The sequence below is a fragment of the Saccharopolyspora sp. ID03-671 genome (assembly GCF_045278815.1).
GTDB classification, from domain to species: Bacteria; Actinomycetota; Actinomycetes; order Mycobacteriales; family Pseudonocardiaceae; genus Saccharopolyspora; species Saccharopolyspora ipomoeae.
Genome location: NZ_CP134054.1, coordinates 1,424,997 through 1,654,507, shown reverse-complemented (window position 1 = coordinate 1,654,507; position 229,511 = coordinate 1,424,997). Strand labels below are relative to the sequence as shown.

The following is a 229,511-nucleotide window of genomic DNA, read 5'->3' as shown; positions in this document are numbered from 1 at the left end:
CGGGGGAGCCCCAACGCCTGGGGGCTGCCCGACGACTTCACGATCACGCTGCGCGGTGATGCCGCGCAGGCCCGCGCCATGACGGACGGGTTGATCAACGATGGCGTCGACATGGCCTACTCCTACCGGAAGCGGGCAGGCGCTCACTTCCCGCACGCGATCCTGAACACCCAGCTGTTCCTGGACTACGAGCACGCGGGCGCGGAGTTCCCGTACAAGCTGCTGCCGATCACGGTGAACTGCTACGGGCAGCACGCGATCGCCCGCAAGGGCGGCCTGGCCCGCTTCGCCGACATCGAGCAGGAGACGCTGGACCCGTCGGGGCCGAGTCCGGCCCGCTGCGTGGAGATCGGGCGGGCGATCGCCCGGTACTTCCGGAACACCGACCTCCGGGTCGCGTTCGTGGCGTCGTCGAGCTGGTCCCACGCGTTCCTCGCCGACTCGTTGTGGCACATCCGGCCCGACACGGCCTCGGACGAGCGGTTCTACGAGCTGCTGGTGGAGGAGCGGTACGACGAGCTCGCCGCCACGACCAGCCGCGATGTGGTCGAGGCCGGTCAGCACGAGATCCTGAACTGGTTCTGCCTGGTCGGGGCCGTCCAGGAGCTCAAGTTGACGCGGGAGTGGTCGACGATGGTCACCACGGACGTGTTCAACTCCAACAAGCCCTTCGCCCTCTACAACGGGTGAGGACCTGCCGGGTCGGCGTTACGACGCGGCGCCGACCCGGCTCGGTCAGTCGATACCGGGGAACCAGCTGTCGTTGCCCTGGGCGAGCACGCGTTCGTTGTCCCGCGCGATGCGGTGCGCTGTCACGCTCACCGCATCGATGAGTGCGCGGTCGACGACGGCGTCCTTCGCCGTCGTCGACACCGAGATCGCGCTCACGGCACGCCCTCTGATGAGGATCGGGGCGGCAACGCAGGTGACGTCCGGGTGCGATTCGCCGCGGGCGATGGCCACCTGCCGCCGTCGGACCTGGCGCAGCTCCGCCATGAGCTCGTCTGGATCGGTCACGGTGTGGGGCGCCAGCGGCGGCATCGGTTCGGCGAGAACCGCCTCCAGTTCCTCGGGGGTGAGGAAAGCCAGCATCGCCTTGCCCAACGCTGTTGCGTAGGCCCCGATGTCCGTCCCGGGACAGGCGGAAGGCAGCTCTTCGTCGGGGAGCAGGAACCGCTCGATGAACACCACCCGGCTCCCGCGCAGGCCACCGAGGTGGACGTGCCGCCTGGACCAGCGGTGCAGTTGCCCGAGGTGGGGCAGCGCCGACTGGCGCAGGCTTTCGATCGGCATGGCCGACGACAGCCGGCGCATCGGCAGTCCCACCTTGAACCCGGTGCCGTGCGGTTCGATGACACCGAGCGGGATGAGCCGGCGGATGAGCCGGTGCGCCGTGGACTTCGGCAGGCCGCTCGCGCGCGCGATCTCGGTCAAGGTGAGCACCCGCTGGTCCGGGCCGAACGCCCCGAGCACGTCGAACGCCTTCGACAGGATCGAGGCAGGTTGCTCGTCGGTCTCCGGGGAATGCTTCTCCACAGTGGCCACCAGCACCTCCATTGCTGCTCGGTGGTGAACAGCGACCCGCACGGGGTCGTTGGAACACGATAACGCGCGCGGGTGGGCAGGACGAGGAGCTGAGCAGGTCGGTTCCGGCCACTAGAACGAAACCCACGAGGGCGCCGCACGATCGTTAGCGTCGCTCGGGAACGGCGTGACAGCAACGACGTTCGAGATCCGTTCGAAGGAATTCTCATGCCCGCAGCCACGGCCATCGATGTCCACGCGCACTACCTGGGGACCGATCTGCTCGCGTCCGCCGGGCACGGCGCCGATGCCCCGCGACTCGTGGTCGACGATGAGCGAAGGGGGCGGATCCTGTGTGGCGAGTCGACGTTCCGGGTCGTCACCGCGTCCCTCTGGGACGTTGGCCTCCGGTTGCGGGACATGGACGAGGCCGGGGTGTCCAACCAGGTGATTTCGCCTGTTCCCGTGACGATGGAGCACGCGTGGCACCCCGACGCCGATCCCGCCTACGCGGGTTCGCTGAACGATTCAGTCGCTGCGGCCTGCGGGCGGTCCGAGGGGAGGCTGATCGGTCTCGGCTGCCTCCCGCTCGCTGACGTCGACGCCTCGATCCACGAGCTCGGCAGGTGCGTGGAGCTGGGGTTGCGGGGCATCGAGGTCGGGACCCGGATCGGCTCCCGAGACCTGGACGACCCGGTCCTCGATCCGCTCTGGGCGGCCTGCGAGCGGACGGGTGCAGCGGTGTTCGTCCACCCGATCCTCGGCGGTCAGGGCGTGGTCCGACGGGCCGGGCAGCCGTTCGACCTCGGGCTCGGCATGCTCGCCGACACGGCCATCGCGGCCTCTTCGCTGGTCTTCGGCGGCGTCCTGGAGAAGTACCCGCGCCTGCGGGTCGCCCTCGCCCACGGGTGCGGCGCCTTCGCTTGGGCCTACCCGCGGCTCAAGGTGGCCGCAGGCCTGGGCGGCGGGGCCACGCCCGAGCTCTGGGACGCGCTGACTCGCAGGCTCTACGCCGACACGCTCGTCTTCGACGACGAGCACCTCCGCCTGCTGGTGCACCGCTTCGGCGTCGAGCGATTGCTGCTCGGCAGCGACACGCCCTTCTTCGCGGACCAGATGCGGCTGTCGATGCGGTCGATCGATGACGCGCGCAAGTCAGGGGCCTTGCCGGTCGAGGCAGGGGCCGATCTCCTCGCCCGCAACGCGCTCGAGTTCCTCGGGCTCGCGGACGAGCGCTGAAAGAACGCACTACGAAACCGAAGGACGACACTGATGCCTCTTACGGACGAGAACCTGGTCGAGGTCCCCGGGATGGCGAGCCGCTGGGTGCGGCTGGCCGACGGGTCCCGGGCCCACTACATGACCTCCGGCAACAGCGGCCCTGCTGTGGTGCTGCTGCACGGCGGGCTGCCCGGATCCTCGGGCCTGGCCGGATGGCGCTTCATGACTCCCTACCTCGCGGAGCAGGGCTTTCGCGTCTACTGCCCGGACATGCCGGCCTTCGGGCTGTCGGACCTCCGCGAGGAGTACTGGCCGAAGGGCATGGAGAGCTTCGTGGACTTCATCGGGCAGTTCGTCGACGCGCTGTGCCTGGACCGGTTCCACCTCGCGGGCAACTCGATGGGCTGCATGAACACGGTGAACTACATGCTGTCCCGGCCGGACCGGGTGATCAGCTTCGCGCTCATCGCCGGTGACGTCGGTGACGTGGTGCCCGAGGACGTCGCGCCGCCGAAGGGCCAGTTCCACATGACCGCCTACGACGGCACCCGCGAGGGCATGCGGACGATGATGGAGGCGATCATCCACCGCAAGGAGGCCGTCGGCGACGACCTCGTGGAGATGCGGTACCTCTCCGCCAGCCAGCGACTCGAGGCGCACGCCCAGTTCTGGCCGACCCTGCTGCAGTACCGCCACATCGTGCCGTGGACCGACCAGAACCGGGCTGCCCGCCTGGCCACCAAGGGCCGCCTGGACCGGATCGACATTCCCGGCATCTACCTGTACGGGCGCCAGGACATCCTGACCCCGGTCGAGTGGGGTCACGTGCAGGAGGACCACCTCCCGAACATCCAGTTCTTCTACCCGGACGACTGCGGGCACCAGGGCCAGACCGACCGTCCGGACCTGTTCAACCCGGTCTTCGCCGAGTTCTTCGCCACCGGCACCGTGAGCGGTGAGCTCGCCGACAAGGCGGGGGTGTCGGACCGGCGCCCCGAGCTTCCGCTCGTCAAGCGGGGCTGACTCGATTTCCCGACGACGAAGGGACACTCATGTCGGAGAACCCCGGAATCCGGGAGGCCGCACACCGCTTGCTCGCCGCAGCGCGCACGCGGACCCCGTGCGCACCCGTCCGCGACGTCCTGCCGGACGGCAGGGCGGAGACCGCCTACGCCGTGCAGAACATCCTGACGGCTGACGCCATCGCCACCGGTAGGCGGATCGTGGGCCGCAAGGTCGGCCTGACCTCGCCCGCGGTCCAGCAGCAGCTCGGGGTGGACCAACCGGACTTCGGCGTGCTCTACGCCGACATGGCGGTGCCCGACGGCGGGGTGGCGGACTCGGCGGCGCTGCTGCAGCCGAAGATCGAGGCCGAGGTCGCCTTCGTGCTCTCCGACGACCTCGACACCGAGGACCTCGACGCGGATGCGGTTCGCGCCGGAACCGAGTACGTGGCGGCGGCACTGGAGATCGTCGACAGCCGCATCGAGGGCTGGGACATCACCTTCGCCGACACGGTGGCCGACAACGCCTCGAGCGCGATGTACGTGCTCGGGCCGCTGCGGACCTCGCTGGACGGGCTCGACCTCACCCAGGTGCGGATGAGCCTCGTCGACGGGTCCGGGCGAACGGTCAGCGAGGGGACGGGGGCAGCCTGCCTCGACGATCCGGTGGAGGCCGTGCTCTGGCTGGCCCGGGTCTGCCGCGACCTGGGCTCGCCGCTGCGCGCAGGGGAGGTGGTGCTGTCCGGGGCGCTGGGACCGATGGTCCCCGTGGCCGCCGGCGGCCGGTACACCGCGACGCTGTCCACCCTGGGCACGGTCTCGGTCGGGTTCTCCGATCCGGGCACCGCCGCGACGGAGCAGCGCTCGGCGAGCGCCTCGGTGAACGGAGGCCGGCGATGAAGGCGAAGGTCGCGATCATCGGGTCCGGCAACATCGGTTCCGATCTCATGATGAAGGTCATCCGGCTCTCCGAGACGCTGGAGATGGGGGCGATGGTCGGTATCGATCCGTCCTCCGACGGGCTCGCCCGGGCCGAGCGCCTCGGCTACGCCACCACCGCCGAGGGGGTGCGGGGCCTGCTGGAACTGCCGGTGTTCGACGAGATCGGCGTCGTCTTCGACGCGACCTCGGCGAAGGCGCACGTCGCGAACGCCGGACTGCTCGAGCCGCACGGGAAGATCCTGGTGGACCTGACTCCGGCGGCGATCGGGCCGTTCGTGGTGCCCGCGGTGAACCTCGACGATCATCGCGCCGCGCGGAACGTCAACATGGTGACCTGCGGCGGTCAAGCGACGATCCCGATGGTTGCCGCGGTCTCCAGGGTGACCGAGGTGCCTTATGCGGAGATCGTCGCGTCGATCGCGTCGAAGTCCGCGGGACCGGGGACGCGGGCGAACATCGATGAGTTCACCGAGACCACCAGCAAGGCGATCGAGGCCGTCGGCGGTGCGCGGCGCGGCAAGGCGATCATCGTGCTCAACCCGGCCGAGCCACCGATGATCATGCGGGACACGGTGCTCTGCCTGGCTGCCGGAGGTGACCCGGAGGAGATCGAGGACTCCATCGCTCGGATGCACGCCGAAGTCTCCCGGTACGTGCCGGGCTACCGGCTCAAACAGCAGGTCCAGGTCGACGCGATCCAGGACGACGAGCCGCTGGGCACCTTGATCGGGAACGCGCCGCGGCCGCGATGGCGGGTGTCGGTGTTCCTCGAGGTCGAGGGCGCCGCGCACTACCTACCCTCCTACGCGGGCAACCTGGACATCATGACCTCGGCTGCGCTGCGCACGGCCGAGCAGCTGGTCGCCGCTCAAGGTGAGCAGAAGGTGGAGGTGGTCTGATGGGCGAGCAGCCCGTGCTCTACGTGCAGGACGTGACCTTGCGGGACGGGATGCACGCCGTCCGGCACCGGCTCACGCCGGACCAGGTCAAGGCGATCGCGTCCGCGCTGGACAAGGCCGGGGTGGATGCGATCGAGGTCGCGCACGGCGACGGACTGGCCGGTGCCAGCCTGACCTACGGGCCGGGCAGCAACACGGACTGGGAGTGGATCTCCGCGGCGGCCGAGGTCGTGGAGAACGCCAAGCTCACCACCTTGCTGCTGCCGGGGATCGGGACGATCGAGGCGCTGGAGAAGGCCCACGACCTGGGCGTGGTCTCGGTGCGGGTGGCCACTCACGCCACCGAGGCCGACATCGCGATCCAGCACATCGGCAAGGCTCGTGACCTGGGCATGGACGTGTCCGGATTCCTGATGATGTCGCACATGGCGCCGCCGGCGGAGTTGGCGGCGCAGGCGAAGATCATGCAGGACGCGGGCGCGCACTGCGTCTACGTCACCGACTCCGGCGGCCGGCTCACCATGCGGGACGTCCGGGACCGGGTGCGCGCCTACCGTGACGTGCTCGAACCGACCACCCAAATCGGCGTCCACGCCCACGAGAACCTCTCGCTGTCGGTGGCCAACTCGGTCATCGCCGTCGAGGAGGGAGTGACCCGGGTCGACGCCTCGCTGGCCGGGCACGGCGCCGGGGCGGGCAACTGCCCGATCGAGGCGTTCATCGCCGTGGCCGACATCCACGGGTGGAAGCACGGCTGCGACCTGTTCGCCCTCCAGGACGCCGCGGACGACATCGTGCGACCCCTGCAGGACCGGCCGGTGCGCGTCGACCGGGAGACCCTCACCCTGGGCTACGCCGGGGTCTACTCCAGCTTCCTCCGGCACGCCGAGCGAGCGGCGACGCACTACGGCCTCGACACCCGCGAAATCCTGGTCGAGGTCGGACGTCGCGGCATGGTCGGCGGCCAGGAAGACATGATCGTCGACATCGCCCTCGACCTCGCCGGCGGCAAGGCGGTCTGAGCGGTCATAGGGCGGCGGACCGATCCCGGGAGTTCGGGATCGGTCCGTTCAGGTCGATGAACGGTTACGGCGAGGCATTTCGGCTTCCGGCGGACAGCACGGTCTCGATGCCTGCGGTCGCCTCGCGAAGAGCTTCGGTGATCTCGTCGGATCGCGCGTCGATTCGCCGACTCGGCCCGCCGAGGGCCAGGCAGGCGAGGACGCCCTGGTCGCCGGTGATCCGCGCGGCGACGGCGCTGAGGTCCGGGAAGGTGTCACCGTGGTTGTAGGCGACGCCGGTGGTGCGGGCCTCGCGCACCTCCGCCAGCAGCCGTTCTCGCTTGTCCTCGCAGATGTTGGCGGCCACGTACTTCTCGAGGTCCGCGTCGTCGAGCTGGGCGAGGTAGAGCTTGCGGATGGAGGAGGGGTGGTCCGTCGCTGGCCTGACCTGCGGTGGCGAGTAGCGCACCACGTGCGTGGACTCCAGGGAGTGCAAGTACACGAGGGTCTCGCCGACCACGCTGCCGAGCATGACCGTCTCGTTGAACTGCTGGAGCAGGTCCTCCATGAAGGGGCGGGCGACCGGTACGACCGCGGGGTGTTGTGCCATCGCCAGCGTGTCGATCGCCGGGCCCGGGCGGTAGCGGTTGTCCTCGTGGACGAGGTAGCCGCGGAACACCAGTGCTCGCAGCAAGGGGTGCAGCGAGGACTTCGCCGCGCCCACGTGCTCGGCGAGCTCACCGAGGGTCACCCCGGTTTCGCTGGCTACGGTGATCTCGAGCGCATGCAGCGCTCGGGCCACCGACCGGTGCCCTTCGTTCTGCGTCCCCATTCGCTCCAATTTACTGGCCGGGAACACGTGTTGTGGAATCGCGCACCACGCCGCGCCGCACGAGCTCGTCGATCGCGGCTCCGTCGCGCCCGAGCTCGGCGAGCAGCTGCCGGGTGTGCTGTCCCAACGCCGGCACGGCACCAACCGGGTACTGCTTGCGGCGCTCGGTGATGACCTGCCGCAACGTCGGCACCGGGCCGACGGGCGTCGAGGTCTGCGCCCAGCGGTCGCGCTCCACGAGCTGCGGGTGCTCGGAGACCGACTTGAGGTCGTTGACCCGGGCGCAGGCGATGCCGATGTCGTCGAGCAGCGCCGTCAGCTCAGCGGCGGTGAATCGCCGGAGCGTCTGCGAGATCAGCGCGTCGACCTCATCGCGGCGCCGGGTGCGGGCGACGTTGGTGGCGTACTCGGGCTCTTCTGCCAGCTCCGGTCGCCCGAGCACGTGTTCGGCGAAGCGCGCCCACTCGCGGTCGTTCTGGATGCCGACGACGACGGGCGTGTCCCGCGTGGCGTACTCGCCGTAGGGGACGAGTGAGGGGTGGCCGAGGCTGATGCGTTCGGCGGGGATCCCGTTGTGCTGGGCGTAGTAGATGTGGTTGGCGATGAAGTCGGTCATCGCGTCGATCATCGCGACGTCGACCACCGTTCCCACGCCGGTGCGCTCCCGCTGGTACAGGCCCATCAGTGCGGCTTGCGCCATGTACATCCCACTGGCCACGTCGGCGGCCGAGAAACCCGGCTTGACCATGATGTCCTTGGTGCCGGTGACGGCCACGGTGCCCGACTCGGCCTGCACCAGCGCGTCGTAGGCGCGCTTGCCCGCGTAGGGGCCGGGTTCGCCGTAGCCGGTGTTGGAGACGACGATGAGCCGGGGGTTCTCCTCGGTGAGCTCGTCGGGACCGAGGCCCAGCCGCTCGACCGCGCCGGGACTCATGTTCTGGATGAAGATGTCGGCCCCGGCCAGCAGTTCTCGCACGAGCGCGATCCCCGCCGGGTTCTTGAGGTCGACCGCGAGTGATTCCTTCCCGCGCCCCGTCCACAGGAACACGCTCGACAGTTCGCCTGCCACGACGTCGTCGTAACCTCGGGCGAAGTCGCCGCCGTCGAGGCGCTCGATCTTGATGACGCGGGCACCGAGGTCGGCCAGCTGCCTGCTGGCGATGGGCACGGCGACGGCGTGCTCGAGCGCGACGACGGTGACTCCGTCGAGAGGCGGGCTCGATGGTGGGGGCGCGGACGCCGTCATGCGTTCACCTTCTCGGGATCGGTTGGGGTGCGGGTGTTCTTCCGGGCCCGGACCGACTTCACGGTCATGACGATCGTGGCGATCGCGGCGAGGCCGAGCATGGTGCCGGAAATGGGTCTGGTGACGAAGACGGTGGGGTCACCGCCGCTGATCAGCAGGGACTGGCGCACGGAGGGTTCGAGTAGACCGCCGAGCACGAAGGCCAGCACCAGCGGTCCGGGTTCGAAGCCCGCCTTGCGCATGCCGTAGCCGAGCACGCCGAAGGCGAGCACGACCCACAGGTCGAAGACGCTGTTGTTGATGCTGAAAACGCCGAGCATCGTCACCACGGCCGCTAGCGCGGCGAGGATCGCGACGCGGATGTTGAGGATCTTGATGAACACGCGCACCAGCGGCAGGTTCAGCACCAGCAGGATGATGTTGCCGACGAGCATCGAGGCGATGACGCCCCAGAAGATGTCGGGGTTCTCCACGATGAGCTGCGGCCCTGGTGTCACGCCCTGGATGAGCAGTGCGCCGAGGATCAGCGCGAGCACCGGGTTGGGTGGTAGGCCGAGGGTGAGCAGCGGGATGAACGCGGCCTGGGATCCTGCGTTGTTGGCGGTCTCCGGGCCGGCGACGCCTTCGATGGCGCCCTTGCCGAAGCGTTCCGGTGCGGACGAACGTCGTTTCTCGGTGGCGTAGGAGGCCAGCGACGCGACCATGCCGCCGCCGCCCGGCAGCAACCCGAGGACGAACCCGATCACGCTGCCGCGGGCGATCGCTCCTCCGGACTGCCGGATCTCGGCGCGGGAGGGCAGGACGTGGCCGACCGGAGCGATCTGCCCGCGGGCCCGGCGCGAGGTTTCCAGCGTGTGCAGGAGTTCGCCGAGCCCGAACAGGCCCATGGCGACCGCGACGAAGTCCAGTCCGTTGAGGAGTTCGAGGCTGCCGAAGGTGAACCGCGGGCTTCCCTCGATGGAGTCCTGCCCGACCGTGGCCAGCAGCAGGCCGAAGGCCGCCATCGCCAGCGCCGCGGCGAACCGGCGCGAGCCGAGGTAGGCGGCCAACGCGATGCCGAGCAGGGCGAGCACGGTGAATTCCGGAGGGCCGAAGCGCAGGGCGAACGAGGCCAGCAGCGGTGCGAACAGCAGCAGTCCGACCACGGAGACCAGCCCGCCGACGAACGAGCCGATCGCGGCGATGCCCAGCGCCGGTCCCGCACGTCCCTGCTTGGCCATCTGGTAGCCGTCGAAGGTCGTGACCACGGAGGCGGCTTCGCCGGGCAGGTGCAGCAGGACCGAGGTGATGGTGCCGCCGTACATCGAGCCGTAGTAGATGCCGGCGAGCATGATGATGGCCGTGGCGGGCTCGATGCCGTAGGTCAGCGGCAGCAGGAGCGCGATCGTCGCCGTCGGCCCCAGCCCGGGGATGACGCCGATGACCATGCCGACGACGACACCGATGAGCACGAACAGCAGGTTCGTCGGCGTCAGCACCGTTTCGAAACCGGTCAGGATCTCGGAGAAGTTCATCGCGCTCAGCTCCCCGGGGCCAGTGGCCCGACCGGCAGCGGGACCGCGAGCAGTTCGACGAAGACGATCTGCAGGCTGACGACGGCCAGCACCGCGGTGGCGATCGTCAGCCGCCACGACTCCCCGAACAGCCGGAGCCACACGACGATCGCCACCAGAGCGGGCACCGGCATGCCCACGAGCGGGAGCAGCACGACGAACAGCGCGAGGGCGCCGACGGCTGCGAGCACTCTGCCGAGATCGGTGAGCGCGACGAGCTCGGGGCGTTCGACGCCGGTGACGGTCAGCCAGGCTCCACTGAGGACGACTCCGGCGGAAGCCACGAGCGGCCAGGCACCAGGTCCCGGCTGCGTCGTGCTCCCCAGCCCCAATCCGACGGAGACCACGACCGCGACGGCTCCGAACGCGGTCAGTGCGGCCGGGACCGTCCGGTGTGGTCGGTCGGCAGCTCGTGCGCCGGTCATCGGCCGACCGCCTTGCGCCACGAGGCTTCCGAGGTGGCGAATTCCTCGCGCATGACGGCCGGTCCCGGGTTGTCCTGGCGCACGAACTCCTCGCCGAGCACGTCGGCGGTGTGCGGGTCCTCGAGGCACTTCTGCATGGCGTCGGCGAGCCGCTGCTCGATCTTGTCGTCCAGTCCGCGCGGTGCGACCAGCGCGACGTTCACGGTGGAATCCGGAAGATCGCGGAAACCCAGTTCGGCGAAGGTGGGAACGTCGGGCAGGAAGTCGAGGCGTTGGGGCGCACCGGTGGCGAGCGCGCGCAGCTGGCCCGACCGCAGTTGTTCGAGCAGGTTCGGTGAGGTGCTCAGGTAGGCGCTGTCGGAGTTGCCGCCGAGAACCGCCGCCACGGATTTGTCGTTGCTCTCAAAGGGAACGTTGGTGAACTTCGGCCCGCCAGCCTGAGTGATCGCGTTCGTGGTGAGGGAGAAGATGCCGCGAGAACCGGGCATGGCGACCGTGAACCCGCCGTTCTCGCTCTTCGCCGCGGCTAGCAGGTCTTGGGCGGTGCGGTGCGGGCTGTCGTTCTTCACCACCAGCACCGAGGGGGCGAGCGTCACACCGGAGATCGGCTCGAAGCTGGCCCCTTCGTACTTCGCTCCCTCGGTCACGAGCGGCACCAGCGCGGCGGTCGACACTGACACCACGGACAGGGTGCTGCCATCCGGTTTGGCCTGCGCCACTTCCGTCATGCCGACGGCGCCTCCGCCACCGTCCTTGTTCTCGACGATGAACGTGCCACCGAGGTCCTTCTCGAGGCACTGGGACGCCACGCGAGCGGTCGTGTCCGAGATCCCACCCGCCGCGAAGGGCGTGATGATCCGGACCGTGGACGAGGGGTAGTTCTGCGCTGCGGACGGCGCCTGCGCACAGCCGGCCGCAGCCAGCCCTGTCACGGCGAGCACCGCGACGATGTGAGTCGGTCGAAGCATCATTGATCCGTTCCGATATAGGAATGCCGCATTCGCAATTGGGTTTTCGGACCATAGGCTCGCGCAATCGTGGTGTCAATCAGGGGGCTTGGTGCCGACTTGGATTCAGACGATCGTCCCATTTTGGTCATATCTTGACAAAGGACGGACCAAAGCTCATGCTTCGTGACCCACAGCACTGAGGAGAGGTCCTTGGCCAGCGAACCGCGAGGTTCGCCGACAGACAGGAGTTCGCATGAGTGCAGGCAGCGTCGCCGCATTCCCGACGCGATCCCGGCACATGAACCGGTGGTGGTACGTCGTTACCGGCTTCCTGACGCTGCTTTTCGGCACGAGCACCGTCAACGTCCTGTTCAACGTCGTCGGCGGGCCCATGGCAGCGGAGTTCGGGTGGGAGCGCAGTGTCATCAGCAACGGCCTGTCGATCGAAACCGTGCTGGTCGGTATCAGCATCGTGGCGCTCGGCATCCTCATCGACCGCTACGGTCCCAAGGCGCCGTCAGTCTCCATGGCCCTCACCTTCGGCATCGGATTCATGGGGCTGTCCGTCCTGCCGAACAACCAGATGTTGTTCTACCTCGCCTGCGTGGTAATGGGCGCCGGTAGCGGCGCCGTGAACCCGATCGTCCACGCGACCGTGGTCAGCGCGTGGTTCCAAGACCGGCGCGGTGTAGCACTGGGGACTCTCATGGCAGGGCTGGGCGCATGCGGGGTCCTGATGCCGTTCCTCGCGAACTGGGTCCTCGAGCTCGCCGGGTGGCGGTTGACCTGCTTGGTGATCGGAGCCATGTGCACGGTCATCCCGGTGGCGGTCTACCTCTTCGTCACCAGGATGCCCGCCGAACACGAGGGCGAGAGAAAGGCCGCGCGCGATGAAGGCCGGGTGATCGGTGAGTCGCTGTGGACTGTGGCTCGCAAGTATCGGCAGTTCTGGCTGTTGTCCGTGTCGATCTTCCTGGTGTCCTCGGCGACCTTCGGGCTCATGTCGCAGGTCGTGCCGATGACCACGGACAAGGGTATCGACAAGGCCGTGGCCGTGTCCGTCCTGTCCGTGCTGAGCCTGTCGTCGCTGCTGGCCCGCCTGCTGGTCGGCTACCTGCTTGACCGCTTCTACGCCCCGGTCATCGCCGCGATCATCTTCGCGCTGTGCGCAACCGGCGTCGCCATGCTGATCATCTCGGCCGAGGTAGGCCTGCTGTTCGTGGGTGCCGCCCTGATCGGGCTCGGGTTGGGAGCCGAGGGCGATGTCGCCGCCTACATGACAAGTCGCTACTTCCCCAAGCACTCGTACGGTCGGGTGCTGGGATTCGTTTACTTCCTCTACGCGCTGGGAGCGGCCTCTGGGATGTTCCTGCTCGGTCAGATCTTCGCAGCCACGGGTTCCTACCGAGCCGGCACCATCCCGATCGTCGCTCTTGTCGCGATGAGCATCGTCTGCGTGCTTCTCATGGGTCCGTACCGCTTCACGCTCGATCACCGTGAGACGGAGGAGGCCACCGGCGACGGTGCCGCCGCGAAGCCTTCCGCCGATATCGGTCGTTAGGTAGCCGCTGGCGCGCCTTCATATCGCCGAGTCAGAACTGGTGCCGCGTGCTGGGATCTGACGTGAGTTCGCGACGTTCGGTGGTGGCTCTCTTCTCGGCTGAGGACTCACGCCTGGAGCTGGCGACGGTCGGATGCTCGGTGCTTCTGTAGGCGCCAGCGATGGACGGGCGCGGTGGGGCGTCCGTCCACGCGACTGTGAGACTTGAAAAATGGTTGCACTAGCAACCAAAGTCGATACGGTTGCGCCCGCCAGTGCAACGGTCCGGCCGGAGAGCACCTGGGCGGGTCGGCGAAGGAGGGGGCCGGTGATGACCGACGTTCCGCTGTACATGGCGCGAGAGGGCCTCGGTCCCGCGCCGGAGGTGACCGAGATCCGAGAGGAGGGCAAGCTCGCGAAGGTCCCGGTGACGCTCGGCAGCGGTGAGGCGTGGATGGTGACCAGGCACGCCGACGTGCGCGAGGTCCTGTCCGACTACTCCCGTTTCAGCAACGACTTCCTGGGCACCGCGGCAGGCGAGGAGGCAGCCGCGCACCTGTCGCCGAAGGATCGGGAGCGGATGCGCAAGGGGCAGCTGCTCGCGTTCGACCCGCCGGAGCACACCCATCTCCGGCGGATCCTCACTCCGGAGTTCACGATGCGGCGCATGCGCCGCCTGGAGCCCCGGATCAGCGAGATCGTCGACGAGCATCTGGACAACCTCGAACGCGTCGGGCCCGGTGCGGACCTGGTGGCCGAGTTCGCGTTGCCGGTCCCGTCTCTGGTCATCTGCGAACTACTGGGCGTGCCCTACGCGGATCGCGCCGAGTTCCAGGACCGGACCTCGCGTCAGACCGACACATCGCTGCCTGCGCAGGAGCGGGCGAAGCTAGCGGGCGAAGGCCGGGCCTACATGGAGGGTCTGGTCGCACGAGCGCAGACGAATCCCGGCGAGGACATGCTCGGCATGTTGGTGCGTGAGCACGGCGACGAGCTCGACGCCGACGCACTGACCAACATCGCCGGGCTGTTGCTCACCGCAGGCCACGAGACCACGGCGAACATGCTCGGCATCGGTACTCTGGCTCTGCTGCAGCACCCTGATCAGTTGGAGTGGCTGCGTGCCAACCCCGATCAGATCGGACCGGCCGTGGAAGAGCTGCTGCGATTCCTCAGCGTCGCCCACTCCGGAATTCCGCGGGTGACCAAGCAGGAGGTTCGGCTGGGTGACCAGACGATCCCGGCGGGTTCGCAGGTGCAGTTCGGGCTCGCGGCGGCCAACCGCGATCCGCGGTTCGTCAGCGACCCCGATCGGCTCGACCTGACACGCAAACCCACCGCGCACGTCGCGTTCGGGCACGGTCCGCACCACTGCCTGGGCGCGCCGCTGGCGCGGATGGAGATGACCGCGGCGTTTCCGGCTTTGTTGAAGCGGTTCCCGACGCTGGCGCTCGGTGTGCCGTTCGAGGATGTCGAGTTTCGTCCGCACCACGTCGTCTACGGTCTTGCGGCGCTGCCTGTCACTTGGTGATGGCAGCGCTCGCTCGGTAGCGCTCACGACTTGGTTCCGAACCAGGTGGACGCGCTGGTTTCAGGCGGTCGGGTGTCTGGGCAGGCCGACTTTCACCAGTGACTCCACCAGCTTCTCGATGTAGTCGTGCACGTCGCCGAGCGGCCAGATCGATTCCACTGTGGAGGTGAGTGCCAGTCGGCCGTGCACCGATGCCCAGATGAACATCGCGGCTTGTTCGGGGGGCTGGCTGAGCTCGATGTCCTGCTCGCGCAGCCGGGCGACCGCGGTGCGCCAGCGTTCGGCGAGTTCGGCGGCCATGTGCGGCTCGGTGGTCGAGGAGGCGAAGCGCATGAAGTCGGTCTTGAACATGATCCGGTAGTAGCCCTTGTGCTCCTGGGCGAACCGACAGTAGGCCTGCGCCTGGGCGATCAATCGCTGGCTGGGCAGTCCGGAGGTGACCGAGGCGTCGGCGGCGTCCATGGCCGTGATCAGTCGTTCGAACCCGTCGATCTCGACGGCGCGGCCCAGTTCCTCTTTGTCGGCGAAGTGCCGGTACAGGGCGGGAGCGGTGACACCTGCCTCGCGGGCAACCTCGCGCAGTGACAGGGGGAGCGGGCGCATCCGGTCGTCGTCGTTAACCAGGCGAACCAGCGCGGCGATCACCTCTTCGCGCAGCCGGTCCCCCTGGCCGCGCGGGTTTCGCTCGCGCCGCGCCCGCGCGGTGCCCGAATCTTCCTTTGAGGACGAATCGTCTGCACGCATGGCTCCAGCCTGCCATGTCCGGGTGCTGGTCACGGTGTTCGACCCTGGTCAGGAGGTGGCGTCGTCGCCGAGTGACCGCGTCGCCACCAGGCGTGCCGCGGAGGCTGCGGGGAATCCGGCGTAGGCGGTGGCGTGGTAAACGACCTCCTCGAGTTCGGCGCGGGTGAGCCCGTTGCGCAGGGCGATGGGGAAGTGGAAGGCGAGTTCTTCGTTCGCGCGCAGGGCGATCAGGATGCCCAATGTGACCAGGCTGCGGCTGCGCCGATCCAGTCCGGGGCGGGTCCAGAGCGCGCCGAAGACGCTCTGCAGGCTCAGCTCGGCCAATTCGCCTGCGAAGCCCTCCATCTGGAGTTCGTCGCTGGTCTGGCTGTCGAGCATCTCGGGCAGCATCTCGCGCAGCAGTTCGAGTCCTTCATCGCGGTCGGTGCTCATTCGAACCTCCGGTGTGGTGGGGGTCATGTTCGCTCGCTATCGGTAAACAAGTGTATATTAACGACTGTTCACTTATCTATTCGTGAGAGCGGAGTTGGCCGTGGAGATCACCCTCGAAGAAGACAAGTGCTGTGGAGCCGGTCAGTGCGTGGGCGGCGCCGGAGGTGTTCGACCAGCGTGATGAGGACGGGGTGGTGGTCCTGCTGGACGCCGCACCGCCTGTTGAGCAGTACGACAACGTCCGCGAAGCCGCCGCCATCTGCCCGGCCGCTGCCATCTTGGTGCGCGAATGACGACGGGGCTTGATCGGATCGTGGTGGTCGGCGCTTCGGCTGCCGGTCTGTCCACGGTGGAAGCACTGCGGCGCGGCGGTTTTCACGGGGAACTGACCCTGGTCGGTGACGAACCGCATCTGCCCTACGACCGGCCGCCGCTGTCCAAGCAGCTGCTGGCCGGGGAGTGGGAGCTAGAGCGCCTGGCCCTGCGCGCCCCGGAGGCATTCGACGATCTCGGCGTGCGCACGGTGCTCGGCTCGCCTGCCGAGAAGCTGGACACGCGAGGACGGGAAGTGCTGCTCGCCGACGGCGGCCGCCTCGGTTATGACGCGCTCGTGGCAGCCACCGGGGTCCGGGCGCGCACCTGCTGCGGACGCTGGATGACGCGCTGGCGTTGCGCCGATCGCTCGACGATCGTGGGCAGCTGGTGATCGTCGGTGGCGGTTTCATCGGTGCCGAAGCTGCCGCGGTGGCCTGCTTGATGGGCTGCGAGGTCACGATGGTGACCGACCGTCCGCTGCCGCTGATCGACGCCGTGGGCGAGGAGATCGGCGCGATGCTCACCGACCTGCACCGTGAGCGCGGGGTGCGGGTGATCGGCGAACGATGGTCACGCGCGTGTGCCACGACGGCAGCAGGGCCACCGGTATCGAGCTGGCCGACGGCCGCACCATCGATGCGGACGCGGTCATCGTCGGCGTCGGGACCCTGCCCAACATCGAATGGCTCGCCGGCAGCGGTGTGCCCGTCGACAACGGTGTCGAGTGCGACGAGACGCTGCACGCCGGTAGCGGTGTCTGGGCGGCCGGCGACGTCGCCTCGTGGCCGGATCCCGTCAGCGGTGAGCGCTTGCGCATCGAGCACCGCACCAACGCCGCCGAGCAGGGAATGGCGGTGGCCCGCAACATCCTGGCCGATCGGCCGTCGGCGTTCACCAGCGTGCCGTACGTGTGGTCCGACCAGTACGAGCGCAAGATCCAGATCTACGGCCTCACCCGTGGCGCGGATCGGATGCAGGTGATCGACGGCAGTCTCGCAGAGCGGCGGTTCACCGCGCTGTTCGGCCGCGACGGCCGGGTCACCGCGGCGGTGGGCATGGACATGGTCCGCCCGCTCCGAGCCCTGCGAAAGCTGGTCGCCGACCGAACCGACTGGGACACCGCACTCGTGGCCTGAACCCATCTCCCACCGTGAAACGGAGAATCGACATGACGACAGCGCAAGAACACGTCTCGGCTCCTGACTTCCCGCTCAACCGCGGTTGCCCTTTCGCGCCGCCCGAGAAGGCCACCGAATTCCGCGAGGCAGGTGCGCCGGAGCGGGTGAAGATCTGGAACGGCAGCACTCCCTGGCTGATCACACGCCATGACCAGCTCCGGGAGGTGCTCTCGGCCACCGATCGCTTCGCCGCAGATGTGACCCTGCCGGGATTCCCCAACACCAGTGACGCTCAGCCGTTCGTCGAGGGCGGGATCTTCTTCCGCAAGGACGGCGACGAACACCTGCCGGTGCGCCGGATTCTCAACCCCGACTTCACCGCCAAGCGCTCCGACGCACTCCGCCCGCGCATGGCCGAGCTCACCGACAAGCTCATCGACGATCTGCTGACCATGCCGCGCCCGGTGGACCTCATCGAGCACTTCGCGCTGGCACTGCCGACCGTGGTGATCTGCGAGGTGCTCGGAGTGCCCTACGAGGAGCGGCACGCGGTGCACGAGTCCTCGAAGAAGCTCGTGCAGCTCGAACTGCCGCAGGAGGAAAAGCACGCCGCGCACGAGACCATGTTCGCCACCATCGGCGAGCACATGCAGCGCAAGCGCTCGGAACCGGACAACGGTCTGCTGTCGCGGCTGGTCAACACCCACGTCGACGAGCGCGGCGAGCTGACCTTCCAGGAGGCCGTGGGTCTGGGTGTGCTGGTCATCGGCGCCGGTCACGAGACCACCGCGAACATGATCGGCCTGGGCATCTTGGCGTTGATCCGCGAGCCCGGCCAGCGCGAGATCCTGCTGTCGGACCCGGCCAAGTACGCGCCGAGCTGCGTCGAAGAGATGATGCGCTACTGGAGCATGGTGCAGACCGAGCCGCGCCGGGTCTGCGTGCAAGACACCGAGGTCGGCGGTGTGCTGATCAAGGCGGGCGAGGGCATCATCTGCAACCTGCCGGCCGCCAACCGCGACCCGGAGATCTTCGCCGAGGCCGAGCAGCTGGACATCACCCGTGTCGAGCGCAAGCACATTGGCTTCGGCTTCGGCGTGCACCAGTGCCTGGGCCAGAACCTCTCGCGCGTTGAGATGCAGGTCGCCTGGCCGCGGTTGTTCCAGCGCATCCCGGACCTGCGGCTGGCCGTCGAGGAGAGCGAGCTGCGCTTCCACGACAAGGCCCTGACCTACGGTCTCGAAGAACTGCCGGTCACCTGGTGAGCGCGGAGGGACGAGCGATGACGGGCAAGCTCGAAGGACGGACCGCGGTCGTGGTCGGCGGCGGGCAGACCCCAGGCGCCACCACCGGAAACGGTCGCGCGGTCGCGCTGACCTTCGCCCAGCAGGGCGCGAAAGTGCTGGTCGTGGACCGGGACGTCGACTCCGCGCAGGAGACCGCCGACCTGGTGACCGGCAAGGGCGGTGTCGCGGTGGCCCACAAGGCCGACATCACCGTGGAATCCGAGTGCGAAAGCATCCGCGACGCAGCGCTGGAGGCCTTCGGCGCGGTCGACGTGCTGCACAACAACGTGGGCATCGTGCCGGCCGGGCCGACCGAATCCTTGCCTGCGGAGAAGTGGCGGCAGGGATTCGAGGTCAACCTCACCGGGATGTGGCTGACCTGCAAATACCTCCTGCCGCACATACGGGAACGCGGACGGGGTTCGGTGGTCAACATCTCCTCGATGGCCGGGCTGCTCGCCGGGGGAGAGGCGATCGCCTACACCACCTCGAAAGCCGCGGTGCACGCCATGACCCGCAGCCTCGCTCTGGAGTACGCACCCCACGGCGTGCGGATCAACTGCGTGGCTCCCGGCATGATGGACACCCCCATGGGGGTGGATTCGGTCGCCAGGGCCAGCGGCACCGAGCGGGACGAGGTCGCCGCGAAACGGGCTGCGATGGTCCCGATGGGACACCAGGGCGACAGCTGGGACGTCGCCAACGCGGCGCTGTTCCTCGCCTCCGACGACTCGGCGTTCATCACCGGCGTCGTGCTCCCCGTCGACGGAGGCTTCACGCTCCGGGCTGGTGCGCGCTGACGCAGTTGAGTGGATCTTCGAAGCCGGGTCTGCCGTTGCCGAGAGGGGGCGCGTCCTTGGTGCAGAGCTAGTTGAAGAAGGTGCGCAGGCTGATGCCGACGTGCTCGCAGATGGTGTCGCACTGTTGCGGCGAGGCACCGCCCGTTCTTTGGCACGCCCGGCCAGTTGTTAACCGCTCGAACAGCGCCGGAGTCGGATCGCTGGCGAACCTCGTGCGCTCCCGGGTGTGAGAATGGGCGTTATGAGTGGTCGTCCCCGTAGTCCTCGTGGTCACGGCGAGCAGCTTCGTACGGAGGTGCTCGCCGCAGTGAATAGGTTGCTGGCCGAGTGGGGCAGCGACGAGAAGCTCACGATGCGGGCGGTGGCCAAGGAGGTCGGGGTCTCGGCGCCGAGCATCTACCTGCACTTCGCGGACAAGGCCGAGCTGGTGTGGGCCGCGCTGGCGGACAAGTACGAGCAATTGGCCGACCGCATGCGCGCGGCGGACGAAGCCGTGGCCGGTGAGAACGCCCGCACGCGACTGGTGAGCCAAGTCCGCACGTACTGCCGGTTCGCGATGGAGAACCCGGGGCACTACCGCCTGATGTACGAGATTCGTCAGCCCGCTGTGGAGCCCGACCGCGTGGGTCGGCATCCGTCGCGCTTGGTGGCGGCCCGTTTCCGGCGCGCGGTGCAGCGTTGCCTGGAGGAGGGATATGTGGTCAGCCTGCCGTCGCGCCAGGCGGCGCACACGCTCTGGACCGGCCTGCACGGCATGGTCTCGTTGCAGCACAGCCTCTCGCTGAACTCGGCCACCGAGCTGATCGACGGCCTGGCGGACGGGCTGCTCGGTGTGATCATCAGCGCCGAGCCGGGCGAGGGCGCTCGTGTTCCGGAGACGAGGATCGAGCGGATGCTCGCGCTGGTGGTCGCCGACGCGGAGGACTGACCCCTCCGTGAATTTCGCATCGGGCGGAGTGCCCCGCCGCGCTCGGTGAAATGTGAGTGGGCACACCTCCGCTTGTAGTTCTCAAGTCCTGGGGGAGGTCTATATTCATAACTGAACTTAGTTAGGTTACTGTGCGATGCGACCCGCTGACTGACTCGCGGGCGTGCCGGAAAGCGAGGTTCCCGTGGCTGAACTGGTTGATCTCGACGTTCGAGGGAGAGCGTTCCGGACCGCGTCGACGGGGCTCTCTCGGCCAGAAATCGAGCGGCCCACCGTCTCGTCGTGGGTCGCCGCGTGAGCCGCCCGGACCGGATCGCGGTGGTCGGTGCCTCCGCGGCCGGACTCGGGGTCGCCGAGGCGCTGCGTCGGCGCGGTTTCGAGGGTGCAGTGACGCTGGTCGGAGCGGAAACCCATCTGCCCTACGACCGCCCGCCGTTGTCGAAGCAGCTGTTGTCCGGGGCTTGGGAGACCGATCGGCTGCGACTGCGTTCGGACGAGGCGGTGCGCGATCTCGACCTCGACCTGCGCCTGGGCAAGGCCGCGACCGCGCTGGACCCGGTTGCCCGCAAGCTCACCGTCGATGACGGCGAGGTCGTCGGCTACGACGAGCTGGTGATCACGACCGGCGTGCGGGCGCGGCGGCTGCCCGGCACCGAAGACGTCGCCGGCGTGCACGTGCTGCGCACGCTCGACGATGCGCTGGCGCTGCGGGAAGCACTCGCCGGTCGTCCCCGGCTCGTCGTGGTGGGCGGGGGATTCATGGGCGCGGAGTCCGCCGCAGTGGCGCGGGAGCTCGGGGCCGAGGTCACGATGGTGACCGACACGCCGATGCCGCTCGCGGACGTTCTCGGCGACGTGCTCGGCGGGGTTCTGACCGCGACCCACCGTGATCACTGCGTGCGGGTCGAGGCCGGTGTGCTGGTCGAAGGCGTGCTGGCCGAGGACGGCCGGGTGACCGGTGTGCGGCTCTCCGACGAGCGGACACTGCCCGCCGACCTCGTGCTCGTGGCGATCGGCGCCATCCCGAACACCGAATGGCTGGCAGGCAGCGGTGTTCCGGTGGGCAACGGGGTTGAGTGCGACGCGACCTGCAGCGCGGGACCGGGTGTCTGGGCCGCCGGTGACGTCGCGTCCTGGACCCACCCCGATCTCGGGCAGCGGATCCGGATCGAGCACCGGACCAACGCGACCGAGCAGGCCATGGCGGTCGCGCGGAACCTGCTCGCTGACGACGGCGAGATGAGCGAGTTCGCCCCGGTTCCCTACATCTGGTCCGACCAGTATGACCGCAAGATCCAGATCTACGGCCGTCCCCAAGGGGCGGACCGGGTCGACGTCGTCGAGGGCTCGGTCCCCGAGCGCAAGCTCGTCGCCGTCTACAGCAGCCAGGGACGCGTCTGCGCGGCGGTCGGGATCAACATGGCGCGCGCCGTGCGCGGATTCCGGCCACTCGTCGCGGAGCGGCGCCCGCGGCCAGAGGCAGGCCGACTCGTCAGCGCCGACAGAGGAGAACACGCATGAACGCACCGCAGAGCACCGTTCCGTTGCGGGCCGGTGTGGTCGGGCTCGGCATGATCGGCGGCGGCGTCGCGATCAGTCTCGCCCGCAGTGGCCGGGTCCCGGTCGTGTACGACATCCGACCCGAAGCGGCCGAGCTGAGCGGGAATCCGGAGCTGCTGGGCTCCCCGGCGGAGGTGGCTGCGCGCGCCGACGTGGTGATGGTCGCGGTGGTCTCGGCGGAGCAGGCGCGCGAGGTCATCACCGGTGAGTCCGGGTTGCTGGCCGGCACGCGTCCGGGATCGGTGATCGTGCTGCTGAGCACGATCGAGCTGCCGGTCGTGCGGGAGCTGGCGGCGGCCTGCGCTGAGGCTGGTGTTGGATTCCTCGACTCCGGTGTCACTCCCGGCGACAAGGCCGCCGAGAACGGCCTCGTCACGATGGTCGGCGGTGACGCGGGGACGGTCGAGCGGGCCCGGCCGGTGCTGGAGGACTTCGCGAAGGCGGTCGTGCACTGCGGCCCTCTGGGAGCCGGTATGGCCACCAAGCTCGCACGCAACATCGTCACCTACGGCAGCTGGCGGACCGTCGCCGAGGCCACCGCGCTCGCGACCGCCGCCGGGGTCGAGCCGGAAACGCTCATGGCGGTCATCAACACCGCCGACCCCGGTGGCCGCACGTTGCTGAACCTGCTGCAGATGCAGCGCATCGGCGAGGACGACGCGCTGGCGATGAGCAAGCAGCTCCCCGCGCTGATGAACGAAGACCTCGACGGACCGGCAGCGCTGGCCGCGATCCGGGGCATGATCCCCGGAATCGAGGCGTTGATGGACAAGGACCTTGCCGCCGCGCAGACGCTGGCCTCAGAGCTGGACATCGACCTGCCCCTCGTGGACGTCACCCGACGCATGGAGCGGGACACCCTCGGAATTCGGGAAGGACACGACGTATGAGCGACGACGGCTACGAGCGCGGCCTGAAGGTCATGGATGAGGTCTACGGCGCCGGGTTCAGCAAGTCCCTCGACGGACAGACGGGAGCGTTCCTCGACGAGACCGTCGGCCACCTCTTCGGCGAGATCTGGAACCGCCCAGGTCTGTCCACCCGGGACCGGAGGCTGCTCGTGCTGGGCGCGACCGCCGCGCTCGGCCGCGCGGATCTGGTGCAGGTGCAGGCTCGCGGCGCGCTGCTCAGCGAGGACTGCTCCGAAGAAGAGCTGTACGAATCCGCGCTCCAGCTGGCGTTCTACGTCGGCTGGGGCAACGCGACCTCGGTGCAGCAGGGAATCGCCCAGGCCGTCGCGCAAATCGCAGCGGAATCCAAACAGGACTGAACTCGACCCACTCAAGAGTAAGGACGAACATGACTCAGTCGATGCCCACCACCCGCGCCACTGAGGCGCCGCTGGACCCGCCGCCCGAATACCAGGCGCTGCAGGAGGAAAGCCCGATCCACTGGGTGACGTTCCCGAACGGAACCGAGGGCTGGCTCGTGACCCGCTTCGACGAGGGCAGCCAGGTCTTCTCCGACCCGCGCATGAGCGCCCGTCGCCCGCGCCACGACAACCCGCCCGGCGAGGAGCCGGAGGGTGCCGGTGCGGGCGAGGGCGGCCTGCCGCCGCTGTTCGTGATGATGGACGAGCCAGACCACGGTGCCTACCGCAAGTTGCTGGCCGGCAAGTTCACCCCGAAGGCCGTGCAGAACCGCCTCCAGCCCTATATCGACCGCATCGTTGACGAGCACCTGAACGCCATCGCCGCCACGGACGGGCCGGTGGACCTGGTGCAGGCGCTGTGCCTGCCGATCCCGTGCCTGGTGATCTGCGAGCTGCTGGGCGTGCCGTACGAGGACCGCGACGGGTTCCACGGCGCGACCGAACAGATGATGGACATGAGCAACCCGCGCGAGCAGCGCGACGCGGGCGCGAAGTGGCTCATGGACTACATCAACAAGCTCGTAGAGCAGAAGCGGAACAACCCGGACTCGCCCGGACTGCTGGCCGAGCTGATCCGCATCGCCGACGAAGGCGGAACGATCCTCACCAACAGCGACCTGACCGGCATCGGAGCGCTGCTGCTGTTCGCAGGCCACGACACCACAGCGGCCATGATGGGCCTGTCGATCATGACGCTGCTGACCCACCCCGAACAGTGGCAGCAGCTGCACGACGACCCGGCCAAGATCGGCCCCGCGATCGAAGAACTGCTGCGCTACCTCACGATCGTCCAATTCGGACTCGGACGCGTCGCCAAGGAAGACTTGGAGATCGGCGGCGCCCAGATCCGCGAGGGAGACCTGGTCGTCGTGGCGATGCCGGCGGCCAACCGAGACCCCCGCGCGTTCGACAACCCGGACATCGCCAACTTCGACCGCAAGATGAGCCGCCACCTCGCCTTCGGCTACGGCGTGCACCAGTGCCTCGGGCAGAACGTCGCGCGCGCCGAGCTCAAGACCGTGCTTCCCAGGCTGATCGAGCGCTTCCCCGACCTGAAGCTGGCCGTGCCGCCATCGGAGGTTCCGATGGACACCCACGGCACCAACTACGGAGTCCGGAAGCTGCCGGTCACCCACTAGCCACGCGAGCTCGGAGCGCCGTGCCCGGGCGACGACGGGTCACGGCGTTCCCAGCTCCCGACCCAACCCACCCCCAGCCGTGATCAGCGGCCGGATCCGAACCAGGAGCAAGTTCCATGAAGGTCACGATCGACGAATCCAAGTGCTGCGCCGCCGGTCAGTGCGTCCTGGCCGCACCGGAGGTGTTCGACCAGCGAGACGACGACGGCGTGGTCATCCTGCTGACAGAAAACCCGCCGGACTCCGAGCACGAGAACACCCGCAACGCCGCGATGCTCTGCCCGGCAGCCGCCATCGAGATCCACGAGTAACCGCATCAGTCCGCACAACACCTCGTCTCCTGTGGGGCCATGGAACAGGTGACCAGGTAGAGGCATTTGATGGCGGCTTCTTCGGTGGCGGCCGAAGGAGGCCTGGCCAAGCCGAAGCTGTCCGACGTCGATCACCAACGACGTGGGTTCGTCTGGCTGGTGTTGGCGCAGTGCAGGCCGTGGGAGGTCGGGGACGGGCTGTGGGAACGGATCGAGCCGCTGTTGCCCGTGGTCGTGACTGCCCGCAGTCGAACTCGAGGCGAGATCGTAGGCTATTCAAACCCACTTGAAACGTGATGTGCGACACATTTCAAAGGGTCGGTCCGAATTCCTGACTCACGTAGCGGCTCGCCCAATTTAGGTGATCTGCCTGCGGAAACAAAATATTGCAGTGGCGCTGCAGAGGGCATTGGGAAAGCGTTTCGAGTGCCGAGGCTCCCCAGTGCACCCAGGTATCGTCGGGTGCGGCCGGTACCCTGAGTGATGCCCGACACGGAGTTCGGGTCAGGATCGCCCTGAAGGCTGATGGTTTGGCTACCGGCAGCTTACTAGGCGCCGCAAGCCTCGAAGATGGTGGGGCTCGCGGCGAGGTGGCGGTCCTGCGGGCCATGCGCCCGGCTTGTGACCGTGAGAGGGGCTATGTCGGGTACTGATCGATGCGCCGCTACGAACTCTTCCGCTAATGCCCAGGCCTTTCCGTTCCCGGAAATCGAGACGGCTGGGGCGCCCGCCTCAAGGGTCAGGCACTTTCGCTGGCACGATGACCTTCAGGGGACGCTGTTCGTTCAATGCCGAGCCGATCAGGCAGCTGCTGCCTCAGAGCTTGTGCGGGGGCGGGCGGGATCGGGTCTCGTGCTTTCCGGGGGCGGGGCTCTCCGTGCCAGCCGGGCTCTCAAAGGTTACGGATTCGACCGACCGATCCTCTGTGATGCCGAGCGGTACAAGGGGAGGAATCGCTATCTTGCCGAGGCGGCGTTCGACCAGGAGTGGATCGCCTCGCAGCGGCGGCTCCAGGGGCCTGTGCTCACGGATTCTGGATACGTCGAAGAGGGAGACGTCACTGGTCTGCGGAGCATCCTGGAGCGAACCCGCAGGCTCGGTGACGATGCCATCGCGTGCCTACCACTGCATCTGAGCTGGCTTAAGAACAGCGACGATGTGGAAAAGCTGTGTGCTGAGATCGTGGCGCACAACGTCCCGGTCGCGCTCGTCCTGGAGCACCGCAACGACCCTCTCGGTGTGCAGGGGGCATTACGGAACTTGCTCAAGCTGCTGAAACTTGGCACTCCGATCATGTTGCTGCGCAGCGACGTGTCGGCTCTAGGTGCACTATGTTTCGGCGCATTGTGTGCCGCCGTCGGTACGATGCCCGCGCTTCGACACCTATACCCGGTCGCCTCTGGTGGGGGTGGTGGCGGTGAGCGGCCTGTGTCGATTCTGGTGCCGCACTGCATTTCCTATGTCACGACGGACAAGGTGGCCGGTGCAATCCCCTTGACGCCGGATCAGGCCCACCACTGGGTCTGCGAGTGCGACACCTGCTACGGACGTCAGCTTGACCACTTCGTCACGATCGACGACTACGATGCGCGGGTCGAAGCTGCGTTCTGCCACTCGTTTCAGTGGCTGCTCGACATCCGGGACGAGCTGTTCGAGCCTCGGTTGACAGCCGCGGCACGGCGCAACAGTTGGATTGAGCGTTGCAAGAGCGCGGCGTTCTATCACGAAGAGCTCGCAAAAGCCCCACTGTACCGAGATTGGCCGGTACCAGCCTTCTTGAAGGCGTGGGAGGCCGTGGGCAGTCCCGAGCCTTGGCGGAAATCGATCAGCCGAAAGCCCCATTCTCGATGAGATCTCGGTAGAGCAGTTCCTCGATCCAGCGATCCAGCGTCCGGCGTTGTGATTGTGGAGCCCGCCCCTGCTGTGCGGGCTCCACAACACGGATCTCGGCTGATTCTCCGACCTGTACGAGGCCAACGCCGCGCAGCTTGCATTCCAGCAAACACTCCGACTCCTCTGCACTCATGAGGGAGTCCACCAGGACGGCAGTGCTGCAGAACCCTCGTAGCCGTGCAGCACCTGACAATGCGCGACGCCATGATCGCCCTCGACTTAGAATGCCGACGATCTTGACAACCTCGGGCGCACATACCGGCCCGGCTTCCGGCCATTCCCACATCGCCAGGGTGTCCCGGTCCAGCATGGGAGGCTGATCGTTCTGCTTTCGCATGGCGTGTGCTCGGGTGTCGATCTCAACCACCGGATGAACATCGGCCCCCAGCAGGATCCTCCGCGGCGCCAGAAGCGCGCCCCAACCCAGCGCCCGCGAGGACCGCAGGGCGGCCGCATCGGGGTTTCCCGCTAGGTGAAGCTGTTCCGACTGGGCTGCGTGTTCCGAGAACAGCCCCGACTGCGAAGTCACTCATGAACCTCTCTACGCACCTATGAACCAGCACGTACACCCGTGGTCCCAGGTTCAGTGCCTGGAACAACCTACGCGCTGACGGTCGTCTGCGCGACGCAAACGATAGAAGTCACTCGCTTGTGCAGCCGATTGTGGATGCCGGTGCCGATTGCGCGCTATTTGGTCTTAGCGGCTCGCTGCTTGTTGTCGGGCATGCCGATTCGGCGTCAGTGCCGTCGCCTGGCGGTTGTTCGGCACAGTGCTGACGGTGCATGGCTCCGTGGAGCTTCCTGTGTGCGTTCGTGAAGCAGTGGACAAGGTGCAGCGCGAGGATCGATCAGGCCGGCCCGTACCTGGTCATCGGGAGCAACATTGTCCGGTTATCCGCACTCCAATGCCGCGATGCGGCGTTGTTGACGGACTGAGCCGATGTTTTCAGCTAGTGATGAGGCCATGCTGACCTGAGGTTTAACCGCTTCGTAGTTATCGGCGGCCGCGAAGGCTCTTGCCAGGTCGATGCGCAGCGAGGTCTCGGCTCGGACGAAGGTCGGGTCGAGCTCGTTTAGTGCTGACGTCAATGTCTCGATCGCTTCAGGGGCTCCGAATCGGGCAAGGGCGTGGCCTCGCCAGCGCCCCAGGTGTACGGAGTCGAGCGCTACGTAGGGGCCGTCCAGGTTGATGCTGTCGGTCGGCAGCAGCTTTGAAGCGGTGTCGAAGGCTCGGAGGCTGTTGGCAGGTTGGTTGTCGGCGGCGAGTGCTTCCCCGTGAGCGGCTGCGAGCCACGAGTTCAACACCGGTGGTGATCCGGCTTTGCTCCGGTTGCGCGCTGCTTCGAGGAGTTCTGTCGCGGCTTTGGTTTCGCCGATGTCGAGCAGCACGAATGCCTGCTCAGCTGCGGTGTGGATTTCGTAGGACTCGAGTCTGGACTCGCGGGCTGCTCGCTTGGCTTGTTCGTAGTGCTGCCACGAGCTGTTGGTCTTACCGAGGTCGAGGGCTTGCCAGCCCGCGAGGGTGTGCAGCTCGGACAGCAGGGCGGCGAGTTGTTCGCGGACGGTACCGGGAAGGCTGTGAGTGAGGAGCGTGCTGACCTGCGCGGCCTTCAGGCAAGCCTCCTCGTGGGCCATGACTGCGCCGAGCTGACGATCAAAGCGACGGATCGTTGCAAGCTGCTCGCGCAGGAGGTTGAGTACCTGGTCGTCGACCTGCCGCGAGGTGTGCAGCATCTGACGTAGCTCGTTTGCTGGTTCGTCGGTCGCGGCCGGGCTCGTCACCGGCGAAAGCAGCTCTTCGATCTTCGCGTCGAGCATCTTCTCGAGGAGCCGGGCTGTGGCCGGCCGAACGGGGCCGAGTGGCCGCCCGTTGGGTCCTCGACCGGAGACGAGACGCTGCAGGTGGCGCACACCGAGCGTGCCCGCCTCGCCGTGATCGCGGGCGAACCGCTCTGCTGATTCAGCGAACTCCTCTAGCGTCTGGCGTCGCTCTCGGATCTTCTGCTCAAGCAATGTGCGAGGTGGTCGCACGGTCTTCCCTCCCGTCCGCGCGCGGGTGGTCCTCAAGACGTCCTTGTGTCGTGTTCCTGGCATGGCGCTTATATCGCTCAGTTGACAAGCTTATTTCAGTGTGATCGGGATAGCTACTCGCGGTCACACCTCGGCCTGGCGGCGTGTTCTCCGCGCTTTCGCGCGTCGCCGGGCTCGAAGGCAGGGGCCGGGGCCGGAAGTGACCGACCCCTCGGGCTCCGGTCCCTGCGCACGGTGTTCGAGCTGGGGAACTTGGAGGTGTCAGGATGCATCCGTTTCGCTGGGTGCCTGCGGACGGCGGTCGCCATGCCACGGCGGACATCCGCCTCGCCGGCGCATATGCGGTGGGGGAGAGCATCACTGCGCTGTGTCGGCGTTCCGTGACCGTCGCTCGGGGAACCGAGCTCGCATGGCTGTGGCCCACCTGTGCGGAGTGCAACCGCGAAGCCCATGCGTTGGTCGAGACGGGAGTGAGTCAGTGACCAGCGATGTCGCGGCTCTGGCGGTCCTGCTGCGGAAGACCCAATGGCTGCTCGACGACGTTGCGTACGAGGTCGCTGCCGGACGTATGGATGAAATTGACCTGGGTCAGGTGGCTGGAGTGCTGGAGGGCGTCGCGAAGCTCCTGCGAAGCCAGGGTGAGGTACCAGCTCTTGCTACCGAGGATGGCGAGGTCGAATCCGCCAAGCACGGACGCTGAGAGAGCGCTCGTGGGACAGGTTGCCGTCGTGAGGCTCGTGAAGTCGACATGAGGCCGGGTTAGGGACAGCTGGGACGGGTGCGCGGACACCCGTCCCAGCCGTCCCGCTGAGTGTCTTGCCTGGTCAACGGCTACTTGGTCGTGTCCTGTCGCATGGGACGGGTGCGGACATGGGTGTCAGGTTTGGGACGGGTTCGCGGTTGTCATGGGACGCCTATTCGCCTTCCTTCTCCTGGGCCGTGCGGGCCTCGTCCACTGCTTCCCGGAGGTCCGCGGTGTAGTAGCCGCGGACCTGGCGCACGGTGCCGTCTTCGGAAGCGACGCGGGCGCGTCTTGGCTGACAGCCGAGCTCGCCCATCTGCCGGCCGAACAAGGTCGGTTCGGTGTCGAGTGCGTCGATGAGCTCGGCCGTCGGTACGAAATCGCGCCGGTCGATGTCGTCTCCCAGGTAGTCGACGACCGACGACAGGGGCTCTGGCAGTGCTGAGCGGTCGTCCAGAACCTCGGAGCCGCTGCCGAGCGCCTTGGCCACTGCCGCTGGGTCGACTGCCTGTTGCAGGTCATCACCAGCGGCATGGCCGGTCAACGTTCCGGCTGCCTCGCGCAGAGCTCTTCCGCGGCCGCAGATGGTTCGCCATTCCGGGTTCGGCATGAAGAACGTGCGGACCAACGTGGCGATGGTGTCCGCGCCGGTTTCGCTGTCCGGCCGCAAGATGCCGACCCCTTTGTGGCTCGGGAGCAACGTCGAGGCATCAAAACCCCGGGTGTTCATCTGCTCGCCGAGCACGATGTTGGAATCACGCCAGTCCATGACCCGCAAGGCGAATCGCGAACCGAGCACCGCGCGCAGCCGGGACGGGATCGTGTTCGAGTCGGGGCGCTGGGTGGCGAGGATGACCACGATGCCCACGGCCGGGCCTTTCCGCGTGAGGTAGGTGAGCAGGTCAGCGATGTAGGCGCCGATGGTGCTCTTCTTGCCGCCGACGTCTTCGCGGGCAGGGTTCTCCAGGTACACCTGCACCTCGTCGATGATCACGGCCGTGATCGGCATGTCGAGGTCGGTGTCCCGGGAGATTGCCGGGGTGATCTTCGATTCCGGGCAGATGTCGTCGTCAAGCCTGGACATCCGCGCGTAGCGGGATTGGACTTCTGCCACCAGCTCCACGAGGTGATCGCGAACGGCCTCGACGTGCTCGATCTCGTCACCGCAGACGAACCGGTGCGCGACAGCCTCCGCGGCTTCCCAGTCCTTACCTCCCTTGCCGTCGAAGACGTACAGCCTTGCGTGCGGGTCGAGGATCAACCCTGCAGCAGGCAGTCGGGTCGAGAAGGTTTTGCCCTGCCGGGGAATCGCGCCGATCAGCAACGATGTCCACACGAGCTGCAGGTCGACGCGGCGGTTGCGAGCATCGCGCCCGAACGGGATCGCTCGCCACGCGTCCCACTGCTCGACGTCGAGGAGCGGAAATCGCATCGGAGGCCCTGCGTACGGGTCGGCGTCGGCGACCCACAGGAAGACACGACCGGCGTGCCCGCCGCGGCCTCGAACTCGTTCGATGATGAGCTGCAACTCATCGACTGCAAGCGCTGATGCGAGAGCTTCCCTGTGCTTGATGACGTCCGCTGCCTTGCGCGTCGCTGGCAGGTCGACGGTGACCGCCCAGCCCGAGCCGTCGTGCGCAGCCCTTTCGACCAGGCGCAGGGACTCGTCCTTGCCGATCAGCTTGGCATCGCGGAACGCTTCGACCAGGACTTGCGGATCCATCGTCCAGGTCAGACTGCGGGGGCCGGACAGCACGGGCTTCCGGCCCGGTGATCCCTCCTTGCGGCGTCCGAAGATTGCCAAGGACGCGGCCGCCAGGCCTCCCGCAGCCCACAGAGCTGGTGCGCCGTACAGGACGTACGCGACCACCAGGACGGCGGCGGAAGCCAACCCGGCTGTTCCGGTCACCTTCCACCGGAACAGGGTCAGCTCTCGGATCTCGATGAACTTGTCCGCGAGCTTCTCGGACTGCTCCGCGGCGTCCCGGTAGTCGTGAACCTGGACCCACCGACGCCAAGCACGCACCGCGGCGACCGTCCCGCGGCCGGCAGCGCTGACGAACCGCCACGGGAGGTGTACGACGAACAGAAGGAGATCCAGGAGGGCCTGCTTGGCGGCCTTTCGTGACTTCAGTGCGGTAGGCACGCGTGGTGAACGCTGCCACCAGTTCATGAACCGCTGCCATCGCGTCAGCTTCGGGACCGACGCCGCATCGTCCACGAGCTCGGCGTCGAAGATCGCGGATTCAACTTCGCTCGATGGCCGTGGTACCGGGAGCGGTTCGCCCTGCTCGTTCATCGCGGACCACCTCCCTCGTCCACTTCAGCTGCGAGCGCGGCGGCCAACCGCGACGAGAGTCCACGCGAGCAGCCAGTTGCCTCCCGAATCCACGACGGCGACACCGTCACGTCCGGGCTCCACGCGCTGCGCGCCCGCTCCAGGTACTCCTCGAACGACGTCCGTCGCTTGACGCTTGATTGGCGGGTCGGCCGCTCGCGGTCATGGGGAGCTTGGTCGGGCGAGCCAGCCGCTGCGTTCGTGAACGCTGTCCGGACGGCCTCGCTGAGCTTGTCCCGCAGATCGGTCACGGCCTCGGCCGCGACGAACACGACCAGTGGAGGCACGGAGTGCAGAACCACCGAGTCGGCCTCGCCGGCCGCGTATGCGGCCCAGGTGTTCATGACGTACGTGGCCGCGAGCGTGAACCACTTCGCAGCACGCACCCAGCCACCGGTGCGGATGCCGTACCTCGCGGTGACCTGCTCGGCGCGCAGGATCGCCAAGAGCACCAGCGACACCATCGGGTCGAGCAGCCACGCCGCCAACCACACCAGCGACCACGGTGGCGAGTCAGCGGCGGCGAACTGCTGGACGTTGGTCATCGTGAAGGCCAGGCCGAGCAGGATGCCCGTCCAGCACAAGCGGTCGACCTGCTTGCGAACCTGTTCGACGTGCTCGGCCTCGGCCCGGGTGGGCGGCAGCTGCCGCCCACCCTTCGCCGGAGGCGGAACCTGCCCGATCATCGCCGCCGACTCCTTCGCTGCGGAGTGTCGAGCGTGGTCACGGTCAGAGCTCGAGTGACCGTGTACGACGCGAGCAGCGCCGGCACCGCGAGCACCGCGAGCAGCAGCACCGTGTTGCCGGGATTGACTATTACGATCCACTGAACCCCGACGATGGTCGCCGCCGTCAGCAGCACCCGCCCGGTGAGCGACATGAGTCGGGCTCCAGCCCGCGTCGCCTCGGAAGCCCGGTGCGCAGCACGCGCACTCGCGCGCCACACGGCGAACAAGGCGACGACGATGCCCAGGCCGATCAGCACTTCAACGGGTGTCAATTGCACCATCATCGCCGGTCACCTCCTCGTTGCTCGTTGGTCCGTGCTGTCGATGCGCCAACCAGATCGGGTAGAGCGCTCGTCGGTCCTGATCGGGCATTGCTCCCCACACGCCGAGCGTTCGTCCGCCGTGCAACCGGAATTCGAGCTCCAGGCATGCGTCCTGGACGGTGCAGCCCGTGCACAGATCGGCCGCGAGCTGCCGATCCGGGTCCGCGCTGGCAGATTCCGGCGGTTCCTCGCCTGTTGTGATTTGCATGCACCTGCCGTCGCGCACGACGACCTCGGCGAGCACATCGGTGGGGACGTGCCGCAAGCGATCCAGCTGTGCGGCGATTCGCTGGAGTCGTTCGATGTCGAGGTGGTTCATCGCGCACCACCCGTCAGCCGAGCGATCTCCTGAGCGGTGCGGTGCTCAGCGGCCATCTGGGCGACGTCAACGCAGCCGCCCGAGGTGCTGGCCTCGTTGGCGAGCTTGTCCACCGCTGCGGCGGGGACGACGTAGCGAGTGCGGACCCGAACTGAGGGGAACGCACCTTCGCGGATGGCTCGGTAGAGGGTCGAGGGATTGCATCGCATGATCTGCGCGGCTTCACGGACCGTGTAAAAGGTCGGCCGCGCGTTTTCAGCGCTTGTTTCCATGGCGGTATGCCCTTCGATTGAAGAGGAAAGAGATTGTTTCGGCGCATTCAAGCGCCAATTTCAGCGCTAAATTGCGCAGATTGGTCGAAGCCCGGCGATTCGTGAGCCGGGTCTGCCTTTCGGATTCGCTATTGCGCGCTAATCTCGGCGCTGAGGCGGAGCGCGGAGGAACACGTGACGGAAGACTGGGCTGCGGTCGCGCGCGCGATCAATCAGCGCACGAGCGAGCTGGGCATGCGTCAGCGGGAGCTGTCGCGGCGCTCGCACGTGTCGCAGGCGACGGTGCGCGAGTTGCAGCGCAACACGGTGCAGCGACGCCGCAGCGCGCGAACTTTGGAAGCGCTGTCGCTCGCGCTCGGCTGGCACCCGGAACATCTGTTGGCAGTGCTGGAAGGGCGTGAGCCGCCCCTGGCCGGCGAGCCGGTGTTCAAAGAGGACGACGTGCCCTCCAGGCTCTCGGCCATCGAGCGCCAGCTCGGCCAGATCACCCGCCAACTCGACGAGATGAACGCTCGACTGCGCGCTGGAACCGGAAGTGACGGCGAGCGGGCGGGGTAGCTGGCTCTGGTCCTCGACGGCCCGCCGCAGTGGCGGGCTGGTGGTTGCGTTCGTGCTGCGCATGCCACCAAGAAACGGCATCCGCGGAAGTTTTTGCAGATGGCGCGGGTTAACCGCGAAGCCATTAACCGCAATTAACTTCGCAGGTCAGGACCGTTATTCAAGGTGGGGGCGGTGATGGAGGAGAAGCGACTTCAGGCGGTCCGCAAGCAGCTCGGTTACTCGGCCGAGGCTGTCATTCGCATGCTTCTCAAACGCGCCGACGCCCTCGGCGTCCCGGTGATGACGGCGGCGAGCCTGAAGACGAAGCTCTCCCGCTGGGAGAACGGGCACGAAGCCGTTAGCGAGACCTATCAGCGGCTGTTCCGCGACATCTACGGCCGCACCAACGAAGAACTCGGCTTTCCTCCGGAGGCCGAGGACAGCGACGCCGCGGAGCTGCGGTCGAGGCTGGCGATGGCGAAGACCGTGGACGCGGACACGGTCGAGGTCTTCCTGCGGCAGATCAACGATGCGAGACACGTCGACCGCCGCTTCGGCGGGATCACACTGCTCGACCAGCTCCGCAGCACCATCAAGCAGGTCGAAGACCTGCTCAGCTACAACACCATTGGCAGACAACGGGAAAAGCTCGCCGGTGCGCTCACCGAGGCGTCCACATTGGCGGGCTGGGAAGCACTGGACCGGAACGCCCTCGGGCAGGCGTGGGAGCACTACGAACGCGCAAAATCAGCGGCCCGAGAGGCCATGGCTCCGGCCCTGCTGGCACACGCCGCGGCGGAGCAGGCGTTCGTCCTGATCGACGTCGGCGAGACCGCCTCGGCCGTCGAGCAGCTCGCGTACGCCTGTGAGGTCGCGGAGGGGACGGCACCGCCGCTGCTGCGAGCGTGGCTGTCCGCAGCTCACGGGGAGGGACTGGCCGCCGTTGGCGACCGCGACGGTGCGTTGCGGGCGTTCGACGTGGCAGACGCGTTGTTGCCTTCCGAGCCGGTCGACGCCGCGCTGCCGTTCCTGTTCCTAGGCGGCTCGCACCTCGACCGCTGGCGCGGTAACGCTCTGAGCAAGCTAGGCGAGCCAGAGGCGATCGACCAGCTCGTCGAAGCGCTACCGCGCGTACCGGCGCAGTTCGTGCGGGCGCGCACAGGGCTTCTCGTCGACCTGGCACTGGCGTTCGCTGCCGCCGGAGACCGCGACGCCGCGCTTGACCACTCCAGGCAAGCGCGGCGTCTGGCTTCTCAGATCAAGTCAGACCGACACCTACGCCGGCTCGGCGGGCTGATCTTGCCCGGTTCCACCGAGGGTGTTGCGTGAAGCGAGGAAGTACAGCAGCGCCACCAGGGTTCCCGAACCGAGCAGCTCCTGTCGCTGCGCCAGCTCGGTAACCCGAGATAGCGGAACCCACTCGACCTGGCCGACTTCCTCGGTGTCGGTCGGATCGCCGATGTGCTTCGCCCCACGCCACAAGTAGACGTCCACCGGGGCGGTGACCTGTCCAGGCAGAGGCTCGAAGGTCACCAGGTGCTGACCCTCGCCGACCGGCTCCCAACCGCTCTCCTCAGCGGCTTCGCGAGCGGCGGTTCCAGCTGAGTCGTCACCGTCGTCGACCAAGCCACCAAGCAGCTCGTAACCCCACTGCTGGGTCGGGAACCGGTAGCGCCACAGCATCAGTGCCCGGTCCTGCTCGTCCACGATCAGAGCGATCGCGATCCGAGCCAGGTGAACGACGTGGTACTCCCACCGCTCACCGTTCGGCGCCTCCACGTCAGCCAACCCCAACCGAACCCACCGGTTGTCATAGACGAGCCGCTCCCCGTACGTCTTCCAAGCTCCGCGCTCTTCGCTCACGCCCGCAGCCTACGGATGCGCATCAGAGGAAGCAGCAGCCGAGAGCCTTCGTGTGCCAAGGCGCAGGTGCGGGGGACTAGGGCGGTTCAGGATTGCGCGATCGAACCGTCGTCACGCGCTGATGGCGCCGAACGTCGCGAAGCCCCACCTTCACTCGGATAGCCCATTGGTGATACAAGCTTGATCTAGAAAGATCACCGGCAATCTTGTGACTCTGAGGGGATAACAGTCGGTGAGCAGCGCCTACCATGGAGAAGGCTTCAACCAGTGGATCAGAAGAGCACTCTCGGCACGCGGTCACGAGGATGTCTCGGATGAAATATCGATTGAGCCGCTAAAGAGAAGAATAGCCAAGCTTGAGTATGAGCTGAAGACGTTAAGGCTTGGCCGGATAGTTTTCTTTTGGCTCTCGACTCTGTTGGCAGCAGGCGTAGCATTACTGGTCTTCGCTCGGGTATACTACGGATTTTTGTCTGCCCAATGGCTGTTTTATTCGACGCTCGCGGCCCTGGTGTTGATATTCTGCGCGGCCTTGTTTGTGGCGCTTCGCTTAGTGTGGCGGGTGATTTCGCAGAAGGGCTACATAATTGAGCTGCGCGAATTCTACAAGAGTCGTCTCGCTGATGACATCGACACGAGGGCTGAGGCAAGTAGTCAGAATCTCTTAAAGATCCACCGTCAGTATCGTGAAGATTCTGTCATGGTTATGGAGGAGTATCGATCAATCGCGAGGAAGTACAAGCGCTGGCATGACTGGTTCCAGACCATTGCGATTATTGGATCCGTGACCACGTCGGCCATTGCAACTGCCTCTGTGTACTTCTCGGCTTTTCAAACCATGACGATCGCAATCAGTCTCGTCGTGGGTGTAACTACCGGCATTAACGGCTACTACAAGTTTCGGGAACGATCGTTCAATTTGCAGCAGGCTTCGGACCTGATAGAGAGGGAGTACTATTCTGTAGCCCTGAGGGTGGGGCGATACTCAAGTTGTGAGACCGAAGCGCAAGCGTATCATTTGTTTGCCCAGCAAGTGGAATCCATCAGAGATGAACAAAACAAGCGTCAGCAGCAACTCGAGCAGCCTGTCGAGACGAAAAAGGAAGAATGAGGTTGCCCAATAAGAGGCAGGGATTTCGCTCCTGTAGGCGGTTAGAGTGTTTTCAGATTTGATCTGAGTGGAGTCTCGTCGCGTTACTTGGGAGCTGTTCGATCCGCACTGAAAATGGCACAGCTGGTCGCGAATCGACTGGCCTTACGTCTAACCTCCTTTTCTTTTCGGCATACGGGATCCAAGGATCTCGGCTGCCTTGCGGTCGGAGGCCGCGACCCAGGCTGCGTAGACGCGCAACGTAGTGGCGCCTCCACCGCCGTGGCCGAGGCGGCCGGAGACGGTGGGGAGGTCGATGCCTGCGGTGAGGAGTTCGGTGGCGGAGTAGTGGCGTAGGGCGTGGAGGTGAGTTTTGATGCCCAGCCTGTCGGCCATGTCCTTGTAGCGCTGGGTTATGGCGTTGGGGGAGTAGGGCTGGGTGTGGTCGGGGTGTTGGGTGCCGGCGAAGACGTAGAGGTCGTCGCTGAACTTGGCGCCTAGGTCCCGGACTCTGTCGGCGACGCGGTCGCGGTGTTCGCGGAGCAAGGTGACGGTTTCCGAGTCGAGGGCGATGCGGCGGTTCTGGTGGGTCTTCGTGTCCTTCTCCTTGCCGCGGACCCAGTTGCGGCGGAGGTCGATGACTTCCTCGTCGAGGTCGACGCGGGAGAAGCGCAGACCGACGAGTTCTCCGCGGCGCATGCCGGTGGTCATGGCGAGCCAGACGAGCGTGCCCCAGTCTTCGTCCATCTGGAACGCTTCTTCTGACAGCCGCGCGGCCTCGGCGGGAGTGGGCGGGTCAGGCTCTGGGCGCTTCTGACGCGGTTTCCGTGCGACGCGGGCCGGGTTTGAGCTGATCCAGTCCCAGCGTTCTGCGGCGTCGAGGGTGCCGCTGATGATCGCGTGGATCTGGCGGACCGTTGAGGCAGCCATCGGCTTGCACGCGTGTGGGCGGCATTCCTCGGCGACGCAGTCGTGCTCGCCCGGCTTCTTGTGCTTCTCGATGTAGGGCTTGCCATCGCAGCGAGCGCGGCAGCGTCGAAGTTCGGTGTAGAAGCCCTCGAGCATCCTCGCGGAAATCTTGTTCACCGCAGTCTCGCCGAGCGTCGGCTTGATCGAGCGGTCGATGTAGCCGCTGTAGGTGTGCCGGGTGCTGTCCTCGATCTCGCTGGTGCGCATCCACTCGTCCAGGGCGAAGGACAGGCTCACCGTCGACGGGGTGGAGCGCTGGCTGTCGACCTGTGCCAGCAGCTTGGTGAGCGCCTTCTCGGCGCGCTTGTAGGCGGCCTTGTCCGTGCCGTTGATCGTCTCGCGGAGGTAGGTGCGGCGACCCGTCACCGGGTCGTTGCCCGCGAAGACGACCACCCGGAGCGTCTTGCTGCGTTCCTCGATGCGACCGCGCTGACGTTCATCGGGGTGTGAACGACTCATGGCCTTGAGTGTACTCGCACCCAAGGCCGCACCCAGGACCAAAATCATGATCCACATATTCGGTTGTTTTGCCTGGTGAAGGCTGGTGCCCCCGGTGCGATTCGAACGCACACTGGACGGATTTTGAGTCCGCTGCCTCTGCCGTTGGGCTACGGGGGCTGGTCTTGTCGTCAGCATACGGGACGGCCGATCAGGGTCTTCCGGGAGGGTGTCCGGGGCGTTACTCCTGGTCAGGTTCATGTGAACGGGTGCTGGAGATCGTTTACCGCGCGGGGCTGGTGGTGGTGATCACGGCGTTCTAGGTTCGCTTGATCGTGCAGCGTGTGGCTGGTCGAACGTGCGGAGGACGTGTTGGTCGATGAGGTGACCCGGGGTGAGCCGGGGCTGCGGCGGAGTCTGAAGAACCGGCACCTCCAGATGATCGCGCTCGGCGGCATCATCGGGGCGAGCCTGTTCATCGGCAGCGGGGCGGTGATCTCGACCGTCGGCCCGGCGGCGATCGTGTCCTACGCGATCGGCGGGCTGATCGTCGTGCTCGTGATGCGGATGCTCGGCGAGATGGCGACCGCGCAGCCCGCGCTCGGCTCGTTCATGGAGTACGCGCGGACGTCGCTGGGGGAGTGGGCGGGATTCACCCTCGGCTGGCTGTACTGGTACTACTGGGTCGGCGTCGTGGCCTTCGAGGCCGTCGCCGGGGCCGAGCTGATCAACCCGCTGATCCCGATGGTGCCGCAGTGGGTGATCTCGCTGGGGCTGATGCTGGTGCTGACCGGGACGAACCTGGTGTCGGTGCGCTCGTTCGGCGAGACCGAGTTCTGGCTGGCCTCCATCAAGGTCATCACCATCGTGATCTTCCTGGTGTGCGGGACGTTGTTCGTCTTCGGGCTGTGGCCCGGGGCGGAGATCTCGGTGAGCAACATCGGCCAGGACGGTTTCTTCGCGCACGGCGGCTTCTCCGTGCTGCACGGCGTGGTGATCGTGATCTTCTCCTACTTCGGCACCGAGATCGTCACCATCGTCTCCGCCGAATCAGACGAGCCGGAGCGCTCGGTGGCGAAGGCGACCAAGGCCGTGGTGTGGCGGGTGCTGCTGTTCTACGTCGGCTCGGTGACGCTGCTGGTGATGATCACGCCGTGGGATCAGATCCCGACCGAGGGCAGCCCGTACGCCGCGGCGTTCACCCGGTTCGGGATGCCGGCGGCGGAGGTCGTGGTCGACGTCGTGGTGTTCACCGCGGTGATCTCGGTGCTGAACTCCGGGCTGTACACGGCTTCCCGGATGCTGTTCGCGTTGCAGAAGCGGTCGTTCGCGCCGGGCTGGGTGCGCGACCTCAACGGCCGCGGTGTGCCGTGGAAGGCGATCGTGCTGTCCACACTGGTCGGTTACATCGCTGTTGCGGCCAGTTACGTCGCCCCGGACACGATCTTCTACTTCATCATCAACAGCGCGGGCGCCGTGGCGCTGTTCATCTACGGCATGATCGCCCTCTCGCAGCTGCGGATGCGCCGCCGACTGGAACGCGAGGCGCCGGAGGCGCTGAAGCTGAAGATGTGGCTGTTCCCGCACCTGACCTGGGTCACCCTGGCCCTGATCGCCACCGTGATCATCACCATGGCCTTCGTCGCCGACGTCCGCTCGCAGCTCCTGCTGAGCCTCATCAGCGTCGCCGCCATCATGTTGATCTACGTCCTGTTCGTGCGGCGGAGGGCGTCGAACGGGTGAGCGGGAGGATGTCGCAATGGTCACGCCGCCTCTTAACCTCGGCGTGAAGTCAGTACCGGTAAGCTGCGGTTTCCGATGCAAACCGCATCGGCGGACCCCGAGTTCTACTGGAGGATCCCGGTGACGACGCCGGCTGCCGAGGACACACGCGAGGCCAAGCCCGTCGAACGTCGCGTACTCGTGGCCGAGGACGAGGCGTTGATCAGGCTTGACCTGGTGGAGATGCTCCGCGAGGAGGGCTACCAGGTCGTCGGTGAGGCTGGTGACGGACAGGAAGCCGTCCGGCTCGCCGAGGAACTTCGACCCGATCTGGTGATCCTGGACATCAAGATGCCGAAGATGGACGGCATCGAGGCCGCATCCAACATCGCGGGGGACCGGATCGCGCCGGTGGTCATCCTGACCGCCTTCAGCCAGCGCGATCTGGTGGAGCGGGCGCGCGACGCCGGGGCGATGGCCTACCTGGTCAAGCCCTTCGCCAAGCGCGACCTCGTGCCGGCCATCGAACTGGCCGTGTCCCGGTTCACCGAGGTTCAGGCCCTGGAAGCCGAGGTCAACGACCTCACCGAGCGGCTTGAGGCGCGCAAGACCATCGAGCGGGCCAAGGGCCTGCTGATGAGCAAGCACAACCTCTCCGAGCCCGAGTCCTTCCGCTGGCTGCAGCGAACCGCGATGGATCGCCGCACCACGATGAAGGCGGTCGCGCAGGCGGTTCTTGAGAACCTGTCCTGATCGACGGAAGCGGAAGGCGGGGCACCCGATCGGGTGCCCCGCCTTTCTCATGCCCGGGTCACCGGCCGCGGGGTCACTGGTCGCGCAGCACGCAGGTCAGCCGGGCCGAGCAGGTCCGGCGCCCCTGCTCGTCGGTGATCACCACGTCGTAGGTCGCCGTGGAGCGGCCCGTGTGCAGCGGGGTGGCCACGGCGGTGACCTTGCCCTCGGTGGCGGCGCGGTGGTGCGTGCAGCTGAGCTCCAGGCCGAGCGCGATGCGGCCCGCCCCGGCGTTGATCGCCGCGGCGATCGAGCCCGCCTGCTCGGCGAGCACCGCGTTCGCGCCGCCGTGCAGCAGCCCGTAGGGCTGGCGGTTGCCGGCCACCGGCATCGTGGCGACCACACGTTCGGGTGTGTATTCGATGATCTCGATGCCCATCCGCGCGCTGAGCTGTTCCTCGCCGGACTGGACGACCGCGATCAGATTCTCGTCGACGCTGGTCGCGGCCTCGCTGCTGGTGGATTCGGGCACCGTGGTTCCTTCCCGTCGCCTGCGGTACTGGCTGTCAGCCCAGCAGCCTAAACTCGCGGCCGTGACGCACTCCGAGGACCGACGCCTGCTGTTGATCGATGGCCACTCGATGGCCTACCGCGCCTTCTACGCCCTGCCGAAGGAGAACTTCCAGACCGGCACCGGGCAGCACACCAACGCGGTCTACGGGTTCACCTCGATGCTGATCAACCTGTTGCGCGACGAGCAGCCCAGCCACCTCGCCGTCGCGTTCGACGTGTCCCGCAAGACCTTCCGCAGCGAGACCTTCACCGAGTACAAGGCCAACCGCAGCGCCAGCCCCGACGAGTTCAAGGGCCAGGTCAGCCTCATCCAGGAGATCCTGGGCGCGCTGAACATCCCGGTGCTGAGCAAGGACAACTACGAGGCCGACGACGTCATCGCGACGCTGACCACCCAGGCCACCGCCGGTGGCTTCCAGGTCTCCATCTGCACCGGTGACCGGGACGCGCTGCAGCTGGTCACCGACGACGTGACGGTGCTCTACCCGACCAAGGGCGTCTCCGAGCTGACCCGCTTCACGCCGGAGGCCGTGGAGGCCAAGTACGGCCTGACCCCGCTGCAGTACCCCGACTTCGCGGCGCTGCGCGGCGACCCGTCCGACAACCTGCCCAAGATCCCGGGGGTGGGGGAGAAGACCGTCACCAAGTGGATCCAGCAGTACGGCTCGCTGGCGGGTCTCGTGGACCGCGTAGACGAGGTCAAGGGCAAGGCGGGCGACAACCTGCGCGAACACCTCTCGTCGGTGCTGCTCAACCGGCAGCTCACCGAGCTGGTGCGCGACGTGGAGCTGGAGGCCGGGCCGGACGACCTGGAGGTCCGGGCCTGGGATCGCGACGCCGTGCACCGGCTGTTCGACGACCTGGAGTTCCGGGTGCTGCGCGACCGGCTGTTCGCCACGCTCTCCAGCGCCGAACCCGAGGTCGAGGAGGGCTTCGAGATCACCGGCGGCGTCGTCGAACCCGGCAAGCTCGCGGCCTGGCTCGACGAGCACGCGCGCGGCGGCCACCGCGTCGGCCTGTCCTGCACCGGCACCTGGGCGCGCGGCCGCGGCGACCTGGCCGGGATCGCGCTGGCCACCTCCGACGGCACCGGGGCGTTCGTCGACGTCACCGCGCTCACCGGCGACGACGAGCTGGCCCTGGCCGCGTGGCTGGCCGACCCCGACGTGCCCAAGGCCGCCCACGACGTCAAGGGCCCGCTGCACGCCATCCGCGACCGCGGCTGGACCGTCGCCGGGCTCACCAGCGACACCGCCCTCGCCGCCTACCTGGTGCGCCCGGGCCAGCGCTCCTTCGAGCTGCCCGACCTCGTCGTGCGCTACCTGCAGCGCGAGCTGCGCGCCGACAGCGGTGCCGACGACGGCCAGCTGTCGCTGCTGGAGGACGAGTCCGAGAGCAAGGAGAAGGCCGCCGCGGGCGAGCTGCTGCGGGCCCGCGCCGTCGCCGAGCTCGCCGACGCCCTCGACACCGAGCTGGCCCGCATCGACAGCGGCAAGCTGCTCACCGACCTCGAACTGCCGCTGCTGCTGGTGCTCGCCGAGCTCGAAGGCGCCGGCATCGCCGTCGACGCCGACCAGCTGGCCGAGCTGGGCGAGCACTTCGCGGCCCGGGTCAAGCAGGCCGCTCAGGAGGCGTACTCGGTCATCGGCAAGGAGATCAACCTCGGTTCGCCGAAGCAGCTGCAGGTGGTGCTGTTCGACGAGCTGAACATGCCGAAGACCAAGCGCACCAAGACCGGCTACACCACCGACGCCGAAGCGCTGCAGACGCTGTTCGAGAAGACCGAGCACCCGTTCCTGCAGCACCTGCTGGAGCACCGCGACGCCACCCGGCTCAAGACCACTGTGGAGGGTCTGACGAAGTCCATTTCGGACGACGGCCGGATCCACACCACGTTCAACCAGACGATCGCCGCGACCGGCCGGTTGTCGTCCACCGAGCCGAACCTGCAGAACATCCCGATCCGCACCGAGGAGGGCCGCCGGATCCGCGAGGTGTTCGTCGTCGGCGGCGACTACGACGAGCTGATGACCGCCGACTACAGCCAGATCGAGATGCGCATCATGGCGCACCTGTCCGGCGACGAGGGGCTCATCGAGGCGTTCAACACCGGCGAGGACCTGCACAACTACGTCGCCTCGCAGGCGTTCGACGTGCCGATCGGCGAGGTCGACCAGGAGCTGCGCCGCCGGGTCAAGGCCATGTCCTACGGCCTGGCCTACGGGCTGTCGGCCTACGGCCTGGCCCAGCAGCTGCGGATCTCCGCCGAGGAGGCCAAAGCGCAGATGGACGCCTACTTCGCTCGCTTCGGCCGGGTGCGCGACTACCTGCGCGAGGTCGTCGACCAGGCCCGCAAGGACGGCTACACCTCCACCATCCTGGGGCGCCGCCGCTACCTGCCGGACCTGCTCAGCGACAACCGGCAGCGCCGCGAGATGGCCGAGCGGATGGCGCTCAACGCGCCCATCCAGGGCAGCGCCGCCGACATCATCAAGGTCGCGATGCTCGGCGTGCACGGGGCCATCAAGGCCGAGGGCCTGCGGTCGCGAACGCTGCTGCAGGTCCACGACGAGCTCATCATCGAGGTGGCCGACGGCGAGCGCGACGTGGTGGAGAAGCTGGTCCGCGAGCAGATGGGCTCGGCCTTCGAGCTGGACGTGCCGTTGGAGGTCTCGGTGGGCGTGGGCCGGTCCTGGGACTCGGCGGCGCACTGACCGCACCGGATCTCGAGTCGATCACGGTTCCCCCGTTTCGGGGATGCGCGGTCGGGGTGTGTTGTGCAATGGCGAACGTCACCGCTGGTGGGGCCCTGGGCCCGGTACCGAACACCGGTGCGGATAACCTGCTACGCGCTCCGGCCGACCTCGGCCGCCGCGGCGTCGTGGCCGGGCGGGGCGCCAGCAGGGCGCGGGCACCCCGTACGCGTACCGCGCCGACCCCGAGGAGGAGCATGATCAGCATCGATCGAGTCGACCACCTGGTCCTCACCGTCGCCGATGTGGATCGGGCGGTCGAGTTCTACCGGGACGTCCTCGGCATGGAGCCGGTGGAGTTCCCAGGTGAGCGGCGTGCGGTCCGCTTCGGCGACCAGACGATCAAGCTGCACGCGTCCGCCGAGCTCGTCGAGCCGACCGCGACGCACCCGGTGCCCGGCTCGGCGAACCTGTGCTTCGTCACCGGCCAGCCGTTGTCCGACGTGCAGGAGCACCTGCGCACCAGCGAGGTCCGCATCGAGGAGGGCCCGGTCGGCCGCACCGGCTCCAAGGGCCCCATCACCTCGCTCTACCTGCGCGACCCGGACGGCAACCTCATCGAGATCGCCCGCTACGACGACTGACGACCGTTCCGCGGTCGCTTCGCTCGGCGGTGCGGGCCGAGTCCCGCACCTGGAACAGCGGCTGACGCCGCTCGCCTGATCGCGTCAAGAAACCCCGGCTCTCGCGCGGGCGAGAACCGGGGTTGTTGACTCCGGGTGGGCTACAGGGACAGCTCGGGCTTGAGGCGGCTGGGGGTCCAGACCCGCTGCCGCCAGGCCGCGATCGTGGTGAGCAGCAGGGCCGCGATCAGGTAGCAGAGCAGGACCGCGACCGCCTGGGTCACCGAGCCCTCGGTGCCGCCGTAGATGAGGTGGCGCAAGCCGGTGACCACGTAGCCCAGCGGGAGCACCTGGTGCAGCGGGTGCAGCGGCTCGGGGATGGTCTGCCAGGGGAACGTGCCACCGGCCGTGACCAGCTGCAGCACCAGGATCACCAGGGCGATGAACTTGCCCTTCGGGCCGAACGCCGCGTTGAGCGAGTGCACCACGGCGGTGAAGGCGAACGAGGTCAGGATCAGGAACCCGAGCGTGCGCCACTGGTGCGCGGGGTGCACGCCGATCGCGAACACCACCACCGAGAACAGCAGCACCGCCTGCACCAGGCCGATCAGCGCCGCGGGCAGCCAGCCGCCCAGCGCGACCCGCCACGGGGCCACGCCCGCGGCCAGGGCGCGGTTGGACATCGGCCGCATGATCAGGAACAGCACGAACCCGCCGACCCACAGCGCCAGGCCCATGAAGTACGGGGCGAGTCCGGCGCCGTAGGTGTCGGCCTTGACCTGCGCCTGGGTGTCGACGGCGACCGGGTCGCCGATGGTGTCGGCGGTGGCCTGCCGGGTCTTCTCGTCCGGGTTCGGGATGTCACCCGCGCCCTTGCCGAGCTCGCCCGCCAGCGTCGTCGAGCCGTCGGCGAGCTGACCGGACCCGTCGTAGAGCTGCCGGGTGCCGCCGACGAGCTGGTCGGCACCGTCGGCGAGCCTGCCGGTGCCCGACAACGCCTGCTGCTGGCCGTCGCGCAGCTGCACCGCGCCGTCGTCGACCTGCCCGGCGCCGCTGGTGAGCTGCTGGATGCCGCTGGTGAGCTGCGGGGTGGCGTTGGCCAGCGCGCGGTTGCCGTCGGCGACCTGACGGGCGCCGTCGGCGAGCATGTTCAGCTGCCCGACCTGGGTCTGCAGCTTGTCGTTCGCGTCGGTGGCGGGGCTGCCGAGCTGGTCCAGCCCGTCGACGACCTTCTGCACGGTGGCTTCGTCGACGCCGGCCTGCCGCAGCTGCTGCGCGGTCCGGGCCTTGGTCTCGTCCAGGTCGTCGACGATGCCCTGCGAGAGGTTGCCGACGACGTTGGCCCTGTCCGCGAGCTGCTCGTTGCCCTGGGCGACCTTCTCGGCGCCGTCGGCGAGCTTGGCGGTCTGGTCCGGCAGCTGCGCGGTGGACGCCTGCAGCTGTTGCAGCCCGGTGTGCAGCTGGCCGGTGCCGTCGGCGAGCCGGTTGGCGCCGGAGGCGAGCTGCTGCTGCCCGCTGAGCAGCTGGTGAGCGCCGTCGGAGAGCTGCGTGCCGCCCTGCTGGGCCTGGCCGAGGCCGTCGCGCAGCTGACCGGCGCCGTCGGCGAGCTTGCCCGCGCCGTCGGCGGCCTCGACGGTCTTGTCGTGCACGGTCGAGAAGCCGAGCAGGAACTTCTCGGCCGCGGTCGACCCGGCGTTGGAGGCCACCCCGGCGCGGACCTCACCGGCGAGCTTGTCGGCGATGGTGCCCACCAGGTAGTTGTTCGCGTCGTTGGTGATCAGCTGCAGCTTGGCCTGCTGCGGCGTGAAGTCGGCGGGCGAGACCAGCGCGCGGGAGAAGTCCTTCGGCACGACCAGCGCGAAGGTGTAGTCGCCGTTGGCCACGCCGGCCTGGGCGCGTTGCAGGTCGGTGCGGGTCCAGGAGAACGTGCCGGAGTCGACGAGCTCGTCGTAGACGTCCCGACCGGCGTTGAGCTGTTCGCCGTCGTCCTGCTGCGCGCCGGTGTCGTCGATGACGACCGCGGCGGGCACCGAACCGAGCTTCCCGTAGGGGTCCCAGTTGGCGTAGATGTACATCGCGCCGTAGAGCAGCGGCACCAGCGTGACCGCCAGCAGCGCGAGCTTGGGCAGCTTGCCCGAGGTGAGCCGCCGCAATTCCGTTGCGGCGAGCCGGAAACTAGTCATCGCGGACCTTCAGGTGTCAACGGACTGAAGTGGACTTCCGGGTCTTGCCCGGGTTTTGGGTGTCGTCGGACTTCTCGGTGCCCTCGGACTCGGTGTCGTTCGCGCCGATGCGGACGGCGGGCGCTCCGAGCTCGTCGGCGGAGTGGGTGGAGCAGAGCACGATGACCGCCATGCCGTCGGCGGCGCGGGCGGTGGCGGGGGAGTACCAGTGCTGCGGGTCGTGACCGTGGCGGTCGGGGCAGTCGAGCACCAGCGCGCGCGTGGTGCGGGACTCGCAGGCCAGGTCGATCAGCAGCCGGGTGCGCTGGTGCGCGGGGAGGTTCTCGAAGCGGACGTCGCCGGGCAGCTCGCGCTCGGCGAGCCAGTCGCGGACCTTGCGGCGGGTCGAGCGGCGCCCGGCCAGCGACAGGCCCTCGGCGACGACGTCGCGGACCTGCAGCGCCTCGTCGGGCTCGGTGATCTGCGGTGCGTCGACGACGGCGACGGTGCGGCGCAGCACGTCGGCGTCGGCGGAGCCGTCCAGCCGGACGCTGCCTGCGCTGGGCTTGAGGCGGCCGGACAGGGCCAGTGCGAGCGCGGTCTTGCCCGTTCCCGCCTCGCCGGTGACCAGCAGCGTCTGCCCGTCGGCGACCCGCAGCGAAGTGGGCGCCAGCAGCGGCCCGTGCGCGCCGATGACCTCGACGCCGGTGGCGACGATCTCCACGCCTTCTCCTCGATCCTCTCGGAGCCTGCACCACGGCCCCGGGATCGGGGTCAGCGCAGTGCGGTGGCCGGGCGCACCTCCCACATCGTCCACAGCGGCCGGTACCCCTGGCGGGGCCAGAACACCGAGGACAACGGGTTGGGCGGGTTGTAGTACAGGAAGCTGCCGACGACTCCCCGGCGCACGAACTCGTTGTGCGCCACCGCCATCAGCTGCTGCCCGACACCGGTGCCGCGCGCCTTCTCGTGCACCGACACGCAGTTGACGTAGGCCCACGAGCCGGGGCGCAGCCGGTAAGCCCGGGGGGACTTGCCGGTGTCGATCCAGCCGCATTCCGCGACCGCGACGGGCGTGCCGTCCTGCTCCGCCAGCCAGACCGGGTCGTCGGAGTGCAGGCGCACTCGGGCGGCGGCCCGCTTCAGCTGGGCGGCGTCGGAGCGGTACGTCGCGGTTCCGACGAGGGCGGCGTATTCGAGCTCGGCGAGGGTGAGCTCGACGACGGCGTCCAGATCGGCCGGTCCCGCGCGGCGCACCTTTACGGTACCAGAGACAGTTCCGTATCTGCGACCGGGACGGGTGATCGAACCGCGAGCACCGACAGCGGTAAGAAACCGTGGTCCAGCAACGCCCTCGTGCCCTGCACGTCCCGGCTGGGCCACACCACCATCGCCGAGGAGTTCGACCCGGGGTCGTCGCGCGCCGCCAGCCACTCCCGCCACGCGCCCAGCAGCGCGTCCAAGCCCGAGCGGGGGTGCTCGCCGACGATCGGGAACAGCTCGAAGGCCTCACCGGCCTGCCACAGCCCGCGCGCCGAGCCCGCCGGGTTCGAGGTGTGCGTGACCAGCCCCGCCACCCCGTAGCCCTCGGGGGTGCGCGCCGCCACCGGCTCGGCGTCCGAGGGCACGAACTGGTCGTGCGGCAGCTGCGGGTCCAGGGCGGCGAACCGCGCGAACTGGGCCTCCATCAATTCCTGCGCGGTCGCCACCGGGGACTCCTCACGTCTCTCTCGGTCAAGCGACGAAGTCGCTCTTCTCCTGGTGCCACCTGATCAGCCGGCACCGCCGCTGAGCTTCCGCTACCCGCACCGCCGAGCGAGGCGGCGCGGACGGTTCAGTCGAGCGTGCAGACGAAGATCGCCGTTCCGGGGAACAGCTTGCCCCGGAGCGGGCTCCACTGCCCCCACTGCTGAGTGTGCCCCTCGGGCCACTCGGGTTCGATCAGATCGGTCAGGCGCAGGCCCGCGCCCGCGAGCGCGCGCACGAAGTCGCCGAGCGTGCGGTGGTGCTCGACGTAGGTCGCACGACCGTCGCCGTCGATCTCCAGGTAGGGGGTGCGGTCGAAGTAGGAGTGCGTGACCGTGAGCCCGGTCGGGCCCGGGTCGTCCGGGAAGATCCACCGCATCGGATGGGTGACCGCGAACACCCACCGGCCGCCGGGGCGCAGCACCCGGGCCACCTCGCGGAACACCGCGCCCACGTCGGCCACGAACGGCACCCCGCCGAACGCCGAGCAGGCCAGGTCGAAGCTGTCGGCGGCGAAGGGCAGCTGATCCGCGCTGGCCTGGATCAGCGGGATCGAGGTGCCGGTGCGCTCGGCGGCCTCGGCCGCGTGCCGCAGCATCCCGCCGGAGATGTCCAGGCCGACGGCCTCGGCTCCCTGCCGGGCCAGCCAGCGCGCGCACGACGCCGCGCCGCAGCCGACCTCCAGCACCCGCTTGCCGCGCACGTCGCCCAGCAGCCCGGCGTGCTCCTCGCGCAGGCCCTCCGGGCACCAGACGAAGTCGTCGTCGCCGAGGAACTGGCCGTGCTCGGCCTGGTAGTCGTCGGCGTCGGCGTCCCACCAGAGCCGGTTCGCCGAGCGCGACTCGGCGGCGTCCACGCTGCGCTTGCGCACACCGACGGTCCCCAGGCGCTGCTCCGCCGAGCTATTCTGGGAGCTGGCGTTTTCCGGCTCGTCGGGATGTGTCAAGGAGGCCCCCGGGACTGTGCGTGGCGGTGCGGACGTGAAGAGATTGTGTCGTGCGTCCGACACGCTTCTGCCGCCCAGGGGTACCGCGGTTTGCCCGACGATCGAGAAAGCGCGTACGATACCGCCCGCGCCGTGGGTCTTTTTCTCATCGGCTTCAGCGCCCCGGGTCACACCGAGGTGGCGAAGGTCGATCGGCGAACGGAATCCGCAGGTCCGGTCTGTGATCGGGCTGGAAGAAACCGGCGACGACGCGGCACAAACGTAGAACCAGCGACCAACCTATCCGTACCGGAGCAACCCACCTGATGTCCACCGACACCACCACCGTCCCGACTGCAGCCGCCACCAAGCCGCAGGTCGCAGTGAACGACGTCGGGACGGAGGAGGACTTCCTCGCCGCCGTCGACCAGACCATCAAGTACTTCAACGATGGGGACATTGTTGAGGGCACCATCGTCAAGGTCGACCGTGACGAGGTGCTGCTTGACATCGGCTACAAGACCGAGGGCGTCATCCCGTCCCGGGAACTGTCGATCAAGCACGACGTCGACCCCGCCGAGGTCGTCACCGTTGGTGACTTCGTCGAGGCGCTTGTTCTCCAGAAGGAGGACAAGGAAGGCCGGCTGATCCTCTCCAAGAAGCGCGCCCAGTACGAGCGCGCCTGGGGCACCATCGAGGAGCTCAAGGAGAAGGACGAGCCCGTGCGCGGCACCGTCATCGAGGTCGTCAAGGGCGGCCTCATCCTCGACATCGGGCTGCGCGGCTTCCTGCCGGCGTCCCTGGTCGAGATGCGCCGCGTCCGCGACCTGCAGCCCTACGTCGGCCGCGAGCTCGAAGCCAAGATCATCGAGCTGGACAAGAACCGCAACAACGTGGTCCTGTCCCGTCGCGCCTGGCTGGAGCAGACCCAGTCCGAGGTCCGCAGCGAGTTCCTCAACCAGCTGCAGAAGGGCCAGGTCCGCAAGGGCGTCGTGTCCTCCATCGTCAACTTCGGTGCGTTCGTCGACCTCGGTGGAGTCGACGGTCTGGTGCACGTCTCCGAGCTGTCCTGGAAGCACATCGACCACCCGTCCGAGGTCGTCGAGGTCGGCCAGGAGGTCACGGTCGAGGTCCTGGACGTCGACATGGACCGCGAGCGCGTCTCCCTGTCGCTGAAGGCGACCCAGGAAGACCCGTGGCGTCAGTTCGCCCGCACCCACGCGATCGGCCAGATCGTGCCGGGCAAGGTCACCAAGCTGGTGCCGTTCGGTGCGTTCGTCCGCGTCGACGAGGGCATCGAGGGCCTGGTCCACATCTCCGAGCTGGCCGAGCGCCACGTGGAGATCCCGGAGCAGGTCGTCCAGGTCGGCGACGAGGTCATGATCAAGGTCATCGACATCGACCTCGAGCGTCGTCGGATCTCCCTGTCGCTGAAGCAGGCCAACGAGGGCTTCAGCCCCGACTCGGAGTTCGACCCGACCCAGTACGGCATGGCTGCCGAGTACGACAACGAGGGCAACTACATCTACCCCGAGGGCTTCGACCCGGAGACCCAGGAGTGGCAGGAAGGCTTCGAGTCGGCTCGCGAGGAGTGGGAGCGCCAGTACGCCGAGGCGCACACCCGCTACGAGAAGCACATCGCGCAGATCGCCAAGGCCCGCCAGGCCGACGCCGAGGCCGCGGCTGCCGCGGCCGCCGGTGGCGGCGAGGAGCAGGCGGCTCCGACCGGCGGCGGCAACTACTCGTCGGCTTCGAACGACGAGCAGCAGGACAGCGGCTCGCTCGCGAGCGACGCGCAGCTGGCCGCCCTCCGCGAGAAGCTCTCCGGTGGTGCGTGAGCACTGACGCCTGAAGGCTGAAGTCCGAACGGCCCCGCATCCCCAGCGGATGCGGGGCCGTTTCGCGTCCGGCCGAGAAACGGCCTCTCGCAGGAGCCCCCGCGCCTGGCAGGATGTAGCGCATGTTGCGGGTGGGTTTGACCGGAGGCATCGGATCGGGCAAGTCGACGGTGGCGCGGCGGCTGGCCGAGCTCGGCGCGGTGGTGATCGACGCCGACGCCCTGTCGCGGGAGGTCGTCGAACCCGGCAGCGCCGGGCTGGCCGAGCTCGTCGAGCGGTTCGGGGACGGGATCCTCGACGACACCGGGGCGCTGGACCGGCCCGCCCTGGCGGCGAAGGCGTTCGCCGACGAGCAGTCGCGGCTCGACCTCAACGCGATCGTGCACCCCAAGGTCGCGGAGCTGACCGCGCGCCGGATGGCCGAGGCGCCGGCGGATTCCGTGCTGGTGCACGACATCCCGCTGCTCGTGGAAGCGGGCTACGCGCCGAACTACCACCTGGTGATCATCGTGGACGCCACCGAGGACGTCCGGGTGCAGCGGCTCGTCGGCCGCGGCCTGGCCGAGCAGGACGCCCGCGCCCGGATCGCCGCGCAGGCCACCGACGAGCAGCGCCGCGAGGTCGCCGACGTGTGGCTGGACAACGGCGGTGACGTCGAGGACCTGCTGGCCCGCGTCGACGAGCTGTGGCGGGACCGGTTGGTGCCCTTCGAGGAGAACCTGCGGCTTCGGCAGCGGGCCGCGCGGTTCGGCCCGTCGATCGTCGACCCGGACCCGGAGTGGGCCGCCCAGGCCCGGCGGTTGATCGCCCGCGTCGAGCGGGCGGCGGGGGAGCGCGCGGTCCGCGTCGACCACGTCGGCTCGACCTCCGTGCCGATGCCCGCCAAGGACGTCATCGACCTGCAGCTCACCGTCCGCACCCTCGCCGACGCCGACGCGCTCGCGGACGCGCTCGCCGAGGCCGGGTTCCCGTACCTGCCCGGCGGCGACGTCGACGCACCGCACGACTTCGCCCCGGAACCCGAGCAGTGGGCCAAGCGCCTGCACATCGCCGCCGACCCCGGCCGCCCGGCCAACCTGCACGTCCGGGTCGAGGGCACGGCGTCGTGGCGGGTCGCCCTGATCTTCCCGGCCTGGCTCCGCGCCGACCCGGCGGCCCGCGAGAACTACCTCGCCCTCAAGCGCCGACTCGCCGAAACCCACGCCGACGCCCCGAACCACGAGTCCTACGCCCTCGCCAAGGAACCCTGGTTCGCCGACAACCTCCCCAAAGCCCTCGCCTGGGCGGACTCCACCAACCACGCCCCCTGACCACCCCCGCGTCAAAAACCCCGGTTTTCATCGCGCGAAAACCGGGGTTTTCGACGTGGTGTGGGGGCGGGATCAACCGATCAGTTGATGGCTCGGTGGGGCGGGCGACGTATTCGTGGAGGACGTGTCAGCCTTCGGGGTGAGGGAGAGGGATTCGGTGACCGACGAGACGACGCCGCCCGGCGGGTGGTTGTACCGCGCGATGCACGTGGGGTTCTTCGTGCTGCTGGCGGCGTCGGCGTCGCGCTTCGTCGACGTGCACGGGCTGGTCGGCATCACGCCCTGGGTGCTGGGCCTGTCGGTGGCGCTGATCGTCGTCTACGGCGTCGGGATCGCGTTCTGGGAGCGCAGCGCGCACCTGCGGCAGGTGTGGGTCGGCGCGGTCGTGGTCGTGTGGTGCGCGCTGGTGCTGGTGGCGCCAAGCTTCGGCTGGTGCGCGGTGCCGCTGTTCTTCGTCTGCCTGCGGGTGCTGAAGCCGAAACCGCTGGTCATCGCGGTCGTGTTGCTGACCGCGACGGTCATCTTCGCGCAGCTGCGGCTCGCGGAGTACGTCCAGCTCATCTCGGTCCTGGTGCCGATCGCGGTCGCGACGATGGCCACCGCGGTGTTCCTGGAGCTGCGGCGGGAGAGCGAACGCCGCCGCGAACTCATCGACCAGCTGGTGCGCACCCGAGGTGAGCTGGCCGAGGCCGAGCACCGGGCGGGCATCAGCTCCGAGCGCGAGCGGCTGGCCCGCGAGATCCACGACACCATCGCCCAGGGCCTGTCGAGCATCCGGATGCTGCTGCAGGCCGCCGAGCGGTCCGGCAACGCCGACGCCAACGTGCGGCGCGCGGGCGAGATCGCCGAGCACAACCTGGAGGAGGCCCGCCGGTTCGTGCGCGGGCTGACCCCGGCGGCGCTGGAGCGGAGATCGCTGCCGGAGGCGCTGCGGGCGCTGGCCGACCGCACCGTCGCGGAATCCGGCATCGAGGTGCGCTTCGACGTCGTCGGCGACCCGCTGCCCACCCGCGAGGACGACGACGCGGTGCTGCTGCGGGTCGCGCAGGGCGCGCTGGCCAACGTGCGCGAGCACAGCGGAGCCCGCACGGTCGGCGTGACGCTGTCCTACCTCGACGACGAGGTCAGCCTCGACGTCCGCGACGACGGGACCGGCTTCGACCCGGCGAACCCGCCGCACGGTGCGGGACGCGGGTTCGGGCTCGGCGGCATGCGCGCGCGGGTCGAGCAGCGGGGCGGCACGCTGGCGGTGGAGAGCGGATCTGGCGAGGGCACGGCGGTGGCGGCGACCCTGCCGGTGGGAGGTGTGTCATGACGGAGCACGTGCGCGTGATGGTGGTCGACGACCACGTCGTGGTGCGCGCCGGGCTGCAGGCGCTGCTCGCCGGTGACGAGGGCGTCGAGTTCGTCGGCGAGGCGCGCACCGCGGTCGAGGCGGTGCAGCTGGCCGGTGCCTACCGCCCCGACGTGGTGCTGATGGACCTGCAGCTGGGGGATGGTGTGGACGGGGTCGAGGCGACCCGCAGGCTGCGGGCACTGGAGAACCCGCCGCAGGTGCTGGTGCTGACCACCTACGACGCCGACACCGACATCAACCGCGCGATCGACGCGGGCGCCACCGGCTACCTGCTCAAGGCCGGGCCGCCGGAGGAGCTGTTCCAAGCGATCCGCGCCGCCGCGCGCGGGCAGACGGCCCTGTCGCCGGAGATCGCCTCGCGCCTGCTGCAGCGCAGCCGGTCCCCGGAGCAGGCGCTGAGCGACCGCGAGGTCGAGATCCTGGAGCTGCTCGCGCAGGGCTTGGGGAACCGGGATCTGGCCAAGCAGCTGTTCATCAGCGAGGCGACGGTCAAGACCCACCTGGTGCACATCTACGCCAAGCTCGGCGTCGACAGCCGCATGGCCGCGGTCAACGCCGCCGTCGAACGCCGGCTCATCCGCCTCGACGGCCGCCCCCAACAACCCTGACCCACCCGTGACCTGGATAAACGCCCCCGGTCGAGCCCCCGCGCGCCTCGGTGTTCCCGATTTCAATGGAAATCAGGTGTCGGATTTCAACGGAAATCGGGGACCCGACTTCCATTGAAATCGGAACCCCCGGGGCGGGTGGGGTCACCAGGGGTCGAAGATGCCCCTGTAGGCGAGCCACTGGTTGATCGAGCGGTGCATGCTGATCTCGTCGAGCGTGCGGTGGACCGTGCGGAAGGCGTAGTCGGCCTCGCTCTGGCGGATGGCGCCGGCGGCCACGGCGGAGGCGAACTCGGCGGCGCGGGCGATGCGCGGCCGCCCGGCGTCGGGGACTTCCAGGCTCAGCAGCAGGTCAGCGGTGGCCCAGGATCGGGTGTCGCGGTGGATGGTGACCGCGGTGAGCGTGCTCGGGCCGGGGCGGGAGTGCCGGTTGCGGGGTCGCAGCCGCGTCAGGCGCAGACCCAGGTCGGCCAGCAGCCAGGTGATCTCCACGTCGTGGTCCGGGGTCGGGCACTCCACGGCCAGACCCCACCGCTCCACGTGACAGACCTCCAGCCGGTGCACCTGGCCGGTCGGGCGTCTGCGCTGCGAGCTGAAGAGATCGATGACTTCCATCAATGTGGGGGAAACCGCAGCGCTCACAGCGTCAGAGAGTAGCGGCGAAAAGTGGAAACGTGATCATCAGTACCGGTTTTTAACATAACTTTTCCGCACCGGACGACCACGGCGGGCGAGAACGGACGAAATGTCTCCGACCATCACTCCGATGGCGGTAGCGGACGTGGCTCGGGTACGGGATCTTGAGTCGGTTGTCCGTCCCACGACAGTTCGATGTCGTTGTCGCGCAACCACTTCGGCAGGTCGTAGCCGCAGCGCGCGAGTCCCTCCAGGGCCGCGCACGCGCGTCGCATCGCGCGTTCCGCCGTTTCCGGATCGAGCAGTTCCGCGCGCACCGCGAGGACGAATTCATCGATGTCGAGCAGTTCCGCGTCGCGGTTCTGGCGCACTTCCAGATCCAGGTAGTGGTCGACGGTTCGCCATTGCTTTTCACCCGTTCGGACGTCGACCAGATCCAGGTAGTAATCGAGGTCGCGCTCGTGGCCCGGATGGCGGTGGAATCGGGAGACGCGCAGCCCGAGAGCGGGCAGCAGCCACGACTCCAGCGCGGCGAGCTCGGGGTGCCCGGGCATCGGCCGGGCGAGGTAGAGCCCGAAGGGCTCGCGGCGGAAGCGGCTCACGGTGCGGACGTGGCCCTTGGGGTCGGTGTTGGTGCCCTCCGCCAGGTCGAAGACCTCGGTCTTCGGCGGGTGCACGGGCAGTCCCAGGTGCTCGGCGATCTCCCGCTGAGTGGTCACACCGACACTCTAAGCTCGCGCATGAGGCGGGCGCGACGTTCGAAGCCCGCCGCGCCCGCTGATCTCTCTACCACTGTTCGCAGGTCACCTCCCATCGGTCGGGGCCGGTGACGCAGACCATTGTCCGCCTTCAGCGGCCGGAAAGCACCCCCGCGAGTCCGATAAGACCCCGGGAGGCGACATGAAGCCCCCCGTGAGGCGACATGATGTCGGTGGGGGCTCGTACGCTGGGTCCCGTGGCTTTCGCGACTGAGCGCCCCGCACTCGACGACTCCGTGCTGGCGCACTCCGAGTTCCGACCCGTCAGCGACATCCCGCGCGCCGACGGGCGCTTCCGCGTGGTCAGCGACTACGAGCCGGCCGGCGACCAGCCCGAGGCGATCCAGGACCTGGAGCGGCGGATCAACAGCGGCGAGAAGGACGTGGTCCTGCTCGGCGCCACCGGTACCGGCAAGTCGGCGACGACGGCCTGGCTGATCGAGCGGGTCCAGCGGCCCACGCTGGTGCTGCAGCCGAACAAGACGCTGGCCGCGCAGATGGCCAACGAGCTGCGCGGGTTCTTCCCGGACAACGCCGTGGAGTACTTCGTCAGCTACTACGACTACTACCAGCCCGAGGCCTACGTCCCGCAGACGGACACCTACATCGAGAAGGACTCCTCGATCAACGAGGACGTCGAGCGGCTGCGCCACTCCGCCACCTCGAACCTGCTCTCGCGCCGCGACTGCATCGTGGTGTCGTCCGTGTCCTGCATCTACGGCCTGGGCACGCCGCAGTCCTACCTCGACCGCGCGATCCCGCTGGAGGTCGGCGGCGAGATCGACCGCGACGTCTTCCTGCGCGCGCTGGTGGACGTGCAGTACACGCGGAACGACATCGCCTTCGCCCGCGGCACCTTCCGGGTGCGCGGCGACACCGTCGAGATCATCCCCGCCTACGAGGAGCTGGCGGTGCGGGTGGAGTTCTTCGGCGACGAGATCGACAGGCTCTACTACCTGCACCCGATGACCGGCGAGATCGTCCGCGAGGTCCAGGACCTGCGGATCTTCCCGGCCACCCACTACGTGGCGGGCCCCGAGCGGATGGACAAGGCGATCCGCGCCATCGAGGGCGAGCTGGAGGAGCAGCTCGACCGGATGGAGAAGCAGAACAAGCTGCTGGAGGCCCAGCGGCTGCGGATGCGCACCCAGTACGACATCGAGATGATGCGCCAGGTCGGCTTCTGCTCCGGGATCGAGAACTACTCGCGGCACATCGACGGCCGCGAGGCCGGATCGGCCCCGGCGACGCTGATCGACTACTTCCCGGACGACTTCCTGCTCATCGTCGACGAGTCGCACGTGACGATCCCGCAGATCGGCGGCATGTACGAGGGCGACGCCTCCCGCAAGCGCACGCTGGTCGAGCACGGCTTCCGGCTGCCCAGCGCGCTGGACAACCGGCCGCTGACCTTCGAGGAGTTCTCCGACCGCATCGGCCAGACCGTCTACCTGTCGGCCACGCCCGGCCCGTACGAGATGGCGCAGGCCGGCGGCGAGTTCGTCGAGCAGGTCATCCGCCCGACCGGCCTGGTCGACCCCGAGGTCATCGTCAAGCCCACCGAGGGGCAGATCGACGACCTGGTGCACGAGATCCGCGAGCGCGCCGAGCGCGACGAGCGGGTGCTGGTGACGACGCTGACCAAGAAGATGGCCGAGGACCTCACGGACTACCTGCTGGAACTGGGCGTGCGGGTGAGGTACCTGCACTCCGAGGTCGACACGCTGCGCCGGGTGGAGCTGCTGCGGCAGCTGCGGCTCGGCGAGTACGACGTGCTGATCGGCATCAACCTGCTGCGCGAAGGTCTGGATCTGCCGGAGGTCTCGCTGGTGTCCATCCTGGACGCCGACAAGGAGGGATTCCTGCGCTCCGGAACGTCTTTGGTTCAGACCATCGGTCGTGCGGCGCGCAACGTCTCGGGTCAGGTGCACATGTACGCCGACCGGGTCACCGACTCGATGCAGCACGCCATCGACGAGACCAACCGGCGTCGTGCCAAGCAGATCGCCTACAACGAAGAGCGCGGCATCGATCCGCAGCCGCTGCGCAAGAAGATCGCCGACATCCTCGACCGGGTCTACAGCGAGGCCGATGACACCGACGAGACGGTCTCGGTGGGTGGTTCGGGCCGCAACACCTCGCGCGGCAAGAAGCCTTCTGGCGAGGCCGTGGCCAGCGCGGGGCTGCTGGAGGAGCGCGACATCTCGTCGATGCCGCGGGCCGAGATGGCCGATCTGGTGCAGCAGCTCAACGATCAGATGATGAACGCCGCGCGGGAGCTGCAGTTCGAGCTCGCGGCGCGGCTGCGCGACGAGATCGCGGACCTGAAGAAGGAGATCCGCGGGATGGACGCCGCGGGCATCGAGTGAGCGCGCGGGCGCGGAAGGTGATCAAGGTCTCGCCTTTCGCGCCGCCCTACTCATGAGTACCTGAACGGAGTTCGTCCTTACTGCCGAGTTCTCGCTCTGACCTCGGACAATTCCCGTTCTGGTCCACAGAGGACCGCGTTTGCTGAGAATCCGCTCAACCGTTTCGTCGAATTGCTCACAGGGTTCCGCTTCGAGCCGACCAGCCACGATTACAGTCCGTCAGTTGGCTCACCGAAAAGGTGGTACCCCGGTATGGTGAGTTAGGGTAATTTCCCACTCCTGCTGTGCTCACGTGGACGCTGCGGGCTTGTGCAAGAAACGGAGTTCTCGAGATGGATCCCGGCCTGAAGGTCACGACCTCGTTCCCCACGAGGACCTGCGGGATCCGACCCGAGGACGAGCCCGCACGGCGTGGACCCGGCAGGACCAGGCAACCCCGACATCCGCAATGCTGACGGCACGCCATTCCCCTCTCCCCGGTCGAGCGACGCCGCACGCACGACGTGGCATCCCCACTGCTCACGCCGGTGACCGCGCATGCCCGAAGGCTGGGGTCGCCTTTTCCGCTCAGCGGCACGAATGAGATGGCGAACGCGGTTATCCACCCGCGCTGAATTCTCAGCGCGCGGCCGGTTCGTCGTTTCACTCGCGCCCAGAACGACCCGTTCGCGAACCCCCTCGCGAGAGCCTTTCCAGGAAGGATCAATCGGAATGGAGTCGCCCACTACCGGTTCCGCACGCCCCGGAGCGGTGTCGGAGCTGCTCGATTTCCTGCGCAGATACAGCAGGGAGCAGCTCGACTCTCGACGAATGGACGAACGGCGCGGTTTCCATTTGTCGCTGATCCCCGATCTCGCCCAGGCCGGGCTGTTCGGCCTGCAGGTCCCGAAGCGCTACCGAGGTCAGGAACTCCCGCATTCCGACACCATCAAGGTGTGGCGCCAGGCGGGCGCGATCGACTGCAACCTGCTCATCCTGCTCGCCGTGCACAACACCCTCGGCGTGCCGCCGGTCCAGCACTTCGCGCGCGAGGAGGTGCGCGCGGCCGTGCTGCCCGAACTGGCGCAGGGACGGCGGCTGGTGACCAGCGCGGTCAGCGAGCCGAGCATGGGATCGAACGTCCGGGCGATCACCAGCACGGCCACCAAGCGGCCCGACGGGTCCTACGTCATCAACGGCGGCAAGCAGTGGATCTCGCTGGGCAACGACGCCCACCACGTGAACCTCTTCGCGCGGCTGACCGACGAGAACGGCCAGGACGCCGGGATCACCGGGTTCCTCGTCGACACCTCGACCCCGGGTTTCGTGCGCGGTCCCGAGGTCGTCACCCTCGGGCTCAAGGCCGTGCCGCAGAACAGCCTCAGCCTGGAGAACCTGCACGTCCCGGCCGAGAGCCTGCTCGGTGAGGAGGGCAAGGGCCTGGTCGCGGCCAAGACCGCGTTCACCCAGGGCCGGTTGATGCTGGCCACCGGCGCGCTCGGCGCGGCGATGCGGGCGCTGGAGATGACCCAGCGCTTCGCCCGTCGCCGCGAGGTCGCCACCGGCAACCTCGCCGAGAACGGCCGGATCCAGCAGATCATCGCCGAATCGGTGGCGGCCACGCAGGCGGTGGAGATGCTGGTCGAGCACATCGCCGACCGGCTCGACTCCGGGCGCGAGGTGCCCGAGCCGTTCTACTTCGCGGCAAAGATCCTGGGCTGCGAGCTGATGTGGCAGGTCGTGGACCGCTGCGTGCAGCTGCTGGGAGCCCGAGGGTTCGTCGACACCAACGTCGTCGGCCAGTTCTACCGCGACTACCGGCTGTTCCGGATCTTCGAGGGAACCACCGAGGCCATCACGGTCTACCTGGGCTCGATGGTGCTCAAGCAGCCGCAGCAGTTCCTGTCGATCTTCGACGAGTTCGACCTGGACCCGGCGCTGGCCGAGTACGTCGACCGCGTCGACAAGCTGACCACCACCACGACCACCGGTGGCCAGCAGCGGCACATCCTGGCAGGTCAGATCGGTGAGCTCGCCTGCTGGGCGATCCTGTCGGCGCTCACCGCCGAGGGCCGCACCCGCTCGTCGATGCACGCGCACACGGCGTCCTGGAGCGAGCAGCAGCTGGCCGGCAAGCTGCGCTCCGCCGAGGAGAGCAGGCCGTTCGTCGAGCTGCCCACCGCGGACGAACTCGCCCGGCACATCGGCGATTTCGAGTCCAGCATCGGCAACGTCGAACAGCGCCGCCCCGGCATCCAGCACGACCTGGACCTGCTGCTGCGCCGCGGCTGAGGCCATCAGAAGCACCGAGGGGGCGGGACCGCCGTGCGCGGTCCCGCCCCCTCGGCGCAGGTGGGGCCTCAGCCCGCCTGGAGGTCGCGTTCGCGGCGGTGGATGAGCTCCACGCCCTCACCGGCCAGCGCCTTGATGGCGTTGAGGCCGTCGCGCCCCCACGGGCGCACCTCGCTGTCGATGACGCAGACCGTGCCCAGCGCCATGCCGGTGCGGTCGATCAGCGGAGCGCCCAGGTAGGAGCGGACGTTCATCTTGTCCACGACGTCGTTGCCCGCGAAGCGCGGGTAGTCGCAGACGTCTTCGAGGACCAGCGCCATCCGGCGGGCGATGACGTGCGGGCAGTAGCCCGTCTCCATCGGCGCCGACCGCGGGTCGGAATCGGAGTTCGGGTCTTCCATCCCGGCGGCCTTGGTGAACAGACCGCCCAGGTACTGGTGGGTGTCGGTGATGAAGTTGACCATCGCGTTCGGCACGCCGAGGGTCTGGGCCACGCGCTGGGCGAACGCGTCGAACTCGGGATCGGCGGCTTCGCCCAGGCCGAGCTGGCGCAGCCGCGCGGCGCGCTCGGACGCGTGCGAGTCGACGGGGCTGAGGTGCCGGTGTCCGGCAGCATCGAAAGTCGTCACGAGAGGCTCCGATTTCAGAGGAATCCGGGGGAGTGGGGCGGATTCGGGACGGGGGTCATAAGGCGCGGGTCTCCAGCACGTGCTCGATCAGCTGCACCAGCACCGATGCCGAGGAGCGGCGATCGCGCGCGTCGCAGAGCACGACGGGGATGTGCGGTTTGATGTCCAGTGCTTGCCGTACCTCCTCGGGTTGGTAGCGGAAGCTGTTCTCGAACTGGTTGACCGCGACCAGGAAATCGATGCCGCGGCGTTCGAAGAACTCCACGGCAGCGAAGCAGTCCTCCAACCGACGCGTGTCGGCCAGCACGACCGCGCCCAGGGCGCCGTCCACCAGGTCGTCCCACATGAACCAGAACCGGTCCTGACCCGGGGTGCCGAACAGGAACAGCACGATGTTCTGCGGGTTGAACGTGATTCGACCGAAGTCCATCGCCACGGTGGTCGTGGTCTTGTCGCCCACGCCGGTCAGGTCGTCGTGCCCGACGCTGGCGACGGTGAGCGTCTCCTCCGTGGTCAGCGGCTCGATCTCGCTGACCGAATGGATGAACGTGGTCTTCCCGACTCCGAACCCACCCGCTATGAGGAACTTGAACGAGGTCGGGAATGGCTCAGAGCTGTTGGAGCCCATTCAGCAAAGCCTCCAGTTGATCGCGCTTCGGCACGTCGGCGGGTGCGTGGGTGGTCAGAGCTCCCCAGTCGATGAGATCGGAGAGCAGAACTTTGGTGACTACGGCGGGCTGCCGCAGGTGAGCAGCGACCTCGGCGACCGAGGTGGCGTGCCGGCACAGGTTCAGCATCTTGGCGTGAACCGGCTCGATGCGATCCGGTGAGAACCGACCGGTGGACCGGACCAGCGACTGCAGCGACAGCGGTTCGCTCGGTTCGGTCCGCCCGTTGGTCAGCGAGTACGGGCGCAGCAGCGGGCCGGCCTCGTTGTCCAGCCACGGCTTGTCCGATGGGCCGGGCATGCTCACCTGCCCATCTCACCGGCGCTCCGCGCGGCGGTGGGCTGCCGCATGGGGGTAGCCAGGTGGGAGGGGACCCGCTTGACGAGCTGAGCGATCTCGTAGCCGAGCACAGCGGCGTCCGCTTCCGGCGTGGCCAGCACGACCAGCACGGCGCCGCTACCGGCGGCGGAGACGAACACGACGAGGTCGTTGAACTCCACGACGACCTGGCGCACACCACCGCCGTTCATGCCGAACCGGCGGCCGCCGTTGCGGGCCAGCGAGCACTGCGCGGCGGCCCACGCGGCGAGCGCGTCGGCCTCGTCGTTGTCCAGGCCTCGGTAGTACCGCTTGATTCCGTCGGTGGAGGCGAGCAGGGCACAGCGGGTGTGCGGGACTCGTCGGAGCAGGTCGGCGAGTAGCCAACTCAGGTCGGACGACGAGCCCGCTGCGTCATTGGCCATGGTGGAAAACGTCTCCTGACTCTCTTCTCACTGCCGGGGCAGATCTTGGGCGGGGGAGGGGATGTGTGAAGCGGAGGTCAGCCCTGGTCCGGTCTGTCGTCCGAGACGCCGCCCTGGACACCGGAGCGGAACGAGGCGTACAGGCTCGGGCTGGGCCCGCCCTGCGGCTTGGTCTCCTCGGGTGCGGCGGTACCTTCGGCGAGCTGCGGGACCAGGTAGCTGCGGGTGCGGTCGCGCCTCGGGAGCGCGGGCCGCTCGGCGTTGTCGGCGCCCGTGGGACCGGACGCGACGGGGGGAGCGGAAGCCGCCGGGGCGGCCTCGGGCACGACGCCGGCGTGGCGGCCGCGCTGGGACGGCTGCCGGGTCGGCAGCTCCTCCCGGACCGCCGGCTGCGGGCCGGTGGCGTAGGCGGGCTGCTGGCCGGTGTGCCGACCGTTGTTGAACGTCTGCGGCGTCGGCATCACCGAGGTGCGCGAGTCGTGGCCGTTGCTGCCGGGCTCGCTCGTCGACAGCACGCTGGCGGAGCTCTGCGCGGCCGAGTCGTCGGGCTCGACGTCGGTCTCGCCCAGCAGGTTGTTGGGGATGACCACGTGCGCGTCGGTGCCGCCGTACATGTTGTTCTCCAGCTCCACGCCGATGTGGTGCCGGTGCGCGAGCTGGGCGACCACGTACAGGCCGATGCGGCCGTCGCGGAGCTGGGCGTCGCGGTCGACCTCGTCGGGGTTGGTGAGCAGCCCGTTGAGCGTGACCCGGTTGCGCTGGTCGATGCCCAGGCCGCGGTCGCGGATGTCGATGGCCAGGCCCGCGGTGACGATCTGGCTGTTGATGCTCACCTGCGTGTCGGGCTCGGAGAAGGCGGTGGCGTTCTCCACCAGCTCGGCGATGAGGTGGATGACGTCGGCGACGGCGTGGCCGTGCAGCGTGCCGTCGACCGGCGGGATCACCTTGACGCGGGCGTAGTGCTCGACCTCGGCGACCGCCGAGCGCAGCACGGTGTACATCGCGACCGGCTTGCTCCACTGCCGCCGCGGCATCGAACCGCCGAGCACGGCCAGCGATTCGGCCTGCCTGCGCACGCCGGTGACCAGGTGGTCCACCGCGAACAGGCCCTTGAGCAGGTCCGGGTCCTCGACCTGCTGCTCGAGCTCGTCGAGCCGCTGGATGGCGCGGTGGGCCAGGGACTGCACGCGCCGGGCGAGGTTGGCGAAGACCGCGACGCTGGGGTCGATGTTGGCCTGCGAGGGCTCGCTCCGCATGCGCACCAGCGCGAACTCGACGGCCATCTGGGCCTGCCGGAGCTCGTGGGCGAGCAGCTCGTAGGGGTTGCCGGTGACGGGCTCGCTGGTGGGCCACTTGGGCGCGGGCTGCTGGCCGGCCTGGATCTGCTCGACCAGCTGCGGGAGCTCGCGGGAGCCCTGGGCGACGGTGCCGCGCAGCGACTCGATCCACTGGTGGGAGTGGCGCAGCGATTCCTGCAGCCTGACCTGGGCGTCGTGACCGGATTCGTGGATCCGGCGGTCGATCTCGTCGGCGAGGGCGTTCGCGCGCAGGAACCCGACGATCACGACGGCGATGCAGGCGACGATCGCCACGGCGAGCACGGTGTAGCGCACTTCGGGCGGCGGGACGAGGACGAGCGTGACCGCCGCAGCGCTTCCGAGCAGCGCTGTCACGGCCAGGGACGCCACGACCAGCCGCAACAGCTTCGCCCGAAGATCGTTGTGGGGAGGGGCTTCGGGTGCTCGGTCGGATGGGCTCGCGGGTAAGGGGCTTTCAGACATCAGCGTCCTTGGTACGGGGGTGTCGGTGACGGGCACCGCGGTGCCGAAACGTTCGGGGCCGAAACGTCGGGGGCGTCACCGGGGACTACTGGTGCTCCACTAATGATCAAAAGTATCACTCGGCGTGATGATAGTGCGTCCGGCCGGTGAATTGGGCCTTTCCGCCCAATGATGCGGCCATTGAGCGGATGGACTGCGCGGCCGCCGAGCGGCAGACGGGCCGCTCACCTCGGAAATCGAGGCGAGCGGCCCGTTCTCGCGGGTCGTGTGAAATTTTTGTTGAGATCGGAAGGATTTGAGCGCAAGTACCCGAACGGGTCACGTTCGGGCCCTTGTCGGATCGTGCGTCGGGGACGCGGGCGAGCGGCGCAGCCGCGAGGCGTGAAGCCCAACCTCGCAGCCGGCACCGCCGCGGGTTCTGAGCGGTTCTCCGGGGAGGACGCCGGGACGCCGTGTATTGGCATACATCAGGAGTGGCGCCCGGACCCGGAGGGCCGCTCAGGTTCCGCTACCTGCACCGCTGCGCAGAACGAGTGCGGAATCAGGTTCCTCACGCGAAGGCGCTGAGGCCGGTGATGGCCTTGCCGACGATGAGGGTGTTCATCTCGCGGGAGCCCTCGAAGGAGTAGACCGCTTCGGCGTCGGCGAAGAACTTGGCGACCTCGTAGTCCAGCACGATCCCGTTGCCGCCGAACAGCTCCCGGGCCCAGGCCACGACCTCGCGCATCTTGGTGGTGGTGAAGGCCTTGGCCAGCGCGGCCTGCTCGGCGCTTCCGGAGCCCTGCGCCACCAGTTCGTTGAGCCGCACCACGACGCCGAACATGGCGGTGATGTTGCCCAGCATCTTGACCAGCAGGTCCTGGATCATCTGGAAGCCGCCGATCGGCTTGCCGAACTGCACGCGCTCCACCGCGTACTCGCGGGCCAGCTCGTAGGCGCGCACCGCCACTCCCAGCGCCTGCCAGGCGACGCCGCCTCGGGTCATGGCCAGCACCTTCGCGGTGTCGCGGAAGCTGTTGACCTGCTGCAGCCGGTTGGCCTCCGGCACCCGGACGTCGGTGAGGGTGATGTCGGCGTTCTGCACCGTGCGCAGCGCGATCTTGCCCTCGATCTTGGTGGCGGTGAAGCCGGGAGCGCCCTTCTCCACCACGAAGCCCTTGACGTTGCCGTCGGCCTCGTCGCGGGCCCACACCACGACCAGGTCGGCGAAGGTGCCATTGCCGATCCAGCGCTTGGAACCGTTGAGCACCCACGTGTCGCCCTCCTTGCGGGCGGTGGTGCGCATCCCGCCGGCGACGTCGGAGCCGCCCTCGGGCTCGGTCAGCGCGAACGCGCCGATCCGGTTCATCTCCACCATGTCCGGGATCCAGCGGTCGCGTTGTTCCTGGTCACCGCCGTGGTAGATGCTGCCCATCGCGAGTCCGGTGTGGACGCCGGAGAACACCGCCAGGGACGGGTCGATCCGGTTGAGCTCCAGGCTCAGGAATCCGGTGAACAGCGGGCTGCGCCGCACGCCGTCGCCGTGCTCGGGGAACTGGTAGGAGGCCAGGCGCAGCTTGGCGAACTTCTCGACGACCTCGAAGGGGAACTCCGAGGTGTCCCACGCGCGGTTGGCCAGCGGCTTGACCTCGCGCTCCAGGTACTCGCGGATCTCGGCGAGCTCGGTGCGCTCGGATTCGCCGAGCAGGTCGTAGAAACCGAAGAAGTCGGGGTTGGTGATCACGGGCTTGGGCATCGTCGTTCCTCGTCAGATCGATTCGGTCGCGCCGGCTTCGACGCCGGAGAGGGCGTCGTTGAGCGCGTTGTGCTTGCGGTCGCGCAGTCGTGCGCGTTCCTGGTAGGCCTCGGGGCCCGCGCCGTAGGCGGACTCGGTCTGCTCGACGATCGAGGCGATGGTGCTCTCGTCGAGCGTCGGACGGCCCAGCTCGGCCCAGCGGTCCGCCATGCCCACGCCGAGGTGGGCCATCATGTGCCGGATGCCGCCGGGCCCGCCGCCGAGGTGGAAGCTCTCGAACGGGCCGATGGTCGCGTAGCGGCCGCCCAGCGACGCCTTCATCACGGTGTCGAGCTCCGCGGCCGACACCACGCCCTGCTGCACCAGCGAGATCGACTCCCGCATCAGGGCGCTCTGCAGCCGGTTCGCGACGAACCCGGAGACCTCCTTGTGGATGCGCACCGGGGTCTTGCCCAGGTCGCGGTAGAAGGCGATGGCCTCCTGCACGACGTCCTCGGCGGTCGTGCCGGGCACGATCTCCACCAGTGGCACCACCTGCGGCGGGTTGAACGGGTGGGCGATCAGCAGCCGCGCGGCCACCTCCTCGGGCAGCTCGGCGGCGATGGCCGAGGCCACGATCCCGGAGCTGGAGGAGGCCAGGATCGCCTCGGCCGGGGCGTGCCGGGCGATCTCCGCGAACAGCTCCTGCTTGAACTCCACCCGCTCCGGGCCGTTCTCCTGCACCAGCTGAGCGTTCTCGACGGCCTTGGCGAGGTCGTCGGTCGCCTCGATGCGGCCGCGCAGCACCGCGACCTCGGCGCCCGGGATGCTCTCGGCGAGCATCGGCAGCGCCTCGTCGATGGCGGCGTCGAGGTCGTCGCGCGGATCGGTCACCCGGACCCGCAGCCCGGCGTGCGCGAACAGCGCCGCCCAGGCCAGGCCGATGGTCCCGGCGCCGACCACCGCGACGTCCGTCCACTTCGGATTCATGACTGCTTCCTCTCCGCCAGGTAGTCGTGCACGGGCTCGACTCCCGACAGCGTGAGATCGGTGACGATGTGGCTGGCCGAGACGACCTCGCGCACCGGCAGGTCGGCCAGCGGCGCCAGCGCGTGCTCGAACAGCTGCAACCGCGCGGGACCGGTGAAGGCCTGCTTGACGGTGATGTCGGTGATGCGGGTGCGCACCAGCTCGGCGATCCGCGGCCGGTGGTCGTAGCCCGGGACGAGCTTGAGCATGAACGTGGGCACGGTGATCTCGGCCTCGGCGGCCGCGAGATCCATCGGGAACCACTTGTAGCCCATGGTCGCCGTGGCGATCCGCTCCGAGCCGTAGTCCAGCGTCCCGACCAGCGCGGCGTGGTCGACCTTGAGCGCCGGTTCGCCCATCACCTTCGGGTAGGCGCTGGCCTCGCGGCCTGCGGCGGTGGCGGGGAAGTTGTTCAGGTACATCGCGTGCAGGTACTCGCCGCGCTCCTCGCCGAAGCGCACCGGGATGGCCTGACCGGCCTCGACGTAGGGCCCGTACGCGGTGACCTCGCCCATGTTCATGATCTCGAAGCGCACCAGCGGCTCGTCGAACTCCAGGGGCTCGGGAACCGCGGCCCGCAGCGCCTCGGGGTCGGTGCGGTAGACGACGTTGAGGTACTCGCGGTCGGTGAACCGCGCGACCGCCGGTGCGTATGCCGGGGAGGTCAGCGGTGTCGCCACCCGGCGCAGGATCTCTTCGCTGTTCATCGTCCCGTCCACTCCGGTGCTCGCTTCTCGGTGAAGGCCCGGACGCCTTCGGCGAAGTCGGCCGACTCGTAGAGCCCGCGGATCTCGCGGCGCTGGGCGGTGAACGCCTCCGGCTCGGGCAGCCGGTCGGAGTGCCGGACGACCTGCTTGACCGCGGCCAGCGCCAGCGGCGCGTTGGCGGTCAGCTCCTCGGCCAGCTCCAGCGCCGCCCGCAGCGCGGCGCCGTCGTCGGCGACCCGGTTGACCAGGCCCAGCTCGGCGGCGCGGTCGGCGGCGATGGTGCGGCCGGTCAGCAGCAGTTCCATCGCCAGGTGGTGCGGGATGCGCTTGGGCAGCCGGATCGCGCCGCCGCCCCCGGCGATGAGCCCGCGCTTGACCTCGGGCAGAGCGAAGGACGCGCCGGAGGCCGCCACCACCAGGTCGCAGGCCAGGGCGAGCTCGAAACCGCCGCCCATCGCGAAGCCCTCCACGGCGGCGATCAGCGGCTTGGCGCTGTCGAACTCGGTGATCCCGGCGAAGCCGCGGTCGCCGACGCTGGGCGATTCGCCGCGGGCGGCGGCCTTGAGGTCCATGCCCGCGCTGAAGGTGCCGGCCGCGCCGGTGAGCACGCCGACTCGCAGCTCCGGGTTCGCGTCGAGCTCGTCGACGGCGGCGGCGATGCCGTGCGCGACGTCGGCGTTGACCGCGTTGCGCGCCTCGGGACGGTTGAGGGTGATGATCAGGACGGTGCCGCGGGTCTCGGTCCGCACGGCCGTGTTCGGGGTGCTCATGCCGCTTCTCCCTCGTTGTGCTCGTCGAGCTCGGCGAAGACGTCGTCGGTGTCCTGGCCGGGGATCGGGGGGTGCAGCCGGATCGAGGCCGGGGTGGCCGAGAACTGCATCGGCACGCCCACCTGGCGGTAGGTGCCCTCGGTGGGGTGCTCGGCGACGTCGAGCAGGTGGCCTTCCCGCACGTAGGGGTCGTCGGCGGCTTCGTCGAGGCGCAGGACCGGGCCGACCGGGATGCTGCACTCGGTGCAGACGCGGAGCCACTCGTCCGTGGTCAGGTTCGGCGTCACCGACTCCATGAGCTCGACCAGCGCGGTGCCGTCCCGTCGTGTGTCGATGTAGTCGCCGGCGATGCGCGGGTCCTCGGCCAGGTCGGGGCGCCCGGCGGCGGCGAACAGGTCGCGGAAGTTCTTCGGCGAGTAGGGCATGATCATCGCGTAGCCGTCCTTGGTGGGACGGGCGCGGTGGCCGACGTTCATCGACAGCGGGAACCCGGTGTCGGTCATCGGCGGCTCGTAGATCCGGCCTTGCAGGTGCTCGACCAGGTTGAACGCCAGCATCGTGTCGGCCATCGGGACCTCGACCAGCTGGCCCTGCCCGGTCGCGCGCTGGTGCACCAGGGCGGCCAGCGCGGAGTAGACGATGGTCAGCGCGGCGACCTTGTCGCCGAAGATGCTCGGCAGCACCACGGGCTTGCCGATGTCCCCGGCGCGCTGGGCGACGTCGAGCAGTCCGGAGGCGGCCTGCACGGTCTCGTCGTAGGCGGCGAGCTCGGCGCGGTCGGAGTCCGGGCGGAACCCCTGGGCGTGGGTGTAGATCAGGTGCGGGTTGTCGGCGGCGAGGCTCTCGTAGTCCATGCCGAGCCTGCGCAGCGCGTTGATCCGCATGTTGGTGATGAGGATGTCGGCGCTGCCGATGAGGTCGCGGGCGCGCTGGGCGTCGTCGGCGTCCTTGAGGTTGAGCGCGACGCTGCGCTTGTTGCGGTTGACGTTCATCGCCAGCGGCGTCATGCCGGGGGTGCGGTGAATGGGGCCGATCCGCGCGGTGTCCTTCGGCGACTCGATCTTGATCACGTCGGCGCCGAGATCGCCGAGGATCTGGGCCGCGTACGGTCCCATGACCACTGTCGCCATGTCGATGACGCGCACGCCGGCCAGCGGGCCGGAGGCGTTGTCGGCGGGGGTTGTCATCACCACTCCTAGTGCGTCGGGAATGCATCCCGAATCGACTTGTTTGCTTCGCTAACAACGTTAGGTCCGCAGTGGAGCGGTGTTCAATTGATCAGTGGAACCGTATCGCGAACAATGGCGTGACCGCAGCGGTCACGCCACCGGATCGGCCAGGAATTGCTTCGCTTCGTCGATGAGTTCCTGCAGGTCGAGCTGCACTTCTGTGCGGTCCTGACGCCAAATCAGGCCGGTTGCGAGACTGGGGGAGAAGTCCTGGATGGGCAGCACGGTGATGCTGTCGTCACGCAGTTTCTGCATTCCGCTTCTCGGATCCAGCATCGAAATCGCGAATGCGCCTCCGTTGGCGATGACCTCCGCCGTGCTGCCGTAATCACCGGTGTCCAGAGTCATCCTGCGGTGTATTCCGGCGGCGCTCAGCCGCGCCTCCAGCTCGTCCCAGTAGTCCGGCAGCATCCGCGCGGCCGGGCGCACGTAGGTCAGGCCCACCAGCTCGTGCAGCGACACCGATTCGCGGCCGGCGAAGTCGGGCGCGGGCAGCACCGCGCCCAGCGGCTCGCGCATCAGCTCGGCGACCTCGATGCCCTCGGCGTGCACCGGCAGGTGCACCAGCGCCATCGCCAGCTCACCGCGCTGCACGCCGAGCAGCAGCTCGCGGCTGCCGCCGGGCCAGCGCTTGAGGTCGCACACCTCGGCGCAGCGGCGGGTGAAGCCGGTCAGCCGCTCCCGCAGCGTCGAGTGCAACCCGGGCGGCACCCCGAGGTACACGACCGGGCGGGTGCGCCCGATCGCCTCCCGCAGTCGCCACGGCACGTCGTCGAAGCGGCTCAGCGCCTCCCGCGCGATCGGGAGCAGGGAGCTGCCGGCGTCGGTCAGCTGCACGTGGTGCGAGTCGCGCTCGAACAGCACCACCCCGAGCTCCCGTTCGAGGTCCCGGATCCGCTGGCTCAGCGGTGAGGTCGCCATGTGCAACGACCGCGCGGCCCCCGAGAAGCTCAGCTTCTCCGCCACGGCCACGAAGTACCGCAGATGAAAGATCTCCATCGCGCACCAACATTACGCCGTCCGGCCCAACGCACCGGTCCACACCACCAACCCCACCTCACCCAGCACCCAAAACCCGACCTCCACCCACCCGTTCGAAAACCCCGGTTTTCGCGTGTCGAAAACCCCGGTTTTCGCGCGATGAAAACCGGGGTTTTCGAACGGGGGTCGCTCGGACGGGTGGGGCGGCCCGGGGGTCAGCTGGTGATGTCCTTGTGGTTGAAGCGCCAGAGGGCGAGGACCGTGAAGACCGCGGCGTAGGAGACGGCTGAGAAGGAACCGGTGATCATCGACGAGGGGTCGACGTCCTCGCTGAGCAGGTCCGAGTAGGCCGTGGAGAAGTGGGTGGGCAGGTAGTTGCGGAGGTCTCCCAGGGCGGAGATCTGGTCGATGATCTCCGAGAGGATGGAGATCAGGACCGCGCCGCCCACCGCGCCCAGCGGGGCGTCGGTGTTGACGCTGAGGAACAGCGCCAGCCCGGCGATCCAGCTGAGGTGGATCCCGACGTAGAGCGTCGCCAGGGCCAGGCTCAGCACCCCGCGCGGGAACGTCAGCGCCTCGCCGGTGGTGCTGATCAGGTCGCCGGTGCCGAACCAGAACACGCCCACCGCCAGCGCCACGCCGACCAGCAGGACGATGCCGAGCGCCGACAGCAGCGCCGCGACCTTCGCCTTCTGCCGCAGCAGCCGCATCCGCGGCACCGGCGCGGCCAGCAGGTACTTCAGGCTCGACCACGACGCCTCGCTGGCCACCGTGTCCCCGAAGAACAGCGCCACGACCACGACCAGCAGGAACCCGGTCGAGGCGAACAGCGTGAACACCGCGAAGTTCAGCCCGCTCGCGGTCGCGACGTCGGCGAACGTGCGCCCGCCCCGCGAGTTGTCCTCGCCGAGCTCGAACGCCGCGAGCAGCAGCAGCGGCAGCAGCACCAGGAACGCCAGCGTCAGCCTGGTGCGAGCCCGGCGAAGCTGCCGGGCCAGCTCGACCCGCAGCGGCAGCGTGCGCTTGGCCGAGTAGCCCTCGACGGCGCCGTCGGCCTGCGGCACGCCGAGCTTCGGCGTGCGCACCAGCGCGGTCTCGGGCTTCGCCACGACCACCTCGGTGGACGTGGTGGTGTCGTCGTCGCTCACCGCTGATCCTCTCCGACGAGCTGCAGGAAGGCGTCCTCCAGGCGGCGCCGCGGGCCCACCTGGTGCACCGCGACACCGGCCGCGACCAGCACGTTCACCGCCACCGCCGCCTGGTGGCCCGCGAGGTCGGCGTGCACCAGGTCGCCGTCGATCTCGATGTGGCCCATGCCCTCGACGGTGCGCAGCGTCTCGGCGGCCAGCTCCGGGTCGTCGACCCGGAAGGTCGCCTCCCCGTTGACGGCCATGATTTCGGCGACCGTTCCCTCGGCGACCAGCTTGCCGTGCTGCATCACGACCACGTGCGTGCAGGTCTGCTCGACCTCGGCCAGCAGGTGGCTGGAGACCAGCACCGCGCGGCCGGTGGCGGCGTAGCGGCGCAGGATCTCGCGCATCTGGTGGATCTGCGGCGGGTCGAGCCCGTTGGTCGGCTCGTCGAGCACCAGCAGCTCCGGCAGCCCGAGCATCGCCTGCGCGATCGCCAGCCGCTGCTTCATGCCCTGGCTGTAGGTGCGCACCTTGCGCTTGGCCGAGGACTCCAGCCCGGCGATCTGCAGCACCTCGTCCATGTGCGCCCGCAGCATCGGGCGGCCGGTCGCCGCCCAGTAGTGCCGCAGGTTGTCCAGGCCCGACAGGTGCGGCAGGAAGCCCGGTGACTCCACCAGCGCCCCGACCCGGGACAGCACCGGGGCGCCCGCCTGCAGCCGGTGCCCGAAGATCCGGACCTCGCCGCGGGTCGGCCGCAGCAGCCCCAGCAGCATCCGCAGGGTCGTGGTCTTGCCCGCGCCGTTGGGGCCGAGCAGACCCACGATCTGACCGCGCTCGACCTGGAACGACAGGTCGTCCACCGCGGCCTTCTTGCCCGGGTAGGACTTCGTCAGCCCCGAGATCACCAGCGGCGTGTCGGACAAGCGGGTGTCCGGGTCGTCGTGGAACTTGCGGCGGATCGCCGAGATCACCCACAGCAGCAGCGCCAGCAGGAACACCAGCCCGATGCCCACGAGCGGCCCGACCGGCACCGTTCCGGCGCTCGACGACGTCGCGCGCACCGACGGGATCGACACCGCGCGGTCGCCGGCCAGCGCCACCACGTGCATCGAGGGCTCCCTCGGCAGCGCGTAGGCCTGGTCGGTGGTGGCCACCGCGAGCTCGACCCGATGACCGGACTCCACCGGGTGCACGATGCCCGGCAGCGCCACGTCGAACTCCTTCGGCGTGCCGTCCGGCGGGATGTCGGTGATGTGCATCGGGGAGACGGCGTTGCCGAGCAGCTGGCGCTGCCCGTCCGGGCCGACGTCGTAGAGCTTGGCGAACAGCACCGCGTCGGTGGGCTGCGGCTGACCGGGCACCGAGGCGATGGCCAGCCGCGTGCGCGGCGTGCCGGAGATCAGCGTCTGCTCCTCCAGCGGTTTCGTGCCGAACACCGCCACCTGGCCGGGCAGGTCGCGGGCCAGCGACTGGCCGAGGCTGCCCGCCGCGTCGACGACCTGACCCGCACCGGGCAGCGAGCTCGTCGCGGCCGGTGACCCGCCCGGCGGGTTGAGCACCGGCGTGGGCTGCCCCTCCAAGGGCAGCGCGAAGCGCGGCGTCCGCGAGTCGCGCAGACCGGGGTAGCTCGGCGCGGTCATGGTGCGCACCGGGATGTCGCCGTCGCGCTGCGGCCGACCGGCGATGTCGAACTGGAACCCGGTGCCCGGGTCCGGCACCGGTGGCACGCCGCCGAGGTGGAAGGCGAACCAGTCGGCGATGCGGCCGCGCACGTCCGGGCCGGGCGGTGTGCTGTCGTGGCCGCCGGCGAACCAGATGGTCTTGACCGGCGCGCCCGCCGCGGAGATCTGCCGCGCGTTGGCGTCGGCCTGGTCCAGACCGAACAGCGTGTCCCGCTCGCCCTGCACCAGCAGCGTCGGCTGGGTGATCCGCGAGTTGTAGGTCTTGGGGGAGGACTTCGCGAGCAGGTCCAGCGTCGGCCGGCTCGCCCGGCCGTACTGGGCGACCTCCGAGTAGGCCGCGCACACCTCGCGGGTGAAGTTCCCGCAGGTCGGGAGCGCGCCGGGCTTGGGCACGCCGCCCGCCGAGAACAGCAGCCCGGTCCAGGCCTGCTTGAACACGCCGTCGGGGTTGAACGAGCCGCCCGCCGGGGTGGCGCCGCCGATGCGCACCTGACCGGCGTTGTTGGGCAGCAGCGCCTGGCCCAGGTCGTTGTAGGTCATCGCCGGAGCGATCGCGTCCACCCGCGGATCGGTCCCGGCCAGCATCAGCGCGAGCGCGCCGCCGTAGGAGGCGCCGGTGACGCCGACGCGGGGATCGCCGTCGCGGTCGCGCAGCACCTCCGGCTGGCGGGCCATCCAGTCCAGCAGCTGCCGGGCGTCGGCGACCTCGTAGTCCGGCGAGTTCAGCCCGATCTGCCCGGTGCTGCGGCCGAACCCGCGCGCCGAGTAGGTCAGCACGGTGAATCCTCGCGCGACGAGTTCCCGCGCCTGCTGGTCGGTTTCGTCCTTGCTGCCGCCGAAGCCGTGCGCGAGCAGGATCGCCGGAGCGGGGGTGTCGACGGGGGAGTGCAGCGTGACGTCGATCTGCACGCGCTCGGTGCCGCTGGGCCCGTCGAGCACGTCGACCATGGCCTCTCTCGGCGCCGGTGGCTGCGCCGCGGGTTGCGGCGGCTGCACCTGGCCGGACCACAGGAACGCCCCCAGCACCACTAAGAGGATGCAGGGCAGGGCGAGCAGGGCCAGGCCGGTGCGACGACGGGGGGAGGCGGACACGCCATCGACAGTAGGGGAACGGAGCGGCACCGGTTTCATCCAGACGCGGGGGGAAGGCAAGACGCTATGAACCAGAGACCAAAGCGCAATCGGACACCTCGTCGTGCCCGCCGGAGTGTGGTCTCCGCCGCATCCCCGCGTGCGGTGCTCGTGTGATCGAGCCGACGTGATCCTAACGATCAACGGCCGGGGTGCAACGGGTCCGTCTCGCTCAGTCCGGGGCGTCCGCATTGCCCCGTTCGGCGGTGCCACCTAGGTTCAGATCGTGATTTTCAGTGCGAGTGGTCACCCCGCCTGGTGCGGAGACCCCGGCATACGTGACAATCTTGACGACTGGTGGAGGGGAGTATTCCTTCGCAGCGGTGCCGTCATCACGGAACTTGCCTGGTCAAGCCCGGTGCCGCTGGCCGATGAGGTGGATGATCGGTGGAAGAGACCTCCGGTCTCGGACGTGTTCGCCCTGAACCGGAGGTGATTGATGGGTGCCGACCTGATGCTGCGCGCGGCTCAAGCCCAGCAGCAAGCAGTCGACACGATGCACGTGCATTGGTGGGTGTGGGCAGCGACCCTGGGCGGACTCGCCCTGCTCCTGCTGCTCGACCTGGTGATCGTCGACCGCAAACCGCACGAGGTGACCACCGCTGAGGCGGCCAAGTGGGTCACCTTCTACATCGCCTGCGCGGTCCTGTTCGGCATCGGTGTCTGGATCTTCGGCGACCAGCACTTCGCCATCGAGTTCTTCACCGGTTACATCACCGAGTACTCGTTGAGCGTGGACAACCTGTTCATCTTCATGGTGATCATGTCCAGCTTCGCGGTGCCGTCGATCCACCAGCACAAGGTGCTGCTGATCGGCATCCTGCTTGCGCTGCTGATGCGCGGCATCTTCATCGCCGTCGGCGCCGCTCTGATCGCCCAGTTCGTGTGGATCTTCTTCATCTTCGGCGGCTTCCTGATCTGGACCGCGGTCAGCATGGTCCGCAAGAAGGACGAGGAAGAGGAGTACAAGGAGAACGCGGTCGTCCGCTGGGTTCGCAAGGTGTTCCCGGTGACCGACGACTACCACGAGGCCAAGTCCTCGGTGAAGATCGACGGCAAGCGGTACCTGACGCCGATGTTCGTGGTCATCGTGGCCATCGGCAGCGCCGACCTGCTGTTCGCCGTGGACTCGATCCCGGCGATCTTCGGCATCACCCAGGACCCGTTCCTGGTGTTCACCGCCAACGCGTTCGCGCTGATGGGTCTGCGGCAGCTGTACTTCCTGCTCGGCGGCCTGGTGGACAAGCTGGTGTACTTGTCGGTCGGCCTGGCGGTCATCCTCGGCTTCATCGGCCTGAAGCTGATCCTGCACGCGTTCCACGAGTACCACCTGGTGCCGGAGTGGGCGGAGATCAACAACTGGATGTCGCTGAGCTTCATCGTGCTGACCCTGGCGATCACCACCTGGGCCAGCCTCGCCAAGTCCAAGCGGGACGAGGCGGCGGCGGAAGCCGAAGCCAACAAGGGCTGACACCTGGCACGAGAAGTCCCCTCCGGATCCGTCCGGAGGGGACTTCTTCACGTCCGCGGGTCGACGAGCGGGGCGGTCAGTCGAGGAGGGTGTAGCTGAGCTCTTGGCAGACCCTGCCGAGGGGGACGTCGAGACCCGGGTGGCTGAGGGGGAGGAGGACGTCCGGGGTGTCCGGGAGGGCCGTGTCCGCTGGCGGGTCCCAGAGGCACACCGAGGGTTGGCCCGAGTCCATCGCGGAGCGGTACCAGAGGCCGTCGAGTTCCGGGTAGGACGCCCTGATGGCTCGGGCCCAGGCCTGGGTGCGGGATTTGGGGCCGCTGCTGATGGCTTGGGAGGCGCCGGCTCGGGTGGGCCAGAGGCCCGTGAGGTCGAGCAGGCGGAGCGTCCGGCGTGGACGGAACAGGACCAGGTGCGGGCTGCGGGTTCGGCGGTCCACCGTGGACGTCGCTTGGTAGACCTCGGCGATGCAGGTCTGGACCGAGAGCGAGAAGTAGAGGACCCCGTGCTCGCGGGTGATCGTGGGCCCGCCCTGCGAGTTGGGCAGGTGCGGGTCGAAGCGGGCGTGCGGCAGCGGCCCCGCGTAGCGGAAGCTGTTCCACTGCTGCGGGTGCGCGCCACCGGAGGTGAACACGCGCGCGAGCCTGGTGCCCGCGGGTACTGCGATCACGTCCTCCGCGCGGCGGAGGATCGCCTGCAGCGCTGCAGGAGCAGGCGGCTGGGGGAGCCGTGCCAAGGTGTGTCCGTCCCGGTGGTGGTCGCGGTGGGGCTGGTCAGGCTGGGGTGCCGATGGCGGCCGCGAGCTCGGCGACCCGCTGCGGGTCACCCCCTGCCAGCAGCCACTCCCGCGGGCTCACCGGTCTGTCGTGGATCTCCAGGTCTTCCTGCGGCGTGGTCATGAAGTTGGCCAGCACGAGCGCGGGCTGGTCGGCGGGCATCCAGGCCAGCACGACGTCCAGACCGGGCAGCACGTCGGAGTCGCCGAACTGCCACGCGGGCAGCCGCCAGCCGCCGCGGTCCTTCCAGCCGATCAGGCGTCGTTCGCCGATGCGGTGGCGGATGCGGCTGGTGTCGACGCCGATGCGGGCGGCGGCCTGCCCGACCGACAGCGCGGTGTCGCGCAGGACGGTCTGCTCGGCGACGGTGCGCGCGCGGGGGTCGGCCTCGTCCGCGTCCAGCGGGCGCAGGTCGAGGCCGGCGCCGGTGAGGGCGTCGCGCTCCGCTCCGGTGAAGTGCGCGGCTGGGTCGACCTGCGGCGAGGTGAGCTTCTTGGCTGCGTCCTCGACGAGGGTGAGGAACTCGTTGGCGGTGACCTTCAAACCGGCCCGGGCCAACACGGTCTCCAGCGCGGCTGACATGACCCCAGGATACCGCAGAGCGCACGAAATGCGTGCGCGAACGTGCGCCGGTGCCGAACGCTCACCGCGTGTAGCACTGATGTTGCAGATGGTGACGACGAGGTTGCTCTGACCGGATTCACCCCGGTGCGGCGTCCGTGTCCTCGATCGCCCGGCAGGTGGGATCGGCCGACTGCGAAGTGTCGGCGAATCGCCTCTTGACGGGGGCGCCGTTGGATCGTTGACTGGACGTACCGACTGGTCGGTCTCACTGTGGAGGTGGCGTGTTGGGCAGCCCGTACGACGAACGACCGTGGCTGGATCTCTACGAAGGTGATCTCCCGTCCGAGATCCGGCCGCGGCACGCCACCATGGTCGAGCTCTTCGCCGACGCGGTCCGCGCGAATCCCGACGGGCTCGCCCTGACCTACTTCGACGGGCGGCTGACCTTCGCCGAGCTGGACGACCTCAGCAACGGACTCGCCCGCCACCTCGCCGACAGCGGCGTGGCCCCCGGCGACCGGGTCGCGGTCTACCTGCAGAACGTCCCGCAGTTCGCGATCGCCGTGCTCGCCGGCTGGAAGGCCGGGGCCATCGTCGTCCCGCTCAACCCGATGTACCGGACGCACGAGCTCACCAAGATCCTCGGCGACTCGCGGCCCAAGGCCGTGATCTCCTCCGAGCAGGGCTGGCACGACGTCGTCGGCGGCGTCGCCACCGCGCTGGAGATCGGCATCGCCATCACCACCAGCGAGCTCGACCTGCAGACCCGGCACGACCCGCGGCTGTTCTCCCGGTCCGAGCGCCGCCCCGCGGCCGGAACCGTCGACCTGCTCGCGGTGGCCCGCGCGCGTTCCGGCGAACGCCCGCCGGAGATCTCGCCGCAGGCCTCCGACATCGCGCTGCTCGTCTACACCTCCGGCACCAGCGGAGTCCCCAAGGGCGCCACCAACACCCACGGCAACGTCGTGTTCAACGCCGAGGGCACCGCGCTGCGGCTGGACGAGGACACCCCGGGCGGGATCTTCGCGCTCGCGCCGCTGTTCCACATCACCGGCCTGGTCGTGCAGTTCGCCGCCGCGCTGGCCGCCGGCCGCCAGCTCGACCTCGCGTACCGCTTCGAGCCCGGTGTCGTGCTCGACGCCCTCGCCGAGCACCGCCCCGCGTTCATGGTCGGCCCGTCCACCGCCTACATGGCGCTGATGAACCACGCCGGGGTCACGCCCGAGCACTTCGCCTCGCTGAAGATGGTGCACTCCGGCGGTGCGCCGCTGCCCTCGGCGGTCGTGGAGTCCTTCCGGGAGCGCTTCGGCCTCTACATCCGCAACGGCTACGGCCTCACCGAGACCACCGCGACCGCCACCTCCGTGCCGCTGGGCAAGGAGGCCCCGGTCGACGCCGCCTCCGGCACCCTCGCCGTCGGCGTGCCCACCTACAACACCGTGCTGCGCGTCGTCGACGAGGACGGCGCCGACCTGCCCGTCGGCGAGGTCGGTGAGATCGTCATCGAGGGGCCGATGGTGGTCCCCGCCTACTGGAACAAGCCCGACGAGACCGCCGCGAGCATCCGCGACGGCCGGTTGCACACCGGCGACGTGGGGTTCATGGACGAGCAGGGCTGGTTCTACGTGGTGGACCGGAAGAAGGACATGATCAACGCCTCGGGGTTCAAGGTCTGGCCGCGCGAGGTCGAGGACGTCCTCTACGGGCACCCCGCGGTGCGCGAAGCCGCCGTCGTCGGCGTGCCCGACGCCTACCGCGGCGAGACCGTGAAGGCATTCATCAGCCTGACCCGCGACAGCTCCGCCACCGGCGAGGAGCTCGTCGAGCACTGCAAGCGGCAGCTCGCCGCCTACAAGTACCCGCGGAGCGTCGAGATCCTCGACGAGCTCCCGAAGACCGCGACCGGCAAGATCCTGCGCCGACAGCTGCGCGACGCGGCGCGAGCCGGCGAGTGACACGGAAGGAAGAAGCATTGAGCAAGCGTTTCGACGGACGAGTGGCGATCGTGACCGGTGCCAGCCGGGGAATCGGGCTGGCCATCGCCGAGCGCCTGGTCGCCGAGGGCGCCAAGGTCACCATCACCGCCCGCAAGCCGGAACCGCTGGCCGAGGCGGTGGAGGGCCTGGGCGAGGAGAACGCGCTGGGCATCGCGGGCAAGGCCGACGACCTCGACCACCAGGCCGAGGTCGTCGCCAAGACCCAGGAGGCCTTCGGCCGGGTCGACGTGCTGGTCAACAACACCGGCATCAACCCCGCCTTCGGCCCGATGATCGACCTCGACCACGGGGTCGCGTCCAAGACCTTCCAGGTCAACGTGCTGGCCGCGCTGTCGTGGACCCAGCAGGTGTTCCGGGCCGGGATGGCCGAGCACGGCGGTTCGGTGCTCAACGTGTCCTCGGTGGCGGGCCTCAACCCCGCGCCCGGCATCGGCTTCTACGGCGCGACCAAGGCGATGCTCGCGCACATGACCCAGGAGCTCGCGGTCGAGCTCGCGCCGAAGGTGCGGGTCAACGCGATCGCCCCGGCCGTGGTCAAGACGAAGTTCGCCACCGCGCTCTACGCCGACAACGAGGCCGAGGTGGCCTCCGGATACCCGTTGGGGCGCTTGGGGATTCCCTCCGACATCTCCGGTGCGGCGGCGTTCCTGCTCTCCGAGGAAGCCTCCTGGATCACCGGTCAGATCCTGGTCCTCGACGGCGGTTCGACCCTGAAGGGCGGTATGTGACGTGGAGTTCGCCGATTCGGTCGTGATCATCACCGGTGCCGGCAACGGCATCGGGGCCGCGATGGCCCGCAAGTTCGCCGCGCTCGGCGCGAGAACCGTTCTGGCGGACCTCGATTCGGCCGCGGTGAGCTCGGTCGCCGACGAGGTCGGCGGCCTCGCGGTGCCCGGTGACGTCGCGAGCGAGCAGGGCGTGACCGCGCTCGTCGAGGCCGCGATGGCCGAGCACGGCCGGATCGACGTGTTCTGCGCCAACGCCGGCATCGGCCGCAACGGCGGCCCGGAGGCCGACGAGGACGCCTGGGCCGCCTCGTGGGAGGTCAACGTGATGTCTCACGTGCGCGCGGCCCGGGCGGTGCTGCCGCACTGGCTGGAGCGCGGGAAGGGGCATTTCCTCGGCACGGCCTCGGCGGCGGGCCTGCTCACGATGCTCGGCTCCGCGCCGTACTCGGTGACCAAGCACGCCGCGGTCGCCTTCGCCGAGTACCTCTCCATCACCTACGCGGACAAGGGCATCACCGCGCAGGCGCTGTGCCCGCAGGGCGTGCGGACCCAGCTGCTGGAGGCCACCGGCGAGACCGGCCAGATCCTCATGGGCGCCACCGCCATCGAGGCCACCGACGTGGCCGAGATGGTGGCCGAGAAGCTGGGCGGTGACGAGTTCCTGATCCTGCCGCACCCCGAGGTCGCCGACTACTACGCGTTGCGCGCAGCCCAGCCCGAGCGCTGGCAGAGCGGCATGCGCAAGCTGCAGCGCAAGGTCGAAGAACGACCCGTCTAGGCTTGTGGGAACGCATCGACGAGGGAGGAACGATGGCGCGGTCGGCCAACGCACGCACGTCCACCGCTGCGGAGGCGGGCACCGAACCGGTGCCGCAGCGATTGCTGGCCGTAGCCACCCGGCTGTTCGCCGAGCAGGGCTTCGAAGCCACCTCGGTGCAGCAGATCGTCGATGCGGCGGGCGTCACCAAGGGCGCGATGTACCACTACTTCGGCTCCAAGGACGACCTGCTCTACGAGATCTACGCCCGGGTGCTGCGCGATCAGCAGGCGCGGCTGGACAGCGCGGCCGAGAGCGATTCCCCCGTCCAGGAGCGGCTGCACGCGGCCGCGTCGGACGTCGTGGCCACCACGGCGGCCAACCTGGAGGACACGATCATCTTCTTCCGGTCGATGCACCTGCTGCACCCCGACAAGCAGGCCGAGGTGCGCGCCGAGCGGCGCCGCTACCACGAGCGGGTACGCGGGCTGATCGAGGAGGGGCAGACCAGCGGGGTGTTCCGCACCGACAAGCAGGCGGACCTGGTGGTGGACTTCTTCTTCGGCGCGGTGCACCACCTCGGCACCTGGTTCCGCGAGGACGGCAAGCTCACCGGTGAGGAGGTCGGCGAGCACTTCGCGGATCTCCTCATCGACTCGCTGCGGCCCTAGTTTCCGTCCTGTTTCGTTCCGGCGCCGGGGCTTGTGGCGCCGGTGCCGGAGCGGTTGGCTACCGCTGGCATGTCACCGGCCGGCGGGAGTGACCCGTGAGCGAGACCGAAGCGGCGCGCACGTCGCGCCTGGACCGAGCGCTCAACCTGATCGAGCGGATCGGCAACAGGCTCCCCGAACCGTTCATCCTGTTCGGACTGCTGTTCCTGGTCGTGGCCGTGGTGTCCACGGCGATCGCGGCGTTCGGCGTCAGCGTGACCATCCCCGGTGCTGAGAAGGCGACGCCGATCCGCGGCGCGTTCACCGGTGAGGGACTGGAGTTCCTTTTCACGAAGATGGCGGAGAACTTCATCGGGTTCCCGCCGCTGGAGACCGTCGTCACGATCATGCTCGCGGTCGGCCTCGCCGAGCGCACCGGTCTGCTGACGGCGCTGATCAGGGCCTTCTTCGGCAGCGCGCGCGGATCGGTGCTGCCCTACGCGGTGGGCCTGGTCGGGGTCAGCGCGAGCGTGATGGCCGACTCGGCGATGATCATCATCCCGCCGCTGGCGGCGCTGGTGTTCAAGGCCGCCGGCCGGCATCCCGTCGCGGGCCTGCTGGGCGGGTTCGCCGCGACCGGTGCCGGGTACTCGACGTCGATCGTCGTGACCAGCCTGGACGCGCTGTTCTCCGGGATCAGCAACAAGGTGGCCGAGACGCTGCCGGAGCCGGGAACGCTGGTCACGCCGGTGTCGAACTACTACTTCAACGCCGTCTCGGCGGTCCTGCTGGGGTTGCTGGCCGGGTTCCTCATCGACCGGCTCATCGAGCCGCGCCTGGTCCGCGGCGGTGTACCCCGCGAGGCCGCCGACGGGGAGCAGGACGCCGATCTCCAGGTCGCGCTCGAACCGGCCGAGCGGCGGGGGCTCGTGCGGGCCGGGATGGCGTTCCTGGTCGCGACGGCGCTGGTGCTGCTGCTGGTGTTCTGGCCGGACTCGCCGCTGGCCAACTCCGACGGCGGGTTCCTGCCGGACTCGCCGCTGATGGACTCGGTGACCACGCTGATCTTCCTCGGCTTCGCGATACCGGCCATCGCCTACGGCGCGCAGGCCGGGTCGATCACGCGGGCCGCCGACGTGCCGCGGCTGATGGCGCTGGCGCTGCGCGACCTGACCGGGTTCCTGGTGCTGGCGTTCATGCTGGGGCAGTTCATCGCGCTGTTCAACTGGACGAATCTCGGTTCGCTGGTGGCGGTTTCGGGTGCCGACCTGCTGCAGTCGCTGAACCTGGACGGCTATCCGGCGTTCCTCGGGTTCATGCTGCTGGCGTCGCTGCTGAACCTGTTCATCATCTCCGGGTCGAGCCTGTGGACGCTGATGGCGGCGGTGTTCGTGCCGATGTTCGCGCTGCTGGGGTTCGAGCCCGGTTTCGCGCAGGCGGCGTTCCGCGTCGGCGACTCCGCCACACAGATCATGACACCCCTGAACCCCTACATGATCATCATCCTGGGCTACCTCCGCCGCTACGAGCCCGACGCGGGCATCGGCACCCTGGTCGCCCGGATGGTTCCCTTCGTCGTCCCGTTCTGGCTCCTCTGGGCCCTGATCATGACGATCTTCTACTTCTTCGACCTGCCATTGGGACCGGGCATGGGCATCCACATCCACCCATGACGACCGAAACCACAGCAGTCCGCACCGGAGGCGATAGGGGGACGCAGTTTTCATGAAAACCTCCCCTGAGCGAGGTCCCCGGAGGAGGGACGGTTCTCATGAGAACTGTCCCTCGGGGACGACGACCGGAGTACTGGAGTCTTCGGTGAAACTCCTGGTGGGGAGGTTGTGGGGTGGTGAGGTTTTCATGAGAACCTCCCGTTGGGAACGTATTCCGGGGTGGGGAAGTTTTCATGAAAACTTCCCCACCCCGGAATGTGGAGTGGTGTCTGGTTGTGGAGGTGGGGGTGAAGTTCCGGTTGAAACTTCAGCACCGCCTGGTGAGGGTCAGAGGAGGACGCGGGAGAGGAACTCCGCCACGCAGGCGGGCTTTTCGGCGCCCTCGATCTCGACCACGGCCTTGACCGCGAGCTGCAGGCCGCCTTCGATCTCGGTGACGTCGATGAGCTGCGTCGTCGAGCGGACTCGGGCGCCGACCGGGACCGGCGACGGGAAGCGGACCTTGTTGAGCCCGTAGTTGATGCCCATCTTGACGTTGTCGACCCGGAAGGTCTCCGAGTTCAGCTTGGGCAGCAGGCTCAGCGTCAGGAAGCCGTGGGCGATCGGACCGCCGAACGGGCCCGCCTCGGCCTTCTCGACGTCGACGTGGATCCACTGGTGGTCGTGGGTGGCGTCGGCGAAGGTGTTGACCTGCTCCTGGGTGATGGTCAGCCACTCGCTGGTGCCCAGCTCCTGGCCCTTGGCGGCCAGGATCTCTTCCTTGCTGGCGAAAACCTTCATGCGCTTCCTCCGGGAAGGTCGACGAGTTCGGCGATCCGGGCCCGGTGGACCTCGGCGATGCCGAAGGTGAGCTGCGAGCTCTTCGCGCGCCCCAGGTACAGGTGCGCCGGGTGCTCCCAGGTCATGCCGATGCCGCCGTGCAGCTGCAGGTGCTCCTCGGCGGCGCGGACCACGAGGTCGGAGACGTAGGCCTGGGCCAGCGCCACCGCCAGCTCCTCCTCGCTGCCCGAGGCCAGCGCGTCGGAGGCGTTGCGGGACACCGCCCGCGCCATGCTGATCTTGGTCCACAGGTCGGCCAGCCGGTGCTTGATCGCCTGGAACGACCCGATCTGCCTGCCGAACTGGTAGCGGGTCTTGCCGTACTCGACGGTGGTGTCCAGGCAGTGCTGGGCGAGTCCGACCTGCTCGGCGGCCAGCATCCCGGCCGCCGTGACCAGCGCCCGGCGCACGGCGGCCTCGGCCTCCGCGCCGGAGGCGATGCGCTGACCGGGCGTGCCGTCGAGCTCCAGCGTGCCGAAGCGGCGGGTCAGGTCCAGCGGAGTGGTCGGCGTGCGCGTGGCCGCCGCGGCCTCCACCAGGTACAGCGCCGACCCGTCGGCGTCGACGGCCGGGACCACCACGTGGTCGGCGACCTCCAGGTCCACCACGGCCGACACCCGGCCGGTCAGCGCGGAGCTCTCGGCTTTGACGGCCTGCGGGAACGGCGCGTGCGGAGCGGTGGTGAGTCCGACCGCGAGCGTGCCCACCTGCGAGCCGTCGACCAGCTGCGGCAGCACGGTCCGCTCGCGGCAGCCCACCAGCGCGGCGGTGGCCAGCACAGTGCTCAGGAACGGGACCGGGGCGACGGCGCGGCCGATCTCCTCGGCCACCACCGACAGCTCCCGCGCCGTGGCACCGGCACCGCCCAGCTCCTCGGGCACGAGCAGGCCCGCCAGGCCCATATCCCCGGCCAGCGAGCGCCACAGGTCCAGGTCGTAGGGCTCGTCGGTCTCCACGCGGGCCAGGACGGCCGTCCAGTCGCAGCGGTCCCGCAGCACCCGGCGCACGCCGGAGCGCAGGTCCTCCTCGACCTCGGTGTAGAGCAGGTCCGTCATCGCGGCAGCTCCTTCCACGGCTTGTCCTTGTCGGTGCGGATCTCCGGCGGCAGGCCGAGGACCCGCTCGGCGATGATGTTGCGGAGGACTTCCGTCGTGCCGCCCTCGATCGTGTTGCCCTTGGCCCGCAGGTAGCGGAAACCGGCGCCCCGCTTGGTGAAGTCGGTGAACTCCGGCTGGCGGAACGTCCAGTCGTCGTAGGCCAGCCCTTCCTCGCCGAGGAGCTCCAGCTGGTAGCCGGTGAGCCGCTGGTTGAGCTCGGCGAAGGCCGACTTGATCGCCGACCCCTCCGGCCCCGGCTCGCCGACGGCCATCTGCTGGCGCAGCCGGATGCTGGTCAGGCGCACCGCCTCGGCCTCCACCCACAGCTCCAGCAGCCGGTCGTGCAGGCCGGGAGTGCGCTTGTCCGGGTGCTCGCGCCACTGCTCGGCGGCGGCGCCGATCAGGCCGCTCTCGCGCGGGGGCGTGCGGCCGCCGATGGCGACGCGCTCGTTCATCAGCGTGCCCAGCGCCACCGACCAGCCCTGGCCGACCTCGCCGAGCCGCTGCGAGTCGGGGATGCGCACCCCGGTCAGGAAGACCTCGTTGAACTCGGCCTCACCGGTGATCTGCCGCAGCGGGCGGACTTCCACGCCCGGCGCGGTCATGTCGCAGATGAAGTAGGTCAGTCCCTTGTGCTTGGGCCGGTCCGGGTCGGACCGGGTCACCAGGATCGCCCAGCGAGCCTGGTGCGCCAGCGACGTCCACACCTTCTGCCCGTCCACGACCCACTCTTCGCCGTCCTCGACGGCGCGCGTGGACAGCGCCGCGAGGTCCGAACCCGCGCCCGGTTCGCTGAAGAGCTGGCACCAGATCTCCTCGCCGGTCCACAGCGGACGGAGGTAGCGGCGGCGCTGCTCGTCGTTGCCGAACTTCAGGATCGTCGGCGCGGCCATGCCCAGGCCGATGACGTTCAGGTGCGGCTGGTTGTCGGGCGCGCCCGCCTCGGCGAACGCGGCGTCGACGTCGGCCTGCAGCTCGCGGGCCGCGCCCAGCCCGCCCAGTCCCTCCGGGAAGTGCACCCACGCCAGCCCGGCGTCGAACCGGGCGCGCAGGAACTCCAATCGGTCGGTGCTCTTCGGGGGGTGCGCGGCCAGGAACTCCTCGACCCGGCCGCGCAGCTCGGTGGCGTCCACGCCGCTCACGCCTTCGGTCCGCCGGCCACGTAGATGACCTGGCCGGAGACGAAACCGGAGCGCTCGTCGGCGAAGAACGAGACGGTGTTGGCGATGTCCTCGGGCGCGCCCGCGCGCCCCACCGGGATCTGCGAGATCGCGGCGGTGGTGAAGTCCTCGAAGGACATGCCGACGCGCTCGGCGGTCGCCTTGGTCATGTCGGTGGCGATGAAGCCCGGGGCGATGGCGTTGGCGGTGATGCCGAACTTGCCCAGCTCGATCGCCAGGGTCTTGGTCAGGCCCTGCAGACCGGCCTTGGCGGTGGAGTAGTTGGCCTGGCCGCGGTTGCCCAGCGCCGAGGTCGACGACAGGTTGACGATGCGGCCCCACTTGGCCTCGACCATGTGCTTCTGGACCGCGCGGGCCATCAGGAACGAGCCGCGCAGGTGCACGCTCATGACGGTGTCCCAGTCGTCCTCGGACATCTTGAACAGCATGTTGTCGCGCAGCACGCCCGCGTTGTTGACCAGCACGGTCGGGGCACCCAGCTCGGAGGCGATCCGGTCGACGGCGGCCTGCACCTGCTCGGCGTCGGCGACGTTGGCCCCCACGGCCAGCGCCTTGCCCCCACCGGCCTCGATCGCCGAGACCGTCTCGGCGCACTGCTTCTCGTCAAGGTCGATGACGCCGACGGCGAACCCGTCTTCGGCCAGCCTCTTCGCGGTGGCGGCGCCGATCCCGCGAGCGGCACCGGTGACGATCGCGACACGACTCTCAGCCATGGACAACTCCTCGCTCTGTGCTCTTCGGTTCCCCCACCCGGTGGGTTCGTGCGATTTCAGCGGAAGTCGGGGACCCGATCTCAATGGAGATCAGGAACCCGACTTCCATTGAAATCCGGTCACCGCCCGGGGCGGGGGTTCGTTGGGGTAACGGGGGAGAGGGGTGGTGGGTTACTTCTGCTGGTACTTGCGGAGTTCGCGGCGGGCCAGGGAGCGGCGGTGGACCTCGTCCGGGCCGTCGACGATGTGCAGGGTCCGGGCGTGGGCGTAGAGCGCGGCCAGCGGGAACTCCTGCGAGACGCCTCCGCCGCCGTGGGCCTGGATGGCGCGGTCGATGACCCAGGTGGTCATCTCCGGGACGGCGACCTTGATCGCCTGGATCTCGGTGTGCGCGCCCTGGTTGCCGACGGTGTCCATCAGCCACGCGGTCTTGAGCACCAGCAGCCGGGCCTGCTCGATCTTGACGCGGGACTCGGCGATCCAGTGCTGCACCACGCCCTGCTCGGCCAGCGGCTTGCCGAACGCGACGCGCTCGGTGGTGCGCCGGCACATCAGCTCCAGCGCCCGCTCGGCCATGCCGATCGCGCGCATGCAGTGGTGGATGCGGCCCGGACCGAGCCGCGCCTGGGCGATGGCGAAGCCCTCGCCCTCACCGGAGATGACGTTCTCGACCGGCACGCGCACGTCGTTGAACACGACCTCGGCGTGGCCGCCGTGGTCGGCGTCGTCGTAGCCGAAGACGTGCATGCTGCGCTTGATCTCGACACCGGGGGTGTCCTTGGGCACCAGCACCTGGCTCTGCTGGCGGTGCCGCTCGGCGTCCGGGTCGGTCTTGCCCATCACGATGAGGATCTTGGCGCGCGGGCTCATCGCCCCGGAGGAGAACCACTTCCGGCCGTTGATGACGTAGTGGTCGCCGTCGCGGGTGATCCGGGTGCCGATGTTGGTGGCGTCGGAGGAGGCCACGTCGGGCTCGGTCATGCAGAACGCCGAGCGGATCTCGCCGTCGAGCAGCGGCTGCAGCCACTGCTTGCGCTGCGCCTCGGTGCCGAACTGGGCCAGCACCTCCATGTTCCCGGTGTCCGGCGCCGCGCAGTTGGTGGCCTCCGGCGCGAGAGCCCCGGAGCGGCCCATGATCTCGCACAGCGGCGCGTACTGGAGGTTCGTCAGCCCCGCGCCGTGCTCACCGGGCAGGAAGAGGTTCCAGAGGCCGCGCCTCTTGGCCTCGGCCTTGAGCTCCTCCATGATCGGCGGCTGCGCCGACCAGCGGTCGGGGGCCTCGTCGAGCTGCTGGTGGAACACCGGCTCGGCGGGGTAGATGTGGGAGTCCATGAAGTCCAGCAGCTCGCCCTGCAGCTGCTGGGTCTTGGCGTCGAACGCGAAATCCATCTGTCATGCCTCCTTGAGGGTCGCCAGACCCTGCGCGACGAGCGGAGCCACCAGGCCGCCGACGTGCTCGAAGCCCTCGCCGACGGTCTGGTTCTGGATGAAGCGGAAGTGGATGCCTTCGAGGATCACCGCGATCTTGAAGTAGCCGAAGGCCAGGTACCAGTTCAGATCGGACAGGTCGAGCGGGCTGCGCTCGGCGTAGCGCGCGAAGAGCTGCTCGGCGCTGGGGAACCCGTACTCCGGGCCGACGCCCTTGGCGATCGGGTTGTTGTTCAGGCCGCTGAAGCCCTCCCAGTACACGGCCAGCAGGCCGAGGTCGGTGAGCGGGTCGCCGATGGTGGCCATCTCCCAGTCTAGGACGGCCTTGATCTGCTGGTCGTCGCCGACGATGACGTTGTCCAGCCGGTAGTCGCCGTGCACGATGCCCACGGGTCCGCCGGACGGGACCGAGGCGGCCAGCTGCTGCGAGAGGGCGTCGATGCCCTCGACCTCGCGGCTGTGCGAGGCCTTGAGCTGCTTGGTCCAGCGCCGCACCTGGCGCTCCAGGAAGCCCTCCGGGCGGCCGAACTCGGCCAGCCCGACCGAGGCCGGGTCGATGGCGTGCAGGTCGGCCAGCACGTCCATGAGCTGGTAGGACAGCTCCTGGCGCTGCTGCTCGGTGAGCGCCTCGCTCTGCTCGGGCGAGCGGTAGACGGCGCCGGGCACGTACTCCATGACGTAGAACGGGGCGCCGAGGACCTCGTCGTCCTGGCACAGCAGCTCGACCTTCGGCACGGGCACGGCGGTGCCGGCCAGGGCGGAGAGCATCCGGTGCTCGCGGCCCATGTCGTGGGCGGTGGCCAGCACGTGCCCGAGCGGCGGGCGGCGCACGACCCACTGCCGGGTGCCGTCGCCGACGATGTAGGTCAGGTTCGAGCGGCCGCCCTGCACCAGCTCACCGGTGAGCTCGCCGGTGACCAGACCGGGCATCTCGACGTCGAGGTAGGCCCGCAGCCGGTGCAGGTCGAGTCCGGGCAGCTCGTCGGGCGCTGGTGCGTTCACCTGATCTCCTCTTGCGGTACGGATCCGGCGGGCAGCAGCTCCGCCAGCCGGGTTCGGGTGTCGGCCGGGCCGGTGTGCAGCACGGCGTGCATGCCCAGTTCGCGGGCGGCGTCGACGTTGGGCGCGCCGTCGTCGACGAAGGCGGTCTGCTCGGCGTCGAGGCCGAGCGCGTCCAGGCTCATCCGGTAGATGCGCGGGTCGGGTTTGCGCAGGCCGACCTCGCCGGAGAGGACGGTGGAGTCGAACAACCCGGCCAGCTGCTCCCACGGGTAGGCGTCGATGTCCCCCCAGCTGTTGGACAGCAGTGCGGTGCGGATCCCGCGTTCCCGCAGGTCCCGCACCAGCGTCAGCATGGCCGGTTCCGGCCGCATCCGCCCGAAGAGCCGTCCGAGCAGGTCGCCGGGGGCCACGGGCTGGTCGTCGAGGGTGCGCAGGCGGGCGGCCATCGCCTCGTTGAAGCCGTCGGCGTCGAGCTCACCGGTTTCGAGCCGGTGCACGGGCGTGCCCGCGGGCGCGTTGCGCGACAGCCACTCCTTGAGGGTCGCGGAGAACAGCTCCGGTCGGATTCGCTCCTCGGTCAGCCAGGCGTTGATCGAGTCGCGGGTGGGTGTGGTGAGCACACCTCCGTAGTCGAAGACGACCGCGCGCACGGTCGGGTTGACGGCACTGGAACCCATGAACTGGACCGTACCGACTAGACGGTATGTCGCGCTAGCCCCAGTTCGGGACTCCGGTCGGTGTCAAGATGCCCGGGTGATGTCGGGGTCGCCCGATCGGCCGCCGGGTGCTCACACCGCGTGCCCCCGCGTCCGGTTCGCCCGGATCGGTCGCGTGGACGAGGGGCGGTGGTGCTCGTCGGGACGGCGGTTGCGCGGCCCCGTTCGGCCGAGCGCGGTGACGGTGAGTCAAAGGTGGTAACTCCGGCAAAAACGTCGTCGTTGACCGGGCTTTTAACCCGTCGGTAGGTTTCGAATCCGCCGCGCGGCCAGCACTTTTCGAAGTCCCCCGATCGTGCAGGAGAGGCCAATGAAGTCCGTCCTCAGTGGAAAGCGGGCCGCCATCGCGGCCGCCTTCGCCGCCGGTGCGGCGCTCGCCGTGGTCCCGCAGGCCGCGGCCGCGCCCTTCGACGTCAACTTCGACTGCTCCGGTGACTCACCGCTCGGCGCGCAGCAGTTCAGCCTGCAGCAGAGCACCGACGTCACCGCGCCCGAGACCGTCGCCCCCGGAGCCGCGTTCGACGTCGTCGTCGACCCGGCCGTCAACACCATCCCGGGCGAGGTCAACGGCAACACCGTCAAGGAGGTCGGCGGCTTCGACCTGAAGATCCCGATCCCGGCCAACTCCACCTACGTCTCGGCCGACCTGGCGGGCGGCTCCGGCCTGGGCAACACCCCGCCGACCATCAACGTCGAGAACGGCGTGGCCACCCTGCACCTCGACGGCCCGATCGCCGGGGGCGGCGAGTTCGAGCTCCCCACCATCACCGTGCACCTCACCGCCGGTGAGTCCGGCACGATCGAGACCAAGCTGGCGGGCAGCAGCTACGAGGACCCGGGCTTGACCTTCACCGCCGTGGTGTCCTCGGTGGTCGGCGACGTCGACGTCCCGTCGGCGTGCTTCCCCAACCCGAACCCGACCCTGACCACGACCACCATCGGCTGACCCGGGGAGCGGCGGGGGCGACGTCCCCGCCGCTCACCTGCGGGTGATCAGGTGCGCGACGACGCCCGCGACCAGGCCCCAGAAGACCGAGGCGATGCCGAAGGCCGTGATGCCGGAGGCGGTGACCAGGAACGCGATCAGCGCGGCGGTCCGGCCCTCGGCCTCGGAGGTGGCCTTGGCCAGCGAGCCGCCGATGGTGTCGAGCAGGCCGATCCCGGCCAGCGCGGCGATCAGCGCGCCAGGGAACGCGGCGATCAGGCTCGCCAGCGTCGCCCCGAACACCGCGATGAGCAGGTACAGCGCACCCGAGGTGATCGCGGCCTTGTAGCGCTGCGCCGGGTCCTCGTGGGCCTCCTCGCCCATCGCCAGGGCGGCGGTGATCGCCGCGAGGTTGATCCCGAAGCAGCCCAGCGGGGCCAGCAGCGCGTTCGCCAACCCGGTCCAGGACAGCACCGGGGAGATCGGCGTGGTGTAGCCGTGGGCCCGCAGCGTGACGACGCCGGGCAGGTTCTGCGAGGTCATGGTGATCACGAACAGCGGGATCGCGATGCCCACCACCGAGTGCACCGAGAACTCCGGCCACGTCCACACCGGTGTCGCCAGAGCCAAGTCGACGTCCCCGGCCCGCAGGGTCCCGGCCAGCGCCGTGCCGGCCACGCCGAGCACCAGCGCGACCAGCACCGCGTAGCGCGGCACGAACCGCTTGGCCAGCAGGTACCCGGCCAGCATCGCCGCGACCAGCGCGAACTGCTCGCGCATCGTGGTGAACAGGTCGAGGCCGAAACGCAGCAGCACCCCGCCGAGCAGCGCGGCGGCGATCGCGGGCGGGATGAGGTTCACCGCCCGCTCGAACAGCCCGGTCGCGCCCACCAGCAGCGCCAGCACCGCGGCCAGCAGGAACGCGCCGACGGCCTCCGGCATCGACAGCCCGTGGCCGCTGGCGGCCAGCAGCGCCGCGCCCGGTGTCGACCAGGCCAGCACGATCGGCGCGCGGGTGCGCAGCGACAGCGCGATCGAGACGACGCCGATCCCGATGCCCAGCGCGAAGATCCACGACGAGATCTCGGCGGGCGAGGCTCCCAGCGTCCGCGCGGCTTCGAAGACGATGGCCGCCGAGCTCACCACGCCCACGAGCGTCGTGATGAACCCGGAGACCAGAGTGGAGGCAGGCACGGCTCGCACCCGCTGATCTGACTGCACGACCCCGTCCGTTCTCTCGGCGAACGACCACGATCGCATCGCGACCGCCCGCTGCGGGGCGAACTGTGGCCAGGAAGACGAAAACCCCTCCGGGACGGGGGACCGGAGGGGTTCTCATCACCGAACCCCGGACGCGTTCGGGGCGGTCCGGGGATTCGCGGGCGGGTGTCCTCGATGGGGGAGGGCACCCGCCCGTCACGGGGTCGGCTCAGGCGTTGTCCTGCTTGAGCATGTCCGAGCACTTCTCGCCGATGGCCATGGTGGTGATGTTGGGGTTGACCGCCACCAGGAACGGCATCACCGAGGCGTCGGCGACGCGCAGGCCCTGCACGCCCTTGACCCGCAGCCGCGGGTCCAGCGGCTTCGAGTCGTCGTCGACGGCGCCCATCTTCACCGAACCCGCCGGGTGGTAGACGGTGTTGTGGGTGCGCTTGATGTAGTCGGCGATCTCGTCGTCGGTCTGCACGTCCTTGCCCGGGAAGAGCTCCTCGCCGGCCCACTCCTGCATCGCCGACTGCGCGACGATCTTGCGGGCCAGCTTGATGCCCTCGGTCATGACGCGCATGTCGTGGCCGTCCGGGTCGGTGAAGTACTTCGGGTCCACCTTGGCCTTGTCCCGGAAGTCCTTGCTGCGCAACCGGACCGTGCCGGTCGAGCGGGCGCGGGTGACGTTCGGGGTCAGGCAGAAGGAGTTCTCCGAGGTCGGGTAACCCTGCCGCACGGTGTGCATGTCGAAGGGCACCGAACCGTAGTGGAACATCAGGTCGGGCCGGTCCAGCCCCTCCTCGGTCCGGGTGAAGATGCCGATCTCCCACCACTGGGTGGAGTCCTCCACCATCGGCTTCTTGGCCTCCCAGCTGATCACGCCCTCGGGGTGGTCCTCCAGGGTGGAGCCGACGCCGGGGGAGTCGACCAGCACGTCGATGCCGAACTCGCGCAGGTGCTCGGCCGGGCCGATGCCGGAGAGCATCAGCAGCTTCGGCGTGTCGATCGCACCGGTGGAGAGCACGACCTCCTTGCGCGCGGTGATCGTCTTGGAGTGGATCAGGTCGTCGCTGAGGTACTCCACACCGGTGGCGCGGGTGCCGTCGAAGGTGACCTTCTTGGCCCAGGCGTTGGTGCGGATCTCCAGGTTCGGCCGGTCCATGATCGGGTGCAGGTAGGACACCGACGACGAGGAGCGGGTGCCGTCCTGCTTGGCGTTGATCTGGAACCAGTTGGCGCCGTGGGTGACCGTCTTGCCCGAGTTGAACTCGGTGGTCGGGATGCCCTGCTGCTCGCAGGCCTCCAGCAGCGCCGCGCCGGTCGGGTCCTTCGGCGGGACCGAGCGGATGGTCACCGGGCCGGAGCGGCCGTGGTGCTCACCCGGTCCGTCGTTGGTCTCCAGCCGCTTGTACAGCGGGAACACGTCCTTCGAGCCCCAGCCGGGCAGGCCCATCGACTCCCACTCGTCGAGGTCCTCGGCCGGAGCCCAGAACGCGATGCAGGAGTTGTGCGAGGAGCAGCCGCCGAGCACCCGGGCGCGGGCGTGGCGCATGAAGGAGTTGCCGTTCTCCTGCGGCTCGATGAGGTAGTCCCAGTCGTAGCCGGACTCCAGCAGCGCCATCCACTTCTTGAGCTCGAGGACGTTGCTGTCGCCGACGTCGGACGGGCCGGCTTCGAGCAGGCACACGGTGGTGTCGGGGTCCTCCGACAGCCGGGCCGCGACCGCCGCACCGGCGCTGCCGCCGCCCACCACGACGTAGTCGAACTGATCGGTCATGGTCATTCCTTTCAGAACTCAGACGAGGGACGTGTTCTCGTCGCCCGCGGTGTCCTTTTCGGACGCCGCGTGGTCGGCGAGCACACCCACCTTGTGCCGCTGGACGAACCAGTAGTAGGCGAAACCGCCCACGGCCGCGATGCCGACGAACAGCACAGAGCTGTACTGCAGGTACCAGTGGTACGGCGGTTCTGCGTTGTAGACGTCCTTGCGGGGCCACGCGAGGTTGATCGACATGCCCAGACCCCACAGCACGGCCAGGACGTTGACGGGCAGGCCGAACTTGCCGAGGCTGAACCGGCCCTCCTCCTTGACCGGCTTCCACTTCCCGCGCAGGCGCGCGACCAGCATCGGGACGGTCACCAGCAGGTAGGAGATGTAGATGAGGATGATCGCCAGCGAGGTGATGGCGGTGAAGATCTGCGGCTGACCGATGTTGACCAGCAGCAGCACGACGGCCACCACGCCGATGAACACCGCGGGGGCGACCGGGGTCTGGAAGCGCGGGCTCACCCGGGCCAGCAGCTTGCCCGCGGGCAGCGCGTTGTCGCGGGCCATGGCGAACATGATGCGGATCGCGGCTGTGTGCACGGCCAGCACGCAGACGGTGATCGCCACGAAGATCGCCAGCAGGAACAGCCGGCCGACGAACGGGCCGAGCGCGTCGCTGAGCACGAACTGCAGACCGGACTCGGCGAGCTCCGGGGCGCTGAAGTCGCGGGTGGCCATCATGCCGAACAGCAGGATCAGGCCGCCCAGGACGAACGAGGCGATCAGCGCGCGCAGGATGGCGCGCGGGGCGTTCTTGTGCGGGTCGATCGACTCCTCGCCGAGGGACGCGGCGGTGTCGAAGCCGTACATGACGTAGGACGAGGCGATCCCGGCGACGAGGAAGGCGCTCAGGTAGCTGCCGCCGTAGGCCGCTTCGGTGCCGTTGGTGTCGAGGATGACCGTCGGCGGGTTCACCACGACCAGCGCCAGCGCGATGATCAGCAGCACCGCGGCCGCGAGCTCGATGAACACGCCGGTGGAGTTGATCTGCGCCATCAGCTTGACGCCGTAGGCGTTGACCAGCGTGGTGAACAGGATCAGCACCAGTGCCAGCAGCACCGCGTTGACCGCGGAGTCGGTGGCGTCGGAGCCGTCACCGACGAGCTGGAAACCGGACCAGATCTGCGGCAGCGTGTTCTGGTAGGCCAGCGCCGTGGCCGAGATCGACACGATCGAGGCCAGCAGCATCATCCAGCCCGCCAACCAGCCGACGTGCGGGCCGCCCAGCTTCTTGGCCCAGTTGTAGATGGAACCGGCGATCGGGTACCGCGATGCCAGCTCGGCGAAACTCAACGCCACCAGCAACTGCCCGAGGAACACGATCGGCCAGGACCACACGTAGGCGGGCCCGCCGAAGCCGATGCCGAAGTACGAGAGTTGGAAGGCGCCGGTGAGCACCGAGATGTAGCTGATGCCCGCGGCGAAGGTGTGGAAGCTGCCGAGGCTTCTCTTCAACTTGTTGGTGTAGCCGAACTCGTTGAGCCCGGCGTCGTGATTGGTGGTGGGCGCGCTCATGCCCCGAACTCCTTCCCCGGCCGACCCCTCCCGCCGGGAGGCAGGAGCGACGACGCGGGTTGGTTGTTTGCTAGCGCGAAATCCCTCTTCCCACAATGCTTTTGCGGGCGGTGCGGCGGAACGCTGTCCGCCGCACCGAACACAGGATTCCTTTCCTTACTTCGCGGAGAACCAGTTCTGCGGACCGGGCCGCAGGTTCTGGTACACGTGCTTGGCCTCCTGGTACTCGCCGAGACCGGCGCGGCCCAGTTCGCGTCCGATGCCGGACTGCTTGAAGCCGCCCCACTCGGCCTGCGGGAGGTACGGGTGGAAGTCGTTGATCCAGACGGTGCCGTGCCGCAGCCGGTTGGCCACCCGCTGCGCCTTGGCCGGGTCGCCGGTGAACACCGCACCGGCAAGGCCGTAGTGCGTGTCGTTGGCGATGCGGATCGCGTCGTCCTCGTCGGTGAAGCGCTCGACGGTCAGCACCGGGCCGAAGGATTCCTCGGTCACCGCGTAACTCCCCTGCTTCACCTCGTCGAGAACCGTGGGCAGGTAGTAGTGCCCGTTGGCGTAGCGCTCGCCCTCGGGCCGCTTGCCGCCGGTGCGCAGGACAGCGCCCTCGGAGACCGCCTTCTTGACGTAGTCGTCGACCTTCTGCAGGTGCGCGGCCGAGATCAGCGGGCCGGTCTCGGCGTCGTCGTCGAACGGGCCGCCGATGCGGATCTGCTCGGCGCGGCGGACGATCTCGTCGACCAGCGCGTCGTGCAGCTCGTCCTGCACGATCAGCCGGGCGCCCGCGGAGCAGACCTGGCCGGAGTGCAGGAAGATCGCGGTCAGCGCGAAGTCCACTGCGGTGTCGAAGTCGGCGTCGGCGAAGACCACGTTGGGGTTCTTGCCGCCGAGTTCGAGCGCGACCTTCTTGACGGTGGGCGCGGCCATCGCCGAGATCTTGCGGCCGGTGTGCAGGCCGCCGGTGAACGAGATCAGGTCCACGTCGGGGTGCTCGGCCAGCACCGAGCCGACCTCGGAACCGCTGCCCAGCACCAGGTTTCCGACGCCGGCGGGCAGACCGGCCTCCTCCAGCGCGCGCATCAGCAGGATCGCGGTGGCGGGGGTGAGCTCGCTGGGCTTGAGGATGAAGGTGTCGCCGGCGGCGATGGCGGGCGCGACCTTCCAGGCCACCTGCAGCAGCGGGAAGTTCCAGGGGGTGATCATCCCGCAGACGCCGACCGGCTCGTACTGCACGCGGCTGATGGCGTCCGGCGTGCCGGTGTCGACGAGGCTGCCCGCGTCGGTGCCGGCGATCTTGCCGAAGTACCGGAAGCAGGCGGCGATGTCGTCCATGTCGTACTCGCTCTCCACCAGGCGCTTGCCGGTGTCGAGCGATTCGGCGCGGGCGAACTCGTCCTTGTCGCGCACCAGGATGTCGGCGACGCGCAGCAGCAGGTCGCCGCGGTCCCAGGCGGAGCCGGTGGACCAGGTGCCCTCGTCGAAGGCGCGGCGCGCGGCGGCGACGGCCTGCTCGGCGTCCGCTCGACCGCCCTCGGAGACGGTGGCGACCAGCTGCCCGTCAGCGGGGCAGTGGATCTGCCGGGTGCGGCCGTCGGCGGCCGGGACCCACTTGCCGTCGATGTAGCACGTGGCTGCCGAATTGTCTGCTTGCGGCATGGCTCTTCCCCGTAAAGTCGCTTGTGTGTCCGCGTCCTCGTCCGCGCGTGGAACACGCACCGCCCCGGGCGGCGAGTTCACAATGCGGCGGACGCCGATTCGTCGCCACGCGAATCCGCACCGGGTGATGATGCGGAGCAATTCGCCGAATGGTGCCGTCCTCGGCACGCACCGGTCTCGAATTCACCTCCTGGTGTTCCATTCGGTGGCTTTCGGGCGCGTTTTCTCCCATTCCGCGCGACGCAATTCTTTCCCGCCTCGCGGAGCCTTTGGCTGCGCTGCCGGGAGAGGACACTAACACCATTGATGTACATCTGTACATCATCTGCTGGCCGATGACGTTCGACCTCGTGGAAAAATGCGTTCTGAACTGGCCAAACGTCTGGTCGGTGACGTGGACCGCATCGGTATCGACCGCGACGTGGCAAGCTGGATCTCCGGATGGGCCGAACGCCCCAGGTCCTTCCTCCGGCCCCGCCACCCGGATGCCGATGACGTTCACGCGCCGTGACAGGGGAGGAACACCGAGCGCATGTCGACCACGCAGCCCGCGCCGCCCGCTCGCCGCAAGGACCCCGACCGCCGCGAGCGCATCGCGCGCGCCGCGATCGAGGTCGTCGCCGAACGCGGCGTCGAGAAGCTCACGCACCGCAGCGTCGCGGCTGCCGCGGGGGTCCCGCTCGGTTCCACCACCTACTACTTCGCGACCCTCGACGACCTGCTCGCCAGCGCCCTGCGGCAGGCCGCCGAGGACGACGTCGAGAACATGCGCAGGTGGGCCGACGGGCTCGAACCCGGCTGCGACCTGGCCGAAGCGCTCACCGACCTGGTGCTGCACTACCTCGGGGAAGCCCGCGCGCAGACCGCCGTCGAGCACCAGCTCTACATCGCCGCGCTGCACAAGCCGGCCTTGCGCCAGGTGAGCCAGGAGTGGGACACCTGGCTGGCCGAGCTGTTCGCCTCCTACACCGACGAGACCACCGGCCGGGCCCTGTCGGTGCTGTTCTGCGGTTGGCAGCTGCAGGGGATCGTCCGGGAATCGGTGCCGAGCCGAGATGAAATCGAGACTACTTTTCGGCGGATGCTGCAACCGGGCGCGAAAACCTGATTCCAACAGGCATTTCAGGGCGGGTGTCCGGATGGTCAACATCGGATGTCCGTTGCATTGCACCGGAATCGGGGCAGTTGATCTCAATGGCCTCGGCGAGGAAGATGGACCCATAGCGATCCGTGGCATCGGTGTTCGGTGATGTCGTCGAAGTTGTCGGTTTCGGCCCGGCGGGCGCATCAGCGGAGGAATCACCGGTGGCGCACGGACTTGCCGCGTCGGGGCGTGGCTCGCTCCCAGCACAATTGATCAACTCAGGTGGGGTGAGACCGTGGGGCACATCGAAGACCGCGAACTGGTACCGCTGAAGGCCGATTTCGACACCGTCTGGTACGGATACCGGCGTTCGCAGGTGAAGTTCTACATCCAGCAGACCGAGGCCGAGCTGCGGCTGGTCACCGAGGACCGGGACTCGGCGTTAAGCCAGGTCAACGAGCTGTCCGCGCAGCTCGACCAAGCGCGGGCGCAGGTCGAGGAGCTCAAGCGCGAGCTCGACGCGCAGGCGCAGGAACCCATCTCGATGGACGCGCTGTCCGACCGCATGCGCCGCATGGTCCGGCTCGCGCAGGACGAGGCGCAGGAGATCGTGGCCAGCGCCCAGGCGGCCTCGGAGCACGAGTGGGCGCGGTCCGAGCAGGCCGCCGCCGAGCTGCGCAACCGCTACGAGAAGCTCGTCGCCGAGGCCGATGAATGGCGTCGCCAGTCCGAGGAGCAGCGCAACGACATGATCGCGCGCACCCGCTCCGAGGTGCAGGAGATGGCCAAGCAGGCCGAGCAGCAGCGCAGGCAGCTCGACGCCGAGGCCGAAGAGCGCCGTGTCCAGGTGGAGCACGACTTCGAGACGTCCATGGCCGCCCGCCGCGAGGAGGCCATGCGCATCCTGGCCGAGCGCGAGCAGGCCAGCCGCGAGGAGGCCCAGCGCCGCGTCCGCGAGGCCACGGCCGAGGGCGAGCGCCGGATCGTGCGGGCCGACGAGTACTCGGCGACGATGCTCAAGACCCGGCAGCAGCTGGCCGAGCAGGTGCGCACCGCGCAGCAGATCCTGGGCAACGCCGAACCGTTCCTGGTGGCCACCGAGACCGGTTCGGACACCGAGGCTTCGGACGCCTACGTGACCGGAACCGTCCACAGTGGAGAAACCGACGTGGACGTCCCGAAGCAGCGCGACGAGGAGCCGCTGCCGCAGGAGGCCGACGCCACCGTCTGAGGTGACCGCGTCACCCGGGGTGCGCAACCGCGCGCACCCCGGGTGAGCGACGGGCCGCCCGCCCGGCACCCGGTGGGCGGCCCCTTGCTGCGCGCGGGGGACGTGTCGAGAACACGCCGCGCGCTTCCCGGTGCTCCGCCCGGCTGGCTATGTTGCTCCGATCGTCGTGCTCACGGGAGGTCGGATGAACTGGCGCGGATGGGGGATCATCGCCGCGGCCTGCGCGTTGACGCTGGTCGGGATGCCCGCGGAGGCGGCCCCTCCGGATGAGCTCGCGCAGCGGCTGGAGCGGGTGCCGGGCCTGACGGTGGTGGCCGAACGGCCCACCGAACCGGGATTCCGGTTGTTCGACCTCACCTTCGCCCAGCCGGCCGATCACCGGCACCCCGAGGCCGGGACGTTCCAGCAGCGGCTCACGTTGCTGCACCGCGACACCTCCCGCCCGACCGTGCTCCACACGACCGGCTACGGGCTGCCCACCAGCACCTACCGCACCGAACCGACGCAGCTGGTCGACGGCAACCAGATCGCGCTGGAGCACCGCTTCTTCACCCCGTCGCGGCCGGAACCCGCCGACTGGAACGATCTCGACATCTGGCAGGCCGCCACCGACGAGCACGAGGTGATCTCGGCGCTGCGCGGGATCTTCGATCGGCAGTGGATCACCACCGGTGCGAGCAAGGGCGGCATGACGGCGGTCTACCACCGCCACTTCTACCCGGACGACGTGGACGGAACCGTTGCGTACGTCGCACCGAACGATGTGGACAACGCTCACGACGCCTACGACGGGTTCCTCTCATCGGTCGGTACCGATCCAGCGTGTCGCGAGGCGCTGACGGCCGTGCAGCGGGAGGCGCTGATCCGCCGGCCGGAGATGATCGCGAAGTTCCAGGCCTTCGCCGACGAGCAGCGGATGACCTTCGACCGGATCATCGGCGACATCGACCGCGGCCTGGAGCTGGTCGTGCTCGACGCGCCGTGGAGCTTCTGGCAATACCGCGGCCAGCAGGACTGCGGGCAGGTCCCGGCGCCGACCGCGAGCACCGACGAGATCTACCGCTTCCTGGACGAGACGGTCGAGTTCGCCTTCTACACCGACCAGGGCGTGGAGCCCTACGCTCCGTACTACTACCAGGCCGGAACGCAGCTGGGTTGGCCCGACGTCTCCGACGAGCCGCTGGCCGACCTGCTGCACCACCGGGAGCTGAGCCAACCGCGCAACCTGGTGCCGCGCGAGATCCCGATGGAGTTCGAGCCGGGAGTCATGGGCGAGGTCGACGACTGGGTCCGCAGCCGCGGCTCGGAGCTGATGTTCGTCAACGGCCAGAACGACCCGTGGAGCGCCGAACCGTTCGAGCCGAGCCCGCTGGACTCGCACTCGTACCTGGTGCCGGGCGCCAACCACGGCGCCGACATCGCGGGACTGCCCGCCGACCGGCGGGCGGAGGCCGAGGCGACGGTGCGCCGCTGGGCCGGGGTGGAGGCTCCGGAGCTGCGCAGCACGTCCCTGGACCAGCGGCGGGTGGAGCGTCATCCGCTCTGACGCGACCCGCTCTCGGCGAACGTCCGGTCGTAGAGGCCGATCAGGAAGTCGTGGGCGGGCCGCTCGACCACCTCGGTCAGCGCCCAGCCCACCACGGTGCCGGTGACCAGCACCGCCAGGGTCTGCAGCAGCGGCGGCACGCCGCTGACGTCGAGGTAGTGCAGCAGGACGTAGCCGATGGTCTGGTGGGACAGGAACACGCCGTAGGAGATCCCGGCGAACCAGGTCGCCGCGCGCGCCGCCGCGGGCGGCAGCGGCCAGTCCGGGCCGCAGGCCACCAGCGTCAGCACCAGCAGCCCGACCCAGACGGCGATGGTCGAACCCCAGTCGCAGTCCAGCGCGCCGTCGGGGAGCCGGATGTAGTTGTGCACGGCCTGGGCGCCCATGCAGGCCGCGAGCAGCAGCGCGAAGTGGCCGCGCCCGAGGCGGCCGGTGGAGACCATCCAGATCGCGACCCCGGCGACGAACAGGTGCCAGCGGTGCGCGCCGAAGCCGTCCACCAGCATCCGGTAGGTCTCGGGCACCCCGGAGATGCGCAGGTGCCACTGGGCGAGCGGGAGCAGTACAGCTGTCCACATCACCCAGACGATCTTGTTGCCGTGGCCCCACTTGGTGGCGAACAGCAGCGCGGCGAAGGTGAACCCCATCAGCTGCAGCGGGACCGTCCAATGTGAACCGTCCAGGAAGGCGTACTCCAGCGGCTTCCAGTTCCACAGCATGAGCAGGTGGTGCACCAGGTCGGCGCCGCTGGGCTCGATCCACGCGGGTGGTCGCAGGAACCGCAGGACCAGCCAGATCAGCACCACGGCGCCGACGAACGGCGGTACCAGCCGGGCCATCCGCTTCCACCAGTACCGGCGCAGGCTGCCGCGCCCGATGGTGGCCGCCGCGAAGTACGCCGAGATCACCAGCAGCAGGCTCGCGCCCACCTGGTACGGGAAGGTCAGCACGCGCGGTGAGAGCTCGGGGTGAGTCACCCGGCTCATGTGGGTCGCGTGGTAGAGCATCACCAGCACCACGCACGCCGTGCGCACCACGTCCCAGCTGACCTTCCGGGTGCTGCGCCGCGTTGGCGCCGCGGTGGTGAGTTCCTGCACGCTCGCTACCTCGAAGGTCGGTTTCGTCCGAAAGAAACCCCTGGTAGAGGTGGGTTTCGAGCGGACAGTCTAGCTTCTTGGGCTGTTCGGGCGACCCGGGGTGCGAGCCAGCACCGCGAAGCTCAGCGGTTCGGTGACGCGCAGGTCCTCGGAGGTGCCGTCGGGTCTCCAGTCGGAGGCGGGCACCGCGCCCGGGTCGACCGCTTCGAGGCCTGCGAGGGACGACATCAGGCTCGCCCGGTCCCGGAGCACCGGGGGTGGGCAACCGGGCAGCGCGGCGAGCAGGTCGCGCGCCTGCTGCGGCGCGAACTCGTCGGTGAGGTGGGACAACGCCACTAACGACCCGGGCGCCAGCGCGTCGGTGTAGCCGCGGATGACCTCGGCGGGGTGGTGGTGCTCCCCGAACAGGTGGGCCACGCCGAACAGCAGCACCGCCACCGGACGATCGAGGTCCAGCAGCCGCCGGGTCGGTTCGGCGGCCAGCACCGCGTTCGGATCGCGCACGTCGGCGTGCACCATCGCGGCGTTGCCGCTGCCGCTCAGCAGGAGTTCTCCCTGGGTGGCGGCGAGGTGCTCGTTGTCGACGCAGACCACGGGGGAGTCGGGGGCGATCTCGTGCGGGCCGCCCGCGGTGGGGATGCCGGAGCCGAGGTCGAGGAACTGGTCGACGCCGTGGTCGAGGCAGGTGCGGATCATCCGCCGCAGGCAGTCGCGGTTGGCCAGCGCGTCGAGCCGGGCCGAGGGGGCGGCGGCGAGGATGCGGCGGGCCAGCGCCCGATCGGCGGCGAAGTTGCTGCCGCCGCCGAGCAGGTAGTCGTGGACGCGCGCGTCGCTCGGGCGGTCCAGGTCGAGCGTCCTGGTGATCATCGGTCAGCCGCCAAGGTGTCCGCGGGTAACTTCACTGCTGCGTAGCGTAGTGATCGCACCTCGTACTGATCAGGTGAAAAATCCGCAGCGCAGTGACGCAGCGTCACCTCTCTGGAGTAGTGCGCAAGATCTGCGAACGGCCCTCGTTCCGTTCCGCGAGTGGGCGAAAAATGCGTTTCCGGTTCTGTGAAAAACCGAAAGAACTACTGCCGGAACTGGCCGAGTGGTGTCCGGATTGAAGATCGAATAAGGCGTTGGTTGGCACATTGAGGCGAGTGTCACCCAAAAGAGAGTCATCGGCTGTATGCTCTCCGTTACTATCTGCTTCGCGTACCCGCGCGCCCAAGCGAGCCCCCACCCCGCATCCGGCGATGAGGAACCGTTGATGTCGACCGACAACCCCGTGCCCCGAGGAGAGTTCCCTTACCGGTATCCGGTGGTCGTCGCGTTCCTGCTCACCCTGGGGCTGTCCGGCGCGCTGCTCGGCTGGGCGCTGTTCCAGGGCCCGCTCGAAACCCCCATCGCCGCCGTGGGCGCGCTGCTCGTGCTCGCCCTGTCGGCGGCCGTCGGCGGAGTCGTGCGCGGCGTCCAGATGACCCGCCACTACCGGCTCGCGGCCACCAGGATGAACAGCGACCTCGTGCGGCTGGCCGACGAGGCGCTGCCCACCCTCGCCCGCGACCTGCGCTCCGGAGCCGGGGCCGAAGAAGCGGCCAAGGAGCTCAACCAGAGCTTCGGCATCCCCCACCGCCGCGTCATCAAGGCGCTGTCGAAGGAGCTGGCCGCCGGTGAGAAGCTGCGCGCCGCAGCCCTGTCCACCTGCTCCAACGCCGCCGGCCGGGTGCAAGCGCTGGCCACCGGCATGCTCGCCGACCTGCGCGAGATGGAGGGCAGGCACGAGTCCGAGGACGTGCTCGCCGACCTGCTCAAGCTCGACCACAGCACCGCCCAGGCCGGGCGGCTGGCCGACAGCATCGCGGTGCTCACCGGCGCGCGCAGCGGACGCCGCTGGAGCAAGCCGATCGTGATGGAGAGCGTGCTGCGCGGCGCGATGGGCCGGATCAGCGCCTACCAGCGGATCCGGTTGCACTCCACCAGCACCGTCGCCGTCGTCGGCTACGCGGCCGAGGGCGTGATGCACGCGCTCGCCGAGATCATGGACAACGCCACCAAGTTCTCCCCGCCCACCGAAGAGGTGCACGTCTACGTCGAAGAGGTGCACAGCGGCGTGGTCGTCACCGTCGAGGACAGCGGTCTGGCGATGAGCGAGGCCGCGCTCACCCGCGCGCAGCAGGCGGTCTCGGACACCCCGCTGGACCTCGCCGAGCTCGCCGGCAGCAGGCTGGGCCTGGCCGTGGTCGGCTGCCTGGCGCGCAAGCACGAGCTGTCGGTGTCCTTCCGCGGCTCGGCGCGCGGCGGGACCGGCGTGGTCGTGATGATCCCGCAGAAGCTGATCACCCAGCCGCGCGCCGAACCCGAAGTCCCCGCCGAGGAACCCGTCGAGCACACCCTCGACCCCCACGCCGAAACCCCCTCGGAGACCACCGATCCCGGCGAGCTCCCCAAGCGACGCCGGGGGAGCACCCTGACCGCAGTGCGCAAGGCCCCGGCCCCCAGGCGGGCCGAGGGCGAGCGGCCGGACGCGGGAGCGCGCTTCGGCGCGTTCTCCCGCGCCCGCCGCGATGAATCGTCCACATCGGACGAGGACACCCGATGAATCCCCCGACAGCCCCGATTGGAGGTGTGGGACCGCGGGTCACCCCGCCCGCCGTCCCGCAGCCGCGATGACCATCGACACCCACGAGCTCGACTGGATGCTGGAGAACCTGCTGCAGAACACCCCCGGCAGCAGACACGCGCTGGTGCTGTCCAAGGACGGTCTCAAGCTCTGCCACACAGCGGGTCTCGGGCCCGATCAGGCGGACCAGCTCTCGGCGATCGCGTCCGGGATCCAGAGCCTGTCCTACGGCGCGTCGGTCGAGTTCGGCGACGGCAGCGGGGGAGTGCGGCAGTCGATGACCGAGTTCTACGGCGGCGTGCTGTGCATCGTCGAGGCCGGGTTCGGCGCCCACCTCGCGGTGCTGGCCTCCGACGAGGCCGACGTGGGCATCATCGGCCACAACATGAACGAGCTCGTCGAGCAGATCGGCGAGCACCTGCGGAGTCCGAACCGGGTCGAGGTCTCATGACGCGGCGGCTGCTCGACGACGATAACCCGGACCGGCTCTACATCGTCACGGGCGGCCGCACCCGTCCCGCCGACGACGCGTTCGACCCGGTGACCCTCGTGGTCACCGAGGGGGAGCCGACCCCGGGCATGCAGTCCGAGCACGCCGCCATCCTGCGACTGGCGCGCTCGCCGATCTCGGTGGTCGAACTCGCCGCCGAGCTCCGGCTGCCGGTGAGCGTCGTGCGCATCCTGCTCGGTGATCTCCAAGCGCTGGGCAAGATCACCGCGCGGCACCCCTCCGCCCGGCGCGACCCGTCGGACATCCCGACGCCGGACTTCCTGGAGCAGGTGCTAGTTGGACTTCGCAACATCTGACCGCGTCCCGCTGCGCGCCACCGCCGCGGACGGGCTCAAGATCGTCGTCATCGGCGGTTTCGCGGTCGGCAAGACCACCCTCGTGCGCTCGGTCAGCGAGATCCGGCCGCTGGAGACCGAGGAGACCATGACCGTCGCCAGCGTCGGCGTGGACTCCACCGCGGGCGTCGGCGCCAAGAGCACGACCACCGTGGCCTTCGACTTCGGGCGCATCACGCTCAACGAGCGGATGGTGCTGTACCTGTTCGGCGCGCCCGGCCAGGAGCGGTTCTGGTTCATCTGGGACCAGCTGTTCAGCGGCTGCCTCGGCGCGGTCGTGCTGGTGGACTCCCGGCGCATCGCCGATTGCTGGTACGCCATCGACCGCCTGGAGGAGCGCGGGACGCCGTTCGTGGTGGCGCGCAACAACTTCGGCGTCCCCAAGCACAGCCTGGAGCAGGTGCGCGACTCGCTGGACCTGCCCGGGGACGTGCCGATGCTCGACTGCGACGCCCGCGACCGCGAGTCCAGCAAGCGGGTGCTGGTGCGACTGGTGGAGCACCTGCGCGAGATGTCGCTGGCCCGGAGGCCGTGATGGACCCGGGAGTGAGCGCGACCCCGTTCTTCGGCGAGCGGTTCCACCGCGACCCGGCCGCGGTGTACCGGCGGCTGCGGCGCGAGCACGGCCCGGTCGCCCCGGTGCAGCTGGAGGGCGGCGTCCCGGCGTGGTCGGTCCTCGGCTACCGCGAAGTGCACTACGTGGTGGGCAATCCCGAGCTGTTCAGCCGCGACCCGCGCCGCTGGAACCAGTGGCACCGCGTCCCGGAGGACTGGTCGCTGCGCGCCTACGTCGAACCCCGCCCCTCGGCGCTGCTGGCCGACGTCGCCGAGCACCGGACGAGGGGTGTGGCGGTGCACGAAGCGCTGGCCGCCGTGGACCGGTTCGAGCTGGCCTCCTCGGTGGAGCGGATCTGCGACCGGCTCATCGACCGGTTCGCCGGACGCGGTTTCGCCGATCTGGTCGTGGAGTACACCCACCAGATCCCGCTGCTGGCGATGGCCGAGATCTACGGCCTGCCCGACGACGACGCCCCGATGCTCACCCACGACGTGGCCCTGTCCGGGCAGGAGGGGGAGGAGGCGGTGCGCGCGCACGAGCGCACCGTGGCCCGGATGCTGCGGCTGGTACGCGAGCGCCGCGCCGACCCGTCCGACGACCTGGTCTCGCACCTGGTGCTGCACCCGGTCGGGCTCTCCGAGGACGAGATCGCCGCGGACCTGTTCATCGCGCTCGGCAAGGCGCATCTGACCACATCGGACTGGATGGGCAACGCGCTGCGGCTGATGCTCACCGAGGCGCGCTTCGCCATCGACCTCGCGGGCGGGCGCAGCAGCGTCGGCCACGCGCTCAACGAGGTGCTCTGGGAGGACACGCCCACCCAGAACCACGTGGGCCGCTGGGCGACCCGGGACATCCAGCTCGGCGGCAAGTCCGTCCGTCGGGGCGATCTGCTGGTCCTGGGCCTGGCTGCTGCCAACGCCGACCCGCAGATCCGCCCGCACGGCCACGAGGGCGCGCTCGGCAACCACGCCCACCTCTCGTTCAGCCACGGCGAGCACGGCTGCCCGCACGCCGCTCAGGAGATCGCCCGCACCATCACCACCACCGGCATCGAGGTCCTCCTCGACCGCCTCCCCGACACCGCCCTGGGAGTTCACCCCGACGACCTCACCTGGCGCCCCTCGGTCCTCATGCGAGGTCTGACGTCGTTGCCGGTGACGTTCTCCCCGCACTAGGCGCCCGCGCGGTGACGCGATTTCAACGGAAGTCGGACACCCGATTTCAATGGAAATCGGGTCCCTGAGTTCCATTGAAATCGCGTCACCCCGAGTCAGAGCCAGCGGTAGCGGCGTTCCGGGCGGCCGGTTCCTCCGTAGCGCAAGTGGACTTCCGCGCGGCCCGATTCGACGAAGTGCTCCAGGTACTTCCGGGCGCTGACCCGCGAGAGTTCCGTCGACTCGGCGCATTCGGCGGCCGAGAGGTCGCCGCCGTCGGCGGAGCGGGCGCGGAGGATGTCCTCGACGATGCGGGAGGTCTCCGGCGACAGGCCCTTCGGGGGCGTGACGGCGCGGGCGCGGGTGCCGAAGAGGCGGTCGACGTCCTGCTGCGCGGTGGCGGCGTCGCCGGGCATGTCCGCCAACGCGCGGTGCACCGAGCGGAAGCTCTCCAGGCGCTCCCGCAGCGCCTCGTAGCTGAACGGCTTGATCAGGTAGTGCAGCGCGCCGCCGTGGATCGCGCCCCGCACGGTCTCCAGGTCGCGGGCGGCGGTGATCACGATGACGTCCGGGTCCGCCGACGGTCGGCCGCGCAGCTGCCGCAGCACCGACAGGCCGTCGAGGTCGGGCAGGTAGATGTCGAGCAGCACCAGGTCCGGCCGCAGCTCGTCGACGGCCACCACCGCGTCGGCCCCGGTGTGCGCGGTGCCGACGACCTCGAAGCCCTCGACCCGCGAGACGTAGCCGCTGTGGACCTTGGCGACCATGAAGTCGTCGTCGACCACCAGCACTCTGATCATGCCGCCTCCAGGGGGAGTCGCGCGGTGAACACCGCGCCGTCGGCGTTGTGCACCTCCACCGATCCGCCGCGGCGGCGGCAGATCTGGCGCGTCAGCGCCAGGCCCAGCCCGCGCTCGCCGCCGCGCGCCGCCTTGGTGGTGAACCCGTGCCGGAACACCTCCTCGACGATCTCCGGCGCCACACCGGGACCGGAATCCCGCACCACGACGGTGATCTCGTCGGCGTGGTGCAGCTCGACCTCGATCCACGCGTCCCGAGTGGACTCCAGCGCGTCGAGCGCGTTGTCGACGAGGTTGCCGAGCACGGTGACGACGTCGGCGGAGAGCTCCTCGTCGATCTCGCCGAGGGACCCGTCCTCGCCGAGCCGCAGCCCCACGCCGCGCTCGGCGGCCAGGCTCGACTTGGCGATGAGCAGCGCCGCCGTGGCCGGGTCGTGCACGCGGGCGGTGACCTCGGCGTGCCAGCGCTCGCTGTGGTGGCTGATGCGCTGCACGTAGTGCTGCAGCTCCTCGTACTCGCCGAGCTCCACCAGCCCGGAGATGGTGTGCAGCCGGTTGGAGAACTCGTGGGCCTGCGCCCGCAGCGTGTCGGTGGTGTCGCGGTGCACCGCCAGCTCGCGCTGCAGGTCGACCAGCTCGGTGCGGTCGCGCATGGTCACCACCGCACCGACCGCCGAGATCGGCATCCGGTTGAGCACCACGACCCGGCCCCGGCGCAGCACGATCTGGTCCACCCCGTCGGAGCGCCCGGTGAGCACGTCGCGCGCCCGGTCGCCGAGGTCGAGCGAGTCGATGTGGCGGCCGAGGCTGTCGGCGGGCAGCGCGAGCAGCTGCAGCGCCTGGTCGTTGACCAGCGTGATCCGGTTCTGCTCGTCGACGCCGACGACGCCCTCGCGCACCCCGTGCAGCAGCGCCTCGCGGTGCTCGACGAGCCGGGTGATCTCCTGCGGTTCCAGCCCGAGCGTCTGGCGCTTGACCCGGCGCGCCAGCAGCACCGACCCGGCGATGCCGAGGAACGCGGCGAAGGCCAGCAGCGCCAGCGGGTTCTCCGGCGCGTTGCGCAGGCCCTGCAGCAGGTCGGGGGTGTTGCGACCGGCGGAGACGACGCCGACGATCCGCGCGTCGTTGGAGATCACCGGCACGTGCGCCACGAGCGTGCCGGTGCCGTCGGCCTCGACCTCGCCGACCCACGCCGCACCGCGCAGCACGGTCGACTCGCCCAGCGGGAGCGGCTGGCCGCGCTGCCCGGGATCGGGCGAGGTGAGCACGCGCCCGCCCGCGTCGGCGATGATCACCTGGTCGGCGCCGGAGAGGCTTCGCGCGCTCTCGGCGAGGATCGGCAGCGCGTCCCGCCGGTAGGGGTCCTGCAGGCTGGCCCGGACCATCTCGGTGGCGGCGAGGTCCTCGGCGACCGAGAGCATCTTGCGGCCCTCGCTGGCCCGGAACGCCGCGTCGCTCTGCGACACCGAGTACACCGCGACGGTGCCCAGCAGCACGAGGATGATCAGCAGCTGCCAGCTCAGCAGCTGCCGCGACAAGCTCCCCTGCACACGCAGCACCGCGCACCTCCTCGCGGGAACGTTAACCCGCGCCCGCCGAGAACGGGCAAAGACCCTGGTCACACGCCGCCGAAGGACGATTCGGGCGGTCGGTGCGCGCGTTTCGCGGGTATCGGACGTCGCCGGACCCGGCCCGGTTACAGAAGTTCCGGAAGTGTCGTTACGACGTTAAGGGAGACAGATCACCGACCGGCGGTGCAGCATGAGCCGGCTCACGTTCCGACCACAATGGAGAGGCGGGATTGCCCGTGCGGCTACGCAGCGCGCTGGCTGCGATCGCGGCCGTGCTGCTCGTGCTCCTGGTGCCACCACTGATCAGCACCAGTGCAGACAGCAGCGCAGAAGCGCAGATCCGGGGACTGCGAGTCCTGGTGCCCAACTCACCCGGAGGCGGGTACGACATCACCGCTCGCACCGCGGTCAAGGCCATGGACGACGCCGGTCTGCAGAGCAACACCGAGGTGTTCAACCTCCCCGGCGCCGGCGGCACCGTCGGCCTCGGGCGCGTGGTCAACGAGCGCGGCAACGGCAAGCTCGCCATGTCGATGGGCCTGGGCGTGGTCGGCAGCGTCTACACCAACCACTCGCCGGTGTCGCTGCAGGACACCACGCCGATCGCCAAGCTCGTCGAGGAGTCCAACGTCGTCGTGGTCGGCAAGGACTCGCCGTACCAGAACCTCGACCAGCTCCTCCGGGACTGGAAGGCCAACCCCGGCGGGGTTCCCGTCGGCGGCGGCTCGTCGCCCGGCGGACCCGACCACCTGGCCCCGATGCTCATGGCCAAGGCCATCGGCCTCTCGCCGAAGCAGGTCAACTACGTGCCCTTCGACGGCGGCGGCGAGCTGCTGGCCTCCGTGCTCGGCGGCAAGGTCTCCTTCGGCGTCTCCGGCATCGGCGAGTACCGCGACCAGATCGAGGCCGGTGAGCTGCGCGTGCTGGCCGTCACCGGACCGGAGCGGCTGCCCGGCGTGAACGCGCCGACGCTGATCGAGTCCGGTGTGGACGTCAACTTCACCAACTGGCGCGGCGTCGTCGCCCCGCCGGCGATGAGCGAGCGCGACCGCGCCAAGCTCGTGTCGTTGTTCGAGCGCCTCAACGCCACCCCCGAGTGGAAGGAGGCGTTGCAGCGCAACGGCTGGACCGAGGCGTACGAGCCGGGACCGCAGTTCGGCGAGTTCCTGCGGCAGGAGAACGAGCGGGTGGCCACGGTGCTCGAGGAGTTGGGGCTGGCATGACCGAATCCACGACCACCACGAGCTCCAAGCGCACCTGGCTGCGCGAGCACTCCGAGCTGGGCATCTGCGTGCTGCTGGCGCTGCTGGGCGTGCTGGTGCTCGTCGACGCCGCGTCGATCTCGACCGACTTCACCCAGCGCGGCCCGGTCGGGCCCAAGACCGTGCCGTTCCTCATCGGCGGCCTGCTGCTCGTCGTCGCGGCGCTGCTGGCCCGCGACGTGCTGCGCGGCGGTCGCGGCGAGTCCGAGACCGGCGAGGACGTCGACCTCACCGCACCCAGCGACTGGCGGACGGTGCTGCTGCTGTCGGCGTCGTTCCTGGCCAACGCGGTGCTGATCAACATCATCGGCTTCCCGCTGTCCGGCATGATCCTGTTCTGGGGCTGCGCCTACGCCCTGGGCAGCCGCAACGCGGTGCGAGACCCGCTGCTGGCGGCGGTGCTGTCGGTGGCGACGTACTTCGTGTTCAACAACCTGCTCGGTGTCCCCCTGCCCGGCGGCCCGCTGATGGGGGTGCTGTAACTGATGGAATCCCTCAACCTGCTGCTCGACGGGTTCGCCACCGCGCTGACCCCGATGAACCTGGTGTGGGCCGCCCTGGGCGTGCTTCTGGGCACCGCCATCGGCGTGCTGCCCGGCATCGGACCGGCGATGGCGGTGGCGCTGCTGCTGCCCGTCACCTACGCCCTGGAACCGACCAGCGCGTTCATCATGTTCGCCGGCATCTACTTCGGCGGCATGTTCGGCGGATCGACCACCTCGATCCTGCTCAACACCCCGGGCGAGAGCTTCTCGGTGATCGCCGCGCTGGAGGGGAACCCGATGGCGCGCAAGGGTCGTGGCGCGCAAGCGCTCGCGACCGCGGCCGTCGGCCACTTCATCGGCGCCATCGTCGGCCTGACCCTGCTGGTGCTGCTGGCGCCGATCGTGGCCGAGCTGGCCGTCGACATCGGCGCACCGGACTACCTGGCGATCACGGTGCTGGCGTTCATCGCGATCACCTCGGTGCTCGGCAAGTCCCGGATCCGCGGATTCGCCTCGCTGCTCATCGGTCTCACGCTCGGCATCATCGGCCTGGACGAGATGACCGGCCAGCAGCGGCTCACCTTCGGGCTGCTGCACCTGGCCGACGGCATCGACGTGGTCCTCGTCGCGGTCGGGCTGTTCGCGATCGGCGAGTCGCTGTGGGTCGCCGCGCACCTGCGGCGCAGCAACGCCGAACCGATCCCGGTCGGCCGCGCGCTGCTGTCCGGTTCGGACGTGCGCCGCACCTGGAAGCCGTGGCTGCGCGGCCCGTTCATCGGGTTCCCGTTCGGCGCGGTCCCGGCCGGTGGCGCGGAGATCCCGACGTTCTTGTCGTACGTGACCGAGCGGCGGCTGTCCAAGCACCGCGAGGAGTTCGGCAAGGGCGCGATCGAGGGCGTGGCCGGTCCGGAGGCCGCGGCGAGCGCCTCGGCGGCGGGCACGATGGTGTCGATGCTGACGCTGGGCCTGCCGACCACGGCGGTCGCGGCGGTGATGCTCGCGGCGTTCCAGCAGTACGGCATCCAGCCGGGGCCGCTGCTGTTCGAGCGCGAGTCGGAACTGGTGTGGGCGCTGATCGCCAGCATGTTCATCGGCTCGGTGCTGCTGCTGGTGCTGAACCTGCCGCTCGCCCCGGTGTGGGCGAAGCTGCTGCAGATCCCGCGGCCGTACCTGTACGCGGGCATCCTGTTCTTCGCCAGCGTCGGCGCCTACGCGGTCGGCGGTGACCCGCTGGACCTGCTGGTGCTGTTCGTGATCGGCCTGATCGGCTTCACCATGCGCCGCTACGGCCTGCCGGTGCTGCCCGCGATCATCGCGGTGATCCTCGGGCCGACGTCGGAGCAGCAGATGCGCCGAGCCCTGCAGATCAGCGACGGCGACCTCAGCGGCCTGGTCAACACGCCGTTCTCGATCACCGTCTACTGCATCGTGGCGCTGATCCTGGTGTGGCCGCTGCTGGCCCGCTTCCTGCCCAAGCGCAACCCCGCGCAGGACGAGCCCCAGGAGGGGGAGAAGGTGGAGGTCTAGATCCCCCGGATCTCCACCTCTCACGAGATGGCCCGGTCGAGACCCCCGTCCGACCGGGCCATCTTCTTTCCTCCCGAGGGCTTCTCCTCCTGCTGGTATTCAGTTGGCGCAGTGCGGTTTCCGGGAGGTGCCGCCGAGCAGGCGGCGTCCCGCGAGCTGGGCGAAGCGGAGCGCGCGCATCTCATTTCACGTCCGGGCGAGGCCGACGGCTGACCGGATCGGCGATCGCCGACGTGCGGGTGAGGATCAACGCGCTGCTCGACGCGATTCCGCTGCTGGGGCGCAACATCGAGCACCGGAGACGCGGACGGGGTTCACGTCGCGATGGCCGAGCACCCGGCGGGAACGGCCGCGTTGCCGCGCGGTTTCCTGCCCTGAACCCCGGATGTCGTGCCTGAACGGGTAGCGGCACGCCTTGCGACGAGTAACTACACTTCTCGGGGTGGTGGACTATCGGATCGACGACCTCGCCCGGGCAGCCGGAACGACGGTGCGCAACGTGCGCGTCTACCAGGATCGCGACTTGCTGCCGCCGCCCCGCAAGGAAGGCCGCACGGCGATCTACTCCGACGCGCACCTGACCCGGCTCAAGCTGATCATCAGCATGCTGGAGCGCGGATACGCGTTCGCGCAGATCAAGGAGATGCTGGGCGCCTGGGAATCCGGCCGCAGCCTCGGCGAGGTGCTCGGTCTGGAGGAGGCGGTCGCCGACCGGACCTGGGCCAAGGAGCAGCCGCGGACCGTGACCCTCGGCGAGTTGCGCAGGCGTTTCGGCACCCAGATCACCCCGAGCGCGATCAAGCGGATCATCGACCTGGGCATCCTGGAGCGCCGGGGGCGCGGTTTCGTCACCACCAGCCCGCTGCTCTACGACGCGGCGTCGGAGATGGTCGACCTCGGCATCCCGCTGTCGGACACGCTGACGATCGCCGAAGAGCTGTTGCGCAAGGTCGATTCGCTCGGTGAGGACCTCGCCGACCTGGTGCGAGAGCACGTGGTGACCCGCGTGTCGAGCGCGGAGGAGGCCACCCCGTTCTACGGCGAGGTCATCGACCGGCTGCGCCCGCTGGTGTTCAACGCACTGCAAGCCGCCGCGATCCGCTCCGCCGAGCGCCTCATCCCGGCCGTCGTCGGGGAGCGCATGGCCGAGGTCATGTCCCAGCGCGAGGTCGCCGGGTCCAACCGGGAAACCGCCGGTCACTGACCCCTTTCGGGTTTTCGAGGTCCTGATCGGGCGCGTAATTCGCCGGTGCCGCCGCGTCGTCCTTTCCCACCACTTTCACCCGCTGCGACTTCGGCCGCCGACCTTTCCCGGCGCTTTCCCGCGTCCACTGTGGACGGTGTTGGTGGCGAGATCGGTTCAGAAGGTCGCGCGGGCCGCGGGTGAGGAAGTGATCGTCCGCTCCTCGGCGGTGATTACCCTTCTGGGACTGGTGTCGGGACCGTGTGAGACAACGAGCCCGACGCCGTGATCCTCGATGAGCTGGAAGGCGCGAGAACATGACAGCGAACCCGGCCCGGTGGCGAGCTTCGTCGCGGTCTCAGAACCTGAGTTCCCGCCTGGAAGTCGGCCCCCTGAGACCTGGTGTCGCGGTGCGGAACTCATCGCGGCGGGAGAACCTCACCGCCTCGGCCGAGCAGTGGCGTTCCTTCGTGAACGCCGTCAAGGCCGGACGTTTCGACCGGTGACGTGAAAGGGGCTCCCGGCGACGCGCATCGCCGGGAGCCCCTCGCTCGGTTCTCGATCAGTTCTTGCCGAAACCGGCCCTGCGCAGCGCCTCGGCCATCGCGCCGCTGGGAGCGTCGTTGCGCTGACGACCACCGCCGCCGCCGCCGCGGTTCTGCTTCCCGCCGCCCCGGTTGCCGCCGCCACCGCGGTTGCCGCCGCCGTTGCCGCCACCGCCGTTACCGCGGCCGCTACCGGCGCGAACGCCCTGCTCGGCGCGCTCGGGCTTGCCGCCCTTGCCCGGCTCGTCGTCCAGCCGCAGCGTCAGCGAGATCCGCTTGCGCGGGATGTCCACGTCGAGGACCTTCACGCGGACGATGTCGCCGGACTTGACCACGTCGTGCGGGTCGTTGACGAAGTTCTTCGACATCGCCGACACGTGGACCAGGCCGTCCTGGTGCACGCCCACGTCGACGAACGCGCCGAACGCCGCCACGTTGGTGACCACGCCCTCCAGCGTCATGCCCTGCTGCAGGTCGGCGATCTTCTCCACGCCCTCGGCGAACGTCGCCGTCTTGAACTCCGGTCGCGGGTCGCGGCCCGGCTTGTCGAGCTCGGCGAGGATGTCGGTGACCGTCGGCAGACCGAACTGCTCGTCGACGTAGTCCTGCGGCCGCAGCTGCTTGAGGACCTTCGCGTTGCCGATCAGCGCGTCGATCTCGTTCTGCGTGGACTGCAGGATCCGGTGCACCACCGGGTAGGCCTCGGGGTGCACGGCCGAGGAGTCCAGCGGGTCGTCGCCGTCGGGGATCCGCAGGAAGCCCGCGCACTGCTCGAAGGCCTTCGGGCCCAGCCGGGCCACGTCCTTGAGCGCCTTGCGGTTGCGGAACGGCCCGTTGCTGTCGCGGTGGCCCACGATGTTCTCCGCCAGCGTCTCGCTGATGCCCGACACGCGGGTCAGCAGCGGCGCCGAGGCGGTGTTGACGTCCACGCCGACGGCGTTCACGCAGTCCTCGACCACCGCGTCCAGCGAGCGCGACAGCTTCGACTCGGAGACGTCGTGCTGGTACTGGCCCACCCCGATCGACTTCGGGTCGATCTTGACCAGCTCGGCCAGCGGGTCCTGCAACCGGCGGGCGATGGACACCGCACCGCGCAGCGACACGTCCAGGTCCGGCAGCTCCCGCGAGGCGTAGGCCGAGGCCGAGTACACCGACGCGCCCGCCTCGGAGACCGAGACCTTGCTCAGCTTGAGCTCCGGGTGCTTGCTGATCAGCTCACCGGCCAGCTTGTCGGTCTCGCGCGAGGCCGTGCCGTTGCCGATCGCGACCAGGTCCACCTGGTGCTGCTGGGCCAGGGCGGCCAGCTTGGCCAGCGCCTGGTCCCACTGCCGCTGCGGCTGGTGCGGGTAGATGGTGTCGGTGGCCACGACCTTGCCGGTGCCGTCGACGATCGCGACCTTCACGCCGGTGCGGTAGCCCGGGTCCAGGCCCATCGTGGCGCGGGAGCCGGCCGGCGCGGCCAGCAGCAGGTCGCGCAGGTTCGCCGCGAACACCCGGACGGCCTCGTCCTCGGCGTGCTGGCGCAGCCGCAGCCGCAGGTCCACGCTCAGCCGGGTCAGGATGCGGGTGCGCCAGGCCCAGCGGACCACGTCGGAGAGCCACTTGTCGGCCGGGCGACCCTCGGCGGCGATGCCGAACTGCTGGGCGATCCGCAGCTCGTAGGAGGTCGGGCCCTCGACCGGGGTGCCGTCGTCGGGTTCGAGGGAGAGCTCCAGGGCGTCCTCGTTCTCACCTCGGAACAGCGCCAGGATGCGGTGCGAGGGCAGCGCGGTGAAGGGCTCGTCGAACTCGAAGTAGTCGGCGAACTTGGCGCCTTCCTCCTCCTTGCCCTCGCGGACCTTGGAGACGATCCGGCCGCGGGTCCACACCTGCTCGCGCAGCTCGCCGATGAGGTCGGCGTCCTCGGAGAAGCGCTCCACGAGGATCGAGCGGGCGCCGTCGAGGGCCGCCTGGACGTCGGCGACGCCCTTGTCGGCGTCGACGAAGCCCTCGGCGGTGGCCTGCGGGTCGTTGCTCGGGTCCGACAGCAGCCGGTCGGCCAGCGGTTCCAGGCCCGCCTCGATGGCGATCTGGGCCTTGGTGCGCCGCTTGGGCTTGTAGGGGAGGTAGATGTCCTCCAGCCGCGCCTTGGAGTCGGCGGCGTTGATCTGGGTCTCCAGCTCGTCGCTGAGCTTGCCCTGCGAGCGGATCGACTCCAGCACCGTGGCGCGCCGCTCCTCGAGCTCGCGCAGGTAGCGCAGCCGTTCCTCCAGGGTGCGCAGCTGGGCGTCGTCGAGGGCCCCGGTCACTTCCTTCCGGTAGCGCGCGATGAAGGGCACGGTCGACCCGCCGTCGAGCAGCTCGACGGCAGAGGCCACCTGGCCTTCGCGGACCCCGAGCTCCTCGGCGATCTTCTGATGAACAGTCGTCGTCACGTTTCCTGGTTCCGCCTTCTCTGCGATCTTCGCCAGATCCGATCGAGCATTGTGCCCGACCCGACACCAGGGCAACCGTGCCACTAGACCCGGCGTGTCGGGATCCCCGGGGTCACGTCCCGGGGGGTGGCGGTGGGTGCTCGGGCGGGGACGCTCGGTGGTGCGCACCGCGGCAGGGGCAAGTTTTTCCTCGAATCAACCGGACGAAACGGACTTCGATCACGGGTGATTCGAGGAAGAACCGTCCCCTGCCGAGCGCTGCGGAGGCGGTGGGGCGGTGCCGAAGCGGGGGAGTGATGTGGTTAGGATTCGTCGACCGCTGGGGTCGTCTCACGATGCGTAACCGGGCATGTGGGGATCGATACCCGATGGGGTGAAACTAGGTACCCGTCTAGGTATATACCTCGATGGCAGACCACTCTCCGTCGCGGAGTGTGGGGCTCGTGAAACCCGAGACCCCCGACCACAGCAGATCCCCCGTACACAACGATCATGCCTCGACCCCCGACGAGGCGACCGAGAGTGCGCGGCACGCGAAGGCGCAGGGTGCCGACACCGGTCTGCGGGCCGCCGCGGATCGAGTGGGCCAGTGGCTCGCGCCGCTGCTCCAGCGCCTCGCGCAGTGGCTGTCCCCGCTGCTGCAGCGCATCACCAACGCCCCCGCCGTGCGGCGCCTCCGGGAGAGGGTTGCGCCGCACGTCCCCGAGACCGTCAAGAACGCCTCCCGCCTGCGCCCCGTGCAGGTGGCTGCGGGCGTCGCCGCCGTCGGCGTCGTCGGCCTGATCATCGGCGGTGTCACCGGCGGTGACGAGCGGGACGTCGAGGAGGCCGCCGTGGCCGCCCCGATGGTCGAGCAGAAGAAGGCCGACCCGCCGCAGACCCGCGCGGAGACCAAGACCGAGGCGCCCCCCGCCGAGGACCAGGCCGAGGAGCCCGCTCCGCTGGGCCCGCCCGTCGAGGGCATCGACGTGTCCAACCACAACGGCAACATCGACTGGCAGAAGGTCGCGGCCGACAACAAGAAGTTCACCTTCGTCCTGGCCAGCGACGGCACCGACTTCACGAACCCGAAGTACTCCGAGCAGTACCACGGTGCCAAGGATGCGGGCCTGATCTCCGGTGCCTACCACTTCGCGCGGCCGGACGACTCCGACGGCGCGACCCAGGCCAACCGGTTCCTGGACATCATCGACTACAAGAACGACGGCAAGACCCTGCCTCCGGTGCTCGACCTGGAGGTCGACCCCAACGGCGGCAGCTGCTACGGCATGAGCGTCGACCAGATGCACCAGTGGACCAAGTCGTTCAACGACACGGTCAAGCAGCGCACCGGCAAGGACCCGATCATCTACGCCAACCCGTCCTTCTGGAAGCAGTGCATGGGCGGCACCGACACCTTCAGCAACCACAACCTGTGGCTGGCCGCCTACGAGGTCGACAGCCCGACGGTGCCCACCGGGTTCCAGGACTGGGACTTCTGGCAGTACACCGACAAGGGCAAGGTCGCCGGCATCAGCGGCAACACCGACATCAACCAGTACAAGGAAGGCTTCGAGCGGCTCAAGCAGCTCGCCGGCTGACCGAGTGCTGAATCCCCCGAGGAGCGGGTCGTCCATCGCATGGGCGGCCCGCTCCTTCGCGCGTGCGGGCGAAAGGTGGCTGCGGGCGGTTCCCGGACGCGCCGAGGGCGATATTCTCGTGATCGGCGATCACCCGATCGGAGGGCGCAGCGGAATGTCACGGTGGGAGCAAGAGGTCACTCGAGCGAGGCAGTTGCTGCTCGACAGTGATCACGACGCCGCGGCGCAGGCGTTACGCACCGTGCTGGACGAAGGCGACTACGAAGCCGCCGCCCAGGCCGGGCTCATGCTCGGCGCGATCCTCACCGAGAACGACGACCTCTCCGCCGCCCGCGACGTCTACCAGCGGGTGATCGATTCCGGACATCCCGAGCACGCCCAAGCCGCCGCCCTCGCCCTCGGGCACCTGCTGCTCAACACCGGGGAACTGCCCACCGCCCAGGTCCTGCTGCGCTTCGCCACCGAAGGCGCCGAACCCGACGAAGCCGGCCGCGCCGACGTGCTGCTGGCCCAGGTGCTCCAGCAGCTCGGCGACACCGGCGGCGCCCGCGAGGCCCGCACCCGCGCGCTGGCCTGCGGCGACCCGGCCGTCGTCGAGGCCGCTCAGCAGCTGACCCTCCCGCCCGAGCGCTCCGAGGGCACCGAGTTCCTGCAGATCGCCTACCAGCGCGCGCTGGCGATGCTGGAGCAGGGGCGTGACCACGACGCCGAGCCGCTGCTGCGCAAGCTGCTCGACAGCGGGCACCCGCACTACGGCTCGCTGGGCGCGGGCAAGCTCTACGCGCTGCACGTCGACGACACCGACGTCACCCGCCGCCTCGCCGAGCAGATCATCGAGCTCGGCCACCCCGAGCACCTCGCGTGGGGGCACGTGCTGCTCGGCGGCGTGATGGTGGCCCTCGACGACCCGGCCGGGGCCGCGCGCGCCTACGAGCGCGCCGCGCAGGACCCGCGCCCCAGCGTGCGGCTGCACGCGCTGATCCAGCTGAGCCTGCAGCTGCGCCGGATGGGCCGGATCCCGCAGGCCCGCCAGGCGCTGCAGCGCGTCATCGACAGCCGCCACCCCAGGTTGAGCCTGGAGGCGCTGGGCGTGCTCGCCGAGATCCAGCGCGACTCCGGCGAGACCGATGCCGCCATCGAGACCTTCGGCCTGGTCGTGGACTCCGGCCACCCGGACAAGGCGCCGCGCGCCGCCTACCACGTCGGCGTGCTGCGCTACGAGCGCGGCGAGCCCGACGCGGCGGTGGAGTCGTTCCGGGTGGCAGCGCGCTCCGAGGACACCAACGTCGCGCACGAGGCGGAACTGGCACTGTCCACGATGGACTTCGGCGGGCCGGCCGAGCCCGGTGTGGAGGACACCGCGCGCCTTGCGGTTCTGCCGATCGAGCCGAGCGAACCCGAGCCGGTCGACGCCGCCGAGCTGGAGCGCCGCGCGCAGCAGGCCGCTGCCTCCGGCGACATCGCGGCCGCGCGCGAGGCCTACCAGGACCTCGTCGAGCACGACCCCGACAACGCCCCGCGCGCCCGGATCTCGCTGGGCCTGGCCGAGGCCGCGCTGGGCGACCCCGCCCGCGCCCGGCAGCTGCTGCGCGGAGTCGCCGCCGAGGGCGGAACCGAGGCCCGCGGCGCCGCTTTCATCGAGGCGCTGCTGGACGAACCTGATTCCCGCGGCGTGCTGCCGGTGCTGCTGCGCGTGGAGCGCGATGACGAGTCCGAAGTGGACTCGATGCTGGCCGGGGCAGAGCCCGCCGTGCGGGAACTCGCCGAGGCCGCGCGCGTCGTGCGCGGCGGTCGGTCTCCCGCCGACGGTCTCGCGCGACTCGCCGAGTCGCCGAACGCGCTGGCCGCGACCGCCGCGCGCACCGCGCTCGCCGAGGAGCTGCTGGGGCGCGGTGAGCACGAGCGGGCGCGCGGGCTGCTGCAGCGCGTCGTCGACGCGGGGCACCCGGTGCTGCGCCCGTGGACCGCGTGTCGGCTCGGCGAGCTGCTCATGGAGCACGGCGAGCCAGACGGCACGATCGCCGCGTTCGAAACCGCTTTGGCCACGCGGCATCCCGCGATCCTCGGCGAGGTGTTCGGCAAGCTCTCGCTGATCTACCGCACGCTGGAGCGCACCGAGGCGCTGACCGACCTCTACCAGCGCACCGCCGCCAGCGGACACCCCGAGTTCGGGCCGCGCGCGGCGTTCCTGCTCGGCGAGCAGCACGTGGACCACGATCGCCTGGACCAGGCGCTGGAGCTGTTCACCCGCGCGGCCGGGTCGTCGTCGACGGCCGCACCGGTCGCGGTGTTCGCGATGCGCGCGCTGCGGCAGGAGCTCGAACCGGCGCGGTCCAGCTTCCTGCTGCTGGCCGACGAGGACGAACCGCACTTCACCGCGACCCAGCTGTGCCTCACCCTCGCCCACCGCTACCTGCGGCGCGGGGTCCCGGACTTCGCCGACTGGGCGCTGCGGCTGATCTCCGAGTTCGGGCACGCCGAGCTGCGCCAGCAGGGCCTGCTGCTCCTCGGAGCGCTGCGCGAGGAGAACGGCGACGCCGACGGCGCGCTGCGGGCCTGGCGGCAGGCCGCCGACGGCGCCGATGCGGAGGAGGCCGCCGTGGCGAAGGTGAGCGCGGCCGAGCTGCTGCGGCGCCGGGGGAGTCCCGAGCGCGCGGCCGAGCTGCTGGCCGAGGTCGCCGCCGCCGGAGTCGGCAGTTCCGAGCGGGCCGCGGCGATCCTCGCCGAGCTGCGCGCCACCACCCCGGAAACCCCTGCGCAGCAATCGGAAACCCCTGATCAGGAGCCGGAAGCGACCGTGCGGCAGGACGAGGACGCCGACGAGCGCGCGGACCGGATGCTGCGCGAGGGCGACGTCGAGGCGGCCCGGGCCGCGATCGCCGAGCACCACGGTTCCGAGCTGCTCGCCGACTTCTGGTGCGCCGCTCGGACCGACCTGGCCGCGGCCGCGCGCCTGCTGGCCGAGTCCGACGGCGAGGACGCGCGCGCCTGCTCCGAGCTGGCCCTGGACTTCGGCCGCCGCGCGCAGGCGTCCGGTGGTGCCGACGCCGCCGCGTTCTTCCGCCTGGTCGCCGACCACGGCCATCCCGCCGCGCTGCCGAAGGCGCACATAGCGCTGGGCAAGCTCGCCGAGAAGCGCGGCGAGAACGCCATCGCGCTGAGCTGGTACCGGCGCGCGATCCGCACCGGCGAACCCGCCGCCATAGCGCGGGCCGGGGTGCTCATGGCCCAGCTGCTGATCCGGGTGCACGACCTCAACGGCGCGATCGCGGTCGCCCGCCACGCCAAGGCCGAGGGCGCCGGGACGGCGGCGGTGGAAGCCGGTGTGCTGCTGGGGCACCTGCAGCACCGGGTCGGCGAGGCCGCCGCCGCCAAGCAGGCCTGGGACGAGACCGAGGAGGCCGCCGAGTCGCCCGAGATCTTCGGCATGGCCCTGCAGCGCCGGATCCGCGCGGTCGGCGAGACCGCCCCGGAGTCGGCCGAGATGCTGCTGCGCGCAGCCGAGTCCGAGGACCCGGGTACCGCGGTGCCGGCGCACCTGCTGCTGGCCGACCGGGCCGACGAGCGCGGCGATAAGGCCCGCTGGCTGGAGCGCGCGATCGAGCTGGGCGTGCCGGGGCACTCCGACTCCGCCCGCAGCAGGCTGGGCGAGCTGCTGCTGGAGGACGGCGACGCCGAGACCGCGATGCGGCACTTCGAGCGGGTCAGCGCCTGCGAGGACCCGGAGGTCGCGGCGCGCGGCGAGTTCGGCATCGGCCTGATCCGCTACGAGGCCGGGGATCTGCCGGGCGCGGTGCACGCGTTCGTCAAGGCCGCCGGGCACGTGCCCGAGGCCGAGTTGGGGGAGGACGCGATGAACAACGTGCGCGTCGTCCTCGACGAGCAGCGCGCCCACGGCGACCACCTGGAGGCCGCCGACACGCTGCGCCGGATGACCGAGGTGGTGCCGGAGGAGCACGTCGCCGAGTGGGCGCAGGAGACGGGTTCGGCCCTGCTGGCCGCCGACGACGCGGAGGCGGCGCTGGTCTACCTGCGCTGCGCGGTGGAGATCGGTGCGCCGGACCCGACGCCGGAAGCGGTGCTGGCCCTGGGCGAAGCGCTGCACCGGCGCGGTGATCTGGCCGGGGCTCGGCAGGCCTACGAGCGCGTCCTGGGCGCCGACGAGCACCTGGCCGCGCAGGCGAACTACCGGCTCAACGAGCTCCGCGCGGACGAAACGCCCGTGGGCAGCAGGGAAGCGCGCTGATCCCGGAAGCGGTTCAGACCGGACGAGGTTCAGGCCCGGACGAGGTTCAGACGCGGATGAGGGGTTCCGGCAGGGCCAGGACCTGGTCGACGACGTCGATGACATCACCGGTGATGCGCCAGTACGCTGCGCTGTCGTCGGTGCGGATCTCGCCTCGGCGGGGAACGCGGGCGGCGCGGACGTGGTCCTCGGCCAGGACTTCGACGATGTCGAGGACGTCGCCGTGCGGGCGCACGTAGATCAGCGCCTCGAGCTCGCCGGAGCCGTCCCGCACCGGTGGCATGAGCTGGAAACCGCGCAGCACCAGCTGCCGCAGCCACATGCTCGGATCGGGTTCGCTCGCCTCTTCTGACGAGAGCATCTGTCTCCCCCAGATTCTTTCGTCGCAGCTCATCCGCACGTGCACGTGCAATCCGCAGACCCTAACACAGCGGAGAGCAACCAGTCGATCACGGAAAGTGAGTACATGAAGCGTTCGCCCTGCGAACGCGTTTCGGCTCGGTGCAACCAAACGCTTGCTTGTTTTCCGCGGTGCTCCGGGACTACTCTCGACCCGGCCACTGGTGGCGACGGAAGGGACTCCTCATGGCGGAGGCTTACATCATCGACGCGGTGCGCACACCGGTCGGCAAGCGCGGCGGCGGACTCAGCGCGATCCACCCGGCGGACCTGTCCGCGCACGTGCTGCAGAACCTGGTGGACCGCACCGGGATCGACCCGGCGGCGGTCGACGACGTGGTCTGGGGCTGCGTCGACACCGTCGGCGCGCAGGCCGGCAACATCGGCCGCACCGGCTGGCTCGCGGCCGGCTATCCCGAGCACGTTCCCGGCGTCACCGTGGACCGCCAGTGCGGGTCCTCGCAGCAGGCGGTGCACTTCGCCTCGCAGGCGGTGATGTCCGGCGTCAACGACCTGGTGATCGCCGGTGGCGTGCAGAACATGTCGGCGATCCCGATCGGCAGCTCCCTGCGCGGTTCCGATCAGCTCGGATTCCCCCGCGCCTACGGTCCGGACTGCGGATCGGAGGGCTGGGCCAAGCGCTACGGCGACGAGGTCGTCACCCAGTTCCGCGGCGCCGAGCTCATCGCCGAGCAGTGGGAGCTCTCCCGCGAGCAGATGGAGGAGTTCGCGCTGACCAGCCACCTGCGCGCGATCGCCGCCATCGACGGCGGGCACTTCGACCGCGAGACCGCACCGCTGGCCGGAGTCGAGCACGACGAGGGGCCGCGCCGCGACACCGACAAGGACAAGCTCGCCGGGCTCAAGACGCTCAGCGACGGCGGACGCCTCACCGCGGGCGTGGCCAGCCAGATCTCCGACGGGTCGGCGGCGCTGCTGGTGGCCTCCGAGCAGGCGGTCCGCTCGCACGGGCTGCGCCCGCGCGCCCGCGTGCACCACATGAGCGTGCGCGGCGACGACCCGGTGAAGATGCTGACCGCACCGATCCCGGCCACCAAGCACGCGCTGGACAAGACCGGCCTGAAGGGCTCGGACATCGACGTGGTGGAGATCAACGAGGCCTTCGCCAGCGTCGTGCTGGCGTGGCAGAAGGAGATCGACATCGATCCGGCCCGGGTCAACCCCAACGGCGGCGCCATCGCCCTGGGCCACCCGCTGGGCGCCACCGGCGCGAAGCTGATGACCACCATGCTCCACGAGCTCGAACGCACGGGCGGCCGCTACGGCCTCCAAACCATGTGCGAGGGCGGCGGAACCGCCAACGTCACCATCATCGAGCGGCTGTGAGATCTCTTCGCACGGTCCTTCTGCTCGGCGGTGCGGGCGGGGGAACCTGAGCGGCTCCGCGGACTCCGCGCCACTCCTCAAGCATGGTCAAATACGCGGCGTCTCGGCGTGCTCGCCACGATGCCGCTCAGAACCCCCGGCGGTGCGAGCTGCGCAGGTGGTGGAAGGAGGAAGGTTGGCGATCAACAGGGACTACATCGGGTTCGAGTTCACCTCCGACGAGGCCTACGAGGTCAGCCGGGGCAAGATCCGCGAGTTCGCCGACGCGATCGGTGATCCCAACCCGGCCTACCGCGACCCGGCGGCGGCTCGTGCGCTCGGGCATCCGGACGTGATCGCGCCGCCGACCTTCGGGATCGTGGCCACCGGCGCGGCGTCGGAGAAGAACCCGATCCTGCGGCCGGACTTCGGGTTGAACTACCGGATGGTCGTGCACGGCGAGCAGAAGTTCAGCTACCGCAGGCCGATCCGCGCCGGGGACGTGCTCAGCACCCGGGGGCGGATCGTGGAGATCCGCGACGCCGGCAGCAACGAGCTGGTGCGCATCGAGACCGAGATCGTCGACGTCGACGGCGACCTGGTCGGGACCGCGGTCAACACGATCATCTCGCGCGGAACCGCAGAGGGAGGGCAGTGATGGCCGCGAACGTGGCGTTCGACCAGGTCGAGGTCGGTACCGAGATCCCGGCGCAGCGCTATCCCGTCCAGCGGCTGACGCTGGTGCGCTACTGCGGTGCCTCGGGCGATTTCAACACCATCCACTGGAACGAGCGGATCGCCAAGTCCGCGGGGCTGCCGGACGTGATCGCGCACGGCATGCTCACGATGGCCGAGGCGGCCCGGCTGGTCACCGACTGGGTCGGTGACCCGGGCGCGGTCGAGGAGTACGGCGTGCGGTTCGCCAAGCCCGTCGTCGTGCCCGACGACGACACCGGAGTCGAGGTCGAGGTCTCGGGAACGGTGACCGAGAAGCTCGACGACAACCGCGCCGTGGTGGAGCTCTCGGCCACCTCCGGCGGGGTGGAGGTCCTGGCCAAGGCCAGGGCCGTGGTCCGGCTGGCCTAGGGATCTGATGAGCGGCTGCTCCGCCTCCCCGGCGGAGCAGCCGCTTCTCACGCGCTGAGCAGGGTCGCGCGGTGGGCGCTCGGGGTCCCGAACAGCTGGGTCGCGGAGTGGGCGCGCTTGAGGTGCAGGTGCGCCTCGTGCTCCCAGGTGATCCCGATGCCGCCGTGCAGCTGCACGCCTTCGGCGGCGATCGCGTAGTAGGCCTCGGTGCAGGCCGATTTCGCCATCGCCGCCAGCTCGCCCGCACGCTCGTCGCGGGTCGAGACCGCCCAGGAAGCGGCGTAGGACAGGGAGCGGGCCGATTCCACGGCGACGTAGCAGTCGGCCAGCCGGTGCTTGAGCGCCTGGAACGAGCCGATCGGGCGGCCGAACTGGGTGCGCATCTTGGTGTACTCGACCGTCTCGTGCAGCCAGCGCTGCGCCGCGCCCACCGACTCCGCCGCCACGGCCGCCGTCGCGACGTCGACCAGCCGCTGCACCGGCAGCGTTCCGACCGGTCGCGCGGGCGCGTCGTCGAGGTGGACCTCGGCCATCCGGCGGGTCAGGTCCAGGGGAGTGGTGGCGACCGCGGCGGCCGCGTCGGTCTCGAACAGCGCCGGCTCGCCGTCGCGGGTCGCCAGCACGAGCAGCACGTCGGCCTGCGCCCCGTCGAGCACGTGCACCTTGCGCCCGGTGAGCCGCTCGCCGGTCGCCGTGGTGCTGAAACCGCTCGTGCGCCAACCGTCGTCGGGCTCGGCCCAGGCCAGCGCCGCGATCGTCTCCCCGCTCGCGATCCCGGGCAGCAGTCGGCCGCACGCCTCGGTGTTCCCGGTGGCCAGCAGGGCCTCGGCGGCGAGCACGGCACTGCTCAAGAACGGGATGTCGGACAGCCGACGCCCCAGCTCCTCCACCACGATCAACGTCTCCAGCAGGCTGAACCCACCGCCCCCGAACTCCTCGGGAATCCCCAGGGAATGCGCCCCCACCTGCTCGGCCAGCTGAGACCACACCTCCCGATCGAACCCCTCGGCGACCTCCTCGGGCTCACCCACCGCAGGTCCACCCCGCCGATCCAGGAGCAGCCGCACGACCTCCCGCAGCTCCTCCTGCTCCTCGCTGAAAGCAAACCGCACAACAACCTCCCACTTCAGTACCGCTCCGGTCGAAAACCGCAGCATTCGTCGTGTCGAAAACCGCAGCATTCGTCGCGTGAAAACCGGGGTTTTCGACAGGGGGACACCCGTTCAGGTGGTGCCTATGGGTGTTTTCGGGTCGGTGGCCAGGGACTTCGCCACTCGGCGGTGGTGCCAGGTGGGGGTGCCCCAGGACTGGCGGAGGGCCGTGGTCTTGGTGAGGTAGCGGTGCAGGTCGTGTTCGGCCGTGTAGCCGATGGCGCCGTGGACCTGCAGGGCGGCGCGGGCCGTGAGGTGGGCCGCGTCGGCGGCGGCGAGCTTGGCCGCGGAGGCGTCCCTGCCCCCGTGCGGGCCTCCCGCTGAGAGGGCCGCGCCCCGGATGAGGGGGCGGGCGAACTCCAGCTTGAGCAGGGCGTTGGCGAGGTGGTGCTTGACCGCCTGGAACTCGCCGACCGGCCTGCCGAACTGCTGCCGCTGCTTGACGTGCTCGGTGGCCAGGTCGAGCATCCGGTGCCCGAGCCCGAGCAGGTAGGCCGCGCAGCCCAGGACCGCCAGGTCGAAGGCGCGCTCGAAGTCCGCGCCGGGCACGTCCCGCCCGCCGGTGGCGTCGACCTCGAACAGCCGCCGGGCCGGATCGAACGATTCCCTGCGCCGCAACGAGATCCCGGTCAGCAGCCGCGTCGAACCGGGATCGCACGCGTAGACCTCGTCGGCCAGGTCGGCGTCCAGCGCGCACGGCAGGTGCGGCGCGACCACCGCCGTGCGCACCGCCGTGTCGGCGGTCAGGTCCGGCACCAGCGCGGGCAGCAGCGCCAGCGACTCGATCAACGGTCCCGGGAGTCCCGCGTACCCGCATTCCTGCAGGCAGACGGTCAGCTCGACCGGGCCGAGCCCGAGCCCGCCGCGCTCCTCGGGCAGCGTCACGCCGGTGACCCCGAGGTCGCCGAGGCTCTGCCACAGCTTCCGCCAGCCCTCGGCGTCGCCACCGGCCCACGCGCGGGCGACGTCCGGCACGTCGGCGGTGGCGAACACCGAGCGCAGGGTGTCGGCCATGTCCTGCTGTTCGGGTTCGAGCACGAACCTCATCGCGACCCCCTCGGCAGGCCGAGCACCCGCTCGGCGGCGATGTTGCGCTGGATCTCGTTGGTCCCGGCGTAGATCGGCCCGGCCAGCGAGAACAGGTAGCCCTCCACCCACGAGCTCGACTCGGCCTCCGGGCCCAGCAGATCCCAAGCGGTTTCGTGCATCGCGGTGTCCAGTTCGGACCAGAAGACCTTGTTCAGGCTCGCCTCCGCGCCCAGCCCGGCGCCGTCGAGGACCTTGGTCACGGTTTCGAACGTCGCCAGCCGGTAGGCCTGCGCGGAGATCCACGCGTCCACCACCCGGTCGTCGTCGAGCGCGCCGGGGACCTCGGTGAGCCGCTGCGCGGTGGCCAGGAACCGCCCGGGGCTGCGCAGCGTCAGCCCGCGCTCGTTGCTGGCGGTGCTCATCGCCACCCGCCAGCCGTCGCCGACCCCGCCGAGCACGTCGGCGTCGGGCACGAAGACCTCGTCGAGGAACAGCTCGGCGAAGGCCGGTTTGCCGTCGATGCGCTGGATCGGCCGCACCGTCACCCCGGGCGCGTCCAGCGGGAACAGGAAGTACGTCAGCCCCTTGTGGCGGGGTGCGTCGAGGTTGCTGCGGAACAGGCCGAAGGCGATGTCGGCGAACGCCGCGCGCGAGCTCCAGGTCTTGTTGCCGCTGAGCAGCCAGCCGCCGTCGACGCGCCGCGCGGTCGAGCGGATGCCTGCCAGGTCGCTGCCGGCCTCGGGTTCGGACCAGGCCTGCGCCCAGATGTCCTCGGCGGCGGCCATCCTCGGCAGGTAGCGGCGCTTCTGCTCGTCGGTGCCGTGCTCGAACAGCGTGGGCGCCAGCAGGAAGATGCCGTTCTGGCTGACCCGGCCGGGCGCTCCGGCCGCGTAGTACTCCTCCTCGAAGAGCACCCACTGCAGCAGCGACGCCCCGCGGCCGCCGAACTCGCGCGGCCACGACACCACCGACAACTCCGCCGAGTGCAGCAGCTTCTCCCACTCGCGGTGGGCGGCGAACCCCTCGGCGGTCTCCAGCGAGGGCAGCGGCTCGGCGGGCACGTGCTCGCGCAGCCACGCCCGCACCTCGTCGCGGAAGGCCAGGTCGTCCTCGGAGAGCTCCAGGTCCACGGCTCAGCCACGCTCCTCGTTGGACTTCTTCATGCTGCGCGCGTCCATGCCGGCCAGGGAGTCCTTGCCGACCTCGGCGTTGTGCGCGTGGGCGAAGTGGTGCAGTCCGAACACCGAGTCCATGCCGCTCTGCATGCCCATCAGGTCCTCTGCCTGGTTGATGGCCTTCTTGGTCAGCGACAGCCCGAAGGTGGGCATCTCGGCGACGGAGCTCGCCAGCCCCATGGTGGCGTCGGTGAGGTCCTCGCGCGGCACCACGTCGTTGACCATGCCGATCTCGTAGGCCCGCTGCGCGCTCATCCGCTTGCCGGTGAACAGGAACTCCTTGGCGATGCGGGGGCCGAGCACCCACGGGTGCGCGAAGTACTCCACGCCGGGGATGCCCATCTTCACCACGGGGTCGGCGAAGAACGCGTCCTCGCTGGCCACGATCAGGTCGCACACCCACGCCAGCATCAGCCCGCCTGCGACGCAGGCACCCTGCACCGAGGCGATCGCGGGCTTGGGCATCTCCCGCCAGCGGCGGCACATGCCCAGGTAGACCTCCTGCTCGCGGGCGAAGCGGGACTCGCCGCCGGAGTGCGTCGTGTGGTCCCACCACAGGCCGGCGCGGCGCGGGTAGCTGACGTCGATGTCGCGCTCGGGGGAGCCGATGTCGTGCCCGGCGGAGAAGTGCTTGCCCTCGCCCGCGAGCACGATGACCTTGACCCGGTCGTCTTCGCAGGCGCGGTAGAACGCGTCGTCGAGCGCGTAGGTCATCACCGAGTTCTGCGCGTTGCGGTAGTCGGGCCGGTTCATCGTCACCACGGCGACCTGGTCGCGGACCTCGTAGTGGACGACCGCTTTGTCTGCTGCCATCGGGCGCTCCTAGCTCGGCCTTGCGATTGCGGCACGGTCGAGGTTAGCCGAACAAGCAAGTGCTTGGTAGAGTGCCGAGGCGGGAACGACGCCGAGGAGGCGGTTGTGGACCTCACCGACAGCGCCGAGGAAGCGGCCTTCCGCCGCGAAGTCCGGCAGTGGCTGTCCGAGCACCTGACCGGCGAGTTCGCCGATGCCAGGGGGCTCGGCGGGCCCGGTCGCGAGCACGAGGGATTCGACGTGCGGCTGGCCTGGGACCGGCTGCTGGCCGAGCACGGCTGGACCTGCCTGGGGTGGCCGGAGGAGTTCGGCGGGCGCGGAGTCGGCGTCGGCCGGCAGGTCATCTTCCACGAGGAGTACGCCCGGGCCGAAGCGCCCGTGCGCGTCGGTCACATTGGCGAGGAACTGCTCGGCCCGACCCTGATGGCCTTCGGCAGCCCCGAGCAGCAGAAGCGGTTCCTGCCCGAGATCGTCAGTGCCCGCGAGCTGTGGTGCCAGGGCTACTCCGAACCCGGAGCCGGGTCGGACCTGGCCAACGTGGCCACCACCGCGCGCCTGGAGGGCGACGAGTGGGTGCTCAACGGGCAGAAGGTGTGGACCTCGATGGCCCACGTCGCCGACTGGTGCTTCGTGCTGGCCCGCACCGACCCCGAGCGGAGCCGCCACCAGGGGCTGTCCTACTTCCTGGTGCCGATGGACCAGCCCGGCATCCGGGTGCGGCCGATCATGCAGCTCACCGGCACCTCGGAGTTCAACGAGGTGTTCTTCGACGACGCCCGCACCGCCGCCGGGAACGTCGTCGGCGAGGTCGGTCAGGGCTGGAAGGTCGCGATGGGCACGCTCGGCTTCGAGCGCGGCATCGGCACCGTCGACCAGCAGGTCGTCTTCCGCCGCGAGCTCGCCGAGATCACCGAGCGGGCCCGCGCCACCGGGGCCCTCGACGACCCGCTGCTGCGCGACCGCATCACCCGAGCCTGGACCGACCTGGAGGCGTTGCGCTGCACCGTCTTCCGGCTGCTCGGCGCCGACGGGCCGCCCGGCCCGGAGTCCTCGGTGGTCAAGCTGCTGTGGTCGAACCTGCACCGCGAGCTCGGGGAGCTGGCGATGGCGGTGTCCGGGCCCGGCGGGCTCGTCGCCCAGGGCCCGCCCTACGACCTCGACGGGGGGCAGCGGCTGTTCCTGTTCACCCGCGCCGACACGATCTACGGCGGCTCCAACGAGATCCAGCGCAACATCATCGCCGAGCGGGTGCTCGGCCTGCCGCGCGAACCCCGACCCCAGGAGGCCACCCGATGACCCAGGCCCCGCCCGCGCACGGGCTGCTCAACGGCAAGACCGCCCTGGTCACCGCCGCCGCCGGAACCGGCATCGGTTCCGCGGTCGCGCGGCGGATGCTGGAGGAGGGCGCCCAGGTGCTCATCAGCGACCGGCACGAGCGCCGGCTCGCCGAGACCGAGGCCGAGCTCGCCGAGATCCCCGGTGCCGAGGTCGCCTCGGTGGCCTGCGACGTCACCGACGAGGCCCAGGTGCAGCGCATGTTCGACACCGCGACCAGCACGTTCGGCCAGGTCGACGTGGTGGTCAACAACGCGGGGCTGGGCGGCACCGCCTCGATCCTGGAGATGACCGACGAGCAGTGGGACAAGGTCGTCGACGTCACCCTGGGCGGCACCTTCCGCTGCACCCGGGCCGCGACCCGGCTCTTCCGCGAGCAGGGCACCCCCGGAGTCGTGGTCAACAACGCCTCCGTGGTCGGCTGGCGGGCCCAGGCCGGGCAGTCGCACTACGCGGCCGCCAAGGCCGGGGTCATGGCGCTGACCAGGTGCGCGGCGATGGACGCCGCCGAGCTGGGGGTCCGGATCAACGCCGTGGCACCGAGCCTGGTGATGCACGAGAACCTGGCCAAGGTCACCTCCGATGACCTGCTGGCCACCCTCACCGAGCGCGAGGCGTTCGGCCGCTCCGCCGAGCCGTGGGAGATCGCCAACGTGATCGTCTTCCTGGCCTCGGACTACTCGACCTACCTCACCGGCGAGGTCATCTCGGTCTCCAACCAGCACCCGTGAACCTCCGGTGAGCACCGCCGGAGGGGCTTTGAGAGGATGGCCCCGTGGTCTCGACCAAGCGCTTGTCCGCACGCAACCGCCCGGCGCGGGAGAACGGCTCCGAACGTCGCGCCGAACTGCTCGCCATCGCCGGTGAGCTGTTCGCGACCCGTGGCTTCCTGGCCACCACGGTCCGCGACATCGCCGACGCCGCCGGCATCCTCTCGGGGAGCCTCTACCACCACTTCGACTCCAAGGAGGCGATGGTGGACGAGATCCTGCGCGAGTTCCTCGACGACCAGCGGCAGGCCAACGCCAAGATCATCGCCGAGGCGCCGGACCCGCGCACGGCGCTGACCGAGCTGATCAAGCGGTCCTACTCGGCGCTGCGCAAGCACCCGGCCGCGATCGCGATCTTCCAGAACGAGGCCAACTACCTGGCCCAGTTCGAGCGCTTCGACTACCTGCCGGGCGTGGCCGACGAGTTCGAGAAGACCTGGCTGCGCGTCCTGCAGGACGGGCAGAAGCAGGGCGTGTTCCGCGAGGACCTCAACCCGAAGCTGACCTACCGCTTCATCCGCGACACCGTCTGGACCACGGTCCACTGGTTCAACCCGGGCGGGAAGCTCAGCATCAAGTCCATCGCGGACCAGTACATCACCATCCTCTGCGACGGCATCGTCACCCGCTGACGGTCGCCCGCTGGGCAGGGGGTTCGAGCCCGGTCCCGCCGGGCTCGAACCGGTCAGCCGCTCAGCGAGCCGGTCCGGCGCAGGGCCTCGGCCGCCTCGGTGACGAGCGAGTCGATGAGCTTCTCGCAGCTGGGGAGCTCGTCGATCATGCCGACGACCTGGCCCGCCGGGAGCACGCCCGCCTCGGGGTGGCCGTCCACCAGCGCCGACTTGATCAGCATCGGGGTGTTGGCCGCGAGCAGGACCCGGTTGAGGGGGAGCTTCTGCGCCTTGCGCATCGCCAGCCCGTCGGAGATGAGCTGCCGCCAGGTCATGCCGGTGAAGGCCTTGAACGCGACCGCCTGGCGCAGGGCCTGGGGGAGACGTCGCAGCAGGGCCTGGGACTCGGCGGAGGCGGTGAGGTCCGTGCGCAGCATCCGGTGCGGCAGTCCGTCCACCTTGGACGTCACGACCGTGTCGCCCACCTGCGCCCGCAGGTAGGAGCGCTTGACCTCGTCGGGAACCCGGCTGTCGGTGGTGAGCAGGAAGCGCGTTCCCATCGCCACGCCCGCCGCGCCGTAGCACAGCGCGGCGGCCAGACCGCGGCCGTCGAAGAACCCGCCCGCGGCGATCACCGGGATGTCCACCGCGTCCACCACCTGCGGGATCAGCAGCGTCGTGGCCACCGAACCGGTGTGCCCGCCGCCCTCGCCGCCCTGCACCAGCACCGCGTCGGCACCCCAGCCCGCGACCTTCTCGGCGTGCCGCCGGGCGCCGATCGACGGGATCACCACGACCCCGGCGTCCTTGAGCTTGCCGATGAGCCGTTGCGAGGGGGCCAGCGCGAACGAGGCCACCTTCACGCCCTCGCGGATGAGCAGGTCGCAGCGCTCCTCGGCGTCTCCCGCGTCCGCCCGCAGGTTCACCCCGAACGGTTCGCCGGTGCGCTCCTTGACCTCTCGGACCGCGTCGGTGAGCTGCGGCAGCGTCATCGTCGCCGAGGCCAGCACGCCGAGCCCGCCGGCGTTCGCCGTCGCCGAGACCAGGCTGGGGCCGGCGACCCAGCCCATGCCCGTCTGCACGATCGGATGGCGCACGCCGGTCAGCTCGCACAGCGGTGTGCGCAGCCGCTGCTCGATCACGACGGAACCTCCTTGTCCCGCAACCCCTTCGGGTCGATCCGGTCCCGGATCAGGGACAGCTCCTCGTCGGTGGGCAGCCGCGTCTCCGCGACCTCGTCGACGGCGAGCTCGAAACCGGTCTTCTCGCGCACCTCGTCCACGCTCACCCCGGGGTGCACCGAGCGCAGCCGCATCGCGCCGTCCGGGCCACGGAAGTCCAGCACCGCCAGATCGGTCACCACCACCCGCACGTCGTGGTAGCGCGCGCCGACCTGACGCGCCCGGTCGTGCCCGACACCGGCTACCAGGTCGACCGACTCGACGAAGATCTTGGTGCTGTGGTTGGGGATCCAGTAGTTCGTGGTGTGGTTGACGGAGTTGCCCGGAGCCCCGCGCACGCCGATCAGCTGCACCTTGGGCCGATCCCAGTCGCCGATGCGGGAGATGTTCTGGTTGCCGAAGCGGTCCACCTGCGAGGCGCCCATCATCACCCGGCGCTTGCCGCCCGCCAGCAGGTCCAGGACCTTGCCGTAGGGCAGCCAGCCCTCGACGGTGGCCGTGGACTCCTCGCCCAGCGGCGTCGTCTCGGCGATGAGCATCGCCTCGCCGTCGGAGAGCAGCAGTTCCGGCGCGCTGGTCAGCCGCGCCAGGCGAGCGCCGATCGAGGGGATCGTGCCGAACGGGGAGGCGATGGCCGTCCCGGCGTCGGCGAAGCTGTCGGCGCAGGCCACCGCGCAGACCTCGGCTCGGGTGATCGTCATGCCGGCACCTCCGCGCGTGCGTGGAACTTCTCGACCGCCGCCTGGTACCGCGCCTCGTCCCCGTCGAGGAACTCGGCGCGGAACGCCTCCCACTGACCGGGTTTCGCGCTGGCGGCGTAGTGCCGCTGGAACGCCTCGTCGCGGCCGTAGTCGGGCGCGCAGCTGGTGAAGTGCGCGCCGTTCGGCGTTTCCACCACGCCGCGCGGGTGCAGGCGGTTGATCAGCAGCGTCTGCGGCGCGGCGGTCTCGGTCAGCTCCTCGGTGGGCACGATCTTCTCGCAGCTCAGGAAGCTGGTCTCGGCCGCGGCGCACATCAGGTCGTCGAAGTACGGGTCCGGGCCGAGGTACTGGCCGTTGCCGTGGCGGTCGGCGCGGTTCATGTGCACCAGCGCCACGTCGAGGTTCAGCGCAGGCATCGCCACCAGCTCCTCGCCGTCGGCGTAGGGGGAGCGGACGGTGCGCAGGTCGGGGTTGAGCGCCATCACGTCGGAGCCGAGACCGGCGCGGGTGGGCAGGAACGGCAGCCGCGCGGCGGCGGCGCGCAGCCCGGCCAGCACCATGCCCTCGTCGTACTCGGCGACCTCCAGCTCACCGCGCTGGCGGGCGGCCCGGAAGTGCGGGTCGAGCGGGATCGAGTCCAGCGACACGAACCCGTAGACGACCTTGCGGAGCTTGCCGGCAGCGGCGAGCAGTCCGACGTCCGGACCGCCGTAGGACACCAGCGTCAGGTCCTCGAGGTCGGAGCGCAGGATCGCGCGCACCAGGGCCATCGGCTTGCGCCGGGAACCCCAGCCGCCGATGCCGATCGTCATGCCGTCGCGCAGGTGGGAGACCACCTCGTCGACGGTCAGCTGCTTGTCCTGCACCTACGCCTCCTCGTCGCGGCCGAACTCGGCGCGGATCGCATCCGACACCCCGGTGAGGTTGAGCTCGAAGGTGAACCCCTGCTCGAACCGGTAGCTGCGGTTGACGTCGACCGGGTCGATGCCGTTGAGCGCGGCCTTGGCCTTGCGGATCACCAGCGGGTTCTTCGCCGCGATGTCGGCGGCGACCTCCAGCGCGGCGTCCAGGAGTGCTTCGCGCGCGACGACTCGGTGCACCGAGCCGAGCTCGGCGAGCTGGGCCGCGGTGACGGTCTGCCCGGTGTAGAACATCGCGCGCATCATGTGCTGCGGCACCAGCCGGGACAGGTGGGTGGCCGCGCCGAGCGCGCCCCGGTCCACCTCCGGCAGCCCGAAGGTCGCGTCGTCGCTCGCGACGATGACGTCGGAGTTGCCAACCAGGCCGATGCCGCCGCCGACGCAGAAGCCCTGCACGGCGCTGATCACCGGCACCGGGCACTCGTAGACGGCTTTGAACGCCTCGTAGCAGCCGTTGTTGACGGCGACGAGCTTGTCGTGGCCGGGGTCGGCGGCCAGTTCCTTGATGTCCACACCCGCGTTGAAGCCGCGTCCCTCGGCTCGCAGCACCACGACTCGGGTCTGCGGATCGGCACCGCTGTCGCGCAGCGCCTCTGCGAGCTCGAACCAGCCCTTGACCGGCAGTGCGTTCACCGGTGGGTGGTCGACGGTGAGGACGACGATGCCGCCGTCCCGCCGTTCGATGTGCGTGCCCATGCCACCTGCCAAACCTAGCACTTGTTTGGTTGGGTTGTTACCGTAGCAACACCGCAGGACACCCCGCCAGGGGCGAGAACGCAGGGAGCGGCGGATGGGCATCGAGATCGACCTGACCGGCCGGGTGGTGCTGGTGACGGCGGAACGCGCGGCCTCGGCGCGGGCATCGCCGAGGCGTTCCTGCGCGCAGGTGCCGAGGTGCACGTCTGCGCGCGGAAACCGGTCGACGACCTGCCCTCGCACGGTTCGGCCGCGGCGCACTTCGCGCAGGTCGACGTCCGCGAGGACGAGCAGGTCGCCGAGCTGATCGACGGCATCCGGCAGCGCTCCGGGCGGCTGGACGTGCTGGTCAACAACGCGGGCGGGACCCCGGTCGCCGACACGGCCACGGCCTCGATCCGCTTGCACCGCAAGGTGATCGAGCTCAACCTGGTCGCCCCGCTGCTGCTCGCCCAGCACGCCCGGGAGGCCCTGGCGGAGTCGCAGGGCTCGATCATCAACATCAGCAGCGTCTCCGGCCGCCGCCCCTCCCCGGGAACCGCCGCCTACGGCGCGGCGAAGGCGGGCCTAGACAACCTGACCACGACGTTGGCCCAGGAGCTCGCCCCCGACATCCGCGTCAACGGCGTCGTCGTCGGCCTCGTGAGCTCCGAGGACCAGGCCGACCACTACGGCGAATCCGACCTGTCGGCGATCGTCCCCATGGGACGCCTCGCAGCACCCGCGGACGTCGCCAACGCCTGCCTCTTCCTCGCCTCACCGCTGGCCGCCTACATCACCGGTTCGGAGCTGACGGTCCACGGCGGAGGAGAAACCTCGACCTACCTCAACACCATCCGAACCTGACCCACCAACCCCGATCGCGGCCGTGTTCGGGAACCCGATCACGGCCGCAATCCACCCGTCCGCTCGGGGTTGACGGATTGCTCCCGCATTCGGGGGGACGGATTGCGGGAGCAATCCGTCCAAACCCGGTGCGGGGGCGTCTTCGCGGTCGGGGTGCGGATCGCGGGAGCGATCCGTTGAACGCTACGAACTTCGAGGAGGATTCACGTGATTTGCGAAGATCGGGTTGTGATCGTGACCGGGGGTGCTCGGGGGATCGGCCGGGCGCACTCGTTGGAGTTCGCCCGGCAGGGCGCGAAGGTCGTCGTCAACGACATCGGGGTGCAGCTGGACGGGAGCGGGGGTGACGGGTCCGCTGCCGCCGAGGTGGCCGAGGAGATCCGGGCGCTCGGGGGAGAAGCCGCCGTGCACGGGGCCGACGTCGCGGACTGGGGGCAGGCGCAGGAGCTCGTGGAGTTCGCCGTGGAGCGGTTCGGGCGCCTCGACGTGCTGGTGAACAACGCCGGGGTCGTGCGGGACCGGATGTTCGTCAACCTCGCCGAGGACGAGTGGGACCAGGTCATCCGCGTCCACCTGAAAGGCCACGCGGCGACGATGCGGCACGCCGCGCAGCACTGGCGGGACCGGACCAAGGCCGGGGAGACCGTGCGGGCCCGCGTCATCAACACGACGTCGGGAGCCGGGCTGCTCGGCAGCGTCGGGCAGACCAACTACGCCGCGGCCAAGGCCGGGATCATCGCCCTCACCCTCAACACCGCCGCCGAGCTCGCCCGCTACGGCGTCACCGTCAACGCCATCGCGCCCTCGGCGCGCACCCGCATGACCGAGACCGTCTTCGCCGACATGATGGCCCAGCCCGACCAGGGATTCGACGAGATGGCGCCGGAGAACGTCTCCCCGCTGGTCGCCTGGCTCGGCAGCGTCGACTCCGCCGAGGTCACCGGCCGGGTCTTCGAGGTCGCGGGAGGCGACATCACCGTCGGCACCGGCTGGACCCGAGGTCCCTCCCGCGACGCCGGCCGCCGCTGGAACGCCGACGAGCTCGGCCCCGTGGTCTCGGAACTGCTCGCCAAGGCCCCCGTTGCCGACCCCGTCTACGGCACCTGAGGGCGGGGAGTGGTACATCTCTTCCAGGAATTTCGGCACGAAAACCCGGAGGACAGCGGTGAGCGATCGGCACGCGTGGATCGAGCCCGGCGTCGAGCAGGTCGGGCCCGGCGTGCACCGCATCCCGCTGCCGCTGCCCAACGACGGGCTGCGCGCCGTCAACGTCTACGCCATCGAGGACTCCGACGGGCTGGTGCTCATCGACTCGGGCTGGGCGCTGGAGGAGGCGCGCACCCAGCTGGAGAAGGGCCTCGGCGAGATCGGCTACGACTTCGCCGACGTGCAGCGGTTCCTGGTCACCCACGTGCACCGGGACCACTACACGCTCGCGGTGCAGCTGCGCCGCACCTTCGGTTCCAAGATCAGCCTCGGTGCCGGTGAGCAGCCCACGATGGACGCGATCCTGGCCGGGGGCACCGAACTGGCCGAGCTGCAGCGGTTGCAGCGCTGGGGAGCCGACGAGCTGATCACCAAGCTCGCCGACGCCTACGGCGGGAAACCGCCGGAGCGCAAGGGCGAGAACCCCTACGAGCCGCCGGACGAGTGGCTGCACGGCAAGGTCGAGATCCCGCTGGGATCGCGAACGCTGCTGGCCGTGCCCACTCCCGGGCACACCCGCGGTCACGTCGTGTTCGTCGACGCCGACTCGCAGGTGCTGTTCTCCGGCGATCACGTCCTGCCGCACATCACGCCGTCGATCGGCGTCGAGTCCGCGCGTCCGGCGCTGCCGCTCGGCGACTTCCTGGACTCGCTGCGGCTCATGCAGACCTACCCGGACCTGCGGCTGCTGCCCGCGCACGGGCCCGTCGGCGGCAGCAGCCACCAGCGCGTCGAGGAACTGCTGAGCCACCACGACGAGCGGCTGCGGCAGACCGCCGAGGTCATCGCCGACGGCGCCGGAACCGCCTACGAGGCGGCGCTCAAGCTCGGCTGGACCCGCCGCAACCGGAACTTCGCCGACCTCGACCTGTTCAACCAGGTGCTGGCGGTCGGCGAGACCAGCGCGCACCTGGACCTGCTGGTGCGGCGCGGCGAGCTCGCCGCCACCCAGAACGGTGATGCCGTGGAGTACTCAGGCCAGCAGTAGCCGGACGGTCAGCTCCAGCCGGTTGGACACGTCGCTCGCCGAGGCCCGCCGGGTCACCCAGGCGACCAGGTTCGACAGCCACACGTCGCCGATGACCCGCGCGATCGCCTTCTGCTCGTCGGTGGGTTCCTCGCTGGTCATCGCCCGGGTGAACAGCTGCTCCATCAGCAGCGCCACGGTGTCGACCTCGTTGGCGACCGAGGTGTCGGCGAACATGAACGCCCTGGTCATCGCCTCGGTCAGCTCGGGGTTGCGCTGGAGCTGGCGGGTGGTGCGGTTGAGCACGTGCAGCACCCGGTCGTAGGCGGTGTCGCCGGGGATCTTCGTCCGGTCGAGCTTCTCCTGCTCGCGGGCGAACTCCCGGGCCAGGCCGACCACCAGCAGGTGGATCTTCGACGGGAAGTACCGGTACAGGGTGCCCAGCGCGACGTCGGCCTTCTCGGCGACCGCGCGCATCTGCACCGCGTCGTAGCCGCCCTTGGCGGCCAGCGCGAGCGTGGCGTCGATGATGCGCTTGCGGCGCTCGGCCTGGGCCGTGGTGCCGGTGGCACTGCCGCGGAGCGCCTCCAGCACGTTCTGCGAGCTTTCCATGGACCGGGCTCTCCTTGAACTTTCGACGGACATCAGGTGACGGCGAAGCGTGTTCGTCGCCACGCGACTCATCGCCCGGGGCTACTCACGGGTTAAGGTGAGCGGGTTACCTCGACCGAAACATGTTCCAGTCTACCCAGCCCGCGGCACCCGGGCAGTGTGAGGTGAATCGTGCGGATCGCTTTGCTTTCCTATCGGAGCAAGCCGCATTGCGGTGGGCAGGGTGTCTACGTCCGCTACCTCAGCCGCGGTCTCGCCGAGCTGGGACATCACGTCGAGGTCTTCTCCGGGCAGCCCTACCCGGACCTGGATCCGGGCGTCGACCTGACGCCGGTCGACAGCCTCGACCTCTACAACGACGACGACCCGTTCCGCACCCCGCACTGGCGCGAGCTGCGCGACCACGTCGACCTGCTGGAGGTCGGCACCATGTGGACCGCCGGGTTCCCGGAGCCGATGACGTTCAGCATGCGCGCCGCCCGGCTGCTCAAGGCCCGCGCGCACGATTTCGACGTCGTCCACGACAACCAGTGCCTCGGCAGCGGCCTGCTGTCGCTGCAGCGCGCCGGGGTTCCGCTGGTGGCCACGGTGCACCACCCGATCACCCACGACCGCCGGGTGGACCTGGCCGCTGCGAAGGGATGGCGCAAGCTCACCGTGCGCCGCTGGTACGGCTTCACCCGCATGCAGGCGCGCGTGGCCCGGCAGATCCCGCAGCTGCTGACCGTCTCGCAGAACTCCGCCGACGACATCCGCGACGACTTCGGCGTCGGGCCCGAGCAGCTGCGCGTGGTGCCGCTGGGCGTGGACGCCGAGGTGTTCCGGCCGCCGGAGAAGCCGCGCGTTCCCGGCCGGATCGTGGCGATGGCCAGCGCCGACACCCCGATGAAGGGCGTGGGCACGCTGCTGGAGGCGGTGGCGAAGCTGCGCACCGAGCGCGAGGTGGAGCTCGTCCTGGTCAGCAAGCTGACCCCCGGCGGCCCGACCGAGCAGCGCATCGAGGAGCTGGCCATCGGCGACGTCGTGCGCACCGTCAAGGGCATCAGCGACGAGGAGCTGGCCGAGCTGTTCGGCTCCGCCGAGGTCGCCAGCGTTCCCTCGCTCTACGAGGGCTTCTCGCTGCCGACGGTGGAGGCGATGGCCTGCGGCACCCCGCTGGTGGCCAGCCGCGCCGGCGCGATCCCCGAGGTCGCCGGGCCCGACGGCGAGTGCGCCGACCTGGTGCCGCCGGGTGACGCCGAAGCGCTGGCGGAGGCCCTGGCCCGGCTGCTCGACTCGCCCGAGCGCCGCGCCCGTCTCGGCGCCAACGGCCGCGAGCGGGTGCTGACCCGCTACAGCTGGAAATCCGTGGCAGCGGCGACCGTCGACTGCTACGCCGAAGCGATCGCGCGCAGCCCGCGCGGTGGGAAGGGAGCAACGCGTTGCTGACGGTGGACTTCGACAGGCTCGGCGTGCGGCCGGGACAGCGGGTGCTGGACCTGGGCTGCGGCGGAGGCCGGCACGCCTTCGAGCTGTACCGGCGCGGCACCGACGTCACCGCCTTCGACCAGGACGTCGAGGAGCTGGAGAACGTGGCCGCGATGTTCGCCGCCATGAAGGACGAGGGCGAGGTGCCCGAGGGCGCCAAGGCCCAGACCGTCTCCGGTGACGCGCTGGCCCTGCCGTTCGCCGACGGCGAGTTCGACGTCGTCATCGCCTCGGAGATCATGGAGCACATCCCCGAGGACGAGAAGGCGATGCGCGAGCTCGTCCGCGTCGTCAAGCCGGGCGGTCGCGTCGTGGTGACCGTGCCGCGCGCCTGGCCGGAGCGGATCTGCTGGGCGCTGTCGGACGAGTACCACCAGGTCGAGGGCGGGCACGTGCGGATCTACTCCGCCGACGAGCTCATCGGCAAGCTCACCGATGCCGGGCTGCGCTACGCCTTCCGCGATCACGCCCACGCGCTGCACTCGCCGTACTGGTGGATCAAGTGCGCGGTGGGCACCGACAACAACGATCACCCGCTGGCCAAGGCCTACCACGCGTTCCTGGTGTGGGACATGATGAAGGCCCCGTGGATCTCGCGCACCGCCGAGAAGCTGCTGAACCCGGTGGCGGGCAAGAGCATCGCGGTCTACCTGGGCAAACCTCGTGCCGGCGCCTGAGCTGCCGGGCGTCGTCTCCGCCGAGGCCCTCGTCCAGACCGGCAAGGCCATCGCCTCCGTGCAGCTCCCCTCCGGGGAGATCCCGTGGTTCCCGGGCGGGCACACCGACCCGTGGGACCACGTCGAGTGCGCGATGGCGCTGTCGGTGGTCGGTCAGCTCGCCGAGGCCGAGAAGGCCTACGAGTGGCTGCGCGCGACGCAGCGCGCCGACGGGTCGTGGCCGCTGCAGGTGCGCGACGGCGCGGTCGAGGACGCCGGTGCCGACACCAACTACTGCGCCTACCCGGCGGTGGGCGTGTGGCACCACGTGCTCATCACCGGTGACGACGCGTTCGCCGAGCGGATGTGGCCGATGGTGCGCGACGCCATCGACTTCGTGCTCACCGCGCAGCACCGGCGCGGCGAGATCGATTGGGGCATCGGCGAAGCCGGGCCCACCGGTGAGGCGCTGCTGTCGGGCAGCTCCAGCATCCACCAGAGCCTGCGGTGCGCGCTGGCGCTGGCCGACCGGGTGGGCGTGCCGCAACCGAGCTGGGAGGTGGCCGTCGGTCGTCTCGGGCACGCGCTGCGCAGGCACCCGGAGGCGTTCACGCCGAAGACCCGGTACTCGATGGACTGGTACTACCCGATCCTGGGCGGTGCGGTGCGCGGCGAGGACGGCCTGCGGCGCATCGACGAGCGCTGGGACGACTTCGTGGTGCAGGACTTGGGGATTCGCTGCGTCGACGACCACCCGTGGGTCACCGGCGCCGAGACCTGCGAGCTGGTGCTGGCGCTGGACGCCCTGGGCGAGCGCGAGCGCGCGGTGCAGCAGCTCGCCGCGATGCAGCACCTGCGCGACCCGGACGGCTCCTACTGGACGGGCTTCGTCTTCGCCGACCAGAAGCGCTGGCCGGAGGAACAGTCCTCCTGGACCGCGGCCGCGGTCGTCCTCGCCGCCGACGCGCTGACCCGGACCTCGCCGGGCAACGGCATCTTCCGGGGCGAGGACCTGCCGCAGGGCCTGCCGGTGGAGAACGTCTCCTGCTGCGAGTACGAGCGCACCCGCTGACGCGATGAAGAACCCCACCTCGCCGAACAGCTCGGCGAGGTGGGGTTCTTCGCGTCCGGCGTCCGATCAGGGCAGCGAACCGGGCTCGCCCCCGGTGCGTTCGAGGACGCGGAGGGAGCCCGTGACCCGGGTTTCGGTGAACGCGCCGGTGGCCAGGGCTCGGCGGTAGATGTTGTAAGGGGCTTGGCCGCCGTCCTCCGGGTCGGGGAACACGTCGTGGATGACCAGGGCGCCGCCCGGGGCGACCCAGTGGGCCCAGCCCTCGTAGTCGTTGACGGCCGCTTCCTCGGTGTGCCCGCCGTCGATGAACAGGAACGTCAGCGGGGTGCGCCAGAACCCGGCGATGTCGCGGGAGCGGCCGACCACGGCCGTGACCTCGTCCTCCAGTCCCGCGCGGGCCAGGGTGCGGCGGAACTCGCCGAGGGTGTCGAGCTTGCCGACCTCGGCGTCCACCAGCGTCGGGTCGTGGTACTCCCAGCCCGGCTGGTGCTCCTCGGAACCCCGGTGGTGGTCGACGGTGACGACGCGGCCACCGGTGATCCGGGCCGCGGCGCCGAGGAAGATCGTGGACTTGCCGCAGTAGGTGCCGATCTCGACGCCCACGCCGTCGCCGAGGTGGGCGACGGCGGTCTCGTGCAGCGCCAGGCCCTCGTCGGTGGGCATGAACCCGGTCGCGCGCTCGGCGAGGTCGAGCAGGTCCGCAGGCATCGACGGGTGGTGCTCGCGGTCGGTGGTCGATCCCTGCGTCACGTGGTGCCTCTTTCACATCGGTGCTGGTGCGCATTGCAGCGTACCCGGTCCAGGCGCTAGCTTGTTAGAACATGTTCTAATTCTCGCAGTGCGGGCGCGGACGAGGAGGCGTTGTGCCGATCGCGATCACCGACGAGCAGCGGGCCCTGCAGGAGTCCATCCGGTCCTGGGCCGACGGGCTCGGCACCGACCCGGTGCGCAAGCTGGAGAGCTCCGACACCCCGGTCTGGCACGAGCAGGAGACCTGGACCGGCCTCACCGAGATCGGCGTCTTCTCCCTGCTCGCCGAGGGGATCGGCACGACGGTCGACCTCGCCGCCGGGCTGGAGCAGGCCGCCGACGCGCTGGTGCCGGGCCCGGTGTGGTCCACGGCCGTGGCCGTGGCGCTGCTGGGGGAGGCCGATTTCGCCGAAGGCCGGGCCACCGCCGCGCTCTCGCTGGACCCCGGCGAGCTCGTCGCGACCGAAAGCGCCGACGGGCTGGTCGTTTCCGGCCGCATCGCCGCCGTCCCGGGCGCGATGGGCGTGACCCACCTGCTGCTGCCCGCGCGGGCGGGCGAGCGCGAGGTCTGGTTCCTGGTGCCCGCCGAGCGGACCGAGCGGAACCCGCGCCCGTCGCTGGACCTCTCCCGCCCGGTCGCCGAGGTCGTGCTGCACGACGTCGCCATCCCGGCGCGGCACGTCCTCGACCACGGCGTCCGGGGCCGGGACGTGCGGGACCTCGCGGTCACCCTCGCCGCCGCCGAGGCCGCGGGCATCGCCGGCTGGTGCCTGCGCACCGCCGTCGACCACGCCGGGACCCGCGAGCAGTTCGGCCAGGTCATCGGCTCCTTCCAGGCCGTCAAGCACCTCTGCGCCCGGATGCTGTGCGCGGTCGAGAAGACCACCGCGCTGGCCTGGGACGCCGCCCGCGCCGCCGAGGACGCGCCGGACGAGCACCCGCTGGCCGCCGCCGTGGCCGGGGCGGCGGTGTTCGACGCCGCCGTGGAGGTCGCCAAGGACTGCGTCCAGGTGCTCGGCGGCATCGGCTTCACCTGGGAGCACGACGCCCACCTGTACCTGCGGCGCGCGCTGGCGCTGCGGTCGGCCGTCGGCGGCACGGCGGGGTGGCGCCGACGGGTCGCCGAGCTCTCAGCCGGTGGCGCGCGACGCACGCTGAGCCTGTCCGCCGAACTCCCCGAGGACCGGCGCGGCGAGATCCGCGGCACCGTGGAGGAGATCGCCGCGCTCTCCCCTCGGCAGCAGCGGATTCGGCTCGCCGAGACCGGCTACCTCGCCCCGCACTGGCCCCGGCCCTACGGCTGCGGGGCGAGCCCGCACGAGCAGCTGCTCATCGACGAGGAGCTGGAGCGCGCGGGCGTGCGGCGACCGGACATGGTCGTCGGGAACTGGGCGGTGCCCACCATCGTCGAGCACGGCACCGACGCCCAGCGCGAGCGGTTCGCGTGGCCCACGCTGCGCGGCGAGATCACCTGGTGCCAGCTGTTCTCCGAACCCGGTGCGGGCTCGGACCTCGCCGGGCTGCGGACCAAGGCCGAACGCGTCGACGGCGGCTGGAAGCTCACCGGCCAGAAGGTGTGGACCTCGCTCGCGCAGGAGGCCGACTGGGGGATCTGCCTGGCCCGCACCGATCCCGAGGCGCCGAAGCACAAGGGGATCAGCTACTTCCTGGTCGACATGCGTGCGGAGGGCATCACGATCCGCCCGCTGCGCGAGATCACCGGCGTGGAGCGGTTCAACGAGGTGTTCCTCGACGAGGTCTTCGTGCCCGACGAGTGCCTGGTGGCCGAACCGGGCCAGGGCTGGAAGCTGGCCCGCACCACGCTGGCCAACGAACGCGTGGCGCTCGGCGGCGGTTCCAGCCTCGGCCAGGAGGTCGAGCGGCTGCTCGCGGCCTCCCGTGACACCGACCCGTCGATGCGGGAACGCCTCGGTTCGGCCGTCGTCGAGGGCCTGGCGGGCTCGCTGCTGCGGCTGCGCGCCACCCTGCGCAGCCTGCACGGCCGGGGCCCGGGTCCGGAGTCCAGCGTCGAGAAGCTGCTGGGCGTCTGGCACCGCCAGGACGTCGCCGAGCTCGGCGTGGAGATGCTCGGCGCCGAGGCGCTGGTGATGGAGGCCGAACCGGTGCACGAGGTGCTGCTCACCCGCGCCCTGTCGATCGCCGGTGGCACCACGCAGATCCTGCTCAACGTGATCGCCGAACGAATCCTCGGGCTGCCTCGCTGAGGCTTGCGCGCGAGGTCGCCGAGGCGGTAGAAGTAGAACAAGTTTCACAACGTGGCCAGGGTTGGTTGAGGGGGCGGGATGGAGTTCACGCTCGGGGAGACGCAGCAGGCAGTGCGGGATCTCGCGGCCGAAGTGCTGGCTCGGGAGACCGAGCGCGCCGCCGCCTCAACTGGAATCGGTTTCGACGAGTCCGTGTGGAAGGCGCTGGGCGAAGCGGGCCTGCTGTCGCTGCCGGTCCCGGAGGAGCTGGGCGGTGCCGGGCTCGGCCCGCTGGAGGTCGGTCTGGTGCTCGCCGAGATCGGCAGGGCCGGCGTCGCCGTCCCGGCGCTGGCCACCGTCGCCTTCGGCGTCCTGCCGATCGCCCGGCACGGCAGCCCGGCGCAGCAGCAGGAGCTGCTGGCCGAGCCCGGCCGGGTGCTCAGCGCCGCCCTCAACGAGGTCTCGAACCCGCTTCCCGCGAAACCCGCTGCGGTGCTGCGTGATTCTCGCGTGACCGGGCGCAAGGTGGGAGTGCTCGACGCCGACGCCGCGCACCGGCTGCTGGTCTCGGTCAGCACCGAGGACGGCCCGGCGATCGCGCTGGTCGACCCGCACGCCGGCGGCGTCACCCTGCGCTCGGTGAAGTCCTCGGCCGGGACCGAGTGGGTCGTCGACCTCGACGGGGCCGCGGCCGAAACACTCGGCACGGCAGGGGAATCCGTGCTCGCCGACGTGCACGCGTGCGCCCTGGCGGGGATGTGCGCGCTCGGCGACGGCGCCGTGGCCGGGGCGCTGCAGCTGACCTCCGAGCACCTGCGGACCCGGGAGCAGTTCGGCAAACCCCTGGCGGCGTTCCAGGCCGTGGCGCAGCAGATCGCCGACGTCTACGTCGTCAACCGCACCCTGCACCTGGCCGCGCTGTCGGCGAACTGGCGGCTGGGCACCGGGCGCGACGCGGGGGAGGACCTCGACGTCGCCGCGTTCTGGCTCACCGACCAGGCGCCCGCCGCGATGCACACCTGCCACCACCTGCACGGCGGGCTCGGCGTGGACATCACCTACCCGATGCACCGCTACTACTCGCAGGTCAAGGACCTGGCGCGGCTGGCGGGCGGTGCCGCGCACCGCGTCGACGTCCTCGCCCGACACGCCTGAGGAGAAGCCGTGTTCATCGAACTCACCGAGGAGCAGCGGGCGCTGCAGGCCGAGCTGCGCGAGTACTTCAGCACCCTGGTCACCCCGGAGGAGCGCGAAGCCCTTGCCGCGGACCGGCACGACCAGGCGCACCGCGACATCGTGCGCCGGATGGGCCGCGACGGTTGGCTGGGCGTGGGCTGGCCGACCGAGTACGGCGGCCGGGTTTCGGCGACGTCGAGAACTACATCTTCGCGAACGAGGCCTCCCGCGCCGACGTCCAGCTGCCGTCGGTGACGCTGCAGACCGTCGGGCCGACCCTGCAGACCTACGGCACCGAGGAGCAGAAGGCGTTCTTCCTGCCCAAGATCCTGTCCGGTGACGTGCACTTCGCCATCGGCTACAGCGAGCCCGAGGCGGGCACCGACCTCGCCTCGTTGCGCACCACGGCGGTGCGCGACGGCGAGCACTACGTGGTCAACGGGCAGAAGATCTTCACCACCGGCGGGCACGACGCCGACTACATCTGGCTGGCCTGCCGCACGAACCCGGACGCGCCCAAGCACAAGGGCATCTCGATCCTCATCCTCGACACCAGCGACCCGGGCTACTCGTGGACGCCGATCATCACCGCCGACGGCTCGCACCACATCAACGCCACCTACTACAACGACGTCCGAGTTCCGGCGTCGATGCTGGTGGGGGAGCAGGACCGGGGCTGGAAGCTGATCACCACCCAGCTCAACCACGAGCGCGTCATGCTCGGCCCGTCCGGGCGCACCGGGGGTCTGCGCGAGCGGGTGCGCGCCTGGGCGAGCGCGCGCGGCCTGCTCGAACGCGACGACGTGCGGCGGGTTCTGGCGCGCGTGCGGGCGTTCGAGCGGGTCAACGAGCTGCTCAACTGGCAGGTCGCGGCCTCGGCTTCGCTGGGGCCGGTGGAGGTCGCCGACGCCTCGGCGACCAAGGTGTTCTCCTCCGAGACCGTGCAGGTGCTGGGCCGCGAGTTGGAAGAGGTCGTCGGCAGGCACGGCGATCCGTCCGATGAGGACACCGCGGAACTGCTTCACTGGCTGGACGTCCAGGCCAAGCGCAACCTCGTGCTGACCTTCGGCGGCGGTGTCAGCGAGGTGCAGCGGGAACTGATCGCCACCGCCGGACTGGGACTGCCGCGGGTGCCGCGCTGAGGAACGGAGTGACATGACCAGTACCGCCACCGAAGCCGACGAGATCAGGGCGGCGGCCAAGCGGATCGCCGAGCGCGGGTCCTCCGCGCCGCGCTCCGCGCGCGACCCGGTGAACCTGCCGATGATCAACAACTGGGTCGAGGCGATGCGCGACGCCAACCCGGTCTACACCGATCCCGAGGTCGCGGCCGCGTCCGTCCACGGTGGACTCGTCGCGCCGCCGGCGATGGCGCAGGTGTGGACGATGGGCGGGCTGCACCCGCAGCGCGACCCCGACGACCCGCTCTACGCGATGATGGGCGCGCTCGACGAGGCGGGTTACGTCTCGGTGGTCGCCACCAACTGCGAGCAGACCTACCACCGCTACCTGCGGCACGGCGAGCAGGTCACGGTCACCACCAAGCTCGACTCGGTGGTCGGGCCCAAGACCACCGGCCTCGGCGAGGGCTGGTTCGTCACCACCCGCAACACCTGGTACGTGGACGACGAGCCGGTCGCCGACATGATGTTCCGGGTCCTGAAGTTCAAGGCCGCCGACGCGAAACCGGAGGAGGCCGCGCCGGAGCCGGAGCCCCCGGCCGAGGTGATCCGGCCCGCGATCAACCGCGACACCGCCTACTTCTGGGAGGGCACCGCCGCCGGTGAGCTGCGCATCCAGCGCTGCGGCGGCTGCGGGCTGCTGCGCCACCCACCGGGCCCGATGTGCCCGGAGTGCGGTGCCACCAAGCGCACCCACCTGGTCTCCGAGGGGCTCGGCGAGGTCTACAGCTACGTCGTGCACCACCGGCCCGCGATCCCCGGCAAGAAGCTGCCGCTGGTGATCGCGCTGGTCGAGCTCGACGAGGGTGTGCGGATCCTCGGCGAGCTGCACGACGTCGATCCGGAGTCCGTGACGATCGGGCAGCGCGTCCAGGTCGCTTACCAGCGCGTTGATGACGAACTCACCCTGCCGTACTGGAAACCTTCGGAGGACGTATGAGTGAAAACGCCGCATCGCGCGCTCATTCGTCCGACCGGGTCCGGGTGTCCCGCAGAACACTGGAGAACGCATGACTTTGGCGCGCACGCGCACTGCCGGGGAGGTCGCGATCGGCGATTCCCTGCCGGAGGAGCGCATCGAGGCGACCCCGACCTTCATCGTCAGCACGGCCATCGCCACCCGCGACTTCCAGGACGTGCACCACGACCGGGACCTGGCGCACGCCAAGGGGTCGAAGGACATCTTCCTCAACATCCTCACCACCACCGGACTGGTGCAGCGCTACGTCACCGACTGGGCCGGCCCGGAGGCGCTGGTGCGCGGGGTGTCGATCAAGCTCGGCGTGCCCTGCTACGCCTACGACGCGCTGACGATGCACGGCCAGGTCCTGGAACGCGGTGACGGCGTGTTCGTCGTCGAGGTGCTGGGCCGCAACCAGCTCGGCACCCACGTCACCGGCCGGGTGCGGCTGGAGCTGCCGGAGGAGGACCGATGATCTCAGGCAAGACCGCAATCGCCGGCATCGGCGCGACCGAGTTCTCCAAGGACTCCGGTCGCAGCGAGCTGCAGCTGGCCGCCGAGTGCGTGCGCTCGGCGCTCGCCGACGCGGGACTGGAACCCTCCGATGTGGACGGTCTGGTCACCTTCACGATGGACACCAACACCGAGGTCGCGGTGGCCCGCGAGGTCGGCATCCCGAACCTGAGCTACTTCAGCCGGATCCACTACGGCGGCGGCGCGGCCTGCGCCACCGTGCAGCAGGCGGCGATGGCGGTGGCGACGGGGATGGCCGAGGTCGTGGTCTGCTACCGGGCGTTCAACGAGCGCTCCGGGCAGCGGTTCGGCCAGTTCAACGCCGGGCTGTCCGGGCAGGCGACCTCCACCGGCGTGGACAACAGCTGGTCGTACCCGATGGGCCTGGGCACGCCGGGCGCGCAGGTGGCCATGTTCGCCCGTCGCTACATGCACGAGTACGGGGCGACCAGCGAGGACTTCGGCCGCATCGCGGTCGCCGACCGCAAGCACGCCGCCACCAACCCGAACGCCTGGTTCCACGGGCGCCCGATCACCCTGGAGGACCACCAGAACTCGCGGTGGATCACCGAGCCGCTGCGGCTGCTGGACTGCTGCCAGGAGAGCGACGGCGGGGTGGCGCTGGTGGTCACCAGCCTCGACCGCGCCCGGGACCTGCCCCAGCCGCCCGCGGTGGTGGCCGGCGCCGCGCAGGGCAGCGGGCCGGACCAGTTCACCATGACCAGCTACTACCGCGACTCGCTGACCGGGCTGCCCGAGATGGGCCTGGTGGCGCGGCAGCTCTGGGAGCAGTCCGGGATCGGACCCGACGACGTCCAGGTCGGCATCCTCTACGACCACTTCACGCCGTTCGTGCTGGTCCAGCTGGAGGAGTTGGGCTTCTGCGGGCGCGGGGAGGCCAAGGACTTCATCGCCGACGGCGCCATCGAGCACGGCGGACGGCTGCCGCTGAACACCCACGGCGGGCAGCTGGGGGAGGCCTACATCCACGGGATGAACGGCATCGCCGAGGGCGTCCGGCAGATCCGCGGTGCGGCGGTCAACCAGGTCGACGAGGTGAGCAACGTGCTGGTGACCGCGGGAACGGGCGTCCCCACCAGCGGACTCGTGCTCACATCGAACTGAAACATGTTATAGATTTTGCCGCGCTCATCGGTATGATGTAGCGATAACAGCACGTGAACCGGTTGCTCGCATGGAGGGGAACCTGTTCCAGTCCGTGGCGTGGAGGTCGCATGCTCAGTGCCGAGACCCGGCGAGGGCTCGCCGAGCGGTTGTGGCGGGCCGAACGCGAGCGGGACCCCATCCCGCCGCTGGTCGAGTCGCACCCGGACATCGACGTGGTCGACGCCTACGAGATCCAGCTGATCAACATCCGCCGCCGGGACGCGCCGATCGCCGGGCACAAGGTCGGGCTGTCCTCACCGGCGATGCAGCAGATGATGGGCGTCGACGAGCCCGACTACGGGCACCTCCTCACCGACATGGCCGTGGCCGAGGACGTCCCCGTCGACACCCGCGCCTACTGCTTCCCGCGGGTGGAGGTCGAGGTCGGGTTCCTGCTGGCCGAGGACGTCCCACCGGGCTGCGACGAGCAGGGCGTGCTGGACCGGACCGAGGCGCTGATCCCGTCCATCGAGCTGATCGACAGCCGCATCCGCGACTGGCGCATCGGCATCGCCGACACCATCGCCGACAACGCCTCCTCCGCCGGCTACGTGCTCGGTGCCGCGCGCGTGGCCCCCGGCGAGCTCGACCCGCGCGGCATCGACGCCGTGCTGCACCGCAACGGCGAGGTCGTCGCCGAGGGCCGCTCCGACGCGGTGCTCGGCAACCCCGCCACCGCCGTGGCCTGGCTGGCCGACAAGGTCGCCGGGTTCGGGGTGCGGCTGCGAGCGGGCAACGTCGTGCTGCCCGGTTCCTGCACCCGCGCCATCGACGTGCGGCCAGGCGACGCGTTCCGTGCCGAGTTCTCCGGTCTCGGCACCGTCGGTCTCACCGCGAAACCCTAGGGAGGTGCTTCGAAGTGGCGGAGCCACTTTCTCTTTCGGTGGGCGGGCAAGCAGCCTGCACCGCCGGAGGTTCTGAGGGGCTTCGTGGCGAGCACGCCGCGACGCCGTGTATTGGCATACATCAGGAGTGGCGCGCGGAGTCCACGAAGCCCCTCAGGTTCTCCTACCGGCACCGCTACGCACAAGGACTACACACAGTTCTTAGGGAGGCGTTATGACCGCCAAGGCGGCGATCGTGGGGTCGGGCAACATCGGTACCGACCTGCTCTACAAGCTCAGCCGTTCCCAGGACGTCGAACCGGCCTGGATGATCGGCATCGACCCGGACAGCGACGGGCTGCGCCGGGCCGCCGACATGGGTGTGGCGACGAGCGCCGAAGGCGTGGACTGGTTGCTGGAGAACGAGAGCCCGGACATCGTCTTCGAAGCCACCTCGGCCTACGTGCACAAGGCCAACGCGCCGCGCTACGCCGAGCGCGGCATCCGGGCCATCGACCTCACGCCCGCGGCCGTCGGGCCCTACGTGGTGCCGCCGGTCAACATCGGCGAGCACCTCGACGCGCCGAACATCAACCTGATCACCTGCGGCGGGCAGGCCACGATCCCGATCGTGCACGCCGTGTCGCGGGTCGTGCCGGTGGCCTACGCGGAGATCGTCGCGTCGGTGTCCTCGGTGTCGGCGGGGCCCGGAACCCGCTCCAACATCGACGAGTTCACCCGCACGACCGCCAAGGGCATCGAGGTCATCGGGGGAGCCGAGCGCGGCAAGGCGATCATCGTGCTCAACCCCGCCGACCCGCCGATGATCATGCGCGACACCATCTTCTGCGCCATCCCGGCCGACGCGGACACCGACGCCGTCGGCGAGTCGATCACCCGGATGGCGCGCGACATCGCCGAGTACGTCCCCGGCTACCGGCTGCTGTCCGAGCCGCAGTTCGACCCGCCCTCGGCCGTCACCGGCGGCCAGGCGCGCGTCGCGGTGTTCGTCGAGGTCGAGGGCGCGGGCGACTTCCTGCCGAAGTACTCCGGGAATCTCGACATCATGACCGCCGCCGCCGTGCGGGTCGGCGACGAGCTCGCCCGCACCGGGGCGCTGCAGAAGGAGGCCGCGCGGTGACCGGACTGCCGAAGACGTACAGCACCGAGCTGGACCTGCGCATCACCGACACGTCGTTGCGCGACGGCTCGCACCACAAGCGCCACCAGTTCACCGCCGACGAGGTGCGCGGCATCGTCACCGCGCTCGACGAGGCCGGGGTGCCGGTCATCGAGGTGACCCACGGCGACGGGCTCGGCGGGTCGTCGTTCAACTACGGCTTCTCCCGAACGCCGGAGCAGGAACTGATCACGCTGGCGGCCGAGACCGCGCGCAACGCCAAGATCGCCGTGTTGATGCTGCCCGGCGTCGGCGTCACCGACGACATCGTCATCTCCCGCGACAACGGCGCCTCGGTGTGCCGGATCGCCACCCACTGCACCGAGGCCGACGTGTCCGTGCAGCACTTCGGGCTGGCGCGCGAGCAGGGCATGGAGACCGTCGGGTTCCTCATGATGGCCCACTCCCAGCCGCCGGAGGTGCTGGCCAAGCAGGCCCGCATCATGGTCGACGCGGGCTGCCAGTGCGTCTACGTCGTCGACTCCGCCGGGGCGCTGGTGCTGGAGCAGGTCGCCGAGCGGGTCCAGGCCCTCGACGCCGAGATCGGCGGCGACGCGCAGATCGGTTTCCACGGGCACGAGAACCTCGGCGTCGGCGTGGCCAACTCGGTCGCGGCCGCGCGCGCCGGTGCCGTCCAGATCGACGGCAGCGCACGGCGTTTCGGCGCCGGAGCGGGCAACACACCGGTGGAGGCGTTCGTCGGCGTGTGCGACAAGCTCGGGTTCACCACCGGCGTGGACTTCTTCGCCATCGCCGACGCCGCCGAGGACGTGGTGCGCCCGGCGATGCCGGAGGAATGCCTGCTCGACCGCTCCGCGCTGATGATGGGCTACGCCGGGGTGTACTCCAGCTTCCTCAAGCACGCCGCCAACCAGGCCGAGCGCTACGGCGTCAGCCAGGCGCAACTGCTGGTGCGGGCCGGCGAGCGCAAGCTCGTGGGCGGCCAGGAGGACCAGCTGATCGACATCGCGCTGGAGCTGCAGCGCGAGCAGACCAAGTGAGACGGGAGCACCGCATGAGCGACAGCACCGAAGTCGTCGAGGCAGTGCGCAAACTCCTTCCCGCGCTGCGGGATCGGGCGCAGCAGGCCGAGGACGGACGCAAGATCCCGGCGGAATCGATCGCCGAGCTGCAGGACGCGGGCTTCTTCAAGCTGCTGCAACCGCAGCGCTACGGCGGCTGCGAGGCCGACCCGGTGGAGTTCTACACCGCGGTCAAGCTCATCGCGAGCGCCTGCGGTTCCACCGGCTGGGTCGCCTCCATCCTGGGCGTGCACCCCTGGCACCTGGCGCTGTTCCCGCAGCAGGCGCAGGAGGACGTCTGGGGTTCCGACGACAACACCCGGATCTCCTCGTCGTACGCGCCGATGGGCAAGGCCACCGTCGTCGACGGCGGCTACCGGCTGTCGGGCAAGTGGAGCTTCTCCTCCGGCTGCGACCACGCGAGCTGGGTGTTCGTCGGCGGGCCCGCGCTCGACGGTGACGGCAAGATGGTCGACTTCTGCACGTACCTGCTGCCGCTGGGCGACTACGCCATCAACGACGTGTGGGACACCGTCGGCCTGCGCGGCACCGGCAGCAACGACATCGTCGTCGACGACGTGTTCATCCCGTCGCACCGGGCGCTGAGCTTCATGTCGATGTCGAAGACGGACTGCCCGGGTCACCAGGTCAACACCGCGCCGCTGTACCGGCTGCCGTGGGGGACCGTGCACCCGTCGACGATCACCGCGCCGATCATCGGCATGGCTCAGGGCGCCTACGACGCGCACGTCGAGCACCAGGCCAAGCGGGTCCGCGCCGCCTACGCCGGTGAGCAGGCCAAGGACGACCCGTTCGCCAAGGTCCGCATCGCCGAGGCCGCCAGCGAGATCGACGCCGCCTGGCTGCAGCTGTCGACCAATATCGCCGACGAGCTGGCGCTGCTGAAGGCGGGTGAGGAGGTCCCGATGTCGTTGCGGCTCAAGGCCCGTCGCGACCAGGTTCGGGGCACCGCGCGGGCGATCTCCGCGGTGGACCGGCTCTTCGAGAACTCCGGCGGCCGAGCGCTGCAGGCGGGCACGCCGATCCAGCGGTTCTGGCGGGACGCGCACGCCGGCCGGGTGCACGCGGCCAACGACGCCGAGCGCGCCTACACGATGTTCGGCAGCGGGGAATTCGGTCTACCGGTGAAGGATTCGATGGTCTGATGGTGGAGATCAAGAGCCAGGACGCGACCCTGCCCTCCGGGCTGACGCTGCACTACCACGAAGCGGGCGTCGGCAACGAGTCCACAGTGGTCATGCTGCACGGCGGTGGGCCCGGGGCCTCGGCGTGGAGCAACTTCAGCCGCAACGTCGAGGCGTTCGCCGAGGAGTTCCACGTCATCGGCGTGGACCAGCCCGGGTTCGGCAAGTCCTCGAAACCGACCGAGCACGGCCAGTACTTCACCCACAGCGCGGGCGCTCTCAAGGAGCTCTTCGACGTGTTGGGCGTGGCCAAGGCCCACCTGCTCGGCAACTCGCTCGGCGGCGGCACCGCCGTGCGCTTCGCGCTGGACCACCCGGACCGGGCGGGCCGGTTGGTGCTGATGGGGCCGGGAGGTCTCAGCGTCAACGTGTTCGCGCCGGACCCGACCGAGGGCGTGCAGAAGCTCGGCCTGTTCGGGGCACCGCCCGGGCCCAGCAAGGAGAAGCTGGAAGCGTTCCTGCGGACGATGGTCCACGACCAGTCGCTCATCACCGAGGAACTGCTGGAGGAGCGCTTCGCCGCCGCCAGCGCGCCCGAGTCGCTGGCTGCCATGAAGGCGATGGGCCGTTCCTTCGCCCAGCCCGAGACCTACGAGGAAGGTCTGCTGTGGCGGGAGGCCTACAAGCTGCGGCAGCGGGTGCTGCTGATCTGGGGCCGCGAGGACCGGGTCAACCCGCTCGACGGGGCGCTGCTGGCGCTCAAGCTCATCCCGCGCGCGCAGCTGCACGTCTTCGGCCGCTGCGGGCACTGGGCGCAGCTGGAGAAGTTCGAGGAGTTCAACAAGCTGACCCGCGATTTCCTGCTCAACTAACAGGGAGGTAGTCCGATGGGGATTCGCTCGCTCGGGTACCTGCGCATCGAGGCCACCGACATCGACGCGTGGCGGACCTACGCGCTCAAGGTCCTCGGCATGGTCGAGGGCAGCGGCAGCGACCCGAACGCGCTGTACCTGCGGATGGACGACTTCCCGGCACGGTTGGTCATCGTGCCCGGCGAGCAGGACCGGCTGTCCTGCGCCGGCTGGGAGGCCGAGCACGCCGCGGGTCTGCAGGAGGTCCGGGACTCGTTGAGCGCCAACGGGGTCGCGTTCAAGGAGGGGTCCAAGGAGGAGCTGGCCGACCGGCGGGTGGGCGAGCTGATCCGCTTCCAGGACCCGTCCGGCAACGAGCTGGAGGTCTTCCACGGCGCGGCCCTGCAGCACCGCCGCGTCGTCAGCCCCTACGGGCACACGTTCGTCACCGGCGAGCAGGGCCTGGGGCACGTGGTGCTGTCCACCCACGACGACGAGGCGGCGCTGCGGTTCTACCGCGACGTGCTCGGGTTCCGGCTGCGGGATTCGATGCGGATGCCGCCCGAGCTGGTGGGGCGGCCCTCCGACGGCGAACCGGCGTGGCTGCGGTTCTTCGGCTGCAACCCGCGGCACCACAGCCTGGCGTTCCTGCCGATGCCCACGCCCAGCGGCATCGTGCACCTGATGGTGGAGGTCGAGGACGTCGACGACGTCGGCCTCACCCTCGACCGCGCCTACCGGCGCCAGGTGCCGATGTCGGCGACGCTGGGCCGCCACGTCAACGACCTGATGCTGTCGTTCTACATGAAGACCCCGGGCGGCTTCGACGTCGAGTTCGGTTGCGAGGGGCGGCAGGTCGACGACGAGGACTGGATCGCGCGGGAGAGCACCGCCGTCTCGCTGTGGGGCCACGACTTCTCGGTCGGCAACCGGCCCCCGGGGCAGTGAGGGGAGTGGCGATGGGAGCCGTGGTTCCGCAGGTGGGCGGCCCTGCTGTCGACGGGGGCGACTTCCGGCGCGCGCTCGGGCACTTCTGCACGGGCGTGACGGTGGTGACGGCCGCCGGGGACGGCGGACCGGTGGGCTTCGCCTGCCAGTCGTTCTCGGCGCTGTCCCTGGACCCGCCGCTGGTCCTGTTCTGCCCCGGCAGGGCGTCCCGCACGTGGCCGCTGATCGAGCGAGCCGGCCACTTCTGCGTCAACGTCCTCTCCGCCGAGCAGCGCGAGGTCTCCGCGGTCTTCGGCCGCCGCGGTGAGGACAAGTTCGCGAACCTGACCTGGGCCCCGGCCCCGTCCGGCGCCCCGATCCTCGACGGCGCCCTCACCTGGCTCGACTGCGAGGTGGACAACGTCCTCGACGGAGGGGACCACCACATCGTCGTGGGCAGGGTCCACACCCTCGGAGAACCCGCGGACGAAGACCCCCTGCTGTTCTACAAGGGCGCCTACACGGGCATCACCCACCCCACCACCCCGGCCCGGTACTGGCCCGAGGACTTCCTCACCGGAACCCCGGAGGACTGGCTCTGAGAGTCCTCCACCTCAAACGCCCACCCGACTCGGTGGGGGAGGGAAGTTTTCATGAAAACTTCCCTCCCCCAACCACGACTCAGAACCCGGGGACCCACCGGGACCACACGACGAAAGTCCACCGCACGGAGGCCGCGGTGGACTTTCGCGTTCCTGGGGCGGGGAAGTTTTCATGAAAACTGCGCGACTCGAAGGGAACCGAGGTTTTCATGAAAACCTCCCGTTGGGTGGGGAGGTTTTCATGAGAACTGCGCGTTGGGGGGGGGGGGGGGGGGGGGGGGGGGGTCAGAGGCGTTCGATGATCGTGCCCGTCGAGAGGGCGCCGCCCGCGCACATGGTGACCAGGGCCGTGGTGCCGTCGCGGCGCTCCAGCTCGTGCAGGGCCGAGGTGAGCAGCCGGGCGCCGGTGCTGCCGACCGGGTGGCCGAGCGCGATGGCGCCACCGTTGACGTTGACCCGGTCCATGTCGGGTCCGTGGACGCCCGCCCAGGACAGCACGACCGAGGCGAAGGCCTCGTTGACCTCGAAGACGTCGATGTCGCCGATCTTCATGCCGCTGCGCGCCAGCACCCGCTCGGTGGCCTGCACCGGCCCGTCGAGGTGGTAGTAGGGCTCGGCGCCCACCAGGCACTGCGACACGATCCGGGCGCGCGGGCGCAGGCCCAGGGCCTGCGCCCGGTCGGAGTCCATCAGCAGCAGCGCCGCGGCACCGTCGGAGATCTGCGAGGAGCTGCCCGCGGTGTGCAGGCCGTCGTCGAGGACCGGCTTGAGCCCGCCGAGGGCTTCCAGGCTGGTCTCGCGCAGGCCCTGGTCGCGGGCGACGTCCTCGTCGCCGACGCGGACCGGGACGATTTCCCGGTCGAAGCGGCCCTCCTGCCACGCCCGCTGCGCGCGCTCCTGCGAGCGGACGCCGAAGCGGTCCAGGTCCTCGCGGGTGATGCCGCGCCGGCCGGCGATGCGGTCGGCGGCCAGGAACTGGTTCGGCATGTCGATGTCCCAGGCGTCGGGTTTGGGCTTGCCGACGTCGACGCCGATGTTGCTGCCCAGCGGCACCCGCGTCATCGCCTCGACGCCGCACGACACGCCCACGTCGATGGCGCCGGTGGCGATGAGCCCTGCGACGAGGTGGGTGGCCTGCTGGGCCGACCCGCACTGGGCGTCGATCGAGGTGCAGCCGGTCTGCTCGGGCAGCCCGGCGTGCAGCCAGGCGGTCCGGGTGACGTTGCCCGCCTGCTCACCGGCCTGGGTGACGCAGCCGCCGATGACCTGTTCCACCGCGGCCGGGTCGACGCCCGCGCGTTCCAGCAGGCCGCGCTGGGCGGCGCCGAGGATCTCCGAGGCGTGCAGCCCGGACAGCCAGCCCTTGCGCTTGCCGATCGGCGTGCGCACCGCCTCCACGATCACCGGAGTGCCCACCTGAATCTCCTCTCACCGCGATCACTACCGAGATGAATCTAGAACATGTTATCTCTGTGCGCCACGGTCCTGTTCGAGGGCGGACGATCTTCCCCTTTGCTTGTACGATTCATGTGCAGTGAAAGGGGTTTACCGGGCTCGTTTCTTGTGGTTCGCTTCACATAGAACTCGTTTCAGTTCGTGCAGCGCAGGAGGTAGCCGTGGCAGCACCGAGCCTTCCGGAGGGCTTCGACTTCACCGACCCCGATCTCTACTCCGAGCGGGTGCCGCTGGAGGAATTCGCGGAGCTCCGGCGCACCGCGCCCATCTGGTGGAACAGGCAGCCGTTCCGCAAGTCCGGGTTCGAGGACGAGGGGTACTGGGTCGTCACCCGGCACGAGGACGTCAAGGAGATCTCGCGCCGCACCGACGTGTTCTCCACCTACGAGAACACCGCGATCATCCGGTTCAACGAGGAGATGAGCCGCGACCAGATCGAGATGCAGCGGTTCGTCATGCTCAACATCGACCCCCCCGAGCACACCAAGGTCCGGCGCCTGGTGGCGCGCGGGTTCACGCCGCGCGCGGTCAACAGCCTGGAGGAGGTGCTCCACCAGCGGGCCGAGGCGATCGCGACCGGCGCCCTGGAATCCGGCACCGGCGACTTCGTCACCGACATCGCCTGCGAGCTGCCGCTGCAGGCCATCGCGGAGCTGCTGGGCGTGCCGCAGGACCACCGGAAGGACATCTTCGACTGGTCCAACCAGATGGTCGCCTACGACGACCCCGAGTACGACATCGACCCGGAGACGGCCGCGGCGGAGATGCTCGGCTACTTCATGGGCGTGGCCGACCAGAAGCGCAAGTGCCCGATGGACGACATCGTCACCAAGCTCGTCGAGGCCGACGTCGACGGGAGCGCGCTCAGCGACGACGAGTTCGGGTTCTTCACGATCCTGCTGGCGGTGGCCGGCAACGAGACCACTCGCAACGCCATCAGCCACGGCATGCACGCGTTCCTGCAGAACCCCGACCAGTGGGAGCTCTACAAGCGGCAACGCCCGCAGACCACCGCCGACGAGATCGTCCGCTGGGCCACCCCGGTGGTGTCGTTCCAGCGCACCGCGCTGGCCGACGTCGAGCTCTCCGGCGTGCAGATCAAGAAGGGCGAGCGGGTCGGGATGTTCTACAGCTCGGCCAACTTCGACCCGGAGGTCTTCGACCAGCCGGAGCGCTTCGACATCACCCGCGACCCGAATCCGCACGTCGGCTTCGGCGGCACGGGCGCGCACTACTGCCTGGGGGCGAGCCTGGCGCGGCTGGAGATCGACCTGATCTTCAACGCCATCGCCGACCACATGCCCGACATCCGCCAGCTCGCCGAACCCCGCCGCCTCCGCTCCGGCTGGCTCAACGGCATCAAGGAATACCGGGTCCAGTACCGCTGACCGACGCGGTGCCCCGGCCCGAACGCCGGGGCACCCCCGGTTCCCTCCGCCCCCAGAGGTTCCCGATTTCAATGGAAGTCAGGTCCCCGATTTCCATTGAAATCGGGAACCCCTGGGGCAGGACGGTTCGGGTGGGTGAGTGGTGGAGATGAGGAAGGCGCCGTTCCCCTGGGGAGGGGGACGGCGCCTTCTCGGTGGTGGGTCAGCGGAGGGTGGCGACTGCTCTGTCGAACTCCCAGAAGGCCCTGAGGGCCGTGACCCGGCCCTGGTCGTCGACCCGGTAGGTGAAGACGCCCTCGGCGTCCATCGCGGAGCCGTCGGGGAGGTGGGTGGTGATGGTGCCGGTGTTGGCGACCTCGTTGCCGCAGGCGAACGAGTCCTCGATGGTGAACTCGATGCGCTCGGCCTGGGCGATCGCCGTCTCCCAGAACGCGGCGATGGCCTCCCGGCCGTGGTGGCCCTTGCCGTCGGGGTCGAACGCCGAGGGACCCACCGGGTCCTCGACGACGGCGTCGTCGGCGAACAGCGACAGCCACTCGTCCTTCGCACCTCGCGAGACCGCGTCCATCGACGCCAGGGCGGCGTCGCGGGCCGGGTGCGACGTGCGGGTGGCCTTCCAGTGCACTCCGCTCATGCGGCCTCCTCAGACCTTCTCGATGACCTCGGCGGCGAACTTGCGGACCGAGTCCAGCTTGGCCTCCAGCGGGGCGTCGAAGCCGTGGCCGTCGAAGATCCACGGCACCACGATCGCGTCGGTGACGCCCACCTCGGCCTGCTCGCGGTAGCCGTCGACGCCGAAGCGGTCGATGCACACCGCCTGGATCTCGAACGGCACGTCGGCGCGGTCGTAGGAGGCGCGCAGCTCGCCGAGCCGGTCGATGGTCTCGCGCAGCTCCGAGAGCTTCATCATGGCCGACGCCCAGCCGTCGCCGACCCGGGCAGCGCGCTTGAGCGCCGGCTCGGTGTGCCCGCCGACGTAGAGCGGCACCGGCTTCGCCGGGGCGGGGGAGATCTGCAGCTTGTCGAAGTCGAAGAACTTCCCGTGGTACTCGACCATGCCGCCGCCCAGGATCAGCCGGATGATCTCGATCATCTCGTCGACCCGGGCGCCGCGCTTGGCGTACGGCGCGCCGCACCACTCGAACTCCTCCGGTGCCCAGCCCAGGCCCAGCCCCAGCCCGAAGCGGTCACCGGTCATCGCCGCGACCGACGACAGCTGGCGGGCCAGCAGCACCGGGTTGCGCGGGCCGAGCTTGAGCACCGAGGTGTAGAACCGCAGCCGCGAGGTCACCGCGCCCATCGCCGCGGTGGCGATCAGCGGGTCCACCCACGGCGTGTCGGCGTCCCACATCCGCGACCCGTCGGGCGTGTAGGGGTACTCGGCGGAGACCTTCTCGGAGTAGAACAGCGAGTCCGGCAGCGCGATCGAGGTGTAGCCGCACTCCTCGGCGGTGCGCGCGAGCTCGGTCAGCTGATCCAGCGGCGTCATCGCCACCGACATCGTGAACTTCATGTCAGGCTCCCGGTTTGTTCGATCCGACGACCCACATCGAGAAATACTGCGAGCCACCGCCGTAGGCGTGCCCGAGCGCCACCCGGGCGCCGTCGACCTGGTTGTCGCCGGAGTCGCCGGTGACCTGACGCGCCGCCTCGGCGAACCGCAGCAGACCGGACGCGCCGATCGGGTTGGACGAGAGCACCCCGCCCGACGGGTTGACCGGCAGCCGGCCCCCGATGGCGGTCTCCCCGGCCTCGGTGAGCTTCCAGCCCTCGCCCTCGGCGGCGAAACCGAGGTTCTCCAGCCACATCGGCTCGAACCAGGAGAACGGCACGTAGATCTCGGCGCAGTCCACTTCGGACAGCGGATCGGTGATCCCGGCCTGCTTCCACAGCGCCGCCGCGGCGTCCCTGCCTGCCTGCGGGTTGACCTGGTCGCGCCCGGCGAAGGTGGTCGGCTCGGTGCGCATCGCCGTGGCGTGGATCCAGGCCGCCTTGCGGCCGGTCGCGCTGGCCTCGTCGCCGATGACGACCGCGCACGCCCCGTCGGAGGACGGGCAGGTCTCGTCGTAGCGGATCGGGTCCCACAGCATCTGCGAGGCCATCACCGAATCCACCGTGATATCAGTCTGCTTCAGGTGCGCGTAGGGGTTGCGGGAGCCGTTGCGGCGGTCCTTCGCCGCCACCATCGCCCCGGTGTGCGTCGGTGCCCCGGAACGGCGGATGTAGGAGCGCACGTGCGGCGCGAAGTACCCGCCCGCCCCCGCGCCCACCGGCATGGTGAACGGCGGCACGATCGACAGCGCCCACATCGCGTTGGACTCGGACTGCTTCTCGAACGCCACCGCCAGCACCCGCTTGTGCACGCCGCCCTGCACCAGGCTCGCCGCGACGTTGCCGGTGGAACCGCCCACCGATCCCGCGGTGTGCACCCGCAGCAGCGGTTTTCCGGTCGCGCCCAGCGCGTCGGCCAGGTGCAGCTCGGGCATCATCACGCCCTCGAACAGGTCGGGCGCCTTGCCGACCACGACCGCGTCGATGTCCGGCCAGTCGACCCCGGCGTCGGCCATCGCGCGGTCGACCGCCTCGCGGCACATCCCGGCCATCGAGACGTCCAGCCGCTTGCTGGTGTGGTGGGTCTGGCCGGTGCCCAGCACGGCCGCCAACTGCTTGCCCATCAGGCCCTTCCCTCCATCACGCACACCAGGTTCTGCTGCAGCGCCGGGCCGCTGGTCGCGTGCGCCAGCACCTTGCTCGCGCGGCCCTCGAAGATCTGCCCGGCCGCCTCGCCGATGCGCGACAGGCCCGCGGCGAACATCGGGTTCCCGCACAGCGCGCCGCCCGAGGGGTTGACCGCGACCGCGTCGTCGAGCCCGAGAGCGCGGCGCAGCACGATCTCCTGGTGGGTGAACGGTGCGTGCAGCTCGGCGATCTCCACGCCGTCGGTGCCCAGGGCTTCGCCCGCGGCCTCGGTGGAGACCGAACGCCGCAGGTCGCGGGCGCCGATGCTGCCCGATTCGATGCGGTGCTGGATGCCGCCGATGTAGGCGGGCCGCTCGCGGATCTCGCGCGCCCGATCGGCCGAGGCGAGCACGATCACCGACGCGCCGTCGCTGATCGGCGCGCAGTCGTGCGCGCGCAGCGGATCGGCCAGGTAGGGCTCGGCCAGCAGCTCCTCGGCGTCGAACGCGCCGGAGAGCTGGGCGCTGGGGTTGCCCTTGGCGGCGGCGCGGCTGCGGACCGCCACCTCGGCCATGTCGGCCTCGGTGTAGTCCCCGGAGTCCAGGCCCATCCGCGCCTGCAGGCCGGCGATGCTCACCGAGTCCGGCCACAGCGGCGCGACCGAGTACGGGTCGAGCTGCATGGCCAGCGTGCGCCGCAGGTTCCCGGCCGAGGACTTGCCGAACCCGTAGACCAGCGCGGTGTCCACCTCGCCGGTCCGGATCTTCACCCAGGCCTCGAACAGCGCCCAGGCGGCGTCCATCTCGACGTGGGACTCGTTGATCGGCGGGAAGGCCCCGATCGCGTCGATCGCGGCGATGAACGAGAACGCCCGCCCCGCCAGGTAGTCCGACGATCCCGAGCACCAGAACCCGATGTCGGTCTTGGACAGGCCGGTTTGGGCGAAGACGTCCTGGAAGATCGGGACGAGCATCTCGACACCGTTCGTGGTGCCGGTGGTGGCGCGCACGTTCGGTGCCTGTGCGAAGCCGACGACGGCGACGTCAGTCATTCCAGCTCCTTCACAGGTGGTGGGCGTAGGTTTCGAACGGCGCGTCCGGTTCCCCGGTCGGTTCGAAGTGGTCGATGTTCTCCAGCGTGTGGCCCCACTGCTCGCGCGGTTTCCACGACGCCTTGACCCGCATGCCCATCCGCACCTGGTCGGCCTCGCAGCCCAGGACCAGGTGCAGGAACGCGATGTCGGCGCCGTCGAGCAGGATGTAGGCGCCCACGTAGGGCGGCTTGATGCGCTGGCCCAGGAACGGCACGTTGACGATGCAGAAGGTGGTCACGATCCCGGTGTCGGGCAGCTCCACCTCCTCCACGGTCGGCACGCCGTCGGTGGGGCAGGCGCCGCGCGGCGGGATGTAGACCTTCTCGCAGGCGGGGCAGCGCTGGCCGAGCATCCGGCCCTGCTTGAGCCCTTCCAGGTAGCGGCTCTCCTCGGGGGAGGCCGAGTGGGTGTACTCCAGCTGCACCGGCGTGGTCACCATCGTCACCGGATCGCCGCCGACGGGCTCGGGTGCCGCGGTCACCTCCCCGGCGGGTTCGAAGCAGGCGATGTCGCGAATCCCGTTGCCGCGCTCGGCCGCCCACCGGACCTGCACGCGCATCCCGGTGGAGATGGCCTCCGGTCCGGGCACGTCCACGGCGTGCAGCAGCGGGGTGTCGGCGCCGTCGAGGCGCACCAGCGCCCAGGCGAAGGGCCGGTCGAACGGCTGGCCGGGCAGCGGGTCGGGCATCCAGGTCAGCTCACCACCGTGCCCTGGGCGCCGACCTCGACGAAGTCGTCCAACGGCGCGGCGGTGTCCGGGTCGTATTCGAGGGGCGGCACGTGCACCCGGCCGTCGCTGCCGCGGACGCCGACGATGCCGCCGTCGCGCAGCGCGGTGGCGAATCGGCTGCGCGCGGTCCCGAGCGAGCGGGTGTAGTCGAAGCCGATGTTGAGCGGGGCGCTGAGCGGTTCGGAGATCCCAGTCACAACCCGAAGTGAAACATGTTCTCGCCATCCCGGCAATATCCGGTGCAGTATGGGCGGAGTCCGCGTGCGGTCGGGAAAGGGAGGTTCACAAGTGAAAGTAGGACTGCAACTGGGGTACTGGGGCGCGGCCCCGCCGCAGAACGCGCAGGAACTCGTTCTCGAAGCCGACCGGGTCGGGTTCGACGCCGTCTTCGCCGCCGAGTCGTGGGGCTCGGACGCCTTCACCCCGCTGGCCTGGTGGGGTTCGGACACCTCCCGCGTGCGCCTGGGGACCTCGGTGGCGCAGATGTCGGCGCGCTCGCCGGCCTCGTGCGCGATGCACGCGCTGACCCTCGACCACCTCTCCGGCGGCCGCGCGGTGCTGGGCCTGGGCGTGTCCGGGCCGCAGGTGGTGGAGGGCTGGTACGGCCAGCCGTTCGCCAAGCCGCTGGCCCGGACCAGGGAGTACGTCTCGGTCGTGCGGCAGGTGCTCGCGCGCGAGGCACCGATCCGCAACGACGGCCCGCACCACCGCTTGCCCTACGACGGTCCCGGTTCGCTGGGGCTGGGCAAGCCGCTCAAGCCGATCACCCACCCGCTGCGCGCGGACCTGCCGATCTGGCTGGGCGCGGAGGGGCCGAAGAACGTCGCGCAGACCGCCGAGATCGCCGACGGCTGGATCGCGGTGTACTACTCGCCGCGGGTCGGCGGGATGTACGAGGAGTGGCTGGCCGAGGGCTTCGCCCGCGAGGGCGCGCGCCGCACCCGCGAGGAGTTCGAGGTCGCGGCGACCTGCCAGGTCGTGGTCACCGACGACCCGGCGGCCGAGCGCGCCAAGCTCAAGCCGTCGGTGGCGCTCTACCTGGGCGGGATGGGCGCGCCGGGGATGAACTTCCACGCCGAGCTGTTCCGCCGCATGGGCTACGAGGAGGCGGTGGCCGACATCGGGCGGTTGTTCGCGGCCGGTCGCCGCGAGGAGGCGGTGGCGGCGGTGCCCGACGAGATCGTCGACGAGGTGGCGATCATCGGCGATCGCGACCACGTGCGGGAGCGGATCGCGGTCTGGGAGAAGTCGGGGGTCGACATGCTCCTGGTCGGCTGCCGCGACACCGACCACGTCCGCGCGGTCGCCGACGCAGTCGCACCGGACGCCCCCGCGGGCCCGTGATCCGGATTACTGCCGTATTCCGCACGCGGAGTACGGCAGCAATCCGCCTCCGGCGCGGCAGTGGTCGCGTGGTGACCGGATTGCGGCCGTGGTCGGGGTGCGGATTGCGGCCGCAATCCGGGTGAAGGGCGTCTCCCGGGGGATGGAGGTGGAATGTGTTCTCCGCTCGGGTGTCGGGTTTCCTCCTTTGGCAAGCGGTTGTTGGGTGGGTGGCCTTGCTCCAGAACTGCAACACGTTCTAGGTTTGTTCGGCTGGGGAACGCTCTCGCCGTCGACAGGAGTCCGCCGTGGCCGACATAGGACTGTGGAACATCGCCGACCAGCAGCCGAACCGCACGGCCGTGGTCTCGCCGGACGGTGGCTCGGTGAGTTACGCCGAGCTCGCCTCCGCCGCCGACCGGTACGGCCGCGGGCTGCAGAGCATGGGGCTGGAACCGGGCGACAGCATCGTGCTGATGCTGCCCAACGGTGCAGACCTGCTCGCCGCCTACTTCGCGGCCATCCAGACCGGGTTGTACGTGGTGACCGTCAACTGGCACCTCGTCGGGCCCGAGGTCGCCTACATCGTCGAGGACAGCGGCGCCAAGGCGTTCATCGCGCACGAGCGCTTCGCCGAGGCCGCCTCCGACGCCGCCGCGCGCAGCGGCCTGTCCAGCGAGGCCCGCTTCGCCGTCGGCGAGGTGCCGGGCTTCCAGCCGCTGGCCAACCTCGGCGCCGACGAACCCGCCAAGCGGCCCGACGTGCGCACCACGGGCTCGCCGATGCTCTACACCTCGGGCACCACCGGTCGCCCCAAGGGCGTGCGCAGACCGCTGAGCGGGGCCGATCCCGACGACGTGCCCGCCGCGAACGCGTGGTTCTTCGGGGTGTTCGGGCTCAAGCCCTTCGACGACCACGTGCACCTGTGCGGATCGCCGCTGTACCACACGGCGGTGCTCAACTTCGTGAGCATCTCGATCCAGTTCGGGCACACCGCGGTGCTGATGGACCGCTGGGGGGCCGAGGAGATGCTGCGGCTCATCGAGGAGCACCGCGTCACCCACAGCCACATGGTGCCCACCCAGTTCCACCGGCTGCTGGCGCTGCCGGCCGAGACCCGCGAGCGCTACGACGTCTCCTCGCTGCGCACCATGATCCACGGCGCCGCGCCGTGCCCGCAGGAGGTCAAGCGCGCGATGCTGGACTGGTGGGGCCCGGTGGTCGTCGAGTACTACGCGGCCACCGAGGGCGGCGGCACGACGATCATGGCCGACGAGTGGCTGCGCAAACCCGGTTCGGTGGGCAAGCCGTGGCCGGGCTCGGTGGTGCGGGTGCTCGGCGACGACGGCGCCGAGCTGCCCGCCGGGGAGATCGGCACCGTCTACATGCAGATGGGCGGGTCGACCTTCGAGTACCACAACGACAGGAAGAAGACCCAGGAAGCGCGCGTCGGGGACCTGTTCACCCTCGGCGACGTCGGATACCTCGACGAGGACGGCTACCTGTACCTGTGCGACCGGCGCAACGACATGATCATCTCCGGCGGGGTGAACATCTACCCGGCCGAGATCGAGAGCGCGCTGTCGGTGCACGCCAAGGTCGCCGACGTGGCCGTGTTCGGCGTGCCGCACGACGACTGGGGCGAGGAGGTCAAGGCCGTCGTCCAGCCCGCCGACGGCGTGGCGCCCGGTGACGAGCTCTCCGAGGAGCTGCTGGCCTACGCCCGCGAGCGGCTCGCCAAGTTCAAGGTCCCGCGCAGCATCGACTACGTCGATGAGCTGCCGCGCGATCCCAACGGCAAGCTCTACAAGCGCAAGCTGCGCGACCCGTACTGGGAAGGCCGCGAGAAGGCGATCTGAGCTGCGGTGATCCGCGCGCGACCGCGTGCGGCGGCGAACCCGGCCGCCGCGCGCGGTTCCGTGCTGCCCATCGAGGCCGGTGATGGCGGATCGCCCATTTCGCGGTACCTCCACCGACCTCTTGTCTTACGCGATAACACGTTCTACTTTTTTCGAGTGGCACTCAACATCGCAGATCTCTTCGAGCACGCAGTCGACCTGGTCCCTGAGCGCGTCGCAGTGGTCTGCGGCGAGCGCCAGGTGACGTTCTCGGAACTGGAGGAGCGCTCCAACCGGCTGGCGCACCACCTCGCCGCCCGCGGCGTCGGGCCCGGCGCGCACATCGGTGTGTACTCCAGGAACTCCATCGAGGCGCTGGAGGCGATGCTCGCGGCGTACAAGCTGCGGGCCGTCGCGATCAACGTGAACTACCGGTACGTGCCCGCCGAGTTGCAGTACATCTTCTCCAACGCGGACATGGTCGCGCTGGTCCACGAGCGGCGCTACAGCGACCACGTCGCCGAGGTGCTGCCGCAGGTTCCGGAGCTGAATCACGTTCTAGTGATCGAGGACGGTTCGGAGGACGACTACGCCCGGTACGACGGCGTCGAGTACGAGTCCGCGCTCGCGGCCTCCCGCGCCGACCGCGACTTCGCCGAGCGCAGCGCCGACGACCTCTACCTGCTCTACACCGGCGGCACCACCGGCATGCCCAAGGGCGTCATGTGGCGCCAGGAGGACGTGTGGCGCGTCCTCGGCGGCGGCATCGACTTCATGACCGGTGAATACGTCAAGGACGAGTGGGAACTCGCGCGCACCGGCGCGGAAACCGGTGGCCTGGTAAGACTTCCGGCCGCGCCGTTCATCCACGGCGCCGCGCAGTGGGCCACCTTCGGCAACCTCTTCGCCTGCGCCACCACCGTTTTCGTTCCCGAGTTCGATCCGCACGAGGTGTGGAAGGCCGTGGAGCGCAACGGGGTCAACGTGCTGGCAATCGTCGGGGACGCGATGGCGCGGCCGATGATCGAGGCGCTCAACGAGGGGGGCTACGACGCGTCCTCGGTGGTCGCGATCTCCTCGACCGCGGCGCTGTTCTCCACCTCGGTCAAGCACCAGTACCTCGACGCGCTGCCCAACGTCGTGATCACCGACGCGATCGGCTCCTCGGAGACCGGTTTCGGCGGCATCGGCATCGTCACCAAGGACGGCGTGCAGTCCGAAGGCCCGCGCGTCACCGCGGACCGCAAGCTCATCGTCATCGACGACGACAACAAGCCGCTGGAACCGGGAACCGGGCAGATCGGCTGGCTGGCCAAGTCCGGGCACGTGCCGCTGGGCTACTACAAGGACCCGGAGAAGTCCGCCTCGGTGTTCGTCGAGGTCGAGGGCACCCGCTACGTCGTGCCCGGCGACTACGCGCGGCTGGAGGCCGACGGGACGGTCACGCTGCTCGGCCGCGGGAACATGTCGATCAACACCGGTGGCGAGAAGGTCTTCCCCGAGGAGGTCGAGAGCGCGCTGAAGTCGCACCCCGACGTCTTCGACGTGCTCGTCGTCGGCGTGCCCGACGAGCGGATGGGCCAGCGGGTGGCCGCACTCGTGCAGCCCCGCGAAGGCGCGTCGCCGAGCCTCTCCGAGCTCGACGCCCACGCGCGCCAGGTCATCGCCGGCTACAAGGTGCCGCGCAGCCTGTGGATCGTCGAGCAGATCACCCGCTCGCCCAGCGGCAAGCCCGACTACCCGTGGGCGCGCAAGCACACCGAGGACCACGCCCCGACGGAAGTCAACGAACCCACGCGGAAATCCGCCGCGCGCTGATTCGTCGTGCGGTGCTGTGCGCAAGCGGCGGAGCCGCTTTCTCTTCCACCACGTCGGCAATGGCACCGCGGCGTCTCAGGTTCCGCTACCCGCACCGCTACGCAGGACGAGTAAGAAATAGGCCTTTGAGAGGAAGTCAATGCGAACTTCGCTGTGCGACACGCTCGGGATCGAGCACCCGATCGTCGCGTTCACGCCGTCCGAGCACGTCGCCGCCGCGGTCAGCAAGGCCGGTGGGCTGGGGGTGCTGGGGTGCGTGCGGTTCAACGACCCCGACGAGCTCGACCGGGTGCTGGACTGGATGGACGCCAACACCGACGGCAAGCCCTACGGCGTCGACGTCGTGATGCCGGCCAAGATCCCCACCGAGGGCACGCAGGTAGACCTGGACTCGCTGATCCCGGCCGAGCACCGCGCGTTCGTCGAGCGGACCCTCGCCGAGCTCGGCGTCCCGGAGCTGCCCGAAGATGAGAAGGAGCGCGGGGGAGTGCTGGGGTGGCTGCACTCGGTGGCCCGCTCGCACGTCGACGTGGCGCTGCGGCACCCCATCGCGCTGATCGCCAACGCGCTCGGCTCCCCGCCGGTGGACATCATCGAGCAGGCCCACTCGCACGACGTGCTTGTGGCGGCCCTGGCCGGCAAGGCCGAACACGCGAAGCGGCACGTCGACAACGGGGTGGACATCGTCGTCGCCCAGGGCCACGAGGCCGGTGGGCACACCGGCGAGATCGCCACGATGGTGCTGGTCCCGGAGATCGTCGACGCCCTCGCGGGTCGCGCCCCGGTGCTCGCCGCGGGCGGCATCGGGACCGGGCGGCAGATCGCCGCGGCGCTGGCGCTCGGCGCCTCGGGCGCGTGGATGGGCTCGTACTGGCTGACCACGGCGGAGTACGGCATGACGATGGGCGATTCGGTCACCCAGGAGGCGCTGCTCGCGGCGAACTCCAGCGACACCGTCCGCTCCCGCATCTACACCGGCAAACCGGCGCGGCTGCTCAAGACCAAGTGGACCGAGGCGTGGGCCGCTCCGGACGCCCCGCAGCCGCTGCCGATGCCGCTGCAGAACATCCTGGTCGCCGACGCCCACCAGCGCATGATGCGCGCCAGCGACCCCCAGGCTGTCTCCATGCCGGTGGGCCAGATCGTCGGCCGCATGAACGAGATCCGCCCGGTGGCCGAGGTCTTCGACGACCTCCTCCGCGAAGTCGAGGACACCTTCACCCGCCTCGACAAGCTCCGCTGAGATCCACCTCCGACGCCCTCCCGGCCCGCACCCCGGCCGGGAGGGTTTCTCACGTCCGCACCTCCCGGAGGTGGCGTCGTGGTGGCGGTGTTCCTCACCAGGGGACAGTTTTAGCCATAATTGACCGGACAAAAGGAACATTGATCATGGGTGATTATGGCTAAAACTGTCCCCCGGCAACGGACGCCGGCAACGCGACGCCGCCTCCTCGGGGTGGAGTCAGGCCTCGATCGCGGACTTCTCGGCTTGGGTCTTGGCCCAGCGGTAGTCGGCCTTTCCGCTGGGTGAGCGCTGGATCTGGGGGACCCGGAGGATGACCTTGGGGAGCTTGTAGCGGGCCATGTGGTGGGCCGCTTCGGCGAGGAGGGCTTCGTCCGAGACCTCTTCGCCGTCGAGGACTTCCACGATGGCGACCACTTCCTGGCCCCAGCGGTCGGAGGGGCGGCCGGTGACGATGACGTCGGCGACGGCCGGGTGGGCGGCCAGGGCGCGCTCGACCTCCTCGACGAAGATCTTCTCGCCGCCGGAGTTGATGGTGATGCTCTGGCGGCCGAGCAGCTGGATCCGGCCGTCCTCCAGGCGGACCGCGCGGTCGCCCGGGACGCTGTAGCGGGTCCCGCCGACGACCGGGAACGTCCGGGCCGTCTTCTCGGCGTCGCCGAGGTAGCCCAGCGGTACCAGGCCGTGCCGGGCCAGCCAGCCCTGGCCCTCACCGGGGGAGAGCTCGCGGGTGAGGTCGTCGTCGAGGACCGTGGTGTCCTCGGCGGGGGTGAAAACGCCGGTGTCGGCCCCGTTCCCGTCGGCGACCTGGCTCATCTGGATCCCCGTCTCCGACGATCCGACGGTGTCGACGAACAGCACGTTCGGCAGCTGCGCCCGCAGCCGGGCGCGCACGGTCGGGGTCAGCGGCGCGCCGCCGTTCTGCACGGCGAACACCCCGGAGAGGTCGTAGTCCCCGCGCTCCAGCTCGGCCACCATCGGCCGGGCCATCGCGTCGCCGACCACCGGGACGCTGATCACCCGCTCCCGCTCGACGGTGCGCAGCACGTCCGGCCAGTCCAGGCGCGTCGGATCGGTCGGCAGCACGATCGCGCCGCCCTGGGTGATCATGTGGAAGGTCGACCACTGCGCGGCGCCGTGCATGAACGGCGCCGTCATGATCAGCCGCATGCCGCCGCCACCGGCCCGCGCGGCCTCGGCGATCTGGTCGTAGGAGCGGTAGGGCTCGGCGCTGCCGAACGGGGTTCCGCCCATCGCGCTGACGTAGGCGTCGTGCTGCCGCCACATCACGCCCTTGGGCATCCCGGTCGTCCCGCCGGTGTAGAGCAGGTAGAGATCGTCCCCGCTCGGCTCGGGAGCCTCCCCGGGGGTGTCCACGATGGACTCGTACGCCACCGCGCCCGGCAGCAGCGGGTTCCCGCTGTCGTCGTCGACCTGGATCAGCAGCCGCAGACCGGGTAATCGGTCCCGGACCTCGGCGACCTGCGGCGCGAACGCGGAGTGGAACACCAGCGCTTCGGCGCCGGCGTCGCGGAACAGGTAGAGCAGCTCCTCGGCCACGTAGCGGTAGTTGACGTTGAACGGCACCGCGCGCGCCCGCAGCGCCCCGACCAGCGCTTCCAGGTGCTCGTTGCCGTTGTGCAGGTAGATCCCGACGTGGTGCTGCCCGGACTCGTGCCCGGCCAGCCGCTCGCGCGGTGTGTGGCAGCCGAATCCCCGCTCGGCCAGGTAGTGCGCGACGCCGTCGATGCGCGCGTTGAGCTGCGCGTAGCTGAACCGCCGCTCGCCCCAGACCAGCACCTCCTGGTCGGGAACCGCATCGGCGACCGTACGGAAGACCTCGGACAGGGCGAAGCTCGTGCCGGTCATCGTGGCTCTCCTCACCGAACTGGCGTGATGGGCAGGGACTTCCGGGGCCGGAACTCGAAGCTCGCCCCGGTGCTGATGCGGGTCACGGCCACCTCGTCGAACTCCGGCGCCGGGTCGTCGCGGGTGATGACCCGCGCGGTCCAGGCGTCCGCGGTGCCCTCGACGGCGACGTCGAGCCGGGGGTCGACCGCGCGCACCACGGCCTGCAGCGCGGCGGTGGAATCGGGCCCGCACAACGAGATCCACGCTCCGTCGTCGTGCGCCGGCCCCGGCCGCACGGTGATCGCGTCGTCCTCCCGGGACGCGCGCACGTAGGCGGCGGGGTTGAGCAGCGGGTGCAGCTCCAGGGTCCGCAGCGCCCCCGCGACACCGCCGGGAAGTCCCAGCGCGGCGTGGAGGCGTTCGGCGGCGATCCCGGCGATGCCCACCAGCTGCTTGGTGCAGATCTCCCGCGGGTCGTCGGTCCGCCGCGACACCGCGCGGACGAAACCCAGGTTGAGCAGGTGCATCTGCAGGCACACCTCGTCGGCCATCCGGACCAGCGCGGAGGTGCTGAACTCGCCGAAGTCCAGGTCGCTCAGCAGCGGACCGGTGTAGTCGCCGCGCCCGTCCTCGGACGGGTCGATGGGCGACAGCGGCAGGGTCGCCGCCCGGGACTCGCGCAGCGCCAGGCAGTCGGGGCTGGGGGAGACCGGCGGGTGCGAGTCGTCGATGCGCACCGTCCACGCGCAGTGCGGCTGCCGGTCGCTCGGCACCCGCGGCGGCCGGTGCACCGGCCGGACCTGCGCCTTCGGGTTCGTGGCGACCGCGGTGGCGTCGAAGGTCGGGTCCTCGATGTCGTGGCACATCGCCCGCACGTAGCGCTCGCCCATCGGCTCGACGTCCATCAGCGCACCGCAGTGGTCGAGGTGGAACTCCCCGGACCACGGGTCGTGCACGGTGTAGCGGAAGTCCATGAACTGGGGCGGAGCCCCGATGTCGAGCTGCAGCCCCTTGAAGATCGTCACCACGTCGTCGCCGCGGTAGTCCAGCGCTTCCTGCATCCGCCGGGTGTAGATCGGGCTGGCCGCCATCCACTCCTCGACGGCGATCCGCGCCATCTCCTCGCGGCCGAACGACGAGATGCACCAGGCCATCGCCGACCGGTCGATCAGCTGGCCCGCCAGCAGCAGCTCCGGCAGCAGCGCGGCCAGCCGGGGCCGGGACAGCGCCGCGTAGCGGCTCTCGGTTGCGTAGCTGCTCTGCATCCGTGCACCTCGCGACATTGCGGGGACGTTCGACTCTGCAACGACGGCCGGCCGGTCCCGGTGCTGCTGGACCGATCAGGGGCGCCCCCGCGCGGGGACGCCCCGAGGCTCACTTGCCCTGGAAGTTCGGCTTGCGCTTCTCCGCGAAGGCCTTCGGGCCCTCCTTGGCGTCCTCGCTCATGAAGACCCCGATGCCGTGCCGGGCCTCGATGGCGAAGGCCTCCTCCTCGGGGATCGCCTCGGTCTCGCGGATGGTGCGCAGGATCGCCTGCACGGCCAGCGGCCCGTTCGCGGCGATCATCTCGCCGAGTTCGAGGGCCTTGTCCAGCGCCGTTCCGTCCGGCACGACGTGGCCGATCAGCCCGAGCTCCTTGGCCTCCGGCGCCTTGATGTGGCGTCCGGTGAGCAGCAGGTCGGCGGCCACGGTGTAGGGGATCTGGCGGGTGAGCCGCACGGCTGAGCCACCCAGCGGGAACAGGCCCCAGCGCGGCTCGGAGACGCCGAAGCGCGCGCTCTCCCCGGCCACGCGGATGTCGGTGGCCTGCAGGATCTCGGTGCCGCCCGCGATCGCGGGGCCCTCGACGGCGGCGATCAGCGGCTTGGTGAGCCGGCGGCCCTTGAGCAGGCCCTCGATCTTGGCGGGGTTGAACGAGCCCTGGGCGTGCTGGTCTCCGGGGTGGTTGTTGCTCATGCTCTTGAGGTCGGCGCCCGCGCAGAACGCGCCGCCCGCACCGGTGAGCACGCAGGCCCGGATGTCGGGGTCGTCGTCGACGCGGTCCCACGCCTCGATCATGATCTTGATCATCTCGCCGGACAGCGCGTTCTTGGCCTCCGGGCGGTTCATGGTCACCACGAGCACGCCTCCGCGCTGCTCCACGAGGCAGTGCGGTTGCTCGGTCGCCGCAGTCGCGGTCATTGCGCCTCCTGACTGAGGGCGGTTCTTCCCGGAACCGCCCGTGATCAACGTCTGAAATGCCCGGTCAATTCGAGGAAGAACTGCCCTCTGCTCGCGCGGCGATGTCCAGCGCGGCCACGTACCCGAAGGTCATCGCCGGGCCGATCGTCGCCCCGGCTCCCGCGTAGGTCGAGCCCATCACCGCCGCGCTCGCGTTGCCCGCCGCGTACAGGCCCGGCACCGGCGAGCCGTCCTCGCGCAGCACCCGCGCCCGCGCGTCGGTGCGCAAGCCGCCCTTGGTGCCCAGGTCGCCGGGCACGATCTTCACCGCGTGGAAGGGTGCGACCTCCAGCGCCGCCAGGCTCGGGTTCGGCAGCTTCGGGTCGCCGTAGTAGCGGTCGTAGGCGCTGTCGCCGCGGCCGAAGTCCGCGTCGGAGCCCGTGGCGGCGAAGCCGTTGAACCGCTGCACCGTCGCCCGCAGCGCCTCGGCCGGGACCTCGATCTTGGCCGCCAGCTCCTCGATCGTCCCGGCCGAGTGCACGACCCCGGCCTTGTACCAGCTGCCGGGGAAGCGCTGCCGGGGCGGTAATCCGGCGAAGGTGTAGTTGTTGCGGTAGCGCTGATCGGCGATCAACCACGACGGGATGTGCGAGACACCGGTCTCGTGCCCCCGGTACATCGCGTGCACCGCGTCGACGTAGGGCGTCGCCTCGTTGACGTAGCGCTCACCCGCGGCGTTGACGATGATCGAGCCCGGCAGGTTGCGCTCGGACAGGCAGAAGTACGGACCCCGGGGCAGCGGGATCGACGGCCCCCACCACGCGTCGTCCATCAGGTCCACGTCCGCGCCGATGCGCTGACCGGCCTCGATGCCGTCGCCGGTGTTGGACTCGGCGCCCACGGTCCATTCGCTGCCGATCGGCTCGCGCTGGAACTGCTTGCGCATCCGCTCGTTCTTCTCGAACCCGCCCGCGGCCATGATCACCCCGTGCCGCGCGCGGACCAGCACGTCCTCGTCGCCGCGCCGCACCCGCACGCCGGTGACCGCGCCGTCCTCGACGTGCAGCTCGGTCAGCGGGCTGTTGAGCCACACCGGCACGTCCGCGCGCAGCAGGCCCGCGCGCAGCCCGGCGGCCAGGGCCTGGCCGAGCGCCAGCAGCGGCCGCTTGGTGGCCAGCGAGATCACCCGGCGCAGGCCGACCTTCGCCGAGGTGAACACGCCGCGCGGGTGGCGGGCGATGAGGTTCATCCACTTGTACTCGGCGGCGGTGACCGTGATCCCGGCCGGTGCGGGCAGGTAGGGGGGTTGCAGGTTGGCCAGCTCGTCGCCGAGCAGCTTGCCGTTGAACGGCTTCGGCTCCAGCGAGCGGCCCATCGGGGTGCCGCCGGGGGTCTCCGGGTAGTAGTCGGAGTAGCCGGGGATCCACTTGAGCTTCATCGGGGTGCGGCGCAGCACCAGCGAGACCATCTCGGGGCCGCGGGACAGCAGCGCCTCGCGGCGGTCGGCGGCGATCTCGTCGCCGATGAGGTGCCGCAGGTACGTCGCGGCCTTCTCCGGGGTGTCGCCCGCCTTCGCGCGCTGCAGAACCTCGTTGTGCGGGGCCCAGACGGCGCCGCCGGAGCGGGCGGTGGAGCCGCCGAAGTAGCGGTCCTTCTCCACGACCAGCGCCGACAACCCCCGGTCCGCCGCGGCGAGCGCGGCGGTCATGCCGGCGGCGCCGGAGCCGACCACGACGACATCGAAGGTCGCTTCTGTCATGGCACCTCCAGGTGGCCCTCACGATACTGAAACAGGTTATAGTTCTGTCGAGTTCAGCGCTACGCCCCAGTGTGATTCATAGCGAGAACGCGTTCCACGTGATCAGTCGTAGTCCACCTTGACCTTGGGCGTCTTGGGCAGCGACTGGCAGGCCAGGCGGTAGCCGTCGTCGAGGTCCTCCTGCTCCAGAACCTGGTTGTTGACCATCGTCACCTCGCCCTCGGTGACCCGGCACTCGCAGGCCGCGCAGATCCCCTCGGCGCACGACGACGGCGCCTGGATCCCGTTCTCCTTGAGCAGGTCGAGCAGCCGCTTGTCGGCGGGCCAGGTGAAGGTGTGCGCCTCGCCGTCGATGGTCACCTCGACCACGGAGTCCTCCGGCTGCGAGTCCTCGGTTTCGGCCGCAGCGGGCGTGGCGGTGTCGAACGGGTTGCCCGCCAGCGAGGCGAAGCGCTCCAGGTGGATCGACGACTTCGGGAACCCCGCCTCGCGCAGCGCTTTCCGCGCCGTGTCCATGAACGGCTTCGGCCCGCACAGGAACGCGTCGTGGTCCGGGAACGCCGCGGCGAGCGACTGCAGCGCCTCCTGCGTCGGCAGCCCCTGGACCGACTCCAGCCAGTGCAGCACCAGCAGCCGCCCGGGGTGCGCGGCGGCCAGCTCGGTGAGCTCGCGGGCGAAGATGACCGAGCGCTCGTCGCGGTTGGCGTAGACGAGCACCACGCGCCCGGAACCGGTGGCCAGCGCGGACTTCAGGATCGACATGATCGGCGTGATGCCGCTGCCCGCCGCGAACAGCAGCAGGTCGGCCTCCAGCGACTTCGGCGTGAACACCCCGGCGGGCTCCAGCACGTCGATCTCGCTGCCCGCGGCGACGTTGTCGCAGATCCAGTTCGAGGCGTAGCCCTCGGCGGTGCGCTTGACGGTGACCGCCAGCCGCCCGTCGGTGACCGGCGAGCTCGACAGCGAGTAGGCGCGGGCGACCGAGCCGCAGCGCTCGCTCGGGATGCGCAGCGTCAGGAACTGGCCGGGCCGGTAGGGCAGGCGGGCGGTGTCGACGTCGAAGACCACAGAGCGGGCGTCGGCCGTCTCCTCGACGACTTCGGCCACCCGCAGCCGGTGGAACTCAGGCATCGCAAGTCTCCTCGCAGGTCAGTAGGTCACCAGGATCGCGCTGGCCTCGGCCGTGACCTCGCCGTCGGCGACGATCTCGCCGGTGGCGAAGACCTTGCGGCCCTCCTTGCCGGTGAACCGCGCGTTGATGGTCAGCGGCGCGCCGTGCGGGGTGCCTCGGCGGTAGTCCACCGTCAGCGACACCGTCATCGACGGGTGCCCGGCCACCGCGACCGCGCGGCCCACTGCGTGATCGAGCAGCGAGGCCACCCAGCCGCCGTGCACCCGTCCCGGCGGGCCCTCGTAGGCGGCGCCGAGCAGCGCGGTCGACGACGTCGCGCCGGAGTCGTCGATCTCCACGCCGACCATCGGTGGCGCGAGCGGGTTCCCGGGCCCCTCGACCGGGTTGTGCACGCTGACCTGGTGGCCGTCGACGTGCGAGAGCAGCAGCGGCCGGTCGCGGGTGCGCTCGCGCAGGAGCGCCGCGGCCGCGGCGACGTGCTCGGCGGCTTCGCGCAGGTCCGGGCCGTCGACGTCGGTGTGCACGCTGGCCTCCACGAGTTCGCGGATCCGGCCGGCCAGCAGCGTGGTCTCGGCCGGGATCTCCGGGATGACCGGCACCGGGCCGGCCGCCGGCAGCGAGGTCGTGCCTGGTCTCTCGTCGGTCATCCGGTGGGTCCCCTCCTGAGCCGAATATCTAGAACATGTTCTACGGCTCGATTATGCTGTGTCAACGGGAGCTCGCCGAAGAAGGGGCAACCGGTTCTATTGCTACCGGGATGAATGGACCATAGTCTTGACACGTGTCTAGAAACCGGATGTGGTGCCGATGAGCGTCTGGACCGACAAGACGTCGAACCTGCTGGTCGACGGGGAGTGGCAACCCGGGTCGGGCGGCCGGTTCGAGACCGCGAACCCCGCCACCGAGGAGGTCCTCGGCACGGCGGCCAACGCCACCGCCGCCGACCTGGACCGCGCGATCGCCGCGGCGCGGCGGGCTTTCGACGAGACCGGGTGGTCGCGCGACGTGGACCTGCGGGTGCGCTGCCTGAAGCAGCTCGGGACCGCCCTGCAGGAGCACGCCGAGGAGCTGCGCGAGCTCACCATCGCCGAGGTCGGGGCGCCGCGCTTCCTGACCCACGGTGCGCAGCTGGACGCGCCGGTCGCCGACCTCGCCTACTTCGCCGACCTGGCCGCCGGGTACGAGTGGACCCGCGACCTGGGAGTGGCCGAGCCTATGGGGATGCCCAGCAGGCGCTGGACCCGGCGGGAGGCCGTCGGCGTGGTCGGCGCGATCACGCCGTGGAACTTCCCGCACCAGATCAACCTCGCCAAGCTCGGGCCCGCGCTGGCGGCGGGCAACACCGTCGTGCTCAAAGCCGCGCCGGACACGCCGTGGTGCGCGGCGGCCGTCGCCGAGATCCTGCTCCGCGAAACCGACATCCCGCCAGGCGTGGTCAACGTCGTGACCTCGGACGATCACGCGCTGGGCGCGCAGCTGCCGTCCGACGAGCGGGTCGACCTGGTGTCGTTCACCGGATCCACCGCCACCGGCCGCGCGGTGATGGCGGCCGCGGCCCCCGGCATCAAGCGGACCTTCCTGGAACTGGGCGGGAAATCGGCGTTCGTCGTCATCGACGACGCCGACCTGGGCGCGGCCTGCGGGCTCGCGGCGTTCACCGTCTGCACCCACGCCGGGCAGGGCTGCGCCCTGACGACCCGGCTGCTGGTGCCCCGGGTGCGCTACGACGAAGCCGTCGAGGCGACCGCGAAGGCCCTGCGCGGCATCGGAGTCGGCGATCCGGACGAGCCCGGAACCGTGTGCGGGCCGCTGATCTCGGCGCGGCAGCGCGACCGGGTCGAGGGCTACCTGGAGCTGGCGCGGCAGGAGGGCGGTGAGTTCGTCACCGGTGGCGCGCGCGCCGAGCGGGACCGCGGGTTCTTCGTCGAGCCGACGCTCATCGCCGGGCTCACCAACGACGCGCGGGTCGCCCGCGAGGAGATCTTCGGGCCGGTGCTGGTGATCCTGCCGCACGACGGCGACGACGACGCGGTGCGCATCGCCAACGACTCGCCCTACGGCCTCTCCGGCGCCGTGCACGGCGGAGACCTGGAGCGGGCGCGGGCCGTGGCCGCGCGGCTGCGCACCGGCACGGTCGGCGTCAACGGCGGTGTCTGGTACGGCGGCGACGCGCCGTTCGGCGGCTACAAGCAGTCCGGCATCGGCCGCGAGATGGGCGTGGCCGGCTTCGAGGAGTACCTGGAGACCAAGCTGATCGCCGAACCGGCGTAGGAGGGCGCAATGGGGCGTTTCCAAGACAAGGTCGCCGTCGTCACCGGCGCGGCGCAGGGCATCGGCGAGACCTACGCGCGGGCGCTGGCCGCGGAGGGCGCGCACGTCGTGGTCGCCGACCTCAACACCGAGTCCGGCGAGAAGGTCGCCGAGGCGATCACCGCCGACGGCGGGAGCGCGGCGTTCGTCGAGGTCGACGTGTCCTCGCCGGAATCCACCGCCGCGATGGCCGATTTCGCGGTGAGCCGCTTCGGCGGCATCGACCGCCTGGTGAACAATGCCGCCATCTACGGCGGCATGAAGCTCGACCTGCTCTGCACCGTGGACTGGGACTACTACAAGCGGTTCCTCAGCGTGAACATGGACGGCGCGCTGCTGTGCACCCGCGCGTGCGTGCCGCACATGCAGCAGCGCGGTGGCGGCGCGATCGTCAACCAGTCCTCGACCGCCGCGTGGGTCTACTCCGGCTTCTACGGGCTGGCCAAGGTCGCGGTCAACGGGCTCACCCAGCAGCTCGCGCACGAGATCGGCGGCATGGGCGTGCGGATCAACGCCATCGCCCCCGGGCCGACCGACACCGAGGCCACCCGCGAGACCACACCGCCGGAGATGGTGAAGAAGCTGGTCAAGGGCATGGCGCTCAAGCGCATGGGCCGGCCCGAGGACCTGGTGGGCATGTGCCTATTCCTGCTGTCCGACGAGGCGTCCTGGGTGACCGGGCAGATCTTCAACGTCGACGGCGGGCAGGTGATCCGCTCGTGAGCGCCGTCGGGTTCATCGGGCTCGGCCAGATCGGTGCTCCGATGGCGCGCAAGCTGCTGACCTGGCCGGACGGACTCGTCGTGCACGATGTCCGGCCCGAGGTCGTCGCGAAGTTCGTCGACCGGGGTGCTCGCGCGGCGGCCACCCCGGCTGAGGTCGCGCGGCAAGCCGGGGTCGTGTCGGTGATGGTGCGCGACGACGCGCAGGTCGAGGATGTGATGTGCGGGCCGGAGGGGCTGCTGGCCGGGGCAGCGGCCGGAACCGTGGTGGCCGTGCACTCCACCATCGACGAGACCACCGCACCCCGGCTCGCCAACATCGCTGCATCGCGCGGGGTTTCGGTGGTCGACGCGCCGGTCAGCGGAGGTGCGGTCGGCGCGGATCGCGGTGATCTGGCGGTCATGGTCGGTGGCGACGAGGAGGCGTTCTCCCGCTGCGAGGCGGTGTTCAGGTGCTGGGCCGGGCTCGTCGTGCACGCCGGCGAGATCGGGGCGGGCACGCGCCTCAAGCTCGCGCGCAACCTGCTGCACTTCATCGCCTTCACCGCCACCGCGGAGGCCCAGCGGCTCGCCGAGGCCTCCGGGCTCGACCTGCGCGCGCTCGGCGAGATCGTGCGGCACACCGACGCCATCACCGGTGGGCCCGGCGCGATCATGCTGCGCGGCGACACCGCGCAGCTGTCCCCGTCCGACGACTGGTACCCGATCTTCAGCAACGTCCGCGACCTCGGGGAGAAGGACCTCGCGCTGGCCCTGCGGCTCGGCGAGCGGCTCGGCGTCGAGCTGCCGCTGGGGGAGCGGGCGCTGCGCGACCTGGCGGCGGGACTCGGTGTGGGGAAGGAGGAAGCATGACCGAAAATGGCGCGGAGCGGCGGTTGTGCTTCCGACCGGGTGCGGGTGTCCCGCAGAACATGGAGGAAGCATGACCGAAAATGGCGCGGAGCGGCGGTTGTGCTTCCGACCGGGTGCGGGTGTCCCGCAGAACACGGAGGAAGCATGACCGATGAGCAGCGAGCACGGGGCCTGGCCAAGATGGGTGAGGTCTACGGCTGGGAGGTCTCCGACGGGCCGGGGGACTTCTTCGGCGTGACCGTCGACCACCTCTTCGCCGAGATCTGGTCCCGTCCCGGTCTGAGCATGCGCGACCGGCGGTTGCTGCTGCTGGGCGCGCTGGCCGCCCAGGGCCTCGACGACGTCGCCGACATCCAGGTGCGGGCGGCGCTGGGCAACGACGAGCTCGACGACGAGCAGCTGCGCGAGATCGGCCTTTTCCTGACGCACTACGTCGGCTGGCCGCTGGGCACCAAGTTCACCATGCGCATCGAGAAGATCCTGGGAGAGAAGGACCGCTCATGAAGTACGGCATCGTGCAGTTCACCAGCGACCGGGGACTCGCCCCCGCCGTCGCCGCGAAAGCGGCCGAACAGGCGGGTTTCCACTCCTTCTGGGTGCCCGAGCACACCCACATCCCGGTCAAGCGCGAGGCGGCGCACCCGGGCACGGGCACCGAGGAGCTGCCGGACGACCGGTACCTGCGGACGCTGGACCCGTGGGTGGCGCTGTCGATGGTCGCCGCGGTGACCTCGCGGATCCGGCTGGCGACGGCGGTGGCGCTGCCGGTCGAGCACGACCCGATCACCCTGGCCAAGACCATCGCGACGCTGGACCACCTCTCGGGCGGCCGGGTGAGCCTGGGCGCCGGGTTCGGGTGGAACGTCGACGAGCTGACCCACCACGGCGTCCCGAAGGGCAAGCGGCGCGCGGTGTTGCGCGAGTACCTGGAGGCGATGCAGCAGCTGTGGTCGCAGGAGCAGGGCGAGTACCACGGCGATTTCGTCGACTTCGGGCCGAGCTGGGCGTGGCCCAAGCCGGTCCAGCAGCCGCGGCCCCCGGTGCTGATCGGTGCGGGCGGCACGGAGAAGACGTTCGCCTGGATCGCCCGCTCCGCCGACGGCTGGATCACCACGCCCACCGAGGGCGAGATCGACGACAAGGTCGCGCTGCTCAAGCGCATCTGGAAGGACGCCGGCCGCGAAGGCGATCCCCAGATCGTCGCCCTCTCGGGCAAACCCGATTTCGACCGGCTCGCCCGCTGGGAGCAGCTCGGCGTCACCGAAGTCCTCTTCGGCTTCCCCGACGAGGACGCCGACACCGTCGCGGCCTACTTCCACCGCCTGGCGGGCAAGCTCGGCCTCGAAGAGTGAGGCTGTTGGACGGTTTTAGCCATAATCACCCATGATCGATGTCCGAAATGTCGGGACAATTATGGCTAAAACTGTCCGACAGCCCGCGGCTCCGCACCACCGGACCCCCACCGGGGCGGGAGGGGCCGAGTGGGGTTCGGGTCAGGGGACGGGTTCGCAGATGACGACCGGGATCTCCCGGTCCGTCCAGGACTGGTAGTCGTCGAAGTCGGCGTACATGTCGACCAGGCGGGGCCAGAGGTCGGCTCGTTCCCGCGGAGTTGCCGTGCGGGCCTTCATGCTGCGGATGTCGCGCTTGATCTGGACCGTGACCTCGGGGTTGGCGCGGACGTTGTGGTACCAGTCCGGGTGGCGCGGCAGACCGCCCTGGGAGGCGACCAGGACGACCCGGTCGCCGTCGCGCAGGTGCAGCAGCGGAGCCGTGCGCGGCCGGCCGCTGCGCTTGCCGGTGGTGGTCACCAGGCAGATCGGGATGCCCCGGGGAACGCGCTGCCGACCCGCCACCTGCTGCCCAGCACCCCGCCGGTGAGCCGGTAGAGCCGCGTGTTCGCCCGCGAGGCCACCTTGATGACCTTCCCGACCACCGGTGAATCCAGCTGCGGACGACGTGCTTTCGGCATCGCCTCAGTCCTCCTCCAGCGACAGCGCGGCCTTCGGGCAGGACTGCACCGCCTGCTCGATCGAATCCCGCAGCTCCGGGGTCGGATCCGCCTTGACGAGCAGGTTGTCGTCGTCATCGATCTCGAAGACGTCCGGCGCCACGGCCTCGCACATGCCGTTGGCCTCGCACAGGTCGAAGTCGACCACGATCTTCATCGTCACTCCCGTTCCCTCACCGGTCACCACAGCTCCAGCGGTGCCGTGCCCTTGCGGTAGTGACCGGGCTGCGGCACGCCGGACGCGGCGACCTCCATGCGCTTCTTCATCCCGGGCGAGAGGACGTCCGCCTTGATCATCTCCAGGAACAGGTGCGCGGCGTTGCCGAAGTCGAAGAAGTCCCGCTGCCACGACCACATCATGTCGCCGCCGTAGCGGAACCAGCTCCCGCCGATACCGGCCACCTGGTACGGAGTCCCGTCGGGTCGCTTCGCGTCGGCGACCTGCTTCCACAACCCGATCACCTCGCCCTGCTTCTCGTCGATGAGCACCCGCTGGTACGGGTAGCTCCAGCCCTGCAGGCCCTCCATCTCCACGCCCAGTGCGATGTCGCGGATCTCGTCGCGGCCCACCGTCATGAAGTCCTCGCCGGGCCCGGTGTTCCACCCGTAGGTGGCGTCGTGGGTGTAGAGCTGCGCCAACGGTTTCCAGTCGCCGAGCCGTTCGCAGCGCGCGTTCTCGTCCAGCCAGTGCTGGACCATGCGTTCCAGTTCTTCCCGAGGGTAAGCGGGCATGTCAAGCCTCCTCGATGCTCAAAGCCTGCGTGGGGCACTCCCGCACGGCACGTTCGACCTCGCCGCGCAGATCCGCGGGCGGCTCGCTGACCAGCACCTCGACCTTGCCGTGCCTGGGCACCGAGAACACCTCCGGCGATTCCAGCTCGCACATCGCGTGCCCCTGGCACAGGTCGAGGTCGCAGACGACTCGCATCAGGACTCCCTCCGGCGGCGGTAGGTCACCCGGCACGGCTGGGCGAGCTGGACGACCATCTTCGAGTGATCGTTGCGGTAGGACTCGGGCGGCTGCGCGAGCGCGAACTCGAAATCCCGCAGCAGGACCGAGAAGATCGCCTTGAGCTGCATCATCGCGAAGGCCGCCCCGACGCAGCGGTGCCGACCGGCGCCGAACGGGATCCACGTCCAGCGGTTGACCAGGTCCTCCTGCCGCGGCTCGGCGTAGCGCTCCGGGAGGAAGGCGTCGGGCTCGGGGAAGTCCTCGGCGATCCGGTTCGAGATCGCGGGCGTGGCCGCCACGAAGTCGCCCCGCTCGATGCGGTGCCCGCGCACCTCGAAGTCGTCCTGGGAGACCCGCAGCAGCAGGATCAGCGGCGGGTGCAGCCGCAACGCCTCCTTGATCGCCCCCTCCAGACGCGGGATCGCCCGCAGCGAGCGGAAGCTCACCTCCGAGCCGTCGGCGTAGAGCTCGTCGAGCTCGCCGACGACCCCGTCGAGCACGCCCGGGTTGCGCAGCAGCTCGATGAGCGTCCACGCGGCCGTGCCGGAGCTGGTGTGGTGCCCGGCGAACATCATCGAGATGAACATGCCGGTGATCTCGTCGGCGCTGAACCGCAGCGCACCATCGTCGTCGCGGACCGACATGAGCACGTCGAGCATGTCCCGCTCGTCGCGCGGCGGTTTCCCGGCGGCGGCCCGGCCGTCCATGATCTCCTGCACCAGCCGAACCAGACCAGCCCGCGCCTCGTCGCGCCGCCGGAAGCTCTCGATCGGCGCGTGCGGGTCGACGTAGGCCAGCGCGTCCGTCCCGCGCTCCAGGTCGTGGTAGAGCTCGGCGAAGCGGTGATCGAGCTGGTCGCGGAACCGCTTGCCGATCAGGCAAGCCGAGGACGTGTAGATCGTCAGCTCGGCGAAGAAGTCCAGCAGGTCGATCTCGCCCTCGTCGCCCCAGTCGGCCACCATGCGGGCGATCTCGGCGTCGATGGTCTGCGCGTGCCCGCGCATCTGCTCACCGCGCAGTGCCTGGTTGTGCAGCATCTCCTTGCGCCGCTCCGGTGGGGCGTCGAACACCACGCCCTGACCGAAGATCGGCGTCATGAAGGGGTACGCGGCGGCCTGGTCCAGGTCGTCGTCGGAGGAGCGGAAGAAGAACTCGTTGGCCTCCGCCCCCGACAGCAGCACCACCCTGCGCCCGGCGAGGTCGAAGGCGCCCACGTCGCCGCACTCCTCGCGGACCCGCCGCATCAGCGCGATCGGGTCGGTGCGCAGCTCGTCGAGGTGGCCGTGCTCGTGGCGGCCGCCGGAGACCGGTTTCGGGGCGAGCAGCGTCATGTCTCCTCCAGGGGTGCTTCGGGCTCGACCTCGATCAGGCTCAGGTGCACGCCGCGCGGAGCGGAGACCACGTGGTGCACGGCGTCGGCGATGTCGGAGGCGCGCAGGAAGTACGGGTGCCGCGCCAGTCCCCACTTCACCCAGTCGTCGAGCACGGCCTGGGTGGTGTCGTGGTCCCACTGCATGCCCATCGAGGTGGAGGTGGGGCCGGGCCGTACGACGCTGGCGCGCACGCCGGTGCCCTCCAGCTCCATGCGCATCGTCCGGGCCATCGCCTCCAGCCCGGCCTTGGCCGGCACGTAGGCGCCCATCCGGGGGCGCGGTTTGGGGACGACGTCGGAGCCGATGAACACCACGTCGCCGCGCCGCCGCTCCACCATCCCGGGCACGATCCGCGACACCAGCCGGTGCGCGCCGCCGAGGTGCACGTCCAGCTGGCCCGCGAAGCGCGGGCCGTCCATCTCGTGCACCAGGTCGGCGTCGAGATCGCCCGCGCCGTAGACCAGGATCTCGACCTCGCCCAGCTCCTCGCGGGTGCGGGCGACGAACGCGCTCACCGACTCGTCGTCGGTGACGTCGAGCGGCACGGCGACGGCCTGACCGCCGTCGGCGCGGATCTTCGCGGCGAGCTCCTCGCACTTGTCCACCCGGCGCGCGCCGAGCGCCACCGGGTGACCTGCGGCGGCCAGGGCCTGGGCGGTGGCCGCGCCGATCCCGGCCGAGGCACCGGCGATCGCGGTCGGCCTGCGTTCCGGGTTCGGTTCGAATCTGGGCATGGCTACCTGCTTTCCACGCGAACGGGCAGGGTGGCGAAGCCGCGCACGTTGCTGGAGTGCACCCGCCGCGCGCGGTCGAGGTCGACGTCGTAGTTCTCGACCCGCCCGACGAACTCGGTCAGCGCGATCCGCGCCTCCAGCCGCGCCAGGTGCGCGCCGAGGCAGAAGTGCGTGCCGCCGCCGAAGCTGACCAGCGGGTTCTCGCCCCGTCGGTCGAGGTCGTAGCGGTCGGGGTCGGCGAAGGCGCGCGGATCCCGGTTGGCGGCACCGATCAGCAGCAGCACCCGGGCTCCGGCGGGGATCGTGCCGCCGTCCAGCGGGACGTCCTCGGTGGCGGTGCGCGCGACCATCTGGCTGGAGGTGTCGTAGCGCAGCGTCTCCTCGATCCAGTCGCTGACCCGCTCCGGGTCGGCGAAGGGCTTGGCCCGCTCATCGGGGTTGAGGTGCGCCCAGTGCACGGCGTTGGCCAGCAGTTTCGTGGTGGTCTCGTTGCCCGCGACGACCATCAGGAACAGGAACGCGATGATCTCCTCGTCGCTGAGCCGGTCGCCGTCGATCTCGGCGGCCAACAGCGCGGAGGTGAGGTCGTCGGTGGGGGAGCGGCGGCGCTCGGCGAGCATGTCGGCGTAGTAGCCGACCAGGTGCAGCGAGGCCTCCATCGCGGCCTGCGGCACGTCGAAAACGCCTTCCTCGCGGTGCATCACGGTGTCGGCGAGCTCCCGCAGCCGGTCGCGGTCGGCCTCCGGCACGCCCATCAGCTCGGAGATGACGTCCATCGGGAACTTGCCGGCGAAGTCGGCGACGAAGTCGAACTCCCCGGACTCCAGCGCGGGTTCCAGGTGGTGGCGGGCGAGTTCGAGGATGCGCGGTTGCAGGTCGCGGACCCGGCGCGGGGTGAAACCGCGGGAGACCAGCGAGCGCAGCCGGTTGTGCCGGGGGTCGTCGAGCGCGAGGAACGACATGGTCCGGTGCGCGTCGGGTCCCCAGGCGGCCGGGTCGAGGGAGACGCCGTTGGCGTTGGACAGCCGGGTGTTGTCCCGGAACAGCGCGGCGACGTCCGCGTGCCGGGACAGCGCCCAGAAGTCGAGTTCGTCGTTGCGGTAGACCGGTGCCTCGTCGCGCAACCGCGCGTACGTCGGGTACGGGTCGTCGTGCACGGCGTAGTCGTAGGGGCTGAACACCACACCACTGGACATGTGTCCAGACGCTAGTACGGCTCGGCGAGTTCCGGCAAGCCTGCTCGCGACTGAATCGAGAACAAGTTCCGGTTATTATCACCCCGCGCTCCAACGCACCTTCCCTTATGTCGAGAACGTGTTCTAGTCTCGTGCGGGTACCGGTTGTCATCGGCAGGGAGGGCGGCGCATGGGACGGCTCGCGGGAAAGGTCGCACTGGTCACCGGCGCGGCACGAGGGCAGGGCGCGGCCATCGCGCGCGGCTTCGTCGCCGAAGGCGCCTCGGTGGTCATCGGCGACATCCTCGACGCACCCGGCAAGGAACTCGCCGACGAGCTCGGCGAATCCGCGAGCTACGCGCACCTCGACGTCTCCGACGAGCACGACTGGAGCGCCGCGGTCGATCACGCCACCGAGCGCTTCGGGCGCCTCGACGTCCTGGTCAACAACGCCGGCGTGCTCATGTTCTCCGCCCTGGAGGAGACCTCGCTGGCCGACTACGAGCGCATCGTGCGGGTCAACCAGTTCGGCACCTTCCTCGGCATGCGCGCCGCCACGCCCGCGCTCACCGCGGCCGGCGGCGGGTCGATCGTGAACTTCTCCTCGGTGGAGGGCCTCGGCGGCATGCCGCAGCTGGTGGCCTACACCGCGAGCAAGTTCGCCATCCGCGGCATGACCAAGGCCGCGGCCACCGAGCTCGGACCGCGCAACATCCGCGTCAACTCGGTGCACCCCGGCATGTTCGACACCGGCATGACCCGCGAGTTCACCGGCGAGGACACGGATCTGAGCCCGATCGGCGACATGGTCCCGCTCGGCCGCATCGGCCAGCCCGAGGACATCGTGGGGCTCATCGTCTTCCTCGCCTCCGAGGAGAGCACCTACTGCACCGGCGCCGAGTTCGTCGCCGACGGCGGAGCCACGGCGACCCACGCCTACTACCGCCGCTGAGAAGTTCCAGCGGTGACAGGACTTCCCGAAGCGCGAACGACGACGACGTCGCGAGGAGTGCGGTATGGGTGCTGAAGTCGTGATCGAGGGGTTGAGCAAGTCCTTCGGCCCGCAGACGATCTGGCGGGACGTGGGCTTCACCCTCCCGCAGGGCGAGGTCTCGGCGCTGCTGGGCCCCTCGGGAACCGGCAAGTCGGTGTTCCTGAAGTCCATGATCGGCCTGCTCAAGCCGGAGAACGGGCGCTGCCTGGTCAACGGCGTCGACATCTGCTCGTGCAGCGACCACGAGCTCTACGAGATCCGCAAGCTCTTCGGCGTGCTGTTCCAGGACGGCGCGCTGTTCGGGTCGATGGACCTGTTCGACAACGTCGCGTTCCCGCTGCGCGAGCACACCCGCAAGACCGAGGCCGAGATCCGCCGGATCGTGCTGGAACGCATGGAGATGGTCGGCCTCACCGGCGCCGAGGACAAACTGCCCGGTGAGATCTCCGGCGGCATGCGCAAGCGCGCCGGACTGGCCCGCGCGCTCGTGCTCGACCCGGAGATCATCCTCTGCGACGAACCGGACTCCGGCCTCGACCCGGTGCGCACCGCCTACCTCTCGCAGCTGCTCATCGACATCAACGCGCAGCTCGACGCGACGATCCTCATCGTCACCCACAACATCAACCTCGCCCGCACCGTGCCGGACAACCTCGGCATGCTCTTCCGCCGCGAACTCGTCCTGTTCGGGCCGCGCGAAGTCCTGCTCACCAGCGAAGATCCGGTGGTCGCGCAGTTCCTCAGCGGCGACCGGACCGGCCCGATCGGGATGAGCGAGGAGAAGGACCAGGCCAGCATCGACCGCGAGCAGCAGTGGCTGGCCAGCGGCCGGATCGCCGCCGCCGAGCGGGTGGTGGGCGTGCCGGAGCAGCTGCCGGTCAGCGCCGGGATGCCGGAACGTCAGGCCGTGCGGCGGCGCCAGGACCGCGTGCTGGGGATGCTCGACCAGCTGCCGCCCGCCGCGCGGGAGAGCGTGCGGAGCAGCATCAGGCCCGCGGCAGCACCCGGTCGGTGATGCCGGCCAGGTGCGAGGCCATCCGCTCCATCGGCAGGTAACCGCTGCCCGCCAGCACCAGCGAGCCCACGAACGCCGTCATCACGGCGTCCAGCGCGGTCGGATCGGCCTCGCCGACCGCGTCGGTCAGGCGCCGGTACACCTCGTTGCCGATCTCGTCGCGCAGCCGCTTGACCTCCTGCTGGTCGGCCAGCAGCGCCGTGGTGCACGCCCGCACCAAGGCCGGTTCGGCGGCCAGCATCCGCGCGATCGTGTCCACCACCTGCGCCACGTCGTCACCGGGCTTGCCGGTGCGGTCGGCCCCGCTCGGCGGCAGGGCCTGGATCCGCTTCCAGAACACCGCGGTGACCAGGTGCTCCTTGGAGGAGAAGTAGGAGTAGGCGGTGGCCCGGGAGACCTCGGCCCGCTCGGCGACCGAGCGCACGGTCATCGACCCGAACCCGCGCTCGGCGAGCTCTTCGACGGTCGCGTCCAGCAACTTGCGCACCGTGTCGGCGCGGCGACCTTCGACGACCTGGCGAACGGGTTCGGTCATGGGACGAGCCTAACGCTCGGCGGCCCCGGGCGGATTCGTGGTTGTTCGCCGCGTACCGCAGAATTCAAATGGATAACGAGTTCTACGTGGTGGGAATTCATCGGAGGAGGAGTCGGACGGTCAGTTCCAGGCGGTTGGAGACGTCGGTGGCCGAGGCCCTGCGGGTCACCCACGCCACCAGGTTCGACAGCCACACGTCGCCGATCACCCGGGCCACGGCCACCTGCTCCTCGCTGGGCTCGCCGTCGCTCATCACCGCGATGAACATGCCCTCCATCATCCGGTTCGCCGCGTCGACCTCGGTCGCCGCGGAGGCGTCGGCCGACATCAGCGCGCGGGTCACCGCCTCGGAGAGGTTCGGGTTGCGCTGGAACGCGCGGGTGAGCCCGCCCAGCACGAAGAGCAGCCGCTCGTAGGGCGTGTCACCGCGCACCGGAGCGCGGTCCAGGCGCTCCTGGATGCGCTCCAGCTCGCGGACGAGGCCGGCCACCAGCAGGTGGATCTTGGACGGGAAGTAGCGGTAGAGCGTGCCCAGGGCGACGTCCGCGCGCTCGGCCACGGCCCGCATCTGCACCGCGTCGAAACCGCCCTTGTCGGCGAAGGTCATGGTCGCGTCGATGATCCGCTTGCGGCGGTCGCGCTGCGCGGTGGCGGTGATCTCGTCCTCGGCCATCGGGTTGAGCGCGTTGCCGCCCTTGCCGCTCCGATTGGTGGGGCCACTCCGATTGGTGGGGCCGTTCCGATTGGCAGCAGAAGTCATCGACGCAAAAGCCCCCTAGCCCGTCGGCGGAAAGGCGGATCGCGCCACCCGCGAGATCACGCTAACACGATGGAATCGGTAACTCGTTTCACCGGTGTTTCGGATTCAGTTGCCGGTTTCGGGAACGTCGAGGATGCCTTCGCTGATCGCGTGCTCGATGGTCGCGCGCAGCCGGGGGCAGGTGTCGACCAGCGCGGGGTGCTCGCCCTCGGCGATGCGCGCGGAGATCTCCGGGCACGCCTCGGTGGAGGTGGTCCACTGGATGCTGGTCTGCTCCGGGCTGAGCTTCTTGACCAGCACCCGCACCCCGCACGTGGTGCAGGGCAGCGGGCGCAGGCCTCCCTCCAGGTACAGCCGCTGGTCCGCGGTGGTGCTGGCCGGGACGTCGGTGCGCGCGGCCGTCATGAGTTGCCGACCTCCTCGGCTTCGCGACGGGCCAGGTTCTCGGCGACCTCGGCTTCCCACGCCTGCACGGCGCGGGTGGTGTCGACCTCGAACTCGAAGCGGGCGGTCTGCTCCTCGGTGACGTCCTCGACGTCCACGTAGAACTGGTCGTACCAGCGGCGGAGCTGGTAGACCGGCCCGTCCTCCTCGACCAGCAGCGGGTTGTCGATGCGCGACTTGTTCCGCCAGATCTCGACGTCCTGCAGGAACCCGACGCCGAAGGACTTGGCGAACTTGCCGGCCACCATGTCGGCCTGCTCGTCGTCGAGGCCGGGCAGCTTCTTGACCGACACGCCCCACTGCAGCACGAAGCTCGTCGGGGAGACCGGGTAGTGGCAGTTGATCAGGTACGCGTCGATCGGTGTGCCCTTGAACTCGGTCCACAGCCGGTTGATCATGTACGACGGTCCGTAGTAGCTGGCCTCGGAGCGCAGCTGGGTGTCGTCGCCCGCGTAGTTGCCCTGCGAGGCGCCCACGTCGGGGCGGCCGCGCGAGTGCAGGTACTGGGTGGCGACGTGGCCCTCGAAGATGTTCTTGAAGTACGTCGGGAAGGCGAAGTGCACGTAGAAGAAGTGCGCCATGTCCACGACGTTGTCGATGATCTCGCGGCAGTTGGAGTTGTCGATCTGCACCCGGTCCCAGGTCCAGTTGGACCACTCGTCGGTGAAGACCTCGTCGATCCGCGGGATGGTGACCTCCGGCGGGGGAGGGTTGCCCTGCGGGTCGTGGTAGACGAAGAGCTGCTTGTTCTCCTCCAGCGTCTGCCAGGACCGGGTCCGGGCGCGGCCGGGAACCCGCTTGGCGTAGGGGATGGAGGTGCAGCGGCCGTTGCCGCCCCAGCGCCAGTCGTGGAACGGGCAGGCGACCGAGTCGCCCTTGATCTCCCCCTGGGTCAGGTCGCCGCCCATGTGCCTGCAGTAGCCGTCGAGCACGTGCAGAGCGCCCCGGCTGTCGGCGAAGACGACCAGCTTGGTGCCGAACGCGGTCACCGCGTGCGGCTTGCCGTCCTGGAACTCCGCGACGGGTCCCAGGCAGTGCCACCCCCGGGCGAACCGTTGTGGCGGGGCACCGGCATCGATCGTGCGCACCCCGTGCTCACGCTCCGTCCCGCTCATCGCGTCCCTCCATCAGTCACGTGTTGTATGTGAAACAGGTTATAGGAATATGGGGCAGAAGCGCCATCTTGCGCTGCTGCTCAATCGAATGAAAATTAGAACAAGTTATATATTTTGGTGGTGGTAGGTGCCGTCGGCCCGGGACAGCACCGGATCGGAGGTCCGGACGCCCTCGGCGGCCAGCTCCCGCTTGAGCACCTTGTGCGTGGAGGTGCGCGGCAGCTCGGTCACCAGGCGCACGTGGCTCGGCCACTGCTTGGGTCCCAGATCCGGCTGGGAGCCCAGGAAATCGGCCAGGCCCGCCGGGTCGAACCCGTCGGTGGTGGTGATCGCGGCCATCACCGCATCACCCACCTCCGCCCGGATCGCGTAGACCGCCGCCTCGCGGATGTGCGGGTGGCGCAGCAGGATTCGCTCGATCGGTGCCGTGCCCAGGTTCTCGCCGTCGACCCGCAGCCAGTCGCCCGAGCGGCCCGCGAAGTAGCAGAACCCGTCGGCGTCCAGGTAGCCCAGATCGCCGCTCCAGTACATCCCGTCGCGCATCCGCTGCGCGTCGGCGTCCGGAGCTCCGTAGTAGCCGGCGAACCAGCCCGGGCCCGTGGTGTTGACCAGCTCGCCGATCGCCGCGTCACCGTTGAGCAACCGGCCGGATCCGTCGAACTCGGCCGCGGGACAGGGCTTCCCGGTGTCCGGGTCGAGGACGGCGACGCCGTCGGTGGCCTTGCCGAGCGCGCCCGGCGGTGTGTCCGGCGTGCGCGTGACCGCGATCCCGCCTTCCGACGAGCCGAAGCCGTCCACCACGTGGCAGCCGAACCGCTCGGCGAAGCGCGCGATGTCGCGCTGGTTGCCCTCGTTGCCGTAGACCACCCGCAGCGGGTTGTCGGCGTCGTCCGGTTCCTCGGGCGTGGCCAGCACGTAGGACAGCGGGGTGCCGACGTAGTTGGCGAAGGTCGCGCCGAAGCGACGCACGTCCGGCAGGAACCCGGACGCGGAGAACCTCGGCCGCAGCGCCAGCGCGGCTCCCGCGGCCAGGCCCACCGACCAGCCCGCCATCAGCGCGTTGGAGTGGAACATCGGCATCGAGATGTAGGTGACGTCGTCGCCGCCGAGCCCGAAGCGCTCGGCCAGCATCCGGCCCGGGAAGGCGATCTTGGCGTGGGTGCAGCGCACCGCCTTCGGGTCGCCGCCGGTGCCCGAGGTGAACACCAGCGCCAGCAGGTCCTCGCCGGTCGCGGGCACCGGGTCGAGCGCGGCACCGGCGTGGCGGGTGACCTCCTGCTGCCAGGAATCCACCGCGAGAACCCGGATGCCGTCCAGGTCCAGGCCGTCCAGCAGGGGTGCGTAGCGGGCGTCGGCGAGCACGATCCGGCAGTCGGCCAACCGGATGTCGCGCTCCAGGGCGGCGCCCCGACGGGTCGGGTTGAGCCCGACCACCACCGAGCCCGACAGCGCCGCGCCGCCGAGCAGGAACGAGAACTCCGGGACGTTGTCGAGCAGCACGCCCACGTGCGGCGGTGCGTCCCCGGCCAGCAGCTCGCGCAGCAGCGCGGCGCGCTCGGCGCTGTGCCGGACGTGCTCGGCCCAGGTCCACTCGCGGTCCTCGGTGCGCAGACCCGGAGACGTGTCGTCTGCCCGGGCCAGCAGCAGCTCGGTGACCGTCGGCATCACCTCCGGCCGCTGCAGCGGGGAGCTCATCGCGCCGCCAGGCCCGCGCCGATCCGGCGCAGCTGCGCCGTCGCGCCGCCCAGCGAGAACTCGCCGCGCTTGGCCGCCACGAAGTAGCGGTGCAGCTCGTGGTCGAGATCGATGCCCACGCCGCCGTGCACGTGGACCGCGGTGTGCGCCAGGCGGTGCCCGGCCTCGGCGGCCCAGAACTTCGCGGTGGCGGCCTCCTCGTCGCAGGGCAGGCCCTCGGCGGCCCGCCAGGCGGCCTGCCAGAGCGTCAGCTTCGCCGCCTCGACGTCGATGAACCCGTCGGCGAGCCGCTGCGCCACGGCCTGGAAGCTGCCGATCGGGCGGCCGAACTGCACCCGCTCCCCGGCGTAGGAGCTGGTCCGCTCCAGCGCTCCGGTGAGCACGCCGACCTGCACCGCGCAGACGCCGATGGTGGCGCGCACGACCAGCCGCTGCAGGGCGTCGGCGCCGAGCGCGTCGGCGTCGGGCACCCGGGCGCTCGCGAGTTCCAGCCAGCCCTCGGCGTCGCCGTCGACGATCTCCTGGCGCTGCATCGTCGCGCCCGGTCGGCCGGGGCGGACGAGGAAGAGCCGGGGGCCGTCGTCGGTGGTGGCCGGGACCAGGACGAGGTCGGCGATCGGTCCGGCGGGGACGTTGACCTTGGTGCCGGTGAGCAGCCAGTCCTCGCCGTCGCGCTCGGCGCGGGTGGCGGGCGAGGCGGGGTCGGGGTTGCCGTCCTCGACCAGTGCCGCGGTGAGGACGACCTCGCCGCGAGCGGCGGGTTCGACCCAGCGGCGGCGGTGCTCGTCGGTGCCGGACTCGGCCAGCGTCGTCGCGCCCATCGTGATCGAGGGCAGGTAGGGGACCGGGGCCACCGCGCGGCCGATCTCGATCAGGATGCTGCACTGCTCCAACAACCCGAAACCGCCCCCGGGCAGCGCGGCGGTGAGCACGTCGGCCTTGGCCAGCTCGGCCCACAGATCGAGGTCGAAGCGGTCGTCCTGACGGTCGATCTCGCGCAGCCGTTCGTTGGTGACCTTGTCACCGAGGATCCGTCCGACGAGCCCGGCCAGGTCCTCCTGGGCCTCGTTGAGGGTGAAGTCCATGTCTTCTCCTGGAGGGGTGGGGGAGCGGGGCAGTTCTAGCCATAACTGTCCGGACAAAAAGGACATCGATCATGGGTGGTTATGGCTAAAACTGACCCTCGGTCAGCGCTTCGAGGGCGGCAGGCCGAGTCCGACGGCGGCGATGATGTCTCGTTGGACCTCGTTCGTGCCGCCGCCGAAGGTGAGGATCAGGGCGGAGCGGTGCATCCGCTCGATCCGTCCCGCCAGGGCCGCGCCCTTCGAACCGGACCGGACGTAGCCCGAGGTGCCGAGCACCTCCATGAGCAGCCGGTAGGCCTCGGTGGCGAACTCGGTGCCGAAGACCTTCGTCGCCGAGGCCGCGGCCGGGGCCGGGTGCTTCTCGGCGGTGGTGGCGATCTTCCAGTTCATCAGCTTGAGGAACTCCGCGCCGGTGTGCACCCGCGCGAGGTGCTGCTGCACCCACTCCTGGTCGATCACCCGCCGGCCGTCGGACAGCCGCGTCTGCGCGGCCCACTCCCGCACCTCCGACAGGGCCAGCTGAAGCGGGGCGGCGGAGGTGAGCGCGACGCGCTCGTGGTTGAGCTGGTTGGTCACCAGCGGCCAGCCCTCGTTCTCGGTGCCCACCAGAGACGACGTCGGCACCCGCACGTCGGAGTAGTAGGTGGCGCTGGTGGTCGGCCCGGACACGGTGTGCACCGGGGTCCAGGAGAAGCCGGGGGAGGAGGTCGGCACGACGAGCACGCTGAGCCCGCGGTGCTTGCGCGCCTCCTGATCGGTGCGGCAGGCCAGCCAGACGTAGTCGGCGTACTGGATCAGGCTGGTCCACATCTTCTGGCCGTTGATCACGTAGTCGTCGCCGTCGCGGACCGCGGTGGTGCGCAGCGAGGCGAGGTCGGTGCCGGCCTCGGGTTCGGAGTAGCCGATGGCGAAGTGGATCTCACCTGCCGCGATCTTGGGCAGGAAGTGGGCCTTCTGCTCGTCGGTGCCGAACCGCATGATGGTCGGCGCGATGCTGTTGAGCGTCAGGAACGGCACCGGGGCGCCCGCGATGGCCGCCTCGTCGGTGAAGATCAGCTGCTCCAGCATGCTGCGGTTCTGCCCGCCGTACTCCTCGGGCCAGCCCAGGGCCAGCCAGCCGTCGGCCCCCATCTGCCGGACCAGCTGCTTGTAGGCGCGGCCGTCGCCGTAGTCTCCCTGCGACAGCTCTTCGCGCAGCTCGGGTGTCATCAGGTCGGCGAAGTAGGCGCGCAGCTCCTCCCGCAGCTTCTCGTGCTCGGGGGTGTAGGCGATGCGCATGCATCCTCCCGGGGTCGGACGCCGTGTGAAACACGTTTCTAAAATCATAGACCTCAGGGCGCGATGAGGTCGAGACCGAGCGGTCACCGCGCCACCTTCGAATGTGTAACGTGTTCTAAGTGCGACCGGCACGGCGTCCGAATGGAGCAGTCACCCCCGCGTCCCGCGGATCGTTGAGTGACCGGAGCCACCGAGTGGGCGACGGCGTGACCGAAAGGTGGCCGAAACGTCCGCCTGAGTAGAACGCGTTTTTATACGCATCCGTGACCTGTTCTTGCTGGATGCGCTGCGCACTCGCCACTTCCGGACGTGGCACTTGATACTTAGCGAGAACACATTCTACTGTGTGGTGGCTAACACCTCCCCGCGACGTGGCGGGGCTGACCACGACCCGAGGTGAGGCGCACGTGTCGAGTGTGGACGGAAAGGTCGCGATCGTCACCGGAGCCGGTGCGGGACTGGGGCGGGCCGAGGCGCTCGCGCTGGCGCGGGCCGGGGCGAACGTGGTGGTCAACGACGTGACCGACGCGGCGCACGCCGTGGTCGCCGAGATCGAGGAGATCGGCACCAAGGCGGTCGCGGTCGTCGGCGACGTCTCCGACTCCGAGGTCTCCGGCCGGATGATGGCCGCCGCCACCGAGCAGCTCGGCGGGCTGCACGTGGTGGTCAACAACGCCGGACTGCTGCGCGACCGGATGCTGTTCAAGATGACCGACCAGGAGTGGGACGACGTCCTGCGGGTGCACCTGCGCGGCCACTTCCTGCTCTCGCGCAACGCCACCGCGCACTGGCGCCAGGAGTACAAGGACTCCGGCGCCACCTACGGCAGCATCATCAACACCGCCTCGGAGGCGTTCCTGCTCGGCTCGGCCGGCCAGCCCAACTACGCGGCGGCCAAGGGCGGCATCGCCTCGCTGACCGTCTCCACCGCCCGCGCGATGGCGCGAATGGGCGTGCGCGCCAACGCGATCTGCCCGCGCGCCCGCACCGCGATGACCGCCGAGACCTTCGGCGACGCCCCGGGCGACGGCGTGGACCCGATGTCGGTCGAGCACGTCGCCCCGCTGGTGGCCTACCTCGCCGGCCCCTCCGCCCAGGCCATCAGCGGCCAGGTGTTCGTGGTCCACAGCGGAACCGTCGCGCTGCTCGCCCCGCCCACCATCGAGCGGAAGTTCGCCGCCTCCGGCGAGCTCTGGACGCAGGCGGAGCTGGAATCCGGTCTCGGCGCCTACTTCGCCGACCGCGACCCGGAGAAGTCCTTCGCCGCCAACGGAGTTCTCGACATCCCGTAGCCGGAAGCGCGGGCACGCACCACTTCTCACGTCAACGAGGCCGGGAGGAAGCATGGGTATCGAGGAGCGGCGGGCATGAGCGCGCCGGTCGCCGGGGTCTCGACGGCCCTCGGTCACGTGGGCAAGATCGCCACGCTGGCCTGGGAAGTCGTGCGCTACACGCCGCGCAGGCCCTTCGCCGTGCGCGAGTGGATCCAGCAGGCGTGGTTCTTCGCCAGCGTCACGATCCTGCCGACCGCGATGGTGGCCATCCCGTTCGGCGCCGTGATCGCCATGCAGCTCGGCTCGCTGACCCAGCAGATCGGCGCCCAGTCGTTCACCGGCGCGGCCAGCGCCCTGGCGATCCTGCAGCAGGCCAGCCCGCTGATCACCGCGCTGCTGGTCGCCGGAGCCGGGGGATCGGCCGTGTGCGCCGACATCGGGGCGCGCACCATCCGCGAGGAGATCGACGCGATGGAGGTGCTGGGCATCTCGCCGATCCACCGGCTGATCGTGCCCCGGGTGCTCGGCGCGGTGCTGATCTCGCTGCTGCTCAACGGCCTGGTCAGCGTCGTGGGCGTGCTCGGCGGCTACTTCTTCAACGTGGTGCTGCAGGGCGGTACGCCCGGCGCCTACCTGGCCAGCTTCAACGCGCTGGCCTCGCTGCCCGACATCTGGGTCAGCGAGATCAAGGCGGCCATCTACGGCTTCGTCGCCGGAGTGGTCGCCGCCTACCGCGGCCTGAACCCCTCCGGAGGCCCGAAGGGCGTGGGCGACGCGGTCAACCAGGCGGTGGTGATCACGTTCCTGCTGCTGTTCATGATCAACCTCCTGGTCACCGGCATCTACCTGCAACTCGTGCCGCCGAAGGGGTTGTGAGATGGCAGTCCTGGACACGGCGCCCCCACCGACGCCGACCCCGATGCAGCGCCGCATCGCCAAGGCCGCGTCCCGGCCCGGCGACGTGCTGGCCAACCTCGGCTGGCAGCTGTCGTTCTACGTGCGGGCCCTGGCCCTGGTGCCGGTCACGCTCACCAAGTACCGCAAGGAAACCCTGCGGCTGCTCACCGAGGTCGTCTTCGGCAGCGGCGCGCTGGCCATCATCGGCGGCACGCTCGGCGTGATGGTCGGCATGACGATGGCCACCGGCGCCGTCGTCGGCCTGCAGGGCTACTCCTCGCTGAACCAGCTCGGCACCGCCGCGCTGACCGGCTTCATCGCCGCCTACTTCGACACCCGCGAGGTCGCGCCGCTGTCCGCGGGCCTGGCGCTGTCGGCCACCGTCGGCTGCGGGTTCACCGCGCAGCTGGGCGCCATGCGCATCTCCGACGAGATCGACGCGCTGGAGGTGATGGGGGTGCGCAGCGTGCCGTACCTGGTGACCAGCCGGGTGCTGGCCGGGGTCGCGGCCGTCATCCCGCTCTACGTCGTCGGCCTGCTCGGGTCCTACCTGGCCTCGCGGCAGATCACGGTGTGGGTCTACGGGCAGTCGGCAGGCACCTACGACCACTACTTCCACCTGTTCCTGCCGCCGGAGGACGTGCTGTGGTCCTTCGGGAAGGTGATGGTGTTCAGCGTCGCGGTGATCCTCACCCACTGCTACTACGGCTACACCGCCAGCGGCGGACCGGCCGGGGTGGGCGTGGCCGTCGGGCGCGCGGTGCGGACCTCGATCGTGCTGGTCACCGTGCTCGACTTCTTCTGCAGCCTGGCGATCTGGGGATCGACCACGACAGTGCGGATCGCAGGATGATCGAATCGCGCAGCAGACGCCGCCACCAGGCGATGGGGATCGCGTTCCTGGTCGTCGCCGGCCTGTTCCTGGCGGGAACGATCGGGATGTACAACAAGGCCTTCACCCGCTTCGTCGCGGTGACGGTGCGCGCCGACACGGCGGGCAACCAGATGATGCCGGGCGCCGACGTCAAGGTGCGCGGGGTGGTGGTCGGCGAGGTCCGCTCGATCGACGCGGGCAACGGGCACGCCGACCTGAGGCTGGCGCTGCAGCCCGACAAGGCCGGGATGATCCCGGCCGACGCCTCGGCCCGGCTGCTGCCCAAGACGCTCTTCGGTGAGCGCTACGTCGCCCTCGACATCCCGAAGGGGTCCACATCGGACACCCTGAGCGCGGGCGACGTCATCCCGCAGGACCGCAGCGCCTCGGCGATGGAGGTCGAGAAGGTCCTCTCCGACCTGATGCCGGTGCTGCAGGCGGTGCAGCCGCAGCAGGTCTCCACCACCCTCAACGCCGTCTCGCAGGCGCTGCAGGGCCGCGGCGACCAGCTCGGCGAGACGCTGGTGCAGCTGGACCGCTACCTGGAGGACTTCGACCCGTCGCTGCCCAAGATGGAGTCGGTGATCAGCCGCGTCGACGACGTCGCCGAGAACTACGCCGACGCCGCACCGGACCTGATGCAGGCGGTCAACGACCTGACCACCACCAGCCGCACCGTCGTCGAGCAGCGCACCCAGCTGCAGCAGATGACCAGCACGGTGACCAGCGCCAGCGGTGAGATGGACCGGTTCCTGTCGGCCAACGGCGACAACTTCATCCGGCTCGCGAGCACCTCGCGGTCCACCTTGGAGCTGCTGGCCGAGTACTCGCCGCAGTACCCCTGCATGCTGCAGCAGTTCCAGGCGGGCACGAAGAACGCCGATCTCACCTTCGGCAAGGGCACCGACACCCCGAACATGGCGCGGATGACGCTGGAGATCACCGCCAGCCGCGGCAAGTACCTGCCGGGCGTGGACACCCCGAAGAACCTGGAGCAGCGCGGCCCGCGGTGCTACCCGTTCGTCGAGGCGCCCGACACCTTCCCGCAGTACCCGCCGGGCGGCCCGCTCGACGACGGCTCCACCAAGCCCGAACCGCCGCTGGACCGCGACGCGCTGTTCCCCTGGAAGAAGACCACCGGCAGCGCCCCGGCGAGCACCTCGCCGCAGTCGGCGAGCTCGTCGGTCGCCAACTCCCGGCCCGAGCGCGATCTCCTGGCGGCACTGCTGGCGCCGGAGCTGGAGGTCCAGCCGGGAGCCGTGCCCGACTGGACGAGCGTGCTCGTCGGACCGCTGTTCCGGAACGCGGAGGTGACCGTGCGATGAGGTCGATCACCGCACCGCTGATCAAGCTGATCGCGTTCGTGGCGGTCACCCTGACCCTGACCGGGATCCTGGTGTCCACCATCGCCGCGAACTCCTCCGGCGACGCCCGGGAGTACACCGCGCGCTTCGCCGACGCCTCCGGGCTCGGCGAGGGCGACGACGTGCGCATCGCCGGGGTCAAGGTCGGCCGGGTCACCGAGCTGGAGGTGGACGACGAGCAGCACGCGCTGGTGCGCTTCGACGTCGAGTCCTCCCGCTCGCTGCCCCGCGACGCGCAGGCCACCGTGAAGTTCCGCAACATCGCCGGTCAGCGCTACCTGTCGCTGGACGCGGCGCTGCGCGACCCGAAGGACGTGCTGCCTGCGGGCGGCGAGATCCCGCTGGAGCGCACCCACCCGGCGCTGAACCTGACCGCGCTGTTCAACGGCTTCCAGCCGCTGTTCCAGGCGCTCAACCCCGAGGACGTCAACCAGCTCTCCGGGGAGCTCGTGCAGGTGCTGCAGGGCGAGAGCGGCACCGTCGACAGCCTGCTCGCCCACACCGCGTCGCTCACCGGCACGCTCGCGCAGAAGGACGAGGTCATCGGCCAGGTCATCGACAACCTCAACGCCGTGCTGGGCAACGTCAACCAGCGCGGCCCGCAGCTGGCCGAGCTCATCGACGCCCTGCAACGGCTCACCAGCGGGCTCGCCGAGCAGCGCAAACCCGTGGGCGAGGCGATCGGCGCGCTCGACGAGCTCAGCAACACCACCGCGGGACTCGTCGAGCAGGCCAGACCGCCGCTGCAGCAGGACATCGCCGCGCTGCGCGACGTGACCGGGCTGCTGAACCAGGACCTGCCGCTGCTGGACCACACGCTGCAGACGATGCCGAACCGGTTGCAGCGGCTGACCCGCACCGTCAGCTACGGCGGCTGGTTCAACTACTACTCGTGCCAGGTCACCGGCAACATCCGCATCGACCAGCTCAAGATCAACGTCCCGATCCTGCCCGTCCCGACGACCCAGTTGCCGGAGAGGTGCCGATGAAACCGCTGCGGGCGCGCAACCAGGTCGCCGTCGGCCTGGTCACGATCGCGCTGCTGGTGCTGGGAACGCTCACGGCGTTCTCGGCCAAGGACCTGCCGCTGATCGGCTCCGGCAACACCTACTCGGCCCACTTCGCCGAATCCGCGGGCCTGGAACCGGGGAACGAGGTGCAGATCGCCGGGGTCAAGGTCGGCGAGGTCGACGACGTCGTCCTGGACGGCAACCGGGTGCTGGTGGAGTTCACGGTGGACGGACGCGAGATCGGCGACCGCACCCGCGCCGACATCCAGATCAAGACGCTGCTCGGCGAGAAGTTCCTCGGCCTGCAACCGGCGGGCGACGAGGAGCTGTCCGAGCCGATCCCGTTGCGCAGCACCACCTCTCCGTTCGACATCCCCGACGCCATCGACCAGCTGACCCGCACCACCGGGCAGCTCGACAGCGCCAAGCTCGCCGAGAGCTTCCGGGTCATGTCCGACACGATGCGCGGCGCGCCGCAGCACATGGACCAGGCCGTCACGGGACTCTCGCAGCTGTCGCAGACCATCGCCTCCCGCGACCAGCAGCTCGCCGACCTGCTGCACAACGCCGGCGACGTCTCCGGCATCGTCGCCGACCGCGACCAGCAGGTCAGCAAGCTCGTCACCGACGGCAACCAGCTGCTGTCCGAGGTGCAGGCCCGCAAGCAGGCCATCAGCGGACTGCTGGAGGGCACCGAGAAGCTCTCCCGCGAGCTGCGCGGCCTGGTCGCCGACAACCAGGAGCAGATGAAACCGGCCCTCGACCAGCTCGACCAGCTCACCGCGATGCTCAAGCGCAACCAGGACAACCTCGACCACGCCGTCGGCGCGCTGGCGCCCTACGTGCGCGGGTTCAACAACACCATCGGCAACGGGCGCTGGTTCGAGGGCTACTTCTGCGGTCTGCTGCCCCCGCCGATCCACGCCGGGCCGATCCAGACCAACACCCCCGAGTGCGAGATCCCGGTTCCCGAGGGAGGTGGCCGATGAGCAGGATCGCCCGCGTGATCGCCGCGCTGTGCGCGCTGGCCCTGGTCACCGCCGGTGCGCTGTGGTGGACGCTGTCCGCGAGCGGCACCACCATCACCGCCTACTTCGACAAGGCCGTCGGGCTCTACGCCGGGTCCAGCGTGCGGGTGCTGGGCGTGAAGGTCGGCCAGATCGACACCGTCACACCAGAAGGACCCGTGGTGCGCGTCGACATGCACGTCGACGACGGGGTGCGCATCCCCGCCGACGCCAACGCCGTCGTCGTCGCGCCCAGCCTGGTCAGCGACCGGTACGTGCAGCTCACGCCCGCCTACACGCGCGGCGAGGTGATGGCCTCCGGTGCCGTCCTGGACCGCAAGCGCACCGCGACCCCGGCCGAGCTCGACGAGCTGTACAAGAGCGTCAACGCGCTGTCGACCGCGCTCGGCCCGGACGGCGCGAACCGCGACGGCGCGCTCAACGACGTCCTCAACACGACCGCGGCCACCCTCGACGGCAACGGTCAGGACCTCAACACCACGATCAAGCGCCTCGGGGAGCTCTCGGCGACCCTGTCGGAGAACCAGGACGACCTGTTCGCCACCGTGGACAACCTCAACCAGTTCACCGGCACGCTCGCCCGGAGCGACCAGCAGATCCGCGAGCTCTACGGCCGGATGGCCGACACCACCGGTTATCTCGCCTCCGAGCGCGAGCAGCTGGGCACCTCGCTGCACTCGCTGGCCCTCGCCCTCGATGACGTGCAGCGGTTCGTCCACGACAACCGCGACCACATGTCCTCCAACGTCCGCAACCTCACCGGTGTCACCCAGGCGCTGGTCGACCAGCGCCAGGCGCTGGGGGAGGTGCTGGACCTGATGCCGCTGGCGACCACGAACTTCATCAACGCCTACGACTCGGCGTCGGGAACGGTGGCCTCGCGGTGGAACCCGCAGGAGCTCGCCCAGCCCCCGATCCTCATGGTGTGCAGGCTGATCGCCAACGTCGCGCCGCTGCCCGAACCCGTCCCGCAGTCGCTGCGCGACACCTGCGAGCAGCTCAACCCGGTCGTGGAGGGCGTCGCGCCGCTGCCGTCGGTCGCCGACCTGCTCGGCAAGGTCCAGACCGGGGCCGGCGACGTCACCGATCAGATCGGCAAGGGGCCGAACCCGGTGCCGCTGCCGCTGGTGGACGCGATGAGACGAGGGGCGGGGACGCCATGACCGCCAAACGGTGCGCGCTGCTGGCCGGATCGCTGTCGGTGCTGCTCGTGTCCGGTTGCGGCACAGCGGGTTTCACCGGCCTCTACAACACGCCGCTGCCCGGCGGCGCCGAGCTCGGCGAGCACCCGTACTCGGTGACCGCGCACTTCCGCGACGTCCTCGACCTGGTGCCGCAGGCCAGCGTCAAGGTCAACGACGTCGCCGTCGGGCGCATCGACCGCATCGAGCTCAGCCCCGACAACAGCACCGCGCTGGTGGTGCTGCGGGTCAACGGCGACGTGCGGCTGCCCGCCAACGCCTACGCGCGGCTGCGGCAGTCGAGCCTGCTGGGGGAGAAGTTCGTCGAGCTCACCCCACCTCCGGAGAACGCCACCGGCAGGCTGGCCGAGGGGGCGGTGATCCCGATCGAGCGGACCAACCGCAACCCGCAGATCGAGGAGGTCCTCGGCGCGGTGTCGCTGCTGCTCAACGGCGGTGGCATCGAGCAGCTGCAGACCATCGTCCAGGAGCTCAACAAGGCGTTCACCGGCAACGAGGAGGAGATCCGCTCGCTGCTGGGCAACGTCGACGACGTCGTCACCCGGCTGGACCGGCAGCGGGGCGAGATCACCAAGGCCCTCGACGGCCTCAACCGGTTGTCGGCGAACCTGCGCGAGCAGACCGGCAACATCAACACCGCCCTCGACGGGCTCTCGCCCGGGCTGCGCGAGATCGAGGCCCAGCGCGGCCAGCTCGTCGGGATGCTGCAGTCGCTGGACAAGCTCTCCGGCACCGCCACCCACACTGTCGAGGCCAGCCGCGAGGACCTGGTCGCCGACCTGGAGGCGCTGGCGCCGACGCTGCAGCAGCTGGCCAAGACCGGCACCGACCTGCCCAAGGCGATGGCGTTCCTGTCGACCTACCCGTTCCCGGAGTACGCGATGGTCCCGCTCAAGGGCGACTTCGTGAACACCAACGTGATGATCGACCTGGACCTGTCCGGGCTCTACGAGAACTTCGCCCGCTCCTCGGGCCCGCCGATCCCGATCCCGGGCCTGTCGGACTCCGGCCAGTCCGGTGCCAACATCCCGCAGCCGCCCGGCACGCCACCGCTGCCGCCGCTGCCGATCCCCGGGACCCAGCCGGACGGCGGGCTGCTGCCGGGACTGTCCGGAGGAGGCTCGTAGATGGTCGCCCGCAAGGTGAAGGTGCAACTGGCGTTGTTCCTGGTCATCGCCGTGGTCGGAGTCGGTTTCGTCGGCGGGCGCTACGCCGGGCTGGACCGGTTCTTCGGTTCCAACGGCTACCCGGTGACCGTGCAGCTGCCCGAGTCCGGCGGTCTGTTCGCCAATTCCGAGGTCAGCTACCGCGGCGTGGCGGTCGGCCGGGTCACCGCGCTGCGGCTGACCCACGACGGCATCGCCGCCGAGCTGCACATCAACGACGACGCGCCGGAGATCCCGGCGGACACGCGCGCCGTGGTGGCCAACCGCTCGGCGGTCGGCGAGCAGTACATCGACCTGCAGCCGCAGCGCCGCGGCGAGCCCTTCCTGGAGGCGGGCTCGGTCATCCCGGTCGAGCGCACCGCGATCCCGCCCGCGCCCGAATCGCTGCTGGTCAACGTCGACCGGCTGGTCGCGGGAGTGCCCACCGAGCAGCTTCGCACCGTCGTCACCGAGGTCGGCACCGCATTCGACGGCACCGGACCGCACCTGCAGAAGCTGCTCGACACCACGAGCTCGTTCACCGCCGCCGCGCAGCAGAACCTGCCGCAGACCACCGGTTTGCTGAACAACAGCGACGTGGTGCTGCGCACCCAGCAGGAGCAGGCGCAGAACCTCACCGAGTTCAGCTCCGGGCTGCGCGAGATCTCCGGGCAGCTCAAGCAGTCCGACCCCGACCTGCGCAAGACCATCCAGGAGGCGCCGGGGGCGGCCACCGAGGTGCAGGAGCTGACGAAGTCGATGGGCACCGACTTCGGCATCGTCGCCGCCAACCTGCTCACCACGATGCAGCTGACCAGCGTGCGCCAACCCGCGCTGGAGCAGACGCTGGTGGCGCTGCCGATGATCTCGGCGTTCACCCACACCCTGTCGCCGGACGGGACGGGTCGGCTCGGGCTGGTGCTCAACCTGTTCAACCCGCCGGCCTGCACGAGCGGTTACGAGGGCACGCCCCGCAAGCACGGTTCGGACACCTCCGAGGGACCGACCAACAACGACCTCCGCTGCGACGAACCCGAGGGCAGCCCGACCGGCGTCCGCGGTTCGCAGAACGCGATCCGCTACCCGGTTCCCGCCCCAGTCGCCCCACCCGCACCGTGATGGATGTTCAGGTTTTTGTGCCACCGGTTCTGGCGACCAGACTTTGATGTCCACCGATCGTATGACCCGATCAAGGTGTGTCGTGCTTGCAGTCGACTGCGGGTAGTTGCTACCGGGGTGAGTGCTGGGCCAATCCACACGAAGGGGCGTTCCTCGCCGTCCCGCAGGCCCGCGCTGGTCAACAGCGGCTCGACACATCCCCACATCGCACCGCTTGATCGTGTTGAGAACCCCGCTCGGCGCCCGGACAGTTACTGACTACCAACGAGACGGTGCAGGGTTTGCGGGGAGGCCGGTATGCGGGGGGTAGTTGCGCTAGCGATCGCGAGCTTGGTCGCGTGCGCGTTGACGGCGTGCGGACCGGGTCCATCAGAGGCGTCGGTGACGACTTCGATCCCGGACAAGACGGCGCAGCTGGCGCCCAGTGACCCGCTGGTGCTCACCGCGCACCGCGGCGTTCTGACCTCGGTCAACGTGACCGCCAACGGTGCCCCGGTGCCCGGCGAGATCGACCGCAGCGGGCACAAGTGGCAGATCAACGCGCCGCTGGCCTTCGGCACGACCTACCACGTGCAGGCCGTCGCCCACGACGAGGAGGGCCGCCCGTCGATCCCGCTCAACTCGACGTTCACCACGGCCACCCCGACCGACATCGTCAACGTCGACCGGACCCGTCCCAGCGACGGCGACACCGTCGGCATCGCGATGCCCGTCTCCATCTACTTCGACAAGCCGGTCCAGGACAAGGCCGCCGTCGAACGCCGACTGCAGATCGAGACCTCCGTGCCCACCGAGGGTTCGTTCAACTGGTACTCCGACGACCAGGTCAACTGGCGGCCCAAGGAGTACTGGAAGGCCGGTACCCAGGTGAAGGTCAAGGCCAACCTCTACGGCATCGACACCGGCGGCGGCGTCATGGGCGACAAGAACTTCGAGTCGAACTTCACCATCGGTCGCGATCAGCGCTCCGTCGGCGACATCGACAACCACACCTTCACCGTCTACCAGGACGGCCAGGAGATCCGGAAGATGGACGCCTCCTACGGGCAGTCCGCTTACCCGACGCAGTACGGCATCCACGTCGCCACCGAACGCCACGACTCGGTGCGGATGAACTCCTGGAGCTGGGGCGGCCCGGCGCGGGGCAGCGCGGGCGCCTACGACGAGGTGCTGCCCAACGCCGTGCGGATCTCCAACAACGGCGAGTACGTGCACACCAACACCGCCAGCACCGGTGCGCAGGGAAACAGCAACGTCACCCACGGCTGCGTCAACCTCTCCAGCACCGACGGCAGGTGGTTCCTGGAGTTCACCCAGATCGGAGACCCGGTCGAGATCATCGGGACCGAGAAACCGCTGACCAAGGCCGACGGCGACATCTGGGACTGGACCGTCCCGTGGGAGGAGTACGTCAAGGGCAGCGCGCTCTACCACGCTCCCTGACGCGCAGAAGTCCACTCGGGCCCGGAACGCACATCGCGTCCCGGGCCCCTGTGCTTGGATCGGTGGTGTGGACCTGCTGCGCCATCTCCGGTTCTTCGTCGCGGTCGCCGAGGAAGGCCACTTCGGACACGCCGCCGACCGCCTCGGCATGACCCAGCCGCCGCTGTCCCAGGGCGTGCAGCGGCTCGAGGCCCGGCTCGGTGTCACGCTGCTGACCAGGGGGTCCCGCGGTGTCCGGCTCACCACCGCCGGTGCGGACCTGCTGCCCCGGGCGCGGGTGCTGCTGGACGGGGCCGACGAGTTCGCCGAGGCCGCCCGGCGGCAGCGGGAGAGCAGGGGAGCGGTGCGCATCGGCGTCGTCGCCGCGCTCGGCGACCGCCAGGTCGCGGGCCTGGTCGCGGCGCTGCGCGCACCCGATCCGCAGTCCCGCACCGTCATCGTGAGCACCGCCGCCACCGTGGACCTCGTCGACGCCGTGGCCGGCGGACGTCTGGACTGCGCGGTCGTGCACCACCCGGCGCTGCTCGGCGATCTCGGCACCTCGCCGGTGGTCAAGATCCCGCGCCGGGTGCTGGTGCCCGCCGATCACCCCGCGGCGGCCAGGCCCGGGATCCGCGCGCTGCGCGGTCTGGCCTGCGCCACCGCGCCGCGCGCCCACGGCACCGCCGCCTTCGACCTGCTCGTGGACACGTTGCGGGAACGGGGGCTCGACCCCGAGTTCCTGCCCGCGCCCGGCGACCGCGACGCGCTCGGTGCCGTCGCCGCCGGACGGGCCTTCGCGCTCACCACCGACCCCGACCTGCGCGCTCCCGGGGTGACCGCCGTGCCCGCCGGGGACGAGTTCGCGCTGCGGGTGCGGGTCGTGTGGCCGGAACCGTCACCGCAGCCCGAGGTGTGCCGGGCGCTCGAAACCGCCCTGGAGAAGTCGGCGCTGGAGCAGTCGGCGCTGGGGGAGTCGTCGTGAGCACCGAGCAGCGCATCCGCGAGGTGCTCGCCGACGCCGGTGCTCGGGGTTGGGTGCACGCGGTCCGGCTCGGCGGCGGTGGGCACGAGCTCGGTTCCGGCGCCGACGATCTCGTGGTCACCGCCTCGGTCTACAAGCTGCCGCTGCTGGTCGCGCTCGCCCGCGCCTTCGATGCCGGAACCCTCGACCCGCGCGAGACGATCCGCCTGGACCCCACCGCCTGCACGCCGGGCCCGACCGGGGTGTCGCTGTTCCGAGATCCGGTGCGGATGTCGTGGCGGGACCTGGCGGCCTCGATGGTGTCGGTGTCCGACAACGCCGCCGCCGACGTCATCCTGGGCGCGGTCGGGCTGGACGCGGTCACCGCGACGCTGGCCGATCTGGGACTGGAGCGGACCCGGGTGGTCGGCGGCACCGCCGAGGCGACCGCCGCGCTGGTCCGGGAGATGGGTGCGAGCAGCGCGTCCGAGGCGTTCGCGCTGCTCGCGGACAACGACGCGGCCCGCACGGTGCGCGCCTACGACCCGTCCTACGCCAGCGCCACCACGCCCCGCGAGATGACCCGGCTGATGGAGCTGATCTGGGCCGACGCGGTCGCCTCGCCGCAGCAGTGCGCGTTCGTCCGGCGCCTGCTCGGCCAGCAGGCCTGGATGCACCGGGTCCGCGCGGGTTTCCCGTTCCGCGGGGTGCAGGTCTCGGGCAAGACCGGCACGATCGGCGCGGTCCGCAACGAGGTCTCGGTGGTGGAGTTCGACGGCGAATCCCCGGTCGCGGTGGCGGTGTTCACCCTCGCCGCCCGCGCCGACCCCGCGCTGCCCCGAGTTGACGCGGCCATCGCCGAGTGCGCCCGCCTCGCCGTGACGGATCTGCGCTCCGGACGGCTGTGACCTCACCAGGGGGCAGTTCTAGCCATAATCACCCATGATCGATGTCCGAAATGTCGGGACAATATTGGCTAAAACTGTCCTCCTCCCGGAAGTCGACGTCCCGGGGCGGAGTCTCCGGAGGAGTTTTTTCGCGGGGAGTTGTGGTGGGGGTGGGGTGCGGAGCTGGGGCGATAGGGAAGGGATATCGGGAGTGGGGTGCGTTCTTATTGGTGCTATCGGTGAAGGGGTGGTTGGTTGGGGGTGTTCGCACTACTGGAGGGAAAGCAGTTGCAGCACACTGAATTTCGCTTGGGGCGTCGTGCGGTCCTGGGGGCGCTGCTGGCCGCGCCGATCGCCGCGTGCGCGCCGCGGACGCCCGCCGCTCCCGCGCCCGACCGAGGACCGGACCCGGCGCTGGCGGAGCTGGAGCGGCGCTACGACGCGCGCCTCGGGCTGTTCGCGCGCAACGCCGTCACCGGACGCACCCTCGGCCACCGGGCCGACGAGCGCGTCGCGATGTGCTCGACGTTCAAGGTCTACGCCTCGGCCGCGCTGCTGCGCGCCCACGGGCTGGCCGGTGGCTACTTCGACCGCGTCATCCGCTACGACGCCGGTCAGCTCGTCGAGAACTCGCCGATCACCGAGACCAGGGTGGACACCGGCATGACCGTCGGAGAGCTGTGCGCCGCAGCGCTGCAGCACTCCGACAACACCGCGGCCAACCTGATGCTGCGCGAGCTCGGCGGACCGCGGGCCATCACCGACTTCGCCCGGTCCATCGGCGACCCGGTGACCCGGCTCGACCGCTGGGAGACCGAGCTCAACACCGCCATCCCCGGCGACGAGCGCGACACCTCCAGCCCGAAGGCGCTGGCCGACGGGCTGCAGGAGCTGCTGCTCGGGAACGCGCTCGGGGCCGCCGAGCGCGACCGGCTCACCGGCTGGATGCTCGCCAACACCACCGGCGACGCGAAGATCCGCGCCGGGCTGCCGCGCGGCTGGCGCACGGCCGACAAGACCGGTGGCGGCAGCGCCTACGGCGTCTCCAACGACATCGCCGTGACCTGGACCGAGACCGGGACGCCGATCGTGATCGCACTGCTCACCGGCCGTCCCCGCGAGAACGACGAGCCGGACAGCGCGTTGATCGTCGACGCGACCCGCCTCGTGGTCGAGCGGCTGGCCTGATCCGCACAGCACGAACCGGGAGCGCTCCGCCCCGCGCGGAACGCTCCCGGTTCGTGCCTGGTCAGGCTGGTGCTATCGGTCGAAGCGACCTGTTTTGATCGCTCTGACGAAGTAGCGCCACTGCGCCGAGTTGGCGGTTAAGAGGCCCCCGGCGCGGTCCTTGGTGTCGCGCACGGCGGCACCTCCGATGACGCGGCCGACCTCGACGCAGTTGGTCTCCTGGCTGCTCCGGCTGGACTTGCGCCAACCGACCGGCGACTGCAGCAACGTCACGGTGTTGTCTCCTCTCGGTGGATGATCTCGTCGACGAGGCGAACCGAGTCGTCGCTGCTCATCGCGAATTGCCCCAGGTCCTTCCCGGCCTTGACGAAGGCCGTCACATCGCCGGGATCTCGCAAGAATGCGCTGGACCTGTGGTGTTCGAGGTGCACGACGGGCGAGGCCTTGGCGAACTCCAGGAGTACGAAGGGCCCGGCGTGCGCGGGCGTCCACCCCGCCGACAGCGGGATGATTCGGATGTCGATGTTGTCCCGGTTGCTCATCTCGCGGACGTGGCGCAGCTGGTCGAGCAGCACGGCACGCCCGCCTATGGGCTGGTGCAACACGGATTCGAGCAGGAACGCCGTGTAGCGCACGGGTTCCTGGCGGCGGGTGATGACCTCGCGCCGGCCGAGCCGGACCGCCACCCGCGTGGCGACCTCGTGCTCCGGGATGCCGGTGCCCATGATCGCGCGCGCGTAGTCGGTGGTCTGCAGCAGACCGGGGATGAGGATGGGGGAGACGTCGGTGATCGCGGTGGCGATCCGTTCGAACTCCAGCAGCGCGGTGAGCTGATCGGCTTCGCCGACCGACCCCACCGACACCGAGTTGGGAGGCTCCGCCTGCGCCTCGCGGGTGAGCCGCAGCAGCCGGTCGCGAGCCGGGCTGGACAAGCCCAGCACCGCGCAGACCGCGGACACGGACTCGGTGGACGGCACCCGTTCGCCGCGCTCCCAACGGACCACGACGGAGTGCGACACGTCGAGACGTCCCGCCAGCTGGCGCAGCCCGAGACCGGTACGCGACCTCGCGTCCCGGATTTCCGCACCGAGAACGTATGCCCGCGGCGCCGGAGTGGTCTCGCTCATGCACCACAGCTTATTTCAGGTGCGCAATTGTCCGTCACAGTGGGTCAAGGAGTGGGAAACCGGGCGATCACGCACTGATGTGCCCGCCGAATGGCGTCATCCGTTCGGGGAATTGCCGCAGTGGTCCCGAGACCAGAGCATTGGTCCCGGTTTGATCGGGGCCGCGGCGAGGTCGGGAGGGACTCCGCCGCGGCCCTCGTCCCGAGCGCGACCGCGCGCATCGGGCACGAGAAGAGGGGGCTGTGGATCGCGATGTATCCGTTTCACTGGGTGCCGGCGGATGGACGGCGGCACGCGAGTCTCGACAAGCGCCCGTGGGGCAACGCCTACCCGAGCGGCATGCTCGTCAACACCCTGTGCAGCCAGGAGGTCGTCGCCGACGCGACCAAGGAGGCCTGGTTGTGGCGGACCTGCGACGACTGCCACTCCGAGGCCCGCAGGGTCGCCCAAGCGGTCCTCGAGGTGCCGCGCATGTCGGTCTAGCGAAAACAGGTACAAGGCAACGGTTCTCGGTCAGTCGCGCTTCGCTCTGCTGGGCGCCACCCGGGGTGGCTCGTTGGGCTGCTTCGGGTACACCGGCGGCCACGGCGCGTCCTGCATCCCCGCCGCGATGTCCCGGTCGTAGCGTTCCAGCAGCGGCTCGATCGACTGCGGCCGGGCGTCGGCCCACGGGTCACCGCGCTCGGCGAGCCTGCCGGGCACGGTCGCGATGGTCAGCTGATCGGGGTCCACGTCGTCGAGCTCGTCCCAGCCGATCGGCGTCGACACCTGGCCGCCCACCCTCGGCCGCGCGCACCACGCGCCGAAAACCGTCTTGTGCGGGGCGTTCTGGTTGAAGTCGACGAACACGCGCCTGCCCCGCTCCTCCTTCCACCACTTCGCGGTGATCAGGTCGGGGTGGCGGCGTTCGAGCTCGCGGGCCAGCGCCACGGCCGCGGCCCGCACCCGGTAGCTGTCCCACTCCGGGCGCAGCGCGACGTAGAGGTGCAGGCCGCGCGAACCCGAGGTCTTCACCCGCACGTCGATGCCGTCCTCGGCCAGGAACTCGCGGGTCCGGGAGGCTGCTTCGCGGATCTCGGCGAACCCGACACCGGGCGAGGGGTCGAGGTCGATGCGCAGCTCGTCGACGACGTCCGGGTGCCCGGCCTGGTAGGGCCACACGTGGAAGCCGAGGCACCCGAAGTTGACCGCCCAGACGACGTGCGCGAGATCGGCGGCGACCAGGGCGTCGCTGGTGGTCCCGTTCGGCGTCTCCACCACGGTCGTGCGCAGCCACTCCGGCGCCGAGGCGGGCACCCGCTTCTGGAAGAAGGACTTGCCGCTCGCCCCGTCCGGGTAGCGCTCCATCAGCAGCGGATGCCCGCCGAGCGTGCTCAGCAGCGGCTCGGCCACCGCCTGGTAGTAGCGCACGAGATCCATCTTGGTCTCACCGCGCGCCTTGAAGAACACCTTGTCCGGGTGCGACACCGACACCTCGGTGCCCCCGATGTCCAGCGTCACGGCCTCGCCCACGACGACCTCCGGTGCTCGCCCTCCGAAAAACCAGACTAGGCCCGCTCAACGACACCTGCAGCCGTGCGACCAGCGGAGGTCGAGCACCTGGGAGAACCAGCGGGAGGGAGTTGGACTCGTTCGCGGGAAGGCGGGGCGTCGGGGGCGGCCTGGGTGATCGGTGTGCTCCGCCCCCGACTCGGGGTCACCAGCCGCGTTCGCGCCACTCTGGGAGGTTGGGGCGTTCGGTGCCGAGCGTGGAGTCGTCGCCGTGGCCCGGGTAGAACCAGGTGTCGTCGGGCAGCTCGGCGAAGATCCGGTTCTCGACGTCGTCGACCAGGGACTTGAAGTCCTCCGGTGAGGTCGTGCGGCCGACCCCGCCCGGGAACAGCGAGTCGCCGGTGAACAGGTGCGGGTGCCCCGCCGGGTCCCGGTAGACCAGGGCGATCGAGCCCGGGGTGTGCCCGCGCAGGTGGATCACCGACAGCTCCGAGTCGCCGACGGCGACGGTGTCGCCGTGCTCGACCAGGCGGTCCGGCGGCACCGGCAGCTCCTCGGCGTCGGCCGGGTGCGCGACGGTGAAGCAGCCGGTCGCGCCGGCCACCGCGCCCAGCGCCTGCCAGTGGTCGCCGTGCTGGTGGGTGGTGGCGATGGTGCGCAGCCGCGGCCTGCGCTCGTCGTGACCGAGCAGGTCGCTCAGCCGCTCGGGGTCGTTGGCCGCGTCGATCAGCAGCGCGTCGCCGGTGCTCTTGCACACCAGCAGGTAGGCGTTGTTGTCCATCGGGCCGACGGAGATCTTGGTGATCGTCAGCGCGTCCAGTTCCCGGCGGGCGGCCGCGCCGCCGGGCTCCACGTGTCCGGTGTACTCAGCTTGAAGCTCCACGCGGCCGAGCCTACGAGGAGCACCCCACTACATCCAGGGCGGGAGCTCCGGTGCGTCGCCGCGCAGCTCCTCGGGACCGGTGCGGCCGAGCAGCCAGCCCAGCACCGCCGCGGCCTCGCCCTCGATCCTGGCCGGTTCCGAGGTGGTCCCGCGCAGGTCCCAGGTGCGGCGGTGGGTGCCGAAGTCGACCTCCAGCGACAGCGCCGGGACGTCGTGCCGACCCCCGAAGAACTGGACCACGTCCTCCAGCAGCCGTTCGAGGTCGTCGTGCGGGATGTCGTCGAAGTCGACCTCGTGGTCCAGGTCGACCAGGTGCACCCAGAGCTCCAGCAGCCGCATCCGCAGCACGTGCGCGGCAGGGACCACGTCGCCGCCGGAGAGCGCGACCTCGGCGGTCCAGTCCGAGTCGGGCATGGCGCGGGCGGCGACGCGGAACCGGTCGTCGGAGGCGGTCAGGTCCTCCAGCAGCAGCTGGTGGCTGCGCGAAGCGCCCTTGTGGATGGCCTGGTCCCGGTCGTCGCGGCTGGCGTACATCGGGTGCTCGATGCCCGTGCGAGCCCACAGCAGCAGGTTGGAGCAGGCGTCGGCGTTGCGGGCCAGGTGGGTGAGCACGTGCGCGCGGCTCCAGCCGGGCAGCAGGCTGGGCTGCCGGACGGAGAGCTCGTCGAGGCCCGTGGCCGAGCGCACCAGGACCTCGGTCGCGTGATCGATGGCGGCCAGGTGGTCGGCGACCTCGTCGGTCAGGGCGGGCGCGGACCACCGGCCGGTGCCGAGAACGCTGTCAGCCATGGCTCTACCTCGCGTGGGGAGAAGGGGAGCGAATTCGCTGAATGTGAAGCTCCGAGCGTAAACGCGCAGGCCATGCCGGGGACAGTGCTCAATCCGGGGGACATTGCGTATGGTCGTGAGGGGGCAGCCACCTCTGGATCGCGCCACATCTCACACGTTGGGGTGACACGCTCGGTCGAGGCCCGGTCACCGAAGCCACCGGTCCGAGACTGTCGGTACCCCGGAATAGCATGGACGTCGCAACGTCGCGACCCGATGCCGCGCCGGCGGTCCCGCTGCCTCCAGCGGGCGACCGCTCGCAGCCGGCGCGTTCGCGCAACACCAGAACTTTTTCGAAGGGATCACCGTGGCTGACCGCCTCGTCGTTCGCGGCGCCCGTGAGCACAACCTGCGCGGGATCGACATCGACCTGCCCCGCGACAGCCTGATCGTGTTCACCGGGCTCTCCGGCTCGGGCAAGTCGAGCCTGGCCTTCGACACCATCTTCGCGGAGGGGCAGCGCCGCTACGTCGAGTCGCTGTCCGCCTACGCCCGGCAGTTCCTCGGGCAGATGGACAAGCCCGACGTGGACTTCATCGAGGGCCTGTCCCCGGCGGTGTCGATCGACCAGAAGTCCACCAGCCGCAACCCGCGGTCCACGGTCGGCACCATCACCGAGGTCTACGACTACCTGCGCCTGCTCTACGCCCGCGCGGGCAAGCCGCACTGCCCGACCTGCGGCGAGGCGATCAGCAAGCAGACCCCGCAGCAGATCGTCGACCAGGTGCTGGAGATGCCCGAGCGGGCCAAGTTCCAGGTCCTGGCGCCGGTGGTGCGCGGCCGCAAGGGCGAGTACGTCGACCTCTTCGAGCAGCTGCGCTCCTCGGGCTACGCGCGCGCCCGCGTCGACGGCGTCGTGCACTCGCTCGACGACCCGCCGAAGCTCAAGAAGCAGGAGAAGCACGACATCGCGGTGGTCGTGGACCGGCTCACCGTCAAGTCCGGCGCGAAGCAGCGGCTCACCGACTCGGTGGAGACCGCGCTGCGGCTGGCCGACGGGCTGGTGCTGGTCGAGTTCATCGAGCTGGAGGAGTCCGACCCGGGCCGCGAGCGCAAGTTCTCCGAGAACCTGGCCTGCCCGAACGGGCACCCGCTGGGCGTCGACGAGCTCGAACCCCGGTCGTTCTCGTTCAACTCGCCCTACGGCGCCTGCCCGGAGTGCGCGGGCCTGGGCATCCGCAAGGAGGTCGACCCCGAGCTGGTCGTGCCCGACGAGGACCTGTCGCTGGGCGACGGCGCCATCGCGCCCTGGGCCGGTGGTCACACCGCCGAGTACTTCACCCGGCTGCTGACCTCGCTGTCGGAGGCCATCGGCTTCCGGATGGACACGCCGTGGCGGCAGCTGCCCACCAAGGTCAAGAAAGCGGTGCTGCACGGCACCGACGACCAGGTGCACGTGCGCTACCGCAACCGCTACGGCCGCACCCGCTCCTACTACGCCAGCTACGAGGGCGTCATCCCGTTCCTGGAGCGGCGCCTGGAGCAGACCGAGTCGGACTACGCGCGCGAGAAGTACGAGGGCTACATGCGCGACGTGCCGTGCCCGGCCTGCGACGGCACCCGGCTCAAGCCCGAGATCCTCGCCGTGACGATGGAGAACGAGCACGACGAGCTGTCCATCGCCGAGGTCAGCGCGCTGAGCGTGCAGGAGTGCGCCGACTTCCTCAACGCCCTCGTGCTGGGCCCGCGCGAGCAGATGATCGCCGGTGCGGTGCTCAAGGAGATCCAGGCCCGGCTGGGCTTCCTGCTCGACGTCGGCCTCGACTACCTGTCGCTGGACCGCGCCGCCGGCACGCTCTCCGGCGGTGAGGCGCAGCGCATCCGGTTGGCCACGCAGATCGGATCCGGCCTGGTCGGCGTGCTCTACGTGCTCGACGAGCCCTCGATCGGGCTGCACCAGCGCGACAACCACCGGCTGCTGGAGACGCTGAGCCGGCTGCGGGACCTGGGCAACACGCTGATCGTCGTCGAGCACGACGAGGACACCGTGCGCGCCGCCGACTGGGTCGTCGACATCGGCCCCGGCGCCGGTGAGCACGGCGGCCAGGTGGTGCACAGCGGTCCGTACAAGGCGCTGCTGAAGAACAAGGAGTCGCTGACCGGCGCCTACCTGGCGCGGCGCAAGGAGATCCCGGTGCCCACCGAGCGCCGGGTCCCGGACCGCAAGCGGCAGCTGACCGTGGTCGGCGCCCGCGAGCACAACCTCCGCAAGATCGACGTGTCGTTCCCGCTGGGCCTGCTCACCGCGGTCACCGGCGTGTCCGGTTCGGGCAAGTCGACGCTGGTCAACGACATCCTCGCGTCGGTGCTGGCGAACAAGCTCAACGGCGCGCGGCAGGTGCCCGGACGTCACACGCGGGTCAAGGGCCTGGAGCACGTCGACAAGCTGGTGCAGGTCGACCAGTCGCCGATCGGCCGCACGCCGCGGTCCAACCCGGCCACCTACACCGGCGTGTTCGACCACATCCGCAAGCTGTTCGCGGCCACCACCGAGGCCAAGGTGCGCGGCTACCAGCCGGGCCGGTTCTCGTTCAACATCAAGGGCGGCCGGTGCGAGGCGTGCGCCGGTGACGGCACGCTGAAGATCGAGATGAACTTCCTGCCCGACGTCTACGTCCCGTGCGAGGTGTGCAAGGGCGCCCGGTACAACCGGGAGACCCTGGAGGTGCACTACAAGGGCAAGACGATCGCCGAGGTCCTCGACATGCCGATCGAGGAGGCCGCGGAGTTCTTCGAACCGATCAACGCGATCCACCGGCACCTCCGGACCCTGGTGGACGTCGGCCTCGGCTACGTGCGGCTCGGCCAGCCCGCCCCGACGCTGTCCGGCGGTGAGGCGCAGCGCGTCAAGCTCGCCAGCGAGCTGCAGAAGCGCTCCACCGGCAAGACCGTCTACATCCTCGACGAGCCGACCACCGGCCTGCACTTCGAGGACATCCGCAAGCTGCTCGGCGTGATCAACGGCCTGGTCGACAAGGGCAACACGGTGATCGTCATCGAGCACAACCTCGACGTCATCAAGACCGCCGACTGGATCCTGGACATGGGACCGGAAGGCGGCAACGGCGGGGGACTGCTGCTCGCGGAGGGGATGCCGGAGGACATCGCCGAGGTCGAGGAGAGCCACACCGGCCGCTTCCTCGCCGAAGCGCTGGGCTGACCGGACGTGCGGGGCTGACCGGACGTGCGGGGCTGACCAGACCCGCCGGATTGATCGGAAACCCCGGGCAGATGGGAAATTCTGGGTCGAAACGGAGCAACGGCCCGAACCGGGACGATGGTCTGAATGCCATTCCGGCACCCCGTGGCCGGTCGTTCTCAACCCGTTTGTAGCCTTTCCGCCGATGCGCGGGCCGCCACCACCTCTGGCGGCCCGCGCTGAGTACGTACGCGGTGAAAGTCGCCGGGCGTCGCACCCAACGGTGCCCGCCGACGCGAGAGACCCCGCGCCACATGCGGAAAGGGAGTGCCGGTGGAAGCGCTCAACGACGCGATCGTCGCGTTGAACGACACGTTCTGGCTGTACCTGATCATCCCCGTGCTCGCGGTGCTGAGCCTGTACTTCACGGTGCGGTCGAAAGCCGTGCAGATCCGGATGATCCCGGAGATGGTCCGCGCGATGGTCGGCAAGGCCGAGGTCGCCGAGGACGGCGGGAAGGCGATCTCGTCGTTCCAGGCGTTCGCGATCTCCGCCGCCGCCCGCATCGGCACCGGCAACATCGCCGGTGTGGCCACCGCCATCGCTCTCGGCGGCCCGGGCGCGGTGTTCTGGATGTGGACGATGGGCCTGGTCGTGGGTGCGGCGAGCTTCGTCGAGTCCACCCTGGCGCAGCTGTACAAGGTGCGGGACAAGTCCGGTTTCCGCGGCGGCCCGGCCTACTACATGCTGCACGGTCTGCGGGCGCGCTGGATGGGCGTGCTGTTCGCCGTGGTCATCACCGTGACGTTCGGATTCGTGTTCACCGCCGTGCAGGCCAACACGATCGTCGACGCGATCGTCACCTCCGCCGAGGCCACCGGGGTCAACGGCGACGGCTGGCTGGCGCCGGTGCTGGGCGTGGCGCTGGTCGCGCTGACCGCGCTGATCATCTTCGGCGGGGTGCGCCGGATCGCCCACGTCGCCGAGCTGCTGGTGCCGTTCATGGCCGGCCTGTACATGCTGCTCGGCCTGGTCATCGTGGTGCTCAACATCGGCGAGCTGCCCGGCATCATCGGCCAGATCTTCTCGCACGCCTTCGGTTTCGAGGCGATCGCGGGCGGCGGCCTCGGTGCGGCGATCGTGCAGGGCGTCCGTCGCGGCATGTTCTCCAACGAGGCCGGTCTGGGGTCGGCGCCGAACGCCGGTGCCACGGCCTCGGTCAGCCACCCGGTCAAGCAGGGCCTGGTGCAGACCCTCGGCGTCTACGTCGACACCCTTCTGGTGTGCTCGACGACCGCGTTCATCGTGCTGCTGTCCAACCCCACCTACGGTGACGAAGACCGCGGCGCCTCGATGACCCAGGAAGCGCTGCAGGCCAACCTGGGCAACTGGTCGCTGCACCTGATGACGCTGATCATCCTGCTGGTCGCCTTCACCTCGGTGCTGGGCAACTATTACTACGGCGAGTCCAACGTGGGCTTCCTGACCCGCAACCCGGCGATGCAGACCGGCTACAAGTGGATCGTGCTGGTCGTGGTGTTCCTGGGCGCGATCGGTTCCTCGGACCTGATCTGGAACCTCGCGGACACCACGATGGGCGTGATGGCGCTGGTCAACCTCGCGGCCATCGCCCCGCTGAGCGCGGTCGCCCTCAAGCTGCTGCGCGACTACAACGACCAGCGGCGCCAGGGCCTCGACCCGGTCTTCACCCGCGACCGCCTCCCGGAGCTCACCGGCATCGAGTGCTGGGACCCGAAGGAGAAGGTCACCGCCGACGCCTGACGGGCGACCGAGCGCGCGGGGCCGGGATTCGACCGAATCCCGGCCCCGCGGTCGTTCCTCAGCCCGGGCACGGTCCTGCTTCGACGAACGGCTTGCCGCAGGTCAGGATCCGCTCGGTCTGCTGGGTCCCGCCGTGGACGCGCAGGATGAAGATCGCCTTGTCCACCGGGACCTGGCCGGACGCCGATCCGTAGTCGATGTCGCCGCTGGTGCCGTGGACCGGCGTCAGGCCGTAGATCTGGTTGATGCCGCTCCACACCGTCGCCCCGTTCAGCGGCACGCCGTTGGGGGTGGCCTTGACGTTGAGGATCGCCTGCTGCAGCACGGCGATCGAGTCGCGGGCGAGCAGCGAACGACCGTCGAGCCCGCTGTCCCAGGCGGGCACGCCGTTGAACGAGACGTAGTCGAGCACCACGTTGCGGCGCTCGCGCATCTCGTGGTCCAGCACGAACTTGGTGGTGTCGTCGCTGGCCAGCAACCGCGGGTAGTTCGGCAGATCACCGCAGCGGCGCTGCACGGCGCTCAGGAACGCGCCCAGCTGGTCGGCGCGGCCGCTGAAGAACGCCAGCTCGTCCTGCCCGCACGGGATCTCCTGCCAGAACGCGGTGGGATTGCCGCGCGGGTCCATCCGGAGCCGGGGCGTGCTCGGAGCCAGCTCGCGGTGCACGTCCTCGGCCAGGTTGTTGCTGTAGGGATCGTTCTGGTCGTAGTAGACCGTGACACCGGTGGGCGGGGCCGGTCGCATCGCCCGCACGTAAGACCCCACGACGCGGGCCTCCTGGGCGTTCGAGGGTGCGATCTGGTGGTAGAGCTTGCTCAGCCCGGGCAGGTGGTCGGCGGAGGTCGTGATGCCCACCATCGGCAGCGTCGCCCGCTCCAGCCGCTTGATCGCCGCGTCGGTCCCGCGCCAGCTGCCTCCCATCCCGACCACGCCCACGACCGGTGCTTCGGTCTCCCGCTCGGCCAGCGCGGCGATCCGCTCCGCCACCTCCGCGCCGCGCCGCATGGCCGCTCCGCCGTTGGCCAGCAGGATGCGCAGCGGAAGCTGCGCGATCCGGGCGTCGCGCTGGGCGTTGATCAGCCCCTTGAGCTCCTCGACGGTGCCGGCCAGCGTGGTGGAGTCGGCGTCGGCCGTGGTCAGCGTGCCGAAGTAGACGATCGTGGCGTACGGGCGGTCGGGGTACTGCACGTGGTTCTGCTCGGCGAGCCGGTTCTGCTCGGCGATGATCTCCTGCAGCTGCACGAGCTCGGCGGCGTCGGCCATGTCGCGGGAGAACTGGTAGCTGCCGTCGGAGATCCCGATGCACTCGCCGGTGGACTCCCACAGCGCCGTGGTCGACAGATCCGGGTTCGCCCACGGCGTCCACAGCCCGCAGTGCTGCTCGCGGTGCACGAAGTACCCGCCGGTCGTGCCCAGCAGCAGCACGATCAGCCCCAACGCCGGTAACCGGCGCAGCAGGCGGGAGCGCTTGAGCAGCGGCAGGGCGCGGCCGAAGCCGGGCTCGTCCGGTGCGCTGCCCACCCGCAGCGGCACGTACCAGGCGGTGGGGGAGCGGCGTCGGCGCGCGTCCTGCAGCGACTTCTGCCACCCGTCCAGCCCGGCCGAGCCCTGCGAGGTCTCCTCGCCGCGCAACGGCTCGGCACCCGAGCCGATGACCAGCAGCGGGTCGGTGGCACCGGTCTCGTTGCGCACGTCGTTGAGCAGTCCCACGAGAGCCTCGCCGATCGTGCCCGGCTCCAGGTCCGCGAGCAGCAGCACCGGGTAGCTGTCGCGCGGCACCCACCGCCACCGCCACACGCGGCGCGTGTAGGTGTCGGAGAGGTCGGCGAGGAACGCGTGCACCAGGAGCTTGCGGACCTCCTGGGCGTTCTCCCACTGCGAGGGCGTGGAGATCAGCCGCTGCGCGAACGCGGGGAAGTCCGCGGACTCGCGGGGCGCGAGGTAGTGCTGGCGCATGAACCAGCGCGGCACCCGCCCGAACCGCACCCACAGGCCGTAGTACAGCGGGAACAGCAGGAGCGACAGCACGAACAGGTACCACGGGAGCTGCTCGGCCGCGGAGTTCCAGGCAGCGGACCGCGATTCGCCGTCGGCCTCGTTCTTGCGCCTTCGGCGTCCGCGTTCGATCAGGTAGTCGTGCAGCCGGTCCCGGATGTTGCTGCCCGGGCGGTGGGTCAGCTCGGGTCGCTGGTCGTTCTGCTGCAGGAGCCAGCTGAGCATCGTGTAGCGCGGGAACCGCAGGCGTCCCACGCGCGGCCACGAGTCGTGCTCGCGCAGCGATCCGGCGGCGGAGTCCAGCAGATCGCGGATCTGCACCGAGCGCCGCCGTTCGACGCTGCGCGGTTCCTCGCCGACGTCGAGCCGCGCGTGCGGGACGTTGCTGCCCAGGTGGTTCTCCAGCGAGCTGAGCAGCTGGTCGGAGTCGCCGTCGCGCAGCAGGTGGACGACGGGCTGGTCGGGAACGGGTTCGAGCCTGCGGTGGCGCAGCCAGCGCTGCTGGAGGTCGGCCTGCAGCCGTTCGGGTGAAATCCCTTGTTCCGCCGACACTTCCGACATCTCCGCCACCCCCTGGGCCGATCTTGTCCGGAAGACGGTACCGGGATCGCCCTGGGAGCGGGAGGAATTGCGCGAAGTGGGTCAGCGGGGTCTGCCGGGGATTCCGGGGCGGAGCTGCCACGGGTACGGGCCGTCGAGGGGCCGGTAGTCGACGCCGAAGGCGTCGAGGCGCGGCAGGTGGTGGTGAGCGAGGCGGTGGTGGAACTCCGCCGGGTCCCGCTCGCGGCTCCATGCGAGCTCGGCGAAGGCGCACAGCCGGGGGAACGCCGCGTAGTCGATGCGGGCGGTGGAGTTGAGGTGCTCGGTCCACACCTGCGCCTGCAGGCCCAGAACCCGCTCGGTCGGCGGGGTGTAGCCGTAGACGTTCTCCAGCGTGTTGAGGAAGCCGACCGGGACCGGTTCGTCGGGGTGCTCGGATTGCCGGTGGTCGAGGTAGAAGTGCGTCTCCGGGCACAGCAGCACGTCGTTGCCCGCCTCGGCGGCGCGGGTGACCGCTTCCGCGTCGTCCCAGGCCATCACGATGGTGTCCTGCGGCAGCGCCACCATCTGCATCGCGTCGTTCCAGGCCGACGTGCGCCTGCCGCGGGCGTGCACGTGCTCGATGAGCCGCCGCAGCAGCGCGCCGTGCGCGGGGGTGGCGCCGGGGACCTCGTCGCCGCCGAGGCAGATCACCGGGGACGGGAAGATCGCCATCACGTGGTCGAGGACGTCGCGGAAGAAGTCCACGGTCGTCCTGCGCGGCACCAGGATCCGGTCGCTGACGCCCCACGAGTCCCACACCGCGACGGGGTCGCCGCTGCCCAGCTCGGGGTAGGAGGCGATGGCGGCCTGGCTGTGGCCGGGCACGTCGATCTCCGGGACGACGGTGACGTGGTGCTCGCCGGCGTAGGAGACGATCTCCAGCAGGTCCTCGGTGGTGTAGTAGCCGCCGTGCGGCTGCCGGTCGTGCTCGGGCACCTCGCCGCGGCCGATCATGGAACGCTCGCGCCACGATCCGATCCGGGTCAGCTCGGGGTGCTGCGGGACCTCGACGCGCCAGCCCTGGTCGTCGGTGAGGTGCAGGTGCAGCACGTTGAGCTTGTGCATGGCCAGCAGGTCGATGAACCGCAGCACGTCCCGCTTGGGGACGAAGTGCCGCGCCACGTCGAGGTGGCAGCCGCGCCAGCCGAACCGCGGGTGGTCCTCGATCACCCCGCACGGCAGGGACAGCGGCTCGTCGCGGACGGGGGCGCGGCGGAACACGTCCGGCGGCAGCAGCTGCCGCAGCGTTTGGGCCGCGTGGTGCGCGGCGGCGGTGTGCTGCGCGGTCACCAGCGCCTGCTCGGGCCCGATCTCGATGCGGTGCCCGCTGAGGTCGGGGTCGATGCGGAACGCGATGGTCGGCTTGGCCGCCAGCGGCAGCGGAAGTCCCGTCGCGGCACCGACGTGCCTGCGGAACCAGCGAGCCACGCTCGGCTCGCCGCCCACGCTGGTGCGGATGTCGAGCAGCAGCCGGCCCGCCGCGTACTCGACTCGCCGCGGTCGCGGCAGCAGCGAGTGGAAGCTCATCCCTTCACCGCGCCGGACAGCCCCGACACCAGCTTCCTCTGGACGAGCACGAAGAAGATCAGAACCGGAATGGTCATCAGTGCGGAGCCTGCCATGATCGCGCCCCAGTCGTTGCCCTGCGGGCTGAAGAATACCAGGATCGCCATCGGCAGGGTCTGGTTCTCGGTCGCGGAGATGATGAAGGTTTTCGAGAACAGGAAGTCGTTCCACGCGTGGATGAACGAAAGCACGCTGGTAGCAACGAGTCCCGGTGCGGCCAGCGGGAAGAGGACCTGCCACACGAACCGGGTGCGGCTCGCGCCGTCGAGCGTGGCGGCCTCCTCCAGCTCGACCGGGACGGCGGCGACGAACCCGCGCAGCATCCAGATCGCCAGCGGCAGGCTGAACGCGAGGTGCACCAGCACCAGCGACCCCAGGTGGTTGAGGCCGAAAGCCGGTGCGGCCGAACCCACTTGGCGCATCAGGAAGAACAGCGGGATCGTCAGCGCCTCGACCGGGACCATCTGCGCCACCAGCAGCATCACCAGCAGCACCGCCCGGCCCCTGATCCGGAAACGGGTCAGCGCCACCGCCGCCAGGAACGACATCAGCAGCGACAGCAGCACCACCGCACCGGCGACGAGCGCGCTGTTGAGGAAGTAGCCGCCCAGACCGTCCACTGTGAACACCCGGCGGAAGCTCTCCAGCGTCGGCGCGGTCGTCCACGGCCGGGGATCGCTGGAGAGCAGCTCGGCTTCGGGCTTGAACGCCGAGAGCACCATCCAGTACAGCGGGAACGCGATGATCGCGGCGAGCACGACCGCGGTGGTGTTGGCGGCGAACCGGGCGCGCGTCATGCCAGGACCTCGGTCCCGTTCCGCCGCTGCGCGCGCAGGTACCCCAGCGTGATCACCAGCAGCAGCGCGGTCATCACCACGCCGATCGCCGACCCCGTGCCGTAGTTCGAGGCGGCGAAGGCCTCCTGGTAGGCGTAGACGTTGAGCACCATGTTCTGCCCGGCGACCCCGCCGCCGTTGGTCATCACGTAGATCTGCGTGAACACCTTGAAGTCCCAGATGATCGATTGCACGGTGGCGATGAGCAGCACCGGTCGCAGCATCGGCAGCAGCACGCTGCGCGCGGTCCGCCAGGTCGAGGCCCCGTCCAGCGCGGCGGCCTCGACGATCTCGCCGGGGATGCCGGTCAGGCCCGCGTAGGTGGTGACCAGCACGAACGGGAACGAGCACCAGATCACCTCGGCGGCCACCAGGCCGAAGGCGACGTACTTGTCGTAGGTCCAGGACATCCCCTCGGCGGCGCTGATGCCGATGCCGGTCAGCACCTCGTTGACCAGGCCGAAGTCCTGGTCGAACAGGAACAGCCACACCGTCGACCCGGCCACCGCCGGGGTCGCCCAGGCGCCGATCGCCGCGAGGAACAGCAGGATTCGCGGCAGCGGCGCGATCCGCGTCGCCAGCACGGCGAGGCCGATGCCCGTGGCCAGGCTGCCCAGCACGCAGACCGCGGCGAACGCGCAGGTCTGCAGCAGCACCACCCAGAACCGCTCGTCTCCCAGCAGCTCCAGGTAGTTGCCCGCGCCGAGGAATTCCAGCGGCGCGCCGCCGGAGGCCTGCGCCTGGCCGTACTCGTAGAGCGAGATCTGCACCAGCTGGTACAGCGGGTAGCCCATCATGGCGATGAGCAGCAGCGCCGCCGGTGCTAGGTAGAGCAGCGCCATCATCGGCCTTCGAAGGCGGCGTTCATGCTCGCCGCCGCCTGCCCGGCCGCCTCGGGAACCGGTGCGCCGCCGATGATCCGCTGCACCATCGTCGGCAGCACGCCCTGCGCGTCGATCGTCGACCACGCCTCGGTGGCGGGCACGAAGTGCGTCCCGCCGCGCAGCGTCATCACGAACGGGGCGGCGGCCGGATCGCGGTCGGCGACCTCGCTCTGCACGTCGAGGAACGTGGGCAGGTTGCCCATCGCCGCGTACATCTTGCGCTGGTGCTCCTTGCCCGCCAGCAGCTGGACGAACTCGCGCGCCAGCGTCGCGCGCTGCGAGGACTTCAGCACCGACAGCAGGTTGCCGCCCGCGAAAGCCGGTGCGGTGGAACCGGGTCGGGCGCCGGGCAGCGGGACCACGCCGTACTTCCCGGCGACTCCGGCGTCGACGGCCTTGCGGTTGAAGTCGCCGCCGATGGTCATCGCGGCCTTGCCGGAGGCGAAGGCCTGCACGCTCTGGCTGCCGGTCATGTCGGCGCACTGCTCGGGCGGGCACGCCCCGCTGGTGATCAGCCGGGCGTAGTCGGCGATGCCGCGTTGCGCCTCGGGGCTGTCGATGGTCGACACCCAGCGCTGCCCCTCCTGGCGAGCGAGGTCGCCGCCCGCGGCCCAGATGAACGGCATCAGCGCGTAGTGGTACTTGCCGCCGGTGGCGATGCCGTAGAGGTCGGGGCGCTGCTCGCGGATCCGCTGCGCGGTCGCCAGCAGCTCGCCGGTGGTGCGCGGCGGCTGCAGACCGAGCTCGGCGAACACGTCGGTGCGGTAGTACAGCGCCCGCACGCCGGTGTACCAGGGCACGCCGAAGACCTTGCCCTCCACGCGCGCCGTGTCCAGCGCGGAGGGGGAGAGGTCGGCGGATTCGGGCCACTGGGGCAGCTTCTCGGTCAGGTCGGCCAGCCCGCCCGCCGCGACGTAGCCCGCGAGGTCGGTGTTGCCGACCTCGGCTACGTCGGGCGCGCTGGCGGGATCGTTGAAGGCGCCGGTGAAGCGCTCGGAGCGGGTCTCCACCGCGATGTACTGCACGTCGACGTCCACGCCCGGGTGCTCGCGCTCGAAGCTGGTCACCGCGTCGTCCACGGCGGCCTGCTTGGGGCCGCGGTTGGCCTCGTCGAACAGCCACACGCGCAGCGGTCCCGTCCGCTCGTCGACGTCCGGCCCCGACTGCTGGACCTGCGGTGGTCCGCAGGCCGTGAGCAACGCGGCGACGGCGACGGCGATGACGGCTCTTCCTGCGCGCATGACTGGTCTCCGTGTCTGCTGGAGCGGGTGCTGGGGGTCAGCCGTGGAAGGTGATGGCCGCGACCGACGGGCAGGCGTAGCTGTCCGGAGTGGGCGTGAGCGCGCCGGTCTCGGCGTCGCGGGCGAGGCGGGTGATGGTGCCCGCGCGCTGGTTGGCCACGAACAGCGAGGTCTCCTCGGGGTCCAGCGCGCAGTGCCGCGGCCAGTTCCCGCCGGTGGGCGTGGCCGACTGGAACGTCAGGGCCCCGTTGTCGACGGAGAAGACGGCGACGGTGTCGTCGCCCCGGTTGGTGGCGTAGACGAACCGTCCGTCGCGGGTGATCGCGATCTCGGCGGGGAAGTTCTCCCCGGCGGCCTCGGGCGCGCGGCTGCTGATGACCTGACCGGCGGTGAGGTTGCCGGCTTCCGGGTCCCAGCCGAGGACGGTGATCGTCGAGTTCAGCTCTGCCAGCAGGTAGGCGGTGGTGCCCTTGAACACCAGGTGTCGCGGGCCGGTTCCGGCGGGCAGCGCGAGCTGCTGGTGCTGGGTGAGCTCGCCCGCGTCGAAGGCGTGGACGAAGACAGAGTCCGCCCCGAGGTCGACGGTCACGACCCACTTGCCGCTGGGGTCGACCAGGACCTGGTGGGCGTGCGGTTCGGCGCCGGGGTGCTGGACCAGCGCGGTGTTCTCGCCGATGCCGCCGTCCGGGTTGCGGCGGTGGACCGCCACCGTCCCGTCGCCGTAGTGCGCGGTGAGCACGTACTCCCCGGTGGGGTGCACCGACAGGTGGGTGGGCGCGTTGCCGCCGCTGGGCGCGGTGTTGATGATCCGCGGTTCGTGCGTGCTGACGTCGATCGCGGTGATCGAGCCCTGCGGCTGCTCGTTGGTGACGTAGAGGAACTCGTGGTCCGGTGACCAGGCGAAGAACGACGCGTCGGCGACGCCGTCGAGGGTGCCTGACGGCGCGAGGACGCCGTTCATGGCCCGCATCGCGATCTCCACGCCCCGCCCCGCGGGCTGCGAACTGGTGTAGCTGCCGATGAAGGTCATCAGACCTTCGTGCGCGTGCGCCGCGGCGGTGCTCGGCAGTCCTGCCCCCGCTCCCGCGCCCGACCGACCGGCGGCCGACGCGCACCCGACGGTCGCCCCGGCGACCCCCAGGGCCCCGACCGCGCTCAAGAACCCACGACGCGAAAACGAACCAGCCACGACGTTCTCCCAGCTAGACGACAGAGCAGAAGCGAAGTCTGTCGCAGCCCCACCATGTGGACTAGACCAAAACGGCCTAACCCGCCCACCCCCGAAGGCCCTAACCCCGAAAAAGTTCACCCCGCAGGAGATTTGCGCGAAATCGCCACCCGACCGCGCGGTCGCAGACCCGACGCTCCGACCCCCCGGTCGAAACCGCAACATTCGTCGCGCGAAAACCGCGGTTTTCGTCGCACGAATGTCGCGGTTCTCGACGGTCAGGGGAGCAGGGGGGAGAGTGCGGCGGCCGTTGCGAAGGCGATGAGGGAGAGGAGGGTTTCCAGGACCGTCCAGGTCTTGAGCATGTCGGAGACCGGGATGCCGAAGTAGCGGGAGATGATCC

Annotated in this window: 213 protein-coding genes, 1 tRNA gene and 4 pseudogenes (2 of these 218 cut by a window edge); 111 read left to right on the top strand and 107 right to left on the bottom strand. The window is 69.9% G+C overall.

Features of this window, described 5'->3' with window-relative positions; all coding sequences use genetic code 11:
* Positions 1-690 carry the 3' portion of an extradiol ring-cleavage dioxygenase gene (locus REH65_RS07775; protein WP_406691881.1) on the top strand. It extends 375 nt beyond the left edge of the window, so 690 of the gene's 1,065 nt are visible here — the last part of the coding sequence; its start codon lies off the left edge, out of view; the stop codon is at positions 688-690.
* Between the two features lie 45 nt (positions 691-735).
* On the opposite strand, the gene REH65_RS07770 is transcribed toward REH65_RS07775, so the two are convergent.
* Positions 736-1,545: an IclR family transcriptional regulator gene (locus REH65_RS07770; protein WP_406691880.1), complete on the bottom strand. Its 810-nt coding sequence runs from the start codon at positions 1,543-1,545 to the stop codon at positions 736-738.
* A 207-nt stretch (positions 1,546-1,752) separates the two neighbouring features.
* Here REH65_RS07770 and REH65_RS07765 point away from each other — a divergent pair, with 207 nt between their 5' ends.
* From REH65_RS07765 to dmpG (REH65_RS07745), 5 genes are read left to right on the top strand one after another with little or no spacing between them, the layout of a single operon-like run.
* The gene (locus REH65_RS07765; protein ID WP_406691879.1) at positions 1,753-2,763 is read left to right on the top strand and encodes an amidohydrolase family protein; all 1,011 of its coding nucleotides are present in this window, start codon (positions 1,753-1,755) and stop codon (positions 2,761-2,763) included.
* A 33-nt stretch (positions 2,764-2,796) separates the two neighbouring features.
* On the top strand, positions 2,797-3,768 hold the full coding sequence (locus REH65_RS07760; protein WP_406691878.1) for an alpha/beta fold hydrolase: 972 nt from the start codon (positions 2,797-2,799) through the stop codon (positions 3,766-3,768).
* Positions 3,769-3,797: 29 nt separating this feature from the next.
* Positions 3,798-4,649, top strand: a complete 852-nt coding sequence (locus tag REH65_RS07755; RefSeq protein WP_406691877.1) for a 2-keto-4-pentenoate hydratase — start codon at positions 3,798-3,800, stop codon at positions 4,647-4,649.
* Complete coding sequence (locus tag REH65_RS07750) at positions 4,646-5,590, top strand: acetaldehyde dehydrogenase (acetylating) (protein ID WP_406691876.1); 945 nt, start codon at positions 4,646-4,648, stop codon at positions 5,588-5,590. Before REH65_RS07755 ends, REH65_RS07750 begins: the two co-directional genes overlap by 4 nt.
* On the top strand, positions 5,590-6,612 hold the full coding sequence (gene dmpG, locus REH65_RS07745; protein WP_406691875.1) for a 4-hydroxy-2-oxovalerate aldolase: 1,023 nt from the start codon (positions 5,590-5,592) through the stop codon (positions 6,610-6,612). Before REH65_RS07750 ends, dmpG (REH65_RS07745) begins: the two co-directional genes overlap by 1 nt.
* Positions 6,613-6,676: 64 nt before the next feature.
* On the opposite strand, the gene REH65_RS07740 is transcribed toward dmpG (REH65_RS07745), so the two are convergent.
* The 5 genes from REH65_RS07740 to REH65_RS07720 are packed head-to-tail and all read right to left on the bottom strand — an operon-like array spanning position 6,677 to position 11,588.
* On the bottom strand, positions 6,677-7,423 hold the full coding sequence (locus tag REH65_RS07740) for an IclR family transcriptional regulator (protein ID WP_406691874.1): 747 nt from the start codon (positions 7,421-7,423) through the stop codon (positions 6,677-6,679).
* Positions 7,424-7,433: 10 nt separating this feature from the next.
* Positions 7,434-8,669: a CaiB/BaiF CoA transferase family protein gene (locus tag REH65_RS07735; RefSeq protein WP_406691873.1), complete on the bottom strand. Its 1,236-nt coding sequence runs from the start codon at positions 8,667-8,669 to the stop codon at positions 7,434-7,436.
* Complete coding sequence (locus REH65_RS07730) at positions 8,666-10,183, bottom strand: tripartite tricarboxylate transporter permease (protein ID WP_406691872.1); 1,518 nt, start codon at positions 10,181-10,183, stop codon at positions 8,666-8,668. The genes REH65_RS07735 and REH65_RS07730 overlap by 4 nt, the downstream gene beginning before the upstream one ends.
* A 5-nt stretch (positions 10,184-10,188) precedes the next feature.
* The gene (locus REH65_RS07725) at positions 10,189-10,647 is read right to left on the bottom strand and encodes a tripartite tricarboxylate transporter TctB family protein (RefSeq protein WP_406691871.1); all 459 of its coding nucleotides are present in this window, start codon (positions 10,645-10,647) and stop codon (positions 10,189-10,191) included.
* Positions 10,644-11,588, bottom strand: a complete 945-nt coding sequence (locus tag REH65_RS07720) for a Bug family tripartite tricarboxylate transporter substrate binding protein (protein WP_406691870.1) — start codon at positions 11,586-11,588, stop codon at positions 10,644-10,646. Before REH65_RS07720 ends, REH65_RS07725 begins: the two co-directional genes overlap by 4 nt.
* 262 nt (positions 11,589-11,850) lie before the next feature.
* On the opposite strand from REH65_RS07720, the gene REH65_RS07715 reads away from it, so the two are divergent.
* Positions 11,851-13,158: an MFS transporter gene (locus REH65_RS07715; RefSeq protein WP_406691869.1), complete on the top strand. Its 1,308-nt coding sequence runs from the start codon at positions 11,851-11,853 to the stop codon at positions 13,156-13,158.
* A 310-nt stretch (positions 13,159-13,468) separates the two neighbouring features.
* Positions 13,469-14,668 (top strand): cytochrome P450, encoded by a 1,200-nt coding sequence (locus REH65_RS07710; RefSeq protein ID WP_406691868.1) that lies wholly within the window; start codon positions 13,469-13,471, stop codon positions 14,666-14,668.
* Between the two features lie 60 nt (positions 14,669-14,728).
* On the opposite strand, the gene REH65_RS07705 is transcribed toward REH65_RS07710, so the two are convergent.
* Both REH65_RS07705 and REH65_RS07700 read right to left on the bottom strand, forming a co-directional pair.
* A complete protein-coding gene (locus tag REH65_RS07705) occupies positions 14,729-15,445 on the bottom strand; it encodes a TetR/AcrR family transcriptional regulator (RefSeq protein WP_406691867.1) in 717 nt (238 codons plus the stop codon).
* 15 nt (positions 15,446-15,460) lie between these two features.
* Positions 15,461-15,844 (bottom strand): carboxymuconolactone decarboxylase family protein, encoded by a 384-nt coding sequence (locus REH65_RS07700; RefSeq protein WP_406691866.1) that lies wholly within the window; start codon positions 15,842-15,844, stop codon positions 15,461-15,463.
* A 100-nt stretch (positions 15,845-15,944) separates the two neighbouring features.
* On the opposite strand from REH65_RS07700, the pseudogene REH65_RS07695 reads away from it, so the two are divergent.
* The 12 genes and pseudogenes from REH65_RS07695 (at position 15,945) to REH65_RS07640 (ending at position 26,524) form a co-directional block, all read left to right on the top strand.
* A pseudogene (locus REH65_RS07695) lies at positions 15,945-16,137 on the top strand (ferredoxin).
* Positions 16,134-16,657, top strand: a pseudogene (locus REH65_RS07690) (FAD-dependent oxidoreductase); the annotation flags it as partial. The pseudogenes REH65_RS07695 and REH65_RS07690, both read left to right, overlap by 4 nt.
* 68 nt (positions 16,658-16,725) lie before the next feature.
* A complete protein-coding gene (locus tag REH65_RS07685) occupies positions 16,726-17,295 on the top strand; it encodes an oxidoreductase C-terminal domain-containing protein (RefSeq protein ID WP_406691865.1) in 570 nt (189 codons plus the stop codon).
* Positions 17,296-17,327: 32 nt separating this feature from the next.
* The gene (locus tag REH65_RS07680) at positions 17,328-18,542 is read left to right on the top strand and encodes a cytochrome P450 (RefSeq protein WP_406691864.1); all 1,215 of its coding nucleotides are present in this window, start codon (positions 17,328-17,330) and stop codon (positions 18,540-18,542) included.
* 17 nt (positions 18,543-18,559) lie between these two features.
* Positions 18,560-19,363: an SDR family NAD(P)-dependent oxidoreductase gene (locus REH65_RS07675; protein WP_406691863.1), complete on the top strand. Its 804-nt coding sequence runs from the start codon at positions 18,560-18,562 to the stop codon at positions 19,361-19,363.
* Positions 19,364-19,670: 307 nt separating this feature from the next.
* The gene (locus REH65_RS07670) at positions 19,671-20,291 is read left to right on the top strand and encodes a TetR/AcrR family transcriptional regulator (protein ID WP_406691862.1); all 621 of its coding nucleotides are present in this window, start codon (positions 19,671-19,673) and stop codon (positions 20,289-20,291) included.
* 282 nt (positions 20,292-20,573) lie between these two features.
* The gene (locus REH65_RS07665) at positions 20,574-21,812 is read left to right on the top strand and encodes an NAD(P)/FAD-dependent oxidoreductase (protein ID WP_406691861.1); all 1,239 of its coding nucleotides are present in this window, start codon (positions 20,574-20,576) and stop codon (positions 21,810-21,812) included.
* Entirely contained in the window at positions 21,809-22,741 is a 933-nt protein-coding gene (locus tag REH65_RS07660) for an NAD(P)-dependent oxidoreductase (protein WP_406691860.1), read from the top strand. Before REH65_RS07665 ends, REH65_RS07660 begins: the two co-directional genes overlap by 4 nt.
* Entirely contained in the window at positions 22,738-23,121 is a 384-nt protein-coding gene (locus REH65_RS07655) for a carboxymuconolactone decarboxylase family protein (RefSeq protein ID WP_406691859.1), read from the top strand. The genes REH65_RS07660 and REH65_RS07655 overlap by 4 nt, the downstream gene beginning before the upstream one ends.
* 29 nt (positions 23,122-23,150) lie before the next feature.
* Positions 23,151-24,362, top strand: a complete 1,212-nt coding sequence (locus REH65_RS07650) for a cytochrome P450 (RefSeq protein WP_406691858.1) — start codon at positions 23,151-23,153, stop codon at positions 24,360-24,362.
* Positions 24,363-24,478: 116 nt separating this feature from the next.
* Entirely contained in the window at positions 24,479-24,673 is a 195-nt protein-coding gene (locus tag REH65_RS07645) for a ferredoxin (RefSeq protein ID WP_406691857.1), read from the top strand.
* Positions 24,674-25,525: 852 nt separating this feature from the next.
* Positions 25,526-26,524, top strand: coding sequence for a hypothetical protein (locus REH65_RS07640; protein WP_406691856.1), 999 nt, complete (start codon positions 25,526-25,528; stop codon positions 26,522-26,524).
* On the opposite strand, the gene REH65_RS07635 is transcribed toward REH65_RS07640, so the two are convergent.
* Positions 26,499-27,095, bottom strand: a complete 597-nt coding sequence (locus REH65_RS07635) for a hypothetical protein (protein ID WP_406691854.1) — start codon at positions 27,093-27,095, stop codon at positions 26,499-26,501. The two genes, REH65_RS07640 and REH65_RS07635, sit on opposite strands and share 26 nt — an antisense overlap.
* A 362-nt stretch (positions 27,096-27,457) precedes the next feature.
* Positions 27,458-28,579 carry a hypothetical protein gene (locus REH65_RS07630; RefSeq protein WP_406691853.1) on the bottom strand — a complete coding sequence of 374 codons (1,122 nt, stop codon included), beginning with the start codon at positions 28,577-28,579 and terminating at the stop codon, positions 27,458-27,460.
* 284 nt (positions 28,580-28,863) lie between these two features.
* Here REH65_RS07630 and REH65_RS07625 point away from each other — a divergent pair, with 284 nt between their 5' ends.
* Together REH65_RS07625 and REH65_RS07620 are read left to right on the top strand one after the other, a co-directional pair.
* The gene (locus REH65_RS07625; protein WP_406691852.1) at positions 28,864-29,079 is read left to right on the top strand and encodes a zinc finger protein; all 216 of its coding nucleotides are present in this window, start codon (positions 28,864-28,866) and stop codon (positions 29,077-29,079) included.
* Positions 29,076-29,297, top strand: a complete 222-nt coding sequence (locus REH65_RS07620; protein ID WP_406691851.1) for a hypothetical protein — start codon at positions 29,076-29,078, stop codon at positions 29,295-29,297. The genes REH65_RS07625 and REH65_RS07620 overlap by 4 nt, the downstream gene beginning before the upstream one ends.
* Before the next feature lie 214 nt (positions 29,298-29,511).
* Here REH65_RS07620 and REH65_RS07615 read toward each other — a convergent pair whose 3' ends face one another.
* Genes REH65_RS07615 through REH65_RS07595 form a run of 5 tightly spaced genes read right to left on the bottom strand, consistent with a single transcriptional unit; the run spans position 29,512 to position 33,319 of the window.
* The gene (locus tag REH65_RS07615; protein WP_406691849.1) at positions 29,512-31,638 is read right to left on the bottom strand and encodes a cell division protein FtsK; all 2,127 of its coding nucleotides are present in this window, start codon (positions 31,636-31,638) and stop codon (positions 29,512-29,514) included.
* Positions 31,635-32,363, bottom strand: a complete 729-nt coding sequence (locus REH65_RS07610) for a hypothetical protein (RefSeq protein WP_406691848.1) — start codon at positions 32,361-32,363, stop codon at positions 31,635-31,637. The genes REH65_RS07615 and REH65_RS07610 overlap by 4 nt, the downstream gene beginning before the upstream one ends.
* Complete coding sequence (locus REH65_RS07605; protein ID WP_406691847.1) at positions 32,360-32,689, bottom strand: hypothetical protein; 330 nt, start codon at positions 32,687-32,689, stop codon at positions 32,360-32,362. Before REH65_RS07605 ends, REH65_RS07610 begins: the two co-directional genes overlap by 4 nt.
* Complete coding sequence (locus REH65_RS07600; protein ID WP_406691846.1) at positions 32,664-33,047, bottom strand: WhiB family transcriptional regulator; 384 nt, start codon at positions 33,045-33,047, stop codon at positions 32,664-32,666. Before REH65_RS07600 ends, REH65_RS07605 begins: the two co-directional genes overlap by 26 nt.
* A complete protein-coding gene (locus tag REH65_RS07595) occupies positions 33,044-33,319 on the bottom strand; it encodes a helix-turn-helix domain-containing protein (RefSeq protein ID WP_125089967.1) in 276 nt (91 codons plus the stop codon). The genes REH65_RS07600 and REH65_RS07595 overlap by 4 nt, the downstream gene beginning before the upstream one ends.
* A 174-nt stretch (positions 33,320-33,493) precedes the next feature.
* Here REH65_RS07595 and REH65_RS07590 point away from each other — a divergent pair, with 174 nt between their 5' ends.
* Both REH65_RS07590 and REH65_RS07585 read left to right on the top strand, forming a co-directional pair.
* Positions 33,494-33,877 (top strand): helix-turn-helix domain-containing protein, encoded by a 384-nt coding sequence (locus REH65_RS07590; RefSeq protein WP_132676873.1) that lies wholly within the window; start codon positions 33,494-33,496, stop codon positions 33,875-33,877.
* Positions 33,878-34,054: 177 nt separating this feature from the next.
* Positions 34,055-35,188, top strand: coding sequence for a tetratricopeptide repeat protein (locus REH65_RS07585; protein ID WP_406693118.1), 1,134 nt, complete (start codon positions 34,055-34,057; stop codon positions 35,186-35,188).
* Here REH65_RS07585 and REH65_RS07580 read toward each other — a convergent pair.
* Complete coding sequence (locus REH65_RS07580) at positions 35,135-35,722, bottom strand: NUDIX hydrolase (RefSeq protein WP_406691845.1); 588 nt, start codon at positions 35,720-35,722, stop codon at positions 35,135-35,137. The two genes, REH65_RS07585 and REH65_RS07580, sit on opposite strands and share 54 nt — an antisense overlap.
* Positions 35,723-35,954: 232 nt before the next feature.
* On the opposite strand from REH65_RS07580, the gene REH65_RS07575 reads away from it, so the two are divergent.
* On the top strand, positions 35,955-36,833 hold the full coding sequence (locus REH65_RS07575; protein WP_406691844.1) for a DUF4231 domain-containing protein: 879 nt from the start codon (positions 35,955-35,957) through the stop codon (positions 36,831-36,833).
* A 150-nt stretch (positions 36,834-36,983) separates the two neighbouring features.
* Here the strand turns inward: REH65_RS07575 and xerC are convergent, their stop codons facing one another.
* Positions 36,984-38,240, bottom strand: coding sequence for a tyrosine recombinase XerC (gene xerC, locus REH65_RS07570; RefSeq protein WP_406691843.1), 1,257 nt, complete (start codon positions 38,238-38,240; stop codon positions 36,984-36,986).
* A gap of 83 nt (positions 38,241-38,323) precedes the next feature.
* Positions 38,324-38,399, bottom strand: a tRNA-Leu gene (locus REH65_RS07565).
* 258 nt (positions 38,400-38,657) lie between these two features.
* On the opposite strand from REH65_RS07565, the gene REH65_RS07560 reads away from it, so the two are divergent.
* Positions 38,658-39,962, top strand: coding sequence for an amino acid permease (locus REH65_RS07560; protein ID WP_281456185.1), 1,305 nt, complete (start codon positions 38,658-38,660; stop codon positions 39,960-39,962).
* Between the two features lie 120 nt (positions 39,963-40,082).
* The gene (locus REH65_RS07555) at positions 40,083-40,694 is read left to right on the top strand and encodes an ANTAR domain-containing response regulator (RefSeq protein WP_093416966.1); all 612 of its coding nucleotides are present in this window, start codon (positions 40,083-40,085) and stop codon (positions 40,692-40,694) included.
* 73 nt (positions 40,695-40,767) lie between these two features.
* Here REH65_RS07555 and REH65_RS07550 read toward each other — a convergent pair whose 3' ends face one another.
* Positions 40,768-41,154 carry a PaaI family thioesterase gene (locus tag REH65_RS07550; protein WP_406693117.1) on the bottom strand — a complete coding sequence of 129 codons (387 nt, stop codon included), beginning with the start codon at positions 41,152-41,154 and terminating at the stop codon, positions 40,768-40,770.
* 112 nt (positions 41,155-41,266) lie between these two features.
* Here REH65_RS07550 and polA point away from each other — a divergent pair, with 112 nt between their 5' ends.
* Positions 41,267-43,960, top strand: coding sequence for a DNA polymerase I (gene polA, locus REH65_RS07545; protein WP_406691842.1), 2,694 nt, complete (start codon positions 41,267-41,269; stop codon positions 43,958-43,960).
* A gap of 236 nt (positions 43,961-44,196) precedes the next feature.
* Positions 44,197-44,583, top strand: a complete 387-nt coding sequence (locus REH65_RS07540) for a VOC family protein (protein WP_281456132.1) — start codon at positions 44,197-44,199, stop codon at positions 44,581-44,583.
* Between the two features lie 140 nt (positions 44,584-44,723).
* Here REH65_RS07540 and REH65_RS07535 read toward each other — a convergent pair whose 3' ends face one another.
* From REH65_RS07535 to REH65_RS07515, 5 genes are all read right to left on the bottom strand, one after another.
* Positions 44,724-46,745 carry a YhgE/Pip family protein gene (locus tag REH65_RS07535; RefSeq protein WP_406691841.1) on the bottom strand — a complete coding sequence of 674 codons (2,022 nt, stop codon included), beginning with the start codon at positions 46,743-46,745 and terminating at the stop codon, positions 44,724-44,726.
* A 16-nt stretch (positions 46,746-46,761) separates the two neighbouring features.
* Positions 46,762-47,448, bottom strand: a complete 687-nt coding sequence (locus REH65_RS07530; protein ID WP_406691840.1) for an ATP-binding cassette domain-containing protein — start codon at positions 47,446-47,448, stop codon at positions 46,762-46,764.
* A gap of 50 nt (positions 47,449-47,498) precedes the next feature.
* Positions 47,499-47,981, bottom strand: coding sequence for an N-acetyltransferase family protein (locus REH65_RS07525; protein WP_406691839.1), 483 nt, complete (start codon positions 47,979-47,981; stop codon positions 47,499-47,501).
* A 2-nt stretch (positions 47,982-47,983) separates the two neighbouring features.
* Positions 47,984-48,433 carry a hypothetical protein gene (locus REH65_RS07520; RefSeq protein WP_406691838.1) on the bottom strand — a complete coding sequence of 150 codons (450 nt, stop codon included), beginning with the start codon at positions 48,431-48,433 and terminating at the stop codon, positions 47,984-47,986.
* A 125-nt stretch (positions 48,434-48,558) separates the two neighbouring features.
* Positions 48,559-49,416: a class I SAM-dependent methyltransferase gene (locus tag REH65_RS07515; RefSeq protein ID WP_406691837.1), complete on the bottom strand. Its 858-nt coding sequence runs from the start codon at positions 49,414-49,416 to the stop codon at positions 48,559-48,561.
* 305 nt (positions 49,417-49,721) lie between these two features.
* On the opposite strand from REH65_RS07515, the gene rpsA reads away from it, so the two are divergent.
* The 4 genes from rpsA to REH65_RS07495 all read left to right on the top strand — a co-directional run bounded on the left by rpsA (position 49,722) and on the right by REH65_RS07495 (position 54,508).
* Positions 49,722-51,233 (top strand): 30S ribosomal protein S1, encoded by a 1,512-nt coding sequence (gene rpsA, locus REH65_RS07510; protein ID WP_281456127.1) that lies wholly within the window; start codon positions 49,722-49,724, stop codon positions 51,231-51,233.
* A 122-nt stretch (positions 51,234-51,355) separates the two neighbouring features.
* Entirely contained in the window at positions 51,356-52,543 is a 1,188-nt protein-coding gene (coaE, locus tag REH65_RS07505; protein WP_406691836.1) for a dephospho-CoA kinase, read from the top strand.
* Positions 52,544-52,700: 157 nt separating this feature from the next.
* Positions 52,701-53,858 (top strand): sensor histidine kinase, encoded by a 1,158-nt coding sequence (locus REH65_RS07500; RefSeq protein WP_406691835.1) that lies wholly within the window; start codon positions 52,701-52,703, stop codon positions 53,856-53,858.
* Positions 53,855-54,508, top strand: coding sequence for a response regulator (locus tag REH65_RS07495; RefSeq protein ID WP_406691834.1), 654 nt, complete (start codon positions 53,855-53,857; stop codon positions 54,506-54,508). Before REH65_RS07500 ends, REH65_RS07495 begins: the two co-directional genes overlap by 4 nt.
* A gap of 144 nt (positions 54,509-54,652) precedes the next feature.
* Here the strand turns inward: REH65_RS07495 and REH65_RS07490 are convergent, their stop codons facing one another.
* Complete coding sequence (locus tag REH65_RS07490; protein WP_406691833.1) at positions 54,653-55,123, bottom strand: hypothetical protein; 471 nt, start codon at positions 55,121-55,123, stop codon at positions 54,653-54,655.
* Positions 55,124-55,266: 143 nt separating this feature from the next.
* A complete protein-coding gene (locus REH65_RS07485) occupies positions 55,267-55,863 on the bottom strand; it encodes a DUF402 domain-containing protein (RefSeq protein ID WP_406691832.1) in 597 nt (198 codons plus the stop codon).
* A gap of 236 nt (positions 55,864-56,099) precedes the next feature.
* On the opposite strand from REH65_RS07485, the gene uvrB reads away from it, so the two are divergent.
* Positions 56,100-58,271: an excinuclease ABC subunit UvrB gene (gene uvrB, locus REH65_RS07480; protein WP_281456121.1), complete on the top strand. Its 2,172-nt coding sequence runs from the start codon at positions 56,100-56,102 to the stop codon at positions 58,269-58,271.
* 537 nt (positions 58,272-58,808) lie between these two features.
* A complete protein-coding gene (locus REH65_RS07475) occupies positions 58,809-60,542 on the top strand; it encodes an acyl-CoA dehydrogenase family protein (RefSeq protein WP_406691831.1) in 1,734 nt (577 codons plus the stop codon).
* Positions 60,543-60,610: 68 nt separating this feature from the next.
* Here the strand turns inward: REH65_RS07475 and REH65_RS07470 are convergent, their stop codons facing one another.
* The 13 genes from REH65_RS07470 to REH65_RS07410 all read right to left on the bottom strand — a co-directional run bounded on the left by REH65_RS07470 (position 60,611) and on the right by REH65_RS07410 (position 74,556).
* Complete coding sequence (locus tag REH65_RS07470; protein ID WP_281456120.1) at positions 60,611-61,171, bottom strand: GAF domain-containing protein; 561 nt, start codon at positions 61,169-61,171, stop codon at positions 60,611-60,613.
* Between the two features lie 55 nt (positions 61,172-61,226).
* On the bottom strand, positions 61,227-61,799 hold the full coding sequence (locus REH65_RS07465) for an ATP/GTP-binding protein (RefSeq protein ID WP_093416016.1): 573 nt from the start codon (positions 61,797-61,799) through the stop codon (positions 61,227-61,229).
* Complete coding sequence (locus tag REH65_RS07460) at positions 61,780-62,139, bottom strand: DUF742 domain-containing protein (RefSeq protein WP_281456119.1); 360 nt, start codon at positions 62,137-62,139, stop codon at positions 61,780-61,782. The genes REH65_RS07465 and REH65_RS07460 overlap by 20 nt, the downstream gene beginning before the upstream one ends.
* Positions 62,140-62,141: 2 nt before the next feature.
* Positions 62,142-62,582, bottom strand: coding sequence for a roadblock/LC7 domain-containing protein (locus REH65_RS07455; protein ID WP_093416013.1), 441 nt, complete (start codon positions 62,580-62,582; stop codon positions 62,142-62,144).
* A gap of 77 nt (positions 62,583-62,659) precedes the next feature.
* Complete coding sequence (locus REH65_RS07450) at positions 62,660-64,255, bottom strand: ATP-binding protein (RefSeq protein ID WP_406691830.1); 1,596 nt, start codon at positions 64,253-64,255, stop codon at positions 62,660-62,662.
* Positions 64,256-64,913: 658 nt separating this feature from the next.
* A complete protein-coding gene (locus tag REH65_RS07445; RefSeq protein WP_406691829.1) occupies positions 64,914-66,098 on the bottom strand; it encodes an acyl-CoA dehydrogenase family protein in 1,185 nt (394 codons plus the stop codon).
* Between the two features lie 12 nt (positions 66,099-66,110).
* Positions 66,111-67,067 (bottom strand): 3-hydroxyacyl-CoA dehydrogenase NAD-binding domain-containing protein, encoded by a 957-nt coding sequence (locus tag REH65_RS07440; RefSeq protein ID WP_406691828.1) that lies wholly within the window; start codon positions 67,065-67,067, stop codon positions 66,111-66,113.
* The gene (locus REH65_RS07435) at positions 67,064-67,813 is read right to left on the bottom strand and encodes an acetoacetate decarboxylase (protein WP_406691827.1); all 750 of its coding nucleotides are present in this window, start codon (positions 67,811-67,813) and stop codon (positions 67,064-67,066) included. The genes REH65_RS07440 and REH65_RS07435 overlap by 4 nt, the downstream gene beginning before the upstream one ends.
* Positions 67,810-68,583, bottom strand: a complete 774-nt coding sequence (locus REH65_RS07430) for a crotonase/enoyl-CoA hydratase family protein (protein ID WP_406691826.1) — start codon at positions 68,581-68,583, stop codon at positions 67,810-67,812. The genes REH65_RS07435 and REH65_RS07430 overlap by 4 nt, the downstream gene beginning before the upstream one ends.
* Positions 68,580-69,770 (bottom strand): CoA transferase, encoded by a 1,191-nt coding sequence (locus tag REH65_RS07425; RefSeq protein WP_281456113.1) that lies wholly within the window; start codon positions 69,768-69,770, stop codon positions 68,580-68,582. The genes REH65_RS07430 and REH65_RS07425 overlap by 4 nt, the downstream gene beginning before the upstream one ends.
* Before the next feature lie 132 nt (positions 69,771-69,902).
* A complete protein-coding gene (locus REH65_RS07420; protein WP_406691825.1) occupies positions 69,903-70,811 on the bottom strand; it encodes a LysR family transcriptional regulator in 909 nt (302 codons plus the stop codon).
* Between the two features lie 197 nt (positions 70,812-71,008).
* Positions 71,009-71,908, bottom strand: a complete 900-nt coding sequence (locus tag REH65_RS07415; RefSeq protein WP_406693116.1) for an ABC transporter permease — start codon at positions 71,906-71,908, stop codon at positions 71,009-71,011.
* 29 nt (positions 71,909-71,937) lie between these two features.
* A complete protein-coding gene (locus REH65_RS07410) occupies positions 71,938-74,556 on the bottom strand; it encodes an alpha/beta fold hydrolase (protein WP_406693115.1) in 2,619 nt (872 codons plus the stop codon).
* A gap of 679 nt (positions 74,557-75,235) precedes the next feature.
* On the opposite strand from REH65_RS07410, the gene REH65_RS07405 reads away from it, so the two are divergent.
* Positions 75,236-76,210, top strand: coding sequence for a TerC family protein (locus tag REH65_RS07405; RefSeq protein WP_406693114.1), 975 nt, complete (start codon positions 75,236-75,238; stop codon positions 76,208-76,210).
* 76 nt (positions 76,211-76,286) lie between these two features.
* Here the strand turns inward: REH65_RS07405 and REH65_RS07400 are convergent, their stop codons facing one another.
* Positions 76,287-76,943, bottom strand: coding sequence for an RES family NAD+ phosphorylase (locus REH65_RS07400; RefSeq protein WP_406691824.1), 657 nt, complete (start codon positions 76,941-76,943; stop codon positions 76,287-76,289).
* 37 nt (positions 76,944-76,980) lie between these two features.
* Complete coding sequence (locus REH65_RS07395; RefSeq protein WP_281456110.1) at positions 76,981-77,565, bottom strand: DNA-binding protein; 585 nt, start codon at positions 77,563-77,565, stop codon at positions 76,981-76,983.
* Between the two features lie 266 nt (positions 77,566-77,831).
* Between REH65_RS07395 and REH65_RS07390 the strand changes: the two genes are divergently transcribed.
* The 5 genes from REH65_RS07390 (at position 77,832) to REH65_RS07370 (ending at position 83,352) form a co-directional block, all read left to right on the top strand.
* Positions 77,832-79,502: a class I adenylate-forming enzyme family protein gene (locus tag REH65_RS07390; RefSeq protein WP_406693113.1), complete on the top strand. Its 1,671-nt coding sequence runs from the start codon at positions 77,832-77,834 to the stop codon at positions 79,500-79,502.
* A 17-nt stretch (positions 79,503-79,519) separates the two neighbouring features.
* Positions 79,520-80,272 carry an SDR family oxidoreductase gene (locus REH65_RS07385; RefSeq protein ID WP_406691823.1) on the top strand — a complete coding sequence of 251 codons (753 nt, stop codon included), beginning with the start codon at positions 79,520-79,522 and terminating at the stop codon, positions 80,270-80,272.
* 61 nt (positions 80,273-80,333) lie between these two features.
* Positions 80,334-81,050 (top strand): SDR family oxidoreductase, encoded by a 717-nt coding sequence (locus tag REH65_RS07380; RefSeq protein WP_406693112.1) that lies wholly within the window; start codon positions 80,334-80,336, stop codon positions 81,048-81,050.
* A 32-nt stretch (positions 81,051-81,082) separates the two neighbouring features.
* Positions 81,083-81,700, top strand: a complete 618-nt coding sequence (locus tag REH65_RS07375; RefSeq protein WP_281456106.1) for a TetR/AcrR family transcriptional regulator — start codon at positions 81,083-81,085, stop codon at positions 81,698-81,700.
* Positions 81,701-81,795: 95 nt separating this feature from the next.
* Positions 81,796-83,352 carry an AbgT family transporter gene (locus REH65_RS07370; protein WP_406691822.1) on the top strand — a complete coding sequence of 519 codons (1,557 nt, stop codon included), beginning with the start codon at positions 81,796-81,798 and terminating at the stop codon, positions 83,350-83,352.
* Positions 83,353-83,679: 327 nt separating this feature from the next.
* Here the strand turns inward: REH65_RS07370 and REH65_RS07365 are convergent, their stop codons facing one another.
* From REH65_RS07365 to REH65_RS07335, 7 genes are all read right to left on the bottom strand, one after another.
* The gene (locus REH65_RS07365) at positions 83,680-84,132 is read right to left on the bottom strand and encodes a MaoC family dehydratase (protein WP_406691821.1); all 453 of its coding nucleotides are present in this window, start codon (positions 84,130-84,132) and stop codon (positions 83,680-83,682) included.
* Complete coding sequence (locus REH65_RS07360) at positions 84,129-85,226, bottom strand: acyl-CoA dehydrogenase family protein (protein ID WP_406691820.1); 1,098 nt, start codon at positions 85,224-85,226, stop codon at positions 84,129-84,131. Before REH65_RS07360 ends, REH65_RS07365 begins: the two co-directional genes overlap by 4 nt.
* Positions 85,223-86,401: an acyl-CoA dehydrogenase family protein gene (locus REH65_RS07355; RefSeq protein WP_406693111.1), complete on the bottom strand. Its 1,179-nt coding sequence runs from the start codon at positions 86,399-86,401 to the stop codon at positions 85,223-85,225. Before REH65_RS07355 ends, REH65_RS07360 begins: the two co-directional genes overlap by 4 nt.
* Before the next feature lie 5 nt (positions 86,402-86,406).
* Positions 86,407-87,162, bottom strand: a complete 756-nt coding sequence (gene fabG / locus REH65_RS07350; protein ID WP_281456102.1) for a 3-oxoacyl-ACP reductase FabG — start codon at positions 87,160-87,162, stop codon at positions 86,407-86,409.
* Positions 87,163-87,333: 171 nt separating this feature from the next.
* Positions 87,334-88,551 carry an acyl-CoA dehydrogenase family protein gene (locus REH65_RS07345; protein ID WP_281456101.1) on the bottom strand — a complete coding sequence of 406 codons (1,218 nt, stop codon included), beginning with the start codon at positions 88,549-88,551 and terminating at the stop codon, positions 87,334-87,336.
* 3 nt (positions 88,552-88,554) lie between these two features.
* The gene (locus REH65_RS07340) at positions 88,555-89,520 is read right to left on the bottom strand and encodes a phosphotransferase family protein (RefSeq protein WP_406693110.1); all 966 of its coding nucleotides are present in this window, start codon (positions 89,518-89,520) and stop codon (positions 88,555-88,557) included.
* Positions 89,521-89,588: 68 nt separating this feature from the next.
* The gene (locus tag REH65_RS07335; RefSeq protein WP_406691819.1) at positions 89,589-90,269 is read right to left on the bottom strand and encodes an HAD family hydrolase; all 681 of its coding nucleotides are present in this window, start codon (positions 90,267-90,269) and stop codon (positions 89,589-89,591) included.
* A 349-nt stretch (positions 90,270-90,618) separates the two neighbouring features.
* On the opposite strand from REH65_RS07335, the gene REH65_RS07330 reads away from it, so the two are divergent.
* Entirely contained in the window at positions 90,619-91,254 is a 636-nt protein-coding gene (locus REH65_RS07330) for a cyclase (protein ID WP_406691818.1), read from the top strand.
* A 33-nt stretch (positions 91,255-91,287) separates the two neighbouring features.
* On the opposite strand, the gene REH65_RS07325 is transcribed toward REH65_RS07330, so the two are convergent.
* The 4 genes from REH65_RS07325 to REH65_RS07310 all read right to left on the bottom strand — a co-directional run bounded on the left by REH65_RS07325 (position 91,288) and on the right by REH65_RS07310 (position 97,432).
* On the bottom strand, positions 91,288-92,427 hold the full coding sequence (locus tag REH65_RS07325; protein ID WP_406691817.1) for a benzoate/H(+) symporter BenE family transporter: 1,140 nt from the start codon (positions 92,425-92,427) through the stop codon (positions 91,288-91,290).
* Positions 92,428-92,662: 235 nt separating this feature from the next.
* Complete coding sequence (locus tag REH65_RS07320; protein ID WP_406691816.1) at positions 92,663-94,216, bottom strand: GMC family oxidoreductase; 1,554 nt, start codon at positions 94,214-94,216, stop codon at positions 92,663-92,665.
* Between the two features lie 18 nt (positions 94,217-94,234).
* Positions 94,235-95,782, bottom strand: coding sequence for an APC family permease (locus REH65_RS07315; protein WP_406691815.1), 1,548 nt, complete (start codon positions 95,780-95,782; stop codon positions 94,235-94,237).
* Positions 95,783-95,938: 156 nt separating this feature from the next.
* A complete protein-coding gene (locus REH65_RS07310) occupies positions 95,939-97,432 on the bottom strand; it encodes an aldehyde dehydrogenase family protein (RefSeq protein WP_406691814.1) in 1,494 nt (497 codons plus the stop codon).
* Between the two features lie 358 nt (positions 97,433-97,790).
* On the opposite strand from REH65_RS07310, the gene REH65_RS07305 reads away from it, so the two are divergent.
* The 4 genes from REH65_RS07305 to REH65_RS07290 all read left to right on the top strand — a co-directional run bounded on the left by REH65_RS07305 (position 97,791) and on the right by REH65_RS07290 (position 101,293).
* Complete coding sequence (locus tag REH65_RS07305) at positions 97,791-97,943, top strand: hypothetical protein (protein ID WP_406691813.1); 153 nt, start codon at positions 97,791-97,793, stop codon at positions 97,941-97,943.
* A 21-nt stretch (positions 97,944-97,964) separates the two neighbouring features.
* On the top strand, positions 97,965-98,540 hold the full coding sequence (locus REH65_RS07300) for a TetR/AcrR family transcriptional regulator (protein ID WP_281456093.1): 576 nt from the start codon (positions 97,965-97,967) through the stop codon (positions 98,538-98,540).
* A gap of 271 nt (positions 98,541-98,811) precedes the next feature.
* Positions 98,812-99,747, top strand: coding sequence for a cellulose-binding protein (locus tag REH65_RS07295; protein ID WP_406691812.1), 936 nt, complete (start codon positions 98,812-98,814; stop codon positions 99,745-99,747).
* A gap of 184 nt (positions 99,748-99,931) precedes the next feature.
* Positions 99,932-101,293 carry a S28 family serine protease gene (locus REH65_RS07290; protein WP_406691811.1) on the top strand — a complete coding sequence of 454 codons (1,362 nt, stop codon included), beginning with the start codon at positions 99,932-99,934 and terminating at the stop codon, positions 101,291-101,293.
* Here REH65_RS07290 and REH65_RS07285 read toward each other — a convergent pair.
* Positions 101,281-102,390, bottom strand: a complete 1,110-nt coding sequence (locus REH65_RS07285) for an acyltransferase (protein WP_406691810.1) — start codon at positions 102,388-102,390, stop codon at positions 101,281-101,283. The two genes, REH65_RS07290 and REH65_RS07285, sit on opposite strands and share 13 nt — an antisense overlap.
* A 69-nt stretch (positions 102,391-102,459) precedes the next feature.
* Entirely contained in the window at positions 102,460-103,257 is a 798-nt protein-coding gene (locus REH65_RS07280) for an SAM-dependent methyltransferase (protein WP_406691809.1), read from the bottom strand.
* Positions 103,258-103,642: 385 nt separating this feature from the next.
* On the opposite strand from REH65_RS07280, the gene REH65_RS07275 reads away from it, so the two are divergent.
* The 5 genes from REH65_RS07275 (at position 103,643) to REH65_RS07255 (ending at position 107,578) form a co-directional block, all read left to right on the top strand.
* Positions 103,643-104,974: an ATP-binding protein gene (locus tag REH65_RS07275; protein ID WP_406691808.1), complete on the top strand. Its 1,332-nt coding sequence runs from the start codon at positions 103,643-103,645 to the stop codon at positions 104,972-104,974.
* A gap of 67 nt (positions 104,975-105,041) precedes the next feature.
* Entirely contained in the window at positions 105,042-105,446 is a 405-nt protein-coding gene (locus REH65_RS07270) for a roadblock/LC7 domain-containing protein (protein WP_281456087.1), read from the top strand.
* Positions 105,443-105,802, top strand: coding sequence for a DUF742 domain-containing protein (locus REH65_RS07265; protein ID WP_406691807.1), 360 nt, complete (start codon positions 105,443-105,445; stop codon positions 105,800-105,802). Before REH65_RS07270 ends, REH65_RS07265 begins: the two co-directional genes overlap by 4 nt.
* Entirely contained in the window at positions 105,783-106,376 is a 594-nt protein-coding gene (locus REH65_RS07260) for an ATP/GTP-binding protein (RefSeq protein ID WP_281456085.1), read from the top strand. The genes REH65_RS07265 and REH65_RS07260 overlap by 20 nt, the downstream gene beginning before the upstream one ends.
* Complete coding sequence (locus REH65_RS07255) at positions 106,376-107,578, top strand: cytochrome P450 (protein ID WP_406691806.1); 1,203 nt, start codon at positions 106,376-106,378, stop codon at positions 107,576-107,578. Before REH65_RS07260 ends, REH65_RS07255 begins: the two co-directional genes overlap by 1 nt.
* 95 nt (positions 107,579-107,673) lie before the next feature.
* On the opposite strand, the gene REH65_RS07250 is transcribed toward REH65_RS07255, so the two are convergent.
* Entirely contained in the window at positions 107,674-108,357 is a 684-nt protein-coding gene (locus REH65_RS07250; protein WP_406691805.1) for a response regulator, read from the bottom strand.
* A complete protein-coding gene (locus REH65_RS07245; protein WP_406691804.1) occupies positions 108,354-109,916 on the bottom strand; it encodes an ATP-binding protein in 1,563 nt (520 codons plus the stop codon). The genes REH65_RS07250 and REH65_RS07245 overlap by 4 nt, the downstream gene beginning before the upstream one ends.
* Before the next feature lie 248 nt (positions 109,917-110,164).
* Between REH65_RS07245 and REH65_RS07240 the strand changes: the two genes are divergently transcribed.
* The 5 genes from REH65_RS07240 to REH65_RS07220 all read left to right on the top strand — a co-directional run bounded on the left by REH65_RS07240 (position 110,165) and on the right by REH65_RS07220 (position 114,891).
* Positions 110,165-111,151: a Bug family tripartite tricarboxylate transporter substrate binding protein gene (locus REH65_RS07240; RefSeq protein ID WP_406691803.1), complete on the top strand. Its 987-nt coding sequence runs from the start codon at positions 110,165-110,167 to the stop codon at positions 111,149-111,151.
* On the top strand, positions 111,148-111,672 hold the full coding sequence (locus tag REH65_RS07235) for a tripartite tricarboxylate transporter TctB family protein (RefSeq protein ID WP_281456081.1): 525 nt from the start codon (positions 111,148-111,150) through the stop codon (positions 111,670-111,672). Before REH65_RS07240 ends, REH65_RS07235 begins: the two co-directional genes overlap by 4 nt.
* A gap of 3 nt (positions 111,673-111,675) precedes the next feature.
* Positions 111,676-113,202, top strand: a complete 1,527-nt coding sequence (locus REH65_RS07230; RefSeq protein WP_406691802.1) for a tripartite tricarboxylate transporter permease — start codon at positions 111,676-111,678, stop codon at positions 113,200-113,202.
* Positions 113,203-113,644: 442 nt separating this feature from the next.
* Positions 113,645-114,406 (top strand): MerR family transcriptional regulator, encoded by a 762-nt coding sequence (locus REH65_RS07225; protein ID WP_406691801.1) that lies wholly within the window; start codon positions 113,645-113,647, stop codon positions 114,404-114,406.
* Positions 114,407-114,702: 296 nt separating this feature from the next.
* On the top strand, positions 114,703-114,891 hold the full coding sequence (locus REH65_RS07220) for a DUF397 domain-containing protein (RefSeq protein ID WP_281456078.1): 189 nt from the start codon (positions 114,703-114,705) through the stop codon (positions 114,889-114,891).
* A 56-nt stretch (positions 114,892-114,947) separates the two neighbouring features.
* Here the strand turns inward: REH65_RS07220 and REH65_RS07215 are convergent, their stop codons facing one another.
* Positions 114,948-117,344: a Tex family protein gene (locus REH65_RS07215; RefSeq protein ID WP_406691800.1), complete on the bottom strand. Its 2,397-nt coding sequence runs from the start codon at positions 117,342-117,344 to the stop codon at positions 114,948-114,950.
* A gap of 443 nt (positions 117,345-117,787) precedes the next feature.
* On the opposite strand from REH65_RS07215, the gene REH65_RS07210 reads away from it, so the two are divergent.
* On the top strand, positions 117,788-118,924 hold the full coding sequence (locus tag REH65_RS07210; RefSeq protein ID WP_406691799.1) for a lysozyme: 1,137 nt from the start codon (positions 117,788-117,790) through the stop codon (positions 118,922-118,924).
* Between the two features lie 193 nt (positions 118,925-119,117).
* Positions 119,118-123,170, top strand: coding sequence for a tetratricopeptide repeat protein (locus tag REH65_RS07205; RefSeq protein ID WP_406691798.1), 4,053 nt, complete (start codon positions 119,118-119,120; stop codon positions 123,168-123,170).
* A gap of 46 nt (positions 123,171-123,216) precedes the next feature.
* Here the strand turns inward: REH65_RS07205 and REH65_RS07200 are convergent, their stop codons facing one another.
* On the bottom strand, positions 123,217-123,531 hold the full coding sequence (locus REH65_RS07200) for a hypothetical protein (protein ID WP_406691797.1): 315 nt from the start codon (positions 123,529-123,531) through the stop codon (positions 123,217-123,219).
* Between the two features lie 224 nt (positions 123,532-123,755).
* Here REH65_RS07200 and REH65_RS07195 point away from each other — a divergent pair, with 224 nt between their 5' ends.
* The 3 genes from REH65_RS07195 to REH65_RS07185 all read left to right on the top strand — a co-directional run bounded on the left by REH65_RS07195 (position 123,756) and on the right by REH65_RS07185 (position 125,981).
* Positions 123,756-124,916, top strand: coding sequence for an acetyl-CoA C-acetyltransferase (locus REH65_RS07195; protein WP_406691796.1), 1,161 nt, complete (start codon positions 123,756-123,758; stop codon positions 124,914-124,916).
* A gap of 175 nt (positions 124,917-125,091) precedes the next feature.
* Positions 125,092-125,553 (top strand): MaoC family dehydratase N-terminal domain-containing protein, encoded by a 462-nt coding sequence (locus REH65_RS07190; protein WP_281456072.1) that lies wholly within the window; start codon positions 125,092-125,094, stop codon positions 125,551-125,553.
* Complete coding sequence (locus REH65_RS07185; RefSeq protein WP_281456071.1) at positions 125,553-125,981, top strand: MaoC family dehydratase; 429 nt, start codon at positions 125,553-125,555, stop codon at positions 125,979-125,981. The genes REH65_RS07190 and REH65_RS07185 overlap by 1 nt, the downstream gene beginning before the upstream one ends.
* 47 nt (positions 125,982-126,028) lie before the next feature.
* Here the strand turns inward: REH65_RS07185 and REH65_RS07180 are convergent, their stop codons facing one another.
* The 4 genes from REH65_RS07180 to REH65_RS07165 all read right to left on the bottom strand — a co-directional run bounded on the left by REH65_RS07180 (position 126,029) and on the right by REH65_RS07165 (position 130,149).
* Positions 126,029-127,093 (bottom strand): acyl-CoA dehydrogenase family protein, encoded by a 1,065-nt coding sequence (locus tag REH65_RS07180; protein ID WP_406691795.1) that lies wholly within the window; start codon positions 127,091-127,093, stop codon positions 126,029-126,031.
* Between the two features lie 111 nt (positions 127,094-127,204).
* On the bottom strand, positions 127,205-128,179 hold the full coding sequence (locus tag REH65_RS07175) for an acyl-CoA dehydrogenase family protein (RefSeq protein ID WP_406691794.1): 975 nt from the start codon (positions 128,177-128,179) through the stop codon (positions 127,205-127,207).
* Complete coding sequence (locus REH65_RS07170; RefSeq protein WP_406691793.1) at positions 128,176-129,291, bottom strand: acyl-CoA dehydrogenase family protein; 1,116 nt, start codon at positions 129,289-129,291, stop codon at positions 128,176-128,178. Before REH65_RS07170 ends, REH65_RS07175 begins: the two co-directional genes overlap by 4 nt.
* A 3-nt stretch (positions 129,292-129,294) precedes the next feature.
* Positions 129,295-130,149, bottom strand: a complete 855-nt coding sequence (locus REH65_RS07165) for an enoyl-CoA hydratase (RefSeq protein WP_406691792.1) — start codon at positions 130,147-130,149, stop codon at positions 129,295-129,297.
* A gap of 105 nt (positions 130,150-130,254) precedes the next feature.
* Between REH65_RS07165 and REH65_RS07160 the strand changes: the two genes are divergently transcribed.
* From REH65_RS07160 to REH65_RS07150, 3 genes are read left to right on the top strand one after another with little or no spacing between them, the layout of a single operon-like run.
* Positions 130,255-131,445: an acyl-CoA dehydrogenase family protein gene (locus tag REH65_RS07160; RefSeq protein WP_406691791.1), complete on the top strand. Its 1,191-nt coding sequence runs from the start codon at positions 130,255-130,257 to the stop codon at positions 131,443-131,445.
* Entirely contained in the window at positions 131,442-132,215 is a 774-nt protein-coding gene (locus REH65_RS07155) for an SDR family oxidoreductase (protein WP_406691790.1), read from the top strand. Before REH65_RS07160 ends, REH65_RS07155 begins: the two co-directional genes overlap by 4 nt.
* A 44-nt stretch (positions 132,216-132,259) precedes the next feature.
* Positions 132,260-132,886 carry a TetR/AcrR family transcriptional regulator gene (locus REH65_RS07150; RefSeq protein ID WP_281456064.1) on the top strand — a complete coding sequence of 209 codons (627 nt, stop codon included), beginning with the start codon at positions 132,260-132,262 and terminating at the stop codon, positions 132,884-132,886.
* A 53-nt stretch (positions 132,887-132,939) separates the two neighbouring features.
* Here REH65_RS07150 and REH65_RS07145 read toward each other — a convergent pair whose 3' ends face one another.
* From REH65_RS07145 to REH65_RS07130, 4 genes are read right to left on the bottom strand one after another with little or no spacing between them, the layout of a single operon-like run.
* Positions 132,940-133,992, bottom strand: a complete 1,053-nt coding sequence (locus tag REH65_RS07145) for an NAD(P)H-dependent flavin oxidoreductase (RefSeq protein WP_406693109.1) — start codon at positions 133,990-133,992, stop codon at positions 132,940-132,942.
* 11 nt (positions 133,993-134,003) lie between these two features.
* Positions 134,004-134,747, bottom strand: coding sequence for a CoA-transferase subunit beta (locus REH65_RS07140; protein ID WP_406691789.1), 744 nt, complete (start codon positions 134,745-134,747; stop codon positions 134,004-134,006).
* Positions 134,744-135,613: a CoA transferase subunit A gene (locus tag REH65_RS07135; RefSeq protein ID WP_406691788.1), complete on the bottom strand. Its 870-nt coding sequence runs from the start codon at positions 135,611-135,613 to the stop codon at positions 134,744-134,746. The genes REH65_RS07140 and REH65_RS07135 overlap by 4 nt, the downstream gene beginning before the upstream one ends.
* Positions 135,614-136,363, bottom strand: a complete 750-nt coding sequence (locus REH65_RS07130) for an enoyl-CoA hydratase family protein (RefSeq protein ID WP_281456061.1) — start codon at positions 136,361-136,363, stop codon at positions 135,614-135,616.
* 198 nt (positions 136,364-136,561) lie between these two features.
* Here REH65_RS07130 and REH65_RS07125 point away from each other — a divergent pair, with 198 nt between their 5' ends.
* The 3 genes from REH65_RS07125 to REH65_RS07115 all read left to right on the top strand — a co-directional run bounded on the left by REH65_RS07125 (position 136,562) and on the right by REH65_RS07115 (position 139,403).
* Positions 136,562-137,209 (top strand): SDR family oxidoreductase, encoded by a 648-nt coding sequence (locus tag REH65_RS07125; protein ID WP_406691787.1) that lies wholly within the window; start codon positions 136,562-136,564, stop codon positions 137,207-137,209.
* 201 nt (positions 137,210-137,410) lie between these two features.
* Complete coding sequence (locus tag REH65_RS07120) at positions 137,411-138,316, top strand: SDR family oxidoreductase (RefSeq protein ID WP_406693108.1); 906 nt, start codon at positions 137,411-137,413, stop codon at positions 138,314-138,316.
* Positions 138,317-138,374: 58 nt separating this feature from the next.
* The gene (locus tag REH65_RS07115) at positions 138,375-139,403 is read left to right on the top strand and encodes an MBL fold metallo-hydrolase (protein ID WP_406691786.1); all 1,029 of its coding nucleotides are present in this window, start codon (positions 138,375-138,377) and stop codon (positions 139,401-139,403) included.
* Here the strand turns inward: REH65_RS07115 and kstR (REH65_RS07110) are convergent.
* On the bottom strand, positions 139,389-139,994 hold the full coding sequence (gene kstR, locus REH65_RS07110) for a cholesterol catabolism transcriptional regulator KstR (RefSeq protein ID WP_281456058.1): 606 nt from the start codon (positions 139,992-139,994) through the stop codon (positions 139,389-139,391). The genes REH65_RS07115 and kstR (REH65_RS07110) overlap by 15 nt on opposite strands.
* 171 nt (positions 139,995-140,165) lie before the next feature.
* On the opposite strand from kstR (REH65_RS07110), the gene REH65_RS07105 reads away from it, so the two are divergent.
* The 3 genes from REH65_RS07105 to REH65_RS07095 are packed head-to-tail and all read left to right on the top strand — an operon-like array spanning position 140,166 to position 143,189.
* Positions 140,166-141,422, top strand: a complete 1,257-nt coding sequence (locus tag REH65_RS07105) for a glycosyltransferase family 4 protein (protein ID WP_406691785.1) — start codon at positions 140,166-140,168, stop codon at positions 141,420-141,422.
* Positions 141,423-141,424: 2 nt separating this feature from the next.
* On the top strand, positions 141,425-142,138 hold the full coding sequence (locus REH65_RS07100; protein ID WP_406693107.1) for a methyltransferase domain-containing protein: 714 nt from the start codon (positions 141,425-141,427) through the stop codon (positions 142,136-142,138).
* On the top strand, positions 142,125-143,189 hold the full coding sequence (locus REH65_RS07095; RefSeq protein ID WP_406691784.1) for a prenyltransferase: 1,065 nt from the start codon (positions 142,125-142,127) through the stop codon (positions 143,187-143,189). Before REH65_RS07100 ends, REH65_RS07095 begins: the two co-directional genes overlap by 14 nt.
* Before the next feature lie 66 nt (positions 143,190-143,255).
* Here REH65_RS07095 and REH65_RS07090 read toward each other — a convergent pair whose 3' ends face one another.
* Positions 143,256-143,939, bottom strand: coding sequence for a class I SAM-dependent methyltransferase (locus REH65_RS07090; RefSeq protein WP_406691783.1), 684 nt, complete (start codon positions 143,937-143,939; stop codon positions 143,256-143,258).
* 113 nt (positions 143,940-144,052) lie between these two features.
* On the opposite strand from REH65_RS07090, the gene REH65_RS07085 reads away from it, so the two are divergent.
* The 13 genes and pseudogenes from REH65_RS07085 to hsaB all read left to right on the top strand — a co-directional run bounded on the left by REH65_RS07085 (position 144,053) and on the right by hsaB (position 157,692).
* A complete protein-coding gene (locus REH65_RS07085; RefSeq protein ID WP_406691782.1) occupies positions 144,053-146,164 on the top strand; it encodes an acyl-CoA dehydrogenase family protein in 2,112 nt (703 codons plus the stop codon).
* Positions 146,165-146,242: 78 nt separating this feature from the next.
* On the top strand, positions 146,243-147,298 hold the full coding sequence (locus REH65_RS07080) for an acyl-CoA dehydrogenase family protein (protein ID WP_406691781.1): 1,056 nt from the start codon (positions 146,243-146,245) through the stop codon (positions 147,296-147,298).
* Between the two features lie 9 nt (positions 147,299-147,307).
* Positions 147,308-148,461 (top strand): annotated as a pseudogene (locus REH65_RS07075) (acyl-CoA dehydrogenase family protein).
* Positions 148,462-148,474: 13 nt separating this feature from the next.
* Positions 148,475-149,440 (top strand): bifunctional MaoC family dehydratase N-terminal/OB-fold nucleic acid binding domain-containing protein, encoded by a 966-nt coding sequence (locus REH65_RS07070; RefSeq protein WP_406691780.1) that lies wholly within the window; start codon positions 148,475-148,477, stop codon positions 149,438-149,440.
* 70 nt (positions 149,441-149,510) lie between these two features.
* Complete coding sequence (locus tag REH65_RS07065) at positions 149,511-149,936, top strand: MaoC family dehydratase (RefSeq protein ID WP_281456050.1); 426 nt, start codon at positions 149,511-149,513, stop codon at positions 149,934-149,936.
* Entirely contained in the window at positions 149,933-151,099 is a 1,167-nt protein-coding gene (locus REH65_RS07060; protein ID WP_406691779.1) for a lipid-transfer protein, read from the top strand. Before REH65_RS07065 ends, REH65_RS07060 begins: the two co-directional genes overlap by 4 nt.
* 110 nt (positions 151,100-151,209) lie before the next feature.
* Positions 151,210-151,986 carry a 2-keto-4-pentenoate hydratase gene (locus tag REH65_RS07055; RefSeq protein ID WP_406691778.1) on the top strand — a complete coding sequence of 259 codons (777 nt, stop codon included), beginning with the start codon at positions 151,210-151,212 and terminating at the stop codon, positions 151,984-151,986.
* A 214-nt stretch (positions 151,987-152,200) separates the two neighbouring features.
* Positions 152,201-153,106, top strand: coding sequence for an acetaldehyde dehydrogenase (acetylating) (locus REH65_RS07050; protein WP_406691777.1), 906 nt, complete (start codon positions 152,201-152,203; stop codon positions 153,104-153,106).
* Positions 153,103-154,146: a 4-hydroxy-2-oxovalerate aldolase gene (gene dmpG, locus REH65_RS07045; RefSeq protein WP_406691776.1), complete on the top strand. Its 1,044-nt coding sequence runs from the start codon at positions 153,103-153,105 to the stop codon at positions 154,144-154,146. Before REH65_RS07050 ends, dmpG (REH65_RS07045) begins: the two co-directional genes overlap by 4 nt.
* Before the next feature lie 14 nt (positions 154,147-154,160).
* On the top strand, positions 154,161-155,333 hold the full coding sequence (hsaA, locus tag REH65_RS07040; protein ID WP_406691775.1) for a 3-hydroxy-9,10-secoandrosta-1,3,5(10)-triene-9,17-dione monooxygenase oxygenase subunit: 1,173 nt from the start codon (positions 154,161-154,163) through the stop codon (positions 155,331-155,333).
* Positions 155,333-156,184, top strand: a complete 852-nt coding sequence (gene hsaD / locus REH65_RS07035) for a 4,5:9,10-diseco-3-hydroxy-5,9,17-trioxoandrosta-1(10),2-diene-4-oate hydrolase (RefSeq protein WP_406691774.1) — start codon at positions 155,333-155,335, stop codon at positions 156,182-156,184. The genes hsaA and hsaD overlap by 1 nt, the downstream gene beginning before the upstream one ends.
* Positions 156,185-156,199: 15 nt before the next feature.
* The gene (hsaC, locus tag REH65_RS07030; RefSeq protein WP_406691773.1) at positions 156,200-157,111 is read left to right on the top strand and encodes an iron-dependent extradiol dioxygenase HsaC; all 912 of its coding nucleotides are present in this window, start codon (positions 156,200-156,202) and stop codon (positions 157,109-157,111) included.
* Between the two features lie 11 nt (positions 157,112-157,122).
* The gene (gene hsaB / locus REH65_RS07025; RefSeq protein ID WP_406691772.1) at positions 157,123-157,692 is read left to right on the top strand and encodes a 3-hydroxy-9,10-secoandrosta-1,3,5(10)-triene-9,17-dione monooxygenase reductase subunit; all 570 of its coding nucleotides are present in this window, start codon (positions 157,123-157,125) and stop codon (positions 157,690-157,692) included.
* Positions 157,693-157,977: 285 nt separating this feature from the next.
* Here hsaB and REH65_RS07020 read toward each other — a convergent pair whose 3' ends face one another.
* Entirely contained in the window at positions 157,978-159,108 is a 1,131-nt protein-coding gene (locus REH65_RS07020; protein ID WP_406691771.1) for a steroid 3-ketoacyl-CoA thiolase, read from the bottom strand.
* Between the two features lie 200 nt (positions 159,109-159,308).
* On the opposite strand from REH65_RS07020, the gene REH65_RS07015 reads away from it, so the two are divergent.
* A complete protein-coding gene (locus REH65_RS07015) occupies positions 159,309-160,535 on the top strand; it encodes a cytochrome P450 (RefSeq protein WP_406691770.1) in 1,227 nt (408 codons plus the stop codon).
* Positions 160,536-160,737: 202 nt separating this feature from the next.
* On the opposite strand, the gene REH65_RS07010 is transcribed toward REH65_RS07015, so the two are convergent.
* The 5 genes and pseudogenes from REH65_RS07010 to REH65_RS06990 form a co-directional block, all read right to left on the bottom strand.
* The gene (locus REH65_RS07010; protein WP_281456039.1) at positions 160,738-161,169 is read right to left on the bottom strand and encodes a nuclear transport factor 2 family protein; all 432 of its coding nucleotides are present in this window, start codon (positions 161,167-161,169) and stop codon (positions 160,738-160,740) included.
* Positions 161,170-161,178: 9 nt separating this feature from the next.
* Positions 161,179-162,048, bottom strand: a complete 870-nt coding sequence (locus tag REH65_RS07005; RefSeq protein ID WP_406691769.1) for a TIGR03619 family F420-dependent LLM class oxidoreductase — start codon at positions 162,046-162,048, stop codon at positions 161,179-161,181.
* A 1-nt stretch (position 162,049) separates the two neighbouring features.
* Positions 162,050-163,210, bottom strand: coding sequence for a thiolase domain-containing protein (locus REH65_RS07000; protein ID WP_281456037.1), 1,161 nt, complete (start codon positions 163,208-163,210; stop codon positions 162,050-162,052).
* Positions 163,210-164,265: a thiolase domain-containing protein gene (locus tag REH65_RS06995; RefSeq protein WP_406691768.1), complete on the bottom strand. Its 1,056-nt coding sequence runs from the start codon at positions 164,263-164,265 to the stop codon at positions 163,210-163,212. Before REH65_RS06995 ends, REH65_RS07000 begins: the two co-directional genes overlap by 1 nt.
* Positions 164,266-164,275: 10 nt before the next feature.
* Positions 164,276-165,234, bottom strand: a pseudogene (locus tag REH65_RS06990) (Zn-ribbon domain-containing OB-fold protein).
* 91 nt (positions 165,235-165,325) lie between these two features.
* On the opposite strand from REH65_RS06990, the gene REH65_RS06985 reads away from it, so the two are divergent.
* From REH65_RS06985 to REH65_RS06970, 4 genes are all read left to right on the top strand, one after another.
* Positions 165,326-166,381, top strand: coding sequence for an LLM class F420-dependent oxidoreductase (locus REH65_RS06985; RefSeq protein WP_406691767.1), 1,056 nt, complete (start codon positions 165,326-165,328; stop codon positions 166,379-166,381).
* A gap of 287 nt (positions 166,382-166,668) precedes the next feature.
* Positions 166,669-168,219, top strand: coding sequence for an acyl-CoA synthetase (locus REH65_RS06980; protein WP_406691766.1), 1,551 nt, complete (start codon positions 166,669-166,671; stop codon positions 168,217-168,219).
* A 156-nt stretch (positions 168,220-168,375) separates the two neighbouring features.
* Complete coding sequence (locus REH65_RS06975) at positions 168,376-170,016, top strand: acyl-CoA synthetase (protein ID WP_406691765.1); 1,641 nt, start codon at positions 168,376-168,378, stop codon at positions 170,014-170,016.
* A gap of 139 nt (positions 170,017-170,155) precedes the next feature.
* Complete coding sequence (locus REH65_RS06970; protein ID WP_281456032.1) at positions 170,156-171,259, top strand: nitronate monooxygenase family protein; 1,104 nt, start codon at positions 170,156-170,158, stop codon at positions 171,257-171,259.
* Between the two features lie 219 nt (positions 171,260-171,478).
* On the opposite strand, the gene REH65_RS06965 is transcribed toward REH65_RS06970, so the two are convergent.
* From REH65_RS06965 to REH65_RS06940, 6 genes are all read right to left on the bottom strand, one after another.
* Positions 171,479-173,128 (bottom strand): acyl-CoA synthetase, encoded by a 1,650-nt coding sequence (locus REH65_RS06965; protein ID WP_406691764.1) that lies wholly within the window; start codon positions 173,126-173,128, stop codon positions 171,479-171,481.
* 11 nt (positions 173,129-173,139) lie between these two features.
* Positions 173,140-174,375, bottom strand: coding sequence for a hypothetical protein (locus REH65_RS06960; protein ID WP_406691763.1), 1,236 nt, complete (start codon positions 174,373-174,375; stop codon positions 173,140-173,142).
* 109 nt (positions 174,376-174,484) lie between these two features.
* Positions 174,485-175,291: a crotonase/enoyl-CoA hydratase family protein gene (locus REH65_RS06955; RefSeq protein WP_281456029.1), complete on the bottom strand. Its 807-nt coding sequence runs from the start codon at positions 175,289-175,291 to the stop codon at positions 174,485-174,487.
* A 64-nt stretch (positions 175,292-175,355) separates the two neighbouring features.
* The gene (gene kstD / locus REH65_RS06950; RefSeq protein ID WP_406691762.1) at positions 175,356-177,029 is read right to left on the bottom strand and encodes a 3-oxosteroid 1-dehydrogenase; all 1,674 of its coding nucleotides are present in this window, start codon (positions 177,027-177,029) and stop codon (positions 175,356-175,358) included.
* 102 nt (positions 177,030-177,131) lie between these two features.
* Positions 177,132-178,160 (bottom strand): 2Fe-2S iron-sulfur cluster-binding protein, encoded by a 1,029-nt coding sequence (locus REH65_RS06945; protein WP_406691761.1) that lies wholly within the window; start codon positions 178,158-178,160, stop codon positions 177,132-177,134.
* Between the two features lie 18 nt (positions 178,161-178,178).
* A complete protein-coding gene (locus REH65_RS06940) occupies positions 178,179-178,808 on the bottom strand; it encodes a PaaI family thioesterase (RefSeq protein ID WP_406691760.1) in 630 nt (209 codons plus the stop codon).
* A 160-nt stretch (positions 178,809-178,968) separates the two neighbouring features.
* Here REH65_RS06940 and REH65_RS06935 point away from each other — a divergent pair, with 160 nt between their 5' ends.
* The 5 genes from REH65_RS06935 (at position 178,969) to REH65_RS06915 (ending at position 183,397) form a co-directional block, all read left to right on the top strand.
* Complete coding sequence (locus tag REH65_RS06935) at positions 178,969-180,432, top strand: aldehyde dehydrogenase (protein WP_406691759.1); 1,464 nt, start codon at positions 178,969-178,971, stop codon at positions 180,430-180,432.
* 9 nt (positions 180,433-180,441) lie between these two features.
* On the top strand, positions 180,442-181,194 hold the full coding sequence (locus REH65_RS06930; RefSeq protein WP_406691758.1) for an SDR family oxidoreductase: 753 nt from the start codon (positions 180,442-180,444) through the stop codon (positions 181,192-181,194).
* Entirely contained in the window at positions 181,191-182,045 is an 855-nt protein-coding gene (locus REH65_RS06925; protein WP_406691757.1) for an NAD(P)-dependent oxidoreductase, read from the top strand. Before REH65_RS06930 ends, REH65_RS06925 begins: the two co-directional genes overlap by 4 nt.
* A gap of 144 nt (positions 182,046-182,189) precedes the next feature.
* On the top strand, positions 182,190-182,549 hold the full coding sequence (locus tag REH65_RS06920) for a carboxymuconolactone decarboxylase family protein (RefSeq protein WP_406691756.1): 360 nt from the start codon (positions 182,190-182,192) through the stop codon (positions 182,547-182,549).
* A complete protein-coding gene (locus tag REH65_RS06915) occupies positions 182,546-183,397 on the top strand; it encodes an LLM class F420-dependent oxidoreductase (protein ID WP_406691755.1) in 852 nt (283 codons plus the stop codon). Before REH65_RS06920 ends, REH65_RS06915 begins: the two co-directional genes overlap by 4 nt.
* Before the next feature lie 141 nt (positions 183,398-183,538).
* On the opposite strand, the gene REH65_RS06910 is transcribed toward REH65_RS06915, so the two are convergent.
* Genes REH65_RS06910 through REH65_RS06875 form a run of 8 tightly spaced genes read right to left on the bottom strand, consistent with a single transcriptional unit; the run spans position 183,539 to position 188,311 of the window.
* The gene (locus tag REH65_RS06910) at positions 183,539-183,856 is read right to left on the bottom strand and encodes a nitroreductase family deazaflavin-dependent oxidoreductase (RefSeq protein WP_406691754.1); all 318 of its coding nucleotides are present in this window, start codon (positions 183,854-183,856) and stop codon (positions 183,539-183,541) included.
* A complete protein-coding gene (locus REH65_RS06905) occupies positions 183,853-184,017 on the bottom strand; it encodes a hypothetical protein (RefSeq protein WP_406691753.1) in 165 nt (54 codons plus the stop codon). Before REH65_RS06905 ends, REH65_RS06910 begins: the two co-directional genes overlap by 4 nt.
* Positions 184,018-184,021: 4 nt before the next feature.
* A complete protein-coding gene (locus tag REH65_RS06900; protein ID WP_406691752.1) occupies positions 184,022-184,213 on the bottom strand; it encodes a ferredoxin in 192 nt (63 codons plus the stop codon).
* A gap of 23 nt (positions 184,214-184,236) precedes the next feature.
* Complete coding sequence (locus REH65_RS06895) at positions 184,237-184,788, bottom strand: nuclear transport factor 2 family protein (RefSeq protein ID WP_281456019.1); 552 nt, start codon at positions 184,786-184,788, stop codon at positions 184,237-184,239.
* A gap of 1 nt (position 184,789) precedes the next feature.
* Positions 184,790-184,984: a ferredoxin gene (locus REH65_RS06890; RefSeq protein ID WP_406691751.1), complete on the bottom strand. Its 195-nt coding sequence runs from the start codon at positions 184,982-184,984 to the stop codon at positions 184,790-184,792.
* Positions 184,984-186,339 carry a cytochrome P450 gene (locus REH65_RS06885; RefSeq protein WP_406691750.1) on the bottom strand — a complete coding sequence of 452 codons (1,356 nt, stop codon included), beginning with the start codon at positions 186,337-186,339 and terminating at the stop codon, positions 184,984-184,986. Before REH65_RS06885 ends, REH65_RS06890 begins: the two co-directional genes overlap by 1 nt.
* On the bottom strand, positions 186,336-187,115 hold the full coding sequence (locus REH65_RS06880; protein ID WP_281456016.1) for an SDR family oxidoreductase: 780 nt from the start codon (positions 187,113-187,115) through the stop codon (positions 186,336-186,338). Before REH65_RS06880 ends, REH65_RS06885 begins: the two co-directional genes overlap by 4 nt.
* Positions 187,116-187,117: 2 nt before the next feature.
* Complete coding sequence (locus tag REH65_RS06875; protein ID WP_281456015.1) at positions 187,118-188,311, bottom strand: cytochrome P450; 1,194 nt, start codon at positions 188,309-188,311, stop codon at positions 187,118-187,120.
* Positions 188,312-188,480: 169 nt separating this feature from the next.
* Here REH65_RS06875 and REH65_RS06870 point away from each other — a divergent pair, with 169 nt between their 5' ends.
* On the top strand, positions 188,481-189,242 hold the full coding sequence (locus tag REH65_RS06870) for a glucose 1-dehydrogenase (protein WP_281456014.1): 762 nt from the start codon (positions 188,481-188,483) through the stop codon (positions 189,240-189,242).
* Between the two features lie 64 nt (positions 189,243-189,306).
* The gene (locus REH65_RS06865) at positions 189,307-190,299 is read left to right on the top strand and encodes an ABC transporter ATP-binding protein (RefSeq protein ID WP_281456013.1); all 993 of its coding nucleotides are present in this window, start codon (positions 189,307-189,309) and stop codon (positions 190,297-190,299) included.
* On the opposite strand, the gene REH65_RS06860 is transcribed toward REH65_RS06865, so the two are convergent.
* From REH65_RS06860 to REH65_RS06830, 7 genes are all read right to left on the bottom strand, one after another.
* On the bottom strand, positions 190,271-190,834 hold the full coding sequence (locus tag REH65_RS06860; RefSeq protein ID WP_406691749.1) for a TetR/AcrR family transcriptional regulator: 564 nt from the start codon (positions 190,832-190,834) through the stop codon (positions 190,271-190,273). The two genes, REH65_RS06865 and REH65_RS06860, sit on opposite strands and share 29 nt — an antisense overlap.
* 97 nt (positions 190,835-190,931) lie before the next feature.
* The gene (gene kstR / locus REH65_RS06855) at positions 190,932-191,507 is read right to left on the bottom strand and encodes a cholesterol catabolism transcriptional regulator KstR (RefSeq protein ID WP_406693106.1); all 576 of its coding nucleotides are present in this window, start codon (positions 191,505-191,507) and stop codon (positions 190,932-190,934) included.
* 192 nt (positions 191,508-191,699) lie between these two features.
* A complete protein-coding gene (locus tag REH65_RS06850) occupies positions 191,700-191,999 on the bottom strand; it encodes a hypothetical protein (protein ID WP_281456010.1) in 300 nt (99 codons plus the stop codon).
* Positions 191,996-193,153 (bottom strand): Rieske 2Fe-2S domain-containing protein, encoded by a 1,158-nt coding sequence (locus REH65_RS06845; RefSeq protein ID WP_281456009.1) that lies wholly within the window; start codon positions 193,151-193,153, stop codon positions 191,996-191,998. Before REH65_RS06845 ends, REH65_RS06850 begins: the two co-directional genes overlap by 4 nt.
* Before the next feature lie 105 nt (positions 193,154-193,258).
* Positions 193,259-194,848, bottom strand: a complete 1,590-nt coding sequence (locus REH65_RS06840; RefSeq protein WP_406691748.1) for a long-chain-fatty-acid--CoA ligase — start codon at positions 194,846-194,848, stop codon at positions 193,259-193,261.
* Positions 194,845-195,933, bottom strand: a complete 1,089-nt coding sequence (locus REH65_RS06835) for an acyl-CoA dehydrogenase family protein (RefSeq protein WP_406691747.1) — start codon at positions 195,931-195,933, stop codon at positions 194,845-194,847. The genes REH65_RS06840 and REH65_RS06835 overlap by 4 nt, the downstream gene beginning before the upstream one ends.
* A 102-nt stretch (positions 195,934-196,035) precedes the next feature.
* Positions 196,036-197,211, bottom strand: a complete 1,176-nt coding sequence (locus REH65_RS06830; protein ID WP_281456006.1) for an acyl-CoA dehydrogenase family protein — start codon at positions 197,209-197,211, stop codon at positions 196,036-196,038.
* A gap of 407 nt (positions 197,212-197,618) precedes the next feature.
* Between REH65_RS06830 and REH65_RS06825 the strand changes: the two genes are divergently transcribed.
* The 13 genes from REH65_RS06825 to bla all read left to right on the top strand — a co-directional run bounded on the left by REH65_RS06825 (position 197,619) and on the right by bla (position 211,585).
* Positions 197,619-198,503, top strand: a complete 885-nt coding sequence (locus tag REH65_RS06825) for a 3-oxoacyl-ACP reductase (protein ID WP_406691746.1) — start codon at positions 197,619-197,621, stop codon at positions 198,501-198,503.
* 75 nt (positions 198,504-198,578) lie between these two features.
* A complete protein-coding gene (locus tag REH65_RS06820) occupies positions 198,579-199,361 on the top strand; it encodes an ABC transporter permease (protein WP_281456004.1) in 783 nt (260 codons plus the stop codon).
* A 43-nt stretch (positions 199,362-199,404) separates the two neighbouring features.
* The gene (locus REH65_RS06815; protein WP_281456171.1) at positions 199,405-200,235 is read left to right on the top strand and encodes an ABC transporter permease; all 831 of its coding nucleotides are present in this window, start codon (positions 199,405-199,407) and stop codon (positions 200,233-200,235) included.
* The gene (locus tag REH65_RS06810) at positions 200,232-201,581 is read left to right on the top strand and encodes an MCE family protein (RefSeq protein WP_281456003.1); all 1,350 of its coding nucleotides are present in this window, start codon (positions 200,232-200,234) and stop codon (positions 201,579-201,581) included. Before REH65_RS06815 ends, REH65_RS06810 begins: the two co-directional genes overlap by 4 nt.
* Complete coding sequence (locus REH65_RS06805) at positions 201,578-202,609, top strand: MCE family protein (RefSeq protein ID WP_406691745.1); 1,032 nt, start codon at positions 201,578-201,580, stop codon at positions 202,607-202,609. Before REH65_RS06810 ends, REH65_RS06805 begins: the two co-directional genes overlap by 4 nt.
* A complete protein-coding gene (locus REH65_RS06800) occupies positions 202,606-203,619 on the top strand; it encodes an MCE family protein (RefSeq protein ID WP_281456001.1) in 1,014 nt (337 codons plus the stop codon). Before REH65_RS06805 ends, REH65_RS06800 begins: the two co-directional genes overlap by 4 nt.
* Positions 203,616-204,821, top strand: coding sequence for an MCE family protein (locus REH65_RS06795; protein WP_281456000.1), 1,206 nt, complete (start codon positions 203,616-203,618; stop codon positions 204,819-204,821). The genes REH65_RS06800 and REH65_RS06795 overlap by 4 nt, the downstream gene beginning before the upstream one ends.
* Positions 204,818-205,987: an MCE family protein gene (locus REH65_RS06790; RefSeq protein WP_281455999.1), complete on the top strand. Its 1,170-nt coding sequence runs from the start codon at positions 204,818-204,820 to the stop codon at positions 205,985-205,987. Before REH65_RS06795 ends, REH65_RS06790 begins: the two co-directional genes overlap by 4 nt.
* Positions 205,988-207,124 (top strand): MCE family protein, encoded by a 1,137-nt coding sequence (locus REH65_RS06785; RefSeq protein WP_406691744.1) that lies wholly within the window; start codon positions 205,988-205,990, stop codon positions 207,122-207,124.
* Between the two features lie 381 nt (positions 207,125-207,505).
* A complete protein-coding gene (locus REH65_RS06780; protein WP_281455997.1) occupies positions 207,506-208,567 on the top strand; it encodes an Ig-like domain-containing protein in 1,062 nt (353 codons plus the stop codon).
* 67 nt (positions 208,568-208,634) lie between these two features.
* A complete protein-coding gene (locus REH65_RS06775) occupies positions 208,635-209,531 on the top strand; it encodes a LysR family transcriptional regulator (RefSeq protein WP_406691743.1) in 897 nt (298 codons plus the stop codon).
* Entirely contained in the window at positions 209,528-210,418 is an 891-nt protein-coding gene (locus REH65_RS06770) for a serine hydrolase (RefSeq protein WP_406691742.1), read from the top strand. Before REH65_RS06775 ends, REH65_RS06770 begins: the two co-directional genes overlap by 4 nt.
* A gap of 288 nt (positions 210,419-210,706) precedes the next feature.
* Positions 210,707-211,585, top strand: a complete 879-nt coding sequence (gene bla, locus REH65_RS06765; RefSeq protein WP_406691741.1) for a class A beta-lactamase — start codon at positions 210,707-210,709, stop codon at positions 211,583-211,585.
* Between the two features lie 72 nt (positions 211,586-211,657).
* Here the strand turns inward: bla and REH65_RS06760 are convergent, their stop codons facing one another.
* Both REH65_RS06760 and REH65_RS06755 read right to left on the bottom strand, forming a co-directional pair.
* The gene (locus REH65_RS06760) at positions 211,658-211,852 is read right to left on the bottom strand and encodes a DUF397 domain-containing protein (protein WP_132675331.1); all 195 of its coding nucleotides are present in this window, start codon (positions 211,850-211,852) and stop codon (positions 211,658-211,660) included.
* Between the two features lie 2 nt (positions 211,853-211,854).
* The gene (locus REH65_RS06755) at positions 211,855-212,712 is read right to left on the bottom strand and encodes a helix-turn-helix transcriptional regulator (protein ID WP_281455993.1); all 858 of its coding nucleotides are present in this window, start codon (positions 212,710-212,712) and stop codon (positions 211,855-211,857) included.
* A 270-nt stretch (positions 212,713-212,982) separates the two neighbouring features.
* Here REH65_RS06755 and REH65_RS06750 point away from each other — a divergent pair, with 270 nt between their 5' ends.
* Positions 212,983-213,195 carry a zinc finger protein gene (locus tag REH65_RS06750; protein ID WP_281455992.1) on the top strand — a complete coding sequence of 71 codons (213 nt, stop codon included), beginning with the start codon at positions 212,983-212,985 and terminating at the stop codon, positions 213,193-213,195.
* A 30-nt stretch (positions 213,196-213,225) separates the two neighbouring features.
* Here REH65_RS06750 and ligD read toward each other — a convergent pair whose 3' ends face one another.
* The 3 genes from ligD to REH65_RS06735 form a co-directional block, all read right to left on the bottom strand.
* Complete coding sequence (gene ligD / locus REH65_RS06745; RefSeq protein WP_406691740.1) at positions 213,226-214,224, bottom strand: non-homologous end-joining DNA ligase; 999 nt, start codon at positions 214,222-214,224, stop codon at positions 213,226-213,228.
* 184 nt (positions 214,225-214,408) lie between these two features.
* Positions 214,409-215,086 (bottom strand): MBL fold metallo-hydrolase, encoded by a 678-nt coding sequence (locus REH65_RS06740; RefSeq protein ID WP_406691739.1) that lies wholly within the window; start codon positions 215,084-215,086, stop codon positions 214,409-214,411.
* Between the two features lie 27 nt (positions 215,087-215,113).
* Positions 215,114-215,875: a maleylpyruvate isomerase family mycothiol-dependent enzyme gene (locus tag REH65_RS06735; RefSeq protein WP_406691738.1), complete on the bottom strand. Its 762-nt coding sequence runs from the start codon at positions 215,873-215,875 to the stop codon at positions 215,114-215,116.
* 346 nt (positions 215,876-216,221) lie between these two features.
* On the opposite strand from REH65_RS06735, the gene uvrA reads away from it, so the two are divergent.
* Positions 216,222-219,074, top strand: a complete 2,853-nt coding sequence (gene uvrA / locus REH65_RS06730) for an excinuclease ABC subunit UvrA (protein WP_281455987.1) — start codon at positions 216,222-216,224, stop codon at positions 219,072-219,074.
* A 312-nt stretch (positions 219,075-219,386) separates the two neighbouring features.
* Complete coding sequence (locus REH65_RS06725; RefSeq protein WP_406691737.1) at positions 219,387-220,835, top strand: alanine/glycine:cation symporter family protein; 1,449 nt, start codon at positions 219,387-219,389, stop codon at positions 220,833-220,835.
* A gap of 58 nt (positions 220,836-220,893) precedes the next feature.
* On the opposite strand, the gene REH65_RS06720 is transcribed toward REH65_RS06725, so the two are convergent.
* The 7 genes from REH65_RS06720 to REH65_RS06690 form a co-directional block, all read right to left on the bottom strand.
* Positions 220,894-223,392, bottom strand: coding sequence for a hypothetical protein (locus REH65_RS06720; protein ID WP_406691736.1), 2,499 nt, complete (start codon positions 223,390-223,392; stop codon positions 220,894-220,896).
* An 81-nt stretch (positions 223,393-223,473) separates the two neighbouring features.
* Positions 223,474-224,940 (bottom strand): beta-N-acetylhexosaminidase, encoded by a 1,467-nt coding sequence (locus tag REH65_RS06715; protein WP_406691735.1) that lies wholly within the window; start codon positions 224,938-224,940, stop codon positions 223,474-223,476.
* Positions 224,937-225,776, bottom strand: a complete 840-nt coding sequence (locus tag REH65_RS06710) for a carbohydrate ABC transporter permease (RefSeq protein ID WP_406691734.1) — start codon at positions 225,774-225,776, stop codon at positions 224,937-224,939. The genes REH65_RS06715 and REH65_RS06710 overlap by 4 nt, the downstream gene beginning before the upstream one ends.
* A complete protein-coding gene (locus REH65_RS06705; protein WP_406691733.1) occupies positions 225,773-226,660 on the bottom strand; it encodes a carbohydrate ABC transporter permease in 888 nt (295 codons plus the stop codon). The genes REH65_RS06710 and REH65_RS06705 overlap by 4 nt, the downstream gene beginning before the upstream one ends.
* Positions 226,657-227,940: an extracellular solute-binding protein gene (locus REH65_RS06700; RefSeq protein WP_406691732.1), complete on the bottom strand. Its 1,284-nt coding sequence runs from the start codon at positions 227,938-227,940 to the stop codon at positions 226,657-226,659. Before REH65_RS06700 ends, REH65_RS06705 begins: the two co-directional genes overlap by 4 nt.
* 37 nt (positions 227,941-227,977) lie before the next feature.
* The gene (locus REH65_RS06695; protein ID WP_406691731.1) at positions 227,978-229,099 is read right to left on the bottom strand and encodes a lactonase family protein; all 1,122 of its coding nucleotides are present in this window, start codon (positions 229,097-229,099) and stop codon (positions 227,978-227,980) included.
* Positions 229,100-229,386: 287 nt separating this feature from the next.
* Positions 229,387-229,511, bottom strand: the 3' end of a protein-coding gene (locus REH65_RS06690) for a GntP family permease (protein ID WP_406691730.1). The gene runs 1,279 nt beyond the window's last position; 125 of the gene's 1,404 nt are visible here — the last part of the coding sequence; the start codon falls outside the window, past its right edge; it ends in the stop codon at positions 229,387-229,389.

Bases quoted from the DNA above. Each gene is read 5' to 3' on its own strand.
- REH65_RS07130 (WP_281456061.1), bottom strand. From the start codon at position 136,363: ATGGGCACGCACATCGAACGGCGGGACGGCGGCATCGTCGTCCTCACC.
- REH65_RS07305 (WP_406691813.1), top strand. From the start codon at position 97,791: ATGCGTTCTGAACTGGCCAAACGTCTGGTCGGTGACGTGGACCGCATC.
- REH65_RS06715 (WP_406691735.1), bottom strand. From the start codon at position 224,940: ATGAGCTTCCACTCGCTGCTGCCGCGACCGCGGCGAGTCGAGTACGCG.
- REH65_RS07365 (WP_406691821.1), bottom strand. From the start codon at position 84,132: ATGAAGGTTTTCGCCAGCAAGGAAGAGATCCTGGCCGCCAAGGGCCAG.
- REH65_RS06965 (WP_406691764.1), bottom strand. From the start codon at position 173,128: ATGACCGGCACGAGCTTCGCCCTGTCCGAGGTCTTCCGTACGGTCGCC.
- REH65_RS07455 (WP_093416013.1), bottom strand. From the start codon at position 62,582: ATGGCCAATGACGCAGCGGGCTCGTCGTCCGACCTGAGTTGGCTACTC.
- hsaA (WP_406691775.1), top strand. From the start codon at position 154,161: ATGAGCGACAGCACCGAAGTCGTCGAGGCAGTGCGCAAACTCCTTCCC.
- REH65_RS06940 (WP_406691760.1), bottom strand. From the start codon at position 178,808: ATGACCGACGAGAGACCAGGCACGACCTCGCTGCCGGCGGCCGGCCCG.
- REH65_RS06930 (WP_406691758.1), top strand. From the start codon at position 180,442: ATGGGGCGTTTCCAAGACAAGGTCGCCGTCGTCACCGGCGCGGCGCAG.
- REH65_RS06945 (WP_406691761.1), bottom strand. From the start codon at position 178,160: ATGCCTGAGTTCCACCGGCTGCGGGTGGCCGAAGTCGTCGAGGAGACG.
- REH65_RS07320 (WP_406691816.1), bottom strand. From the start codon at position 94,216: ATGACCGATCAGTTCGACTACGTCGTGGTGGGCGGCGGCAGCGCCGGT.
- REH65_RS06705 (WP_406691733.1), bottom strand. From the start codon at position 226,660: ATGATGGCGCTGCTCTACCTAGCACCGGCGGCGCTGCTGCTCATCGCC.
- REH65_RS06860 (WP_406691749.1), bottom strand. From the start codon at position 190,834: ATGACCGAACCCGTTCGCCAGGTCGTCGAAGGTCGCCGCGCCGACACG.
- REH65_RS07220 (WP_281456078.1), top strand. From the start codon at position 114,703: ATGACAGCGAACCCGGCCCGGTGGCGAGCTTCGTCGCGGTCTCAGAAC.
- REH65_RS07495 (WP_406691834.1), top strand. From the start codon at position 53,855: ATGACGGAGCACGTGCGCGTGATGGTGGTCGACGACCACGTCGTGGTG.
- REH65_RS07010 (WP_281456039.1), bottom strand. From the start codon at position 161,169: ATGAGCGGAGTGCACTGGAAGGCCACCCGCACGTCGCACCCGGCCCGC.
- REH65_RS07360 (WP_406691820.1), bottom strand. From the start codon at position 85,226: ATGACGGACCTGCTCTACACCGAGGTCGAGGAGGACCTGCGCTCCGGC.
- REH65_RS07755 (WP_406691877.1), top strand. From the start codon at position 3,798: ATGTCGGAGAACCCCGGAATCCGGGAGGCCGCACACCGCTTGCTCGCC.
- REH65_RS07335 (WP_406691819.1), bottom strand. From the start codon at position 90,269: ATGGGTTCCAGTGCCGTCAACCCGACCGTGCGCGCGGTCGTCTTCGAC.
- REH65_RS06870 (WP_281456014.1), top strand. From the start codon at position 188,481: ATGGGACGGCTCGCGGGAAAGGTCGCACTGGTCACCGGCGCGGCACGA.
- REH65_RS06935 (WP_406691759.1), top strand. From the start codon at position 178,969: ATGAGCGTCTGGACCGACAAGACGTCGAACCTGCTGGTCGACGGGGAG.
- REH65_RS06875 (WP_281456015.1), bottom strand. From the start codon at position 188,311: ATGTCCAGTGGTGTGGTGTTCAGCCCCTACGACTACGCCGTGCACGAC.
- REH65_RS06790 (WP_281455999.1), top strand. From the start codon at position 204,818: ATGACCGCCAAACGGTGCGCGCTGCTGGCCGGATCGCTGTCGGTGCTG.
- xerC (WP_406691843.1), bottom strand. From the start codon at position 38,240: ATGAGTCGTTCACACCCCGATGAACGTCAGCGCGGTCGCATCGAGGAA.
- REH65_RS06830 (WP_281456006.1), bottom strand. From the start codon at position 197,211: ATGCGCATCGCCTACACCCCCGAGCACGAGAAGCTGCGGGAGGAGCTG.
- REH65_RS07280 (WP_406691809.1), bottom strand. From the start codon at position 103,257: ATGATCACCAGGACGCTCGACCTGGACCGCCCGAGCGACGCGCGCGTC.
- REH65_RS07650 (WP_406691858.1), top strand. From the start codon at position 23,151: ATGACTCAGTCGATGCCCACCACCCGCGCCACTGAGGCGCCGCTGGAC.
- REH65_RS06840 (WP_406691748.1), bottom strand. From the start codon at position 194,848: ATGAGCTCCCCGCTGCAGCGGCCGGAGGTGATGCCGACGGTCACCGAG.
- dmpG (WP_406691875.1), top strand. From the start codon at position 5,590: ATGGGCGAGCAGCCCGTGCTCTACGTGCAGGACGTGACCTTGCGGGAC.
- REH65_RS07185 (WP_281456071.1), top strand. From the start codon at position 125,553: ATGGCCGCGAACGTGGCGTTCGACCAGGTCGAGGTCGGTACCGAGATC.
- REH65_RS07395 (WP_281456110.1), bottom strand. From the start codon at position 77,565: ATGTCAGCCGCGCTGGAGACCGTGTTGGCCCGGGCCGGTTTGAAGGTC.
- REH65_RS07380 (WP_406693112.1), top strand. From the start codon at position 80,334: ATGGCCCGCAAGTTCGCCGCGCTCGGCGCGAGAACCGTTCTGGCGGAC.
- REH65_RS07585 (WP_406693118.1), top strand. From the start codon at position 34,055: ATGGAGGAGAAGCGACTTCAGGCGGTCCGCAAGCAGCTCGGTTACTCG.
- REH65_RS06815 (WP_281456171.1), top strand. From the start codon at position 199,405: ATGCAGCGCCGCATCGCCAAGGCCGCGTCCCGGCCCGGCGACGTGCTG.
- REH65_RS06895 (WP_281456019.1), bottom strand. From the start codon at position 184,788: ATGCCCGCTTACCCTCGGGAAGAACTGGAACGCATGGTCCAGCACTGG.
- REH65_RS07005 (WP_406691769.1), bottom strand. From the start codon at position 162,048: ATGAAGTTCACGATGTCGGTGGCGATGACGCCGCTGGATCAGCTGACC.
- REH65_RS07605 (WP_406691847.1), bottom strand. From the start codon at position 32,689: ATGATGGTGCAATTGACACCCGTTGAAGTGCTGATCGGCCTGGGCATC.
- REH65_RS07645 (WP_406691857.1), top strand. From the start codon at position 24,479: ATGAAGGTCACGATCGACGAATCCAAGTGCTGCGCCGCCGGTCAGTGC.
- REH65_RS07535 (WP_406691841.1), bottom strand. From the start codon at position 46,745: ATGACTAGTTTCCGGCTCGCCGCAACGGAATTGCGGCGGCTCACCTCG.
- REH65_RS07200 (WP_406691797.1), bottom strand. From the start codon at position 123,531: ATGCTCTCGTCAGAAGAGGCGAGCGAACCCGATCCGAGCATGTGGCTG.
- REH65_RS07235 (WP_281456081.1), top strand. From the start codon at position 111,148: ATGACCGAATCCACGACCACCACGAGCTCCAAGCGCACCTGGCTGCGC.
- REH65_RS07055 (WP_406691778.1), top strand. From the start codon at position 151,210: ATGCTCAGTGCCGAGACCCGGCGAGGGCTCGCCGAGCGGTTGTGGCGG.
- hsaC (WP_406691773.1), top strand. From the start codon at position 156,200: ATGGGGATTCGCTCGCTCGGGTACCTGCGCATCGAGGCCACCGACATC.
- REH65_RS07700 (WP_406691866.1), bottom strand. From the start codon at position 15,844: ATGAGCACCGACCGCGATGAAGGACTCGAACTGCTGCGCGAGATGCTG.
- rpsA (WP_281456127.1), top strand. From the start codon at position 49,722: ATGTCCACCGACACCACCACCGTCCCGACTGCAGCCGCCACCAAGCCG.
- REH65_RS07345 (WP_281456101.1), bottom strand. From the start codon at position 88,551: ATGGATTTCGCGTTCGACGCCAAGACCCAGCAGCTGCAGGGCGAGCTG.
- REH65_RS07560 (WP_281456185.1), top strand. From the start codon at position 38,658: ATGATCGCGCTCGGCGGCATCATCGGGGCGAGCCTGTTCATCGGCAGC.
- REH65_RS07375 (WP_281456106.1), top strand. From the start codon at position 81,083: ATGGCGCGGTCGGCCAACGCACGCACGTCCACCGCTGCGGAGGCGGGC.
- REH65_RS07595 (WP_125089967.1), bottom strand. From the start codon at position 33,319: ATGGAAACAAGCGCTGAAAACGCGCGGCCGACCTTTTACACGGTCCGT.
- REH65_RS06795 (WP_281456000.1), top strand. From the start codon at position 203,616: ATGAGCAGGATCGCCCGCGTGATCGCCGCGCTGTGCGCGCTGGCCCTG.
- REH65_RS06805 (WP_406691745.1), top strand. From the start codon at position 201,578: ATGAGGTCGATCACCGCACCGCTGATCAAGCTGATCGCGTTCGTGGCG.
- REH65_RS07425 (WP_281456113.1), bottom strand. From the start codon at position 69,770: ATGACAACCCCCGCCGACAACGCCTCCGGCCCGCTGGCCGGCGTGCGC.
- REH65_RS07475 (WP_406691831.1), top strand. From the start codon at position 58,809: ATGCCCGAAGGCTGGGGTCGCCTTTTCCGCTCAGCGGCACGAATGAGA.
- REH65_RS07430 (WP_406691826.1), bottom strand. From the start codon at position 68,583: ATGAGCACCCCGAACACGGCCGTGCGGACCGAGACCCGCGGCACCGTC.
- REH65_RS07445 (WP_406691829.1), bottom strand. From the start codon at position 66,098: ATGCCCAAGCCCGTGATCACCAACCCCGACTTCTTCGGTTTCTACGAC.
- REH65_RS07310 (WP_406691814.1), bottom strand. From the start codon at position 97,432: ATGCCGCAAGCAGACAATTCGGCAGCCACGTGCTACATCGACGGCAAG.
- REH65_RS07195 (WP_406691796.1), top strand. From the start codon at position 123,756: ATGGCGGAGGCTTACATCATCGACGCGGTGCGCACACCGGTCGGCAAG.
- REH65_RS07290 (WP_406691811.1), top strand. From the start codon at position 99,932: ATGAACTGGCGCGGATGGGGGATCATCGCCGCGGCCTGCGCGTTGACG.
- REH65_RS07330 (WP_406691818.1), top strand. From the start codon at position 90,619: ATGAAGTCCGTCCTCAGTGGAAAGCGGGCCGCCATCGCGGCCGCCTTC.
- REH65_RS07275 (WP_406691808.1), top strand. From the start codon at position 103,643: ATGTCGACCGACAACCCCGTGCCCCGAGGAGAGTTCCCTTACCGGTAT.
- REH65_RS07300 (WP_281456093.1), top strand. From the start codon at position 97,965: ATGTCGACCACGCAGCCCGCGCCGCCCGCTCGCCGCAAGGACCCCGAC.
- REH65_RS06700 (WP_406691732.1), bottom strand. From the start codon at position 227,940: ATGCGCGCAGGAAGAGCCGTCATCGCCGTCGCCGTCGCCGCGTTGCTC.
- REH65_RS07460 (WP_281456119.1), bottom strand. From the start codon at position 62,139: ATGCCCGGCCCATCGGACAAGCCGTGGCTGGACAACGAGGCCGGCCCG.
- REH65_RS07000 (WP_281456037.1), bottom strand. From the start codon at position 163,210: ATGGGCAAGCAGTTGGCGGCCGTGCTGGGCACCGGCCAGACCCACCAC.
- REH65_RS06810 (WP_281456003.1), top strand. From the start codon at position 200,232: ATGATCGAATCGCGCAGCAGACGCCGCCACCAGGCGATGGGGATCGCG.
- REH65_RS06905 (WP_406691753.1), bottom strand. From the start codon at position 184,017: ATGCCGAAAGCACGTCGTCCGCAGCTGGATTCACCGGTGGTCGGGAAG.
- REH65_RS06960 (WP_406691763.1), bottom strand. From the start codon at position 174,375: ATGCAGAGCAGCTACGCAACCGAGAGCCGCTACGCGGCGCTGTCCCGG.
- REH65_RS07405 (WP_406693114.1), top strand. From the start codon at position 75,236: ATGCACGTGCATTGGTGGGTGTGGGCAGCGACCCTGGGCGGACTCGCC.
- REH65_RS07420 (WP_406691825.1), bottom strand. From the start codon at position 70,811: ATGGAGATCTTTCATCTGCGGTACTTCGTGGCCGTGGCGGAGAAGCTG.
- REH65_RS07540 (WP_281456132.1), top strand. From the start codon at position 44,197: ATGATCAGCATCGATCGAGTCGACCACCTGGTCCTCACCGTCGCCGAT.
- REH65_RS06720 (WP_406691736.1), bottom strand. From the start codon at position 223,392: ATGTCGGAAGTGTCGGCGGAACAAGGGATTTCACCCGAACGGCTGCAG.
- kstR (WP_406693106.1), bottom strand. From the start codon at position 191,507: ATGGCCGAGGACGAGATCACCGCCACCGCGCAGCGCGACCGCCGCAAG.
- hsaD (WP_406691774.1), top strand. From the start codon at position 155,333: ATGGTGGAGATCAAGAGCCAGGACGCGACCCTGCCCTCCGGGCTGACG.
- REH65_RS07615 (WP_406691849.1), bottom strand. From the start codon at position 31,638: ATGAACGAGCAGGGCGAACCGCTCCCGGTACCACGGCCATCGAGCGAA.
- REH65_RS07410 (WP_406693115.1), bottom strand. From the start codon at position 74,556: ATGGTCGACGTGCTCGACGGGCCCAGCGGCACCGAGCGCGTGCAGATC.
- REH65_RS06880 (WP_281456016.1), bottom strand. From the start codon at position 187,115: ATGCCCAGATTCGAACCGAACCCGGAACGCAGGCCGACCGCGATCGCC.
- REH65_RS07735 (WP_406691873.1), bottom strand. From the start codon at position 8,669: ATGACGGCGTCCGCGCCCCCACCATCGAGCCCGCCTCTCGACGGAGTC.
- REH65_RS07265 (WP_406691807.1), top strand. From the start codon at position 105,443: ATGACGCGGCGGCTGCTCGACGACGATAACCCGGACCGGCTCTACATC.
- REH65_RS06890 (WP_406691751.1), bottom strand. From the start codon at position 184,984: ATGCGAGTCGTCTGCGACCTCGACCTGTGCCAGGGGCACGCGATGTGC.
- REH65_RS06915 (WP_406691755.1), top strand. From the start codon at position 182,546: ATGAAGTACGGCATCGTGCAGTTCACCAGCGACCGGGGACTCGCCCCC.
- REH65_RS07710 (WP_406691868.1), top strand. From the start codon at position 13,469: ATGACCGACGTTCCGCTGTACATGGCGCGAGAGGGCCTCGGTCCCGCG.
- REH65_RS06865 (WP_281456013.1), top strand. From the start codon at position 189,307: ATGGGTGCTGAAGTCGTGATCGAGGGGTTGAGCAAGTCCTTCGGCCCG.
- REH65_RS07750 (WP_406691876.1), top strand. From the start codon at position 4,646: ATGAAGGCGAAGGTCGCGATCATCGGGTCCGGCAACATCGGTTCCGAT.
- REH65_RS07760 (WP_406691878.1), top strand. From the start codon at position 2,797: ATGCCTCTTACGGACGAGAACCTGGTCGAGGTCCCCGGGATGGCGAGC.
- REH65_RS07490 (WP_406691833.1), bottom strand. From the start codon at position 55,123: ATGGAAGTCATCGATCTCTTCAGCTCGCAGCGCAGACGCCCGACCGGC.
- REH65_RS07655 (WP_406691859.1), top strand. From the start codon at position 22,738: ATGAGCGACGACGGCTACGAGCGCGGCCTGAAGGTCATGGATGAGGTC.
- REH65_RS07730 (WP_406691872.1), bottom strand. From the start codon at position 10,183: ATGAACTTCTCCGAGATCCTGACCGGTTTCGAAACGGTGCTGACGCCG.
- REH65_RS07440 (WP_406691828.1), bottom strand. From the start codon at position 67,067: ATGAATCCGAAGTGGACGGACGTCGCGGTGGTCGGCGCCGGGACCATC.
- coaE (WP_406691836.1), top strand. From the start codon at position 51,356: ATGTTGCGGGTGGGTTTGACCGGAGGCATCGGATCGGGCAAGTCGACG.
- REH65_RS06970 (WP_281456032.1), top strand. From the start codon at position 170,156: ATGCGAACTTCGCTGTGCGACACGCTCGGGATCGAGCACCCGATCGTC.
- REH65_RS06900 (WP_406691752.1), bottom strand. From the start codon at position 184,213: ATGAAGATCGTGGTCGACTTCGACCTGTGCGAGGCCAACGGCATGTGC.
- REH65_RS06885 (WP_406691750.1), bottom strand. From the start codon at position 186,339: ATGACGCTGCTCGCCCCGAAACCGGTCTCCGGCGGCCGCCACGAGCAC.
- REH65_RS07600 (WP_406691846.1), bottom strand. From the start codon at position 33,047: ATGAACCACCTCGACATCGAACGACTCCAGCGAATCGCCGCACAGCTG.
- REH65_RS07740 (WP_406691874.1), bottom strand. From the start codon at position 7,423: ATGGGGACGCAGAACGAAGGGCACCGGTCGGTGGCCCGAGCGCTGCAT.
- kstR (WP_281456058.1), bottom strand. From the start codon at position 139,994: ATGGAAAGCTCGCAGAACGTGCTGGAGGCGCTCCGCGGCAGTGCCACC.
- REH65_RS07715 (WP_406691869.1), top strand. From the start codon at position 11,851: ATGAGTGCAGGCAGCGTCGCCGCATTCCCGACGCGATCCCGGCACATG.
- REH65_RS07725 (WP_406691871.1), bottom strand. From the start codon at position 10,647: ATGACCGGCGCACGAGCTGCCGACCGACCACACCGGACGGTCCCGGCC.
- REH65_RS07060 (WP_406691779.1), top strand. From the start codon at position 149,933: ATGATCTCAGGCAAGACCGCAATCGCCGGCATCGGCGCGACCGAGTTC.
- REH65_RS07080 (WP_406691781.1), top strand. From the start codon at position 146,243: ATGGAGTTCACGCTCGGGGAGACGCAGCAGGCAGTGCGGGATCTCGCG.
- kstD (WP_406691762.1), bottom strand. From the start codon at position 177,029: ATGACAGAAGCGACCTTCGATGTCGTCGTGGTCGGCTCCGGCGCCGCC.
- REH65_RS07340 (WP_406693110.1), bottom strand. From the start codon at position 89,520: ATGCCCGGTCTGGTCACCGGCGAGCTCACCGGTGAGCTGGTGCAGGGC.
- REH65_RS06835 (WP_406691747.1), bottom strand. From the start codon at position 195,933: ATGGACTTCACCCTCAACGAGGCCCAGGAGGACCTGGCCGGGCTCGTC.
- REH65_RS07685 (WP_406691865.1), top strand. From the start codon at position 16,726: ATGGTCACGCGCGTGTGCCACGACGGCAGCAGGGCCACCGGTATCGAG.
- REH65_RS07250 (WP_406691805.1), bottom strand. From the start codon at position 108,357: ATGATCAGAGTGCTGGTGGTCGACGACGACTTCATGGTCGCCAAGGTC.
- REH65_RS07255 (WP_406691806.1), top strand. From the start codon at position 106,376: ATGGACCCGGGAGTGAGCGCGACCCCGTTCTTCGGCGAGCGGTTCCAC.
- REH65_RS07435 (WP_406691827.1), bottom strand. From the start codon at position 67,813: ATGAACAGCGAAGAGATCCTGCGCCGGGTGGCGACACCGCTGACCTCC.
- REH65_RS07070 (WP_406691780.1), top strand. From the start codon at position 148,475: ATGACCAGTACCGCCACCGAAGCCGACGAGATCAGGGCGGCGGCCAAG.
- REH65_RS07230 (WP_406691802.1), top strand. From the start codon at position 111,676: ATGGAATCCCTCAACCTGCTGCTCGACGGGTTCGCCACCGCGCTGACC.
- REH65_RS06785 (WP_406691744.1), top strand. From the start codon at position 205,988: ATGGTCGCCCGCAAGGTGAAGGTGCAACTGGCGTTGTTCCTGGTCATC.
- REH65_RS06995 (WP_406691768.1), bottom strand. From the start codon at position 164,265: ATGACTGACGTCGCCGTCGTCGGCTTCGCACAGGCACCGAACGTGCGC.
- REH65_RS07765 (WP_406691879.1), top strand. From the start codon at position 1,753: ATGCCCGCAGCCACGGCCATCGATGTCCACGCGCACTACCTGGGGACC.
- REH65_RS07050 (WP_406691777.1), top strand. From the start codon at position 152,201: ATGACCGCCAAGGCGGCGATCGTGGGGTCGGGCAACATCGGTACCGAC.
- REH65_RS07140 (WP_406691789.1), bottom strand. From the start codon at position 134,747: ATGACGATCACCCGAGCCGAGGTCTGCGCGGTGGCCTGCGCCGACAGC.
- REH65_RS07165 (WP_406691792.1), bottom strand. From the start codon at position 130,149: ATGGCAGCAGACAAAGCGGTCGTCCACTACGAGGTCCGCGACCAGGTC.
- REH65_RS07270 (WP_281456087.1), top strand. From the start codon at position 105,042: ATGACCATCGACACCCACGAGCTCGACTGGATGCTGGAGAACCTGCTG.
- REH65_RS06820 (WP_281456004.1), top strand. From the start codon at position 198,579: ATGAGCGCGCCGGTCGCCGGGGTCTCGACGGCCCTCGGTCACGTGGGC.
- REH65_RS07610 (WP_406691848.1), bottom strand. From the start codon at position 32,363: ATGATCGGGCAGGTTCCGCCTCCGGCGAAGGGTGGGCGGCAGCTGCCG.
- REH65_RS06850 (WP_281456010.1), bottom strand. From the start codon at position 191,999: ATGACGGCCGCGCGCACCGACGTCCCGGCCAGCACCACCGCGGACCAG.
- REH65_RS06845 (WP_281456009.1), bottom strand. From the start codon at position 193,153: ATGAGCGGGACGGAGCGTGAGCACGGGGTGCGCACGATCGATGCCGGT.
- fabG (WP_281456102.1), bottom strand. From the start codon at position 87,162: ATGGCTGAGAGTCGTGTCGCGATCGTCACCGGTGCCGCTCGCGGGATC.
- REH65_RS06755 (WP_281455993.1), bottom strand. From the start codon at position 212,712: ATGAGCGAGACCACTCCGGCGCCGCGGGCATACGTTCTCGGTGCGGAA.
- REH65_RS07660 (WP_406691860.1), top strand. From the start codon at position 21,809: ATGAACGCACCGCAGAGCACCGTTCCGTTGCGGGCCGGTGTGGTCGGG.
- REH65_RS07175 (WP_406691794.1), bottom strand. From the start codon at position 128,179: ATGAGGTTCGTGCTCGAACCCGAACAGCAGGACATGGCCGACACCCTG.
- REH65_RS07675 (WP_406691863.1), top strand. From the start codon at position 18,560: ATGACGGGCAAGCTCGAAGGACGGACCGCGGTCGTGGTCGGCGGCGGG.
- REH65_RS07625 (WP_406691852.1), top strand. From the start codon at position 28,864: ATGCATCCGTTTCGCTGGGTGCCTGCGGACGGCGGTCGCCATGCCACG.
- REH65_RS07465 (WP_093416016.1), bottom strand. From the start codon at position 61,799: ATGGGCTCCAACAGCTCTGAGCCATTCCCGACCTCGTTCAAGTTCCTC.
- REH65_RS06955 (WP_281456029.1), bottom strand. From the start codon at position 175,291: ATGACCGCGACTGCGGCGACCGAGCAACCGCACTGCCTCGTGGAGCAG.
- REH65_RS07680 (WP_406691864.1), top strand. From the start codon at position 17,328: ATGACGACAGCGCAAGAACACGTCTCGGCTCCTGACTTCCCGCTCAAC.
- REH65_RS06735 (WP_406691738.1), bottom strand. From the start codon at position 215,875: ATGGCTGACAGCGTTCTCGGCACCGGCCGGTGGTCCGCGCCCGCCCTG.
- REH65_RS07155 (WP_406691790.1), top strand. From the start codon at position 131,442: ATGACCCAGGCCCCGCCCGCGCACGGGCTGCTCAACGGCAAGACCGCC.
- REH65_RS06710 (WP_406691734.1), bottom strand. From the start codon at position 225,776: ATGACGCGCGCCCGGTTCGCCGCCAACACCACCGCGGTCGTGCTCGCC.
- REH65_RS07315 (WP_406691815.1), bottom strand. From the start codon at position 95,782: ATGAGCGCGCCCACCACCAATCACGACGCCGGGCTCAACGAGTTCGGC.
- REH65_RS06800 (WP_281456001.1), top strand. From the start codon at position 202,606: ATGAAACCGCTGCGGGCGCGCAACCAGGTCGCCGTCGGCCTGGTCACG.
- hsaB (WP_406691772.1), top strand. From the start codon at position 157,123: ATGGGAGCCGTGGTTCCGCAGGTGGGCGGCCCTGCTGTCGACGGGGGC.
- REH65_RS07065 (WP_281456050.1), top strand. From the start codon at position 149,511: ATGACTTTGGCGCGCACGCGCACTGCCGGGGAGGTCGCGATCGGCGAT.
- REH65_RS06920 (WP_406691756.1), top strand. From the start codon at position 182,190: ATGACCGATGAGCAGCGAGCACGGGGCCTGGCCAAGATGGGTGAGGTC.